The sequence below is a fragment of the Sphingomonas ginsenosidivorax genome (assembly GCF_007995065.1).
Taxonomy (GTDB): Bacteria; Pseudomonadota; Alphaproteobacteria; order Sphingomonadales; family Sphingomonadaceae; genus Sphingomonas; species Sphingomonas ginsenosidivorax.
The window spans coordinates 3575264-3796782 of sequence record NZ_VOQR01000001.1 but is presented as its reverse complement, the minus strand read 5'-3'; the positions used below and the strand labels follow the sequence as shown (position 1 = coordinate 3796782).

General features: G+C 68.6%; 225 protein-coding genes, 1 riboswitch and 1 other annotated feature (2 of these 227 running past the window's edge). Of the genes, 114 read left to right on the top strand and 111 right to left on the bottom strand.

Annotated elements, in window-relative coordinates:
* A protein-coding gene (locus tag FSB78_RS17505) for a peroxiredoxin (protein WP_147083816.1) crosses the window boundary here: on the top strand, positions 1-287 show its 3' portion. 277 nt of this gene lie to the left of the window's left edge; only the last 287 of its 564 coding nucleotides appear in the window; the start codon falls outside the window, past its left edge; the stop codon is at positions 285-287.
* Between the two features lie 75 nt (positions 288-362).
* Positions 363-1391, top strand: a complete 1029-nt coding sequence (locus tag FSB78_RS17500) for a GGDEF domain-containing protein (RefSeq protein WP_147083815.1) — start codon at positions 363-365, stop codon at positions 1389-1391.
* A 440-nt stretch (positions 1392-1831) separates the two neighbouring features.
* Here FSB78_RS17500 and FSB78_RS17495 read toward each other — a convergent pair whose 3' ends face one another.
* Together FSB78_RS17495 and FSB78_RS17490 are read right to left on the bottom strand one after the other, a co-directional pair.
* Complete coding sequence (locus FSB78_RS17495) at positions 1832-2446, bottom strand: YbhB/YbcL family Raf kinase inhibitor-like protein (RefSeq protein ID WP_147083814.1); 615 nt, start codon at positions 2444-2446, stop codon at positions 1832-1834.
* Positions 2447-2448: 2 nt separating this feature from the next.
* The gene (locus tag FSB78_RS17490) at positions 2449-2958 is read right to left on the bottom strand and encodes a hypothetical protein (protein WP_147083813.1); all 510 of its coding nucleotides are present in this window, start codon (positions 2956-2958) and stop codon (positions 2449-2451) included.
* Between the two features lie 81 nt (positions 2959-3039).
* Between FSB78_RS17490 and FSB78_RS17485 the strand changes: the two genes are divergently transcribed.
* From FSB78_RS17485 to FSB78_RS17465, 6 genes are all read left to right on the top strand, one after another.
* On the top strand, positions 3040-3453 hold the full coding sequence (locus FSB78_RS17485) for a DUF1810 domain-containing protein (protein ID WP_147083812.1): 414 nt from the start codon (positions 3040-3042) through the stop codon (positions 3451-3453).
* 66 nt (positions 3454-3519) lie between these two features.
* Positions 3520-3645: a hypothetical protein gene (locus FSB78_RS19685; RefSeq protein ID WP_277872726.1), complete on the top strand. Its 126-nt coding sequence runs from the start codon at positions 3520-3522 to the stop codon at positions 3643-3645.
* Between the two features lie 10 nt (positions 3646-3655).
* On the top strand, positions 3656-4351 hold the full coding sequence (gene ung, locus FSB78_RS17480) for a uracil-DNA glycosylase (protein WP_147083811.1): 696 nt from the start codon (positions 3656-3658) through the stop codon (positions 4349-4351).
* Positions 4348-4641 carry an alkylphosphonate utilization protein gene (locus tag FSB78_RS17475; protein WP_147083810.1) on the top strand — a complete coding sequence of 98 codons (294 nt, stop codon included), beginning with the start codon at positions 4348-4350 and terminating at the stop codon, positions 4639-4641. The genes ung and FSB78_RS17475 overlap by 4 nt, the downstream gene beginning before the upstream one ends.
* Positions 4642-4797: 156 nt before the next feature.
* Positions 4798-6285: a S41 family peptidase gene (locus FSB78_RS17470; protein WP_147083809.1), complete on the top strand. Its 1488-nt coding sequence runs from the start codon at positions 4798-4800 to the stop codon at positions 6283-6285.
* Between the two features lie 59 nt (positions 6286-6344).
* Entirely contained in the window at positions 6345-6776 is a 432-nt protein-coding gene (locus FSB78_RS17465) for a pyridoxamine 5'-phosphate oxidase family protein (RefSeq protein ID WP_147083808.1), read from the top strand.
* On the opposite strand, the gene FSB78_RS17460 is transcribed toward FSB78_RS17465, so the two are convergent.
* From FSB78_RS17460 to FSB78_RS17420, 9 genes are all read right to left on the bottom strand, one after another.
* A complete protein-coding gene (locus FSB78_RS17460) occupies positions 6773-7186 on the bottom strand; it encodes a VOC family protein (protein ID WP_147083807.1) in 414 nt (137 codons plus the stop codon). The two genes, FSB78_RS17465 and FSB78_RS17460, sit on opposite strands and share 4 nt — an antisense overlap.
* Positions 7187-7188: 2 nt before the next feature.
* Complete coding sequence (locus tag FSB78_RS17455; RefSeq protein ID WP_147083806.1) at positions 7189-7659, bottom strand: GNAT family N-acetyltransferase; 471 nt, start codon at positions 7657-7659, stop codon at positions 7189-7191.
* Between the two features lie 59 nt (positions 7660-7718).
* On the bottom strand, positions 7719-9671 hold the full coding sequence (gene thiC / locus FSB78_RS17450) for a phosphomethylpyrimidine synthase ThiC (protein WP_422396723.1): 1953 nt from the start codon (positions 9669-9671) through the stop codon (positions 7719-7721).
* A 50-nt stretch (positions 9672-9721) separates the two neighbouring features.
* Positions 9722-9813: riboswitch (TPP riboswitch) on the bottom strand.
* Between the two features lie 107 nt (positions 9814-9920).
* Positions 9921-10931, bottom strand: coding sequence for a ferritin-like domain-containing protein (locus FSB78_RS17445; protein ID WP_147083804.1), 1011 nt, complete (start codon positions 10929-10931; stop codon positions 9921-9923).
* 21 nt (positions 10932-10952) lie between these two features.
* On the bottom strand, positions 10953-11978 hold the full coding sequence (locus tag FSB78_RS17440) for a ferritin-like domain-containing protein (RefSeq protein WP_147083803.1): 1026 nt from the start codon (positions 11976-11978) through the stop codon (positions 10953-10955).
* Positions 11979-12158: 180 nt separating this feature from the next.
* Entirely contained in the window at positions 12159-13022 is an 864-nt protein-coding gene (locus FSB78_RS17435; RefSeq protein ID WP_158638035.1) for a MipA/OmpV family protein, read from the bottom strand.
* A gap of 71 nt (positions 13023-13093) precedes the next feature.
* Positions 13094-13510 carry a DUF2141 domain-containing protein gene (locus tag FSB78_RS17430; protein ID WP_147083801.1) on the bottom strand — a complete coding sequence of 139 codons (417 nt, stop codon included), beginning with the start codon at positions 13508-13510 and terminating at the stop codon, positions 13094-13096.
* Positions 13449-14264 carry a sterol desaturase family protein gene (locus FSB78_RS17425; RefSeq protein ID WP_147083800.1) on the bottom strand — a complete coding sequence of 272 codons (816 nt, stop codon included), beginning with the start codon at positions 14262-14264 and terminating at the stop codon, positions 13449-13451. Before FSB78_RS17425 ends, FSB78_RS17430 begins: the two co-directional genes overlap by 62 nt.
* 57 nt (positions 14265-14321) lie before the next feature.
* Positions 14322-15191, bottom strand: coding sequence for a tyrosine recombinase XerC (locus FSB78_RS17420; protein ID WP_147084296.1), 870 nt, complete (start codon positions 15189-15191; stop codon positions 14322-14324).
* A 143-nt stretch (positions 15192-15334) separates the two neighbouring features.
* On the opposite strand from FSB78_RS17420, the gene FSB78_RS17415 reads away from it, so the two are divergent.
* Positions 15335-16795, top strand: a complete 1461-nt coding sequence (locus FSB78_RS17415) for a diguanylate cyclase domain-containing protein (protein WP_147083799.1) — start codon at positions 15335-15337, stop codon at positions 16793-16795.
* Between the two features lie 245 nt (positions 16796-17040).
* Positions 17041-19209 (top strand): primosomal protein N', encoded by a 2169-nt coding sequence (locus FSB78_RS17410; protein WP_147083798.1) that lies wholly within the window; start codon positions 17041-17043, stop codon positions 19207-19209.
* A 93-nt stretch (positions 19210-19302) separates the two neighbouring features.
* On the opposite strand, the gene FSB78_RS17405 is transcribed toward FSB78_RS17410, so the two are convergent.
* From FSB78_RS17405 to FSB78_RS17380, 6 genes are all read right to left on the bottom strand, one after another.
* A complete protein-coding gene (locus FSB78_RS17405; RefSeq protein ID WP_147083797.1) occupies positions 19303-19554 on the bottom strand; it encodes an ATP synthase F1 subunit epsilon in 252 nt (83 codons plus the stop codon).
* 116 nt (positions 19555-19670) lie between these two features.
* A complete protein-coding gene (gene atpD, locus FSB78_RS17400) occupies positions 19671-21149 on the bottom strand; it encodes a F0F1 ATP synthase subunit beta (RefSeq protein WP_147083796.1) in 1479 nt (492 codons plus the stop codon).
* Positions 21150-21153: 4 nt separating this feature from the next.
* Complete coding sequence (locus FSB78_RS17395) at positions 21154-21729, bottom strand: hypothetical protein (protein WP_147083795.1); 576 nt, start codon at positions 21727-21729, stop codon at positions 21154-21156.
* Positions 21726-22616, bottom strand: coding sequence for a F0F1 ATP synthase subunit gamma (locus FSB78_RS17390; protein WP_147083794.1), 891 nt, complete (start codon positions 22614-22616; stop codon positions 21726-21728). The genes FSB78_RS17395 and FSB78_RS17390 overlap by 4 nt, the downstream gene beginning before the upstream one ends.
* 127 nt (positions 22617-22743) lie before the next feature.
* Positions 22744-24273: a F0F1 ATP synthase subunit alpha gene (atpA, locus tag FSB78_RS17385; protein ID WP_147083793.1), complete on the bottom strand. Its 1530-nt coding sequence runs from the start codon at positions 24271-24273 to the stop codon at positions 22744-22746.
* A 2-nt stretch (positions 24274-24275) separates the two neighbouring features.
* On the bottom strand, positions 24276-24830 hold the full coding sequence (locus FSB78_RS17380) for a F0F1 ATP synthase subunit delta (protein ID WP_147083792.1): 555 nt from the start codon (positions 24828-24830) through the stop codon (positions 24276-24278).
* 246 nt (positions 24831-25076) lie between these two features.
* Between FSB78_RS17380 and FSB78_RS17375 the strand changes: the two genes are divergently transcribed.
* Positions 25077-25751, top strand: a complete 675-nt coding sequence (locus tag FSB78_RS17375) for a dienelactone hydrolase family protein (protein ID WP_147083791.1) — start codon at positions 25077-25079, stop codon at positions 25749-25751.
* A 248-nt stretch (positions 25752-25999) separates the two neighbouring features.
* Complete coding sequence (locus FSB78_RS17370) at positions 26000-27043, top strand: bifunctional transcriptional activator/DNA repair enzyme AdaA (RefSeq protein ID WP_147083790.1); 1044 nt, start codon at positions 26000-26002, stop codon at positions 27041-27043.
* Here FSB78_RS17370 and FSB78_RS17365 read toward each other — a convergent pair.
* Positions 27019-28521, bottom strand: coding sequence for a S1C family serine protease (locus FSB78_RS17365; protein WP_147083789.1), 1503 nt, complete (start codon positions 28519-28521; stop codon positions 27019-27021). The two genes, FSB78_RS17370 and FSB78_RS17365, sit on opposite strands and share 25 nt — an antisense overlap.
* A gap of 96 nt (positions 28522-28617) precedes the next feature.
* On the opposite strand from FSB78_RS17365, the gene FSB78_RS17360 reads away from it, so the two are divergent.
* The 3 genes from FSB78_RS17360 to FSB78_RS17350 are packed head-to-tail and all read left to right on the top strand — an operon-like array spanning position 28618 to position 32868.
* Positions 28618-30162: a TadA family conjugal transfer-associated ATPase gene (locus tag FSB78_RS17360; RefSeq protein ID WP_147083788.1), complete on the top strand. Its 1545-nt coding sequence runs from the start codon at positions 28618-28620 to the stop codon at positions 30160-30162.
* Positions 30163-30211: 49 nt separating this feature from the next.
* A complete protein-coding gene (locus FSB78_RS17355; RefSeq protein WP_147083787.1) occupies positions 30212-31399 on the top strand; it encodes a hypothetical protein in 1188 nt (395 codons plus the stop codon).
* A complete protein-coding gene (locus FSB78_RS17350; protein ID WP_242008372.1) occupies positions 31396-32868 on the top strand; it encodes a hypothetical protein in 1473 nt (490 codons plus the stop codon). Before FSB78_RS17355 ends, FSB78_RS17350 begins: the two co-directional genes overlap by 4 nt.
* Before the next feature lie 45 nt (positions 32869-32913).
* Here the strand turns inward: FSB78_RS17350 and FSB78_RS17345 are convergent, their stop codons facing one another.
* On the bottom strand, positions 32914-33099 hold the full coding sequence (locus tag FSB78_RS17345) for a hypothetical protein (protein WP_147083786.1): 186 nt from the start codon (positions 33097-33099) through the stop codon (positions 32914-32916).
* Positions 33099-33683: a polyhydroxyalkanoate synthesis repressor PhaR gene (gene phaR, locus FSB78_RS17340; RefSeq protein ID WP_147083785.1), complete on the bottom strand. Its 585-nt coding sequence runs from the start codon at positions 33681-33683 to the stop codon at positions 33099-33101. The genes FSB78_RS17345 and phaR overlap by 1 nt, the downstream gene beginning before the upstream one ends.
* A 65-nt stretch (positions 33684-33748) precedes the next feature.
* Here phaR and FSB78_RS17335 point away from each other — a divergent pair, with 65 nt between their 5' ends.
* The gene (locus FSB78_RS17335; RefSeq protein WP_338419985.1) at positions 33749-34777 is read left to right on the top strand and encodes an alpha/beta hydrolase; all 1029 of its coding nucleotides are present in this window, start codon (positions 33749-33751) and stop codon (positions 34775-34777) included.
* Between the two features lie 23 nt (positions 34778-34800).
* Here the strand turns inward: FSB78_RS17335 and FSB78_RS17330 are convergent, their stop codons facing one another.
* Complete coding sequence (locus FSB78_RS17330) at positions 34801-35781, bottom strand: NAD(P)H-quinone oxidoreductase (RefSeq protein ID WP_147083784.1); 981 nt, start codon at positions 35779-35781, stop codon at positions 34801-34803.
* 102 nt (positions 35782-35883) lie between these two features.
* Between FSB78_RS17330 and FSB78_RS17325 the strand changes: the two genes are divergently transcribed.
* From FSB78_RS17325 to FSB78_RS17260, 14 genes are all read left to right on the top strand, one after another.
* On the top strand, positions 35884-36078 hold the full coding sequence (locus tag FSB78_RS17325; protein WP_147083783.1) for a DUF1192 domain-containing protein: 195 nt from the start codon (positions 35884-35886) through the stop codon (positions 36076-36078).
* Positions 36079-36209: 131 nt separating this feature from the next.
* Positions 36210-38525 (top strand): ATP-dependent Clp protease ATP-binding subunit ClpA, encoded by a 2316-nt coding sequence (gene clpA / locus FSB78_RS17320; RefSeq protein WP_147083782.1) that lies wholly within the window; start codon positions 36210-36212, stop codon positions 38523-38525.
* A gap of 161 nt (positions 38526-38686) precedes the next feature.
* Positions 38687-40354 carry a GGDEF domain-containing protein gene (locus FSB78_RS17315; protein WP_147083781.1) on the top strand — a complete coding sequence of 556 codons (1668 nt, stop codon included), beginning with the start codon at positions 38687-38689 and terminating at the stop codon, positions 40352-40354.
* Positions 40355-40435: 81 nt separating this feature from the next.
* A complete protein-coding gene (locus FSB78_RS17310) occupies positions 40436-40636 on the top strand; it encodes a hypothetical protein (RefSeq protein ID WP_242008371.1) in 201 nt (66 codons plus the stop codon).
* A 48-nt stretch (positions 40637-40684) separates the two neighbouring features.
* Positions 40685-40924, top strand: a complete 240-nt coding sequence (locus tag FSB78_RS17305) for an exodeoxyribonuclease VII small subunit (protein WP_147083780.1) — start codon at positions 40685-40687, stop codon at positions 40922-40924.
* A 9-nt stretch (positions 40925-40933) separates the two neighbouring features.
* Positions 40934-41824 carry a polyprenyl synthetase family protein gene (locus FSB78_RS17300; protein WP_422396734.1) on the top strand — a complete coding sequence of 297 codons (891 nt, stop codon included), beginning with the start codon at positions 40934-40936 and terminating at the stop codon, positions 41822-41824.
* A gap of 9 nt (positions 41825-41833) precedes the next feature.
* Positions 41834-42337 carry a pantetheine-phosphate adenylyltransferase gene (gene coaD, locus FSB78_RS17295; protein ID WP_147083778.1) on the top strand — a complete coding sequence of 168 codons (504 nt, stop codon included), beginning with the start codon at positions 41834-41836 and terminating at the stop codon, positions 42335-42337.
* Between the two features lie 77 nt (positions 42338-42414).
* On the top strand, positions 42415-43137 hold the full coding sequence (locus FSB78_RS17290; protein ID WP_147083777.1) for a peptidylprolyl isomerase: 723 nt from the start codon (positions 42415-42417) through the stop codon (positions 43135-43137).
* Between the two features lie 4 nt (positions 43138-43141).
* Complete coding sequence (gene queA, locus FSB78_RS17285; RefSeq protein ID WP_147083776.1) at positions 43142-44167, top strand: tRNA preQ1(34) S-adenosylmethionine ribosyltransferase-isomerase QueA; 1026 nt, start codon at positions 43142-43144, stop codon at positions 44165-44167.
* A complete protein-coding gene (locus tag FSB78_RS17280; protein ID WP_338419984.1) occupies positions 44164-44673 on the top strand; it encodes an EF-hand domain-containing protein in 510 nt (169 codons plus the stop codon). Before queA ends, FSB78_RS17280 begins: the two co-directional genes overlap by 4 nt.
* Positions 44670-45803 (top strand): tRNA guanosine(34) transglycosylase Tgt, encoded by a 1134-nt coding sequence (gene tgt, locus FSB78_RS17275; RefSeq protein ID WP_147083775.1) that lies wholly within the window; start codon positions 44670-44672, stop codon positions 45801-45803. Before FSB78_RS17280 ends, tgt begins: the two co-directional genes overlap by 4 nt.
* A 22-nt stretch (positions 45804-45825) precedes the next feature.
* Positions 45826-46029 (top strand): hypothetical protein, encoded by a 204-nt coding sequence (locus tag FSB78_RS17270; RefSeq protein ID WP_147083774.1) that lies wholly within the window; start codon positions 45826-45828, stop codon positions 46027-46029.
* A gap of 2 nt (positions 46030-46031) precedes the next feature.
* Entirely contained in the window at positions 46032-48866 is a 2835-nt protein-coding gene (locus FSB78_RS17265) for a M16 family metallopeptidase (RefSeq protein ID WP_147083773.1), read from the top strand.
* A 116-nt stretch (positions 48867-48982) separates the two neighbouring features.
* Positions 48983-50035 (top strand): cell wall hydrolase, encoded by a 1053-nt coding sequence (locus FSB78_RS17260; protein WP_422396722.1) that lies wholly within the window; start codon positions 48983-48985, stop codon positions 50033-50035.
* Positions 50036-50185: 150 nt separating this feature from the next.
* On the opposite strand, the gene FSB78_RS17255 is transcribed toward FSB78_RS17260, so the two are convergent.
* The 7 genes from FSB78_RS17255 to FSB78_RS17225 all read right to left on the bottom strand — a co-directional run bounded on the left by FSB78_RS17255 (position 50186) and on the right by FSB78_RS17225 (position 55561).
* Entirely contained in the window at positions 50186-52093 is a 1908-nt protein-coding gene (locus FSB78_RS17255; RefSeq protein ID WP_422396721.1) for a S9 family peptidase, read from the bottom strand.
* Between the two features lie 65 nt (positions 52094-52158).
* Positions 52159-52386, bottom strand: coding sequence for a hypothetical protein (locus FSB78_RS17250; protein ID WP_147083772.1), 228 nt, complete (start codon positions 52384-52386; stop codon positions 52159-52161).
* Positions 52387-52459: 73 nt separating this feature from the next.
* Positions 52460-52672 carry a cold-shock protein gene (locus FSB78_RS17245; RefSeq protein WP_031394996.1) on the bottom strand — a complete coding sequence of 71 codons (213 nt, stop codon included), beginning with the start codon at positions 52670-52672 and terminating at the stop codon, positions 52460-52462.
* A 219-nt stretch (positions 52673-52891) separates the two neighbouring features.
* Positions 52892-53305, bottom strand: coding sequence for a glycine zipper 2TM domain-containing protein (locus tag FSB78_RS17240; RefSeq protein ID WP_147084289.1), 414 nt, complete (start codon positions 53303-53305; stop codon positions 52892-52894).
* Between the two features lie 91 nt (positions 53306-53396).
* Complete coding sequence (locus tag FSB78_RS17235; protein WP_147083771.1) at positions 53397-53840, bottom strand: DUF3597 domain-containing protein; 444 nt, start codon at positions 53838-53840, stop codon at positions 53397-53399.
* A 28-nt stretch (positions 53841-53868) separates the two neighbouring features.
* A complete protein-coding gene (locus FSB78_RS17230; protein ID WP_147083770.1) occupies positions 53869-54267 on the bottom strand; it encodes a hypothetical protein in 399 nt (132 codons plus the stop codon).
* Positions 54242-55561, bottom strand: a complete 1320-nt coding sequence (locus tag FSB78_RS17225; RefSeq protein WP_147083769.1) for a hypothetical protein — start codon at positions 55559-55561, stop codon at positions 54242-54244. The genes FSB78_RS17230 and FSB78_RS17225 overlap by 26 nt, the downstream gene beginning before the upstream one ends.
* 446 nt (positions 55562-56007) lie before the next feature.
* On the opposite strand from FSB78_RS17225, the gene FSB78_RS17220 reads away from it, so the two are divergent.
* Together FSB78_RS17220 and FSB78_RS17215 are read left to right on the top strand one after the other, a co-directional pair.
* Positions 56008-56280 (top strand): BrnT family toxin, encoded by a 273-nt coding sequence (locus FSB78_RS17220; RefSeq protein ID WP_147083768.1) that lies wholly within the window; start codon positions 56008-56010, stop codon positions 56278-56280.
* Positions 56240-56539: a BrnA antitoxin family protein gene (locus FSB78_RS17215; RefSeq protein WP_147083767.1), complete on the top strand. Its 300-nt coding sequence runs from the start codon at positions 56240-56242 to the stop codon at positions 56537-56539. Before FSB78_RS17220 ends, FSB78_RS17215 begins: the two co-directional genes overlap by 41 nt.
* A gap of 216 nt (positions 56540-56755) precedes the next feature.
* Here the strand turns inward: FSB78_RS17215 and relB are convergent, their stop codons facing one another.
* From relB to uvrA, 3 genes are all read right to left on the bottom strand, one after another.
* Positions 56756-56932, bottom strand: coding sequence for a type II toxin-antitoxin system RelB family antitoxin (gene relB, locus FSB78_RS17210; protein ID WP_147083766.1), 177 nt, complete (start codon positions 56930-56932; stop codon positions 56756-56758).
* A gap of 577 nt (positions 56933-57509) precedes the next feature.
* Entirely contained in the window at positions 57510-58352 is an 843-nt protein-coding gene (locus tag FSB78_RS17205) for a hypothetical protein (protein ID WP_147083765.1), read from the bottom strand.
* Positions 58353-58371: 19 nt separating this feature from the next.
* The gene (gene uvrA, locus FSB78_RS17200; RefSeq protein ID WP_147083764.1) at positions 58372-61269 is read right to left on the bottom strand and encodes an excinuclease ABC subunit UvrA; all 2898 of its coding nucleotides are present in this window, start codon (positions 61267-61269) and stop codon (positions 58372-58374) included.
* Between the two features lie 132 nt (positions 61270-61401).
* On the opposite strand from uvrA, the gene FSB78_RS19165 reads away from it, so the two are divergent.
* Complete coding sequence (locus tag FSB78_RS19165) at positions 61402-61842, top strand: hypothetical protein (RefSeq protein ID WP_158638034.1); 441 nt, start codon at positions 61402-61404, stop codon at positions 61840-61842.
* Positions 61843-61881: 39 nt separating this feature from the next.
* Here the strand turns inward: FSB78_RS19165 and FSB78_RS17190 are convergent, their stop codons facing one another.
* From FSB78_RS17190 to FSB78_RS17180, 3 genes are all read right to left on the bottom strand, one after another.
* Positions 61882-64293, bottom strand: coding sequence for a glycoside hydrolase family 2 TIM barrel-domain containing protein (locus FSB78_RS17190; RefSeq protein WP_147083763.1), 2412 nt, complete (start codon positions 64291-64293; stop codon positions 61882-61884).
* Between the two features lie 163 nt (positions 64294-64456).
* Complete coding sequence (locus FSB78_RS17185; RefSeq protein ID WP_242008370.1) at positions 64457-64804, bottom strand: GCN5-related N-acetyltransferase; 348 nt, start codon at positions 64802-64804, stop codon at positions 64457-64459.
* 58 nt (positions 64805-64862) lie between these two features.
* The gene (locus FSB78_RS17180) at positions 64863-65147 is read right to left on the bottom strand and encodes a lipoprotein (protein ID WP_147083762.1); all 285 of its coding nucleotides are present in this window, start codon (positions 65145-65147) and stop codon (positions 64863-64865) included.
* 102 nt (positions 65148-65249) lie between these two features.
* Between FSB78_RS17180 and FSB78_RS17175 the strand changes: the two genes are divergently transcribed.
* Positions 65250-66575: a PQQ-dependent sugar dehydrogenase gene (locus tag FSB78_RS17175; RefSeq protein ID WP_147083761.1), complete on the top strand. Its 1326-nt coding sequence runs from the start codon at positions 65250-65252 to the stop codon at positions 66573-66575.
* Between the two features lie 123 nt (positions 66576-66698).
* On the opposite strand, the gene FSB78_RS17170 is transcribed toward FSB78_RS17175, so the two are convergent.
* Both FSB78_RS17170 and FSB78_RS17165 read right to left on the bottom strand, forming a co-directional pair.
* Positions 66699-67001, bottom strand: coding sequence for a polyhydroxyalkanoic acid system family protein (locus FSB78_RS17170; protein ID WP_147083760.1), 303 nt, complete (start codon positions 66999-67001; stop codon positions 66699-66701).
* A 9-nt stretch (positions 67002-67010) separates the two neighbouring features.
* Positions 67011-67430 (bottom strand): VOC family protein, encoded by a 420-nt coding sequence (locus FSB78_RS17165; protein WP_147083759.1) that lies wholly within the window; start codon positions 67428-67430, stop codon positions 67011-67013.
* A 239-nt stretch (positions 67431-67669) separates the two neighbouring features.
* Between FSB78_RS17165 and lnt the strand changes: the two genes are divergently transcribed.
* Both lnt and metK read left to right on the top strand, forming a co-directional pair.
* Entirely contained in the window at positions 67670-69211 is a 1542-nt protein-coding gene (gene lnt / locus FSB78_RS17160) for an apolipoprotein N-acyltransferase (protein ID WP_147083758.1), read from the top strand.
* Positions 69212-69281: 70 nt separating this feature from the next.
* Positions 69282-70499, top strand: coding sequence for a methionine adenosyltransferase (metK, locus tag FSB78_RS17155; RefSeq protein ID WP_147083757.1), 1218 nt, complete (start codon positions 69282-69284; stop codon positions 70497-70499).
* A gap of 66 nt (positions 70500-70565) precedes the next feature.
* On the opposite strand, the gene FSB78_RS17150 is transcribed toward metK, so the two are convergent.
* Both FSB78_RS17150 and FSB78_RS17145 read right to left on the bottom strand, forming a co-directional pair.
* Positions 70566-71186, bottom strand: a complete 621-nt coding sequence (locus tag FSB78_RS17150) for a phosphatase PAP2 family protein (protein WP_147083756.1) — start codon at positions 71184-71186, stop codon at positions 70566-70568.
* On the bottom strand, positions 71183-72016 hold the full coding sequence (locus tag FSB78_RS17145) for a formate/nitrite transporter family protein (RefSeq protein ID WP_147083755.1): 834 nt from the start codon (positions 72014-72016) through the stop codon (positions 71183-71185). Before FSB78_RS17145 ends, FSB78_RS17150 begins: the two co-directional genes overlap by 4 nt.
* 65 nt (positions 72017-72081) lie before the next feature.
* On the opposite strand from FSB78_RS17145, the gene trmB reads away from it, so the two are divergent.
* Positions 72082-72762, top strand: a complete 681-nt coding sequence (gene trmB / locus FSB78_RS17140) for a tRNA (guanine(46)-N(7))-methyltransferase TrmB (RefSeq protein WP_147083754.1) — start codon at positions 72082-72084, stop codon at positions 72760-72762.
* On the opposite strand, the gene FSB78_RS17135 is transcribed toward trmB, so the two are convergent.
* Positions 72747-73841 (bottom strand): GNAT family N-acetyltransferase, encoded by a 1095-nt coding sequence (locus FSB78_RS17135; RefSeq protein WP_242008369.1) that lies wholly within the window; start codon positions 73839-73841, stop codon positions 72747-72749. The genes trmB and FSB78_RS17135 overlap by 16 nt on opposite strands.
* Before the next feature lie 107 nt (positions 73842-73948).
* Between FSB78_RS17135 and FSB78_RS17130 the strand changes: the two genes are divergently transcribed.
* On the top strand, positions 73949-74407 hold the full coding sequence (locus FSB78_RS17130) for a DUF2721 domain-containing protein (protein WP_147083753.1): 459 nt from the start codon (positions 73949-73951) through the stop codon (positions 74405-74407).
* Positions 74404-74814 carry a DUF4345 domain-containing protein gene (locus FSB78_RS17125; RefSeq protein ID WP_147083752.1) on the top strand — a complete coding sequence of 137 codons (411 nt, stop codon included), beginning with the start codon at positions 74404-74406 and terminating at the stop codon, positions 74812-74814. The genes FSB78_RS17130 and FSB78_RS17125 overlap by 4 nt, the downstream gene beginning before the upstream one ends.
* On the opposite strand, the gene FSB78_RS17120 is transcribed toward FSB78_RS17125, so the two are convergent.
* A complete protein-coding gene (locus FSB78_RS17120; RefSeq protein ID WP_147083751.1) occupies positions 74811-75485 on the bottom strand; it encodes an NAD(P)H-dependent oxidoreductase in 675 nt (224 codons plus the stop codon). The genes FSB78_RS17125 and FSB78_RS17120 overlap by 4 nt on opposite strands.
* Positions 75486-75553: 68 nt before the next feature.
* Complete coding sequence (locus FSB78_RS17115) at positions 75554-77032, bottom strand: SulP family inorganic anion transporter (protein WP_147083750.1); 1479 nt, start codon at positions 77030-77032, stop codon at positions 75554-75556.
* Between the two features lie 65 nt (positions 77033-77097).
* Positions 77098-77153: a sequence feature (sul1 is cis-regulatory element that is thought to sense ions involved in sulfur or methionine metabolism; They are found in Alphaproteobacteria), on the bottom strand.
* An 80-nt stretch (positions 77154-77233) separates the two neighbouring features.
* On the opposite strand from FSB78_RS17115, the gene FSB78_RS17110 reads away from it, so the two are divergent.
* Positions 77234-78313 (top strand): SPL family radical SAM protein, encoded by a 1080-nt coding sequence (locus tag FSB78_RS17110; protein WP_147083749.1) that lies wholly within the window; start codon positions 77234-77236, stop codon positions 78311-78313.
* Positions 78314-78430: 117 nt separating this feature from the next.
* On the opposite strand, the gene FSB78_RS17105 is transcribed toward FSB78_RS17110, so the two are convergent.
* Positions 78431-79123 (bottom strand): HAD family hydrolase, encoded by a 693-nt coding sequence (locus FSB78_RS17105; protein ID WP_158638033.1) that lies wholly within the window; start codon positions 79121-79123, stop codon positions 78431-78433.
* 147 nt (positions 79124-79270) lie between these two features.
* Between FSB78_RS17105 and FSB78_RS17100 the strand changes: the two genes are divergently transcribed.
* From FSB78_RS17100 to FSB78_RS17085, 4 genes are all read left to right on the top strand, one after another.
* Positions 79271-79663: a hypothetical protein gene (locus FSB78_RS17100; RefSeq protein WP_147083747.1), complete on the top strand. Its 393-nt coding sequence runs from the start codon at positions 79271-79273 to the stop codon at positions 79661-79663.
* Between the two features lie 158 nt (positions 79664-79821).
* Positions 79822-80994, top strand: coding sequence for a zinc-dependent alcohol dehydrogenase (locus FSB78_RS17095; protein ID WP_147083746.1), 1173 nt, complete (start codon positions 79822-79824; stop codon positions 80992-80994).
* Positions 80995-81043: 49 nt separating this feature from the next.
* The gene (locus tag FSB78_RS17090; RefSeq protein ID WP_147083745.1) at positions 81044-81511 is read left to right on the top strand and encodes a hypothetical protein; all 468 of its coding nucleotides are present in this window, start codon (positions 81044-81046) and stop codon (positions 81509-81511) included.
* A gap of 5 nt (positions 81512-81516) precedes the next feature.
* Positions 81517-82512, top strand: a complete 996-nt coding sequence (locus tag FSB78_RS17085) for an SDR family oxidoreductase (protein ID WP_199743213.1) — start codon at positions 81517-81519, stop codon at positions 82510-82512.
* 136 nt (positions 82513-82648) lie between these two features.
* Here the strand turns inward: FSB78_RS17085 and FSB78_RS17080 are convergent, their stop codons facing one another.
* From FSB78_RS17080 to FSB78_RS17060, 5 genes are all read right to left on the bottom strand, one after another.
* Positions 82649-84628: an ATP-binding protein gene (locus FSB78_RS17080; protein WP_147083743.1), complete on the bottom strand. Its 1980-nt coding sequence runs from the start codon at positions 84626-84628 to the stop codon at positions 82649-82651.
* Positions 84629-84643: 15 nt separating this feature from the next.
* Positions 84644-86146, bottom strand: coding sequence for an ATPase domain-containing protein (locus FSB78_RS17075; protein ID WP_147083742.1), 1503 nt, complete (start codon positions 86144-86146; stop codon positions 84644-84646).
* Positions 86147-86259: 113 nt separating this feature from the next.
* Entirely contained in the window at positions 86260-89373 is a 3114-nt protein-coding gene (locus tag FSB78_RS17070) for a helicase-related protein (RefSeq protein ID WP_199743212.1), read from the bottom strand.
* Positions 89373-90569 (bottom strand): DUF2252 family protein, encoded by a 1197-nt coding sequence (locus FSB78_RS17065; protein WP_199743211.1) that lies wholly within the window; start codon positions 90567-90569, stop codon positions 89373-89375. The genes FSB78_RS17070 and FSB78_RS17065 overlap by 1 nt, the downstream gene beginning before the upstream one ends.
* A gap of 305 nt (positions 90570-90874) precedes the next feature.
* The gene (locus tag FSB78_RS17060) at positions 90875-92695 is read right to left on the bottom strand and encodes a DUF885 domain-containing protein (protein ID WP_147083741.1); all 1821 of its coding nucleotides are present in this window, start codon (positions 92693-92695) and stop codon (positions 90875-90877) included.
* A 294-nt stretch (positions 92696-92989) separates the two neighbouring features.
* Between FSB78_RS17060 and FSB78_RS17055 the strand changes: the two genes are divergently transcribed.
* Positions 92990-93490, top strand: a complete 501-nt coding sequence (locus FSB78_RS17055) for a Ros/MucR family transcriptional regulator (protein ID WP_147083740.1) — start codon at positions 92990-92992, stop codon at positions 93488-93490.
* 210 nt (positions 93491-93700) lie between these two features.
* Here the strand turns inward: FSB78_RS17055 and FSB78_RS17050 are convergent, their stop codons facing one another.
* The 13 genes from FSB78_RS17050 to FSB78_RS16990 all read right to left on the bottom strand — a co-directional run bounded on the left by FSB78_RS17050 (position 93701) and on the right by FSB78_RS16990 (position 104240).
* A complete protein-coding gene (locus FSB78_RS17050) occupies positions 93701-94600 on the bottom strand; it encodes a flagellar motor protein MotB (RefSeq protein ID WP_147083739.1) in 900 nt (299 codons plus the stop codon).
* A 1-nt stretch (position 94601) separates the two neighbouring features.
* A complete protein-coding gene (gene motA, locus FSB78_RS17045; protein WP_147083738.1) occupies positions 94602-95465 on the bottom strand; it encodes a flagellar motor stator protein MotA in 864 nt (287 codons plus the stop codon).
* Between the two features lie 101 nt (positions 95466-95566).
* Positions 95567-96466: a flagellin N-terminal helical domain-containing protein gene (locus tag FSB78_RS17040; protein WP_242008368.1), complete on the bottom strand. Its 900-nt coding sequence runs from the start codon at positions 96464-96466 to the stop codon at positions 95567-95569.
* Positions 96467-96476: 10 nt separating this feature from the next.
* The gene (gene flgK, locus FSB78_RS17035) at positions 96477-97823 is read right to left on the bottom strand and encodes a flagellar hook-associated protein FlgK (protein ID WP_147083737.1); all 1347 of its coding nucleotides are present in this window, start codon (positions 97821-97823) and stop codon (positions 96477-96479) included.
* Positions 97820-98137: a rod-binding protein gene (locus FSB78_RS17030; RefSeq protein WP_147083736.1), complete on the bottom strand. Its 318-nt coding sequence runs from the start codon at positions 98135-98137 to the stop codon at positions 97820-97822. The genes flgK and FSB78_RS17030 overlap by 4 nt, the downstream gene beginning before the upstream one ends.
* Positions 98134-99228 carry a flagellar basal body P-ring protein FlgI gene (locus tag FSB78_RS17025; protein ID WP_147083735.1) on the bottom strand — a complete coding sequence of 365 codons (1095 nt, stop codon included), beginning with the start codon at positions 99226-99228 and terminating at the stop codon, positions 98134-98136. Before FSB78_RS17025 ends, FSB78_RS17030 begins: the two co-directional genes overlap by 4 nt.
* Positions 99228-99953, bottom strand: coding sequence for a flagellar basal body L-ring protein FlgH (locus FSB78_RS17020; RefSeq protein ID WP_147083734.1), 726 nt, complete (start codon positions 99951-99953; stop codon positions 99228-99230). The genes FSB78_RS17025 and FSB78_RS17020 overlap by 1 nt, the downstream gene beginning before the upstream one ends.
* On the bottom strand, positions 99953-100741 hold the full coding sequence (gene flgG / locus FSB78_RS17015; RefSeq protein ID WP_147083733.1) for a flagellar basal-body rod protein FlgG: 789 nt from the start codon (positions 100739-100741) through the stop codon (positions 99953-99955). The genes FSB78_RS17020 and flgG overlap by 1 nt, the downstream gene beginning before the upstream one ends.
* Positions 100742-100752: 11 nt before the next feature.
* Positions 100753-101502 carry a flagellar basal body rod protein FlgF gene (locus FSB78_RS17010; RefSeq protein ID WP_147083732.1) on the bottom strand — a complete coding sequence of 250 codons (750 nt, stop codon included), beginning with the start codon at positions 101500-101502 and terminating at the stop codon, positions 100753-100755.
* 22 nt (positions 101503-101524) lie between these two features.
* The gene (locus FSB78_RS17005; protein ID WP_147083731.1) at positions 101525-102790 is read right to left on the bottom strand and encodes a flagellar hook protein FlgE; all 1266 of its coding nucleotides are present in this window, start codon (positions 102788-102790) and stop codon (positions 101525-101527) included.
* 16 nt (positions 102791-102806) lie between these two features.
* Positions 102807-103487: a flagellar hook assembly protein FlgD gene (locus tag FSB78_RS17000; RefSeq protein WP_338419983.1), complete on the bottom strand. Its 681-nt coding sequence runs from the start codon at positions 103485-103487 to the stop codon at positions 102807-102809.
* A complete protein-coding gene (flgC, locus tag FSB78_RS16995) occupies positions 103487-103897 on the bottom strand; it encodes a flagellar basal body rod protein FlgC (protein ID WP_147083729.1) in 411 nt (136 codons plus the stop codon). The genes FSB78_RS17000 and flgC overlap by 1 nt, the downstream gene beginning before the upstream one ends.
* Before the next feature lies 1 nt (position 103898).
* On the bottom strand, positions 103899-104240 hold the full coding sequence (locus tag FSB78_RS16990; RefSeq protein WP_147083728.1) for a flagellar basal body rod protein FlgB: 342 nt from the start codon (positions 104238-104240) through the stop codon (positions 103899-103901).
* Positions 104241-104790: 550 nt separating this feature from the next.
* Between FSB78_RS16990 and FSB78_RS16985 the strand changes: the two genes are divergently transcribed.
* The 9 genes from FSB78_RS16985 (at position 104791) to gloA2 (ending at position 111446) form a co-directional block, all read left to right on the top strand.
* On the top strand, positions 104791-105468 hold the full coding sequence (locus tag FSB78_RS16985) for a motility protein A (protein ID WP_147083727.1): 678 nt from the start codon (positions 104791-104793) through the stop codon (positions 105466-105468).
* On the top strand, positions 105465-105995 hold the full coding sequence (locus FSB78_RS16980; RefSeq protein ID WP_147083726.1) for a flagellar motor protein MotB: 531 nt from the start codon (positions 105465-105467) through the stop codon (positions 105993-105995). Before FSB78_RS16985 ends, FSB78_RS16980 begins: the two co-directional genes overlap by 4 nt.
* A gap of 11 nt (positions 105996-106006) precedes the next feature.
* Positions 106007-106528, top strand: coding sequence for a flagella basal body P-ring formation protein FlgA (locus tag FSB78_RS16975; protein ID WP_147083725.1), 522 nt, complete (start codon positions 106007-106009; stop codon positions 106526-106528).
* Positions 106529-106592: 64 nt separating this feature from the next.
* A complete protein-coding gene (gene flgM / locus FSB78_RS16970) occupies positions 106593-106880 on the top strand; it encodes a flagellar biosynthesis anti-sigma factor FlgM (protein ID WP_147083724.1) in 288 nt (95 codons plus the stop codon).
* A complete protein-coding gene (locus FSB78_RS16965; RefSeq protein WP_147083723.1) occupies positions 106877-107191 on the top strand; it encodes a flagellar protein FlgN in 315 nt (104 codons plus the stop codon). The genes flgM and FSB78_RS16965 overlap by 4 nt, the downstream gene beginning before the upstream one ends.
* A 76-nt stretch (positions 107192-107267) precedes the next feature.
* Positions 107268-108131 (top strand): lytic transglycosylase domain-containing protein, encoded by an 864-nt coding sequence (locus tag FSB78_RS16960; RefSeq protein ID WP_147083722.1) that lies wholly within the window; start codon positions 107268-107270, stop codon positions 108129-108131.
* Between the two features lie 4 nt (positions 108132-108135).
* Positions 108136-110193 carry a flagellar biosynthesis protein FlhA gene (gene flhA, locus FSB78_RS16955; RefSeq protein ID WP_147083721.1) on the top strand — a complete coding sequence of 686 codons (2058 nt, stop codon included), beginning with the start codon at positions 108136-108138 and terminating at the stop codon, positions 110191-110193.
* The gene (locus FSB78_RS16950) at positions 110190-110990 is read left to right on the top strand and encodes a sigma-70 family RNA polymerase sigma factor (protein ID WP_147083720.1); all 801 of its coding nucleotides are present in this window, start codon (positions 110190-110192) and stop codon (positions 110988-110990) included. Before flhA ends, FSB78_RS16950 begins: the two co-directional genes overlap by 4 nt.
* Before the next feature lie 75 nt (positions 110991-111065).
* Entirely contained in the window at positions 111066-111446 is a 381-nt protein-coding gene (gene gloA2 / locus FSB78_RS16945; protein WP_199743299.1) for an SMU1112c/YaeR family gloxylase I-like metalloprotein, read from the top strand.
* Positions 111447-111857: 411 nt separating this feature from the next.
* On the opposite strand, the gene FSB78_RS16940 is transcribed toward gloA2, so the two are convergent.
* Both FSB78_RS16940 and FSB78_RS16935 read right to left on the bottom strand, forming a co-directional pair.
* Positions 111858-112691 carry a flagellin N-terminal helical domain-containing protein gene (locus FSB78_RS16940; RefSeq protein WP_147083718.1) on the bottom strand — a complete coding sequence of 278 codons (834 nt, stop codon included), beginning with the start codon at positions 112689-112691 and terminating at the stop codon, positions 111858-111860.
* Between the two features lie 241 nt (positions 112692-112932).
* The gene (locus FSB78_RS16935; protein WP_147083717.1) at positions 112933-113814 is read right to left on the bottom strand and encodes a flagellin N-terminal helical domain-containing protein; all 882 of its coding nucleotides are present in this window, start codon (positions 113812-113814) and stop codon (positions 112933-112935) included.
* 302 nt (positions 113815-114116) lie between these two features.
* Here FSB78_RS16935 and FSB78_RS16930 point away from each other — a divergent pair, with 302 nt between their 5' ends.
* From FSB78_RS16930 to FSB78_RS16840, 18 genes are all read left to right on the top strand, one after another.
* A complete protein-coding gene (locus FSB78_RS16930) occupies positions 114117-115394 on the top strand; it encodes a sigma-54 interaction domain-containing protein (RefSeq protein WP_147083716.1) in 1278 nt (425 codons plus the stop codon).
* Positions 115391-115759: a flagellar hook-basal body complex protein FliE gene (fliE, locus tag FSB78_RS16925; RefSeq protein WP_147083715.1), complete on the top strand. Its 369-nt coding sequence runs from the start codon at positions 115391-115393 to the stop codon at positions 115757-115759. Before FSB78_RS16930 ends, fliE begins: the two co-directional genes overlap by 4 nt.
* Before the next feature lie 4 nt (positions 115760-115763).
* Positions 115764-117428, top strand: coding sequence for a flagellar basal-body MS-ring/collar protein FliF (gene fliF, locus FSB78_RS16920; protein WP_147083714.1), 1665 nt, complete (start codon positions 115764-115766; stop codon positions 117426-117428).
* Positions 117425-118444, top strand: coding sequence for a flagellar motor switch protein FliG (fliG, locus tag FSB78_RS16915; protein WP_147083713.1), 1020 nt, complete (start codon positions 117425-117427; stop codon positions 118442-118444). Before fliF ends, fliG begins: the two co-directional genes overlap by 4 nt.
* Positions 118437-119183: a FliH/SctL family protein gene (locus FSB78_RS16910; RefSeq protein ID WP_147083712.1), complete on the top strand. Its 747-nt coding sequence runs from the start codon at positions 118437-118439 to the stop codon at positions 119181-119183. The genes fliG and FSB78_RS16910 overlap by 8 nt, the downstream gene beginning before the upstream one ends.
* A complete protein-coding gene (locus FSB78_RS16905; RefSeq protein WP_147083711.1) occupies positions 119177-120508 on the top strand; it encodes a FliI/YscN family ATPase in 1332 nt (443 codons plus the stop codon). The genes FSB78_RS16910 and FSB78_RS16905 overlap by 7 nt, the downstream gene beginning before the upstream one ends.
* Positions 120501-120917 (top strand): hypothetical protein, encoded by a 417-nt coding sequence (locus tag FSB78_RS16900; RefSeq protein WP_147083710.1) that lies wholly within the window; start codon positions 120501-120503, stop codon positions 120915-120917. Before FSB78_RS16905 ends, FSB78_RS16900 begins: the two co-directional genes overlap by 8 nt.
* 42 nt (positions 120918-120959) lie before the next feature.
* Positions 120960-122015 carry a flagellar hook-length control protein FliK gene (locus FSB78_RS16895; protein WP_147083709.1) on the top strand — a complete coding sequence of 352 codons (1056 nt, stop codon included), beginning with the start codon at positions 120960-120962 and terminating at the stop codon, positions 122013-122015.
* Between the two features lie 9 nt (positions 122016-122024).
* On the top strand, positions 122025-122609 hold the full coding sequence (locus FSB78_RS16890; protein ID WP_147083708.1) for a flagellar basal body-associated FliL family protein: 585 nt from the start codon (positions 122025-122027) through the stop codon (positions 122607-122609).
* 3 nt (positions 122610-122612) lie between these two features.
* Positions 122613-123587 carry a flagellar motor switch protein FliM gene (locus tag FSB78_RS16885; protein ID WP_147083707.1) on the top strand — a complete coding sequence of 325 codons (975 nt, stop codon included), beginning with the start codon at positions 122613-122615 and terminating at the stop codon, positions 123585-123587.
* Positions 123584-123874 (top strand): flagellar motor switch protein FliN, encoded by a 291-nt coding sequence (fliN, locus tag FSB78_RS16880; protein ID WP_147083706.1) that lies wholly within the window; start codon positions 123584-123586, stop codon positions 123872-123874. Before FSB78_RS16885 ends, fliN begins: the two co-directional genes overlap by 4 nt.
* Positions 123875-123883: 9 nt before the next feature.
* Complete coding sequence (locus FSB78_RS16875) at positions 123884-124135, top strand: flagellar biosynthetic protein FliO (protein WP_242008366.1); 252 nt, start codon at positions 123884-123886, stop codon at positions 124133-124135.
* Positions 124132-125007, top strand: coding sequence for a flagellar type III secretion system pore protein FliP (fliP, locus tag FSB78_RS16870; RefSeq protein ID WP_147083704.1), 876 nt, complete (start codon positions 124132-124134; stop codon positions 125005-125007). The genes FSB78_RS16875 and fliP overlap by 4 nt, the downstream gene beginning before the upstream one ends.
* Position 125008: 1 nt before the next feature.
* Positions 125009-125278, top strand: coding sequence for a flagellar biosynthesis protein FliQ (fliQ, locus tag FSB78_RS16865; protein ID WP_147083703.1), 270 nt, complete (start codon positions 125009-125011; stop codon positions 125276-125278).
* 229 nt (positions 125279-125507) lie between these two features.
* On the top strand, positions 125508-126281 hold the full coding sequence (gene fliR, locus FSB78_RS16855) for a flagellar biosynthetic protein FliR (RefSeq protein WP_147083701.1): 774 nt from the start codon (positions 125508-125510) through the stop codon (positions 126279-126281).
* On the top strand, positions 126281-127414 hold the full coding sequence (locus FSB78_RS16850) for an EscU/YscU/HrcU family type III secretion system export apparatus switch protein (protein ID WP_147083700.1): 1134 nt from the start codon (positions 126281-126283) through the stop codon (positions 127412-127414). The genes fliR and FSB78_RS16850 overlap by 1 nt, the downstream gene beginning before the upstream one ends.
* A 184-nt stretch (positions 127415-127598) precedes the next feature.
* Entirely contained in the window at positions 127599-129107 is a 1509-nt protein-coding gene (fliD, locus tag FSB78_RS16845; protein WP_147083699.1) for a flagellar filament capping protein FliD, read from the top strand.
* Positions 129107-129502, top strand: a complete 396-nt coding sequence (locus FSB78_RS16840) for a flagellar export chaperone FliS (RefSeq protein WP_147083698.1) — start codon at positions 129107-129109, stop codon at positions 129500-129502. The genes fliD and FSB78_RS16840 overlap by 1 nt, the downstream gene beginning before the upstream one ends.
* A 162-nt stretch (positions 129503-129664) precedes the next feature.
* Here FSB78_RS16840 and FSB78_RS16835 read toward each other — a convergent pair whose 3' ends face one another.
* Genes FSB78_RS16835 through argH form a run of 5 tightly spaced genes read right to left on the bottom strand, consistent with a single transcriptional unit; the run spans position 129665 to position 134380 of the window.
* A complete protein-coding gene (locus FSB78_RS16835) occupies positions 129665-130618 on the bottom strand; it encodes a CorA family divalent cation transporter (protein ID WP_147083697.1) in 954 nt (317 codons plus the stop codon).
* The gene (locus FSB78_RS16830; RefSeq protein ID WP_242008365.1) at positions 130615-131472 is read right to left on the bottom strand and encodes a precorrin-2 dehydrogenase/sirohydrochlorin ferrochelatase family protein; all 858 of its coding nucleotides are present in this window, start codon (positions 131470-131472) and stop codon (positions 130615-130617) included. Before FSB78_RS16830 ends, FSB78_RS16835 begins: the two co-directional genes overlap by 4 nt.
* Positions 131457-132719, bottom strand: coding sequence for a diaminopimelate decarboxylase (gene lysA / locus FSB78_RS16825; RefSeq protein ID WP_147083696.1), 1263 nt, complete (start codon positions 132717-132719; stop codon positions 131457-131459). Before lysA ends, FSB78_RS16830 begins: the two co-directional genes overlap by 16 nt.
* 48 nt (positions 132720-132767) lie before the next feature.
* A complete protein-coding gene (locus tag FSB78_RS16820) occupies positions 132768-133016 on the bottom strand; it encodes a hypothetical protein (protein WP_147083695.1) in 249 nt (82 codons plus the stop codon).
* Positions 133013-134380, bottom strand: a complete 1368-nt coding sequence (gene argH, locus FSB78_RS16815) for an argininosuccinate lyase (RefSeq protein WP_147084282.1) — start codon at positions 134378-134380, stop codon at positions 133013-133015. The genes FSB78_RS16820 and argH overlap by 4 nt, the downstream gene beginning before the upstream one ends.
* Before the next feature lie 115 nt (positions 134381-134495).
* Here argH and FSB78_RS16810 point away from each other — a divergent pair, with 115 nt between their 5' ends.
* Positions 134496-134999, top strand: coding sequence for a TlpA family protein disulfide reductase (locus tag FSB78_RS16810; protein ID WP_338419982.1), 504 nt, complete (start codon positions 134496-134498; stop codon positions 134997-134999).
* A 406-nt stretch (positions 135000-135405) separates the two neighbouring features.
* Here the strand turns inward: FSB78_RS16810 and gyrB are convergent, their stop codons facing one another.
* The 9 genes from gyrB to FSB78_RS16765 all read right to left on the bottom strand — a co-directional run bounded on the left by gyrB (position 135406) and on the right by FSB78_RS16765 (position 143847).
* Positions 135406-137961: a DNA topoisomerase (ATP-hydrolyzing) subunit B gene (gyrB, locus tag FSB78_RS16805; protein WP_147083693.1), complete on the bottom strand. Its 2556-nt coding sequence runs from the start codon at positions 137959-137961 to the stop codon at positions 135406-135408.
* Between the two features lie 64 nt (positions 137962-138025).
* Entirely contained in the window at positions 138026-138286 is a 261-nt protein-coding gene (locus tag FSB78_RS16800) for a hypothetical protein (RefSeq protein ID WP_147083692.1), read from the bottom strand.
* 88 nt (positions 138287-138374) lie between these two features.
* Positions 138375-139172 carry an OmpA family protein gene (locus FSB78_RS16795; RefSeq protein ID WP_147083691.1) on the bottom strand — a complete coding sequence of 266 codons (798 nt, stop codon included), beginning with the start codon at positions 139170-139172 and terminating at the stop codon, positions 138375-138377.
* 83 nt (positions 139173-139255) lie between these two features.
* Positions 139256-140302 (bottom strand): DNA replication/repair protein RecF, encoded by a 1047-nt coding sequence (recF, locus tag FSB78_RS16790; RefSeq protein WP_147083690.1) that lies wholly within the window; start codon positions 140300-140302, stop codon positions 139256-139258.
* Between the two features lie 82 nt (positions 140303-140384).
* Positions 140385-141164 (bottom strand): Coq4 family protein, encoded by a 780-nt coding sequence (locus FSB78_RS16785; protein ID WP_147083689.1) that lies wholly within the window; start codon positions 141162-141164, stop codon positions 140385-140387.
* Between the two features lie 54 nt (positions 141165-141218).
* Entirely contained in the window at positions 141219-141647 is a 429-nt protein-coding gene (locus FSB78_RS16780) for a type II toxin-antitoxin system VapC family toxin (protein WP_147083688.1), read from the bottom strand.
* A complete protein-coding gene (locus FSB78_RS16775; RefSeq protein ID WP_147083687.1) occupies positions 141644-141892 on the bottom strand; it encodes a type II toxin-antitoxin system Phd/YefM family antitoxin in 249 nt (82 codons plus the stop codon). The genes FSB78_RS16780 and FSB78_RS16775 overlap by 4 nt, the downstream gene beginning before the upstream one ends.
* A gap of 39 nt (positions 141893-141931) precedes the next feature.
* Positions 141932-143050 (bottom strand): DNA polymerase III subunit beta, encoded by a 1119-nt coding sequence (dnaN, locus tag FSB78_RS16770; protein WP_147083686.1) that lies wholly within the window; start codon positions 143048-143050, stop codon positions 141932-141934.
* Positions 143051-143193: 143 nt separating this feature from the next.
* On the bottom strand, positions 143194-143847 hold the full coding sequence (locus FSB78_RS16765; RefSeq protein WP_147083685.1) for an outer membrane protein: 654 nt from the start codon (positions 143845-143847) through the stop codon (positions 143194-143196).
* Between the two features lie 165 nt (positions 143848-144012).
* Between FSB78_RS16765 and FSB78_RS16760 the strand changes: the two genes are divergently transcribed.
* From FSB78_RS16760 to FSB78_RS16745, 4 genes are all read left to right on the top strand, one after another.
* Positions 144013-144669, top strand: coding sequence for a histidine phosphatase family protein (locus tag FSB78_RS16760; RefSeq protein WP_422396720.1), 657 nt, complete (start codon positions 144013-144015; stop codon positions 144667-144669).
* The gene (locus FSB78_RS16755; protein WP_147083683.1) at positions 144666-145136 is read left to right on the top strand and encodes a hypothetical protein; all 471 of its coding nucleotides are present in this window, start codon (positions 144666-144668) and stop codon (positions 145134-145136) included. Before FSB78_RS16760 ends, FSB78_RS16755 begins: the two co-directional genes overlap by 4 nt.
* Before the next feature lie 219 nt (positions 145137-145355).
* Complete coding sequence (gene rlmN / locus FSB78_RS16750; RefSeq protein ID WP_147083682.1) at positions 145356-146561, top strand: dual-specificity RNA methyltransferase RlmN; 1206 nt, start codon at positions 145356-145358, stop codon at positions 146559-146561.
* Complete coding sequence (locus FSB78_RS16745) at positions 146548-147312, top strand: sulfite exporter TauE/SafE family protein (RefSeq protein ID WP_147083681.1); 765 nt, start codon at positions 146548-146550, stop codon at positions 147310-147312. Before rlmN ends, FSB78_RS16745 begins: the two co-directional genes overlap by 14 nt.
* Before the next feature lie 109 nt (positions 147313-147421).
* Here FSB78_RS16745 and FSB78_RS16740 read toward each other — a convergent pair whose 3' ends face one another.
* Positions 147422-148039 (bottom strand): flavin reductase family protein, encoded by a 618-nt coding sequence (locus tag FSB78_RS16740; RefSeq protein WP_147083680.1) that lies wholly within the window; start codon positions 148037-148039, stop codon positions 147422-147424.
* A gap of 50 nt (positions 148040-148089) precedes the next feature.
* On the opposite strand from FSB78_RS16740, the gene FSB78_RS16735 reads away from it, so the two are divergent.
* From FSB78_RS16735 to FSB78_RS16725, 3 genes are all read left to right on the top strand, one after another.
* Positions 148090-148815, top strand: a complete 726-nt coding sequence (locus FSB78_RS16735) for a cytochrome b/b6 domain-containing protein (RefSeq protein WP_147083679.1) — start codon at positions 148090-148092, stop codon at positions 148813-148815.
* Complete coding sequence (locus FSB78_RS16730) at positions 148812-149567, top strand: molybdopterin-dependent oxidoreductase (protein ID WP_147083678.1); 756 nt, start codon at positions 148812-148814, stop codon at positions 149565-149567. Before FSB78_RS16735 ends, FSB78_RS16730 begins: the two co-directional genes overlap by 4 nt.
* Before the next feature lie 135 nt (positions 149568-149702).
* Positions 149703-150926: an SAM-dependent methyltransferase gene (locus FSB78_RS16725; protein ID WP_147083677.1), complete on the top strand. Its 1224-nt coding sequence runs from the start codon at positions 149703-149705 to the stop codon at positions 150924-150926.
* A 93-nt stretch (positions 150927-151019) separates the two neighbouring features.
* Here the strand turns inward: FSB78_RS16725 and FSB78_RS16720 are convergent, their stop codons facing one another.
* Complete coding sequence (locus FSB78_RS16720; RefSeq protein ID WP_147083676.1) at positions 151020-151400, bottom strand: EF-hand domain-containing protein; 381 nt, start codon at positions 151398-151400, stop codon at positions 151020-151022.
* A 131-nt stretch (positions 151401-151531) separates the two neighbouring features.
* Here FSB78_RS16720 and FSB78_RS16715 point away from each other — a divergent pair, with 131 nt between their 5' ends.
* The 3 genes from FSB78_RS16715 to FSB78_RS16705 all read left to right on the top strand — a co-directional run bounded on the left by FSB78_RS16715 (position 151532) and on the right by FSB78_RS16705 (position 156177).
* Positions 151532-152752, top strand: a complete 1221-nt coding sequence (locus FSB78_RS16715; protein WP_147083675.1) for an argininosuccinate synthase — start codon at positions 151532-151534, stop codon at positions 152750-152752.
* A gap of 237 nt (positions 152753-152989) precedes the next feature.
* Positions 152990-154495: an NAD(P)/FAD-dependent oxidoreductase gene (locus FSB78_RS16710; RefSeq protein WP_242008363.1), complete on the top strand. Its 1506-nt coding sequence runs from the start codon at positions 152990-152992 to the stop codon at positions 154493-154495.
* A 92-nt stretch (positions 154496-154587) separates the two neighbouring features.
* Positions 154588-156177, top strand: coding sequence for a hypothetical protein (locus tag FSB78_RS16705; RefSeq protein ID WP_242008361.1), 1590 nt, complete (start codon positions 154588-154590; stop codon positions 156175-156177).
* Here the strand turns inward: FSB78_RS16705 and FSB78_RS16700 are convergent.
* Complete coding sequence (locus FSB78_RS16700) at positions 156140-157285, bottom strand: GNAT family N-acetyltransferase (protein ID WP_147083673.1); 1146 nt, start codon at positions 157283-157285, stop codon at positions 156140-156142. The genes FSB78_RS16705 and FSB78_RS16700 overlap by 38 nt on opposite strands.
* 181 nt (positions 157286-157466) lie before the next feature.
* Positions 157467-157934, bottom strand: a complete 468-nt coding sequence (locus FSB78_RS16695) for a RidA family protein (RefSeq protein WP_147083672.1) — start codon at positions 157932-157934, stop codon at positions 157467-157469.
* 36 nt (positions 157935-157970) lie between these two features.
* On the opposite strand from FSB78_RS16695, the gene FSB78_RS16690 reads away from it, so the two are divergent.
* Complete coding sequence (locus tag FSB78_RS16690; RefSeq protein ID WP_147083671.1) at positions 157971-158240, top strand: hypothetical protein; 270 nt, start codon at positions 157971-157973, stop codon at positions 158238-158240.
* Positions 158241-158434: 194 nt separating this feature from the next.
* Positions 158435-159445, top strand: a complete 1011-nt coding sequence (locus FSB78_RS19680) for a hypothetical protein (RefSeq protein WP_158638032.1) — start codon at positions 158435-158437, stop codon at positions 159443-159445.
* A 48-nt stretch (positions 159446-159493) separates the two neighbouring features.
* Here FSB78_RS19680 and dnaJ read toward each other — a convergent pair whose 3' ends face one another.
* Positions 159494-160618, bottom strand: a complete 1125-nt coding sequence (gene dnaJ / locus FSB78_RS16675) for a molecular chaperone DnaJ (RefSeq protein ID WP_147083669.1) — start codon at positions 160616-160618, stop codon at positions 159494-159496.
* Positions 160619-160688: 70 nt separating this feature from the next.
* Positions 160689-162593: a molecular chaperone DnaK gene (dnaK, locus tag FSB78_RS16670; RefSeq protein ID WP_147083668.1), complete on the bottom strand. Its 1905-nt coding sequence runs from the start codon at positions 162591-162593 to the stop codon at positions 160689-160691.
* A 160-nt stretch (positions 162594-162753) separates the two neighbouring features.
* Between dnaK and FSB78_RS16665 the strand changes: the two genes are divergently transcribed.
* Entirely contained in the window at positions 162754-163200 is a 447-nt protein-coding gene (locus tag FSB78_RS16665; protein ID WP_199743210.1) for a copper chaperone PCu(A)C, read from the top strand.
* 24 nt (positions 163201-163224) lie between these two features.
* Entirely contained in the window at positions 163225-163692 is a 468-nt protein-coding gene (locus FSB78_RS16660; RefSeq protein ID WP_147083667.1) for a vgr related protein, read from the top strand.
* Between the two features lie 79 nt (positions 163693-163771).
* Here the strand turns inward: FSB78_RS16660 and FSB78_RS16655 are convergent, their stop codons facing one another.
* From FSB78_RS16655 to hrcA, 6 genes are all read right to left on the bottom strand, one after another.
* Positions 163772-164011 (bottom strand): hypothetical protein, encoded by a 240-nt coding sequence (locus FSB78_RS16655; RefSeq protein WP_147083666.1) that lies wholly within the window; start codon positions 164009-164011, stop codon positions 163772-163774.
* Positions 164012-164118: 107 nt separating this feature from the next.
* On the bottom strand, positions 164119-165342 hold the full coding sequence (locus tag FSB78_RS16650; RefSeq protein WP_147084280.1) for a threonine synthase: 1224 nt from the start codon (positions 165340-165342) through the stop codon (positions 164119-164121).
* Positions 165339-165497 (bottom strand): hypothetical protein, encoded by a 159-nt coding sequence (locus FSB78_RS19340; RefSeq protein ID WP_199743209.1) that lies wholly within the window; start codon positions 165495-165497, stop codon positions 165339-165341. The genes FSB78_RS16650 and FSB78_RS19340 overlap by 4 nt, the downstream gene beginning before the upstream one ends.
* Positions 165475-166032 (bottom strand): hypothetical protein, encoded by a 558-nt coding sequence (locus tag FSB78_RS16645; RefSeq protein WP_147083665.1) that lies wholly within the window; start codon positions 166030-166032, stop codon positions 165475-165477. The genes FSB78_RS19340 and FSB78_RS16645 overlap by 23 nt, the downstream gene beginning before the upstream one ends.
* Positions 166033-166047: 15 nt before the next feature.
* Complete coding sequence (grpE, locus tag FSB78_RS16640) at positions 166048-166587, bottom strand: nucleotide exchange factor GrpE (protein ID WP_147083664.1); 540 nt, start codon at positions 166585-166587, stop codon at positions 166048-166050.
* Between the two features lie 25 nt (positions 166588-166612).
* Positions 166613-167653 carry a heat-inducible transcriptional repressor HrcA gene (hrcA, locus tag FSB78_RS16635; RefSeq protein WP_147083663.1) on the bottom strand — a complete coding sequence of 347 codons (1041 nt, stop codon included), beginning with the start codon at positions 167651-167653 and terminating at the stop codon, positions 166613-166615.
* Between the two features lie 230 nt (positions 167654-167883).
* Here hrcA and rph point away from each other — a divergent pair, with 230 nt between their 5' ends.
* Together rph and rdgB are read left to right on the top strand one after the other, a co-directional pair.
* A complete protein-coding gene (gene rph / locus FSB78_RS16630) occupies positions 167884-168600 on the top strand; it encodes a ribonuclease PH (protein WP_147083662.1) in 717 nt (238 codons plus the stop codon).
* A complete protein-coding gene (gene rdgB, locus FSB78_RS16625) occupies positions 168597-169232 on the top strand; it encodes an RdgB/HAM1 family non-canonical purine NTP pyrophosphatase (RefSeq protein ID WP_147083661.1) in 636 nt (211 codons plus the stop codon). Before rph ends, rdgB begins: the two co-directional genes overlap by 4 nt.
* A 136-nt stretch (positions 169233-169368) precedes the next feature.
* Here the strand turns inward: rdgB and FSB78_RS16620 are convergent, their stop codons facing one another.
* Entirely contained in the window at positions 169369-169917 is a 549-nt protein-coding gene (locus FSB78_RS16620) for a CAP domain-containing protein (RefSeq protein WP_242008359.1), read from the bottom strand.
* 28 nt (positions 169918-169945) lie between these two features.
* On the opposite strand from FSB78_RS16620, the gene hemW reads away from it, so the two are divergent.
* Entirely contained in the window at positions 169946-171124 is a 1179-nt protein-coding gene (gene hemW, locus FSB78_RS16615) for a radical SAM family heme chaperone HemW (RefSeq protein WP_422396718.1), read from the top strand.
* A 116-nt stretch (positions 171125-171240) separates the two neighbouring features.
* Here the strand turns inward: hemW and FSB78_RS16610 are convergent, their stop codons facing one another.
* Positions 171241-172440: a penicillin-binding protein activator gene (locus FSB78_RS16610; protein WP_147083660.1), complete on the bottom strand. Its 1200-nt coding sequence runs from the start codon at positions 172438-172440 to the stop codon at positions 171241-171243.
* Between FSB78_RS16610 and rsmI the strand changes: the two genes are divergently transcribed.
* The 4 genes from rsmI (at position 172439) to FSB78_RS16590 (ending at position 175763) form a co-directional block, all read left to right on the top strand.
* On the top strand, positions 172439-173281 hold the full coding sequence (rsmI, locus tag FSB78_RS16605) for a 16S rRNA (cytidine(1402)-2'-O)-methyltransferase (RefSeq protein ID WP_147083659.1): 843 nt from the start codon (positions 172439-172441) through the stop codon (positions 173279-173281). The genes FSB78_RS16610 and rsmI overlap by 2 nt on opposite strands.
* Positions 173282-173329: 48 nt before the next feature.
* Positions 173330-173731 carry a YraN family protein gene (locus tag FSB78_RS16600; protein ID WP_242008357.1) on the top strand — a complete coding sequence of 134 codons (402 nt, stop codon included), beginning with the start codon at positions 173330-173332 and terminating at the stop codon, positions 173729-173731.
* 145 nt (positions 173732-173876) lie between these two features.
* Entirely contained in the window at positions 173877-174827 is a 951-nt protein-coding gene (gene gshB / locus FSB78_RS16595) for a glutathione synthase (RefSeq protein ID WP_147083657.1), read from the top strand.
* A 336-nt stretch (positions 174828-175163) separates the two neighbouring features.
* Positions 175164-175763, top strand: coding sequence for a DedA family protein (locus FSB78_RS16590; protein WP_147083656.1), 600 nt, complete (start codon positions 175164-175166; stop codon positions 175761-175763).
* Here FSB78_RS16590 and FSB78_RS16585 read toward each other — a convergent pair.
* Positions 175741-176286, bottom strand: coding sequence for a GNAT family N-acetyltransferase (locus FSB78_RS16585; protein WP_147083655.1), 546 nt, complete (start codon positions 176284-176286; stop codon positions 175741-175743). The two genes, FSB78_RS16590 and FSB78_RS16585, sit on opposite strands and share 23 nt — an antisense overlap.
* Positions 176287-176363: 77 nt before the next feature.
* On the opposite strand from FSB78_RS16585, the gene crtY reads away from it, so the two are divergent.
* The 4 genes from crtY to FSB78_RS16565 all read left to right on the top strand — a co-directional run bounded on the left by crtY (position 176364) and on the right by FSB78_RS16565 (position 180834).
* Positions 176364-177530: a lycopene beta-cyclase CrtY gene (gene crtY / locus FSB78_RS16580; protein ID WP_147083654.1), complete on the top strand. Its 1167-nt coding sequence runs from the start codon at positions 176364-176366 to the stop codon at positions 177528-177530.
* Positions 177527-179017: a phytoene desaturase gene (locus FSB78_RS16575; RefSeq protein WP_147083653.1), complete on the top strand. Its 1491-nt coding sequence runs from the start codon at positions 177527-177529 to the stop codon at positions 179015-179017. Before crtY ends, FSB78_RS16575 begins: the two co-directional genes overlap by 4 nt.
* Positions 179018-179200: 183 nt before the next feature.
* Positions 179201-179782: an LOG family protein gene (locus FSB78_RS16570; RefSeq protein ID WP_147083652.1), complete on the top strand. Its 582-nt coding sequence runs from the start codon at positions 179201-179203 to the stop codon at positions 179780-179782.
* A gap of 104 nt (positions 179783-179886) precedes the next feature.
* Positions 179887-180834, top strand: coding sequence for a phytoene/squalene synthase family protein (locus tag FSB78_RS16565; RefSeq protein ID WP_147083651.1), 948 nt, complete (start codon positions 179887-179889; stop codon positions 180832-180834).
* 107 nt (positions 180835-180941) lie between these two features.
* On the opposite strand, the gene FSB78_RS16560 is transcribed toward FSB78_RS16565, so the two are convergent.
* Positions 180942-181172 (bottom strand): hypothetical protein, encoded by a 231-nt coding sequence (locus FSB78_RS16560; protein WP_147083650.1) that lies wholly within the window; start codon positions 181170-181172, stop codon positions 180942-180944.
* Positions 181173-181268: 96 nt separating this feature from the next.
* On the opposite strand from FSB78_RS16560, the gene FSB78_RS16555 reads away from it, so the two are divergent.
* The gene (locus FSB78_RS16555) at positions 181269-183089 is read left to right on the top strand and encodes an ABCB family ABC transporter ATP-binding protein/permease (protein ID WP_147083649.1); all 1821 of its coding nucleotides are present in this window, start codon (positions 181269-181271) and stop codon (positions 183087-183089) included.
* A 118-nt stretch (positions 183090-183207) separates the two neighbouring features.
* On the opposite strand, the gene FSB78_RS16550 is transcribed toward FSB78_RS16555, so the two are convergent.
* The 3 genes from FSB78_RS16550 to FSB78_RS16540 form a co-directional block, all read right to left on the bottom strand.
* Positions 183208-183864 carry an SdpI family protein gene (locus FSB78_RS16550; RefSeq protein WP_147083648.1) on the bottom strand — a complete coding sequence of 219 codons (657 nt, stop codon included), beginning with the start codon at positions 183862-183864 and terminating at the stop codon, positions 183208-183210.
* The gene (locus FSB78_RS16545) at positions 183828-184139 is read right to left on the bottom strand and encodes a metalloregulator ArsR/SmtB family transcription factor (RefSeq protein WP_147083647.1); all 312 of its coding nucleotides are present in this window, start codon (positions 184137-184139) and stop codon (positions 183828-183830) included. The genes FSB78_RS16550 and FSB78_RS16545 overlap by 37 nt, the downstream gene beginning before the upstream one ends.
* A 185-nt stretch (positions 184140-184324) precedes the next feature.
* Entirely contained in the window at positions 184325-185287 is a 963-nt protein-coding gene (locus FSB78_RS16540; RefSeq protein WP_147083646.1) for a hypothetical protein, read from the bottom strand.
* 123 nt (positions 185288-185410) lie between these two features.
* Between FSB78_RS16540 and recQ the strand changes: the two genes are divergently transcribed.
* The 3 genes from recQ to FSB78_RS16525 are packed head-to-tail and all read left to right on the top strand — an operon-like array spanning position 185411 to position 187979.
* Positions 185411-187177 carry a DNA helicase RecQ gene (recQ, locus tag FSB78_RS16535; RefSeq protein ID WP_147083645.1) on the top strand — a complete coding sequence of 589 codons (1767 nt, stop codon included), beginning with the start codon at positions 185411-185413 and terminating at the stop codon, positions 187175-187177.
* Positions 187174-187602, top strand: a complete 429-nt coding sequence (locus FSB78_RS16530; RefSeq protein WP_147083644.1) for a protein tyrosine phosphatase family protein — start codon at positions 187174-187176, stop codon at positions 187600-187602. The genes recQ and FSB78_RS16530 overlap by 4 nt, the downstream gene beginning before the upstream one ends.
* Entirely contained in the window at positions 187599-187979 is a 381-nt protein-coding gene (locus FSB78_RS16525; RefSeq protein WP_147083643.1) for a hypothetical protein, read from the top strand. The genes FSB78_RS16530 and FSB78_RS16525 overlap by 4 nt, the downstream gene beginning before the upstream one ends.
* 320 nt (positions 187980-188299) lie before the next feature.
* On the opposite strand, the gene FSB78_RS16520 is transcribed toward FSB78_RS16525, so the two are convergent.
* The 3 genes from FSB78_RS16520 to FSB78_RS16510 all read right to left on the bottom strand — a co-directional run bounded on the left by FSB78_RS16520 (position 188300) and on the right by FSB78_RS16510 (position 190689).
* Positions 188300-189640: an ammonium transporter gene (locus FSB78_RS16520; protein ID WP_147083642.1), complete on the bottom strand. Its 1341-nt coding sequence runs from the start codon at positions 189638-189640 to the stop codon at positions 188300-188302.
* Positions 189641-189651: 11 nt separating this feature from the next.
* Positions 189652-189990, bottom strand: a complete 339-nt coding sequence (locus tag FSB78_RS16515) for a P-II family nitrogen regulator (RefSeq protein WP_147083641.1) — start codon at positions 189988-189990, stop codon at positions 189652-189654.
* Between the two features lie 153 nt (positions 189991-190143).
* Positions 190144-190689: a pyridoxamine 5'-phosphate oxidase family protein gene (locus FSB78_RS16510; RefSeq protein WP_147083640.1), complete on the bottom strand. Its 546-nt coding sequence runs from the start codon at positions 190687-190689 to the stop codon at positions 190144-190146.
* 49 nt (positions 190690-190738) lie between these two features.
* Here FSB78_RS16510 and FSB78_RS16505 point away from each other — a divergent pair, with 49 nt between their 5' ends.
* Together FSB78_RS16505 and FSB78_RS16500 are read left to right on the top strand one after the other, a co-directional pair.
* The gene (locus FSB78_RS16505) at positions 190739-190984 is read left to right on the top strand and encodes a type II toxin-antitoxin system CcdA family antitoxin (RefSeq protein WP_147083639.1); all 246 of its coding nucleotides are present in this window, start codon (positions 190739-190741) and stop codon (positions 190982-190984) included.
* Positions 190985-191281 carry a CcdB family protein gene (locus FSB78_RS16500; protein ID WP_147083638.1) on the top strand — a complete coding sequence of 99 codons (297 nt, stop codon included), beginning with the start codon at positions 190985-190987 and terminating at the stop codon, positions 191279-191281.
* Positions 191282-191465: 184 nt separating this feature from the next.
* Here FSB78_RS16500 and tldD read toward each other — a convergent pair whose 3' ends face one another.
* On the bottom strand, positions 191466-192890 hold the full coding sequence (gene tldD, locus FSB78_RS16495; RefSeq protein ID WP_147083637.1) for a metalloprotease TldD: 1425 nt from the start codon (positions 192888-192890) through the stop codon (positions 191466-191468).
* A gap of 18 nt (positions 192891-192908) precedes the next feature.
* Entirely contained in the window at positions 192909-193142 is a 234-nt protein-coding gene (locus tag FSB78_RS16490; protein ID WP_147083636.1) for a zinc-finger domain-containing protein, read from the bottom strand.
* A gap of 229 nt (positions 193143-193371) precedes the next feature.
* On the opposite strand from FSB78_RS16490, the gene FSB78_RS16485 reads away from it, so the two are divergent.
* Together FSB78_RS16485 and FSB78_RS16480 are read left to right on the top strand one after the other, a co-directional pair.
* Entirely contained in the window at positions 193372-194298 is a 927-nt protein-coding gene (locus FSB78_RS16485; protein ID WP_147083635.1) for an ABC transporter ATP-binding protein, read from the top strand.
* Between the two features lie 10 nt (positions 194299-194308).
* A complete protein-coding gene (locus FSB78_RS16480; RefSeq protein WP_147083634.1) occupies positions 194309-194839 on the top strand; it encodes an rRNA large subunit pseudouridine synthase E in 531 nt (176 codons plus the stop codon).
* Positions 194840-194843: 4 nt separating this feature from the next.
* Here the strand turns inward: FSB78_RS16480 and FSB78_RS16475 are convergent, their stop codons facing one another.
* Both FSB78_RS16475 and FSB78_RS16470 read right to left on the bottom strand, forming a co-directional pair.
* Positions 194844-195140 (bottom strand): hypothetical protein, encoded by a 297-nt coding sequence (locus tag FSB78_RS16475; RefSeq protein WP_147083633.1) that lies wholly within the window; start codon positions 195138-195140, stop codon positions 194844-194846.
* Between the two features lie 257 nt (positions 195141-195397).
* Entirely contained in the window at positions 195398-198208 is a 2811-nt protein-coding gene (locus FSB78_RS16470; RefSeq protein WP_242008355.1) for a DUF3857 domain-containing protein, read from the bottom strand.
* A gap of 327 nt (positions 198209-198535) precedes the next feature.
* Between FSB78_RS16470 and nadB the strand changes: the two genes are divergently transcribed.
* The 4 genes from nadB to FSB78_RS16450 all read left to right on the top strand — a co-directional run bounded on the left by nadB (position 198536) and on the right by FSB78_RS16450 (position 206006).
* Positions 198536-200125, top strand: coding sequence for an L-aspartate oxidase (gene nadB, locus FSB78_RS16465; protein ID WP_147083632.1), 1590 nt, complete (start codon positions 198536-198538; stop codon positions 200123-200125).
* A gap of 171 nt (positions 200126-200296) precedes the next feature.
* Positions 200297-201370 carry a serine hydrolase gene (locus FSB78_RS16460; protein ID WP_147083631.1) on the top strand — a complete coding sequence of 358 codons (1074 nt, stop codon included), beginning with the start codon at positions 200297-200299 and terminating at the stop codon, positions 201368-201370.
* A gap of 217 nt (positions 201371-201587) precedes the next feature.
* Positions 201588-204374, top strand: a complete 2787-nt coding sequence (gene polA, locus FSB78_RS16455) for a DNA polymerase I (RefSeq protein WP_147083630.1) — start codon at positions 201588-201590, stop codon at positions 204372-204374.
* Between the two features lie 99 nt (positions 204375-204473).
* A complete protein-coding gene (locus tag FSB78_RS16450) occupies positions 204474-206006 on the top strand; it encodes a lipopolysaccharide biosynthesis protein (RefSeq protein ID WP_147083629.1) in 1533 nt (510 codons plus the stop codon).
* A gap of 64 nt (positions 206007-206070) precedes the next feature.
* On the opposite strand, the gene purH is transcribed toward FSB78_RS16450, so the two are convergent.
* The 4 genes from purH to FSB78_RS16430 form a co-directional block, all read right to left on the bottom strand.
* Complete coding sequence (gene purH / locus FSB78_RS16445) at positions 206071-207633, bottom strand: bifunctional phosphoribosylaminoimidazolecarboxamide formyltransferase/IMP cyclohydrolase (protein WP_147083628.1); 1563 nt, start codon at positions 207631-207633, stop codon at positions 206071-206073.
* 179 nt (positions 207634-207812) lie between these two features.
* Positions 207813-209546, bottom strand: coding sequence for a heparinase II/III family protein (locus FSB78_RS16440; RefSeq protein ID WP_147083627.1), 1734 nt, complete (start codon positions 209544-209546; stop codon positions 207813-207815).
* The gene (gene rpe, locus FSB78_RS16435) at positions 209543-210202 is read right to left on the bottom strand and encodes a ribulose-phosphate 3-epimerase (RefSeq protein WP_147083626.1); all 660 of its coding nucleotides are present in this window, start codon (positions 210200-210202) and stop codon (positions 209543-209545) included. Before rpe ends, FSB78_RS16440 begins: the two co-directional genes overlap by 4 nt.
* Positions 210203-210329: 127 nt before the next feature.
* The gene (locus tag FSB78_RS16430) at positions 210330-211607 is read right to left on the bottom strand and encodes an RsmB/NOP family class I SAM-dependent RNA methyltransferase (RefSeq protein WP_242008352.1); all 1278 of its coding nucleotides are present in this window, start codon (positions 211605-211607) and stop codon (positions 210330-210332) included.
* Between the two features lie 92 nt (positions 211608-211699).
* On the opposite strand from FSB78_RS16430, the gene FSB78_RS16425 reads away from it, so the two are divergent.
* Positions 211700-211861 carry a DUF1674 domain-containing protein gene (locus FSB78_RS16425; protein ID WP_147083624.1) on the top strand — a complete coding sequence of 54 codons (162 nt, stop codon included), beginning with the start codon at positions 211700-211702 and terminating at the stop codon, positions 211859-211861.
* Positions 211862-211904: 43 nt separating this feature from the next.
* Here the strand turns inward: FSB78_RS16425 and FSB78_RS16420 are convergent, their stop codons facing one another.
* Complete coding sequence (locus tag FSB78_RS16420) at positions 211905-212822, bottom strand: EthD domain-containing protein (protein WP_147083623.1); 918 nt, start codon at positions 212820-212822, stop codon at positions 211905-211907.
* Between the two features lie 50 nt (positions 212823-212872).
* Positions 212873-214084: an MFS transporter gene (locus tag FSB78_RS16415; RefSeq protein ID WP_147083622.1), complete on the bottom strand. Its 1212-nt coding sequence runs from the start codon at positions 214082-214084 to the stop codon at positions 212873-212875.
* Between the two features lie 109 nt (positions 214085-214193).
* Between FSB78_RS16415 and FSB78_RS16410 the strand changes: the two genes are divergently transcribed.
* Complete coding sequence (locus FSB78_RS16410) at positions 214194-215102, top strand: LysR family transcriptional regulator (RefSeq protein ID WP_147083621.1); 909 nt, start codon at positions 214194-214196, stop codon at positions 215100-215102.
* A 22-nt stretch (positions 215103-215124) separates the two neighbouring features.
* Here FSB78_RS16410 and hemN read toward each other — a convergent pair whose 3' ends face one another.
* Positions 215125-216441, bottom strand: coding sequence for an oxygen-independent coproporphyrinogen III oxidase (gene hemN / locus FSB78_RS16405; RefSeq protein ID WP_147083620.1), 1317 nt, complete (start codon positions 216439-216441; stop codon positions 215125-215127).
* 133 nt (positions 216442-216574) lie between these two features.
* Here hemN and FSB78_RS16400 point away from each other — a divergent pair, with 133 nt between their 5' ends.
* Positions 216575-217267: an OmpW/AlkL family protein gene (locus FSB78_RS16400; RefSeq protein WP_242008441.1), complete on the top strand. Its 693-nt coding sequence runs from the start codon at positions 216575-216577 to the stop codon at positions 217265-217267.
* On the opposite strand, the gene FSB78_RS16395 is transcribed toward FSB78_RS16400, so the two are convergent.
* Together FSB78_RS16395 and cydD are read right to left on the bottom strand one after the other, a co-directional pair.
* The gene (locus tag FSB78_RS16395; RefSeq protein WP_147083619.1) at positions 217218-218876 is read right to left on the bottom strand and encodes an ATP-binding cassette domain-containing protein; all 1659 of its coding nucleotides are present in this window, start codon (positions 218874-218876) and stop codon (positions 217218-217220) included. The genes FSB78_RS16400 and FSB78_RS16395 overlap by 50 nt on opposite strands.
* Complete coding sequence (gene cydD / locus FSB78_RS16390) at positions 218873-220534, bottom strand: thiol reductant ABC exporter subunit CydD (protein ID WP_147083618.1); 1662 nt, start codon at positions 220532-220534, stop codon at positions 218873-218875. The genes FSB78_RS16395 and cydD overlap by 4 nt, the downstream gene beginning before the upstream one ends.
* Positions 220535-220655: 121 nt before the next feature.
* Here cydD and FSB78_RS16385 point away from each other — a divergent pair, with 121 nt between their 5' ends.
* Positions 220656-221519, top strand: the 5' portion of a protein-coding gene (locus tag FSB78_RS16385; protein WP_147083617.1) for a cytochrome ubiquinol oxidase subunit I. 723 nt of this gene lie beyond the right edge of the window; the window shows 864 of its 1587 coding nt (coding positions 1-864); its start codon is at positions 220656-220658; its stop codon lies beyond the right edge, outside the window.

The window sequence follows — 221519 nt, the reverse complement described above, 5'->3', positions numbered from 1 at the left end:
AGGCCGGCGCGACGGTGATCGGGATGTCGGCGGACACCGTCGACACGCTCGCCAAATTCTCGGCCGAGAAGTGCGCGGGCAAGTTCGCGGTCGCGAGCGCCGGCCCCGCCGTCGTCAGCGGTTACGACGTCGCGCTGCCGCAGCAGGTCAAGGGTCGCAGCGTCACCAGCCGCACCAGCTATGTCATCGCCAAGAACGGCACCGTCGGCTTCGTCCATTCGGACATGAACCCGGCCGACCATGTCTCGCTGACGCTCGCGGCGGTCCAGAAGATGGCCGCCAAATAAGCATGATCGATACCGCTTTGGTGACCTAATCCTAACGGTTTCGGGGTTATGCCCGACTCGGGGACGGAGGGTATGATGCAGGATGCGCACGCGGCGCCGGTACGGACTGAAAGGCTGTTCGCTCGGATCGGTGCGTTCCTCGACACGCATCACCTGAGCCCGGATCCGGCACATTATTGCTTCGCGTTCGCCGTGATCTCCGCGCCGGACAGCCTGCTCGCGCGGCGGGTCGCCGAGCTGACGCAAGGCGGCGTCCGGCTGAAGCGGTCCGACATCGAGATGCTCGGCGGACGCGTGGTCGGCGGCGCGCCGATCGAGCCGCAGCGCACCGACGCGGTCCCGATCGACGAGCGGGCCGCGGACCTGGTCGAGGAAACGCAGCAGCAGGTCGACGGATTCGCGCAGATGGTGCGCGACATGCAGGCCGAGACCGAAGGATTCGGGCGCGACCTGGAACAGAGCGCGGCGGCGATCTTCCGCGTGCCGCAGATCGCCGAGATCGATGCGATCGCGTCGATCACGACGACGATGATCGGACGGATCCGCGACAGCGAGGTCCGCCTCGCGCAGGCGACCGCGGAGACCGACGCGTTGCGCGCCAAGCTGGCCGAGGCGCGCGACACGGCGCGTCGCGACACGCTGACCGGGCTGCCCAACCGCCGCGCATTCGACGAGGCGTTCGCCGAGCGCGACGTCGATGCCGGCCCCTATTGCCTGGCGGTGTGCGACATCGACCGGTTCAAGCGGATCAACGACGAGTTCGGCCACGGCGTCGGCGATCGCGTGCTGAGCGCGATCGGCCAGGCGATCGCCGCGGAATGCGCGCCGCACCTGGTCGTGCGGCATGGCGGCGAGGAATTCGCGGTCCTGCTGCGGGGCCTGAGCCTGGTCGAGGCGGCCGAGTTGCTCGACGGGGTGCGCGCGACGGTGGCGGCGAAACGCTTCCGCAACCGCGAGAGCGACGCGCCACTGGGACAGATCACGTTTTCGGCCGGCATCACCGCGATCCATGCGAACGAGACCGCGGAATCGGCCTGTGCGCGCGCCGATCGGCTGCTCTATGCGGCCAAGGACCAGGGGCGCGACCGGGTCTCGGCGGCGTGATCCGCGACTGACGCCCGATAATGGCGTGGATTGCCGGGGAACATGGCGTGCGGCGCCACCTGATCGGCGCCTGAAAAACAATTCCGAACGAAATCAACGCGGTGCGGAACTGGCACGACGCATGCAAATGTCTCGGTATCGGCGGCCGGATGGTCCGGACGCCGCCAACCGAAGGATCTCACCATGTCGCTCCGTATCGCAGCCGCCCAGCGCATCGCCCTCTCGTTCGTCGGCGCGCTCGTCTTCGCCGGCATTGCCGTCAGCGCCGCCGTTCCCGTCGTCCCGATCGCCTGACCGCGGTTTCAAGGAGCCTTCCCATGCGCAGCCTGCTCATCGGCCTCGCGGCCTTCTCGACCACCATCCTGCTCATCGTCACCCATACCGGCGCCGCCCTCGTCTGATCGGGCCGCCTGAACAGCGTGCCTGATCGGGGCGCCCGATCAGAGGGACGCCGTCGCGCCGACCGGTCCGACAGACGCGGGATCTTCGCGCGAATAGGTCCCGATCAACAGCCCCGCCGCCAGCACATGGCCGGCAATGGCATCGACAACCGCCGCACGACCGGGCGTATCGCCCGGATCGCCGGCTCCCGGCCCCACCGCGAACAGCTGGAACGCGTAATCATGGACGCCGTGGCCGCTCGGCGGATCGGGCGGCAGCCAGCCTTCGCGCAGATAGGAGTTGCGGCCGACATCGCCATCCGCGTCCCCTGCCCCGTCCGCGACGATCGCGCCCTCCGCGAGGCGCCCGACATCGGCGGCAATATCCCAGACGATCGCGTGGACCAGAGGCTGCGGCGCTGGCGCGTCCGGATCCTCAACAATCAGGACCAGGGTCGCGGTCCCCTCGGGCGGCATGCCCCAGGTCAGCGGCGGCGACACCCCGGTGCCGTCCGCGGTGAAGCGTTCGGGCAGGCGCGCACCGTGCGCGAACGCCGGGCTGGTCAGGTCGAGCGTCTCGAACCGGTTGCCGAGCTGCATGATCGTCAGCTTGTCGGCGCCGGCGCGAAGGCCGCTCATCGCCTTGCCGAGCCAGGCGGGGATGTGTTCGAGCATGGTCAGCCCTCCGTGGGACAGGCGCCGGCGCGCAGGATGGGGGCACCGCCGGCATACCAGCGGCTGCGATCGCCGGTCGCCTCGGTGTCGTGGTAACAGACTTCGGTCTTGCCGCCGGGCTCGACCAGCACGGTCCAGTTGTGGTCGCCGCAATTATGCGCCTCGCAGCCCCAGGCCGCGACCTGCGTGCCGCGCTTGAAGATCGGCGTCTCCGGCCCCGAGCGATCGCGGACGCGGCGGCGGAGCGTTTCGTCGCCGACCGCGGCGATCAGGCCGTTGGCGACGTCGGTGCGGTCGAAGAAGCCGACGCCACCGACCGCGTCGTGCGGGTATTTGCCGATATAGGCGGTGATCGGGGTGGTCTGCGCCTGCCCGGCTATGGGTTTGGGCAATTGCGTCGCGGGAGGCGTGAAGTTGCTCGCGGCGACTCCACCATCGGGCGCGGTGTCGGCGGTCTTCTCGCCGCTGCAGGCTGCCAGCAGCAGCGCGGTCCCCAACAGTATCAGGCGCATCGCACAGTCCCCTCGTTCCGGTGTCAACGTCCTAGCACGGCGACGGTTGCGCGCATGCCCCCCGGTGGCCATCTGCCGGCGATGGATCACGACCTCGACCGCTTCGTCGCCGCGCAGGACGGCGTGTACCCCCAGGCGCTCGCCGAGCTGCGGCGCGGGACCAAGACCAGCCACTGGATGTGGTTCGTCTTTCCGCAGATCGCCGGCCTGGGGCGCAGCGCGATGGCGCAGGCCTATGCGATCGGATCGGCGGACGAGGCGCGTGCCTATCTCGCGCACCCCGTATTGGGGCCGCGGCTGGTCGAGGCGACGCTGGCGGTGACCGCGGCGCGAGGGTCGGCCGAGGCGATCCTGGGCGGGATCGACGCGATCAAGCTGCGGTCGTCGATGACGCTGTTCGCCGCGGTCGCGGACGATCCGGTGCCGTTCCGCGCCGCGCTCGACCGGTTCTTCGGGGGCGTCGAGGATCCCGCGACGTGCGCGCTGCTGAGATAATAGGCGTGCGCGGGCGCCAAGCCGTGTAGCGTCGTGCCGGGCCTTCCGCCCGCCCGAGGAACGATCATGGCCAAGAGCCAGAAGAAGACCAACAAGGAAGTCCGCAAGCCCAAGGCCGAAAAGGCCCCCAAGGCGAACGCGTCGAACCCGACCACCAAGGGCAAGGCGGTGGAGATGACGACCATCAAATGAGCGGGATTGCATGAGCGACGACATGGATGCGCGGTGGGCGCAGGCGTTGGCAGAGGCGCGCGCCGCGCCCGCGATGCAGACGCTCGAAGCCGCGCTGGCGGTGGACGAAGCGGCGGGGGCACGGATCTTTCCGCCTGCCGCCGACCGGTTCCGTGCGTTCGCGCTGACGCCGCTCGACCAGGTCCGCGTCGTGATCCTGGGGCAGGACCCCTATCATGGCGAGGGCCAGGCGCACGGCCTGTCCTTCTCGGTACGGCCGGGCGTCGCGGTGCCGCGCAGCCTGGCCAACATCTATGCCGAGATGGAGACCGACCTGGGCGTGCCGCGCGCGCGCCACGGCGATCTCGAGCATTGGGCACGGCAGGGCGTGCTGCTGCTCAACGCGGTGCTGTCGGTGCCGAAGGGCCAGGCGAACGGGCATCGCGGGCGCGGCTGGGAGGCGTTCACCGATGCCGCGATCCGCGCGGTCGACGCGCAGCCGCAACCGGTGGTGTTCATCCTGTGGGGGGCCTACGCCCAGGCCAAGGCCGCGCTGGTGCATCCGCCGCACCTGGTGATCGCCTCCCCCCACCCCTCCCCGCTGTCGGCGCGCAAGGGGTTCTTAGGGTCGCGGCCGTTCAGCCGGGCCAACGCCTTCCTGGTCGAACATGGCCGCACACCGATCGACTGGGCGCTGCCCGACCTCACCGAAAGCGAGACGATATGACCGACGACTATGTCTATGACGAAGCGACCGGCGAATGGGGTCCGGCCGGTGCCGCCGCCCCGGCGGGCGACGAGGCCGCGGTGGTGCGCGATTCGGTCGGCAACGTGCTGGCGGACGGCGACCAGGTGACGCTGATCAAGGACCTGACCGTGAAGGGCGCGGGGCAGACGCTCAAGCGCGGCACGCTGATCAAGTCGATCCGGCTGACCGGCGACGCGCAGGAGATCGACTGCCGCTATGAGGGGATCAAGGGGCTGGTGCTGCGCGCGGAATTCGTGCGCAAGCGGTAGCGCCCCGCCTCTCGGTGCCGCACCTCCCCGGCGAAGGCAGGGAGGTGCTGGTCGAGGCCATGTCGGTTTTCGAAATCGACGGATCGCGACACCGTCATATTCCCGCTGACAGCGCCCGAAACTCGGCATAAGCTGCTGACAAAGCAGGGGTGATGTATGCGTCGGAATTGGGGTGCGATCGTCGGACTGGCCGCGGTACTGGCGGGCTGCGGGGGCGGGGGCGGCAGCGGGTCCGCGGGGCCGACCGCGTCGACGCCCGCCGCGACGCCGGCCCCCACGCCGACCCCGACACCCACATCGGTCGCCGGCTGTTCGCTGCGCGAGCGGCAGGACTGGGCGGCGGCGCAGCTGCGCGAATGGTATCTGTTCCCGGAGACGCTGCCCGGCGCGCTCGACCCGACGCCGTACCGCAACGTCGGCGACTATGTCGACGCGCTGACCGCGACCGCGCGCGGGCAGCGGCGCGACCGGTATTTCACCTATGTCACCTCGATCAGGGAGGAGGAGGCCTATTACACCTCGGGGCAGAGCGCCGGGTTCGGGATCCGGCTGTCGCTCGACCAGACCGGGCAGCGGCTGTTCATCACCGAGGCGTTCGAGAATGCGCCGGCACTGAATGCCGGGGTCGATCGCGGCGCGGAGATCCTCGCGATCGGCACGACGAGCGCGAACCTGCGCACGGTCAGCGCGATCGTGACGGCAGAGGGGAGCACGGGGCTGACGAACGCGCTGGGCCCCGATACCGCGGGCACCACGCGCGTGCTGCGGATCAGCGACGCCGCGGGCACGCGGACCGTGACGCTGGCGAAGACCGACTTCGCGCTGACCCCGGTGTCGAGCCGCTACGGCACCAAGGTGATCAGCGACGGCGGGCGCCAGGTCGGCTATATCAACCTGCGCACCTTCATCGACCCCGCCGAGGCGCCGTTGCGCGCCGCGTTCGCGCAGTTCCGCGCCGCCGGGATCACCAACATCATCGTCGACCTGCGCTACAATGGCGGCGGGCTCGTCTCGGTCGCCGAGCTGGTCGGCGACCTGATGGGCGCCAACCGGTCGACCTCGGAGGTGTTCAGCTACACCAGTTTCCGCGCCGAGAAGGCCGCGGAGAACGACACCAAGCTGTTCGCACCGCAGCCGCAATCGGTGGCGCCGACGCGCGTCGCGTTCATCGGCACCGGCGGCACCGCATCGGCGAGCGAACTCGTGATCAACGCGTTCATTCCCTATCTGCACGCCAATGCCGGGCTGATCGGCGGCAACACCTATGGCAAGCCCGTCGGGCAGATCGCGCTCGACAAGCCGGCGTGCGACGACCGGCTGCGCGTGATCGCGTTCGCGACGCAGAACGCGGCGCGCGCGGGTGATTATTATGACGGCCTGGCGACCAAGGTCGAGGCGAGCTGCCGCGCGAGCGACGATATCGGCTATCCGCTCGGTGATCCGCGCGAGGCGTCGACGCGCGCGGCGCTCGACTTCATCGCCGGGCGCAGCTGCACGCGGATCGGCGCGACCGCGACGTCGGCGGCGAACCGCGCGGCCTCGATCGACCGGACCGTGCCGCTCGGCGCGACCGAGGGTCCACGCGAACTGCTGATGCCCGAGCGCCCGACGACGCCGCAGCGCGAGGTACCCGGGTTGTTCTAGGACGGGGAGCCAAGCCTCCAGCCGGCGCGTTGAGACCCGCGTCCTTCTGGAGAGAGACCATGGCCAAGACCCTGCCCGAACTGTCGGAAAAGCTGCGCGACATCGATTTCGCGATGCTCAACACGCATACCGAGGGCGGCGCGATCGGCGCCCGCCCGATGAGCAACAACCGGCAGGTCGATTACGACGGCGATAACTATTTCTTCGCGCTCGACGACACGCTGATGGTCGCCGACATCGGCCGCGACCCGAAGGTCGGGCTGAGCTTCTACGGCAAGTCGGGACTGCTGGGGCAGCGGCCGTTCTTCGTCGCGGTCGAGGGCACCGCCGACCTGGTCCGCGACAAGGCGGCGTTCGAGGCGCACTGGACCACCGATCTCGACCGCTGGTTCGAACAGGGCGTCGACACTCCGGGCCTGGTGATGATCCACGTCCGCGCCGCGCGGCTGCATTACTGGGACGGCGAGGACGAGGGCGAGATCACGCTCTAGCGTGCGGGGACGGGGTCGGGTGCTGTGTGCTCGACCAGGTCCCAGAGATTGCCGAACGGATCGCGGAAGACGGCAACGATGCCGTAGGCCTCGCGCGACGGTGGACGCTCCCACCGGACGCCGGCAAGGGTGAAGGCGGCATGGTCGCGCGCGAAATCGTCGGTCGCGAGGAAGAACGCGACCCGCCCGCCGGTCTGGTTGCCGACCGCGGCATGCTGCTCGGCCGTGGCGGCGCGGGCCAGAAGGATCGTCGTGGCACTCGCCGGCGTGCCGAGCGGGCGGATCGTGACCCAGCGCTTGGTGCCGATCGGCGTGTCCTCGACCAGCGCGAAGCCGAGTTTGCCGACATAGAAGGCAAGCGCCGCGTCATAGTCGGGGACGACGAGGGTGACGTGGGCGAGATGCGGCATGCCTAGAGCGGATAGCGCATCGCGACGTCGCACCGCGCATAGCCAGCGCCGTAGCGCGCCATGATGTCGGCGTCGTGGACGAACCCGGCCGCTTCGTAGAGCCGGATCGCGGTGGCGCATTTGTGGCTGGTGAGGAGGTAGAGCGTCTGGATGCCGGGCATATCCCGCGCCGCGGCGATCAGCGCGGCGAGCAGCGCGCGACCGGCGCCGGTGCCGCGCGCGGCAGGGAGGACGCCCATCTTGGTCAGTTCGACCGCGCCGGGATCGCTCGGCATCAGCGCGCCAGTGCCGATGATCGCGCCGTCCTCGGCGGCCGCGAACAGGATCGTCCCGCCGCGAGCGACGATCGCTTCGCGCGGATGGGCTAGGACGTGGCGGTCATGCGGCTCGAGCACGAACATGTCCTCGATCCAGCCGATGTTGATGGCGGCGAAGTCAGGCGCGAGGGCGTCGGTGTAAGGAAGGATGCGCATGTGGTGCGTTTACGCAGGAAGGCGGGCGCCGGATACTGTCCGGCGCCCGCGGATCGCGACTAGTCTGCCGCTGGCAGGTAGATTTCCCCGCCCTTCTCCCTGAACGCCTCGCTCATTGCCGCCATGCCCTTCTCGGCGTCTGCGTGCGCGCCTTTCGCGAACAGCGCGCGGTTGGAGTCTGCGGTGGTCGCCGCGTCCGCCGCGAGGAACGTGTCGGCCGGGCTGTTCTGCTTCGCCGCAAAGTCGCGGACCTCCTGCGTGATCTTCATCGAGCAGAATTTGGGGCCGCACATCGAACAGAAATGCGCGGTCTTGGCGCCTTCGGCCGGCAGCGTCTGGTCGTGGTACTGCTCGGCCGTGTCAGGATCGAGCGAGAGGTTGAACTGGTCGCGCCAGCGGAACTCGAAGCGGGCGCGGCTCAGCGCGTCGTCGCGCATCTGCGCGGCGGGGTGGCCCTTCGCCAGGTCGGCGGCGTGCGCAGCGAGCTTGTAGGTCACCACGCCGACCTTGACGTCGTCACGGTCGGGGAGGCCCAGATGCTCCTTGGGCGTGACGTAGCAGAGCATCGCGGTGCCGTACCAGCCGATCTGCGCGGCGCCGATGCCGCTGGTGATATGGTCGTAGCCGGGCGCGATGTCGGTGGTGAGCGGCCCCAAGGTATAGAAGGGCGCCTCGCCACAGACCTCGAGCTGCTTTTCCATGTTCTCCTTGATCTTGTGCATCGGCACGTGGCCGGGACCCTCGATCATGACCTGGACGTCGCTCTTCCACGCGCGGTGCGTGAGTTCGCCCAGCGTGTAGAGCTCGCTGAACTGCGCTTCGTCGTTGGCGTCGGCGATCGAGCCGGGGCGCAGGCCGTCGCCGAGGCTGTAGGCGATGTCGTACGCCTTCATGATCTCGGTGATCTCGTCGAAGCGCTCGTAGAGGAAGCTCTCCTTGTGGTGGCTGAGGCACCATTTCGCCATGATCGAGCCGCCGCGGCTGACGATGCCGGTGACGCGCCTGGCGGTCATCGGGATATAGGCGAGGCGGACGCCGGCGTGGATCGTGAAGTAATCGACGCCCTGTTCGGCCTGCTCGATCAGCGTGTCGCGGAAGATTTCCCAGGTCAGGTCTTCGGCGACGCCGCCGACCTTTTCCAGCGCCTGGTAGATCGGCACGGTGCCGATCGGGACGGGCGAGTTGCGGATGATCCATTCGCGCGTGTCGTGGATGTTGCGGCCGGTCGACAGGTCCATGACCGTGTCGGCGCCCCAGCGGATCGACCAGACGAGCTTGTCGACTTCGGCCGCGACGTTCGATGCGACCGCGGAGTTGCCGATATTGGCGTTGATCTTGACCAGGAAGTTGCGACCGATCGCCATCGGTTCGGATTCGGGGTGATTGACGTTGTTGGGGATGATCGCGCGGCCGCGCGCGACCTCGTCGCGGACGAATTCGGGGGTGACATAGTCGGGGATGCTCGCACCGAAGGATTCACCGTCCCTTGCGTATTCCTTGAGCATCGCGCGGCCGAGATTCTCGCGGGTGGCGACGTATTCCATCTCGGGCGTGATGATGCCGCGGCGCGCGTAATGCATCTGGCTGAGGTTCAGCCCGGGCTTGGCGCGCAGCGGGCGGCGGTGCGCGCCGGGGAATTGCGGCACGCCGCCAGAGCGGTCGGGGCCGAGCTGGCCATTGTCCTCGGGGCGGATCTCACGCGGTGCGTAGCTCTCGACGTCGCCGCGCGCGGCGATCCAGCCGCTGCGGATCGGTGGCAGGCCGGCGTCGATGTCGATCGTCGCTCTAGGGTCGGTATAAGGGCCGCTGGTGTCGTAGACGCGGAGCGGCGGCTCGCTGCACGAGGGATCGAGCACGATCTCGCGCATCGCGACGCGGACGTCGGGGCTCGACGGCACCGCGACATGAATTTTTCGCGAGCCGCGGATCGGGCCGGTGGTGACTCCGATGCTGGACTGGGGGATCGGCTTGGGGGTCGGGGTGCGCTCGATGATGCTGTCGATGTCGGCCACGTGCATTCTCTCCATCTATCGGGAGAAAACGGGCTCCGGGCGGACACCGCTCCCTCCCTACGCCGGTATCAACCGGATCAGGTTCAGCGGGTCGAAGGCTCCAGCCTTCCTCTCAAGCGCGGTATGAGCGCTCCCCCGGGGACGGGCCGAGCATAGGCGCGCGCGGCGGCACTTCAAACGAAAAAGGCGGAAACGAAAAAGGGCCGCGCGGTCGCCCGCACGGCCCCTTTCCCGCAAGCGGAGACGCGATCAGTTCGCGCCGCTGCTCCGCAGGGCGTCGGTGCGGTTGTTCGTCCCGTTCGGGAAGAACCCGCCGCCGATGCGGGCGGTGTTGGTCAGGTAGGCGATGTTGTGCACCTGAGCGACCGTCCGGCTGAACGCGATGCCGTTGGCGTCGGTCGGTACGATGTTCGACGTGCCGGTCAGGCCGGTGCCGGTGCCGGTGATGCCCTGGTCGAGGTCGGTTGCGCCATCGAGCGAGTCGCGCGCGTTCGAGATCGCATCCGCCGAGGTGCGCAGCGACGGCGTCTGGACGCCCTTCGCATAGAGCACGGTGCGGATGAGGCCGGCGTGATAGGCCTCGGCGGCGAGAAGCCCCGCTGCCGCCTCGAGATAGGTCTTGCTGGTCAGCAGCGCGGCGCCGCCCTTGTAGGCGGTGACGCCGACGTCCTCGAAGATGAAGGCGGCGAGCAGGAAGTTCTCGTCGCTGGCATAGGCATCGAAGGTGCCGGTCGCGGGCACCAGGCCGGCCGCGCGGGCCGCCGCGGTGAACGCGCCGTTGGCGCCGCCGTCGATGTTGAGTGCGGGAAGCGCCACCGCGGCGCTGCCCAACGCGTTGCGCAGGAAGTTGACGTGCGCGACTTCGTCGGCGGCGATCTCGCGGGCATATTGCTGCACGACGGGGTCGGTGAAGTTGACCGCACGGCCACCGGTCACGGTGCCGGGCGTGCCGACGCCGTTGGTGACGGCGGTCGAGAGCGGCGCGCCGAACGCAGCGTAGGAGTAGAACGTCGCCTCGAGATATTCGAGGTTGAGCGCGAAGTTCAGCACGTCGACATCGGTCTGCGCGGTCGGGGTCGGGGTCGGCGTCGGGGCCGGGATCGGCTCGTTCTTGCCATCGTCGTCGCCGCAGGCGGAGAGCAGCGACAGGCCCGCGGTGGCCGCGATGCCGCCGCCGGCGAACTTCATGAACCGGCGACGCGCGTTGCGGCGATCGTCGGAGCGCTCGAGGATCTCGAGCATCAGATTGTTCTGGATCATCTTACTTGTCCTCTGCTCGGATCAGGCGTTGTTCGCGCTGGTCTTGATGGTGCCGTTGACGCCAGCGGGGAAGAACCCGCCCATCGTGACCGCTGCCTTGTTCAGGTAGACGATGTTGAGCACCTGCGCCGCGCTGCGGCTGTAGGCGAGACCCGTCGCATCGAGCGGGACGATGTTCGACTGAACCCCGGTGCCGGTCGTGACCGGCGAGATGCCCTGATCGAGATCGGAGGTGCCGTCGAGCGAATCGCGTGCGTCGGAGATCCTGTCGGCGCTGGTGAGCAGTGCCGGCTGCGCCGCGATCGCAGGCGTGGTGCCGAACGCCGGCGTGCCGATGCCCTTGCGGTACAGCACGGTGCGGACGATGCTCGCGTGATAGGCCTCGACCGCGAGGATGCCTGCGGCGGCCTCGAGATAGGTCTTGTTGGTGATCAGCGGCGCGGCGCCCTTGTACGCGGTGACGCCGACGTCCTCGAAGATGAACGCGCCGAGCAGGAAGTTCTCGTCCGAGGCGTACGGATCGAAGAAGGTCGGTGCGGCGGCGGTGGTGGCGCCGATCAGGCCGGCAGCGCGGGCGGCGGAGCTGAACGCGCCGTTCGGCGTGATGCCGACGTCGATCGCAGGCTGTGCGACCGCAGCACTGGTCAGCGCCGAGCGGAGGAAGTTGACGTGCGCCAGTTCGTCGGCGGCGATTTCGCGGGCATATTGCGCGACCAGCGGATCGCTGAAGGCGACGGCGCGGGCACCGGCGTTGAGCGACAGCGACGTCGGCAGCACGGGCGTTCCGACGCCGGTGGTCGACGCCGTGGGGATCGGCGTGCCGAACACGGCGTAATAATAGAAGTTGGCCTCGAGATATTCGAGGTTCAGCGCGAAGTTCAGGACGTCGTTGTCAGTCACCGTCTGCGCGTGTGCTGCATTTGCGAAGGCAAACGCCCCCGCGCCGACGGCAGCGGTGCCCACGACGGCCTTGAAGAAGTTGCGACGGTCGTTGCGCCGCTCGACGCGCGCGTCGAGTGCTTCGATAAGGTGCTCGCTCTCAGTCATGTCAGGGTCCTCCCCTTTGTTTTGTCTCGATTACGGCCGGCCGGAACTCACGCACACAGCAAGTTTCGCGACATTAGTTCAAGCCACGGTAGATACGCACGAAAAACCCGCCCGGATGCATCCGGACGGGCCTATCTTCGATTAAAATTTCTGGTGCCGCAAGACGCGGCGTCGGTCGCGTCAGAAGGTATAGGTCAGCCCGGCTGCCGCAGCGATCTGATCCGAGTCGCCGACGTCGCGGACCAGCGGACTGTTCTTGTACTTGCCGAGCATCTTGCCATAAAGCACGCCCGCACCGACGCCGAGGCCGCGGCGGATGTCGCCCGACAGGCTCTGCAGCACGAAGAACGAGACGTTGACGTTCTTGAAGCCGCTGTCGTTGATGTCGTACGTCCGCAGGCCGCTGAGCCGCGTGCCGATCGGCGACACGCCGAAATAGGTCCGGCCATAGCCCTTTCCGACATAATCCGCCGAGGCGCCGAGCGACACCAAGGTGCGGATCGACAGCGGCGTGGTGTAATTGATCTGCGGCGTGATGACGTAGCTGTCGTGCGTGCTCGACACGTCGTGGACATAGGCAACGCGCGCGGTCAGCGTGTCGTATTCGCTGGTGATGACGCCGGTCTTCGAGACGCCGGCATAGCCGCCGACCTCATAGGCGGTGTCGAGTTCGCCGAGCGCGCGGACCTGGAGGTTGTCGACCTTGTTGGTGCGCTGGAAGCGAAGCGCGCCGATCACGCCGAGCTCGTAGTTCAGGACCGGGCCCGGCTGCGTCTTCAGCAGGTTGACGTAGAGCTGCGTGCCGCGGGTGAAGAAGTCGTGGCCGCCGACGACGCCGATCGCGACCGCGCCGGGCGTGATCGTGTTGCTGTTCGCGCCTTCGTAATCCGGCAGCGTCGCGGCGCCGATACCGATCGTGATGCGGTTGTTGTCGGCGACGTCGCCGCCGGCCCCCGGGGGGGCGGCGTTCGGCGCGTTCTGCGCGAGGGCGGGCGACGCCGCTGCCAGGACGGCGGCGGATAGAGCAAGGGTGAGTGCGCGCAAGAATTTCGCTCCGGAGAAAAAGGTTCCCCGATCCAACGCAGGTAAATGTCTTTCGGTCCGCAACAATCGGTTCAGAAAATGTAACGCATCCGTACCTGTTGCTTTTCAGCATCACTATCGAGCGTGAACCGGGCGGCGGCAAAGCGCGGCGGCCCGAAGGTCGCGGCCGGATTGCGCGAGAAGCCGAAGCCTTCGCGCGGGATGCCGGCGAACGTGTCGAGCTTCGCGTTGCTGTTCTCGTCGTGGATCACCGCGAACGCATATTGGCCGTGCGGCAGCCCGGCGACGTCGATCATCGTCTCCTTGGCGGGCACGGTCCGCGTGACGGCGCGCGCATCGTCGACGCAGGCGGGGAAGTTGTCGGGGTCGGCGGTCAGACAGATGCGCACGAGCCCCTTGGCCGAGCGCAGATTGCCGACGACGATATCAAGCCGCCCGACCGGCGCCGCGCCGATCAGCGTCGTTGCCAGCAGCGCGATCGCCGCCATCCGCCCGGCCCGCGACGCGTGCCGCACGCGCATGCGCCCTGGCGAAGTCGCCCAGCCCCTTGTCGGTGCCGCACAGCCGATCCCAGATTCGGAAATAAAGGCCATAGTTGCACCCATAATGTTCGTGATGCCGCTGGTGGTGACTGGCGGTGATCAGCCAGCCCCCCAATGGACCCGACCACATGAACCGCGGGAAAACCTCCCACCCCATGTGATTGGTGACGCCCATAACCGTCATTACCGTCAGCACCAAACCCAGTGCGCCGACATGGATCGGAATCGCGAAGACCAGTAGCGGAATTACCACAGCGCCGGTCAGCGCCTCGATCGGGTGGAACGCCATTGCGGCCCAGGCGGTGGGCGGGCGACTGGCATGATGCACCGCGTGCGCGACGCGGAACGGTTTCGGCCGGTGCATCCAGCGATGCGTCCAGTAGAACCAGCTGTCGTGCGCGAACAGATAGGCGAACACCGACACCGGCAGGTACCAGAGCGGATAGGCGTGGACGTCGGTATAGACCCGCGTCCAGCCATGATTCTGCCATCCCCAGGCGATGACGCCCGCCGGAATCCCGTAGATCGCGGCGGAGGCGACGCTCCAGACGATCTCGCGGCGCATCTGCGTATCGAGCCCGCGATAGAGCCCGGGATGGCGGACGCGGGTGGCGAACGCGAACGCGCCCGACACGATCAGATAGCGGATGCCGACGATCAGCGTCATCGCGGTGGCGGACAGGAGGATCGCGAGCAGCATGAGCGGGGCTATACGGGATCGCGACCAAGTGGACCAGTGCGGGCCAGCGCGGGGCGATCAGGCCCGCGGGTGGGCGTTTCGATAGACGTCCATCAGATGCGCCGCATCGACCGCGGTATAGACCTGCGTCGAGCTGAGGCTGGCATGCCCCAGCAATTCCTGCAGCGCGCGCAGATCCGCGCCGCGCCCCAGCAGATGCGTCGCGAAGCTGTGGCGCAGCGCATGCGGCGTGGTGCGGTCGCCGAGCCCCAGCCGCCCCCGCGCCGCCTGCACCGACCGCCGGACCACGCCCGCCGCCAGCGGCCCGCCCTTCGCGCCGCGAAATAGCATAGTGTCGCGCCCGAGCGGCCAGGGCACCTGCGCGACATAGGCCTCGATCGCGCGGCGCACCTGCGGCAACAGCGGCACCACCCGCGTCTTCGCGCGCTTGCCCGTCACGACGAGCGTCTCGCCGAGCGGCAGCACCGCGCCGGTCAGCGCCATCGCCTCGCCGATCCGCAGGCCCGCGCCGTAGAGCAGCAGCAACACCGCCCAGTCGCGCGCGCCGATCCAGGGTTCGGCGGCATCGTCCGCCACCTCCTCGGCGAGCGCGACCGCGTCGGCCGGCGACACCGGCCGCGGCACTCCGGCCTTGACCCGCGGCCCGCGCAGCCGCGGCGCGTCCGCATCGGCATTCGCCCAGGCGAGGAACCCGCGTACCGCCGACAGTTCGCGCGCCGCCGACGCGTTGCCCAGCCCCTCCCCGCGGCGGTGCGCGAGATAGGCGCGCAGATCCGCCGCGGTCGCGCGCGCCAGAGTCGCCCGCTCGATTCGTTCGCCCCAATGCGCGCCGAGGAACGCGACCAGCCGCTCCGCCGAGGCGCGGTAGGCGCGCACCGTGTGGACCGACCGGCGGCGATCGCGCGTCAGATGCTCGGCCCACAGCATCGATGCGGGCAGGGTATCGGACACGGCATCGCGCGGGGCATCCGGCGGGGATCGGGGCAGGTCGGGCGCGACAATCTCCATCCGCCGACGCTAGCGCCTGCGTCTATTAAAGAAAATTAACGTGGATCATGTATAGCGCCGACATGGTCCCTATCGATCCCAGCGAACCCGCGCGTCTCGACGAGGCGCGGCGCCTCGCCACGCTCAACGCGCTGGCCCTGCTCGACTCCGAACCCGAGCGCGAGTTCGATGCGCTGGTGGCGCTCGCCGCACAGATGCTGCACGCGCCCACCGCGTTGCTGACGCTGATCGACCGCGACCGCCAATGGATCAAGGCGGCCGAGGGGTTCGCGCCGCGCGAGATACCGCGGGGCATGGCGTTCTGCGATCACACGATCCGCGGCACGCAGCCGATGGTCATCCCCGACGCCCGCGACGATATCCGGTTCGTCGACAACCCGCTGGTCGCCGGCGAGACCGGCGTGCGCTTCTACGCCGGCGCACCGATCCACGCGATCGGCAGCGAAGGCGAACGCCACGCGATCGGCGCGATCTGCGTGATCGACGATGCGCCGCGCTCGCTCGACGCCGACGGACGCCGCGCGCTGATGCACCTGGCGACTCTCGCCGAAGTGATGATCGCCGCGCGGACCGCGGCGCAGAAGGCGCTGACCATTGCTACCACCGCCGATCGCCAGGCCGCCGCGCTGTCGCGCCAGGACCGGATCTTCCGCCAGGCGGAGCGGATGGCGGCGATCGGATCGTGGCGGATGTCGCTGGACGACGATGTCGTCGAATGGTCCGACGGCGTCTACCGGATTCACGGGCTGCCGGTCGGGCGGATGCCGTCGATGGACGACGCGCTGGCCTTCTATCCACCGCATGCCCGCGAGCACGTCGCCGACGCGATCGCGACCGCGGTCGAACACGGCGACCCGTTCGAACTCGAGGTCGATTTCCTGACCGCGCAGGCCGAACTGCGCCGCGTCCGCCTGCTCGGCGAGCGCGAGACGATCGACGGGGCCCCGGCGGCCCTGGTCGGCGTGTTCCAGGACGTCACCGAACGCCATGCGCTCGAAACCCGGCTGCGGCTGCTGGCGGATACCGATTCGCTGACCGGTCTCGCCAACCGCGCGGCGTTCGAACGCGCGCTCGATGCGGCGATGACGCGCGCCGGTGCGGAACACACGCCGCTGCTGCTCGCGCTGGTCGACCTGGACGGGTTCAAGGCGATCAACGACACGCTCGGCCATACCGCCGGCGACGACGTGCTGCGCGGGGTCGGCCGCAGCCTGGGCGCGCCGTGGCTGAACGGCAGCGTCGCCGCGCGGCTGGGCGGCGACGAGTTCGCGGTGATCGTCGAGGACGCGTATCTGACCGCGGACCCGGCCTGGCTGCGTGCGCGGCTCGAGGAGTCGCTCTGCGTGCCGGTCGAGGCCGGCGGGCTCTCTCTGGTCAGCGCGGGCACCGTCGGGATCGCGACGTTCGATCGCGACTGCCACAGCATCCGCGACTTCGTCCACCGCGCCGATACGAGCCTCTATGCGGCCAAGCGCGAGCGGGTGGGCGAACGGCGGCGCACCGTGGGACAGGACGCGGCGTAGCGGCGACCCCGGGGCGCGGCTCTTCCGGATACGTGCCCTCTCCTGTTCGTCACCCCAGCGAAGGCTGGGGTCTCCCGTGGCTGATGTGCCGCGTTCACCGCGGGAGATCCCAGCCTTCGCTGGGATGACGGGAGGCGGGGAGCGGGAAGTTGAGCACGCTCGCAACCGCAGGACGCGGACACCCCGGCGGCGCGCGCGACAATCGCGGTTCACCTGGCGCCGATCCGCCCCCATATAGCGCGCACATGTCCCGCGCCCGCATCCTGATCCTCAACGCCGCCCTCGGGCCCCTCGACTACCGCGTGCCGGCCGGCATGACGGTCGAGCCCGGCTCGATCGTCGTCGCGCCGCTGGGCCCCCGCCAGCTGCTCGGCGTCGCGTGGGAGGCCGAGCGGATGCCGTCCGACGCCGAGGTCGGCGACAATCGCCTGCGCAACCTGCTCGCGGTCGCCGACGCGCCGCCGATCCGCGCGCCCTTGCGCCGGCTGGTCGAATGGACCGCGGACTATTATCTCGCCGCGCCCGCCAGCGTGCTGCGGATGACGCTCGCCTCGACCTCCGCGCTCGAAGGCGCGCGGACCGCGATCGAATATCGCGCGACCGGGGTCGTGCCGCCGCGCCTCACCCCGCAGCGCGAGCAGGCGCTGGAGCGGATCGCCGACCGCCAGGGGCTGATCCGCGAGCTGGCAACGATCGCCGACGTCAGCGACGCGGTGATCCGCGGGCTGGTCAAGTCGGGCGCGATCGAGGCGGTCGAGGTCGATATCGACAGCGCCTATCCGGTGCCCGACCCCGATCATCACCAGCCGATCCTGTCGGACGACCAGCGCGCCGCCGCCGACGTGCTCGTCGCTGGCGTCCGCGACCATGCGTTCAAACCGACCCTGCTCGACGGCGTCACCGGCTCGGGCAAGACCGAGGTCTATTTCGAGGCGGTGGCGCAGGCGATCCGCGACGGGCGCCAGACGATCGTGCTGCTCCCCGAGATCGCGCTGACCGAGCCGTTCCTGAAACGCTTCCACGACCGCTTCGGCGTCGAGCCGGTCGCGTGGCATTCGGGCCTGCGCTCGACCCAGCGCCGCCGCGCATGGCGCGCGATCGCGAGCGGCGAGGCGCTGGTGACGGTCGGCGCGCGCTCGGCGCTGTTCCTTCCTTACGCCAATCTCGGCCTGATCGTCGTCGACGAGGCGCACGAGACCAGCTTCAAGCAGGAGGACGGCGTCCATTATCATGCGCGCGACGTCGCGGTGATGCGCGGGCTGTTCGAGGAATGCCCGGTGATCCTCGCGTCGGCGACCCCCGCGATCGAGACGCGGCAGCAGGTCGCGACCGGCCGCTATGCCGAACTCAAGCTCCCCGGCCGGTTCGGCGTCGCCGAGATGCCGACGATCGAGCCGATCGACCTGATCCAGGAACCGCCCGAGCGCGGCCGCTGGCTGGCACCCCGGCTGGTCAAGGCGCTCGAGGCCAATCTGGAGAAGCGCGAACAGTCGCTGCTGTTCCTCAACCGCCGCGGCTATGCGCCGCTGACGCTATGCCGCACCTGCGGCCACCGGTTCCAGTGCCCCAATTGCACCGCTTGGATGGTCGAGCACCGGCTGACGCGGCGGCTCGCCTGCCATCATTGCGGGCATATCGAGCCGACCCCGCGCGTCTGCCCCGAATGCCAGGGCGAGGACACGCTGGTGGCGTGCGGCCCGGGCGTCGAGCGCATCGCCGACGAGGTCACCGCGCTGTTCCCGACCGCCAAGACCGCGGTCGTCACCTCCGACACGATCTGGTCGCCCGCCAAGGCCGCCGAGTTCGTCGGGCGGATGGAGGCCGGCGACATCGACATCGTCGTCGGCACGCAGCTTGTCACCAAGGGCTACCACTTCCCCAACCTGACTCTGGTCGGTGTCGTCGACGCCGATCTCGGCCTCGACGGCGGCGATCTGCGCGCGGCGGAGCGCACCTTCCAGCAGATCCGACAGGTGTCGGGGCGCGCCGGGCGCGGCGCCAAGCCCGGCCACGTCTTCATCCAGACGCACAGCCCCAAGGCGCAGGTGATGCAGGCGCTGATCACCGGCGATGCCGACGCCTTCTACGAAGCCGAAACCGAGGCGCGGCGGGATGCCGGCGCGCCGCCCTTCGGTCGCTACGCCGCGATCATCGTGTCGTCGGAGGACCAGGGTTGTGCGAATGACGTCGCGCGGCTGGTCGGCCGCAGCGCGCCCGAGGTCGACGGCATGCACGTCTATGGCCCCGCACCCGCACCACTGGCGATGCTGCGCGGGCGGCATCGCTACCGGCTGCTGGTGCATGCGAAGCGTGCGCTCGACGTGCAGGACGTGATCCGGGACTGGCTGGGGAAGCTCGACTGGCCGTCGAAGGCGCGGGTGACGGTGGACGTCGACCCGTATAGTTTTTTGTAGCGCCGCGGTGTTCCTGCGCAGGCAGGAACCCAGGGTTACGGTACGCAGCGCTGCTTGATCCTGGGCTCCTGCCTACGCAGGAGCACGAAGGTGTTATCCCGCGCTTTCGGCGAGCACGGTCAGGCCGGCGGCATTGACCTCGGCGAAGCCACCGCGGATCGCGATCGTCTCGGCCGCGCCGCCCTGCGTGCGGAACAGCTGCAGCGCGCCGTCGCGGACCGTAGACATGAACGGCGCATGCCCCTCCAGCACGCCGAAATCGCCTTCGGTGCCGGGGACGACGACCATGTAGACCTCCTCCGACCGGACGAGCTTTTCTGGCGTGACGAGTTCGAAGTGCAGCATTGTCTTGTCTCGCTCCCCTCCCGCTTGCGGGAGGGGCTGGGGGAGGGCCTGTCAGCAGGGGACGGCGTTACAGGCCCTCCCCTAACCCCTCCCGCAAGCGGGAGGGGAATATTGGCTTACGCCTCGGCGGCCATCTTCTCGGCCTTGGCGACGGCTTCGTCGATGCCGCCGACCATGTAGAACGCGCTCTCGGGCAGGTGGTCGTACTCACCCTCGACCACCGCCTTGAACGAGCGGATCGTGTCTTCGAGCTGGACGAACTTGCCGCTGATGCCGGTGAAGACCTCGGCGACGTGGAACGGCTGGCTGAGGAAGCGCTGGATTTTCCGTGCACGCTGCACGGTCAGCTTATCCTCTTCGCTCAGCTCGTCCATGCCGAGGATCGCGATGATGTCCTGCAGCGACTTGTACTTCTGCAGCGTCGACTGGACGGCACGCGCGGTGTCGTAATGCTCCTGGCCGACGACGCGCGGCTCGAGCAGACGCGAGGTCGAATCGAGCGGATCGACCGCCGGGTAGATGCCCAGCTCCGAGATCGCGCGGTTGAGGTTGGTCGTCGCATCGAGATGCGCGAACGACGTCGCCGGCGCCGGATCGGTGAGATCGTCCGCGGGGACGTACACGGCCTGCACCGAGGTGATCGAGCCCTTGTTCGTCGAGGTGATGCGCTCCTGCAACGCGCCCATGTCGGTCGACAGCGTCGGCTGATAGCCCACCGCCGACGGGATGCGGCCGAGCAGGGCCGACACCTCCGCGCCCGCCTGCGTGAAGCGGAAGATGTTGTCGACGAAGAACAGCACGTCCTGGCCCTCGACGTCGCGGAAATACTCGGCGATCGTCAGGCCCGACAGCGCGACGCGGGCGCGGGCGCCCGGCGGCTCGTTCATCTGGCCGAATACGAGCGCGACCTTCGAGCCCTCCGACTGCGGGTTACCGTCGGCATCCTTGGCGATGACGCCTGCGTCGAGGAACTCGTGGTACAGATCGTTGCCCTCGCGGGTACGCTCGCCGACGCCCGCGAACACCGAGGTGCCGCCGTGGCCCTTGGCGATGTTGTTGATCAGCTCCTGGATCAGCACGGTCTTGCCAACGCCGGCGCCGCCGAACAGGCCGATCTTGCCGCCCTTTGCATAGGGTGCGAGCAGGTCGATGACCTTGATGCCCGTGACGAGGATCGCGCTCTCGGTCGACTGGTCGACGAACAAAGGCGCCGATGCGTGGATCGGGGCGGTGGTCTCTGCGCCGACGGGGCCGCGCTCGTCGATCGGCTCGCCGATGACGTTGAGGATGCGCCCCAGCGTCTTCGGGCCGACGGGCACGCGGATCTGCGAGCCGGTGTCGGTCACGGTCTGGCCGCGACGCAGACCCTCGGTCGCGTCCATCGCGATCGTGCGAACCGTGTTCTCGCCAAGATGCTGCGCGACTTCGAGCACCAGCCGGTTGCCGTTGTTGTCGGTTTCCAGCGCGCTCAGAATGGCGGGCAAATTGTCGGGAAAGTGCACGTCGACGACGGCACCGATGACCTGCGTCACGCGGCCGGTGTTGTTGGTGGCGGAGCCCGCGGTCGGGCGGATGTCTTCAGCGGCGGTTGCCATCACACTATCCTTGGGTCTTGGTGGTGTTCGCGGTAGCCGCGGAACGGGTAAAAGTCACGTCGATGCGCGCGGGCGCACCGTTGGCGGCGGCCACCAGCGCGACGCGCGCCGGGGGCTGGTCGAGCGGCGTGCCGAGGCGGATCGCCTTCAGCAGCCGGGGATCGGCCTTGATCTTGAAGCGGCCGAGAAACTCGCCGACGGTCTGCGCCAGACGCATCCGCGCGGTCGTCGCATCGGCGTCGTCGGTCAGCGCCAGCGCATAGGTCACGGTGTCGATCGCGTCCGCCGTCCCGACCACGTCCACGCGGACGGTGTTCGGCACCTTGGCGTTCGAGTTCGAATACATCCGCGGCTGGCCGCTTGCGGCGAAACCCTCACCGTCGCCGGCATAGGCGCCGAGCCCGAACCCCGCCTGGTTGATCGCACCGACCGTCTCTTGCGGCGACGCGAACAGCCGGTCCCAGCCCGAGAGCGTGGAGACCGAGGCGACCTTGGCCGCCTCCTGCTCGTGCACCGACGGCGCCGGCTTGCCGCAGCCCGCCAGCGTCGCCGTCAGGATCAAGGCGATCGCCGCCCTCATTTCAGCGCTTCGGCCCCCGAGATGATCTCGACCAGCTCGGTCGTGATCGCGGCCTGGCGCGTGCGGTTATACTGGATCGACAGACGGTTGATCATGTCGCCGGCGTTGCGCGTGGCGTTGTCCATCGCGTTCATGCGCGAGCCCTGCTCCGACGCGGCGTTTTCGAGCAGCGCGCGGAAGATCTGGATCGCGACGTTGCGTGGCAGCAGGTCGGCGAGGATCGCCTCTTCGCTCGGCTCATATTCGGTTACCGCGGTCGCGGCTCCGGCCTTGCCCTCGGCGCCGGGGATCGACGACAGCGGCACCGGCACGATCTGGATGCCGGTCGGCTCCTGCACCAGCGCGGAGACGAACTTCGCGAAGAACAGGTGCGCGACGTCGAACTGGCCCTCGCCGAAGCGGTGGATCAGGTCGTTGGAGATTTCCTGCGCGTCGCTGAACGCGAGCTTCTTGATCCCGCCCATCTCGTGATCGGCGAGGATCGCGTTCGGGTAGAAGCGGCGGATCACGCGGCCCTTCTTGCCGGCGATGTAGAACTTCACGGTCTTGCCGGCCGCGATCAGTTCCTCGGCCTTGCGGCGTGCGGCGCGCACGATGTTGGTGTTGAACGCACCGGCGAGGCCGCGCTCCGACGTCGCGATGACGATCAGATGGACCTGGTCCTTGCCGGTGCCCGCGAGCAGCGGCGACGCGCCCGGCGCGATGCCGACGCGGCCGGCGAGGCTCGCCATCACCGCTTCCAGACGCTCGGCGTAGGGGCGCCCGGCGACCGCCGCGTCCTGCGCACGGCGCAGCTTCGCGGCGGCGACCATCTTCATCGCCTTGGTGATCTTCTGCGTCGACTTCACCGAGCCGATGCGGATCTTGAGGGCCTTAAGTGATGCCATTGTCGTTCGTCACCGCGTGTTGAAGCCCGTCATGCTGAACTTGGTTCAGCATCCACCTGTCCGACCGCGACACCGCCGCCTGGGGAAAGATGGACCCTGAACCAAGTTCAGGGTGACGGAGGGTTACTTATGCAAACGTCTTTGCAAACGCCTTGAGCGCCTCGACCAGCTTGGCCTTGGTGTCGTTGCCCAGGTCGCGCGTGTCGCGGATCATCGCCAGCACGTCGGCATGGTTCGACCGCATGTCGGCGAGCAGCGCCGCCTCGTAGCGGGTCACGTCGGCGACCGGCACGGTGTCGAGATAGCCGCTGGTGCCAGCGAAGATCGACACGGTCTGCTCCTCGAACGGCAGCGGCGAGAACTGGCCCTGCTTGAGCAGCTCGGTCAGGCGTGCGCCGCGGTTGAGCAGCTTCTGCGTCGACGCGTCGAGGTCCGACCCGAACTGCGCGAACGCCGCCATCTCGCGGTACTGCGCGAGCTCGAGCTTGATCGAGCCCGACACCTTCTTCATCGCCTTGGTCTGTGCGGCCGAGCCGACGCGGCTGACCGACAGGCCGACGTTGATCGCCGGGCGCACGCCCGAGAAGAACAGGTCGGTCTCGAGGAAGATCTGGCCGTCGGTGATCGAGATCACGTTGGTCGGAATGTAGGCCGACACGTCGCCGGCCTGCGTCTCGATGATCGGCAGCGCGGTCAGCGAGCCGCCGCCGTTCGCGTCCGACATCTTCGCCGCACGCTCGAGCAGGCGGCTGTGGAGATAGAACACGTCGCCCGGATAGGCCTCGCGGCCCGGCGGGCGGCGCAGCAGCAGCGACATCTGGCGATAGGCGACGGCCTGCTTCGACAGATCGTCATAGACGATCAGCGCGTGCATGCCGCGATCGCGGAAATACTCGCCCATCGCGACGCCGGTATAGGGTGCGAGATACTGGAGCGGCGCCGGGTCCGACGCGGTCGCGGCGACGACGATGGAATATTCCATCGCGCCATTCTCTTCGAGCGTCTTCACGAGCTGCGCGACGGTCGAGCGCTTCTGGCCGATCGCGACGTAGACGCAATACAGCTTCTTCGACTCGTCGTCGCCGGCGTTCGCGGTCTTCTGATTGATGAACGCATCGACCGCGACGGCCGACTTGCCGGTCTGGCGATCGCCGATGATCAGCTCGCGCTGGCCACGGCCGACGGGGACGAGCGCGTCGATCGCCTTGAGGCCGGTCTGGACCGGCTCGCTGACCGACTGGCGCGGGATGATGCCCGGTGCCTTGACTTCGACGCGGCTGCGCTCGGCGGTGACGATCGGGCCCTTGCCGTCGATCGGGTTGCCGAGACCGTCGACGACGCGCCCCAACAGCTCCTTGCCGATCGGCACGTCGACGATCGTGCCGGTGCGCTTGACGATGTCGCCTTCCTTGATCTCGGAATCGCTCCCGAAGATCACGACGCCGACGTTATCGGCCTCGAGGTTGAGCGCCATGCCCTGCACGCCGTTCGAGAATTCGACCATCTCGCCGGCCTGGACGTTGTCGAGGCCGAAGATGCGCGCGATGCCGTCGCCGACGCTCAGCACCTGGCCGGTCTCGCTGACCTGGGCCTCGGTGCCGAAATTGGCGATCTGATCCTTGATGATCTTCGAGATTTCTGCGGCGCGGATATCCATGGTCAGCCTTTCATCGCCTGCGCGAGCGTGTTCAAACGGGTCTTGATCGAGCTATCGATCATCTGGCTGCCGACGCGGACGACGAGTCCGCCCAGCAGCGTAGGGTCGACCGACAGGTCGACGGAGACTTCGCGGCCGACGCGCTGGCGGAGCTGATGCTTCAGCTCGATCACCTGCTCGTCGGTCAGGGGATGCGCGGAGGCGACCTCGGCGCTCACTTCGCCGCGATGCCGGGCGGCGAGCGCCCGGAACGCGCGGATGATCTTCGGCAGCGCTTCGAGACGATGATTCTCGGCGAGCACGCCGAGGAAGCTCTTCGTGGTCGCATCGATGCCGATCGAGTCGGCGACCGCGGACACGGCTTTCACCGCCGCGCCGCGCGACACCATCGGGCTGGTCGTCAACGCCCGGAACTCGTCCGACTGCGCCAGCGCGTCGCGCACGGCCGCAAGGCTCGCCTCGACCGTGTCGATTGCCTTCGCGTCACGCGCGAGTTCGAACAGGGCGAGCGCATAACGCCCACCTAAGCTCGCCTGAATACCGCCGGATGTCTCCACGGAGCGTTTAATCCTCGCCTGCACCGAAATTAGCCGACCCATGGGGGAAGAGGGCGCGAAAGCACCTCTCCACGGGACGCGGCGCGGGTAGCATCGGGTCGCCGGGGATGCAAGCCGGGCGGGCGATGCTGTGACAGAAGCGTGACGGCTTTGTCATGGCCGTCCCCTTCCGGCGACGCGCACGCTCCCTATAAGCGCACCATCCCGCACAGCCCCGGGCGGAATGACAGCGACGAAGGACCAGGCATGACCGGCACGATGAAACCCATGACGATGTCCGACGGCGCGACCATCGGCGTCTATCACGTGCAGCCGACCGGTAAACGCCGTGGCGGTATCGTGCTGGTGCAGGAGATTTTCGGGGTCACCGAGCATATCCGCGAACTCTGCGAGGGCTATGCCGCCCACGGGTACGAGGTGCTGTCGCCGGCACTCTACGACCGCGAAGAGCCCGGATTCGAGATCGGCTATACCGGTCCCGAGTTCAAGCGCGCGCTCGAGCTGCGCGACGTCCATCCGGTCGCGACCAGCATCGCCGACGTCCAGACCTGCGTCGACATGATGAAGGACAAGGGGCCGGTGTTCGTGGTCGGCTATTGCTATGGCGGCTCGATCGCCTGGTTCGCCGCGACGCGGATGACCGGCGTCGCCGCCGCCAGCGGCTATTATGGCAGCATGATCCCCGCTGCCGCGGACGAGGAACCCAGGGTGCCCGTCATCCTCCATTTCGGCCGCAACGACCACGGCATCCCGATGGACGGCGTCGAGCGGGTGATCGCGAAGGATTGGCCCAACGCGACGGTGTACGTCTACGAGGCCGGCCACGGCTTCAATTCCGACCGCCGCGACGATTACAGCCCGGAAAGCGCGACGCTCGCGCGCGAGCGCACGCTGGCGCTGTTCCAGGCGAACGGCGGGTAGGGCGGCGCATGACATCCTCCCCTGCCCTGGAGGAGCCTGTCCTACACGCCCCACGTCTGACACCATCCGCGGATGCCGAGTCGGATCCCCACGCCCGAACCCCGCCTGCGTCGCATCGGCGCGCGCCGTCCACAGCGCGTCGCACTTCGTCAAAACCCGCGTCGGCGTCTCAACATTGTCAACATTCGCGCCGCTTTGAGCGCAAGCGCCGGGATGCCGCGTGTGCGAATCGCGCGTAGATCGCCCCGATGACATCGCTCGATCCCGAGTCCGCCTGGGCCTCCTTTGCCGCGCGAGACCGCGCTGCGGACGGCCGGTTCGTCGTCGCGGTTCATACCACGCGGATCTATTGCAAGCCGAGCTGTCCTGCGCGGCACCCGCATCGCCGCAACGTCACCTTCTATCCAGGGCCCGCACAGGCACGCGATGCCGGCTACCGCGCCTGCCTGCGCTGCAAGCCCGACGAGGTCGGCCGCGACCGCATCGCGGTTGCCGAGGCGCTGGCGATCCTCGACGCCGCGGAGGAGCGCATCGACCTCGACACGCTCGCCGCCCGGGTCGGCTATGCGCCGCATCATTTCCACCGCCTGTTCAAGCGTGCGACCGGCGTCACCCCCGCCGCCTATGCCCGCGGGCTTCTGAGCACCCGCGCCGCCGACGCGCTGACCGAGGAGAAGAGCGTGACCGATGCGATCTACGACGCGGGCTACTCCGCCCCAAGTCGCTTCTACGCCAATGCCGCGACACGGCTCGGCATGGCACCGAGCGCCTGGGCGCGTGGCGGCGAGGGCGTCACGATCCGCTGGACCGTCGCCGCCACCAGCCTCGGCCCCATGCTCGTCGCCGCGACCGACAAGGGCCTGTGCCGCGTCTCGTTCGACGAGGATGACGCGGCGCTGCACGCACGCTTCCCCAACGCGACGATCGCCGAGGCCGACGACGCGCTCGCCACGCTCGCCGCGCGCGTCGTCGCGGAGGTCGAGACCCCCGGGCTCGACGCGGACCTGCCGCTCGACGTTCGCGGTACCGCGTTCCAGGAGGCGGTGTGGCAGGCGCTGCGCACGATCCCGCTCGGCGAGACCCGGACCTACAGCGAGTTAGCCGCGATCGCGGGCAATCCGGCGGCGGTCCGCGCGGCGGGCAGCGCGTGCGGCAAGAACCCGGTGTCGATCATCGTGCCCTGCCACCGGGCGCAGCGGATCGGCGGGGCGCTCGGCGGCTATGCGTACGGCCTCGACCGCAAGCGTACGCTGCTCGCGACCGAGGCTCAGCGCGCCCGGTCGCAGGAATAGACGAGCTTTTCGTTGGGCAAAGGCGGCAGCGTCGCGCGGACCGCGGCCTGCGCGGCGCCGAGCCTGGCGAGCGCGGTCTCGTCGGTGGTGCAGACCTTCGCCGCATCGCCCCGCGCGGTCCGCGCCGTCGCCATCCCCGCCGCCGACATCAGATAGCGGGTGTTGGCATAGGTCCGCGTCGCCGGATCGAACGCCAGCACCGACACGCTCTGTTCGGTATCCGGCACCAGCACGCGCTCCCAGCGCCCGGCATTGGCGACATATTGCGTCTTGCCGTTCATGCACCCGGCCTTGCCCCAGATCAGCGGCACGTCCTCGCTCGACGACACCGTCAGGCGGCTGCGCTCGGGCACCAGCCGGCAGACGAGCTTGCCCAGCGGGGCGTTGGCGACGATCGCCGCCTGCGCCGCCGGGGTCGCCGGCAGGTCGATCTCGCCCGACGGCCTGAGCACGAAGACGATGACCGCCACGACGATCTCGACCGCGCCCCCGCCGAGCGCCCAGGTCGCATGCCGCCGATCGCCCTGCGTCTCGAACAGCCCCGCCGCGCCGAGCGCCAGCGCACCCGCTACCAGCAGCAGCACCGCCACCGCCATCACGTTCTCGCGTCCCCGCTGTGCCGCGGCGCGCGCCTTCTCCAGCGCCGCCTCGCGGACCAGCCCGGCCTGCGTCGCCGCATCGCGCCGCGCCGCCGCGGCGTCGGTCACCGCGCGCGCGTCGGCATCGCTGTCCTGCCGCAACCGATCCTCGATCGAGGTGCAGGGCGTGCCGACCGAGGCATAGGGCTGCTTCGCCTCGCGCAGGAAGGTCGACAGCTCGGTATCGGCGATCGCGAACCCGAACGTCGCGTCGCCCTCCTCGCCGCGAGTGATCGCGGAATTGACCCCGATCACGCGTCCGCACCGGTCGAGCAGCGGCCCGCCCGAATTGCCGCGCGCGATGCTCGCCGTGTGCAGCAGCACCTCGACGTTGGTCAGGATGCGCCGCCCGGAGAACACGCCTTCCGAGCGCACCGGCGACATGGGCTTGATATAGTCCGCCGCGGAGCGCGCGGTCGCCAGGTCGACATTGCCGGGAAAGCCGAGCGAGACCACCGGATCGCCCTCCGTCACCGGGCCGGTATAGAGCGCGGCCGGCGGCAGACGCGCACCGGTGAACTCGATCAGCGCCAAATCCGCCTGCGAATCATAGGCGATGACGCGGCCGGTATAGGATTTGTCGCCTTCCGAGGGGACGACGCCGATCACGACATTGTCGGGATAGCGTTCGGCGAGATCGACGACGTGCGCGTTGGTGACGATTCGGTTGGGCGCGATCGCGAAGCCGCTGCCATGGCCGAACCCGACGACCTGCCCGTCGACGACCGCGATCGTGACGATCCGCACGACGCCGCGCCCCGCCGCCGAGATGTCGTCGGCCGCCGCGGGCACCGCGACGCCGAAAACGAGACCGATGAGGAGAAGCAGGCGCAGGATCATGGGATTCCCCTATCCCGCCGCCCCCGCCACGAGAACCTGGTTTATAGATTATCAACGCTTCGGCCCTACTCCGCTCCCAACCATGAAGGACTAGGCATGAGTGCGTTCGGGCGTCGGAGTGGGATGAATGGAGGAACGCCGGTCAGGCCGGCGTTCGGCGTGGCGCGCCCGATGCAGGGTGGCGGGGCCGCAGCGCCGCGCCCCGATGCGGACGGCGGCGCGCAGTTCCCGCCGATCGACTCGCTGCCGATGCCCGGCGAGACCGAGCTGCCCGGGACGATGCCCGGCAGCATGGCGGCAGGCGCGATGGACGCGATGCAGCGGCTGTCCGATCGCCAGAACGCCAGCGGCGAGGCCGGCAACAGCCGCGTCGAGGGCTTCGAACAGTCGATCCACAAGATCAAGGAACAGGTGCTTCCGCGCCTGCTGGAGCGAGTCGATCCCGAGGCCGCGGCGACGCTGGGCAAGGACGAGCTCGCCGAGGAATTCCGCCCGATCATCGGCGAAGTGCTCGCCGAGCTGAAGCTGACGCTCAACCGCCGCGAACAGTTCGCGCTGGAAAAGGTGCTGGTCGACGAGCTGCTCGGCCTCGGGCCGCTCGAGGAACTGCTGTCCGACCCGAACATCACCGACATCATGGTGAACGGCCCCGAACAGACCTATGTCGAGCGCAAGGGCAAGCTCGAGCTGGCACCCATCCAGTTCCGCGACGAGGAGCATCTGTTCCAGATCGCGCAGCGGATCGTCAACTCGGTCGGCCGCCGCGTCGACCAGACCTCGCCGCTCGCCGACGCCCGCCTCAAGGACGGCAGCCGCGTCAACGTCATCGTGCCGCCGCTGTCCTTGCGCGGCACCGCGATCTCGATTCGTAAGTTTTCCGCCAAGCCGATCACGCTCGACATGATGGCCGGCTTCGGCAGCATGAGCCCCAAGATGGCCACTGCGCTGAAGATCGCGGGCGCCAGCCGGTTCAACGTCGTCATCTCGGGCGGTACCGGTTCGGGCAAGACGACGATGCTCAACGCGCTGTCGAAGATGATCGACCCGGGCGAGCGCGTGCTGACGATCGAGGACGCGGCCGAACTCAGGCTGCAGCAGCCGCACTGGCTGCCGCTCGAGACACGGCCTGCCAACCTCGAGGGCCAGGGCGAGATCAGCATCCGCGACCTCGTCAAGAACGCGCTGCGTATGCGTCCGGATCGCATCATCCTGGGCGAAATTCGTGGATCCGAGTGTTTCGACATGCTCGCGGCGATGAACACGGGCCATGACGGTTCGATGTGTACGCTCCACGCCAACTCCCCGCGCGAGGCGCTCGCGCGTATGGAGAACATGGTGATGATGTCGGACATCAAGGTGCCGAAGGAAGCCATCAGCCGCCAGATCGCCGATTCGGTCGAGCTGATCATCCAGGTGAAGCGTCTGCGCGACGGGTCGCGCCGCGTGACCAACATCACCGAGGTGATCGGGATGGAGGGCCCGGTGATCGTCACGCAGGAGCTCTTCAAGTTCGAATATCTCGACGAGAGCGCCGACGGCAAGATCGTCGGCGAATACCGGTCGATGGGGCTGCGGCCGTACACGCTCGACAAGGCGCGGCAGTTCGGGTTCGACCAGGCGTTCCTCGAGGCGTGCCTCTAGGCGGAAACGGAGGGCTTACCGCCGTCCTGCCGACCCGCTAGGCGAGGCCATGCGCTTTGCCATCCTGCTCGCCCTGTTCGCCCTGACCGGCGCGCGTGCGCCCGTGCCGCCGGGAGCCCGCGATCCCGGCATCGCGCGGCTGGCGACCGACACCGAAGCGCGGTGGGTAAAGTTCGACCTCACGCCCGGCAACCAGATCCGCTTCGCGATGCAGATCGACGGGCGCACCGTGACCGCGATCCTCGACACCGGCGTCAGCTATACGCTGCTGGCCAAGACCTCGCCTGCGATCCAGCCCCGCAAGGTCGTCGCCGGCGGCTCCGCGACCGCGATCGGCGGATCGGTCGCGCTGCAATGGATGCCGACGCGGACGCTGGCGATCGGGGGAGTCACGCGCACCGGCGGCGGCGTCACCGTCGCCGACCTGCCCGCGATCGCCACCGGCAGCGCCGATTCGGTCGACCTGCTCGTCGGCCGCGACCTGCTCGCACCCTATGCGCTCGACATCGACTATGCGGGGCGGCGGTTCCGCCTGCTGCGATCGGGGCGGATGCCGTTCGTCGGGCAGACCGCGCCGCTGACCGTCTCTGCGACGCGCCAGGTGTATGAAAGCCGGGCGACGCTCGGCGGCCATGCGCTGGCGCCCTTGGTGGTCGATACCGGCGACGGGTCGTCGATCACGGTGACGCAGGCGGGGTGGACGGCGGCGCGGCTGACCCGCTTGCCGACGACCACGACGATCGCGTTCGGGCTGGCCGGCCCGGCCGTCAGCGGCCTCGCGATCGTTCCCGCGATCCGCCTGGGCCAGCTGACCTCGCATGCGGTCGAAGTGCGGATCGAACCGCCGGGCGGCTTCTCGCAGTCGATCGGGACGGCGGGACGCATCGGCTCGGGCTTCCTGCAGGCCTACCGCGTGCTGCTCGATCCCACGGCGGGGCGGATGATCCTGGCGCCGGGACCCAAGGCCGGAGTCGCGCCGCTGCGCTCGACCAGCGGGTTGCTCGTCGGCGTCGAGCGCGACCGGCTGAAGATCCTCCACGTCATGCGCGGCGGGCCGGCCGCCGCCGGTGGGTGGACGGCGGGCGACACGATCTGCCGGATCGACGGCGTGGCCATCCCGGCCGATTATCCGACCAGCCCGATCGCATCCTGGGCGGTCGGCACGCCGGGCCGCGTGGTACGGCTGGCGACCTGCGACGGCGCGGAACGCACCCTCACCCTGCGGAATTTTTATTGACCCCTTTCCTGTCGGGACGCCGCGGTATCGCGCTCGTCCTCCTGTTCGTCGCACTGGCGATCCGCGCCTGGGATTTCGGCAATCCGGTGATCGACGCGGACGAGCAATATTACCTGCTCGTCGGCGACCGCATGCTGCACGGGGCGGTACCCTATATCGATCTGTGGGACCGCAAGCCGGTGGGGCTGTTCGCGCTGTTTGCCGCGATCCGGCTGCTGCCAGGCGACGGCATCCTCGCCTATCAACTGCTCGCGACGCTGGCCGCCTGGGGGACGGCGCTGGTCGTCGTGGTGGCGGCGGCGACGGTCGGCGCGAACCGGCGCGGTGCGATCGCGGCGGGAATCCTGTATCTTGCCGGCCTGTCGCTGCTCAGCGGCGGCGGCGGGCAGGCGCCGGTGTTCTACAATCTGCCGATGGCGGTCGCCGCGCTGCTGACGCTGCGGCTGCCGGCCAAGGCGGCACTGGGGCGGGTCGGTGCGATCATCGCCAGCGGGACGATCGCGTGCCTGCTGGCCGGACTCGCGATCCAGCTGAAATACACACCGATGTTCGAGGGGGCGGCGTTCGGCCTCGCGCATCTCTGGTTCCTGCGGCGCGCCGGCGCGCGGCCGGCCATGATCTGCGGCGCCGCGCTGCTGTGGACCGCGATGGGACTGGCGCCGACGCTCGCCGCGATCGGCTGGTATCTCGCCAAGGGCCCCGCCGCGTTCGCGGCGTTCTGGTTCGCCAACGTCACGTCGATCGCACTGCGTCCGGGGTATCCGATCGGCCGGCTGGCGATCCGGCTGGCGGGTATCGCGGGGCAGCTGCTGCCGTTGCTGGTCGCGGCCGCGGTCAGCTGGCATCGCCGACCGCGCGCCGGGCAGGCCGCCGAGACGATGGGAATCGCTCTTGCCTGGACCGCCGCCGCGCTGGTCGGGTTCCTGGTGATCGGCACCTTCTTCGATCATTACGGCCTGCCGCTGGTCGCGCCACTGGCGATCCTGGCGGCGCCGGCGCTGGGCCGATCGCGCGGGTTGCTCGCGTTCGCGCTGGCCGTGCCCGCCGTGATCCTGATCGCCGACCGGGTGACCCAGCCGGACCAGCGCAACGACGCCCGCGCGGTAGCCGCGGTGGTCGCGGCGAACAGCGGCGGCGGGTGCCCCTATGTGTTCGTCGGCCCGTCGATCCTGTATCACCTGGCACGGACGTGCGTGCCGACGCCCTATGCCTTTCCCAACCTGCTCGCCTATGCGACCGAGCAGGGCGCGATCGGCGTCGATCAGCCGACCGAGGTCCGCCGGATCATGGCCGGCCGGCCGCCGCTGGTCGTCACCTCCGACCGCCGCGCAACGATCTACAACCCCGGCACCGTGCGCGTGATGAAGGCGGCGCTGGCGCGCGACTATCGCCGGGTCTTCGCCCGCTCGCGCGGCAAGTGGCACATGGTCGTCTATCTGCGGAACGACCGGCGCTACGTCAGGCCCTGACGGTCAGTCCCCGACGGTCAGGCCCCGACGGTCAGGCCCCGACGGTCAGGTCTTGAGCGCGAGGCCGGCGCTGACCGCGAGCGCGATCAGCGCGAGCATCTGCACCGTCGGCCAGTCGACCCAGCCGACCGAGTCAGGATCGCGGCGCCGGCGGCGGCGCCGGTCGCCCAGCCCCGCTGCGACGGCCAGCGCGGCGAACCCGCCGCTCGCGCTCCACAGCAACGGCGCCATCAGTGACCGAGCTTCTCGACCTTGTCCTTCAGGCTGGCGAGTTCGTTGCGCAGGGCGGCGATCTCGTCGTCCTGGTTCGACGCGGCGGGCTGGGGCGACGGCGAGGCTGCGGCGGCAGGCGCGGGCCCGGCGGGCGTGGCACCCGGCGCGAACGCCTGGGTCGCGGTCTCGAACATCGCGATGTTGCGCTTGGCGATCTCGGCGAAGGGCGAGTTGGCGAACGCGCCCTCGACCGCGGACTTGAACTGGTCGTGGTTGCGACGGAAACTGTCCATCGACGCCTCGAGATAGCCCGGGACCATCGCCTGCATCGAATCGCCGTACATCGCGATCAGCTGGCGCAGGAAGTTGACCGGCAGCATCGTCTCGCCGCGGCTTTCCTCTTCCATGATGATCTGCGTGAGCACGTTGTGCGTGATGTCCTCATCGGTCTTGGCGTCGAGCACCTTGAACTCGCGACCCTCGCGCGTCATCGCGGCGAGATGTTCCAGCGTGATGTAGGATGAGGTTTCGGTGTTGTAGAGCCGCCGATTGGCGTATTTCTTGATGACGACGATGCCATCCGCTGCCGGTTGTTTTTTCATGGATCCCCCTTTTTGTGTTTGAAACCACGGGTACAATCTTTGATGACGCACCGCAACACGCGCCCGTGCCGCACGGGCCCCGCCCGCTGCCGCTGTTCCTGTCGATGCTGGGCCGCGAAACCGCGCGCGACGCCGGACGCCTGACCCGCGCGCTGGCCGGATTGCGCGCGTACCAGGAGGCGCCCCGCGACTCGCCGATGCCGGCGATGCCGGTCGCCGCGCAGGTCGGCCGCGCGGTGCTGCGCGATTATGGCGGCACCGGCCCGGCGGTGGTCGTCGTCCCCTCGCTGATCAACCCGCCCGGGATCCTCGATCTGTCGCCCGAGACGTCGCTGCTGCGCTGGCTCGCCGCGAGAGGCCTGCATCCCTGGCTGATCGACTGGGGGACGCCCGGCGCGGAGGATCGCGACCTGGACCTCGCCGGGCACGTCGAGACGCTGCTGGTGCCGTTGCTGCGCAGCCTGGGCGAACCGTCGGTGCTGGTCGGCTATTGCCTGGGCGGGACGCTGGCGGTCGCGGCGGCCGCGCTGATGCCGGTCGCCGGGCTGGCGACGATCGCCGCACCCTGGCACTTCACCGGCTACGACGCGCCGTCGCGCGCGTCACTGGCAGCGATGTGGGCGGCGGCGAAGCCATGGTCGTCCGCGCTCGGCCTGGTACCGATCGAGGTGCTGCAGGCGGCGTTCTGGCAGATCGACCCCGCGCGCACGGTCGCCAAATACGAAGCGTTCGCGGGGATGGTACCGGGCAGTCCCGCCGCGCGCGCGTTCGTCCGGCTCGAGGACTGGGCCAATAGCGGCGCCCCCCTTCCCTATGCGGCGGCGCGTGCACTGTTCGAGGACTGCATCGTCGACGATCGTCCGGGCGAGGGGGGGTGGCACGTCGGCGGCGCGCCGGTCGATCCGTTGCGGCTCGGCTGCCCGACGGTCGAGTTCGTGTCGCTGATCGATCGCATCGTGCCGCCCGCGACCGCGATCGGGTGGTCCGACCGCCGCGACCTCGCGCTCGGCCATGTAGGGATGATCGTCGGCGGGCGCGCGCGCACGGCCCTGTGGGATCCGCTCGCCGCCTGGATCGGCAGCTGCGCCACCTGAGGGCGCACGCAAGGCAGCGCGGATCAGGCCATCGTCAGCACGATCTTGCCGACATGATCGCCCGCCTCCATCCGTGCATGCGCCGCCGGGGCTTCGGCGAAGGGGAAGCTGCGGTCCATGACGGGCTTGAGCTTGCCCGCCTCGACATGCGGCCAGACGGTGCGCGACAGTTCGTCGGCGACCAGCGACTTGAACGCGGCATCGCGCGGGCGCAGCGTCGATCCGGTCAGCGTCAGCCGGCGGCGCATGATGTCGAAGATCTCGATCGTCGCGGTCGGGCCGCCCTGCACCGCGATCGAGACGTGGCGGCCATCCTCGGCGAGGCATTTGAGGTTACGCGGCAGATAGTCGCCGCCGACCATGTCGAGCACCGCGGCGACGCCCTTGCCGCCGGTGATCGCCTTCACCCGCTCGACGAAATCCTCGGTCTTGTAGTTGATCGCATGCGTCGCCCCAAGCCCAAGCGCGGCCTGGCATTTCGAGTCGGACCCTGCGGTGACGATGATGTCGATCCCGAACAGCCCGCACAGCGAGATCGCCATCGTGCCGATGCCGCTGGTCCCGCCATGGACGAGCACCGTGTCGCCCTCGGTCGCATAGGCGCGCTCGAAGAGATTGGTCCACACCGTGAACAGCGTCTCGGGGACCGCCGCGGCCTCGGCCATCGACATGCCCTCGGGGACGGGCAGGCACTGGCCCGCCGCGACCACGGCATATTCGGCATAGCCGCCACCCGCGAGCAGCGCGCACACGCTCTGCCCCAGTTGCTCGGGGCCGACGCCCTCGCCGACCGCGACGATGACGCCTGCGATCTCGAGCCCCGGGATCGACGGCGCGCCCCTTGGCGGCGGATAGCCGCCCTTGCGTTGGAGCACGTCGGGGCGGTTGACGCCCGCGGCCGCGATCCTGACCAGCACCTCGCCGGCACCGGGCCGGGGCACCGGCCGGTCGACCAGCACCAGCACCTCCGGACCGCCGGGCTCCGACGGATCGATCGCCTTCATGACGTCAGGGATGCTCTGGTCTTCTATAATCATCGCTCGAACTACCCTGTATGCTTGCCGCCTTATTGACATGCGCCCGGTGCGGGTCAACGTTGGAGCGTAATGGACCCGGACGATACCCCATCGCGTCCCGACGACCTGCTCGACGCCCTGGTGCGCCAGGACCTCGATCCGCTGTCGGTCGCCGAGCTGGATGCGCGGATCACCGTGCTGCAGGGCGAGATCGCGCGCTGCCAGCTCCGAAAAGACCGCGCCGTTAACCACCGCGCAACCGCCGACGAGCTATTCAGGCGGTGAGCAGGCCGGCCTCTGGCACGCCCGATACAAGGCGCGACCGATGCCGGTTTCAAGTGCTTGATGCGCGCCTCTTCAATCCCGACATGGTTGCAAAGGGCCTGCGTCTTCGCGGCCCGACTGGAGTATTGTAAATGCCATCATTTGCACCCGCCCTCGAGACCACGCTGCACAAGGCGCTCGAGGCCGCGTCCTCGCGCCGCCACGAATATGCGACGCTCGAACATCTGCTGCTCGCGCTGATCGACGACGAACATGCGTCGAAGGTGATGAGCGCGTGCAGCGTCGACATCGGCGAGCTGAAGACCACGGTCGCGCACTATCTCGACACCGAACTCGACGCGCTGAAGGTCGACGCCGCGACCGACCCCTCGCCGACCAGCGGGTTCCAGCGCGTCGTCCAGCGCGCGATCCTGCACGTCCAGTCCTCGGGTCGCGACGAAGTGACCGGGGCCAACGTCCTCGTCGCGCTGTTCAGCGAGCGCGAGAGCTATGCCGTCTATTTCCTGCAGCAGCAGGACATGAGCCGCCTCGATGCCGTCAGCTTCATCAGCCACGGCGTCGGCAAGGGTGGCACCGCCACGGACGCGACGCCCCCCAAGGGCGCCGAGGACGAGAAACCCGCGAAGGGACAGGAGAAGGGCAAGACGGAAAGCGCACTCAAGCAGTTCACGGTCGATCTCAACGAGAAGGCCAAGAACGGCAAGGTCGATCCGTTGATCGGTCGTGGCCCCGAGGTGGACCGCACGATCCAGATCCTGTGCCGCCGGTCGAAGAACAACCCGCTCTATGTGGGGGACCCCGGCGTCGGCAAGACCGCCATCGCGGAAGGGCTGGCGCGCAAGATCGTCGAGGGCGAGGTGCCCGACGTGCTGCTGCCCGCGGTGATCTATTCGCTCGACATGGGCGCATTGCTCGCCGGCACGCGCTATCGCGGCGACTTCGAGGAGCGGCTGAAGGCGGTCGTCAACGAGCTCGAGAAGCTGCCGCACGCGGTGCTGTTCATCGACGAGATCCACACCGTGATCGGCGCCGGCGCGACGAGCGGCGGCGCGATGGACGCGTCGAACCTGCTGAAGCCCGCGCTGTCGGGCGGCACCATCCGCTGCATCGGGTCGACCACGTACAAGGAGTTCCGCAACCACTTCGAGAAGGACCGCGCGCTGCTGCGGCGCTTCCAGAAGATCGACGTCAACGAGCCGACCGTCGAGGACACGATCAAGATCCTGACGGGCTTGCGCTCGGCGTTCGAGGACCATCATTCGGTCAAGTACACGCCCGACGCGATCAAGGCCGCGGTCGAGCTGTCGGCGCGCTACATCAACGACCGCAAGCTGCCGGACAAGGCGATCGACGTGATCGACGAGGTCGGCGCGATGCAGATGCTGGTGCCTGCGAACAAGCGCAAGAAGACGATCACGCCCAAGGAGATCGAGCTCGTCATCGCGACGATGGCGCGCATCCCGCCGAAGAGCGTGTCGACCGACGACAAGAAGAGCCTCGCGAGCCTCGAGACCGATCTGAAGCGCGTGGTGTTCGGACAGGACAAGGCGATCGAGCTGCTGTCCTCGGCGATCAAGCTGAGCCGGGCTGGCCTGCGCGATCCGGACAAGCCGATCGGCAACTATCTGTTCACCGGCCCGACGGGCGTGGGCAAGACCGAGGTCGCGCGCCAGCTGGCGACCATCCTCGGCATCCCGCTCCAGCGGTTCGACATGTCCGAATATATGGAGCGCCATTCGGTCAGCCGGCTGATCGGTGCGCCCCCGGGCTATGTCGGGTTCGACCAGGGCGGCCTGCTGACCGACGCGGTCGACCAGCAGCCGCACTGCGTGCTGCTGCTCGACGAGATCGAGAAGGCGCATCCCGACCTGTTCAACATCCTGTTGCAGGTGATGGACAACGGGCGGCTGACCGACCAGCACGGCAAGTCGGTCGATTTCCGCAACGTCATCCTGATCATGACGACCAATGCGGGCGCCAGCGACATGGCGCGCGAGACGGTCGGCTTCGGAAACCTTACTCGGGAAGGCGAGGACGAGCAGGCGGTGCAGAAGATGTTCACGCCGGAATTCCGCAACCGCCTCGATTCGATCGTGCCGTTCGGATACCTGCCGACGACCGTGGTCGCCCGCGTGGTGGACAAGTTCATCCTCCAGCTTGAGCTGCAGCTGGCCGATCGCGGCGTGCACATCCAGCTCGACGATGCGTCGCGCGCCTGGTTGACCGAGAAGGGCTATGACAAGCTGTACGGCGCACGCCCGATGGGCCGCCTGATCCAGGAGAAGATCAAGCAGCCGCTCGCCGAGGAACTGCTGTTCGGCAAGCTGGTCCATGGCGGCGAGGTGACGGTGAAGATGAAGGACGGCGCGCTGTCGTTCGCGATCGAGTCCGCGGCGCCGAAGAAGCCCAAGAAAAAGGGCAAGAGCGAGCCCGTCGAGGCGGAATAATTGCTACGAAACAGGCGATGAGGCCCGGTTGCGATGCAGCCGGGCCTTTTTTTGCGCCGCGCGCCGCTGCTGCGCGCCCCCTGCCCCGGGCCTGAGAACCAATTCGAGGTAATCTGATCCCGTTTACTGTTCGTTTTCGATCATTACGCTAGCGATACGCCATGAGTTGGCGACGCGTGTTCACATGGTGGTTCGGGGCCTTGGCGGTCATGCTGACATGCGCCGCTTCTCCTGCCTTCGCCAAGACACCCGTCGCGGTGTGCATTGCAGCCGCATCGGCGGGCGACGACGCCGCCACGCTGCTCGCGCATCCCGAACGGTTCGACTGTACGACGCCGCAGAACCGGTTCGGATCGGGTGATTACTGGGCGCTCTCGCAACCGCTGCCCCGCGACATCGCGTCCGGCGGACTGAACGCCCGGATCGCCAGCCTGTGGCAGGACGCGGTGACGCTCCACATCCTCTATGCCGACGGCCATGTCGCCCGCACCGGGTTCAGCAGCGCCAATGCCGGGCATTTCCTGCGCCTCGGCGCGACGCTGTCGCTGCCGCTGCCCGCCCACGCCGCGCGTCCCGTCCGGCTGTTGTGGCATGTCGAAGGCGCCGCGAACATGCGCGGGATCCTGCTCGGCGCGGTGCTGGCCACCGATGCCGAGCAGACCGCGTCCGAAATGCTGCTCGCGATGCTGTATGGCGCGTTCGCGGGGATGGCGATCGCGCTGATCATCTACAATCTCGCCTTGTGGGGGGCGCTCCGCCAGTCGTTCCAGCCGACCTATTGCGTGCTGCTGCTGTGCCTGCTCGGCTATGCGATCAGCTCGTCGGGCGCGCTGGGGCAATGGATGCCCGATGTGAACAACAATGTCCGGCTGCGGATCAACGCGGTGCTGCTGGCGGCGTCGTCGATCGCGGCGGTCGTGTTCGCCCGTGCGTTCTTCGAACACAGGGTGTTCGAGGGCTGGCTGAGCCGCGCCGCGGACATCGTCGTGGGCGGTCTCGCGGTGACGACGATCGCCTATGTCACGCTGGCGCCGACGCGGATCGTCCTGCTCGATCATGTCGTGCTGGCCACCTATCTGCTGTTGCCGATGCTGGTGGCGGCGGTGCTGGTCCGGGCCTGGCGGCACCGCAGCACGTATCTGTGGCTGTTCGCGCTCGCATGGGGCGCGCCGATCGCGTTCGCCAGCCTGCGGATCGCCAGCGCGGCGAACCTGATCGGGTGGAATTTCTGGATCGACCAGTCGACGACGATCTCGATGATGTTCGAGGCGATGCTGTCGAGCGTCGCGATCGCCTATCGCATCCGCCTGCTGAGCCGCGAACGCGACGAGGCGCGCATCCAGGAGAGCGCGGCTCGGCTGCTCGCCGACACCGATCCGCTGACCGGGCTGCTCAACCGGCGGTCGTTCCTGGCGGGCGCGATCGGGCGCGAGGGCGACCAAGCGCTGCTGATCATCGACATCGACCATTTCAAGGCGGTCAACGACACGATCGGCCATGACGGCGGCGACGAGGTGCTGCGCGTCGTCGCCCGCGCGCTGCGCATGGCGGCGCCGGCCGACGCGCTGGTCGCGCGGATCGGCGGCGAGGAATTCGCGATCGTCACGCACGCCGCGTCGCCGCTGGTGTCCGAGACGATCCTCGCCGCGCTGCGCCGCGAACGCATGCCGTTCGACATCACCGTCACGGCGAGCATCGGCACCTGCATCGGCCCGATGCGGCGCGAGACCGACTGGAAGCGGCTGTACTGCAACGCCGACCGCGCGCTGTTCGCGGCCAAGGCCGCCGGGCGCGACCGGTCGCGCGCCGCCGAAAGCCTGGCCGCCTGACCTTCCCTTGCGCCGATACTTGCCATCGCGGCGCGCCAGGCGCATCCAGCACGCGGTGACCGGAACTCTGGGAGATTCGAGATGACGCGCAATCGGCGAGTGGCGTTGGGCGTGGCGGTGCTGGGACTGGCGTTGGTCGGCGTGCGGCATCCGACCGCGGACTTCCGGCTGATCACGCACGACGTCCGCGATCCGTCGCCGCACCAGATGCAGGCCGCGGTCGACCTGGGGCTGGTCGGCGTCTCGGTCCTGTACACCTGGACGGTGGATCGCCTGCGGTAACCACCGCGCGCCTTGACCCCCGTTGCGCGCCTGCGCCATAGCGACGCCATGGAAACGCCGATCGAAGACCTCTCGTTCGAGGATGCACTGAAGAATCTTGAGGCGATCGTCGGCCAGCTGGAAAGCGGCGAGACGCCGCTGCAGCAGGCGATCGAACTCTACGAACGCGGCAACCGGTTGCGCCAGCGCTGCGCCGACCGGCTCGACGCGGCACAGGCGCGGATCGAGGCGATCCGGCTCGACGGCGAGGGCAAGCCCGCCGGCGTCCGCCCGTTCGCGGCCGGCTGAATGACCACGATGTCCGCACGCCTCGACGCCGCCATCGCCGAGGTCTCGGTCGAGATCGACCGGCAGTTCGACGTGCTGCTCGCGGTTCCCGACGATCCCCGCGCCGACCTCTACCGCGCGATGCGGCATGCGGCGATGGGCGGCGGCAAGCGGCTGCGCCCGTTGCTGCTGTTCGCGACCGCGACGCTGTTCGACGTCGACCGCGCATGCGCCGCGCGTGCCGCGACCGCGCTGGAGGCGATCCACGTCTATTCGCTGATCCACGACGACCTGCCGGCGATGGACGACGACGACATGCGCCGCGGCAAGCCGACCGTGCACAAGGTGTATGGCGAGGCGTGCGCGATCCTGGCGGGCGACTGCCTGCATGCGCTGGCGTTCGAGTGGCTGGCGGATTCCGACGTGCTGCCCGACCCGTTCGTGCGCGCCGACCTGGTGCTCGATCTCGCCCGCGCTGCCGGGCCGAGCGGGATGGCGGGCGGCCAGATGATGGACCTGAAGGCGGAGGGGTCGCGCTTCGACCTGCAAACCGTCACGCGGTTGCAGCAGTTGAAGACCGGCGCGCTAATCTCCGCGGCGGTCGAGGCCGGTGCGATCCTCGGCCGCGTGCCGCCCGCCGGCCGGGTCGGGCTGCGCGGCTATGCGCACGACCTGGGCCTCGCCTTCCAGATCGCCGACGACCTGCTCGACGCCGAGGGCGACGAGGCGCTGGCAGGCAAGAAGCTGCGCAAGGACGAGGTGGCGGGCAAGGAGACGTTCCTGACGCTGCTCGGTGCCGAGCGCGCGCGCGAACAGGCGCGGATGCTGGTCGACCAGGCGATCGCGCACCTCCACGCCTATGGCACCGAAGCCGACCTGCTGCGCGACATCGCGCGCTTCGTCCTCGAACGCGATCGCTAGGAACACGCCATGACGCGCATCGGTGTCTATCCCGGGACGTTCGATCCCGTGACGCTCGGCCATATGGATATCATCCGGCGCGGTGCGAAGCTGGTCGACAAGCTGGTCGTCGGAGTCACGACGAACGCCTCCAAGTCGCCGATGTTCACGCTGGAGGAGCGGCTGGCGATGGTCCGCCGCGAAGTCGCACCGATCGGCGGCGACATCCATGTCGTCGCGTTCGATTCGCTGCTGATGGACTTTGCCGAGCGCGAAGGGGCCAAGGTCATCGTCCGCGGGCTGCGCGCGGTCGCCGACTTCGAATATGAATATCAGATGGCGGGGATGAACCAGCAGATCAACCCGCGCGTCGAGACCGTGTTCCTGATGGCCGATGTCGCGCTGCAGCCGATCGCCAGCCGGCTGGTCAAGGAAATCGCGCTGTACGGCGGCGACATCGCCAAGTTCGTCCCCGCGACGGTGAGCGCCGAAGTCGTGGCGCGGGTGGCGACGATCGGCCGCAAGGGCAGCTAGGTCGCCCACGCACGTTCAGATTGGCGCAACCGCCGATTTGCTCTAAGCGGCGGCATCCTTATGCGAGTGTGAATTCGATGCGCTTTTTCGCCGGTATGTTTGCGTTGCTCGGCTGCCTGATCGCGGTGCCGGCCAGCGCCCAGATCACGGACCCGAACGCCGCCGTCCGCAAGACGCCGCCGCTGACGACCGACACGCAGAATCTGCTGCTGCTCGACCTGTCGACCGGCGGTCGCGTGACGATCTGGCTGCGCCCCGATGTCGCGCCGCTGATGGTCGAGCGGATCAAGACGCTGACGCGCCAGCATTTCTATGACGGCCTCGCCTTCCACCGCGTGATCGACGGCTTCATGGCGCAGGGCGGCGACCCCAAGGGCGACGGTACCGGCGGCTCGCAGCTCCCCGACGTGAAGGCCGAGTTCAACTATCTGCCGCACGTCCGCGGCGCGGTATCGGCGGCGCGATCGGACAAGGAGGACAGCGCGAACAGCCAGTTCTTCATCGTCTTCCAGCCGCGCCTCGCGCTCGACAAGAAGTACACCGTGTTCGGGCGCGTGATCGACGGCATGCAATATGTCGACGCGATCGAGCGCGGCGAGCCGCCCGCGAGCCCGTCGCGGATCGTCCACGCCTATATCGCCGCGGACAACCCGCCGGCCTATGCCGCGGGCGCGCCCGCCGCTGCCGCCAGCCTGGGCGCACCGGTGACGCTGCCGGGGACGAAGACCGGGCCGGGCGTCGCCAAGCCCAAGCTGGCACCGGCCAAGGCGCCGGCGAAGAAGGCCGCTGCGAAGAAGTGATCCGGTGAACGTCGACCTTTTCGACTTCGACCTGCCGACCGACCGTATCGCGCTCCGCCCCGCGGCGCCGCGCGATGCGGCGCGGATGCTGGTGCTCGACGGCGACGCGACGCGCGATGCCGGCGTCGCGGACCTGCCGGGCCTGCTCCGCCGCGGCGATCTGCTCGTGTTCAACGACACGCGGGTGATCCCGGCGCAGCTCGACGGGCGGCGCGGCGACGCGAAGATCGGCGCGACGCTGCACAAGCGCGAGGGGCCGCGGCGCTGGCGCGCGTTCGTGCGCAACGCGCGGCGGCTGCGCGACGGCGACGTCATCGACTTCGGCAACGGTGTCAGCGCCGCGGCGGTGGATCGCGAGGAGGACGGCAGCTACGCGCTCGACTTCGCGGGCGACGAACCGGTCGAACTGCTGCTCGAGCGCGCCGGGCACATGCCGCTGCCGCCCTATATCGCGGGCAAGCGCCCGACCGACGAGCGCGACGCGGCGGACTACCAGACGATGTTCGCCGCGGAGCCGGGCGCGGTCGCCGCCCCCACCGCGGCGCTGCACTTCACGCCCGCGCTGATGGCCGCGCTCGCGGCGGCGGGGATCGGCCATGCGACGCTGACGCTCCACGTCGGCGCAGGCACGTTCCTGCCGGTCAAGGCGACCGACACCGCGGACCACAGGATGCACGCCGAATGGGGCCGGATCGACGCGGCGACCGCGGACCGGCTCAACGCGGTGCGCACGGCCGGCGGGCGCGTGATCGCGGTCGGCACGACGTCGCTGCGCCTGATCGAGAGTGCGACCGATGCAGACGGCGTGATCCGGCCGTTCGACGGCGACACGTCGATATTCATCACGCCGGGCTACCGCTTCCGCGGGATCGACGGGCTGATGAGCAATTTCCATCTGCCGCGCTCGACGCTGTTCATGCTGGTCTCGGCGCTGATGGGGCGTGAGCGGATGCAAGCGGCGTACGCCCATGCCATCGCGAAGGGCTATCGGTTCTACAGCTATGGTGACGCATCGTTGCTGCTGCCATGATGCTGTTCGCGCTCGCGCTGCTGCAGGTGGCGCCCGAGATCGTCGTGGTCGCGCCGCCAAAGGCGACACCGCAGACGCCGGCCACGATCGTCGTCGAACCCGCCGCGATGTTCGCCGCTGCCTGCGATGCCGATGCCGATGCGCTCGTCACGCGGGCCGAGCTGTCGGCGTGCGTCGCGCGCAGCTTCGCCGGGACAGACACCGCAGCGTCCGGGGGGGCGTCGGGATCGATCGGCTATCTCGGCTATTCCGACTGGGCGCTGCGCTGGCTCGGCGACCGGACCGCACTGCCTGCGCCCTATGACGTCGATCGCGACGGCGACAACCGGATCACGCTGGTCGAGCTGCAGGGCCAGTTCGCGCGGCTGTTCTCGCGCTGGGACGTCAACCGAGACGGCGCGCTGTCGCGTGCCGAACTGCTGACGTTCAAGACGCGGCCGATCGATGCGAACGGCCCCACCACCCCCGTGCGGCCCGGCGGCAAGCCGGGCGGGAAACCGAAATGACACCACGCTTCGCCTTCACCATCGCCGCGACCGACGGTGCCGCACGCACCGGCGCGATCGAAATGCACCGCGGCACGATCCGCACGCCCGCGTTCATGCCGGTCGGCACCGCGGCCACCGTCAAGGCGATGAAGCCGCGCGACGTCGAGGCGGCGGGCGCCGACATCATCCTTGGCAACACCTATCACCTGATGCTGCGCCCGGGTGCCGAGCGCGTCGCGCGGATGGGCGGGCTGCACGGGTTCATGGGGTGGAACAGGCCGATCCTGACCGACTCGGGTGGCTATCAGGTGATGAGTCTCGCCGACCTGACCAAGCGATCCGAAGAGGGCGTGGCGTTCAAGTCGCACCTCGACGGCACGCGACACCTGCTGAGCCCCGAGCGGTCGATCGAGATCCAGCGGCTGCTCGGCTCGGACATCGTGATGGCGTTCGACGAACTCGTACCGACCACCAGCACGCGCGAGGTGCAGGCGGCCGCGATGGAGCGATCGATGCGCTGGGCCAGGCGCAGCCGCGCCGCGTTCGACAGCGGCGCGGAGCATGCCGCGGGCGCAGCGATCTTCGGGATCCAGCAGGGTGCGCTAGACCGCACGCTGCGCGGCGACAGCGCGGCGGCGCTGACCGATATCGGGTTCGACGGCTATGCGGTCGGCGGGCTCGCGGTCGGCGAGGGGCAGGACGCGATGTTCGGCTGCCTCGACTTCGCGCCCGCGCAACTGCCCGCGGACAAGCCGCGCTACCTGATGGGGGTCGGCAAGCCCGACGACATCGTCGGTGCGGTCGAGCGCGGGATCGACATGTTCGACTGCGTGATGCCGACGCGGTCGGGGCGCACCGGCCAGGCGTTCACGCGTGACGGGCCGATCAACATCCGCAACGCCAAGTTCAACGAGGACCCGGCGCCGATCGACGCGGCGTGCGGCTGCCCGACCTGCGCGACGTGGAGCCGCGCCTATCTGCATCACTTGGTCCGCGCCGGCGAGATGCTGGGTGCGATGCTGATGACCGAGCACAATATCTGGTTTTATGAGACGCTGATGGCGGATCTGCGCGCGGCGATCGCGAGCGGGACGCTGAAAACCTATGCGGACGAATTCCGCCTGCGCTACAAACGGCCTGCGCTATAAGCGCACGTGTGAGGAGTATATCATGACCGAACCGACCGACGACACCCCGAACGAGATCCTCGCCGCGGCGAAGGAAGCCAAGGACCACGCCGAAGCCGCCGCGAAGGCTGCGGTCGACAAGGCGAAGAGCTGGCCGCTCGGTGCGATCGGGCTCGGGGTCGGGATCGGATCCGCGGCGATCGCCGGCGCCGTGCTGTACGCCAACCGCCCGCGATCGAAGAAGTAAGCATGCGCCTGCTCCGCTCCGCCTTGCTGCTCACCGCGGCACTCATCCCCATGGCGGCAGCGGCGCAGAAGCGTGCGCCCGCGCCGGCTCCCGCGGTTGCGGTCAAGCCGATCGCGTTCACCGAGAAGACGCTGGCGAACGGCCTGCGCGTCTATGCGATCCGCGACACGACGACGCCCAACGTCTCGGTCCAGGTCTGGTACGACGTCGGATCGAAGGACGACCCCAAGGGCAAGTCGGGCTTCGCGCACATGTTCGAACATCTGATGTTCAAATCAACGCGCAACCTGGTGGCGGAGCAGATGGACCGGCTGACCGAGGATGTCGGCGGCTACAACAACGCGTCCACCAATGACGACTTCACCAATTACTACGAGGTCGTGCCCGCCAACCATCTGCAGCGCCTGCTGTTCGCGGAAGCCGACCGGATGGCGAGCCTGGTCGTGGAGCCCAAGAGCTTCGCGTCCGAGCGCGACGTGGTGAAGGAGGAGCTGCGCCAGAGCACGCTCGCGCGGCCGTACGGCAAGCTGTTCTCGGTCTACCTGCCCGCCTTGTCCTATACGACGCATCCCTATGCGCGCGGCACGATCGGCAGCCTGGAGAATCTCGAGGCGGCGAGCATCGACGATGTCCGCGCCTTCCATGCGACCTATTACCGGCCCGACAATGCGGTGCTGGTGGTATCGGGCAATTTCGATCCGGCGCAGCTCGATGCGTGGGTCAACCAGTATTTCGGCGGGATCAAGAAGCCCGCCGGGCCGATCCCGCGCGTCACGGTCGCCGAACCCAAGCGCACCGCCGCGGTCACGCGCACGGTGTACGAGCCCAACACGCCGCTGCCCGCGGTGCTGATGAGCTATCACGTCCCCGCCGACCGCGATGCCGACATCCCCGCGCTGACCGTGCTGAAGGCGGTGCTGGCGACGGGTGAGAGTTCGCGGCTGTACGAAAGCCTCGTCTACCGCGACCAGCTCGCGCAATCGGCCGAGGCGTTTCTCGACAGCAAGCAGTCGACCGGCAACCTGGTCGTCTACGCGATCATGGCGGGCGGCAAGACCGTCGAAGCGGGCGAGGCGGCGCTGAAGCGCGAGGTCGCGCGGTTGCGCGATGCGCCGGTGACCGCGGCGGAGCTCACTGAAGCGAAGAACGAGATCCTCACCGCGACGATCAAGAGCCGCGAGACCGCCGAGGGCAAGGCGAGCACGCTTGCCGCCGCGGTGATCGTCGATGGCGACCCGCGCAGCGCGGACCAGCAGCTCGCGGCGATCGGCCGGGTGACCGCCGCCGACGTGCAGCGCGTCGCGCGCACTTATCTGGGCGACGCGCAGGCAGCGACGATCCGCTATCTGCCGATCTCCGCCAAGCAGGGCACCGGCGACACGATCGGGCTGGCGCCGAGCGTGCGCGTCGCGGACCTCAAGACCCCCGCCGACGTCACGATCGTCACGCCGGCGAGCGAGGCCGACCGGGTCAAGCCCCCCGCCCCCGCGCAGCCGATCCCCGCGATCATCCCGCAGCCGGTCGAGACGCGGCTGGCCAACGGCATGCGGCTGATCGTGGTCGAGCGGCACGACCTGCCGATCGTCACCGCCTCGCTGATCGCGAGCGGCGGCGGCGCGACCGACCCGGCGACGCGCGCAGGCGCCGCGAGCCTTGCCGCCGACCTGATGACCAAGGGCACCAGGACGCGGTCGGCGACCGAGATCGCGCGCGCGATCGAATCGCTCGGCGGCGCGATCGGCAGCGACGCCGACCGCGACGGGGCGTCGGTGAACATCACGGTGAAGTCGGACCAGCTGGCACCGGCGATGGCGCTGCTCGCCGATGTCGCGATCAACCCGGTGTTCGCGCCCGAAGAGATCGAACGCGCCCGCGCGCAGGCGATCGACGGCGTGACGCTGACGATGAAGGACCCGGCGCAGCTGGCCGGGCTGGTCGCCAACCGCGCGGTGTTCGGCGCGGCGCCCTACGGCATGGCGCTGGAGGGCACTGCGACCTCGCTCAAGGCGATCACGCGCCCCGACCTGACCGCCGCCTATGCGCGGACGTGGCGCCCCGACGGCGCGGCGCTGGTGATGGTCGGCGACATCACCGCGGCAGAGGCGAAGCAGCTGGCCGAGGCCGGTTTCGGCGGCTGGAAGGCGCCGGCCTTCGCCCCCGTCCCCGCGCCCGCCGTCGCGCCGGTGCCGGCGCCGCGCGTCATCGTCGTCGACATGCCCGATGCGGGCCAGGCGGGCGTCGTCGTGGCGCGGCCGGGGATCGCGCGCGCCGATCCGCGTTTCTATCCGCTCGCGGTCGCCAACACCGTGCTGGGCGGCGGTTTCTCGTCGCGGCTGAACCAGGAGGTGCGGATCAAGCGCGGCCTCGCCTACGGTGCCTCGAGCGGCGTGCAGGCGCGGCGCCTGCCCGGCATCGTCGCCGCGCGGACGCAGACCAAGAACCCGACCGCCGCCGAGGTCGTCACGCTGATCGAGGGCGAGATGGCGCGGATGGGCCGCGAGCCGGTCCCTGCCGCCGAACTCGAGACGCGCAAGGCGGTGCTGGTCGGCGGGTTCGGCCGGACGATCGAGACCACCGACGGCGTTGCCGGGATCCTCGGCAATTACGTCGTGCAGGCAGTGCCGCTATCCGAGCTTCAGCGCTACATCCCGTCGGTCGGCGCGGTCGATCCGGCGGCGACGCAGGCGGCAGCCGCGGCGCTGCTCGATCCGAAGGCGGCGAGCATCGTCGTGGTCGGCGACGCGAAGCAGTTCATCGAGCCGCTGCGCAGGGCCTATCCCGCGGTCGAGGTGATCCCCGAAGCGGCGCTGAAGCTGGACAGTGCGACGTTGAAGTGATCCGTTGATGCGGACCCGCTTCGTGCCGGCACGGGACGGGCGCATTTTGGTAGCGAAACGGTAGCACCCGATCCGCTATGGCGGCGCGACGGCCCGGTGGCCGAAAGGTATGGGCTGTGCGCGTTCCGTTGACGACACTCCGGCTGATGGGCCGCATCTGGGCCGCGCTGGTCGCGGTCGGCCTGCTGGTGACGGCGGCGATGTCGGCGCATGCGGCGCTGCGCGCGATCGACGCGCACGACGTCGTCGCGGTCGTCCCCGACGTACGACGCGGTTATGAGGCGGACGAGCATTTCCCGGGATCGGCGCTGCTCTATGCCGACCGCGCGGCCATCTCCGGCAGGGCGGCGCCTGCTGCAGGGGTGACGGGCACGACCGCGCTGCCCGACCTGCCGATGTCTGCGGCGGCGGCGAGCCGGATCGTCGCGGCCGATGCCGGGATCACCGTCGCGCAGCCCTTCTCGATGGCGCGTGCCAGTGCCGCAGATCGCGGGCGGGCGGCGCAGTGCCTGACGGCGGCGATCTATTACGAGGCAGCGTCGGAGCCCGATGCGGGGCAGCAGGCGGTCGCGCAGGTGATCCTCAACCGCGTCCGCCACCCCGCCTTTCCGGCGACGGTGTGCGGCGTGGTGTACCAGGGGTCCGAGCGGACGGTGTGCCAGTTCAGCTTCGCCTGCGACGGCGCGATGGCGCGGGTCCCGTCGCGGACCGCCTGGATCCGTGCGGCCCGCGTCGCCAGCGCCGCGCTGGCGGGCTATGTGTTCGCCGGGGTGGGTCTCGCGACGCATTACCATACCTATGCGGTGACACCGGCGTGGAACCGCAGCCTGGTGATGACCGATGTCGTCGGCGCGCATTTCTTCCATCGGTGGAAGGGCTATTGGGGCACCGCGTCTGCGTTCTCGCAACGCTATCTGGGTGGCGAGCCAGTGCCGGGGCCGCATCTGCCCGTCGCGCCGGTCGCGCCGCTGATGCTGGCGGTGGTGCCGGCCGTCACGCCGCCGGACGCGGCCGTGCCGGTCGCTCCGGCGCCGGTTTCGACGGTGCAGCCCGATTATGCGCTGAGCGGCACGCCCAGGGTCGCGCCGCCGGTGGTGCCGGCACCGGACACGCTGCCGCCGGCGTCGCAGATCCTCGACCGGTGGAAGGATTCGGGGAAGCCGCTCTAGGGGGTTGCCCTGTTCCTCCCCCGCCAAGGGGAGGTGGCGCCGAAGACGACGGAGGGGGCGGATACCGAACCGAGGTTTCCCTTCCCGCCCCCTCCGTCACGCTTCGCGTGCCACCTCCCCCTGGCGGGGGAGGATCGGGGGGACCCTAGCTTACGGCTTCAGATATTTGTCGAACCAGGCGATCGTCCGTTGCTGAAGGTCGGCGGCGTTCTTCGGGTCGCGGATGCCGTGGCCTTCCTCGGGGTAGATCACCAGGCTGGTGGGAACCCCGAGCGCCTTCAACGCGTGCCAATATTCGATCGACTGGGTCGGCGGGACCTCGATGTCGCGCTCGCCGACATAGAGGAAGGTCGGCGTCTTCGCCTTGGCGATATAGGTGATCGGCGAAAGCTTGGCATAGATCGCCTGGTCCTCGTACATCGACCGGCCGAAGAACGGGACCATCCACTGGTCGATGCCGTTGGTGCCGTAATAGCTGATCCAGTTGGACAGGCCGGCGCCCGACACGATCGCCTTGAAGCGGTTGGTCTGGGTGTTGGTCCACATCGCCATGAACCCGCCATAGCTGCCGCCGGTCAGGCCGAGCCGGGCATCGTCGATCGGCGCGATCTTCTCGACCGCGTCGACGCCGGCAAGGATGTCCTGCAGGTCGCCACCACCGAAATCGCGCTTGTTGGCCGCCGTGAACGCCTCGCCCTGGCCGTAGCTGCCACGCGGATTGGGCAGGAACAGATAATAGCCGGCGGCGCTGAGCGGCGCGAGGCCGCCGCGGCTGAGATAGGCGGGCGTGCTGGCGGAGGACGGCCCGCCATGGACGACGACGACCATCGGTGCCTTGGTACCGGGCGCCGCCGGCTTGGCGGGGGCGAGCAGCCAGCCCTGGCTGGTGAAGCCGCCCTGGCTCCAGCTGACGCTGCGCGCCTTGACGAGCGCGGGCAGCGCGTCGTTGTCATGGGTCAACTGGCGCGGCGCGGTGACCGGGCCCGCGTAGATGGCGGGGGCGTGTTCGAAGTCCTGGACGACGCTCGCCATGACGCGGCCGTCGGCGCTGTAGGCGATCTTGCCATCGCCGGCGGCAAAGCCCGCGGGGCGGCTCCACAGGGTCGTGGTGCGCTTGGCGGGATCGAAGGCGACCGCGCGGGCATCGGCGCCGGCTAGGCTGGTGCCGCGGATCCCGCTGGGCAGCCAGTCGATCGAGGTGATCGTCTGCGTGTCGCCGGCCGTGCGGTTGACGGGCGTGCCGCCGGCAAGCGGGACGGTCCAGATGTCGCCACCGACCGAGCCGAAGTCGCTCATCAGCCCGCCGATATAGGCGACCGTCTTGCCGTCGGGGGAGACGCGGGGGAAGTTGAGCTGGGTCGTCGGCTTGGCGATCTCGCGGACCGCGCCGGTGCTGGCGTCGATCGCGTCGAGCGTCGCGACCCACCAGTTGTTGTCGCCATTGCCGAGCGCGGTGGTCGCGACGAAGCCGCGACCATCGGGCGTCCAGTCATATTCATAGACATAGCGGCCGGAGGGCGAAACGGGCTTGAGCGCTGCGGCGGCGACGGGGCCGGTGGCAAGATCGAACACCGCGAGGCGCTGTTCGTCGTTGGTCTCGCCGATCTCGCCGATCTGGCGGACGCCGGCCTGGACCGCGCCCGATTCCTTGGCGGCACCGATCGTCACGAGCAACGCGATCCGCTTGCCGTCGGGGGAGAAGCGCGGAGTCTGGGCGATGCCGCGGACGGTGGCGACGGTGCGGCCCTCGAGCAGCAGGTCGACGGTGCCGGCGGTCCTGTCGCGGGACAGATAGGCGAGCGTGCCGGTCGGGGAGAAGGTGAGGCCGGACAGGGTGCAGGTGGCGCAGGGGGCAATGGTGCGCACGATGTGGCCGTCGCTCACGGCGCGGAGCACGATGTCGCCTTTCAGCGGACGCGCCGGATCGTCGGACTGTTCGACGGTGGCGAGCGTGTCACCCTTGGGCGACAGCGCGAGCGCGGAATATTGGTGGATCGACTGGGCTTGCGCGGCGCCGGCGATAAGAAGGGCCAGCGGGGTCAGGATCAGGTAGCGCACGGGCTCTCCGGTGGGATGGCAGGACGCCGGCGTGTGTACGCCAGCGTACCCGCCGACCGGAAGTCTTATTCGGCGGGCACCATCGGAGTGCCGATCATCATGCGTTCGCCGCCGGGAGGGGCGGCTTCGCGGGCGGCGCGCAGGACCTGCGTGCGCTCGGCGCGGCTGGCCATCTCGTCCCAGGCCTTTTCAGCGCGGCGGCAGCGGTCGCGGACATTGTCGAGCAGGGCGGCATCGCCGTTGCGGCGTTCCTCGTCAGCACGGGCACGGTAAAATTCGGGGTTGTCGGCCATGCTGCTCAGCTCCTGCTGGAATGTCGAAAGAGTGATGCGGCGACCCTCATGGCCGCCGCATCGTCAGCCGATGTTAGTCGGCCGGCTGGAGGTTGACCGCCGACTGCTTGCCGCGCTTGTCGGGCTCGAGCTCGTAGGTCACGCGCTGGTTCTGGTTCAGCGTCGGCATGCCGGCGCGCTCGACCGCGGTGATGTGCACGAAGGCATCATTGCCGCCGCCATCCGGCGCGATGAAGCCATAGCCCTTGTCGGCGTTGAAGAATTTTACGGTTCCGGTGATAGCCATGAGATGGCTCCTTCTTTGTTTAGACCGTCCGAGTACCGGACGACCGCGTGCCGCGGAGCAGGGAAAGAAGGAGAAAGGTGCCGCAAAGCGCCAAGAACCGTCGATGTGCGACTGTAGCAGACCCTCATATGGGTGATGGGGCGCCGAATTGCAAACCCGCATCCCCTTTGCCGCCCGGCCGGGACGGGCGCCGGACCTCCGGCGCCGGCCCGCAGGGCTTCAGCGGCAGCGCGTCTCGCTGCTGCTGCGGTCGACCGCACGGCCGGCCAGCGCACCGCCGGCCGCGCCGAGCACGGTGCCGAGCAGACCCGATCCGCCCGGAGCGATGACGTTGCCGAGCACGCCACCGGCGACGCCGCCGACGATCAGCCCAGTCGTGCCGTCGTTGCGGCGGCAATAATAGCGGCCGTCATTGCCGCGGTAGACGCGGTCGTTCCGCGACAGGCGTCGTTCGCGGTAGCGGCGGTCGTCGCGGTAGTAGCGGCCGGCGTCGTAGCCGCCATAAGCGGGGTCGGGCCGGTTATAGTCGTACGACCGATAGCGCCGGTCGAAGCCATAGCCCGAGCCGCCATCGGTGGCGCACCCCGCCATCAGGGTGGACGCGGCCAGCAGGCCAAGCGTCAGTCCGCGCATCATATCGTCTCCTCTTTGGTCGAATGATCCATCATCCGAGTTGATCGACATCAATGATCCGTGGCGGCGCTTGGTTGCATGGCCGATCCGGTCAGTCCTTGAGCGCGGCGGGCACCGTGCCGCCGGTCTTTTCGAGTTCGCGCATCACCGCCTTGTGGAGCCAGATGTTCATCTCGGCACTGCCGTCCTTGGCGCCGGTATAGCCGAGCTCGGTCGCCAGTTCCTTGCGGTTGTCGAGGCTGGAATCGAGGTCGAGCAGCTTCATCAGGTCGACGATCGAGCTGCGCCAGTTGAGGTCCGACCCCTTTCGCTGGGCGATGCCGGCGAGGACCGATTCGACGTCGACCGGCGCGGTAGGGGCGACGGGGGCGGCGGGGACCGGTGCCGCAGCCGCTGCGGTCGGGGTGGGCGCAGGCTGCGCGGCGGTGGTCTGCGGGGCGGGTGCGGCCTCGGTCTTGGGGGTGCCGAAATGGCCGCTGCCGAGGGGGCCGTGCTCGCCGAAGATGGCGGACTTGATCTTGCTGAAGATGCTCATGGGATTTCCTTGCTTGGGTAGAAAAGAGTCAGCCGACCGGGGTGTTGCGGCTGGCGATGTCGTGCCGATCGGGGAACGAGGCCGCGCCGGTCGCGGGGCGGAGCGCGTCGCGTTCGGCCTTGGTCGGGACCGCGGTCGGATCGGGGCGGAAGGCGGGCGGCGCGCGGTCGGCGGGGCCGGGGTGCGGCTTGCCGAGCGCGAGATCGGGGGCGGCATGCTCGCTGGGGTTCGCTTTGCGCCGGCGCAGGAACACCGCGACCAGCGCACCGCCGAGGCCGATCGCGGCGGCGCCGGTCGCGAGCATGGTGCGGCCGAAGGTCCTGGACGCCTTCGGCGGCCGGGGCGGCTTCAGCGGGGTGAGCGGCGGGTGCCGGACGGGGTGACCCTCGTGACGGGGGGCATCATGCCGGGGGGGCGTCTTGGTCATCTGCGGATCCTGGCTGTTTCGTGGGCTCAACGGTTTCCGCCGGGGCCTGTTCCGCGGAGTCGCCCCCCTGCCCCTCCCGCTCCACCCCCAGATCGGCACCGTAGATCGCGGTGCGGATCGCGGCGAAATAGCGGTCGCGCGCCTCGCCCTCGGCGCGGCGGCGCTGGGCGAGCTCGAACGCCGCGGCGTCGTCCATGCAGCCCTGTTCATAGGCGTCGAGCTCGCGCTGATAGTCTTCCGTGCCGAAGTCGCCCTGTTCGAAGCCCAGGAAATCGGCGGGCGGCGGGAAATTGGTGCGCCATTCGTCGGTCTTGGCGCACTGCCACATCGTCACGTCCTCGCCGTCCTCGTCGTCGTCGTCGTCGTCGTCGGGCGAATGTTGAGACTGTTGAGACGCCGCGGCGATGTCGTCGTCCGTCGCGGCGGGGGCGGCGATCGCGACCAGCCCGGCGGCCTCGGCGCGCGCCCATTGCTCCGCGGTCCAGCCGCTGCGCGCGGCGGGGTCGAGATCGGCAATGTCGACCTCCGCCGCGGTAGCGACGCCGGTGCGCAGGAAGCGATCGGCGGCGGCGAGCGCGTAGATCGGGTAGAGGTCGGGGCCCCCGCCCCGCATCCCGCCGCCCTGGCCTGCCCCGTCGACGCCCTGCCCGTCGCCGCCCAACACGGCGCAGCGGCGCGCGAGGAACAGGCCCGCGCGCGCCGGCCCGGCATCCTGGCCGACGAGATTGAGATAGGCGTCGAATTCCTGCGCGACGAGGCACGCCGCCTTGGCATCGGCGTCGGGCGCGCTCTCGGCCTGGCGATCGAGCCGCGCGAGCAGGCTGAGCGCGAGGCGGTTGTCGTATTTGTGGCGGGTGATCACGGTCTCGCCGCGGACGATGGTGTCGACGGTGCCTTCGAGCGCGCGGACGAGCAACGTCTCGGCGATCGAGTCGCGCGCGACCAGCGTCGCCGCGCGCCAGCCGAGCGCGAAGGCGGCGCCCTTCGCGGTGCGGCGGAAGGCATAGGCGGACGCGGCGGACAGCCCGACGCGGCGCGCGGCGGCGTCGACGCCGTGCCCTTCGGCGAGCCCTTCGAGGAAGCTGCGCTGGTTGGCGGCGGACCAGCCGTCCTGGCGGCGCGAGACGTGCGGGCCGTCGTCGAGCGGATCGCCGCCGGGGACGAAGGTCTTGAAGCCGGATCCGGACGCGCCGGCCGCGTCGTCGGGCAGCGGCACGTCGTAATAGGTCATGCCATAGTCGTCGCCGGGGACGGTCGCAAAGGCGGCACGCGGCGGTTCGGGACGGTCGGTCATGGTGTGATCCTTTCCTGGAAGGAGAGGATCGAAGGAATATGCAGAGTTCGGAGCTGTAGGACAGCCCGCCGTGCGACTTTTTTGCGAAGCAAACGGGAGCAACGGCGGGCTTGGCCAGCGTCGCTCAAGCGACGACTGACGACGTGGATTTGCCACGGCGCGGAGCCACAGCATGTCCTGCCCTCACCCTTCCCATTCGCCTTTGGCGAATGGGCCCAGTTTCAGGTCGATCATGCCCCGCATGATCTGAACAGCGCGGGGCGCTGTTCACCTGAAACTCCTCTCGCATCGGGAGAGGGAGAGACGCCGAAGGCGGCGATGGGTGAGGACAGGCCGCGGCCCACGAATGCACCGATTTCCGACCAGATCGTCGTTGGATCATTGCGCCGCACACCGCATCCTCGGCTTGACGCGATCATTGTTGTAGCTACATTAACGAGGCAACCATGGAGATCGAGTTCGATCCCTTGAAACGCGCGCTGACGCTGGCGGATCGCGGGATCGATTTCGCCGACGCGCAGACGGTGTTCGACGGGCCGGTCTTCGAATTCGAGGATACGCGGTTCGCCTACCCCGAGCCGTATTTCGCGACGTACGGACTGCTCGGCGAGCGATTGGTTGCCGTGATCTGGACCGAGACGGACACCGATCGCCGCGTGATTTCGACGAGGAAGGCCAATGACCGAGAATACGCCCGCTACCGGCACCGCCTGGCTTGATCCGGCCGACGACGCGCCCGAGTTGACCGAAGAGTTGGCGGACGTCGCCGAGATTTCCATCGGCGGAAAGGTGATCCGCCCGGCGACGGGCTATCTCGGGCCGAACGGCGTCGTGAAGGGCCGCCCGCCCTTGCGCGACCGCGCCAAGCAGCAGGTGACGCTGCGGATCGACCCGGACGTGCTCGCCAAGTTCCGCGAGGGCGGCCCGGGGTGGCAGGGGCGGATCAATGCGGCGTTGCGGGTGGCGGTGGGGTTTTAGGGGTAAGGCGTCCGCCAAAAATCCTGCCCTCACCCTTCCCACCCGGCTGCGCCGGGCGGGCCCCTTCCCTCTCCCAATGGGAGAGGGAGAGACGCCGAAGGCGGCGAAGGGTGAGGACAGGGCAACGTTGCGTCAGACAGCGCGCGGATACTAGTTATCTGCAATTCTGGAATCGCAGGTGGCGGGTCGCATCGTCCGTTCAGACGACCCGCAGCGTCACCGCGGCCTGTGCTTCTCGATCACGGCCTGCATCTCCGCCATCACCTGATCGTGCGGGATGCCGGGGGCGGTGGACGTCATCGCCTTCTCGACCTTCGCGCGGAACCACGCGTCATAGGCTTCCGCTTCTTCGGTGGTCGCGAACTCGGACTCGATGGGGTTTAGGTCGGCCACCGCCGTTATCTAGCATTTGGCGGCCGAAAATGGAATAAGAATGGCCAACCGGATAGATCCGCGCGGTATGCTTACTTCGTTCTAATGTATTCTAGCATGCTAATCATATTAGTGGCGTTAATGACCCCCCAGCACTCGCGCAAAGTCACGCTAATAAGAAAATACATCCAGAACGCCGACGCGTAGCCGTCAAACGGCTCTCCCAACAGACCTATCCTCAGCCCTCCGCCCGCCATTATGGCGACATAGATAATCATAATGACGACTATGAGAATTGATAGCTGAAAGCCAAATATATAATCTTCGGCTGGCCGTTCTTCAGTGAATAACGCCTCGCGGAGGTCCTTAGTCTGCAAAATTGTCGACGCGCGTGTGGTCCACGCCATCGAAAGACCGATCAAAACCGAGGACGCGGGGAATAATGCCTTTTGAGCAAACAACGTAGGATCGCCCACGATCAATACCGTAGCGACAGCCGCAATTCCTACATGAACAAGTAAGAACCAATTTATAATATTCCAGAAGCCCCGGGCCCCTTTTCTCGAGCCCCTGACAAGCCATTTCCAAAAGTTATCCATTAGGCCTGCGAGCCACCCCGTATCCGTCGATAACCACGCCGAGCGGCATCGAGAACAGATACCAATACCGAGATGTTTGGGTCGGACTCAACGCGTTCCGTTACCGGATTCCCCCACAGATGAACTCGCCTTGGCGGCCCACCATCTTGAGGCCTGATTGTTGCCGCAGCCTCCTCCCCATCGGCAGCAACGGCATTTATGACATCCTCAATAGCCTCTTTGTCGAGATCCTCACCTTCCGTTTCCACCCTTGTCCGCTCACCAGATACTTTTTGAGTAAATTCTTTGGCGGGCCCCTGTATCAAACGCTCCACATCTAACGGATTGGGCCTTGAAACAGTGAATCCAAATCGGATTACAGCCCTTGCCGATTTTATAGCGTCCAAGAAATTCACCGGATCTGAGATTGTTTCAACAACAATTACTGAATTTGCTTCCCTCGCAAAGGGGGCAGCATTCAGGAGGGTTTGGAGCTTACCGGCGATTTCGCTTGAGCTTTTTGACACACCAGCCTTACGAATTACACCACACACTTGCAGATCCGGATCAAACACCCCGAATGTAAATGGAGCACGCATCGCCTCCTCCTCCACAAAATCATGGGTATTTTGATCGAACTGCTGCGTAGTGACAGCCTGAGTACGACCCATGGCAAAAGACACCCCGCCTTCTTCAATAGTTTTGACATTCCCGATATGCCATTCTGAGCCACGTCCGACATCCGCGGTTGGCTTTGATTCAATCGATCTGACAATTATAGAAGACGGATTACCTCTTGACCTGAGGAGATCGCCCTGGGGTAAACCTTCACATTTTATCCTGAGAACGTGGATGTAAAACATTTATCCCCCTGCAGTGCCGCTACACCTCCTCAAGCTTAGCGACTTTTAGCAACGGCGCGAGATACTTCCCCGTAAAACTCCCCTTCGCCTTCGCCACCGTTTCCGGCACGCCTTCGGCGACGATCTCGCCGCCCTTGACGCCGCCTTCGGGGCCCAGGTCGATGATCCAGTCGGCGGTCTTGATGACGTCGAGATTGTGCTCGATCACCACCACCGTGTTGCCCTGTTCGACCAACGCGTGGAGGACCTCCAGCAACTTCCGGACATCCTCGAAATGCAGCCCCGTCGTCGGTTCGTCGAGGATGTAGAGCGTGTTGCCGGTCGCGCGGCGCGACAGTTCCTTGGCGAGTTTCACGCGCTGCGCCTCGCCGCCCGAGAGCGTCGTCGCCTGCTGGCCGACTTTCACATAGCCGAGGCCGACCTCGACCAGCATCGCCATCTTGTCGCGGATCGGCGGGACCGCCTTGAAGAACTCGGCGGCGTCCTCGACCGTCATGTCGAGCACGTCGGCGATGCTGTGGCCCTTGAACTTCACCTCGAGCGTCTCGCGGTTGTAGCGCGCGCCGTGGCAGACGTCGCACTGCACATAGACGTCGGGGAGGAAGTGCATCTCGATCTTGAGCACGCCGTCGCCCTGGCACGCCTCGCACCGGCCGCCCTTGACGTTGAAGCTGAACCGGCCGGGCTTGTAGCCGCGCGCCTGCGCCTCTGGCAGGCCGGCGAACCAGTCGCGGATCTGCGTGAAGCTGCCGGTATAGGTGGCCGGGTTGCTGCGCGGCGTGCGGCCGATCGGCGACTGGTCGATGTCGATGACCTTGTCGAGATATTGCAGGCCGGTGATCTTGTCGTGCTTGCCCTGGAGGATGCGCGCACCGTTCAGTTCGCGCGCGGCGGCGGCGTAGAGCGTGTCGATCGTGAAGCTCGACTTGCCCGAGCCCGAGACGCCGGTGATGCAGCAGAAGGTGCCGAGCGGGATGCTGGCGGTCACGCCGCGCAAATTGTTGGCGACCGCGTTGTGGACGGTGAGCTTCTTGCCGTTGCCTTTCCGCCGCGTGGCCGGGACGGGGACGCTGCGCTTGCCCGTCAGATAGTCGGCGGTGATGCTGGTCTTCGATTTCAGCAGCTGCTTCAGCGTGCCCTGCGCCACGACCTCGCCGCCGCGGACGCCCGCGCCGGGGCCCATGTCGATGACGTAATCGGCGGTGCGGATCGCGTCCTCGTCATGCTCGACGACGAGCACGGTGTTGCCGAGGTCGCGGAGCCTGCGAAGGGTCTTGAGCAGCATGTCGTTGTCGCGCTGGTGCAGGCCGATCGACGGTTCGTCGAGGACGTAGAGCACGCCCGAGAGCCCCGAGCCGATCTGCGACGCGAGGCGGATGCGCTGGCTCTCGCCGCCCGACAGCGTGCCGCTGGTGCGGTCGAGGTTGAGATAGTCGAGGCCGACATTGTTGAGGAAGCCGAGGCGCTCGACGATTTCCTTGAGGATGCGTTCGGCGATCGCGTTCTGCTGGTCGCCGAGCTGGGCCGGGATGTCGGTGAAGAACTGCAGCGCGTCGACCACGGACAAATGCGTGGCGTAGGCGATGTCCTTCATGCCGATCTTGACCGCCAGCGCCTCGGGCTTGAGGCGCGCGCCGTGGCAGACCTCGCATTTGGCGGCGCTTTGGTACTTGGACAGCTCCTCGCGCATCCACGCGCTCTCGGTCTGGAGCAGGCGGCGGTTGAGGTTGCCGATGACGCCCTCGAACGGCTTGCTGACGTCGTACTTCTTCTTGCCGTCGATGAAGGTCAGCGTGACCGACTTGCCCTTCGACCCGTGGAGGATGAGGCTCTGGACCTCCGCGGGCAGGTCGGACCAGGGGGTGTCGAGCGCGAAGTCGAACTGGCGCGCGAGGCTGCCGAGCACCTGCATGTAATAGGGCGAGGGCGGGTTGGACTTGGCCCAGGGCACGACCGCGCCCTTCTTGATCGACAGGCCGTGGTTGGGGACGACGAGGTCCTCGTCGAACAGCTGCTTCTCGCCGAGGCCGTCGCACGCCGGGCACGCCCCTTGCGGCGCGTTGAACGAGAAGAGCCGCGGCTCAATCTCGCTGATCGTGAAGCCCGAGACCGGGCAGGCGAATTTCTCGCTGAACACGATGCGGCCGTCGGGGGCGTTGTTGCCGAGGATCTCCGACTTCGGCGTGTGCGGCGCGACCGGGTCGGCGGGGTCGATATAGGCGAGGCCCTCGGCGAGCTTCAGCGCGGTCTCGAAGCTTTCGGCGAGGCGCGTAGCGATGTCGCCGCCGACGACGAGGCGGTCGACCACGACCTCGATGTCATGCTTGTACTTCTTGTCAAGCGCGGGCGCCTCGTCGATCTCGTGGATCGTGCCGTCGATGCGGACGCGCGTGAAGCCGGCCTTCTGCCACTCGAGCATCTCCTTGCGGTACTCGCCTTTCCGCCCGCGGACGACGGGGGCGAGGAGGTAGAGGCGCGTGCCCTCGGGGAGTGCGAGGACGCGGTCGACCATCTGCGACACGGTCTGCGCGGCGATCGGCAGCCCGGTGGTCGGGCTGTACGGCGTGCCGACGCGCGCCCAGAGCAGGCGCATGTAGTCGTAGATCTCGGTGACCGTCGCGACGGTCGAGCGCGGGTTGCGGCTGGTCGTCTTCTGCTCGATCGAGATCGCAGGGGACAGGCCCTCGATATGGTCGACATCGGGCTTTTGCATCAGCTCGAGGAACTGGCGCGCATAGGCCGACAGCGATTCGACGTAGCGGCGCTGCCCCTCGGCATAGATGGTGTCGAAGGCGAGGCTCGACTTGCCGCTGCCCGACAGCCCGGTGATCACCGTCAGCGTGTCGCGGGGGATGTCGATATCGACGTCCTTGAGATTGTGCTCGCGCGCGCCGCGGACGGAAATGTGAGTCAGCATATCGGAGGGTTCTACTTCTGTTCTTGGCCGGATGCCAGAGGCGGAGATAGGAACGCACGAACCCGCGTGCCAGCACCCACCCGGCCGAAAAGCCCTCCGATCGAAAGCCCCCCCGATTGAAAAGAACCACGCGTGTATTATCTCGGTCGTACACAGCGGCGCGAGGACGATATGGCGAAAACCAAGGACGGGACCAAGAAGACCGACAAGCCCAAGGTGAAGATCCCCAAGGAGATCGCCGGGTTCAAGGTCCCCAAGGAGCTCCGGAAAAAGGGCGAGGCGCTGATCGAGCGCGCCAATTCGCCCGAGGGGCGCCAGGCGATCGCGTCGGGGCTGGCGATGGTCGGCGGCCTCGTCGCGGCCAACGCGGCGCGCAAGGCCGAGGCGAAGGCGTCCGAGACGGCGAAGCCGGCGGCCGCCAGCCCCGAGGCGCCCCAGTCGGAGGCTTCAAAGGCCGAGACGAAGCCCGAGACCCCGAAGCCCGGTACCCCCGGCATCAACCCGCAGCAGATGGCAGACCAGATCGGCGCGGCGGCGGACATGCTGCTGGGGCGGATTTTCGCGAAGCGGTAGGGGATGGCTGCGGGTTCGGCACGGGCTCGCCGGGCGGCGTCATTTCACCCGCAGCGTCCTGCTGGCGCCGTTCAAGCCGGCGCCGCTCACCGTCAATCTGACCTGTCCGGGTCGTCGATCCGAACGTAGGATCGCCATGGCGAAGCCATCATGGAGCGCCTTCCTGGTATCCGAGAACAGATCGTCGCTCCAATGGTCGCCATTGTCGACGGCGATCAACCGGGCGGCGCCGCTGACCTGGAACGTGATCGGATCCGTTGCCGTACGTACGACGCGCCCCCGGCTGTCGACCGCATAGACCTTGGCATATTGCAGGTCCATGCCGTCCGCCTTCCAAGCCGTGTTCTCGATCTCGATCCTGAGCGCCACGGCCTTGCCGGTCGTTTCGATCTGGTCCCTGGCGATGACCTTTCCGCCCGTCCGCGCGATCGCCGTGAGTTGCCCTGCGGCGTAGGGCACATCCTTCCAGTAGATCGTGTTCCGTTTCGTCACATCCATCGCGTTCTTCTGGACACCGATGGACTTGCCGTTGACGAGGAGTTCGACCTCCTCGGCGTTCGTATAGGTGTAGACGTTGTAGAGCTTGCCGGCCTGCCGGTTCCAGTTCGACGAGATGATCTTCTGGCCGACCATCACGTCGTTCCACATCTTTGCCTCGCCCTCGTTGTCAACGACCCCGATATGGACCACCGGCGTGTCGGTGAAGATGCTCTTCGCCAGCCACGCCTGGGGGAATGGCTCCAGCGCGTGGTTGAAGAACGAATAGGCCCAGCCCTTCTTCGGCCAGCCGTCGGACTCTCCCCAATATTCGATGGCGCCCCAATAGGCCAAGCCGACCATCCTGTCGCGGTCCATGCCGAAATACGGCGCGGCCAGTTCGTTGGTGACAGCCTCGCTTTGGTACACGATCAGGTCGGGGGCGTGCTTCAGGTACTGCGGGTAATCGACCCACAAATAGTTGAAGCTCGTGACATCGGTGATCGTCGCCAATTCGGGCGGGATGATATTGCTTTCGATGTTGAAGGCCGGATTGGCCTTGATGATGCCGTTGGCGCGCGCCGGATACATCGCCACGGTCGTCTTGCGCGTCGGATCGTAGCGCTTCGCGACGGCATCCATGATGCGATAGGTGGTCTTGCCCCAGTCGCCGGTCGGCCAGTTCCACCGTTCCTGCTGGAACTGCAGTTCGTTGCCAAAGCTCCACATGATCACTGACGGGTGATTGCGGTCGCGCTTGATCCATTCTTTCTCGTTGTCGAACCAGACGTCGTTCCAGGGTACGCTGCCCGCCCAGGCGGCGGTGCTGCCCCATTTGTCGTATAGCTCGTCGACGATCAGCAGACCCTTCTCGTCGGCGAGGTCGAGGAAGGACTCCGAATAGGGGTTATGCGAGGTGCGGATATGGTTGAAGCCGAACGCCTTCAGCCGGTCCATCATCCGGGCGATCGACGTCCGGTGCGCGGCAACCCCGACCGCGCCGAGATCGTCGTGGTTCGCGACGCCCTTCAGGAAAACCTTCTTGCCGTTCAGACGAAGGCCGAAGTCCTTGGAGAACTCAACGGTGCGGATGCCGAAGCGCTTCGTCAGCCGGTCGACGATCTTGCCGCCGGAGACCAGTTCGACCTCGGCCGTGTAGAGGCTGGGGGTCTCGACCGACCACAGGTTGGGCGCGGCAACGGCGAGGTTCGGCATCGCCACCTCGACGGTCGGCAGGTTCCGCGGGGCAGGAACCTGGCTTTGGGTCGTACCGACGAGTTTGCCATCCGGCGAAAAGATCCTCGTCCTGATTTCGACCGCGTCCTGCTTGCCCTTGAGGCCGGCGACCTCGACCTGCACGTTGACTTGGGCGCCAGCCGCGGAAACGACCGGCGTGGTCACGAAAATGCCATGCCGCGCGATCGATACCGGGTTTCTGACCACCAGATGCACGTCGCGGAACAACCCTCCCCCCGTGTACCAACGCGAATTGCCGTCCTTGGTCGTGGCACGCACGGCGATGACATTGTCGGCGCCGTAGCGAATGGCGTCGGAAATATCGGCCTCGAAGCCGAGATAGCCATAGGCCGTGCCGCCGACTTTCCTGCCATTCACCCAAACTTCGCCGGACAACATGATCCCTTCGAAGTCGAGCAGGACCTGCTTCCCCTTCCAGCCGCTGTCGGCCGTGAAGGTCTTGCGGTACCAGGCAACGCCCGGCGCCTTGAACCCGCGGCCCCGGTTGGCGGTCTTGTCCCAAGGCTGTTCGAACTGGAAATCGTGCGGCAGGTCGAGCTTGCGCCAGTTGCGGTCATCGAAGGCGAGGTCCTGCGCTCCCGCGATATCGCCTTGCCGGAAGGTCCAGCCAAAGTCGTAGAGCTGGTTGATCCTCGGCTGCTTGTCTTTCTCGCCCTGAGCGATGAGCGGAGCGGAGCAGGCCAACGCGCACACGGTCACCGGAATCTTCGTGCTCATCATCGACAGCCGCCCCTGTATTGCCCTTCCCGTTGGTCAGCGTGACGCACGAGGGGCCTCGGAGAATTTGGCACCGTCACGATACTGAACACAACAGTTTTTACATTATGATATCAGCTATCATTTATTGAACGGCGGTAGACATCGCAGCCGGATGCGCCCCTCAGTCCGCCAGCGAACGCGTTTTACCCCGCCAGGCGAGCGAGCGGCGGTTGAGGGCGTGGAGGTCTTCGGTGCCGGCGATCACGGCGTCGCCGAGTGCGATCGCGCGCGCGAGGATCTCGGGGGGTGCGTGGCGATAGGCGGGACGCGCGAGGATGTGGTCGTACCAGCGGCCTCCGCACGCGGCGTCGAGCAGGATGCGCTGGAAGCAATGGTCGGCGCGGACCGGCCAGCGGCGCGCGGCGGCGAGACCGGGTAGCGTCTCGCGCGTCAGCGTCAGCGTCAGCCAGCGGGTGGCGGCGTCCGGCAATCCGGGCGGCAGGTCCAGCGGCAGCTCGGGGTCGGCCATCGAGAGGGTTTCGCCGGAGGGGGTGCCGTCCGCCCCCGCAGGGGGCGGACGGCGTCGCTTACTTGACCTCGGCGGTGCCGTTGATCACCGCGGCCTTCTGGCCGTTGGTCAGCGCGTCGGCGTTGACGTCGGCATCGTCGATCGCCTCGGAGCGCTCTTCGCCATTGTCGCGGATCGCCTCGGCGCGGTCCTCGAGATTGTCGGCGGTCGCTTCCAGCGCGGCGGCGTTGTTGTCCGCGGCCTGCTCGACCTGGTCGCCGAGCTTGTCGTCGCCCTTGCCGCCACAGGCTGCGAGCGAAAGCGCGGAGACCGCGAGGAGAGCGGCGGTGAAGGCGGTCTTCATATGGATCAATCCCTGATCGTTTCGGAGCCGGGACAACCGCCGCGTCGGCCGCTTTGTTCCGCCCGCTTGCTCCCGCGCGCGCGCTTCTCTACCCGTTGGCACATGCGCAAACACATCCTCATCGTGCTCGGCCTGATCCTGCTCGTGATCGCCGGGGGCGTCGTCTATCTCGCCTGGCCCGATACCGCGAAACTTCCCGCCGACGCGGTCACCGGCAAGCGGCCGCAGATCGCGGCGCCGCGCGAGCAGGTGATCCCGACGGTCGACGTTGCCAAGGTGGTCGGCTGGCAGGGCGCGGCCCGGCCGACGGTCGCGGCGGGGCTGCAGGTGCAGCCGTTCGCGACCGGGCTCGACCATCCGCGCTGGATGTACCGGCTGCCCAATGGCGACGTGCTGGTCGCCGAGACCAACTCGCCGCCGCGCGAGGGTGGCGGGATCACCGGGTTCGTGATGAAGATCCTGATGGGGCGCGCCGGCGCGGGGACGCCGTCGGCGAACCGCATCACGCTGCTGCGCGACGCGAACGGGGACGGCGTCGCCGAGACCCGGAGCGCGTTCATGACCGGGCTCAATTCGCCGTTCGGGATGACCCTGCTGGACGGGCAGCTGTACATCGCGAACACCGATGCGCTGGTCCGCGTGCCCTATGTCGAGGGCGCGACGAAGATCACCGCCAAGCCCGAGCTGGTGATCAAGCTCAACCCGGGCGGCAACCACTGGGCGCGCAACGTCGTCACCGCGGCGGACGGCAAGACGCTGTACGTCTCGGTCGGCTCGTCGTCGAACATCGCCGAGAACGGCATGGCGGCGGAGAAGTACCGCGCCAACATCCTGCAGGTCTGGCCCGTGGACAAGAACTGGCGGATCTATGCCGCCGGGCTGCGCAACCCGGTCGGGATGGCGATCAACCCGGCGTCGGGCCAGCTGTGGACCGTCGTCAACGAGCGCGACCAGCTGGGGTCCGATCTGGCGCCCGATTATTTGACGCAGATCGAGTTCGGCGATCACTTCGGCTGGCCCTGGTATTATTGGGGCGGTTATCCCGATGCGCGCGTCGAGCCGAAGAACCCGGCGCTGCAGGAATATTCGAAGCGGCCGGACTTTGCGCTGGGCGCGCATGTCGCGGCGCTGGGGCTGACGTTTGCGAACGAGACCAGGCTCGGCGCGCGCTTTGCGGGCGGTGCGTTCGTCGGCGAGCACGGGTCGTGGAACCGCAAGCCGGTGTCGGGCTACAAGGTGGTGTACGTGCCGTTCGCGGCGGGCGGGTTCCCGGCGGCGAACGCCAAGCCGGTCGAGGTGGTCGGCGGGTTCCTCGACAAGGACGGCAACGCGCAGGGGCGGCCGGTGGGCGTGATCGCGGACAGGACCGGGGCGCTGCTGGTCGCGGACGATGTGGGGAACCGGATCTGGCGGGTCAGCGCGCGCTAGGCGTCTAGCGCGCCATCCCCAACGCCGTTCGTGCTGAGCGAAGTCGAAGAACTGTCGCTCATGGCCTCCCCTTCGACTTCGCTCAGGGCGAACGGAGGGGGGTATGGTCCGCTACGAGCGACGTTATTTCAGCAGCTTGGGCGCCTCGCGCTCGATCGCGCCCTTGATCTTGCTGGCGAACAGACCGAGGATTCCGGGCAGGTCGACGACCGCGTGGACCTTGTCGTCGAACACCGTCGCGCTGCTGGCGATCGTCTGGCCCATCGCCTGGACGGTGAAGTGCATCGTGTCGCCCTCCCAGCGGTGGACGACGTTGCCGCCGCCGGGAATCTTGTCGACGACCTGGGCGACGCCGCCCTCGAGCCGGGCGCGGACCGCCTGCTTGCCAAGCGTGTGCGGGATGTCGAGCGTGATCGGGTTGGCCATGGGGGTCCTTCAGGTCGCGAAAAGCTGGGTATCGTCTGCGAACGCCTTGAACTCCAAGGCGTTGCCCGACGGATCGCAAAAGAACATCGTCGCCTGCTCGCCGACCTGCCCCTTGAAGCGGATGTGCGGGGCGATCCCGAACGCCACGCCGGCGGCGGCTACGCGCTGCGACAGCGTTTCCCAGTCGGCCATCGTCAGCACCACGCCGAAATGCGGCACGGGGACGCTGTGGCCGTCGACCGGGTTCGACACCGCGACCGCGCGTGCGGCGGGATCGAGATGCGCGACGATCTGGTGCCCGAACAGGTCGAAGTCGATCCACGCGTCGCTGCTGCGGCCTTCGCGGCAGCCGAGCGTGCCAGCGTAGAAGGCGCGCGCCGCGGCGAGGTCGTGGACGGGGAAGGCGAGATGGAACGGGCGGAGAGTCATGGCGGGCGTGATACCGTGGGGGGTGGCGGTCGTCACTCCCCCCGCGGTGACGTTGTGCGTCCGCCGCTCACCTCCCCCGTCATCCCAGCGAAGGCTGGGATCTCCTGGTTCGGGCCGCGGCACCCGCCCCGGAGAGATCCCAGCCTGCGCTGGGATGACGATTGGGGGGGCGGGGACGAACGTGCGTCGGGCGACACCGGATCATTGCCCCGCCCCCGCCCCGCCTCCATAGAACCGGCGTGACCCGCGCTCTCCTCACCTCCCCCGCCCTTGCCTCCGTCCTCCTCGGCGCGATCGCCGCGACGGGGTTCGCGCCGCTCGACCTCTGGCCGCTGACGCTGGTCGCGGTCGGATTGTGGATCGGCCTCGTCCACGGTGCCCCCTCGCTGCGCAGCGCCGCCGTGCGCGGGTGGCTGTTCGGGCTCGGGCATTTCACGGTCAACAACAACTGGTTCCAGCACGCGTTCGACTTCCAGGACGCGATGCCGCCGGTGCTCGGCTATTTCGCCGCGGTCGGGCTGGCGCTCTACCTGGCGGTGTTCCCGATGATCGCCGCCGCGCTCGCCTGGCGGATCGCGCGCAAGGGCATCCTCGATCCCGCGTTCGTGCTGGTGTTCGGCGCGGCGTGGATCGCGACCGAGTGGCTGCGCAGCGTGCTGTTCACCGGCTATGCCTGGGATCCGCTCGGCGTCGTCTGGCTGCCCGCGATCGGGGTCGCGCGGCTGTCGGCGTGGATCGGGACCTATGCGCTGTCGGGCATGACGATCGTTGCGGCGGGCGCGGTGCTCTTGCTCCTGCGCCGCCGCTACACGCTGCCGGCTGTGGTCGCGCCGCTGCTCGGGCTCGCCGCGCTGTCGGCATTGTGGACGAACGCCCCCGATGCCGCGCCCGGCGCGCCGCTGGTCCGCATCGTCCAGCCCGATATCGGGCAGGAGGATCGCAGCGAGTCGGACGGCGAACGCGTCCTGTCGGCGCTCGAGGCACTGTCGGGGAAGCCCGGCGCGCAGCCGCGGCTGGTGGTGTGGCCCGAGGGCGTGGTGCGCGACTATCTCGAGGATGGGTATCCACCCTACGCCTATGACTGGTCGAGCCCGCTCTATCTGCGCCGCCGGATCGCGCGGCTGCTCGGGCCGCAGGACATCCTGCTGACCGGCGGCACCGCGCTGGAGTTCGACCGCGAAGACGCGATCTCAGGCGCGGCGAACTCGGTGTTCGCGCTCGATGGGCAGGCGCGGCTGCGAGGCCGCTACGACAAGGCGCACCTGGTGCCGTACGGCGAATATCTGCCGATGCCGTGGCTGCTGAAGCCGCTAGGGCTCGCGCGGCTGGTGCCGGGCGACATCGACTTCACCTCGGGTCCGGGGCCGGGCAACCTGACGCTGCCCGGGTTCGGCACGATCGGGATGCAGATCTGCTACGAGATCATCTTCTCGGGCCAGGTGGTCGACCGCGCGCATCGCCCGCGCCTGCTGTTCAATCCGTCCAACGACGCCTGGTTCGGGACCTGGGGCCCGCCGCAGCATCTGGCGCAGGCGCGGATGCGCGCGATCGAGGAAGGGCTGCCGATCGTCCGCGCGACGCCGACCGGCATCTCCGCGATCATCGGCGCGGACGGCCGGCTGATCGCGACCGTGCCGCACGAGACCGCCGGCGCGATCGAGCGGCCCTTGCCCCCCGCGCTGGTGCCGACACTGTTCTCGCGGACCGGCAACGCGATGGCCGCGATCATCGCCGGACTGCTGCTCGCGATGGCCGTTGCCCTGCGCCGCCGGTCGCGCTAAACGGAGATATAAAGCTTTCCTTATATGTCGCTCCCCAGCCGCTGGGCCGGAGCCCTAGCCGTGAGGTCCTATGCGCAAATCCTTCCTCTTCACCTCCGAGTCCGTCTCCGAGGGCCATCCCGACAAGGTCGCGGACCAGATCAGCGACACGATCGTCGACCTGTTCCTCGCCAAGGACCCGCAGGCGCGTATCGCGTGCGAGACGCTGACCACGACGCAGCTGGTCGTGCTGGCCGGCGAGATCCGCGGCAAGGGCATCTACGAGAATGACGAGTGGGCGCCGGGCGTGCTCGCCGAGATCGAGGCCGCCGTCCGCAACACGGTCAAGGACATCGGCTACGAGCAGTCGGGCTTCCACTGGGAGACGTTCCGCTTCGAGAACAACCTCCACGGCCAGTCCGCGGAGATCGCGATGGGCGTCGACGAGAGCGGCAACAAGGACGAGGGCGCCGGCGACCAGGGCATCATGTTCGGCTACGCCACCGACGAGACGCCGGGCCTGATGCCCGCGACGCTCTACTACAGCCACAAGATCCTCGAGCGGATGGCCGCCGACCGCCATTCGGGCGCGGCCCCGTTCCTCGAGCCCGACGCCAAGAGCCAGGTGACGCTCGAATATCAGGACGAGAAGCCGGTCCGCGCGACCGCGCTGGTCGTCTCGACGCAGCACGCACCGGGCTATTCGGAAAAGGGCAAGAACCCCGATCCGGCCAAGTATGCCGAGCTGCGTGATTACGTGATGGGCGTGTTCAAGGACGTGCTGCCCGACGGCTTCATCTCGGATGACACCGCAATCTACATCAACCCGACCGGCGCGTTCGAAATCGGCGGCCCCGACGGCGACGCCGGCGTCACCGGGCGCAAGATCATCGTCGACACGTACGGCGGCGCGGCCCCGCACGGCGGCGGCGCGTTCTCGGGCAAGGATCCGACCAAGGTCGACCGCTCGGCCGCCTATGTCGCGCGCTACCTCGCCAAGAACGTCGTCGCCGCGGGCCTCGCGCGCCGCTGCACGATCCAGCTGTCCTACGCGATCGGCATCGCCGAGCCGCTGTCGGTGTATGTCGACCTGCACGGCACCGGCACGGTCGAGGAAGCAGCGCTCGAGGCAGCCCTGCCCAAGCTGGTCCGCCTGACCCCCAAGGGCATCCGCGAGCACCTCAAGCTCAACGCGCCGATCTACAAGAAGTCGGCCGCGTACGGCCATTTCGGCCGCGAGCCCGAGGGCGATTTCTTCACCTGGGAAAAGACCGACCTGGTCGACAAACTGAAGGCCGCGGTCGCCTGATCCCAGGCTATCGTTGAAATCAAGCCCCCGCCGGACCCGTCCGACGGGGGCTTTTTTCGTCTGGGGCTAGTCCTCCGCGCCCACCACGACGGCGCCGACGACGACTTCGACGTGCGGGGCGACGCGGTCGAATACCGCGCTGACGAGCGCTTCGGAGATCCAGCCGACCGCGGCGCCGGCGACGAGGTCGGAGAGATAATGCTTGCCGGTGACGGGCTGGGCGGCAGCGACGCCGGTGGCGATCAGCGCGGCGGGGACGCCGGCGCCGCCGACGTCGCGCGACACCGCTCGCGCGACCGCGACCGCGCCCGCAGTGTGGCCCGAGGGGAAGGAGGTCATCGCATGGTCCTGGCTCTTGCCGGGCTCGAACACCGTCTCGCCGTCGTCGATTGCCTTTGCCGGGCGCGCGCGGTCGACCGACTGCTTGATCGCCGACTTGATCGCGGTGGCGACGACGTGCGCGGCGAGCATCCGGACGCCGCCGCGGACGATGTCGGGGCGGCGCAGCGCCAGCCCGACCGCCGCGGTGCCGATCGCGGTCGCGACCATCTGCGGCTGGTCGCCGATCTCGGCAAGGAACCCGGTCGCCTTGGCCAGCGGCGTATCGCGGTGCTCGGCCGCCTTGTGCGTGGCGTCATGGTCAGCCTTCGCGACGGCCTTGGCGGCCTTCTTGGTCTTGCCCGTCATTCCGTGTCTTCCTTCATTTCGCCGCGCACCTGACCATGCGCGAGCAGCGCGAAGATCCCCGCGCCGCCCAGGAGATTGCCGAGGATCGCCGGCAGCAGCAGCCCGGCCAGGGTCTGCACGGCACCGACATGCCCCGAAAAGAGCAGCAGGAACGCCTCGACCGATCCGACGATCGAATGGCTGAACCCGCCGATCGCCACGACATAGGTGATCGCGACGATGACCTGGAACGCCTGGGTGCGCGCATTGGGCAACGACCAGGCGAGGATCGCGATCATGAACCCGGCGGGGATCGCGTTGACGAAGGTCGCCCGAGGGGACAGCTCCGTGATCGCCATCGACACCGCGATCATCGCGTCGCGAAGCTCGGCGCTGCCGAGCACGCCCGCCGCGATCGCACCGCCGGTGATCGCGGTACCGACCAGGTTGGCGACCAGCACCACCGCCCAGAGCCGGAGCGTACGCCCGAGCGCCCAGCCCGACGGCCGGGTGACCAAGGGCAGCATCGCGGTGATCGTGCTTTCGGTGAACAGCTGCATCCGCCCGAGGATGACGACGAGGAAGCCGATCGGATAGCCGAGCGCCACCACCAGATCGCGCCAAGGCGACTCGGGCAGCGCGGCGTGCAGCGCGCCCTCGGCGACGAGCGAGCTGCTGATCGCGAGTCCCCCTGCGAGCCCCGAGACGAACAGCGACGCGACCGGGCGGTCGAGTTCCTCCTCGCCCGCCTCGCGCACCGCCTGGTGGAGGTCCTTCGCATCGGCGGCCTTGAGGTCGTCGACGTCCTCGGCGGCGTCCTGCGGGAGATGTTCGGGGGTGGGATCGGCCATTACGCTGGTGCAACGGACGGCGGGGCGCTTTGCTCCGGCGTCGCTTGGCGTTAGAGGCCGCGGCGATGAACGATCCCGCCACCATTCGCCGCCTCTATGGCCGTCGCCAGGGCCACAAGCTGCGCGCCGGCCAGTCCGCGCTCGTCGAGACGACGCTCGCCGAACTCTCCGTCCCCGAGACCGGGGCGCTGGATGCACGGGTGCTGTTCGGGGATGAGCGCCCCCTGCAGCTCGAGATCGGGTTCGGCGCGGGCGAGCATCTGGCGGGCCAGGCCGCGGCGCATCCTGGGACCGGGTTCATCGGCTGCGAGCCGTTCCTCAACGGCGTGGTCGGCGCGCTGGGGCATATCCGCGACGGCGGGCTGGAGAATGTCCGGCTGCACATGGGCGATGCGCTCGAGGTGATCGAGCGGCTGCCCGATGCGAGCCTGTCGCGCGTGTACCTGCTCCACCCCGATCCCTGGCCAAAGGCGCGCCATGCCAAGCGGCGGATGGTCAACCACGGCCCGCTCGACGCGATCGCCGCCAAGCTGAAGCCGGGCGCCGAGTTCCGGCTGGGCACCGACGACCCGACCTATTGCCGCTGGGCGATGATGGTCATGAACGCGCGCCGCGACTTCGAATGGCAGGCCAAGACCCCGCAGGACTTCCTGGTCCGCCCCGACGACTGGCCCGAAACGCGCTACGAGCGCAAGGCCCGGCGGCACGGGCACGAGGTCTGGTATTTCCGCTATATCCGCTGCTGATGGCCGCTGCGGCGCCATAGCCGGCCGAGCAGCCGCCCGGTGAGCGCGGGGAGGCCGGGGCGGAGGAGGAGCCAGTCGCGGATCGGGGCGCCCTGCGTGGCGCCGATCACCTGCTTGTAGCCGCTGTCGCCCGCCCCCCAGTCGACGCGCGTGATGCCGCGGCCCATCGCCGCGACCAGGTTGCGCCAGTAGAGCAGCTTGCCCGGCGAGTGCTTGGCGAACGTCGGGTCGTAGCTGTTGGCGACCGCGTAGAGCAGGTCGCCGGTATCGATGTCGAACGAGAAGGCGGCCGGCGCGTCGTCGATGGTGAGCAAGGCGGCGCGCAGCATGTCGGCGAGCACCGGGTCGGCGACCGCGGCGCGCCAGAACGTTCCGTGGCCGCTGGTCGTGAACTTCATGTCGCTGCGGTCGGTGGCGGCGAGCCAGCTCTTCTCCTCGACCGCGGCGAGCGCGTCGAAGCCCGCGGGCCAGTCGGCTCCGTGGAGGACCCGCCAGTCGGGGGTGCCGTGCGCGGCGAGGTGCTTTTCGTGGAAGCGGTTCTTCCGGAGCGTCGAGCCCCGCGGCCACGGCTCGCCATTGACGACGGGCGCGAGATCGAGCGTCCAGCTGTCGCCGAGATGCCGGTCGATCGCGGTCCAGCCGTTCGTGCGCGCCGCGGCGATCAGCGGCATCGCCGCGGGATCGCCGTCATGCACCGGGCCGATGCGCACGCCGTTGACCGCGGCGGCGAGCGTCGCGAGTGCGACCTTCAGCGCAGGCTCGCTGGTGCCGAGTGCGAGCCCGAAGCTGCGGAACGGCCAGTAGCAGCCCGGGACCGCGGCCAGGCGCAGCCAGCGCGGGCCCAGCGGCACGAACGGCATCGCGAGCACGGGCGTCTCGTCCTCGCTGACCAGCAGCGTGCGCGCCTGCCCGCCATAGGCGGCGAGCGCGGCGGCGTACCAGCCATAGCGCAGGAACGCGTGGCTGGGCGCGGCGCCCGCGGCGACGGTGTCGATCGCGGCGGACAGCCCGACGACGACCTCGCCGACGATCGCCGGCGGCAGGCGCACGAAATCGGCCAGGAGCATGGGCTTCGTCACAGGCCCTCCTTAGCGCCTTGCGTGTTACCAAGTCGTGCAAATCGACCGGACGCCCCCGGCGGCGGACCGACTTCCTTCGCGCGGCGTTTGCCCGCATGATGAACAGCATGCTGCAGATCCCCGCCATCACGACGATCGCCCAGACCATCCAGCTGTCGCTGGCGCCGGTGTTCATGCTGGCGGGCATCGGGCAGCTGCTCAACGTGCTCGCCGGGCGGCTGTCGCGCGTGATCGACCGGGCGCGGTCGCTGGAGCAGCTGCACCCGAGCAGTTCGGGACCCGAGCATGACCGCCACGTGTCCGAGCTGCGGCTGCTCGACCGCCGGATGACGATCATCAACGCGGCGCTGTTCCTATCGGTGACCAGCGCGATCATGACCTGTTTGCTGATCGCGTTGCTGTTCGTCGGGAGTCTGGCGAAGCTGCACCTCGGTCGCTACGTCGCGGTCGCGTTCATCGCCGCGATGATCCTGCTGATTGCCGCGCTGATCGCGTTCATGGTCGAGGTGCGCATCTCGCTGCGCGCGTTTCGGATTCGCCCGGAACTGCTGGAGACGATGCGGTGATCGAAAAGCGATTGTTGCAGGCGGTGGTCGCGGTCGCGTGCCTGTTGCCGCTGGTGGTCGGCGGCCAGGGCGTGCTGCAGGGCCCCGCGCCGTTCGGGCATCTGAGCGACGTGCCGCGCGATCTGGACAGCCATTTCCGCTATATCTCGGGGATATTCTTCGCGACCGGGCTCGGGTTCGTCAGCTGCATCCCGGTCATCGAGACCAAGGGGCCGCGGTTCCGGTTGCTCGGCGGGCTGATCTTCGTCGGCGGCTGCGCGCGGTTGGTGTCGCTGCTCGCGGTGGGGGTGCCGTCACGCGGGCATGTGCTCGGGCTCGGCATGGAGACGATCGTCGTGCCGCTGCTGATGCTGTGGCAGTGGCATTTCGCGCGCCGTGCCGCGCGACTCCGCGGGGTTCGCGCCTAGGGGCGGGCAGTCCCCAGCGTCTGCGCGGCGGCGATGGCGTGGCGTTCGGCCAGCGCCGTGCTGCACAGCAGCCGCGCCTGCGTCTCGACCGCGAGCAGCGTCTCGCCGGCATAGCGCGGGTCGATCGGATCGACGATCGCGTCGAAATGGGTGTGGCCGCCGTCGCGCATCCCGAAGATCGAGAGCAGATAGACGTCGAACGCCTGCCGCAGCGCGCGCCACTGGCCCTGCTCCTCGAGCCAGGCGCGTGTCGTCGCCGAGGTCGAGAAGGTCGCGAAGCGCTTGCCGCGCAGGATCGCGTCGGGGACATGGTTCTTGATGTCGTGCGGGGTCAGCGCCTCGCCCAGCACGCGGTCGACATAGCCCTTGATCATCGCCGGCGGCATGCCGAACCACAAGGGATAGACGAACAGGATGACGTCGGCGTCGCGCAGCAGCCCCAGTTCGCGCGACACGTCAGCCGACAAATGGCTGGTCGCGTGGCCGGGGCGGTTGCCGGCGTGCAGCCGCGGGTCGAAGTCGAGCGCGTAGAGATCGCGCACCACCGCCTCCTGCCCGCACGCCAGGACCGCCTCGCAATAGCGCGCGGCGATCGCGTGGTTGAAGCTGTGCGGGTCGGGGTGGCCCAGCACGACGACGTGGCGAAGCAGGGCGGTATGGGCGGCGCGCATGCAGGGTCTCCGATGCGCCGTACATAGGCGGCGACCGCGGTGCTTTCCCTTGTGGAAACTACGTACGGCTACGCCGGCGGCGCGAGCAGCGGCGCGTGGCGGTCGACCAGGATCGCGCTCGCCTGGTTAAGGCCGATCACGTCGACGGCGACACCGTGGCGGCGCAGCTTGGCGACGATGTCGTCCAGCGTACCGACCGCGGTGACGTCCCACAGGTGCGCGGCGGTCAGGTCGATGCGGACGCGACCCGCGGTGTCGCGCAGGTCGAACTGCTCGGCGAACGCGTCGGCGCTGGCGAAGAACACCTGCCCCGTCACGGTGTAGGTGCGGGTGTCGGCGGCCTCGTCATACGCCGAGGTCACGGTCATCAGCCGGGTGACCTTGTAGGCAAAGAACACGCCGCTGAGCAGCACCCCGACCGCGACGCCCGCGGACAGGTCGTGCGTCGCGACCGTCACGACGACGGTCGAGAGCATGACCACGCCCGAGACCTTCGGGTGCCGCGCGAGGTCGCGCAGCGAGCTCCACGAGAAGGTGCTGATCGACACCATGATCATGATCGCGACGAGCGCTGCGACGGGCACCTGCGCGACCCAGGGCCGGAGCGGCACCATGACGACGAGCAGGAACACGCCCGCGACGAGCGTCGACAGCCGCCCGCGGCCGCCATAGCGGACATTGCCGACGGTCTGCCCGATCATCCCGCAGCCGGCGATCCCGCCGAACAGCCCGGCGGCGACGTTGGCGAGGCCGAGCCCGGTGCACTCGCGCGCTTTCGAACTGCCGGTCTCGGTCATCTCGTCGACCACGCTGGCGGTCATCATCGATTCGAGCAGGCCGACCGCGGCCATCGCGAACGCATAGGGCGCGACGATGCGCAGCGTCTGCCAGTCGAACGGCACCGCGGGCCAGGCGAAGGACGGCAGCGAGGCGGGCAGGCGGCCGAGATCGGCGACTTTGTGGATCGGCATCGGGAATGCGATCGCGATTCCCGTCAGCACGACGATGCAGATCAGCGGCGACGGGATCGCGGTGGTGATCCGCGGCACGAGGTAGATAATCGCGAGGCCGCCCGCGATCATCGCGTAAGTGTGCCAGGTGACGTCGAGCATCTGCGGCACCTGCGCCGAGAAGATCAGGATCGCGAGCGCGTTGACGAACCCGGTCCGCACCGAGCGCGAGACGAAGCGCAGCAGCACGTCGAGCCTGGCGAGCCCGAACGCGATCTGGAAGACGCCCGCGAGCAGCGTCGCGGCGAGCAGATATTGCAGGCCGTGCGCGTGCACGAGCGCGGCGACGACGAGCGCGACCGACCCGGCCGCGCCCGAGATCATCGCCGGGCGGCCGCCCGCGAACGCGATGACGATGCCGATGACGAACGAGGCGAACAGGCCGACCTCGGGATCGATCCCGGCGACGAAGGAAAAGGCGATGACCTCGGGGATCAGCGCGAAGGTGCCGACCATGCCGGCGAGAACGTCGCGGCGCGCTGGCCCGACGCCGCTGAACCACTCGGCACGATACCGAGCGAACGCTGTATTTGTCATAGATGTGATAGTCCGCGAAAGTCGCAAGGGCGGGCCGTTCGACGGCGCGTGGCGGATGCGAAATGCGTTGTCCGGCGGATCGGCGGCCGGAATAGCCACCCGGAATTGCACCGGGTCCTTGCGAATGGTCGGGCCCTAGCGCGTTCCTCGCTGCGCCGCAACACGTCGTGAACCTGCACGCCCGCCGCTCGTTCGGTCCCTATGCTCAATCCCATCCGAGATCGTCCCGCCGCCGGCTGGACCCCCAGGCGCGTCCTGATCACCAGGGCAGCGCGCGGGTTCGCGCATGGCCGCGCGATCCTGGCGCGCGCGGCGGCGATGGGGGTGGAGATCGTCGAACTCGCGGGCGACCGGCTCGCTCTGCCCGCTTTCGACGATCCGCGCCGTGCCTATGTCGAGGCGAAGGGGACGCTCGCGGTGGTCGTCGCGCCGCCGTCGAAGCGCCGGCTGCAACCGATCGCGCCCAGCGCGGACTGGCGGATCGACCTGGCCGAGGGGTGCCCGGCGCATTGCAGCTATTGCTATCTGGCAGGGTCGCTGAAGGGCCCGCCGATCACGCGCGCCTATGCCAATCTGGACGAGATCCTCGACGCGGCGCCCGGTTATCTGGGACAGGGCACGATCACCTCGCGCAGCGCCGCGCGCGCGCATGAGGGCACGACGTTCGAGGCGTCGTGCTACACGGATCCGCTCGCGCTGGAGCCGGTGACGGGATCGCTGTCCGCGGCGATCGCGTGGTTCGGGCAGTGGGACGTCGACGCGCAATTACGCTTCACGACCAAGTTCGCGAACGTCGCGCCGTTGCTGGGAATCGACCATGCCGGCCGCTCCCGGATGCGCGCATCGATCAACCCGCGTGCGTTCGCGCGGTTCGAGGGTGGCACTGCGCCCGTCGCCGACCGGCTGCGCGCGCTGCGGCGGATGGCGGAGGCGGGCTATCCGATCGGGCTGACGATCGCGCCGATCATCGCCGCGCCGGGGTGGGAGGAGGCGTACGGCGCATTGATCGACGATGCCGCGGCGATGCTCGACCTGCCCGGACTGGACCTGACGATCGAGCTTATCACGCACCGCTACAATCCGGGATCGAAGGCGGTGCTCGACAGCTGGTATCCCGGCTCGCAACTCGACATGTCGGGCGCGAACCGGGTGACCAAGCGGACCAAGTTCGGCACCGAGAAGCAGGTGTACGACGCCGACACGATGCGCGCGCTGCGCACCTTCTTCGAGCGGCGGATCGGCGAGGCGATGCCCGCGGCGCGCGTGCTCTACTGGACGTAACGCCCCTGCTCCCTCCCTGGAAGGGAGGGGTTGGGGGTAGGTCGCTCTCGCGGGACCGTGGCGCCAGCCACAGCCCGACCCACCCCCGCCCCTCCCTTCCAGGGAGGGGAGCAAATTTTACCGAGCCGCCAGCGGCGAGTCGTCATACCCCGCGAGCAGCGCCGCGACATCGTCGTAGAGCGCGATCGCGCCGGCATCGCGCAGCATGTCGTCGGGGAATCCACCCGAGCGCAGGCCGATCGCCGCGACGCCGCACTTGCCGGCAGCCTCGATGTCGTAGGGCGTGTCGCCGACGACGATCACCTCCGACGGGTCGACGTCGCCGAGCTTCTTCAGCGCGGTGGCGAAGATGTCGGGCGCGGGCTTGGTGGCCTCGACGTCGTCGCTGCTGGTCGTGGTCTCGACCAGGTCGTGCGCGTCGAGCAGGCCGAGATAATGGTCGAGTTCCCCGGCCGACGCCGACGAGGCGAGCACGACGCGCAGCCCCGCGGCGTGCGACCGCGCGAGCAGGTCGTGCGCGCCCGGAAACGGCTTTGCGGTCTTCAGATAGCGGTCCTTGTAGATCGCGCCATGCGCATCGCCGAGCGACTCCACCGCGTCGTCGTCGAGATCGGGGAGCAGCGTCGGCACGAGATTGTCGGTGCCCTTGCCGATCTGGTCATGGATCGTCTGCCGGTCGAAGGTCGCGCCGATCCTCGCGAACGCCTGTTCCCAGGCAAGCACGTGCAGGTCGTTGCTGTCCACCAGCGTGCCGTCGATGTCGTAGAGTATGGCCGTGATCGGCCCAGTGGTCGGCCCAGTGATCGGCATCATCGTTCCTTTGGTGACGGCATGCGTGCATGATGCCCGTGTCAGCGCCTGTGTCAGCGAGCGAGTCGGCCGGCGGGTTCCGGATCGTTCGCGGCAACCGCCCGTTACGTCAGTACGCGTTCACATCGCATGAGGTACGCACGCAACATGATACGCACTCTGCTCCTAGCGGCGATCGTGATCGCCACCCCTGCCCTCGCCGCCAGGCGCGACACGCCGGATGCGCAGCTGGCCAAGCTGCTCGCCGGACGAGTCGCGGGAACGCCGGTCAACTGCATCACCCTGTCGGGGTCGCAGTCGAGCCAGGTCATCCCCGGCAAGGCGATCGTTTACCGCACCGGCGCGCGGCTCTACGTCAACACGCCGCGATCGGGTGCGGACTCGCTGGGCAACGACGACATCCTCGTCACCCGCACGATCGGGTCGCAGCTGTGCAGCATCGACACGGTCAATTTGATCGACCGCGGGTCGCGGTTCCAGCGCGGGTTCGTGATCCTCGGGCCGTTCGTCCCCTGGGATCGACCCAAGCGCGTCAAATAGGCGGCCGCGCCGGACCGGCCGGCGGCCGTTCGGCCGACCCGGCCAACGAACTGGCTGATCGGTGTTAACGCACGGGTCCTTTCCGACCGGCGGACGTTGGGTGGCATCAGAGGTTCAGCCACATCCGGCCGAACCAGGATCCACCCGGAGACGAACCGATGCGCGCACTTGTCTGGCACGGAAAGGGTGACGTTCGCGTCGACACCGTCAAGGATCCCGAGATCCAGCATCCGCGCGATGCGATCATCAAGGTGACCGCCTGCGCGATCTGCGGCTCCGATCTCCACCTGCTCGACGGCTATCAGCCGACGATGAAGGCAGGCGACATCCTGGGCCACGAGAATATGGGCGAGGTCGTCGCGCTCGGCTCCGAAGTCACCAATTTGAAGATCGGCGACCGTGTCGTGGTGCCGTTCACGATCAGTTGCGGCGACTGCTTCTTCTGTCGCAAGGGGCTGTTCTCGGCGTGCGAGCGCACCAACCCCAATGCCGAGATGGCGATCAAGGCGATGGGCCATTCGCCCGCCGGCCTGTTCGGCTTCAGCCACATGCTGGGCGGCTATTGCGGCGGCCAGGCCGAATATCTGCGCGTGCCGATGGCCGATATCGGGCCGATCAAGGTGCCCGACAACGTCACCGACGAACAGGCGCTGTTCCTGTCCGACATCTTCCCGACCGGCTACATGGCCGCCGAGAATGCGCAGATCGAGGAAGGCGACACCGTCGCGATCTGGGGCTGCGGCCCGGTCGGCCAGTTCGCGATCCGCTCCGCGCTGATGCTGGGTGCGGGCCGCGTGATCGCGATCGACGAGCTGCCCGAGCGGCTCGCGATGGCCGAGGCGGGCGGTGCCGAGACGATCAACTTCGCCGAGGTCGACAGCGTCTATGACGAGCTGCAGTTCCGCACCAAGGGCCGCGGTCCCGACAGCTGCATCGATGCGGTCGGTGCCGAGGCGTCCGGCCACGGCGCGATCGATTCGGTGATCGACAAGGTCAAGGCGGCGACCTTCCTCGCGACCGACCGCGTGCACGTGCTGCGCGAGGCGATCATGAGCTGCCGGATGGGTGGCACGGTGTCGATCCCCGGCGTCTATGTGGGCATGGGCGACAAGATCCCGATCGGCGCGATGATGAACAAGGGGCTGACGATCAAGACCGGGCAGACGCACGTCCAGGCCTATACCGCGCCGCTGCTCAAGCGGATCGAGGCGGGCGACATCGACCCGAGCTTCGTCGTGACGCATCCGGCCAGCCTCGAGGATGCGCCCGAGATGTACCGCAAGTTCCGCGACAAGGAAGACGGCGTGATCAAGGTCGTGCTGCGCCCCTGATCCGATCCGTCCCGACCCAACCGCCCGACTCAACCGATGGAGTAAGACGATGACCGACACGGTACCGATGCCCGCCAGCGGCAATTCCGACAGCAAGGGGGCGCCGGACGGCGTCTCCGGTTCCCCCGGCGGCAATACCGACCGGGACATCGACGGCCGCAAGGGCGGCGGGGAGAGCGACGGCGGCGCCTATCCCAACCCCTATACCGGCATGACGCCCAAGGGCGGCGGGTTCATGAGCCATGGCGGACAGACGCAGAACGCCTATCACGGCGGCGGCCAGGCCGGCGACGAGGGCGGCAGTGCGCCCAACGGCGTGACGGGATCGACCGGCGACGGCGATGTCGACGGCAGCAGCGGCGTGCCCGAGCCGGAGCCCAGCACGCGCAATGTGGCGGCGGACGGCGGCACGGTCACCGTCGAGGAGACGTCGGGCACTGCGGCGGCCGAGGCGACCGGCAAGGTCGGGACCGATGCCGCCTATGACGATGCCCAGAAGCATCCCGGCTCGGGCTGATCGCCGTGACGCTGAAGCCGCTCGCCGAGCAGGTCGTCGTCATCACCGGCGCGTCGAGCGGCATCGGCCGCGCCACCGCGGTGATGGCCGCAGAGCGCGGCGCGACCGTGGTGATCGCCGCGCGCGGGGTCGATGCGCTGGAGGCGCTCGCCGCGGAGATCGCGCAGGACGGCGGCCGCGCGGTCGTCATCCCGTGCGACGTATCGGACCCCGACGCGGTCGCGCGTCTCGCATCGGACGCGGTCGCGCGGTGCGGGCGGATCGACACCTGGGTAAACAATGCCGGCGTCGCGATCGCGGCCCGGCTGGAGGCCCTGCCGCTCGCGGATGCGCGGCGGCTGTTCGACGTCAATTTCTGGGGCGTCGTCAACGGCAGCCTGGCGGCGCTGCCGTATCTCGATCGGCAGGGCGGCGCGCTGATCAACCTGGGCAGTTTCACCTCGGACGTCGCCGCGCCCTATATGGGAATGTATTCGGCGTCGAAGGCGGCGATCAAGGGCTATACCGACGCGCTGCGGATCGAGCTGATGATGGACCGGCGGCCGGTCTCGGTCACGCTGATCAAGCCCGCGCCGATCGCGACGCCGGTGCTGCAGCACCAGCTGAACCTGCTCGACCACCAGGCGACGATGCCGCCGCCCTTCTACCGACCCGACGATGTCGCGCGGACGATCCTCTACGCCGCCGAACATCCGGTGCGCGACCTGTTCGTCGGTGGCGCGGCGCGGTTCGGCAGCGTGTTCGGGCAGATGCTGCCAGGCCTCGCAGATGCCGGCGCGGCACTGTTCGCGCGGCAGATCTTCAAGACCAGCAAGCCGCCGACCGAACGGCCCGACAATCTGTATCGGCCGGGTATGCCCGCGGTCGTCCGCGGCGACACGCACGGGCATGTCGCCCGGCGCAGCGTCTATACCGCGCTGCGCACGCGGCCGGGCACCAGCATGGCGGTGGCCGGCGCGGTCCTGGCACTCGGACTGTTGGGGTTCGCCCGACGGGCCTAGCGGCACGGCGTCAACCATCTCGCCCGTCACCCCGGACTTGGTCCGGGGTCCATTGCGCCGCAAATCCCATGGTCCGGGATGTGCGGCACCATGGATGCCGGACCAGGTCCGGCATGACGACGTAAAAGACGGGTGGTCAGTCGGCCGGCTGGAGCCGCGGGCGCCCCGGCGTCGACGGGCGGAGCAGTTCGTCGACGCGCGCGGCGAGGTCGACCTGGCGGAACGGCTTGGCGAGGCGCTGGACGTCCGCCGGCACGTCCTCGCCCGCCGCGGCATAGCCGGTAACGAGCAGAGCGGGCAGCTGCACGCCGATCGTGCGGAGTTCGTGGATCAGCTGGCCGCCGGTCATCCCCGGCATCAGATAGTCGCTGACCAGCACATCCGCCGCGAGCCCCGATCGCACCGCGCTCAGTGCCTGCGTCGCCGAGCCGACCTCGATCACCGTATAGCCGATGTCGCGCAGCATGTCGGCGGTGGCGGCGCGGACCAGTTCCTCGTCGTCGACCAGCAGCACGGTCGCGGCCTGGCGCGCGACGACGGGCTCGGCGACCTGCTCGCCGAGATCGACCGCGGCTTCCTCGGTCGCGGGCAGCCAGAGTTCGACCGAGGTGCCCGCGCCCGGTTCGCTGGTCAGCGTCAGCGTGCCGCCCGATTGCGCGGCGAGGCCGTGGACCATCGACAGGCCGAGCCCGGTGCCCTTGCCGACGCCCTTGGTCGAGAAGAACGGCTCGGTCGCGCGCGCGAGCGTCGCCTGGTCCATTCCCGTGCCGGTGTCGGCGGCGAGCAGGCGGATATAGCGGCCCGCCTTCAGCCCGACGGTGTTGCGCGCGTCGATCGCCACCTCGCTGACGCCCAGCGTCAGCCGACCTCCGCTGGGCATCGCATCGCGCGCGTTGATCGCGAGGTTGAGCAGCGCGAGTTCGAGCTGGTTGGGATCGACGCGCGCCGAGGACAGATGCTGCGGCACGTCGAGGACCACCGCGATCGACGGGCCCAGCGAGCGCCGGACCAGGTCGACGATCCCGTCGATCAGCCCGCCGATATCGACCGCGCGCGGCTGCAGCGCCTGGCGCCGCGCGAACGACAGCAGCCGCTGCGTCAGCGTCGCGGCGCGGTCGGCGGCCTGCAGCGCGCCGGCGATCATCCGCTGGGTGCGCTCGTCCTCCTTGTAGCGGCGGCGCAGCAGGTCGAGGCTGCCGACGATCGGGGTCAGCAGGTTGTTGAAGTCGTGCGCGACGCCGCCGGTCAGCTGGCCGATCGCGTCCATCTTCTGCGCCTGGGCCAGTTGCGCGTCGGCGTCCTTGCGATCGGTGACGTCGGAGACCACGCCGGTCATCCGCGCCGCCATGCCGTCCGAATCGTAGCGCACCCGCCCCTTGGCGACGATCCAGCGATGGCTGCCATCGGCCGCGGTGATCCCGCATTCGATGTCGAGCGTGCCCGAGGTCAGCGCGGTCGTGAACGCATCCGCCACCGCGTCGCGGTCGGCGGCATCGACATGCCCGAGGAACATGTCGACGTCCCAGTGGTCGAGCGGTTCGCTATAGCCGAAGATCTCGTCGTGGCGCGGCGTGCGGCGCGCGTCGCCGGTGAGGAAGTCGATGTCCCAGCTGCCCATGCCCGCGGCTTCGAGCGCGACCTCCAGGCTGTCGCGCGCGTCCTCCAGCTCGGCGGTCCGCTCGACGACCGCGCGTTCGAGCGTGACCGCGGCGTCGCGGACCTCATATTGCCGGTTGCGCGCCTTCACCGCCGAGCGGATCGCGCCCAGCATCGCCTCGGCATGGAGCGGGCGTTCGAGCAGCACGACGTTGCCGAGCTCGGCGAGCCGGTCGGACGCGGCCGCGGTGCGCGGCGCGCGCGACCCGTTGGCGAGCACGACGAAGGGCACGTCGGACCAGGCCGGCTGTCGCGCGACCCAGTCGGTCAGCGCGGACACGTCGACGGCGGCGAGCGATTCCTCGGTGAGCATCACCACGCCGGCGGCTTCGTTCAGTTCCGCCACCAGCGCGGGCAGATCGGCGCAGACATCGGCGCGGATCGAATGGCGGGAGAGAAGATCGGACGCGATCGCCGCATCACGACCGCGCGGCGCGAGGATGAGAACACGGTTCTTCATCCTAGATGTGCGACGTCATCGGTCCGTCTGCCTCGTCATCAACGTCGTTCCTTCGCCCGAAAAGGTCGGCGCGCCGGTAAGCACGCCGTGGAACTGCCGGAGCGGATTGCCGACCTGCAGCCCATCGCTACCGATCTGAAACTCCCGGATCGTCCTTTCGTGCCGTGCGGTCCGCGTCTTGATCACCGATATCGCCTGGCGCACCTCGCCATGCGCCTCGAAATAGCGCAGCTGGACGACGGTGTCGGACAGATAGCTGAGATCGACGTCGGACCGGATGTCGCCGAACACGCCGTGCAAGCCCAGGATCAGCAGGCTGACGACGCCCTTCTGGCCGAGATAGGTCAGCATCTCGTGCATCTGCAGGATCAGGAACTGCTCGTTCGGCATCGCCTGCAGATAGGCGTTGAGGCTGTCGACGACGACGAGCGTCGCGCCGTGCTGCTCGACCGCGTTGCGGATCACGTCGGAGAATTCACCCGGCGACATCTCCGCCGGGTCGATCGCGCGCAGCTCCAGCGCGCCGTTGTCGAGATAGGGCTGCAGGTCCATGCCGAGCGCGGCGCTGCGCGCGAGCAATGTCGGCATGCGTTCGTCGAACAGGAAATAGGCCGCCTTCTCGCCGCGCTTGAGCGCGGCGACCATGCACTGGACCGAGGCGGTGGTCTTGCCGACGCCCGCCGGGCCGGTCAGCAGCGTCGCGGTCCCCGGGACCAGGCCGCCGCCCAGCAGCGCATCGAGTTCGGGCGAGCCGCTCGACACCGGCGGACGGGTCGGCGCGACCGCGTGATCCGACGCGACGAGGCGCGGATAGACGCGCAGCCCGCCGCGCTCGATCTCGAAGTCGTGATAGCCGCCGCGGTAGCGCACGCCGCGCATCTTGACGACGTGCAGCCGGCGGCGCTGCGCGCCGAACCCGGCGAGCATCTGTTCGAGCGACACCACGCCGTGCGCGATACTGTGGAGCTGCAGGTCGTGGCTGGTCGCGCTCTTGTCGTCGAGGAACAGCACGGTACAGTGGCGGGTCGAGAAGAAGTGCTTGAGCGCGAGGATCTGGCGGCGATAGCGGATCGGGCTCTGCGCCAGCAGCCGCAGTTCGGACAGCGAATCGAGCACCACGCGACGCGGCCGGACCTCGTCGACCTTGGCCATGATGTCGCGCACCGTCTCGCCCAGCTCGACCTCGCTCGGGTGCAGCAGCGTCTGTTCCTGGTCCTCGCCGAAGCCGTCGGCAGGAACCATCTCGAACAGCGTCAGCGTGTCGAGCGACCAGCCGTGCGTCCGGCCCACCGCGCGCAGTTCGACCTCGGTCTCGGCGAGCGTGATGTACAGGCCGCTCTCGCCGATCTCGGCGCCCGCGAGCAGGAAGCCGAGCCCCAGCGTCGTCTTGCCGGTGCCGGGCGTACCCTCGATCAGGTACATCCGTTCGGGGGTCAGGCCGCCGTTCAGGATGTCGTCCAGCCCGGCAATGCCGGTAAGTGCCCTGGCGGAGGCCGGATTCATAGACGACACGGTCATTCCCTCGATACTGGTGATAAGCGGCCGTCAGACGTCCAGGCCGACCGGCATAGGGCAAAGCGCGATCGCGTGCAAAACGCGAGGATGGCGCGACGTCCCGGCACGATCGCGGGTCATTCGATCGCTTCCAGCAGGTCGCGCACCCGCTGGACCCGCTCGACCGGGTCGGCGATCGCGTCCTTGAGCAGCCAGCGGCCGTTCTTGTCCGCAAGCCCCTCGGGCGCGGCATCGCCGGGCTTGCGCGGGGTGAGCGCGATCGCCGCCTGGCCGGCGTCGATGCGCCGGATGCCGATCGCGCGCGCCATCGCCCGGATGCGCGCGATGTCGAGCAGGTCGCGCGCCGCCGCGGGCATCGCGCCGAACCGGTCCTCCAGTTCCGCCTCGAACGCGTCGAGCGCGGCGCTGTCGGGCAGCCGCGCCAGCCGCGCGTAGAGCGACAGCCGGACGCCCATGTCGGGAATCCAGTCGTCGGGCAGGCACGCCGCCAGCTCGAGATGCAGTTCGGGCACCCACAGGTCGACCGCCTCGCCGCGCGCGGCGCGCAGCGCATGCGCCATCAGATGCTGGTACAGGTCGGTGCCGATCAGCTTCATGTGCCCCGCCTGCGCCTCGCCGACCAGGTCGCCCGCGCCGCGCAGGTCGAGGTCGCGTGCGCTGATCGCGAAGCCCGCGCCGAGCCGGTCGAACGCCTGCAGCGTGCGCAGCCGCTTGAGCGTCGCGTCGGCGATCGTCGCACCCTCCGCGGTGGTCAGCAGCACCTGCCCACGCCGCCCGCTGCGCCCGACCCGCCCGCGCAGCTGGTGCAGCTGCGACAGCCCGAAGCGGTCGGCATGGTGGACGATCATCGTGTTGGCGCGCGGCACGTCGAGCCCCGCCTCGATGATGTTGGTCGCGAGCAGCACGTCGCCGCGGCCGTTCGCGAACGCGACCATCGCGTCGTCGAGCTCGCCCGCCGGCATCTTCCCGTGCGCGGTGACGATACGCAGTTCGGGGACCAGCCGCGCGAGTTTCTCGGCGAGCGGGTCCATGTCCTCGATCCGCGGGACCACGACGAAGCTCTGCCCGCTGCGCCCGCGTTCGCGCAGCAGTGCGGTGCGGACCGTCGCATCGTCGAAGATCGTCACCGACGTGCGGATCGGCTGGCGGCGCGCGGGCGGCGTCGCGATCACCGAGATCGTCTGCAGCCCGACCATCGCGGATTGCAGCGTCCGCGGGATCGGCGTCGCGCTGAGCGTCAGGACATGGCCGGCGCCCAGGCCGTGCAGCTTGGCCTTGTCCGCGGTGCCGAAGCGCTGCTCCTCGTCGATCACGACCAGCGCGAGGTCGGCATAGTCGACGCCCTTGCCGGCGACCGCACCGGTGCCGACGACGACGTGGATCGAGCCGTCGGCGAGCCCCGCCTTGACGCGCTTCTTCTCCGCCGGGCTCGACAGCCGCGACAGGCCGGCGACCACGACGCCGGTCGCCTCGAACCGGCGCGTGAACAGCTCGAGATGCTGGCGGACCAGCACGGTGGTCGGCGCGGCGATTACGACCTGCCGTCCGGCGAGCGCGACCAGGGCTGCGGCGCGCAGCGCGACCTCGGTCTTGCCGTAACCGACATCGCCGACGACCAGCCGGTCCATCGGCGTGCCGCTGGCGAGATCCTCGCGGACCGCGGCGATCGCGCGCGCCTGGTCGGGGGTCTCGGTGAAGGCGAACCCGCTGGCGAAGCGTTCATAGACCGAGGCATCGGGTTCGATCCTGTCGGTGGTCCGCGCGTCGCGCGCCGCCGCGATCGCCGCGAGTTCGCGCGCGCTCTCGGCGATCGCGGCGTCGATCGCGCCGCGGCGTTTCTGCCAGCTCGATCCGTCGAGCGCATCGAGCGTCACCGCGTCGGCATCGGCACCATAGCGCCAGATCCGGTCCGCCTCGGTGACGGGGACCAGCCGCCGGCCGCCCTTGGCATAATCGAGCGCGATCGCGTCGCCCTCGTCGAGCGGCTCGAGTCCCGCGATCACGCCGATCCCGAAATCCTCGTGGACGATGACGTCGCCGATGCGCAGCTCGCCGAATTCGCCGAACAGCGCATCGCTGGTCGCGGCGCCGCGCTCGTCCTCGCCCGCGCGGCCGCCGAGCAGGTCACCGCCCGCGACGACGGTCAGTTCGCCGTGCACGTAGCCGCGATCGACCGGAGCGGTCAGCAGCATCGCGCGACCGGCGGGCGCCGCGATCGCATCGGCCAGGCTGGCGACGGGCTCGGCGACGATGCCGGTGGCGCGCTCCAGCCGGGCGGCGATGAAGCGCAGGTCGCGCGGCGACCCGACCAGCAGCAGCCGGCCGTCCTCGACCACGCCCTTGGCGAACCGACCGAAGGCGCGCGCGGGATCGCGGCGCTCGGCGAAGCGCGGCGGTGGCGGCGGCGCCGCATCGAGCGCGACGGTCGACCGCGCGCCGGCCTCTTTCGTCCAGCGGGCGTCGTCGATCACCGGGATCGCGGCGCCCCCCTGCCGCAGCCGACGCGCCTCCTCCGCGATCGTCAGGAACCGCGTGCGGCGCAGCTCGGCACCAGGATCCGACGCGAGCGACGCGTCCGGCAGGTGGGCGAGGATCGAGACGCCGTCGACCGCATCGGGCTCGCTCGCGCGGCCGATCTCGATCCGCTCCTTGGGCTCGATCGTCAGCTGGGTGACCGGATCATAGGCGTTGATCGCGGCGACCTGCCCGTCGGCGACCGCGATGCGCACCGGCATGGCATGGTCGGCGGGAAAGACGTCGATCACGCTGCCGAGGATCGCGACCTCGCCGGGTTCGTCGACGCGGTCGTCCGCGACATAGCCGACCGCGGCCGCGGTCTCGGCGAAGGCCGCAAGGTCGATCGTGTCGCCGACCCGGATTCCTGGCGGCGCGGTGTCGAATGCCGCGGGCTCGGCATAGGCGACAGCGGTCGCCTCCGCCGTGGTGACCAGCAGGACGGTCTGCGTCCCCGCCGCCAGCCGCAACCGGCGCAGCGCCGCGACGCGGCAGCCGATATTGCCGGGGGAGGCCGGCGCCTCGTCGCCCGGCAGCGCATCGCTCGACGGCAGGTGGATGACGGCGATATCGGGCGCGAGCGCCGCGGCGATCGCGGCGACCGCGGTCGCGCGCTGTTCGTCGATGCTCGCGAACAGCACGTCGCCCGTGGCGGCCTGCGCGACGAGCATCGCGGCGAGCGGCGCGACGGGCAGAGGTTCGGGTATGCGCGGCATCAATGCACCGCCTTGCCGGCGGCGAAGCGGCGGCAATGGTCGAGATACCCCGTCTCGTGGCGTCCGGCGAGCGCGACGATGCTGTCCCACAGCCAGGACGGCGCGTCGATCGCATGGCTGCGCCCGCTGTCGAGCGTTCGCGCCCAGTCGTGCCGGGTGGCGTCGTCCATCTGCCGCGCATGCGCCTTGCCGACGACGAACGACAGGTAGCGCGCGGCCTTGACCGCCTGGCCGCGGCTGAACTGCTCGACCTCGAGCTTCAGGTCCTGCGGTGCGAGTTCGCGGACGAACACCGAATGGTCGAGCAGCCGGCCGGCGACCATCCGCCCGCCGAGATAGGGCGACAGCGCGCGCGCCGCCGCGACGACGCGCTCGGCCGGATCGTCGGGCATCGCCGCTCCCTTTGCCGCCGGCGCGAGCGGCGCCACCGCCTGCTTCACGTCGATCAGCGCATGGTCGGTGCGCTTGCCCTCGCGCAACGCGGCGATCGCGGCGACGCGCATCAGCCCCAGCGAGCTGCATCCCTTCATCCAATAGGCCGCGTCGACCAGGCCGACCTTCCGCGCGCCCGACCGGCCGTCGAGCCCGACGATCAACTCGGCGACCCGGCGGTCCTCGACCAGCCGCGCGACGCCGTCGCGCTCCTGCGCCTCGAGCGGCCAGAATTTCGCGCCCAGCGGGATCGTCGGCTCGATATCGTCGAGCCGTTCGCGCGCCAGATGCCGCCAGCGCCGGCCGAGCGCGCGGCGGCGCACGCTGCGCACCGCATCGGGTTCGGGGCCGGCATCGTCGCCGGGATCGCGCAGCGCTGCGCCATACCCCTCGACCATCTCCTCGACCATGCGCGCAGTGGTGATCCCGGGCAGGTCCGAACCGCGCGCCGCGGTGGCGAGCGACAGGCCGAGGCGGATCAGGTCGTGCGCCGGATTGCCGATCACCGCCTGGTCGAGATCGCGGATCTGCACCTCGACCGCGCCGTCACGGTCGACGATCGGCCCCATGTTGCCGAGATGGCAGTCGCCGCAGATCCACACCCGCGGCCCCACGGGGATCCGTTTCGACGCCGTATCGTCGGCCAGCCATTCGTAGAATTTGCGCGTGTTGCCGCGAACATAGGCATGGGCCGAGCGTGCCATCTTCAGCGCGCGGGTATGATCGAGCAGGTCGGCACGCTGCTCGGGCGACGGCATCTTCATCGACAGGCTTTCGGGGACGGAGGCACCGCCGATGAACGCGGGGGGACGGATTTGGATACGATGTTTGCCGCAGATCAGGACGAATTATGTGCGCGGCTGTACCCGTTCATCCTCCCCCGCCAGGGAGTGCGAGGTTGGATTGCCCCCGGCAATCCAAGATCATGCTGGGAGCATGATCGACCTCGCACTGTGGCACCGAAGGTGACGGAGGGGGAGGACACGGAACGGCCGTCACCCCATCCGCCCCCTCCGTCGCGCTGCGCGCGCCACCTCCCCCTGGCGGGGGAGGATTCAGATGGCGCCCCTCAGCCCCGCATCATCGCGATCCGCTCGTCGACGCGGCGTTCGAGGATGGTCAGCGGCATCGCGCCTTCCTTCAGGATCTCGTGGAACTGCTTGAGGTCGAACTTCGCGCCGAGCGCCGCCTCGGCCTTCGCCCGCGCGCGCGTCCAGGCCATGTGGCCGACCTTGTAGCTGCACGCCTGCCCGCCTTGCGTGCAATAGCGCTCGACCTCGCGCTGCGTGCGCGGGCGCGCGAAGCCGGTGGCGCCGACCATGTAATCTGTCGCGGTCTCGCGGCTCCAGCGTTTGGCGTGGATCCCGGTGTCGACCACCAGCCGCGCGGCGCGGAACAGGAAGGATTGCAGATAGCCCGCGCGCTCCAGCGGCGTCGCATAGGCGTGCAGCTCGTCGGCGAGCTGTTCGGCGTACAGCGCCCACCCTTCCGAATAGGCCGAGAAGAAGCCGATTTTCCGGAGCATCGGGATGTCCTTCGACTCCTGCGCCAGGCTGATCTGCAGGTGATGGCCCGGCACGCCCTCGTGATAGGTCAGCGCCGGCAGCGTGTATTTCGGCCAGTCGCCGACGTCCTTGAGGTTGACGAAGTAGATCGCCGGGCGCGAGCCGTCGAGCGAGGCGCGGTTGTAATAGCCGTTCGACGCGCCGTCCTGGATCTCGACGGGCACCGCGCGGATCTCGAGCGGCTGCGTCGGCACCGTCGCGAACATCTCCGGCAGCTTCGCGTACATCGCCTTCACGCCGTCATTCAGCCCCGCGATCAGCGCGAGCCGCCCGGCATCGGTGTTCGGATAGAGCTCGGCGGGCGTGACGTTGAGCTTCGCCAGCCGCTCGCCGACCGTACCGCTCGAGAACCCCTGCGACTTGAGGATCGTGTCGAGCTGCGCGCTGATCTCGGCGACCTGCGCCAGGCCGATGCGGTGGACCTCGTCGGGGCTCATCGTCGTGGTCGTCGCCTGGTTGAGCGCCATCGCGTAGATCGCGTCGCCGTTCGGCACGCGCCAGACGCCGTCGCCGGGCTTGGTGGTCGGGCGCAACCGCTCGATCAGCGCGATCTGGCGGTCGAGCGCGGGATAGACCTTGCCCTCGACGATCCGCGCGGCCTGCGCCTGCCAGTCGCCGGCGATGCCCTTGGCGGACGCGCGCCTGACGAGCGACTGGACGATGCTCGACGTCGCGGCGGGCTGCGCGCGCAGCTTGCGCATCTGGCCGAGCGTCAGGTCGAGCGACCAGCCCGGCGCGAGCAGGCCCCTGGCGGCCTCGGCCTGCTGCATCGCGCTTTCCTGGTCGAGCACGGTCGCGAACTGGTCGAGCCGCGACAGATAGGCGTCGGCGTCCGACTTCACCGCGATGGTATGTGCGGTGTTGAGGAAATCGGGCGTCGAGAAATAGGCGCCGCCCTGCTGGAAGATCCGGTAGGGCCGGATCGCGCTGTCGATCCCGAACGCAGCGTCGGAGGCGATCTGCGTATCGAGCGAATAGCGCACGACCTCGAGGTTCAACTTGGCGGACGGTGACAGCGCGGCGGTGTCGAAGTTTTTCAGCCGACCGAGCGCGGCCCTGGTCTGCGCGACATCTTGCGCGCGCTTGGCCGGGGTGCGCGGCGACAGCCGCCGCTTGGCATCCGCCATCGCGCCCTTGTCGAGACCGAGCGACGTCGCGAGTTCGGGCTGGCGCGCGACCTGGTCGGTGAAGATCCGGTCGAACTCGGCGTTCAGCGCGGCATCGCCGGTTTGCGCCCATGCAGCTGCGGGAACGAACGGGGCGGTAACGAACGGGGCGGCCAGCGCGGTGGCGCCTGCGGACGCTAGGAATTGACGACGATCCATGGACTGCGACCCCTGTTTTGCGCGTTGATAGCCCCAAGCTACGCCGATTTCCGTCCGCGCTGCCAGCGCATTTCGGTGACGTTTCACGCCGTGGACTTCCGCCGCTTCGGATGAGTCGCCCGGCACCGCCCGATTTAGATCGAAAACCGATATATTTCGTTTTTATCGCAAACACTTAGATGCCAAGTAACCATGTTTACCGTAATTTTACGTAGTCCATAGTGACAAGTTGATGTTCTCTGTTGAAACAGATAATCGTTGAGGTTAGTGCACGCCCATCCAATGGAGTGATCTATGTCCGAAGATAACACCGACCTGAGCCCACTCGAACTGGCAACCGAACTCACGATTGCTTGGCTGGGTAATCCGAATACCCGGATTTCGGCCGAAGAGGTTCCGGCGTTTCTCGGCAAGATGCACGAGACGGTGTCGTCGCTGCTGGGCACGACGACCGAAGCCGAGCCCGTCGAAGCGCCGGTCGAGTACACGCCTGCGGTTACCGCACGGAAGTCGCTGGCGTCGAAGGATCACATCATCTCGATGATCGACGGCAAGTCGTACAAGACCTTGCGCCGCCACCTCGCGACGCATGGCATGACGCCGGCCGAGTATCGCGAACGCTATGGCCTGAAGCCCGATTACCCGATGGTCGCCGAGAATTATTCGGAAAGCCGCCGCGCGATGGCCAAGAAGATCGGTCTCGGCCGCAAGCCCGGCGCGCGCAACGCCGACGCGGCCCCCGCCGGCGCCGCCGCGGCCCCGCGCAAGCGCAAGACGGCAGCCGCCGCCGAATAGGCGCGTCGATCCGTACCGGATGCAAAAAGGCCGGCGGGGGTTCCCGTCGGCCTTTTTCGTGATGCCGGGGTTCCGGCTCGACCTTCCGTTCGTGCTGAGCGAAGTCGAAGTACAGCGTCCAGGGTACCGCGTTCGGGGACAGGGCCCTTCGACTGCGCTCAGGGCGAACGGGATTGGGAAACCCCTCCACCTCCTGGGATGACGAGGTCGCTAGCTGCGGAAACTGCCGCGTCGGTACAGCAGCGTGATCGCCACCCGCCGGTTGCGCGGGTCGGTCGGCGCGTCCTTGATCAGCGGTTCGCGGTTGGCGACGCCCTCGATCCGTTCGAAGCGCTCCTCGGGCGTGCCGCCCTGCAACAGCCGCCGCCGCGTCGCCTCGGCGCGGCCCGACGACAGCATCCAGTTGTTCATCGCGCGCGGATCGCCATACGGCACCGCATCGGTATGGCCGCGGATCATGATCGGGTTGGCCGAACTGCGGATCGTCTCCGCGATCATCCCGATCAGCTCGCTCGCCTGCGGGTCGAGCGCGGTGGTGCCGAGCGCGAACATCGAATAATCGGCGTCGTCGACCAGGTCGATCCGCATCCCCTCCTGCGTGGGCACGAAGCGGACATGACTGGCGAGGCCCGCGAGCTTGGGCGCCTTGGCGATCTCGGCCAGCACCTTGCGCCGCATCGAATCGAAGTTCTTGCGATCCTCGGCGGCGAGCGTCGGGTTGTTGAGCTGGCCCTTGGGGCCGGTACCGGTGTTCTCGCCGCCCTGCCCGCTGAGCGGCATCGCGATCGACTGCATCATGGTCTGCCCGGCATGGGGCCCGAGCTTGTTCTTGCTCAGCAGCGATTCGCCACCGAGCAGGCCACCGCCGCCGACGCCGAGCGAGCGCGTGTCCATCAGCGTCGGCGCGAAATAGTCGGCGATGCCGCGGCGCTGCTTCTCGGTGGTCGCGCCGAGCAGCCACATCAGCAGGAAGAACGCCATCATCGCGGTCACGAAATCGGCGTACGCGACCTTCCAGGCGCCGCCGTGATGGCCGCCATGCCCTTCGATATAGATCTTCTTGTAGATGATCTTGGGGGGCACGTTCGCCCCGTGCGGTGCGCGTGCCATCTCAGCGACCCCTCAGACCGTCGAACACCTCGGCGAAGCCGGGCTGGTTGCTGTGCGCGATGCCCGAGCGCGCCGCCTCGATCACCAGCGGCTGCGGATGGCCGTGCAGCGAGGCGATGATGATCTGCTTGACCACGCCATAGATCGCCGCGTCGGCGTCGATCACCTGCTTCAGCCGGTTGGCGAGCGGCGCGACGACCCCGTAAGCGAGCAGAACGCCCATGAACGTGCCGACCAGCGCCGATCCGATCATCGCGCCGAGGATCGACGGCGGCTTGTCGATCGAGCCCATCGTCTTCACCACGCCGAGCACCGCGGCGACGATGCCGAGCGCGGGGAGTGCGTCCGCGAGGCTGGTCAGCGTGCTGTGCGGCCCCTCGACCTCGTGGTGGTGCGTCTTGATCGCGTTGTCCATCACGTCCTCGACCGCATGGACGTCGAGCGTCCCCGACGACACCACGACCAGGCGCAGCGTGTCGGCGATCAGGTTGACCAGCGAATGGTCCTTCAGCAGTTTCGGATATTCGGCGAACAGCGCGGACGACTGCGGATCCTCGACATGCGGTTCGAGTGCCATCGGGCCCTCCATCCGCAACATCTTCATCAGCTTCGACACCAGGAAGATGACGTCGAGATAGTCCTGCTTGGTATATTTCGGGCCCTTGAAGACCTTGGCCAGACCGCCGCCGACGGCCTTCAGTTCCTTGCCCGAATTGCCCATGATCAGCGCGCCGGCCGCGGCGCCGCCGATGATCAGCATCTCGTGCGGGATGGCCTCCATGACGGGGCCCAGCGCACCGCCGGTAAAGGCGAAACCGCCGAATACCATGACGAGCAGGACGACAAAGCCGATCGCGGCAAACATGGTGTGAAATTCCCCCTGCGCGGCCGGGATCGGCTGGTACGCGCGACGTTAACCGGATTTGGTAGCCAAGCGGTTACCAGCCCGCTCGATTCAGAACGTGGTCACTTCAGGTAATTGAAGAGCGACAGCGACGAGAGCTTGGTGAAGCTGGCCGAGGTCGCGTTGAGGATCGTCATCTGCTTCTGCAGCTCGACGGTCGCGGCGACGACATCGGTATCCTCGATCCCCGACCGCGTTTCCTCGCGATCGGTGGCGATGTCCTTCTGCGCGGCCTGTTGCAGGTCGACGCGCGCGGCGCGAGCGCCGAGCGACGCCTGCATCGCGGTCACCTGCGTGCCCGCCGCCGACAGGTCGTCGATCGCGGTCGCACCGGCCGTGCCGAGGTCCTCGCCCGACTGCAGCGCGGCGGCGAGCCCGGCGATGACGCTCAGCGCATCCTTGTCGCCGAATTTCAGCACGCGCGACGCGGTCTCGCCCGCCTGCACGGTCTGACCGTCACCGATCGGAATCGGCGACGGCGCGGTTTCGGCATAGCTGTAGCGGCCGTCGGCGGTCCTGGTGACCGCCGCGCCGCCATCGGCACCGCCGAACAGCGGCTGGCCGCGCAGGTCCTTGATGTTGGCGAGGCCCGCGATCGTGTCGGCGATGCCGCTCAGCTGCTGGCCGATGACCGCGCGCTGCGACGCGTTCAGCGTGCCGTTGTTCGCCTGGATCGCGAGTTCGGACGCCTTTTGCAGCTGCGTGGTCATCGCCGACAGCGTGGTGTCGGCCTGTTGCAGCAGCGACGCCGCCATCGTCAGGTTGGCGTCGTACGACTTGCCGTCCGCGGTCGAGCGGCTGAGCCCGGCGAGGCGCTGATACGCGACCGAATCGTCCGACGGCGCCTGGAACTTCTTCGTCGACGCGATCTGCGTGTTGAGCGCGTCGGTCTTCGCGCTCGTCGAGCCGATCGCGTTCGCGGCACGGTCGTAGAAGACGCTGGTGGAAATCTGCATGGTCATGACTGGGTCATCACTGGATCTGGAGGATCGACTGGAAGGTCTCGCGCGCGACCTGGATGATCCGGCTCGACGCTTGGTACGCCTGCTGGAAGCGCATCAGGTCGACCGCTTCGTTGTCGAGCGACACGCCCGACACCCCGTCGCGCGCGCTGATGGCACCATCGCGGATCGCGCCCTGCGCATCGGCGACCGTCTTGCGCTGCGCCAGCGCGGCGGCGTTGGTCGCGATCACCGCGGTGTTGCCGGCCTCGAACCCGCCGCTGACGCGGACCGCCTGCAGCGCGGCGAGGTTCGACGCGTCGCGCGCGCTGCCGGTGGCGCTCGCGGCGGCGATGCCGCGCGGATCGGTCAGCGCGACGCGGATGTCGAGCGGCGAGCCGCCGGTCGCGAACAGTGCGGTTCCGGCATTGCCGTCGAGATCGCGGCCCTGTGCTTGGACGGCGTTGACCTGGCTGGTGAAGCTGGTGGCGAGATCGCCGAGCGCTTCGGTCGCGTCGGCGACACGCTGCGCGCCGTCGGCGATGCCCGCGAGTGCGCCGCCCGAGGGAGTCATCGACGCGACGGTGCCGGCGCGGATCACCGCGAACGACACCTGCCCCGTGGCGCTGCGTTCATAGGCGACGCTGCCCGCTTCGTTGCCGGCGACGAGCACCGGCCCCGAATCGCCGCCGACCTTGACGGTGGCGCGGCCGGCCGAATCCATCGTCGCGGAGACGTCGACGATCGCGCTCATCTGTTCGAGCAGCTGGTCGCGCTGGTCGGCGAGGCCGGCGGCGGCACCGGTCCCTGCTTGCGTGCGGGCGAGCCCGTCATTGACCTTGGCGAGCGCGGCGCCGAGCGCGCCCAGGCTCTGCGTCGCCTGGGTGGCGGTCGCGTCGAGCGTGGTCGCGACGGTGCCGAGCGCGGTGCCGGTCGCGGTGAACGCCGCGGCGAGCGAGGTCGCGCCCTCCAGCATCGTCGCGCGCGACGCGGTCGAGGTGGGATCGGCGGCGAGCGCGGTCGCCGAATTGAAGAAGCTGGTGAGCTGCGTGCCGAGCTTGTTGCCGGTCAGCGCGCTCTGGATGCCGTCGAGCCAGGTCGATCCGGCCTCGGTACGCGCCAGGTCGGCGCTCGACGATCGGACCGCGGCGTTGCGGAACGCGTCGGCCGCGCGGTTGATGCCGGTGGCGACGACGCCGCTGCCGCTGTTCAGCGCTGTCGATGTCAGGCTGGTGCCGGCCGCGCCGACTTCCTTCAACGAGACCGTACGGCGCGAATAGCCGGCGACGCCGGTATTCGCGATGTTCTCGGATACGGTCGACAGCGCGCTCTGATACGCGTTGACGCCGCTCGCCCCTATCGACAGCAGGTCGCTCATTTGATCGGTTCTGGCGGAACAGAGTTAAGATCGGATTGCGATTTGGCGAGGAATTCGGTCATCGCCTTGCCGATCCCCATCGGCGCATGCTCGGCCATCGACTGCGCGACCTGTGCGTCCTGCATCTCGGTGAAGGTGTCGATCGCCTTCGAATCGAACAGCGGGTTGGCGAGTTTCGCCTGCCGCATCGATTTCAGCATCAGGCCGTCGAACACCGCCTCGAACTTCTCGCCCGCCTTCTTGAGGTTCTCCGAAGACTTCAGCCGACTCGTGTCGACCGAGATCCCGCCGGTGGCGCCGATCACGCCGCTCACAGGACGATCAACTCGGCACGCAGCGCGCCGGCTTCCTTGAGCGCTTCGAGGATCGCGACCAGGTCTGCAGGCGACGCGCCGATCGCGTTCACCGCTTTCACGATGTCGGACAGCTTCGGGCCGGGGTTCATCAGGAACATCGGGCGCTTCTCCTCTTCGACGGCGACCGCGGATTTCTGCTGCATCGCGGTCTGGCCCTGGCTGAACGGCGCGGGCTGGACGATCTGCTGGCTCTCGTCGATGCGGACCGTCAGCTTGCCGTGCGTGACCGCGGCGGGGCTGACGCGCACCGCCGAGTTGATCACGACGGTACCGGTGCGCGCGTTGACGATCACCTTTGCCGAGGCTTCGGCCGAGGTGGCGTCGAGATTCTCGATCTCGCTCATCAGCGTCGCGCGGACGTCGGCGCCGGCGGGCGCGCGGACCGCGACCGAGACCGCGTCGATGGCCTGCGCAGTGCCGAAGCCGAGGCGCTGGTTGATCGCCGCGGCGACGTTCTGCGCGGTGGTGAAATCGGCACGCTGCAGGTTGAAGGTCAGCATCGGCGCGGTCTCGAACCCGGTCGCGACCGCACGCTCGACGGTCGCGCCTTCCGGGATGCGGCCGGTCGAGGGGATGTTGACGACGATCTTGGAACCGTCGGCGCCTTCCGCCCCGAGCCCGCCGACCGCGAGGTTGCCCTGCGCCATCGCGTACACCTGGTTGTCCGCGCCGAGCAAAGGCGTCAGGATCAGGCTGCCGCCGCGCAAGCTCTTCGCCTTGCCCATCGACGCGACGGTGATGTCGAGCCGCTGGCCGGGCTTGGCGAACGGCGGCAGCTCGGCGGTGACGAGCACCACCGCGGCGTTCTTCATCGACGGATTGGCGCCCGGCGGCAGCTGCAGCCCGAAGCGCGAGGCGACGGCTTTGAGCGACTGCACGGTGTATTCGAGATTGTCGTCGCCGGTGCCGGGCAGGCCGACGACGATGCCGTAGCCGGTCAGCTGGTTGGCGCGGATGCCCTGGAACCCGCCCAGGTCCTTGATCCGGTCGGCGTGCGCCGGGGCGGCAAGCGCGAGGCCTGCGAGCAGCGCGAGGAAATAGCGGATCATCAGAACGGGCTCACGACGGAGAAGAAGCGGCCGAGCCACCCCTGGCGGCTGGCGCGCGCGACGTCGCCCTTGCCGGTATAGGCGATCTGCGCATCGGCGACGCGGGTCGACAGGATGCGGTTGTTGGCGTCGATGTCGGCGGTGCGCACGAGGCCCTTGATCTGGACGAACTCGTCGCCGCGGTTGAGCGTCACGCGCTTCTGCCCCTGCACCAGCATCGTGCCGTTGGGATAGCTCGCGGCCACCGTCACGGTGATCTCGCCCGACAGCGAGTTCGACTGGTCGGCCGCGCCCTGACCCGTGAAGCCACGCGACGCGCCGCCCGACAGCGCGCCCGACTTCAGAAACGACAGCGGACCCGAGACCGGCGGGGTCACGCCGATGCTGCCGTCCGAGTTGAGTTTCGACGCCGACGACTTGCTCGCGGCGGTCCGCTCGACCAGCACGATCGTCAGCGGGTCGCCGACGCGGCGCGCGCGCCAGCCCTCGTAGAGCGGCGCATAGCCGTCTGCGACCTGGAAGATCGAGCCGTTGGCGGGTGCCGGCGGCGGCGCCATGACGGGGGCGTGCGCGGCCGAGAAATCGACCGGCGGCGCCTTCTTGCCGAACAGGCCGGCATCGGCGGGGTACGGCGCGAGCGCGGCGAGGACCAGCGCGCCAGCGGCGACGCCGAGGCCGATCTCGATCCAGTGGACGCCGAGGCGGAAGGGGGTGCGGCTGGCCATCAGACGTTCTGGTTGATGTACTTGAGCATGTCGTCGCTGGCCGAGATCATCTTCGAATTGACCTCGTAGGCGCGCTGCGTCTCGATCATGTCGACGAGTTCCTCGACGACGTTGACGTTCGACGCCTCGAGCATCCCCTGGCGGATGTTGCCGCGGCCCTCCTGCCCGGCGATGCCGAGATTGGCCGCGCCGCTCGCTGCGGTCTCGGCGAGGTAGTTGTCGCCCTTCGCCAGCAGCCCCGCTGCGTTCGGGAAGCTCGCGACCTGGATCTGGCCGATCTGCGACGGCTCGGTCTGCCCGGCGACGGTCGCCGACACGGTGCCGTCGGTGCCGATCGTGATCGCGGTCGCGCCTTCGGGAACGGTGATGCCGGGCTGGACCTGATAGCCCTCCGACGTCACCAGCAGGCCCTCGGCAGACCGCGAGAAATTGCCCGCGCGGGTATAGCCGAGCTCGCCGCCCGGCAGCTGCACCTGGAAATAGCCATTGCCGTCGAGCGCGACGTCGAGCGAATTGCCTGTGGTCGACAGCGACCCCTGCGTATCGATCCGCTCGGTGCCCTGGACGCGCACGCCGGTGCCGAGGTTGAGCCCGGTCGCATATTTCGTCTCGGCGGTGCTCTGCGCGCCGGGCGTGGTCACGACCTGATAGGCGAGCGTCTCGAACGCCGCCCGGTCCTTCTTGTACCCGGTGGTGTTCACGTTCGCGAGGTTGTTCGAGATGACGCGCATCCGCATGTCCTGGGCGTCGAGCCCGGTGCGTGCGATGTGCATTGCTGCGCTGCTCATGGCTTCTTCCCTTAGCTCGGCAGGCGCATCAGCGATGCACCGCCCTCATCCATGTCCTTGGCCGACTTCAACAGATTGGCCTGGACTTCGTAGTTTCGCTGGTTTTGGATCATGTCGACCAGCGCCTGCGTGATGTTGACGTTCGATCCCTCGAGCGCACCGCCGACGACCTTGCCCTCGGCATCCTCGGGCAGCGCGCCGCCGCCCTGGACGTGGAGCAGATTGTCGAGCCCCTTCGAGGTCAGCGACCCCTTGGTGCTGGCGAGCTTCAGCTTGTCGAGGATCTGCGGCGCCTTGGCGTCGCCGCCCTCGGGGACGATCGAGATCGTGCCGTCGCCCGAGATCGAGATCGAGGTATAGGGCGGGATCGTGATCGGGCCCGAGGCACCGATCACCGGATGGCCGTCGCCGGTCTGCAGCACGCCCGACGGCGCGACCTGCAGGTCGCCGCGGCGCGTATACGCCTCGCCGCCATCGGCCGCCTGTACCGCGAGCCAGGTATCGGTGCCGTTGAGCGCGACGTCGAGCGGACGCCCGGTCTGCTGGATCGCACCCGGCGAGGTGTCCGACGAGGTCACTTCCTCCGCGGTCGGCGAGCGCGTCTCGAGCGTGCCGCCGCCCTTCAGGTCGATGCGGTCGAACACCACGCGGTCGGCGCGGTAGCCGATGGTCGACACGTTCGCCATGTTGTTGGCGGTGACGGCCTGCGCGGCCATCAACGCCTTCAGCCCGGTCGCCGCGGTATAGACAAGCTTGTCCATCTAGATGTCCCCGCCCGCTCTATCAGCTCTGGATGTTGTAGATGGTGTCGGTGATCTTGTTCTGCGTATCGAGCGCCTTGCTGTTCGCCTGAAAGTTGCGCTGCGCCGAGATCAGCGCGACGAGTTCGGCGGTGATGTCGACGTTCGATCCCTCGAGCATGCTCGACTTGAGCTGGCCGAAGCCGCTGTCGCCCGACCCGCCCATCGTCGGCGCGCCCGAGATGCCGGTCGCGGTCCAGTAGTTGTCGCCCTGCTGGCGCAGCCCCGTCGGATCGGTGAAGTTGGCGAGCGCCACCTTGCCCAGCGCCAGGGTGTCGCCGTTCGAAAAGCTGGCGCTGATCACGCCCGCATCGTCGACCGCGACGCTCTGCAGCTTGCCGACGCTCGCGCCGTCCTGGCTGCGGCTGGCGACCGAGAAGGCCGACGCGGTCTGCGTCGTGCCCGCCAGGTTGAGCGACAGCGTCTGCGCCGTCCCGCCCAGCGGCGTGAACGCATCGTACGCGACCGCAGCGGCCGGCGTCGCCATCTTGCCCGCGGCATCGAAGATGACCGGCACGCCGGCCGAGCCGCCCGCGGTGAGCGCGGTGTCGCCGACATAATTGTACATCGTCCAGGCATTGACCTGCGTCGCCGTGCCATCGGCGTTGGCGGTGGCGGGATCGCGGACGAAATAGCTCGTCATCGTCTTCGCATTGCCCGCCGAGTCGTAGATCGTCGTCGCGGTCGCGCTGTTGTAGCTCGACGCGTCGAGGCGGCTGAACGCCGTCGTCGCGGGCGCCTTCGCCGCCGCGCTCAGGTTGGTCGCGAGCGTCACCGCCTTGGTCGCGACGGGCGTGCCGCTGGTCTCGGGCAGCTGGACGCTGGTCAGCGTGGTGCCGGTGGCGCCGCCCGAGGCGTCGACCGGGAACGCCTGCAGCGCGTTGCCCGAGCTGTCGACGATGGTACGGCTGTTGTCGACCTGGAACGCGCCGTTGCGCGTGTAGTTGACGTTGCCGCCGGCGCCTGCCGACTTCACCGTGAAGAAGCTGTCGCCCGAGATGGCGAGGTCGAGCGCGGACGAGGTCGCGGTCAGCGAGCCTTCGCCGAACTGCTGGCGGTTGGCCTGCACGACCACGCCCGACCCGATCATGTGGCGGGGATCGAGCGCGACGTTCGACGCGATGACGTCGGCGAACGTCGCCTGGCTCTTCTTGAAGCCGTTGGTCGCGACGTTGGCGATGTTGTGCGAGATCACCGACATGTCGGTCTGTGCTGCCTGGAGCCCGCTGAGCGAAGTGTAGAAAGTCATGAAGGCGTGCTCCTGCTTAGCCGATCGAGCGAACGGCGGAGAGTTGGACCGAGCCGAGGCCGGTCACGGAAAGGACGGGGTTGCCCGAGGCCGGCGTCGAGACGGACTCGACCGGCGCCCAGACCAGCGATTTCGCGGCGACGGTCGCGCCGTTGTTGGCGGCGGCGACCTCGACCTTGAACGGGCCCGCGCCGGCGTCGGTGCCGGCCGCGGTCTTGCCGTCCCAGTCGTAATTGACCGTGCCGCCCGACTGCGCGCCGAGCGACAGCGTGCGCAGCACCGATCCGTTGGCGTCCGAGATGTTGACGACGACGTCGGTCGCCGCAGCGCCCAGCTCGACCGCACCGGCGATCCCGCCGCTCGACCGCGGATAGGCGGTGCCGCCCTCGGTCAGAACGGTCTTGCCGACATAGCCCATCGCGTCCGACGACGAGGTCGCGTTGAGCTTCGCCGCGATCGCCTTCAGCGTCGAGTTCATGTCGGCGATGCCGGACGTCGCCGACATCTGCGCCATCTGCGCGACCATCTGCGTGTTGTCGACTGGGCTGAACGGATCCTGGTTCTTCAGCTGCGCGGTCATCAGCTTGAGGAAGTCGGACTGGTTCAGGCCCTGCGAGTTGCTCGCGGCCGGCGTCGGGGTCGCCGTCGCGGTGCGCGCGATGCCGAGGCTGCCCAGCGTGGTGTCGAAATCGCTCATCAATTGCCCATCTTCAGCGTGTCGATGATCAGCGACTTGGCGGTCTGCATGACTTCGACGTTGTTCTGGTAGGTGCGCGCGGTCTCCATCATGTCGACGAGCTCGCGCGACTGGTCGACCGCGGCGTCGAAGACGTTGCCGTCCTTGTCCGCCATCGGGTTGGCGGGGTCGTAGCGCTTGGTCGGGCCCTCGCCCGCGCTGACGATGCGCTCGACATCGACCGTGGCCATGCCGGTCGCGCGGTCGAAGCTGGTGCGGAACACCGGCTTCATCGTGCGATAGGCGGTGGCCTCGGTGCTCGACGAGCTGCCGGCATTGGCGAGGTTGGACGCGGTGGTGTTCATCCGCACGAGCTGCGCGGACATCGCGCGGCCTGCGACCTGGAAGATCGTCATCGGCTGGTTCGACATCTTATTCGCCCTTCAGCGCGCGGGTGATCGTGCCGATGCGCCCTTTGAGGAACGACAAGGTCGTCTGGTACTGGACCGCATTCTCGGCGAACGCGGTCTGCTCCTGGTTCAGCTCGACGGTGTTGCCGTCCATCGAGGTCTGGTTGGGCACGCGGTATTTCACGGCGCCGGCGAAACCGTCATCGTTGTTCTCCATCGCGGCGAGCGCGGTCGAGAAGTCGACGTCGCGCGCCTTGAAGCCCGGCGTCGACGCGTTCGCGATGTTCGATGCGAGCAGCCCCATGCGCTGCGAACGCACCTCGAGCGCCGCGCCATGAACTCCGAAAAGCGTGTCTCCTGCCACGGGGTGGCTCCTTACGTGAATGTCCTGCCGGGGTACAAGCAATGGTCGTGCCAGTTTCGGCTGGCGGCGTCGGGGACGTGCGGCGGCGGCGGGCGGCAGGCGCGAGCGGCAAGCGATTGCCGGTCGTGGCGGCGGGGTTGCCGGAGGTTGCCGGTGCGCGGCGGGCCCCGCCTCCCGCCTCCACCCCACCCCGCCCCGCTCGTCATCCCAGCGAAGGCTGGGATCTCTCGCGGCAAGGGCGGCACGTCAGCCACGGGAGACCCCAGCCTGCGCTGGGGTGACGGGTGGGGGGGCGGGGGAGGTGACGGGCGGTGACTGAGCGGAAGCCGGAGCGGAGGCGCCGCCCCACCCCTTCCGTCACCCCGGACTTGGTCCGGGGTCCACCGCGCCGCACATCCCGGACGGGAGAGCGCGCGGCACGGTGGATGCCGGACCAAGTCCGGCATGACGAGGGGGATTTCGGCATGACGGGGGGATTTCGGCATAACGGAAAGCCGCCCCCCCCCGCACGACGCACCGCACTTGGCCCGCATCTTGCTGAACGCTACGCATGAGCACAGATTCCCTCGCCCTTGTCGGCGAACTCCTCGACCCCGCCGCGCTCGCCATCGTCTGTGGCGGCACCGTGCTCGCGGTCGCGCTGCGCACTCCGCTCGGCGAGCTCACCCGTGCGGTCGGCGCGCTGCGGACGCTCGGCCGGACACGCTTCGATGCCGAGCCGCTGCTGCAGCAGATCACCGCGCTCGACCGGATCGCCAAGCGCCACGGCGCGCTGGCGCTCGACCGCTCGGTGATCGCCGATCCCGACGTCAAGGCGGCGATCGCCGCGATCGTCGACGGCGCGGGCGGCGACGCGGTGCGCACCCTGGTCGACCATCGCCGCCAGGCGCGCGTCGAGCGCCATCTGGCGGTTGCCGATATCTGGTGCGGCGCGGCCGAGGTCGCGCCGGCGATGGGGATGGTCGGCACGCTGATCGGCCTCGCCCGGATGTTCGCGACGATGAGCGATCCGTCGGCGATCGGCGGCGCGATGGCGATCGCGCTGCTCGCGACGCTGTACGGCGCGCTGATCGCGAACCTGATCGCATCCCCGATCGCCACTCGCCTGCGCGCCGCCGCGCGCGCGGAAGCGTTCGAACGCGCGCGGATCGTCGCGCCGCTGGCTGCGCTCGCCGAGCGCGAGGTGCCGCGCGCACCCTCCGTCCAGCCGTTCGCGAACGTCGCATGACCGAGTTCGACTTTCCCGCCGCGCCTGCCGGGCGGCCGCTCTGGCTGATCACGCTCGCCGACCTCGCATTGCTGCTGGTCGGCTTCTTCGTGCTCGTGCAGGCGACGCAGCATGTCGATCGCCGGGCGCTTGCCGACGGGTTCCGCGCGGGCTTCGGCGCGGGGGTCGACCAGCGCACCGAACAGGCTATCCCGGTCGCTGCGGCAGGCATGATGAACTTCGCCGCCGGGTCCGCGACGCTGCCCGGCAGCGGCGACGGCCTGGTCGCCTGGGCACGCGAGGCCGCGCGCGATCCGCGCGTGATGCTGACGGTGACCGGATCGGTCGACGGATCGCCCGGCGACGTCGATCCCGCGACCGGCAGCGGCGCGGTGCTCGCCGCCGACCGCGCGCGCGTCGTCGCTGCGCTGCTTGCCGCGGTGGTGCCGCCCGGCCGGATGATGATCACGACCACGACGCATGCCGGCCACCGCGCCGCGATGGTCAACCAGGGGTTCGCCGGTGCGGCCCCCGAACCAACTCGATGATGGAGATACCGATGTTCCGCGCACTCCTGCTGACGCTGCTGCTGCCGGCCACCCCTGCCCTGGCGGCAGGCTTCCAGGACACCACCGGGCTCGACCGCGCGGTGTCGGCCTTTGCCGGCCATGCGATCGGCGACGAGGGCGGCGCGCGCGCGCCGGTGGATGCACGGCTGAAGCTCGCGCAATGCCCGACCGTCGCGCTGTCGTGGCGGACGCCCGCGCACGACGCGGTAGTGATCGCCTGTTCGGGTCCCGACTGGAAGATCTACGTGCCGATGCGCGCGTCGGTAACGCCGGTCGGCGAGCCCACCGTCGTGACGATGGCGGTCGCCAAGGGCCCGCCGGTGATCAAGCGCGGCGATCCCGTGGTGATCGAGGCGGCCTCGGCCGGGTTCCAGATTTCGCGCGAGGGCATCGCGATGGGCGACGCCGCGGCCGGCGCGCGGCTGCTGGTCAAGGTCGGCGATGCCCGCACGCCGGTCCAGGCGATCGCGCTGGCGGACGGTCGCGCGACGCTGCCGGGCTGGGGTCAATAAGGCCTAAACTTATCGGCTGACCGGCCGTTCCTACCCTTGTCGGGGTCATCCGAGGGGTGCGGTCATGGTAGAATCGATAGGGGCAAGGCTGACGACGGGACCGACCGCGGTGGTTCGTGCCGTGCGCGAGACGCCGACCGTCGCGACCGCGGCGACCGCGGCATCGCAGCCGAAAGCTGTCTCCACGATGGCCGCCGACATGGCCGCGGCACCGCCGGTCAACACCGACCGCGTCGCGGAAATCAAGCAAGCGATCAAGGACGGGCGCTATCCGATCATGCCGGCGCGCATCGCCGACAGCCTGATCGCCCTCCGCCTCGAATGGAAGTCCAGCAATGAACCCCAGTCATGAACAGGCGTGATGCCCTGATCCGCGTGATCGACCTCCTCCACGCCGAGATCGCCGCGCTGAAATCGAACGACGTCGCCGCCCTCGAGCGCGCGACGCGCGAGAAGCTCGTCGCAATCGACGCGATTGCCGCAACCGGCGACGCGCCGGCCGGCCCCGACATCCGCGAGCTCGCCGACGAGGCCAACCGCCTCAACGAGACCTGCCGCATCTATACCAACCTGATGGCGGCAAATGTCCGCCGCCGCCTGCAAATGCTGACCGGTGCTGCCGGTAACGGCTATGGCCGCGGCGTCGCCGGCGCCTACGCCTAAGCCGTAACCCGCGCCTGACGGGAGTTGGCACGGTCCTTGCTGAATGATCCCCCGAACAGGGGCTCAATCCGCGACCATGACCGTTTCTCCGATCACTACCAGCCGCGTCCAGTCGGCGATCGCCGCCGCCAGCAGCAAGACCGGAATCGACTTCCAGTATCTGCTCGGCCAGGCGAAGCTCGAATCGGGCCTGCAGACCAACGCGCGCGCGGCGACATCGTCGGCGTCGGGGCTGTACCAGTTCATCGAGCGCAGCTGGCTGTCGGTGGTCAAGCAGCACGGCGCCGATCACGGCCTCGGCTGGGCGGCGAACGCGATCAGCAGCAGCAACGGCCGGCCGAGCGTTGCCGACCCGGCCATGCGGCAGGCGATCCTCGCGCTGCGCAACAATCCCGACGCGGCATCGCTGATGGCCGCCGAGCATGCGTCGGACAACAAGACCGCGCTCGAAAACACGCTCGGCCGCACCGCGACCGGCACCGACCTGTACATGGCGCATTTCCTGGGTCTCGGCGGCGCGAAGAAGTTCCTCGGCGCGCTGCAGTCGTCGCCCGGCCAGTCGGCCGCCGCGCTGTTCCCCGCCGCCGCCGGCGCCAATCGCGGCGTCTTCTACGCCTCGAACGGCCAGCCGCGCTCGCTGTCCGACGTCTATAGCCGCTTCGCCGCCAAGCTCGGCGCGGGTGCGGCCGACAGCGGCACGGGCGCTGGAGCAGATGGGGCCACCCAGACCGCGCTCGCCGCGCGCAGCTTCGACATGGGCGACGCCACCGTCATCACCGGCGGCAACGAGAGCACGCAGGACGCGATGGCCTGGGCCAGCGCGGCGATCGGCAAGTTCCGCTCGGGCGCGACCCCGCAACAGGCCGCGGCCAATCTGATGCGCCCGACTCCCGACACCGCGCGGCTCGCCTACATGATGCTCGCGAGCATGGGGGGCTGACGCCATGACCAAGATCCTCCCGAACCTGCGCGCGTCCGCGCTGCCGATCGCGATCCTGCTGCTCGTCGTGCTGATGGTCGTGCCGATCCCGGCCGCCATGCTCGACGTGTTCTTCATCGCCAACATCGCGATCAGCCTCGCCGTGCTGATGGTGTCCTTGAACGCGCAGAAGCCGCTCGACTTCTCCGCCTTCCCGACCGTGCTGCTGTTCGCGACCCTGTTCCGCCTCGGCCTCAACGTCGCCTCGACGCGCGTCGTGCTGGTCCACGGGCACGAGGGCGAGGCCGCGGCGGGTCACGTGATCGAGGCGTTCGGCACCTTCCTGATCGGCGGCGACTATATCGTCGGGCTGTTCGTCTTCTCGATCCTGATCATCATCAACCTGATCGTCGTCACCAAGGGCGCCGGTCGCGTCTCCGAAGTGTCCGCGCGCTTCACGCTCGACGCATTGCCCGGCAAGCAGATGGCGATCGACGCCGACCTCAACGCCGGCCTCATCACCCCCGACGAGGCCAAGCAGCGCCGCATCGACACCGCGACCGAGGCCGAATTCTACGGCTCGATGGACGGTTCGTCCAAGTTCGTGAAGGGCGACGCGGTCGCCGGCCTCCTGATCCTCGCGACCAACATCATCGGCGGGCTGATCCTGGGCCCGGTCAGCCACGGCATGTCGATCGGCGATGCCGCGCACAATTACGTGCTGCTCGCGATCGGCGACGCGCTCGTCGCGCAGCTGCCGTCGCTGATGCTCTCGATCGCCGCCGCCGCGATCGTCACGCGCGTCACCTCGACGCACGATCTCGCCGGCCAGATCGGCAGCCAGTTCGGTAGCCCGCGCACCTGGACCCCGGTCGCCGTCATCCTCGGGCTGCTCGGGCTGATGCCCGGCATGCCGCATTTCGTGATCCTGCCGATGGCGGCGATCGCGGGGTTCGCGGCGTGGAAGCTGCGCCAGATCGCCGCGCGCCCGGTCATCGTCGCCGCCCCGGTGGTCGAGGCGGCCGACCCGTCGCGGATCGGCTGGGACGAGGTCAGCGACGCGATGCAGATCAACATCGACATCGGCTACGGCCTGGTGCCGCTGGTCGACGAGCGCCGCGGCGCGCCGCTGATGGGCCGCGTCACCGGGGTGCGCCGCCAGCTGTCGAAGGAACTGGGCTTCGTCGTGCCGCAGGTGAGGATCCGCGACGACATCAACCTGCCGCCGCACCTCTACCGCATCCTCGTCAACGGCGTCGTCGTCGGCGAGGACGTCGTGTCGCCCGACGAGATGCTCGCGCTCGATACCGGCACCGCGTTCGGCGAACTCTACGGCAAGAAGGCCAAGGACCCGACCTTCGGGCTCGACGCGACCTGGATCGCGCCGGGCGATGCCGATGCCGCGACCGGCGCGGGTTTTCTCGTCGTCGATCCCGGCACCGTGGTCGCGACGCACCTCAACCATGCGCTCGGCCAGAACGCCGCCGACCTGCTCGGCACCGACGAGGTCCAGTCGCTGCTCGACGGTCTCAAGGAGCGCGCCGCGCAGCTCGTCGCCTCGCTCGCGCCGTTGCCGCTCACCACCCTCACTCAAGTCTTGAAGGGCCTGCTCGTGGAGAATGTTCCGCTCAAGGAGTTCCGCCGGATCGCGTCCGCCATCGCGGTGGCGGCGCAGAAGACGCAGGATGCCGACGAGATCGTCGAGCTGATCCGGCCGCAGCTCGGCGCGCTGATCATCCAGAAACTGTGCGGCGTGCGCGAGCCGCTGCGCGTGATGACGCTGGAGGGTCAGCTCGAAGGGCTGCTCGGCCAGGCCGCGCGCGCCGACACCTCGCGCCGCCACGTGATCGAACCCGATCTCGGCCGCCGCATCGTCGAGGCGCTGCAGCGCGCCGCGCAGCCGCTGATCGCCGACGCCAAACCGTTCGCGCTGGTCGTCCAGCCAGCGATCCGCGTCGCGATCCGCAAGCTGGTGAAGACCTGCCTGCCCGACACCCCCGTGATGAGCTTCTTCGAAGTACCCGAGGAGAAGGCGGTCGAGGTCGTCGCGGTGATCGGCACGCCGATGGCGCTGGCGGCATGAGCGCGATGCCGATGCAGTCCGCGTTCGCGAACGCGACACCCGTCCCGGGCCCGATCCCCACGCCGCTCGCGACGATCGTCGGGCAGCCGCTCACCTATCGCCCGGGCCAGCGCCCCGGCGGCGATCCCAACGCGCTGATCCGCGAACACCTGCCTTTGGTCCGCCGGATCGCGTGGCACGTGCATGGCAGCATGAGCAATCTGGTCGAGGTCGACGACCTGGTCCAGGTCGGGTTGGTCGCTTTGGTCGAGGCGTCGGCGACGTTCGAGGACCGCGGCGGCGCGACCTTCCGCCAATATGTCTCGCAGCGATTGCGCGGCGCGATGATCGACGAGCTGCGGCGCCAGGCGACGACGACGCGCGGCGCGATGCGCCGACGTCGCGCCTACGCCGCCGCGGTGAAGACGCTGACGGGCCCGAGCGGCGAGAAGCCGACCGAGGCGATGCTCGCCAAGACGCTCGACGTCTCGGTCGAGAAGCTGCGCGCGGATTATGCGACCGCGGACGCGATCAAGTTCGAATCGGTCGACGATCTCTACGCCGACGACCTGCCCTGGTTCGCCGACGACACGCCGAGCGCGTTCGACCAGCTCGCCGATTCGGAGATGCGCGACGCGCTGATCGCCGCGATCGCCGCGCTGCCGACGCGCGCCGCGCAGGTGATCCAGATGTATTATGTCGACGAACTCAATCTCGAGGAGATCGGGCAGGTCCTCGGCGTCGGCGCCGCGCGCGTCTGCCAGATCAAGAAACAGGGCTATGACGCGCTGAAGAAGGCGCTCGCCGGCCAGCGCTGAGACGGGGCCGGAAACGGGGGGGGCCGGACCGGTTCTGGCCCCCTCTCCCGCACGCGCCTATATATAGAGCGTATGCTGACCGCGCTCCACCACGTCGCCGTGATCTGCACCGACTATGAGCGCTCGCGTCGATTCTATGTCGAGACGCTGGGTCTCGCGCTGATCCGCGAAGTGTACCGCGAAGAGCGCCAGTCGTGGAAAGCCGACCTCCGGATCGGCGCGTCGCAGCTCGAACTCTTCTCGTTTCCCGCACCCGCGATGCGCCCCTCCTATCCGGAGGCGACCGGGTTGCGGCACCTGGCCTTCTCGGTCGACGACCTCGATCCGGTGATCGCGCGGCTGGTCGATGCTGGCATAGCCGTCGAGCCGATCCGCATCGACCCCTATACCGACCAGCGCTTCACCTTCTTCAGCGACCCCGACGGCCTCCCGCTGGAGCTGTACGAACACCGCTGACTTCTTAGCCCTCTCCCGCCTTCGCGGGAGAGGGTTGGGTGAGGGTCTTCCTTCTTGCCGCCTCCCGATCCTGGTTCGCACCGAAATACCCCGCCCGTCGTAAGACCCGCCGCCATGCCGCGCGGACGACGGTTCTCGAGGGACCCGGCTACCCCGTGTCACGCTCGCTGGACCAACGACGCGATCGCAAATCGCGACGTCGTGCCCGAAACCAACCTCGCCGCGCTGCGAGCGCGGTGCGGTAGAGGAAGACCCTCACCCAACCCTCTCCCGCGAAGGCGGGAGAGGGCTTAGACAGCACGCACGAAACCCCCGGTGGCGCATCGCCACCGGGGGTCTGTTGCGACCAAACCAGGTCCGGTCGGCCCGGCACCCCAATTTGGGGGCGCGGTGCCGGGACTTAGCTGGGAATTACTGGCCGAGCAGCTTGAGGACGCTCTGCGTGCTCTGGTTCGCCTGGCTGAGCATCGCGGTCGAAGCTTGGCTCAGGATCTGTGCCTTGGCGAGCGCGGTGGTCTCCGACGAATAGTCGGTGTCCTCGATCCGGCTGCGCGCGTCCGACAGGTTGGTCGCGTTGCTGGTCAGGTTGTTGACCGCCGACTGCAGCTGGTTCTGCGTCGCACCCAGGCTGGAACGGCGGTTGACGACGTTGGCGATCGCCGTGTCGTACGCCTCCAGCGTCGTCGCGACCACGGCGGGCGTGGCGCCCCCGGTCAGCACGCCTTCGACGCCGCTGGTGGTCAGCAGATTGCCGCCCAACTGCATGTTGATCCGGTCCGATGTGTTGGCGCCTGCCTGGATCGACACGACGCCGTTCGTTCCGGCGGTACCGGTAAACAAAGGCTGGCCGTTGAATTTGGTGTTGGTGAGCACGTTGGTGATCTGCGTCGCCAGCGCGGTCTGCTCGGCGGCGATGTTCGCAACGTCGGTGGGCGAATAGGTGCCGTTGGTCTTCTGGACCTGAAGCTCGCGCATCCGCTGCAGGTTGTTGGTCACCTCGTCGAGCGCGCCTTCGGCGGTCTGCGCCATCGAGATGCCGTCGTTTGCGTTGCGGATGCCCTGGTTCATGCCGGCGACCTGCGAAGTCATCGACGCGCTGATCGCGAGGCCGGCGGCATCGTCCTTTGCGCTGTTGATGCGCTTGCCGGTCGACAGGCGCTGCATCGCGATCGACAGGGCGGACTGCGCGCTGTTCGAGGCATTCGAAGCGCGTAGCGCGCTGACATTACTGTTGATTACCGTCATGTCGGGTCTCCGTCACGGCTGGCTCTCCGGCACCCCCAAGGCAAAGGACAAGCCACCACCAGCTGTAACGGCCGGGCGGAACGGACATTTAGTAAAAAATTTCGGACGCGGTTTTGCTGCCGGATAAAATCCCCGGCGCAACCGCGCCGGGGATTTCATACCATGCCCGACCGTGACCGGTGGGCAGGGCGGCTCCGGCACCCTTGGGGGGGAACCGGCGCCGGAGCCTAGCTCGCTTGGATTACTGGAGGAGCTTCAGGACACTCTGCGTGCTCTGGTTCGCCTGGCTCAGCATCGCGGTCGATGCCTGCGAGAGGATCTGCGCCTTGGCGAGCGCGGTCGTCTCCGCGGAGTAATCGGTATCCTGGATCCGGCTGCGCGCGTCCGACAGGTTGGTCGCGTTGCTGGTCAGGTTGTTGACCGCCGACTGCAGCTGGTTCTGTGTCGCACCCAGGCTGGCGCGGCGGTTCGTGATCGACGCGATGGCATCATCATACTGCTCCAGCGTGGCACTTGCCTTTACGCCAGTCACCCTCTCATCGATCGTCGTGGTCGTGGTGTCGTCGGTAGCGACTCCCTTCCGAACGATAGCGGCCATGGCCGTGCTCGTCAGCAGGTCCGCACCCAAGTTGAGCTGGATCGCATCCGATGCGTCAGCGCCAGCCTGGATCGTGACCGACAGCGCCGTTGTGGGCGCACCATCCGCGCCGGCAAACAGGGACTGACCGTTGAACTTGGTGTTGGTCAACACGTTGGCGATCTGCTGCGAGAGCGCGTTCTGCTCGGCGGTGATGTTCGCCTTGTCTTCGGGCGAATAGGTGCCGTTGGTCTTCTGGACTTCGAGTTCGCGCATCCGCTGCAGGTTGTTGGTGACCTCGTCGAGCGCGCCTTCTGCCGTCTGCGCCATCGAGATGCCGTCATTGGCGTTGCGGATGCCCTGGTTCATGCCGCGGATCTGCGAGGTCATCGACGCGCTGATGGCGAGGCCGGCGGCGTCGTCCTTCGCGCTGTTGATGCGCTGGCCGGTCGAGAGGCGCTGCATCGAGGTCGACAGCGCCATCTGCGCCGACGTGGAAGCGTTCGAAGCGCGCAAGGCGCTGACATTGCTGGCGATCACGGTCATTTCAAAGTCTCCATCTAGCTCTGCGGTCCCCCCGTTTCCGCTTTGGAACCGAGCCGCTGAATGCAGTAACGGCCGGCAACCGGCAGGATTTAGCCGGCAACCGCACATTTCTTGCCGGTCGCTTGCCGGTCTTGCCGGTCTCGTGCCCGCCTCACGCCCGCCTCACGTGCGTATACGGGCGGGCCTCGCGCGCGTGTGACGCGGCGGCACGCGCGCCCGGAAAAATGTTGCCGGCAGGGCTGCCGACTTAACCGGTCGTTTACCACCAAACTCTATTTGGATGAGGAACAAGGGAGCAAGCAATGCGTTCGATCCAGCCGTCTCAAACCGTGATGAAGCGCAAATATGCTTTGCTCTCTTCTTTGCGGGCGCAGGGCGTCACCGTACGATTGGACAATACTGCTTCCATATCGACGGACTATCTCCTCGTCGCCGAGGGCGAAGAGGTGGTGGATGCGACTCGGACGATGATCGTCGGCGAGACCGGGTGCCTGGTGGTGCCGGCGCGCGACGGCCAGCCGGCCCGCCTGTCCTATGGTCCCGCCGATTCGGCGGTCGGCAACGGCTTTGCCCGCGCGATGCTCGCCGGCCCCGACCTGCCGACCGCCGCCGATCCCGAGAGCCTCGCGCTGCTGGCGCTCGCCGAGCGCGTCGCCGCCTCCGACATCACCGTGCTGATCAACGGCCCGACCGGCACCGGCAAGGAAGTGCTCGCACGCACCATCCACGCCAATTCGGCGCGCGCGGCCAAGCCGTTCATCGCGATCAACTGTGCAGCCCTGCCCGAGACGATGCTCGAGGCGCTGCTGTTCGGCCACCAGAAGGGTGCGTTCACCGGTGCGTCGTCGGGCGGCGAGGGCTTCTTCCGCGCGGCCGACGGCGGCACCATCCTGCTCGACGAGATCGCCGAGATGCCGATCCAGCTGCAGGCCAAGCTGCTGCGCGTGCTGCAGGAGCGCGAGGTCGTGCCGATCGGCGCCTCGGTCCCCCAGCGCATCGACGTCCGCATCATCGCCTGCGCCAACCGCGACCTCCAGGACGAAGTCGCCGCCGGCCGGTTCCGTTCGGATCTCTATTATCGTCTCGCGGTGTTCCCGCTGACCACCAAGCGCCTGGCCGAACGCCGCCAGGACATCCCCGCGCTCGCCGCGACGATGATCCTGCGCCATGCCGGCAACCGCAGCACGATTCCCTGGCCGACCGCCGAGGCGATCGACGCGCTCGGCCGTCACGACTGGCCGGGCAATGTCCGCGAGCTCGAGAACGTCATCCAGCGCGCGCTGCTGTTCGCCGCCGGCGACACGATCGACGCCGGGCACATCGTGTTCGACCGCGCGGTCGCACCCGCCCCGATCGCACGCCCGATCACGGGCCCGGGCGCCGAAGCCAACGACACCGAGACCCTCGGCAACATCGTCCAGATGAGCGAGTTCGCGGCGATCCGCGAGACTCTGCGCGCGTGCGGCGGCAGCCGGATCGAGACCGCGCGGCGGCTGGGCATTTCGGAGCGCACGCTGCGCTACCGCCTCGCCAAGGCGCGCGAACAGGGTGAGGACATCACCCGGGCCGTCTCCGCATGAGTATCGGCGGCGTCGGGGGAATGGGCGGCGGCGCGATGAGCGTCGACCGGGTGATGCAGCTTCGCGCGCAGATCCTGGAACGCAACGAGGCGCTGACCCGCGCCAACGCCAGCGCGAGCGCGGCTGCACCGACCTCTGCGCAGCCGACCAGCTTTGCCGACACGCTCGGCGACGCGCTGAAATCGGTCAACGAGGGCCAGACCCAGGCTGCCAAGCTCAGCGAAAGCTACGAGCGCGGCGAGACGGTCGACATCGCGAAAGTGATGCTCGCCCGCCAGCAGGCGTCGGTCGGCTTCGAGGCCACGTTGCAGGTCCGCAACAAACTGCTGTCCGCCTACAAGGACATCATGAGCATGCCGGTGTAATGATATGAACAACGCGCTCGCCACCACCCCCGTCCTGCCGGATCGCTTCGCGAACCCGCTTCGCCAGATCAAGGGCGTGCTCGACCAGCCGATCGTCCGCCGGTCGCTGCCGATGACGATGATGATCGGCCTGATCGGCGCCGCCGCGCTCGCCTGGGCGACGATGTCGACGCCGACGCAGAAGACGCTGTTCACCGGCCTTCCCGATGCCGACAAGGCCTCGGTGACCGCCGCGCTGACGCAGGCCAGCATCAAGAGCCATATCGACGATTCGTCGGGCGCGCTGACGGTCAACGAAGAGGATTACAGCAAGGCGCGGCTGTTGCTGGCCGGCCAGGGCCTGCCCAAGGCTGCACCCGGTGGCTATGCGATCCTCGACCAGCTGCCGATGGGCGTCAGCCGTGCGGTCGAGGGCGAACGCCTGCGCCAGGCGCGTGAGACCGAGCTGGCCAAGTCGATCGAGGAGATCGACGCCGTCGCCGAGGCGCGCGTGCACCTCGCCGTGCCCGAGGCGTCGGTGTTCGTGCGCGACAATGCGAGCCCGTCGGCATCGGTGATCCTGAAGCTGCAGGGCGGGCGTTCGCTCAGCGACGCGCAGGTCAATTCGATCATCAACCTCACCGCCTCGTCGGTGCCGGGCATGAAGCCCGACAGCGTGACGATCGTCGACCAGATGGGCGCGCTGCTCACCAAGTCGGGCGGCGGTGCCGGCGACAATGGCAACGACCAGCGCATCGAGTTCCAGCGCCGCGTCGAGGACAAGTATCGCACGCAGCTGATCCAGCTGCTCACGCCCTTGATCGGCGCGGGCAATTTCACTGCCGAGGTGCAGGCCGACGTCGACCTGAACGAGACGCAGGCGACGCGCGAGAAATACGACGCGCCCGGCGTGCTGCGCGCGGAGACGGGTTCGTGGACCGGCAACCAGAAGGACGCGGCCGTCACCGGCGGCATTCCAGGGGCGCTGTCGAACACGCCGCCCGCCTCGAGCACGATGCAGACGCCGCAACCCGCCAACGGCGCGTCGGGATCGCCTGCCCCCGCGCCCGCCGCCGGTGGCGCCGCGCCCGACCCGATGAAGCAGTCGGACAGCTTCCAGCGCGCCTATGACCTCGGCAAGGAAGTCTCGGTCACGCGTGCGGCGCCCGGCGGCGTCAAGCGGCTGTCGGTCGCGGTGCTGCTGCGCGATCCCGAAAAGGGCCGCCGCACTGCGATGGAAATCGGCCAGGTCACCGACCTGGTGAAGAGCGCGGTCGGCTTCGACCCCGCGCGCAACGACAACGTCACCGTGATCAGCCGCAAGTTCGCGGGCGCCGACGTCGCGACCGACACGGCGCCCTGGTACGATGCCGGCTGGCTGCCGATCGTCGCGCGCAACGTCACCGCGATCCTGATCGCGCTGCTGGTGCTGCTGCTCGGCGTGCGGCCACTGGCCAAGGCGCTGATGAAGAAGCGCGACGATGCCGCCACCGATCGCCCCGCGCTCGGCGCGCCGATCGGCAGCAGCGACGACGCCGCCATCACCACCGCGCCCGTGGTCAGCCTCGACCAGCTCGAGAACAGCCGCGGCTATGACGACCGCATCGGCGCGGTGCGCGGCTTCACCCGCGACAACCCGACGCGCGCCGCGCTCGCGGTCCGCGACATGATCCGGGCGGACGCCAAGTGACGCTCGCGATCGCCGAACCGGCACGCACCTATACCGGCGTCGAGCGCGCCGCGGTGCTGATGATGCTCGTCGGCGAGGAGGAAGCCGCAGCGATCCTGCAAAAACTCGATCCAGAGGAAGTCCGCCAGCTCGGCAAGGCGATGTTCGCGGTCGCGGACGTCAGCGAGCTCGAGGTCGAGGACGTGCTCGACGATTTCGTCGGCCATGCCCGCGAGCGCACCGCGATCGGCTTCGATCCGCGCCCGAAGATCGAGGCGGTGATGAACCGTGCGCTCGGCCGCGAAAAGGCCGAGAGCGTGCTCGCGCGGATCACCCCGCCCGAGGCGGCGTGCGAGCTCGAACTGCTCGATTGGCTCGACACGAGCGAGATCGCCGCGATGATCGAGAAGGAACATCCGCAGATCGCCGCCGTGCTGATCGCCAATCTGGACCCCGCGATCGCGGGCCAGGTGCTCGAGCTGATGCCCGACGCGATGCAGCCCGACATCCTCCACCGCATCGCGCGGCTGGGGCCGATCACGCCCGAGGCCGTGGATACGCTCAAGACGTTGCTCGCCAACCGCACCGCGACCCCGTCGGGTGGCGCGGGCGTGACGCTCGGCGGCACGCGCGAGGCGGCCAAGATCCTGCAGGGTGCGCGGAAAGCGACCGAGCAGCGCGTGATGCCGAAACTGTTCAAGATCGACAAGGACGTCGCCAAGGCGATCGAAGAGGCGATGTTCGTCTTCGACAACCTGCTGTCGCTCGACGACAAGAATCTGGGCATGCTGATCCGCAACATCGACGGCGAGATCCTGACCAAGGCGCTCAAGGGCGTCGACGAGGCGGCACGCGCGCGCTTCCTGGGCTGCATGTCGGCTCGCGCCGCGGATGGCATCCGCGACGACATGGAATCGCGCGGGCCGATGAAGCTCGCCGAAGTGCTCGAGGCGCAGAAGACGATCATCCAGATCGCGCGCGGCCTCGCCAAGGACGGCACGATCCAGATGGGCGGGGGCGACGACGATTATGTCTGATTTCGTGGCGGGGATGGCCGCGCGTCACGACGCCGCGGCGCTCGCGATGCGCGCCGCATTTCCGATCGGCGCGACCTTCGCGCCGGCCGACCTGCGCCAGCGCGCGGCAACGCGCGGACCGGTCGCGTTCAGGCCCCAAAGCGCCGGGTTGCAAAGCGGGGGCCCGAAGCATTTCAGACCGGCCGATCCCGACGTCAATCCGACCGCGGGCTGGGATCCGATGGACGCTGGTGCGGAGCCGTCAGCATATATCGACCCGATCGCGGCCGCGCATGCCGATGGCTATGCCGAGGGCTTCGCCGCCGCGACCGCCGCGGCCCAGGCCGATGCGGTCCGGAACCAGGCGTTCGGCACCGCGCTCGCCGCAGCGCTCGGCTCGGGCGAGCGGATCGACCGCGAACGCGTGGCGGAGCAGCTGCGCCAGACCGTGATGCACCTGGTCGGCAAGCTGGTCGGCGAGATCGGCATCTCGCCTGAATTGCTGGCGACCCGCATCGAGGCCGCGAGCGACCTGCTCGCCGACAAGAGCGAATCGGCGCTGCTGCGCGTTCATCCCGACGACGTGCCGCTGCTCGAGGGGCACCTGCCCAAGACGATCTTTCCGGTCGGTGACGCAGGTCTCGCGCGCGGCAGCTTCGTGCTCGAATCCGCCTCGACGATCGTCGAGGACGGGCCCGAATCCTGGCTCGAACAGCTGACGTCCGCGATCGAGCGGGTTTCGGTGCCGCCACTGTGCTGAACCGGTTCACGACGGACTATCTCGAAACGCTCGGCATGGCGGACTTCACGCCGACGCCGAAGGTTTCGGGACGACTCGCCTCGTTCGACGGCCTGCTGATGGAAGCGGTCGGGCTGACCCTGCCGGTCGGCACGGTGTGCATGGTTGGCGGCGTCAACGACGCGAAGGTCGAGGCGGAAGTCATCGGCTTTCGCAACGGCCGCACGCTGTTGATGAATCTCGGCGGTCCGGCGGCCTTGTTGCCGCGCGCCCCCGTCCGCCCGATCGGCGCGCCGGGCGAGGCAGAGGTGGGCGCGAGCCTGCTCGGCCGCGTCGTCGACGGCGCGGGCAAGCCGATCGACGGGCTCGGCCCGATCCGCGGCGCCGGCCGCTGGCCGCTCGCGGGCAAGTTGCAGAGCCCGCTCGACCGCGGCCGGGTGCGCGTGCCGCTCGACGTCGGCGTGCGCGCGATCAACGGCCTGCTGACCGTCGGCCAGGGCCAGCGCATCGGCATCATGGCAGGGTCGGGCGTCGGCAAGTCGGTGCTGCTCGGCATGATCGTCCGCGCGGCGCAGGCCGACGTGATCGTCATCGGGCTGATCGGCGAACGCTCCAGAGAAGTCGCCGACTTCCTCGAGACCAAGGTCGCGGGCGAAGCGCGCAAGCGTGCGGTCGTCGTCGCGGTGCCCGCCAATCATTCCCCCGTGCTGCGCATCCGCGGCGCGCTGCGCGCCACCGCGATCGCCGAGGCGTTCCGCGCCGAGGGCAAGCAGGTCCTGCTGATCATGGACAGCCTCACCCGCGTCGCGCACGCGGGCCGCGAGATCGGTCTCGCGCTCGGCGAGCCGGCGTCGGCGCGCGGCTATCCGCCGTCGGCGATCGCGATGCTGCCCAACATCATCGAGCGCGCGGGCGTCGACGTGCACAGCGGCGGATCGATCACCGCGATCTACACCGTGCTGGCGGACGGCGACGACGGCAACGATCCCGTCGTCGATTCCGCGCGCTCGATCCTCGACGGCCATATCGTGCTGAGCCGCGCGCTCGCCGAACAGGGGGTCTACCCCGCGATCGACATCGGCCCCTCGGTCAGCCGCGTGATGACCGATATCGTCGGCCCCGAGCATGCGCGCGCCGCACGCGTGCTGCGTCGGCATCTGGCGACCTACGAGCAGAACCGCGATCTGGTGCTGATGGGCGCCTATCGCCCCGGCGCCGACCCCGCGATCGATGCCGCGATCGCCTGCCACCCCGCGGTCATGGAGTTCATCCGCCAGGATGCCGACGCGATCGTGCCGCTGCACGACGCGGTCGCCGAGCTGACCGGCGTGTTCGGCGATGGATAAGAAGGTCCTCGCACGCATCCACCGCGTGCGGACGCTGCAACTCGGGCTGGTCCGCGCCGACGAGGCGCGGGCACACAACAAATTCGCGAGCGAAACCGAACTCGGCCGCCGCATCGCCGAGCTCGCGCAGGCGATCGCCCCCACGCAGGAGACCGCCGGCGGCGTCTCGCTCGCCGCCGCCGCGCATTATCGCGGCCGCCTGCACCAGTCCGCCGCCGCGGCGCGCGACCGGCTGCAGTCCGCCGAATACCAAGCCAACCGCGCGACCGAGGCGACTCGCGCCGCCAAGCGCGACCAGAGCGCGGTCGAAAAGCTGATGGCGCGCGCCGATGCCGAGGCGGTGCTGAAGGCAATCCGCGGGCTGGAAGAGTCCCCGCCGCTTCGGAAAATCCGGCACGATCCTTGCTAGGCTGACGACGAACCCCGCGTCCTCTCGTCGAGACCCCGCCGCATGATCCAGTCCGCGACCGTATCCCGGTCCCCTGCCCCACCCGAACGTACCGCCGACACCCGGCGCGGCACGGGCGCGGGCAGCTTCCAGCAGTCGCTCGCCGCGTTTCTCGACGCAGGGACGGACGAGCCCGAGCCGGCAGTCCCGACCGGGGCCGGCAACGACGATCCTGCCGCCGACGGCAAGCCGTTGCCGGATCAGCCGTCCCCGCCCCCGCTCGCCTGGCTCGCGCAGCTGCCTCCGGTCGCTCCCGGACCGCTGCCCGTGGCCGAGACACCGGCGCCGCCGCCGCCTGTCGCAGCCCCCGCCCTCGTTCCCGCCGCCGCGCCCACGCTCGTTGCGCCGATGCTCGAACTCGTGCCGGCTACCCCGAAGGACGCTCCGGCGACCGACGTCGTCGAGACGAGCGACGCCCCGGTCGCGGACGCCCCGCTGCCTGAGACCAAGGTCGACACCTTCGCGCTCCCCGCCGTTCCGGACCCGGCGCCGCGCGGCGCAGCCCCGGCGGCGGAGGTGTTCGGCGCGGCGATCCGCGCTGCGGTCGGCAAGGACGACGATGCCACGCCGCGCCGCGACGTGGCCGATGCCGGACCGCCGTCGATCGGCGCGGTCGGGCTGGAGCCGCAACGCCATGCCGTGCTCGCGACGGGCGACGTGCAGCAGGCGCCGCTCGACACGCGCCAGGGCGATTTCGCGCACCAGATGATCGACCGGATCGAGCAGCTGCGCGACGATGCCAACGCGAACGACACGCGCATCCGCCTGATCCCCGACGCGCTGGGCCGGATCGACGTGACGATGCGCCGAGACGGCGATGCGGTGCACGTGCATTTCGCCGCCGAGCAGGCCGCGACCCGCGCGATGCTGGCCGACGCACAGCCGCAGCTGGCGGATATCGCCGCGTCGCGCGGGCTCACCCTCGGCCAGACCTCGGTCGGGTCGGATGGCGGCGCGCAGCAGCGCCCGCAGACGCCGCCCCCGATTCCCACCTGGCAGCCGCAGCGCGCGGCGACCCCTGCTACCGCCGCCGCCACCTCAGACATTCGCATCGCATAAGGACCGACCATGAGCGAAAAGACCGAAGACGCGCCCAAGAAGAAGGGCAAGATGGGCAAGCTGATCGTGATCGGCGTGGGCGCGATCGTGCTGATCGGCGGCGGGATCGGCGGCGGGCTGTATGCCGCCAATTCGGGGCTGGTCGGCGGCGGCCATGCCAAGGAGGACACCGGCCCGAAACTCGTCCCCAAGAGCGAGCAGAAGCACGCACCCGCCGGCGAGGGCCATGAGGGCGGGTCGGGCGTCGCGCCAGCGACGGGCCCGGGCGGCGACAAATACGCGTCCAACTACTATGCGATGGAGAAGGACTTCACCTCCAACCTGCAGAACTCGACGCACTTCGTGCAGCTCGGGCTCGCGGTGTCGACGCCGTACGACGATTCGGTGATCGCGGGGATCAAGACCAACGACATCGCGATTCGCTCGGCGATCCTGCTCGCGCTGGGCGACACCAGCGAGGACGAGGTGTTCACCGGCGACGGCAAAAAGAAGCTGCAGACGCGCCTGGTGAAGGCGATCAACGATACATTGCTGCAAAAGGAAGGATTCGGCGGGGTTAGTAACGTCTACTTTACCAGTTTCGTCGTTCAGTGAGGCATGGTTAACGACCCCGCAACCAGACCCGCACACGGGAAGGCGCCCGAACGGCGCGAGCGTTCCCGCAACGGCGCGACCCATCAGGGCGTGCTGGGGCCGGCCAAGCTCAATCCGTTCGGCGATCTGCACACGCTGCAGCATCTGTCCGCACGGCTGGCACGCGGGATCCGCGGGGTGTTCGAACCGCTGCTGCGCGAGGAGATCCGCTGCTGGGCCGAGCCGCTGGTCGTCCAGCGCTTCGCCGATTACCGCGCCGAGCGCGCCGACGGGCTGACCGCGTGGCTGCCGATGGCGATGACCACCGCCGGATCGGTCGCGCACGGCCAGGCGCTGTGCGTGATGGACGGCAAGTTCGTGCTCGAGCTGCTCGATCTGTTCTTCGGTGGCACCGGTGCCGCCCCCGCGGTGCTCCCGAGCGAATTCTCGCCGGCGGGCGAAGCGATGGTTGCGCGGATCGGATCGATGATCGAGGGGCCGCTGAAGGCGACCTGGGAGCCGCTCGCGAAGATCGACTTCGCGCCGGGCCATGTCGAATCGAACGCCGCGATGCTCGCCGATATCGACGGCGAGGACGCGGTGATCGTGACCCGCTTCGGGATCGCAGCGGGCGCGGCGCGGCCGGTGTTCCTCGACCTGCTCTACTCGGTCGCCGCGCTGAAGCCGCATGGCGCGTCGCTGACCGGCAAGGTCGTCGGCAAGGCCGCCGAGCCCGATCCCGCCTGGCAGACCGGGCTGACGCGCGCGGCGATGAACGTGCGCTTCCCGATCCGCTCGGTGCTCGCCGAGCCGGTCGTGCCGCTGTCGCTGCTGCTCAACCTCAAGGCGGGCGACGTCATCCCGATCAGCTTCGGCACCGAAGTGCCGATCATGGTCGGCAACGACAGGCTCGGCTCGGGCACCGTCGGCACCTCGAACGGGCGTGCCGCCATCCAGATCACCCAATTCGCGCGATTCGACGAAGGACAGATGCAATGAACGACATGACCGGCGGATTCCCCGTCGACGGCGCGGTCGCCGCCAATTTCCGGCTGCTCCAGGATGTCGACGTCAAGCTGACGGTCGAGATCGGCTCGACCTCGCTGACGCTGCGCGAGCTGCTCGCGCTCGGCGAATCGAGCGTGATCGAGCTCGACCGCGACGCCAATGAGCTGCTCGACGTGTTCGTCAACGGCACGCTGATCGGCCGCGGCGAAGTCGTCACGGTCGGCGAGCGCTTCGGCGTCCGCATGACCGAGCTCGTCTCACCCGACAAGCGCGGCTGACCTGCGATGATGTGGTCCTACATCCTCAAGCTCGCGATCATGCTGCCGCTCGTCTGCGGGCTGATGATCGGGTGCCTGTTCCTCTGGCGCAAGTTCGAGACGCGACTGCCCGGCAAGCCGACGACGCGGCTGATCGCGGTCAAGGAAACGATGATGATCTCGCCCGGCGTGCGCCTCGCGGTGCTCGATTTCGCGGGGCGCCGGCTGCTCGTCTCGGTCGCGCGCGGGGGCGTGACGCTGGTGGACCGGATCGACGCATGAGCATCACGGTTACGCGCCGCGGCACCGGCCCGGCGCTGATCCACGGGGTTCGCGCCCGCCCCCAAAATGGCACCGCGAAGATCGTCTGGATCGTCCTCGCCGTCCTGCTCGCGCTGCTGATCGCGATGCCCGCCTTTGCGCAGGCCGCACCCGCCGCCCCAGCGCCGGGCGTCGGCGACGCGGTCGACCGCGCGATCGGCCAGCTCGGCGGCCAGCAATCGGGCAGCACGGGGCAGAGCGGTTCGCTCTCGCTGTCGCTGCAGGTCCTCATCATCATGGGGCTGCTGACGATCCTGCCGGGGATCCTGCTGATGATGACCAGCTTCACGCGGATCATCATCGTGCTGTCGATCCTGCGCCAGGCGCTGGGGCTGCAACAGACCCCGCCAAACCAGGTGCTGATCGGGCTGTCGCTGTTCCTGAGCTTCTTCGTGATGGCGCCGACGATCAACCAGATCAACACGCAGGCGATCCAGCCCTATGCGCAAGGCAAACTTGCCGGCACGCAGATGATCACCACCGCCGGCGTGCCGCTGCACAATTTCATGGTCAAGCAGACGCGGATCAAGGACGTCACGATGTTCGCGCAGATGGCGAAGTCGGGCCCCTATGCGTCCGCCAACGACATCCCCTTCTCGGTCCTGCTCCCCGCCTTCGTGACGAGCGAGCTCAAGACCGCGTTCCAGATCGGCTTCCTGATCTTCCTGCCGTTCATCGTCATCGACCTCGTCGTCGCGACGGTGCTGATGGCGCTGGGGATGATGATGCTCAGCCCGACGATCATCTCGCTGCCGTTCAAGCTGCTGCTGTTCGTACTGGTCGACGGCTGGGCGCTGACGATGGGCAGCCTCGCCAGCAGCTTCGGCACCTGAGATGGACGCGCAATATTTCCTGTCGATCGCCAACCAGACGATGTGGGTGCTGGCGCTCGCCTCCGCGCCGATCCTGATCCCGGTGCTGGTGTCGGGGCTGATCGTCGGGATGATCCAGGCGGCGACCTCGATCAACGAGGCGACGCTGTCGTTCGTGCCCAAGCTGATCGTGGTCGCGGTGTCGATCCTGATCTTCGGGAGCCTGATCCTCGGGTTGCTCAGCGACTTCACGATCAGCATCTTCGAGCGCATCCCGGACCTCGTGAAATGAACGCGCCCGAAACTCCCCTCCCGCTCGCGGGAGGGGCTGGGGGAGGGCCTGTCCCCGCAAACCCAGCACATCGGACGCGGACACGCCCTCCCCTAACCCCTCCCGCAAGCGGGAGGGGGACTAGGCGCGCCGCGGCAAAGCCGCGTCGTCGGACGGGTTCGGCTTTGCCGACCCGCCGGCCGGGCTTGGCCGCGTGGCGCGCGGGGCGCGCGCTCTCGCAGCCTGCGCCATGCTAGGCTTCGGCCTCGCGATCGAGCCGCAGCTCTGGGCGCTGATCTTCGTGATGATCCGCGTCGGTGCCGCGTTCGCGGCCGCGCCGGTGTTCGGCGCGGTCGGCGTCCCCGTGACCGTGCGCGTCACGCTCGCCGGTGCGATCGGCTTCCTCGTGCTCGCCGCGCACCCGGTTACCCCGCCCGCGCAGATCTTCACCGTCGCGACGATGCTCGCGATCGCCGCCGAGGCGCTGGTCGGCGCGGCGCTCGGCTTCGTGCTGCAGATCGGCTTTGCCGCGCCGATGGTCGCGGCCGAGATGATCGGCGGATCGATGGGCCTCGGCTTCGCATCCGCGATCGACCCGCAGAACGGCAAGTCGAGCCCCGCGCTCGGCCAGTTCTTCTCGGTCATGCTGACGCTCTTGTTCCTGTCGGTCGACGGCCACCTCATGCTCGTCGACATGATCGTGCGCAGCTATGACGCGATGCCGGTCGGCAATGCCTGGCTCGGCGCCGACCGGCTGCGCGCGATCGCGTATTTCGGCGGCTACACCTTCCTCGCCGGGCTGCTGCTCGCGCTCCCCGTCGGCTTCCTGCTGCTGTCGCTCAACATCGTCGTCGGCATGATTTCGCGCGCCGCACCCGCGCTCAACCTGTTCGCGATCGGGCTGCCCGCGAGCCTCGCGGTCGGCGTGCTCGCGCTCGCGATCGCGTTCCCGGCGATGGGCGATTACATGCTCGTCATCGTCCGCGAGAGCCTGGCAGCGACCGAACGGCTGGTGTTCGGCTGATGGCGGACGAGTTCGGCGAAAAGACAGAAGCGCCAACAGAAAAGAAGCGCAAGAAAGCGGCGGAGGACGGCAATGTCCTGCGCTCCAAGGATTTTTCCACCGCGTTCGTGGTGCTGGCGGGCGTAGCCTGGCTGATGTTCGCCGGCCCGTCGCTGCTCGCCGCGTGCAAGGCGGTGATGGCGGCGAGCTTCAGTTTCGGCCGCGCCGACGTCGAGGACTTCTCGCCGTTCCGCCCGCTCGCCGAGGCCGGTTGGAAGCTCGCGCCGTCGATCATCACGCTGTTCGTCGTGAGCATGGCCGCCGCGATCTTCAGCCAGCTCACCTTGGGCTCGCCGACCTTCAACGCCAAATTGTGGGCGCCCAAGCCCAGCCGCCTCAACCCCGCCTCGGGGCTGAAACGCATCCTCGGCCCGACCGGCTGGATCGAGCTGGGCAAATCGCTGCTGAAGGTCGTGCTGCTCGCCGCGATCGGCGCCTGGGCGCTGTGGAAAGCGCAGCACATGGCGATCGGGCTGGTCGCGACCGACCTGCCGACCGCGATGCAGGCGCTCAGCGGCACCTTCATCGGCATCCTGATCGCGATGTCGCTCGGGCTCGTCGTGATCGCCGGCATCGACCTGCCGGTGCAGATCCTCCGCCTGCTCGGCAAGCTGCGCATGACCAAGCAGGAGGTGAAGGACGAGCACAAGGAAAGCGAGGGGTCGCCCGAGGCCAAGGGGCAGATCCGCCAGCGCCAGCGCGACATCCTCCGCCGCGGGTCCCGGAAAGCAATCGCCGAGGCGCATGTCGTGCTGACCAACCCGACGCACTTTGCCGTCGCTTTGCGCTACGATCGCGGGCGCGACCAGGTGCCGGTGGTGGTTGCCAAGGGGCGCGGCGCGATTGCGCTCGCGATCCGCGAGATCGCCGCGGAATACGCGGTCCCGGTGCTCGAATATCCCCAGCTCGCCCGCGCGGTCTATTATACCAGCCGGGAGGACCAGGAGGTCCGCGACGACCTGTACGTCGCGATCGCCGCGGTGCTGGCGTTCGTGTTCGGCCTCAACGCGAAGATGGGCGGCACAGCCCCGCTGCCGACGATCGAAGTCCCGCCGGGCGCCCGGTTCGACGAGAACGGGGTGAAGGTCGGGTGACGCGCGCATCTGCACTCCCGCCCACCCCGTCATCCCGGGCTTGTCCCGGGATCCAGAGTTACGGAGGACCGCGCATGTTACCCTGGATCCCGGGACGAGCCCGGGATGACGGAAAGAGCGTGAGCATCCCTAAACATCGACGCTTACCGGCCGTTAAGACTCGTAACGCGCAAAGGGCCCACCCATGACGACGACGACCGCCACCAGCTCTTCGACGGCCGCCGCCACGTCGTCGGTCGCGTCGATCGTCAAGACGCTCGGCAGCGGATCGGGCGTCGACACCGTCACGCTGGTCCAGCAGCTGGTCGACGCACAGTTCGCGGTGAAGAACAGCCAGCTCAAGGCCAAGGCCGACACGCTGACGTCGCAGATCTCCGCGGTCTCCGCGCTCAAGAGCGAACTCACCAATTTCGACGCCGCGCTGAAGTCGCTGGTGACGAGCGGGTCGCTGACCACCCAGCCGACCAGTTCGAACAGCGCCGTCGTTGCGGTCAGCGCGACCGCGGGCGCCAAGCTGGCGGGACTGTCGGGCCAGCTGACGGTCAACCAGCTCGCCTCCGCGCAGGCCGCGACCACCAACACCGCGATCCCGCGCACCACCGCGTTCAACGCCGGTACGCTGACGCTGCGCTTTGGCACCGATTCGACGTCGGGCACCCCGCCGGTCACGACCTTCACCCCCGGCAGCGCCCCGATCGAGATCGCGATCGGTGCGGGCGACGCGACGCTCGACGGCATCGCCGCGAAGATCAACGCCGCCAACAAGGGCGTGACCGCGACCGTCGTCACCGACGGCATCGGCGCGCGCCTGACGATCAAGGGCGCGAGTGGTGCGCTGCAGGCCTTCTCGCTGACCGGCGCGGACACCGATCCCGCTGCGACCGGCACCAAGCTGTCGACGCTGGACGTCGGCCGCAATGCGCAGGGCACGACGATCGGCACCAATGCGACCGATGCCAGCGTGACGCTGGACGGCGCCACCTTCCGCCGCTCGACCAACACGATCACCGACCTGATCACCGGCGTGAAGCTCGAGCTCGGCGCGGTCTCGACCACGCCGGTGACGCTCGGCGCGACCGCGCCGACGAGCGCGCTGAGCGGTGCGGTCAACGACTTCGTCGCGACCTTCAACCAGCTGCAGAAGATCGTCGCGACCGACATCGACCCGTTCACCGGCGTGCTGCGTGCGGATACCACCGTGACCGCGATCGCGCGCAACCTGGCCAAGCTGACCACGGCGAACCTCGCGACGCCGACCGCGCCCGGCGCGCCGCACACGCTGGCCGACCTGGGCGTGACGACCAACCGCGACGGATCGCTGGCGGTCGATGCGACCAAGCTCGCGGCCGCGATCACCAAATATCCCGACGCGGTCGAGGCGCTGTTCGCGTTCGGCAAGGGCGCCGCCGCGAATGACGGGATTTCCGGCGCACTGACGGCGATCGTCAAGCAGGCGACGGTCGCGAACGCGGTCTCGGATCAGGATCTCAGCCTCAACGCGTCGACCAAGCGGCTGACCGACGCGCAGGCCGCCATCGTCGAGGCACAGGACAAGGCCGCCGATCTCGCCGCCACGACCAAGACGCGGATGACCGCGCAGTTCTCGAAGATGGATTCCGCCGTCGCCGCCTACAAGTCGACGCAGGCGTTCCTGACCCAGCAGATCGACGCCTGGAACAATTCGAACAAGTGATGCAGTACGCCACCACCCTCACGCGCGACCCGGCCGCCACCTATCGCCAGATCGACGTCGTCGGCCGCTCTGCGACCGCGAGCGCGGCAGGCCTCGTCCAGCTGCTCTACGAGGAACTGGTCGCCGCGCTGCGCGCCGCCGGCTGGGCTGCCGAGAACCGCAAATACGCGATCAAGAGCGACCGCATCACGCGCGCCACCGCCATCCTGTTCGCGCTCGAGGCGGGGCTCGATTTCGACAAGGGCGGCGACGTCGCGATCACGCTGGCGCGGCTCTACGCGGGCGCGCGCACCACGATCATCAACGCCTCGCTCGGCCACGACCCCGCCCCGTTCCGCGACACCGCGGACAATCTCGACGAGATCGCCAAAGCCTGGCGCAGCATCAGCAACTGAGCATGTACTCCGTAATCCTGCGTCTTCTTCCGTCATCCTGACGAACGTCAGGATCCAGAGCCCCAAGCGGTAGCGTCCGTTACTCTGGATCCTGACGTTCGTCAGGATGACGGGGATTGGCTCGACGGGCGCTGAGCAGTTTCGTCAGAATGACGATGAGCCCTACCGCCCGAACCAGTGCCGCTGCATGAAGTAGATCACCACCCCGGCCGACAGCGTCGCGCAGATGCCGCAGATCGCGTCGAACGCCCAAGGCTCCTGCGCATAGGGCAGGTTCGCGACGTTCATCCCGTACAGCCCGGTGAGGAACGTCAGCGGCAGGAACACCATCGCCGCGATCGAGATGATCAGCCCGCGCGTGTCGAGCTGTTCGGCGCGCAGGTCGGTGAGCGTCTCGTGGATCAGCGCCGAACGTTCGCGGATCGATTCCAATTCCTCCGCCATCCGCGCGGCGCGGTCGGCCGCGGCGGCGAGGTGCAGCCGGTCGTCGTCGGCCAGCCAGTCGCCGGGCAACGCCGCCAGCTTCTCGAGCGCGGCGCGCTGCGGGTTGAGGAACCGCTTGTAGCCGATCGCAGCGACACGCACCTTGCTGACCGTGCGCCGCAGCTCGAACACCCGCTTGGCATCGAGCTGTTCCTCGCAATCGTCGAGCTGGTCGCCCAGCCCTGCGACATCGGGATCGAGATCGGTGGTGATCGCGGTCGCGAACGCGGCGATCAGGTCGCCGGGATCGCGGACGTCGCCGCGCTCGACCATCTTTTCGACCTCGGCGACCGCGATCAGCGGTTTGCGCGTGACCGAGAAGACGTGCCCCTTCACCGCCCAGATCCGCACCGAGGCAAGCAGGTCGGTGGTGTCGAGCGTCTCCTCCGACCGCCCGCGCAGGTTGAGGAACGCGCCGTCCCCGATCGCCTCGCAGCGCGGCCGCGTCTCGGTCGCGGTCAGCGCGTCGACGACATAGTCCTGCAATTCGGCCTCGTTGCGCAGCCAGCTCTGCGCATGCTCGGCATTGGTCGACAGGTGGACCCAGACCAGGTCGGCGTCGCTGGCCAGTGCGTCCTTGATCTCGATCCGGGTGGCGTGTCCGTCGGTGATACGAAACCCGAACCCACTCATTCCCGCATCTCCAGATCGACCGACAGGCCCTCGCCCGGCTCAACGGGCATGGCGGCGCAAACGATCCGCGCCGCATCCGCGCGCGCACGGTCGAGGATCGCGGCCGGCACGTCGGGGCGGTGATAGACGCGGTCGGCCGAGGCGAGCGTGCGCGCCTGGCGCAGCGTCAGGTCGTCGGGATCGGTAGAGGTGAGGTGAATGCGGACGCGCTCCCCTCCCTGGAAGGGAGGGGTTGGGGGTGGGTCGGCTTGGGGCGAGTGCGGCGCGTCACCGCGAGCCAACCCACCCCCGGCCCCTCCCTTCCAGGGAGGGGAGAGCCATGCGTCGACGTCGGGGTCCGCCTGCAGCACATCCAGCGGACCGCCTTCCGCCATCGCGTTCGCCAGCGCACGGCGGCGGGTCGCAGCCTCGGGATACGCGCCGCGCAACCGCCCTCTCGCCGCCTGCAACGCCATCGCCAGCGACCCAAGACCCGCCGGCACGATCACCTCCAGCCGCTGCCGGAGCGCCGCTGCCAGCCCGGCGGAGACCCCGCCGGTCCCGATCGCGATCAGCACCGGCGCGCGGTCGACGATCGCGGGCACGGTGAAGTCGCACAACGCCGAGCGATCGACCGCGTTGACCAGCACCCCGCGCGCCTTCAACCGCGCGACCGCGGCGACCGCCGCATCCTCGTCGTCGATCGCGACGATCGCGAGCGCCGCGGTCGCCTCCTCGCCAACGATCGTCGCGCCGGCGCGGACCAGCAGCCGCCGCTTCGCATCCGCCGCCTCGCCCTCGCCGACCAGGATCACCGGCCGGCCCGCCAGCCGCACGAACAGCGGCAGGCTGTCGAAGCTCACCGGGTCAGCCATTCGGGCACGCGCTCGGCGGCCATGATCGTCTCGGGCTGGATGCGGTCGGCGACCACCGCGAACCGGTCGCCGTCGACCAGCACTTCGGGCACCAGTGCGCGGCTGTTGTACATCGACGCCATCGTCGCGCCGTAGGCGCCTGCGGTGCGGAAGACGCCCAGGTCGTCGCTCGCCACCACGTCGATGTCGCGGCCCATCGCGAAGGTGTCGCCGGTCTCGCACACCGGCCCCGCGATGTTCGCGGTCATCCGCGCGCCGCTGGGGCGCACCGCGACGAAGTCGTGATACGCATCGTACATCGCCGGGCGCATCAGGTCGTTCATCGCCGCGTCGACGATCACATAGGGGTTCACGACCCCCGGCTTCACCCAGACGACCTTGGTCAGCAGCACGCCGGCATTGCCCGCGATCACGCGGCCGGGCTCGAACATCAGCTCGACGTCCCACCCGCGCGTCGCGCGCGCGACCATCGCGCCATAGTCCGCCGGGCTCGGCAGCACGTCGTCGGGCCTGTACGGCACGCCAAGCCCGCCGCCGAGGTCGACATGGCTGATCGTGTGGCCCGCCGCGCGCAGGTCCGCGACGAGCTCGCCGACCCGCGCATAGGCCGCCTCGAGCGGGGCGAGGTCGGACAGCTGGCTGCCGATATGGATCGCCACGCCGCGCAGGTTCAGCCCGGCGTGCTTCGACAGCCGGTCGAACATCGCGGGCGCCTGGTCGATCGGCACGCCGAACTTGTTCTCCTTGCGCCCGGTCGAGATCTTCGCGTGCGTGCCGGCGTCGACGTCGGGGTTCACGCGGAGCACGGCCGGCGCGGTCTGGCCCCGCGCATGGGCGAGCGCGGCGAGCACCTCGCCCTCCTCTTCCAGCTCGAGGTTGAACTGGCCGATCCCGGCGTCGAGCGCGCGCGTCAGCTCGTCGCGGGTCTTGCCGACGCCCGAGAAGACGATGTCCTTCGCCGCGATCCCGCCGGCCAGCGCGCGCATCATCTCGCCGGCCGAGACGACATCGGCGCCATAGCCCTCCTCGGCGAGCACGCGGAGCACGGCCAGATTGGGATTGGCCTTGATCGCATAGGCGAGGTGGACCCGGCCCGCGCCGGCCAGCGCCTCGCGGAACACCTGCGCGTGGCGGCGGAAGGTCGCGGTCGAATAGACATAGACCGGCGTTCCCACCGCGTCGGCGATCACCGGCAGCGGCACGTCCTCGGCATGGAGGACGCCGTCGCGGTAGTCGAAATGGTTCATGGATGGGTCTTCTGACAGAGAATCGATCGGGAGATCAGTCGGGCGCAATCAATCGGGAGGGGGCAGGTCGAACTCGTCGCTGCGCCGCGGGACCGACGATTTGAGCAGTTCGTCGCTCCGCTCGGGCCGCTGCTGCGTGGTCGGCGTCAGCAACTGCGTCGGGGTCGGCGTCGCCTTCGCACCATAGGGTGCGACCGGCAGCGCCTTGCCCGCCGCGGGTTTCAGACCGTCGGCCGCACCGCAACCGCCCAGCACCAAGGCCGACGCCAGCGCGCCAATCGGGATCAGCCGTTTCATGTCTCGTCTCCCCGCGCGGCACGAACCGCCGCGCGCACATTGTCCGGCGCGGTGCCGCCGAAGCTGGTCCGGCTGGCGACCGACGCGTCGACCGAAAGCACGTCGTACACGCGTTCGTCGATCCGCGCATCGATCGCTTTCAGATCGGCGATCGGCAGTGCGTCGAGCGCGATGCCCCGCTCCTCGGCGAGCTTCACCGCGCGACCCGTGACGTGATGTGCCTCGCGGAACGGCAGGCCTGCCTCTCGGACCAGCCAGTCGGCGAGATCGGTCGCGGTCGCGAACCCGGCCTCCGCCACGCCGCGCATCCGCTCGGTCTTGAACGTCGCGCTCTCGACCATCCCGGTCATCGCCGCGATCGACAGCGCGAGCAGGTCGCGCGCCTCGAACACCGGCGGCTTGTCGTCCTGCATGTCCTTCGAATAGGCGAGCGGCAGGCCCTTCATCGTCACCATCAGCGCAGTCATGCAGCCGAGGATACGCCCCGAATGCCCGCGCACCAGCTCGGCGGCGTCGGGGTTGCGCTTCTGCGGCATGATCGAGCTGCCGGTCGACCATTGGTCGCTCAGCGCCACGAACCCGAAGGGCTGCGACGCCCAGAGCACGAACTCCTCGGCGAGACGCGACAGATGCAGCGACGTCTGCGTCGCCGCGGTGAGGAACTCGATCGCGAAGTCGCGGTCGCTGACGCCGTCGAGCGAATTGCTCATCGGCCCGTCGAACCCGAGCGCGCTCGCCGTCATGTCGCGGTCGATCGGGAAGCCGGTGCCGGCGAGCGCGGCCGAGCCCAGAGGCGACCGGTTCATCCGCGCGCGCGCGTCAGTGAAGCGGCCGACGTCGCGCGCGATCATCGCGTGATACGCCATCAGGTGATGGCCGAGCGTCACGGGCTGCGCGGATTGGAGATGCGTGAAGCCGGGCATCACGCTCGCGGCATGCTCGTCCGCGCGGGTCAGCAGCGCGCTCTGGAAACCGCGCAACGTCGCCAGCGTCTCGTCGATCGCGTCGCGCACCCAGAGGCGGAAATCGGTCGCGACCTGGTCGTTGCGCGAGCGCGCGGTATGCAGCCGGCCGGCGACGGGGCCGATCGCGTCGGCGAGCCGCGCCTCGGTCTGCATGTGGATGTCCTCGAGGACCATGTCCTCGTCGACGCCGTTCGCTTCGTAATGCCCCGCGACCTGGTCGAGCCCGGCAGCGATCGTCTCGGCGTCGGCGGGCGAGACGATCCCGCGCGCACCGAGCATCGCGACATGCGCCTTTGAGCCTGCGATATCCTGGCGCCACAGCCGCTTGTCGAAGGGGATCGAGGCGTTTATCTCGCGCATCACCGCGGCCGGCCCCTCGGCAAAACGCCCACCCCACATCGCATTGGACCCGTCCATGGTATCGCGCGTGCTGATCGTCTGTCTCCTGGGTCTCGCCGTCACGGGGTGCGATAGGAAATCGCCGGCTCCCGAGCAAGCACCGCAGCCTGCCAACGTGGTGGCGACGGACGAGGTCGCGGCGGCCCCCGACGAAGTCACCGCGGGTCCCGCCGCCCCCGCCGACAAGCTCGACCGCAGCCATAAGGGCGAGGCTGGCCCCACGGTCGCGTTCACCGCGCCCGACGGCAAGGCCGTGACGCTCGCCAGCTTCAAGGGCAAGCCGCTGCTGCTCAACCTGTGGGCGACCTGGTGCGCGCCGTGCGTCGCGGAAATGCCGACGCTCGACGCGGCGGCAGGGACGCTCGCGCCCGGGGTGCAGGTGATCGCGGTCAGCCAGGACCTGCAGGGCGCAGCGAAGGTTACGCCGTTCTTCGCGGCGAAGAAATTCGCGAACCTGAAGCCGTATCTGGATCCGAAGCTGGGTCTCAGCCTCGCCTACCAGGCGAACCTGCCGACGACGATCCTGTACGATTCGGCGGGCAAGGAAGTGTGGCGGATGACCGGCGGCTATGAATGGAACACGCCGGCCGCCGCGAAACTGATCGCCGAAGCCTCGTAAATCGGGGGAAACGATCCTCCCCCGCCAGGGGGAGGTGGCGCCGTAGGCGTCGGAGGGGGCGGACACGGAACCTGCGTGGCGCCTACCGCCCCCTCCGTCACGCTGCGCGTGCCACCTCCCCCTGGCGGGGGAGGATTAAGATACGCGTCCCAGCTTAACGGAGAGAAAAGCGCCCTGCCCGCTCTGCAAGGGGGTGCGGCTGAGCAGGGCGCCGAACCAGGACTACTTGGGAGGGTCCGGCTCTGATCCCAAGATGGGATCCCGGTCTCGGATTGCAACTGTGCCGGCCCGCCTTGGTGACGAGCCAAAGGTTGAGTGGCGAGCCGGCACTTCGTCTGTAACGCGTAAAATGGGTTCGCGCCCCCAACTCGATCGAAACTCGCCGAGATAGGGTCGACCGCGCGCGTCAGACGTCGAGATTGGCGACGTTCAGCGCGTTGTCCTGGATGAACTCGCGCCGCGGTTCGACGACTTCGCCCATCAGCTGGGTGAAGATCTCGTTGGCCCCCTCAGCGTTGAGCGCAGTGACGCGGAGCATCGAGCGGACATTGGGGTCGAGAGTGGTTTCCCAGAGCTGCTCGGCGTTCATCTCACCCAGCCCCTTGTAGCGCTGGATCGCGAGGCCCTTGCGGCCGGCGGCGAGGATCGCGTCGAGCAGGTGGCTCGGCCGCGAGACCTGGGTCGATCCGCGCGTCGCCGTGGCGGTCGTGACGGTGCCGGGAACGCCCTCACCCTCTTCGGCGCCCTCGGCGTCGCCCTCGGATGCGTCGGCCGCAGGCGTCTCCTCGACGATCTGTACCTTGCCCGCAGGGACCAGGTTCGAAGTGCGCCCGAAGCTCTCGGCCTGTTCGGCGGCGAGCGCGTGCAGTTTGCGCGCCTCGGCCGAGATCAGGAAACTTGCCTCGACGATGTGGTGATCGGTCACGCCGCGCCAGGCGCGCTCGAAGTGGATCCCGCCCTCCTCGGTCAGCCGCGCGGTCCAGCGCGCGTCGCCATCATCGGCTTCCAGCCGGCGCGTCACCGTTTCGAGCGCAGCAATGCGCGCATCGCGCGACGCTTCGGGATCGAACATCCCGCCCAGCGCCAGCGCCTCGATGATTCCGGCGTCGTAGCGCTTGGGGACGTAGCGCATCAGCGTGCGCATCCGCCGCGCATGGTCGACCAGCTCGCGCAGGTCGCCGCCCGACCGCGCGCCGCCCGGTCCTTCGAGCACCATCGCCGCGACACCCGCCTCGACCAGATATTCGTCGAGCGCGGCGTCGTCCTTGAGGTAGACTTCCGAGCGCCCCTTGGTCGCCTTGTAGAGCGGCGGCTGCGCGATGTAGAGATAGCCGCCCTCGATGATCTTGGGCATGTGGCGGTAGAACAGCGTCAGCAGCAACGTGCGGATGTGCGCGCCATCGACGTCGGCGTCGGTCATGATGACGATCTTGTGGTAGCGCAGCTTGTCCGCGTTGAAGTCGTCGCGGATCCCGGTGCCCATCGCGGTGATCAGCGTCCCGATCTCGCGGCTCGACAGCATCCGGTCCTCGCGCGCACGCTCGGTGTTCAGGATTTTCCCGCGCAGCGGCAGGATCGCCTGGAAGTGCCGGTCGCGGCCTTGCTTGGCCGAGCCGCCGGCCGAGTCACCCTCGACCAGGAACAGTTCCGACTTGGCGGGATCGCGCTCCTGGCAGTCGGCGAGCTTGCCGGGCAGCGAGGCGATATCCATCACGCCCTTGCGCCGCGTCAGTTCGCGGGCGCGCTTGGCGGCCTCGCGCGCGGCGGCAGCGTCGATGATCTTCGCGACGATCGCCTTGCCGTGCGCGGGGTTCTCTTCGAGCCACTCGGCCATCTTGTCGGCCATCAGGCTTTCGAGCGGCTGGCGGACTTCGGACGACACCAGCTTGTCCTTGGTCTGCGACGAGAATTTCGGATCGGGCAGCTTGACCGAGACGATCGCGGTCAGACCCTCGCGCATGTCCTCGCCGGTCAGCTGGACCTTCTCCTTCTTCAACAGCCCCGACTTCTCGGCATAGTTGTTGAGCGTGCGCGTCAGCGCGGCGCGGAACGCGGCCATGTGCGTGCCGCCGTCGCGCTGGGGTATGTTGTTCGTGAAGGCGAGGACGTTTTCGTAGTAGGAATCATTCCACTGCAGCGCGACGTCCATCGTGACGTCGTCGCGCGTGCCGCTGATCGCGACCGGCTCGGGCATCAACGGCACCTTGGCGCGGTCGAGATACTTCACGAACGCAGCGATCCCGCCCTCGTAATAAAGCTCGACGGTCTTGCGCTCTTCGTGCCGCGCATCGCTCAGGAACAGACGGACACCGGAGTTCAGGAACGCCAGCTCGCGGTAGCGATGCTCGAGCTTGTCGAAGTCGAAATCGGTGATCTTGAACGTCGCGGGCGACGGGAAGAAGGTGACTCGCGTGCCCTTCTGGCCCTCGGCGGCGTCGCCGACGACCTTCAGCGGCAGCACCGCGTCGCCGAACGCGAAGCGCATGTAATGCTCCTTGCCGTCGCGCCAGATCGTCAGGTCGAGCCATTCGCTCAGCGCGTTGACGACCGAGACGCCGACGCCGTGCAGGCCGCCCGAGACCTTGTAGGCATTCTCGTCCGACGTGTTCTCGAACTTACCCCCGGCGTGGAGCTGGGTCATGATGACCTCGGCCGCCGACACGCCTTCTTCCGAATGGATGCCGGTCGGGATGCCGCGGCCATTGTCGGTGACCGACACCGATCCGTCGGCGTTCAGGACGATGTCGATGCGGTCGCAATGCCCGGCGAGCGCCTCGTCGATCGCGTTGTCGCTGACCTCGAACACCATGTGGTGGAGGCCCGACCCGTCGTCGGTGTCGCCGATATACATGCCCGGGCGTTTGCGGACCGCGTCGAGACCCTTGAGGACCTTGATCGAGTCCGCGCCGTAATCGCCCTGGTTGGGCAGGTTGGGATTGTTGCTTTCGGGGGGTATTGCCATGCCGAGTATATAGGCATGCGGCCTGTGAAACGGAAGCGAAATGGCCCCGGTCCGCGCTGCCCCGTCAGCCCTTGGCGGGGCCGTGCTGCAACTGCCACGCGATGCTGCCCCACAGGCTGCGCGTGTGCAGCACGACCGCGTCGCGCGCCGCGCGCGCCTGGGGCGTGGAGGCATCGAGCTGGTCTAGGCTCGCGACGTTCGCTTCACCCAACCGCTCGGCCTGCTGCACCGCGTTCGGATCGCTCGAGAGCACCGACAGCCACACACCTTCGACGGCGAGGCGCAGCGCTACGATCTGGGCTTGAAGATCGGCGACGTCGTCCATGGTCGGTCTTTCCTGTGGTGGACGCCCGCCCTCGCCACCACGCGCTTCGCTGTCAAGTCGGCCGGCGCGAACGCCGGCCGGCCAGGATTCAGCGCGCGAACGAGTCCGCGCGCTGGCCGAGCAGGGTCACTTCGACGCGACGATTGCGGCGCATGCCCTCGGTGGTTGCGTTCGACGCGACCGGGTCGGCCTCGCCGTGCCCGACGACGCTGAAGCGTGCACGCACGACGTCCATGTCGTCGAACGCCTGGCGCACGCTCGCCGCGCGCCGCTCCGACAGCTGCTGGTTGTGCGCGTCGGTGCCGCGCGAATCGGTGTAGCCGTCGATCGCGACGCGGACGCCGGGGTTGCCACGCAGATAGCGCGCGAGCGGGCGCAGCTTCTCGATCGCGCCGGGGCGCAGCACCGCGCTGTCGGTCTGGAACAGCACGTCCTCGGACAGCGTCAGCGTCGCGCCGCGCGGGGTCTGGCGAAAGCCATAGTCGCGCATCGCGCCGCGGTCCCAGGTCGTCGTCTCGATCACGACGGTTTCGACACCGCGCGGACCACGCGGGCCATCCCCACGCCCCCGCGCGTAACCGTCCCAGTCGAACCGGTCGCGACGCGGGCCGGCGAGGCGGGCGAATTCGCGGTTGGCGTCGCGTGCTTCCTGCGGGCTGATCCGGCCGTCGCCATTGGCGTCGAAGTTCGGCATCACGAACGCGCGACCGCGCGGCGTTTCGCGCAGTTCGGGGAACAGGATCGGCACGCCGGCGCCGGCCAGGCGATAGCCCGGACGCGCCCAGGGCGGATTGCTCATGTCGTAGCGCGCCTGCGCGAGGACGGGCGTGGCGCTGGCGGCCAGCATCACGATCCCCAGGGCTGCGCGTGCGATAGTCTTGGTCATAGCTCTCTCCATGGCCCCCGCCATGCATCCGTCGCTAGGGTCGCGCGGTTGAACGCGCGGTGAGCCGTGCCGACAGCTCCCGTTCAGACCGCGATCCGCGTCGCGCGCGCGCCGACCTCGGCGAACAGCGCCTCCTCGGTGCCCGTCATCCACACCTGCCCGCGCCCCTCGAGCCGCGCGAACAGCGCGGCACGGCGCGCCGGATCGAGATGCGCGGCGACTTCGTCGAGCAGCAATAGAGGTTGATGCCCGGTCCGCGCCGCGACCAGATCGACATGCGCGAGCACGATCCCCAGCAGCAGCGCCTTCTGCTCGCCGGTCGAGGCGAGCCCCGCGGCCTGGTCCTTGTCGCGGTGCGTGACGATCAGGTCGGCGCGGTGCGGGCCGACCAGCGTCCGCCCCGCCGCTGCATCGCGCGCGCGGCCGCGCCGCAACGCATCGAGCAGGTCGTCGACGTCGCCGCCCCAGCCGGCAAGCGCGAGCGTCGCGCGCGGGAAGCCGCCGGCGGGCTGGTCGGCAAGCGCATCAGCGAGCAGTGCCACGGTCTCGCGACGCGCCGCATCGATCGCCGCGCCGTGCTCGGCCATCTGCGCCTCGAGCGCCGACAGCCATTCCGCATCCCCCTCCTCGGCCAGCAGGCGATTGCGCGCGCGCATCGCCGCGTCGTAGCGCGTCGCGTGCGTCGCGTGCGTGTTCGACAGCGCCAGCGTGAGGCGGTCAAGGAAGCGGCGGCGCTCGCCCGCGGGCTCGACGAACAGCCGGTCCATCGCCGGGGTCAGCCACAATACCGTCAGCCACTCGGCGAACGCGTTGGCGCTCGCCGCCGCGCCCTGGATCCGGACGATGCGGCGTTCGGGCGCCGAGGCCTGCGTACCGGTCGCGAGCTCGACATCGCCTTCGGCCCGCGCGAGCGTGGCCGCGACGCCGAACCCGCCGGGCCCGCCCTGCCGCGCCATGTCGGACAGTGCGGCGCGACGCAGACCGCGGCCGGGAGCGAGCAGCGACACCGCTTCGAGGATATTGGTCTTGCCCGCGCCGTTCTCGCCGGTCAGCACGACGAAGCCCGGGCCCGCCGCGAGCGTCAGGTCGGCATGGTTGCGGAAATCGGTGAGGACGAGGCGCGACAGCATCGCTTCCGCCTTAGCGGCGGCCCGGCGCCTCGCCCACCCCCGCGTCAGGTTGCCGGGTCAGACCGCCGAGTCGGGCCGCTGGTCAGATGGGGAGCGGCTTCACGGCCTTGGGTGCGCTGAGGTACGAGGCGAGCTCCGCGCCCAGTTCGCGTTGGGCGCGCAGATACGCCACCGGCTCGCGGATGCCGAGCCGCGCCCGCGCGACATCGATCGGTTCGTCGAGCAGCTGCAGATAATCCTCGCCCGAAATCCACCGCGCGTGGCGTCCGTTGCGATAGCCTTCCCAGACCGCCTTCGCGAACAGCGCGGTGCCCGTGACGCGCACGCTCTTCGCGGCGGCCGCCGATGCGATCAACGCCCAGCCGAGCCCGCCGACCTGCGCAAAGCTGAACGCCGCCAGCGACGCCTCGCCAAGACTCTCGTCAGCCTTGTACCCGGTCAGCACGTGCCAGATGTCGTGGCAGTCGCGCACCCGACGACCGAGCCACGCATAGGGATGCGGCATGCCGTCGAGCGAGGGCGCGACCTTGCTGACCTCGACCAGCCCGTCGGCGGAATAGCCGGTCTCGGCAAGGAAATCGCGATAGGCCGCGCCGACTGTGCCGGGGGCGAAGCGCGCGACATAGGCGGGATCGGAGAAGCGGGGGGCCAGCTCGACCCGGTCATAGGCGATTCGCCCGCCCTGTTCGGTCGCGAGCAGCCGCGCATAGTTCCTGGCCGCATTGCCAACGTTGAGCGCACGCATGATGCGGAACACCTGCGTGGTGTCGTCGCCGTTCGCCATCAGCTTGCCGATCGCATCCAGCGCGGTGCGCCAGTCGCGGCGGCCGGACGTACCAGGAAACGGGGGAAGCTTCGCCATCGACTCGCGCTCCTTACTGACAATGGTGTCAATAAAGCGCGCGGTGCTGTCTCGTCAAGTCAGGACGCGCGTTCGCGGCACCCGGACCATGTCGGCTGCATCGCCGAGCGCCTTGTCGAGCGTCGCCATCGCAAAGCCCCGGTCTTCGGCCAGCGCCAAGTGGAGCGCGTCGGACGAGCGCAGTTTGAGGTCGGGCTGTTCCAGGATCGCGGCTGCGCGTGCGAAATCCCGTGGTACGACTTGCTCGACTGGGATCCCGTCACGCAGGAACGCGCGCCAGTCCTGCATCACGGCCAACCATGAAGCCTGATCGATTGCGCCAATGCGGCGCTTGAGCGCCAGCGCGCCGGAAAATTCGTTGACGACCCAATCGCTGATCACCACCTTGTCGGCATGACGATCGAGCCACTCGCGGACCGACTCGCTGGCCGCCTCCGCCGCGAACGCCGAGACCAAGACCGACGTATCGCAATAGATGGTCAATAGCGGGCGTCGTCACGCATCCGACGGACGATGTCGGCGGCATTGCTCGGATCGAACGGAAGGCTGGCCGCCAGTCGCCGCAGCGCATCGACGTCGATAGGTTTGCGCACCGGGTCGGGTTCGATCCGCGTGACCCGCGCGACGGCCTGACCGTCGCGCGCGATTTCCACGACCTCACCGGCCTCGACCCGCGCCAGCAGCGACTCGATCTGGTCCTTCAGGTCGCTGACATTCACCGCGTCCATGCCGCGATCATACCGCCGATCACCGATCGGCGGCAAGCGTCACACCCGCATCGGCATCAGCACGTACAGCGCGGGCGCCTTGTCGTTCTCGCGGATCAGCGTCGGGGCGGCGGCGTCGGCCAGATGGACCTCGACCATGTCGCCGTCGATCTGCGCGAGGATGTCCATCAGATAGCGGCTGTTGAAGCCGATCTCGAACGGCAGGGCCACGTAGTCACCCGGCACTTCCTCGGCGGCGGTGCCGTTTTCGGGGCTGGTCACCGACAGCGTGATCTTGTCGCGGTCGAGCGCCATTTTCACCGCACGGGTCTTCTCGGTGGCGATGGTCGAGACGCGGTCGACGCCCTGCATGAAGCTCTTGGGGTCGATCTTGAGGATCTTGTCGTTGCCGGTCGGGATCACGCGGCTGTAATCCGGGAAGGTCCCGTCGATCAGCTTCGACGTCAGGATCGCGCTGCCCAGGTCGAAGCGGATCTTGGTCGGCGACAGCGACACGCCGACCGACCCGTCGACCTCGTCGAGCAGTTTGCGCAGCTCGCCGATGCATTTGCGCGGCACGATCACGTCGGGCATCGATTCGGCGCCCTCGGGCCGCGGCAGCGTGACGCGTGCCAGCCGGTGCCCGTCGGTCGCCGCGGCCTTCAGCACCGGCGTCGTGCCGTCGCCGTCCGCCACGTGCAGGAAGATGCCGTTCAGATAATAGCGCGTTTCCTCGGTCGAGATCGCGAAGCGCGTCTTGTCGATGATCTGCTTCAGGGTTTCCGCAGGCAGTTCGAACTGCGTCGGCAGCTCCCCTTCGGCGATCACCGGGAAATCGTCGCGCGGCAGCGTGCCGAGCGAGAAGCGCGCACGCCCAGCGACGATCGTCATGCGACCCTCGGCAGCGGCGAGCTGGACCTGCGACCCTTCCGGCAGCTTGCGCGCGATATCGAACAGCGTGTGTGCCGACACCGTCGTCGCACCCGGCTGGTCGACCGCGGCCGCGACCGATTCGTTGATCTGCAGGTCGAGATCGGTCGCCATCAGCTTCAGCGTCCCCTCCGCCGTCGCTTCGAGCAGGACGTTGGAAAGAATGGGGATAGTGTTGCGCCGCTCCACCACGGACTGGACGTGGCTCAGCCCCTTCAGGAGCGTTGCGCGTTCGATCGTCGCCTTCATGAAAATTCCCCCCGCCGCCGCAGCCGGATTCGGGCTGGGGGCAATCCGCGTACAGCCTACCCAACAACAAAGGGTCGGAGCAAGCGCCCCGACCCTTCGCGTGTCACAGTAAATGCGTGGTTAACACGCTCGACCACTGGCGATCAGAAGCGGAAGCCGTAGCTGGCGACCACCTGGTGGCGGTCCGTGTCGACGTCGAACCGGCCGCTGGTGCCGCCGGTCGCATAGTCGATGTTGCTGCGCTCGTAGTTCGAATAGCGGTATTCGAGCTTGGCGTAGCTGTTCGGGCCCATCGCATGCTCGGCGCCCGCGCCGAGACGCCAGCCGTCGAGGTTGAAGCGGGTGTCGGTCGTCTGGCTGGTGCTGCCTGCGAGCACGTTCAGCTTGGCGTTGGTGTAGCCGCCCTTGACGTACAGCATCGTGGTCGGCGCGACGACATAGCCGGCGCGCGCACCGACATAGATGTCGCGGCCCTGCTTGACGCGACCGAAGCCGAAATCGCTGGTGTAGTCGTTACGGTCGCTCTTCGCCGTCGAGCCGGTCAGTTCGGCCTCGGCGCCGAGCACGACGTTGCTCGAGGTCGCGATGTCGTAGCCGATACCGCCGCCGTACAGCAGGCCGTCGATCTTCTGGTCGTCGCGCCCGTTGTTGTTCGACACGCTGCTGCCGGCGCCGGTGTGATCATAGCCGAGCGTGGCTTCGACGCGCGCGCCGCTGAAGGTCGGGTTGGCGCTCTGCGCGAGCACGGGAGTCGCGAACGCCGAGGTGGCGACGAGGGCGACGAGGATCTTACGCATGGGATACTCCACTCTTTGCATCCGCCCCCGAACACGGGGCGGACGGGCCCAATGGACCAGTCCGCGGCGCGTTGCATGAACCCCAGATAAACGCGGAAATCCGTTGCGTTTGCGCCACAGGGGGTTGAAACGCGGCGTATGATTCCAAGCCCGCGCCGAGCCGAATTGGACGACGGTCCAGCCGAGCCCCATGGCCGGCGCAAGGGCCGCGATTTCGTCGCGCGCCACGGCGAAACCGTGTTCAACGCCGCCGGGCGACTGCAGGGCGATGCCCCGCACACCCCGCTGACGCGCGCCGGATTCGCGCAGGCCGACGCGCTCGGACAGGCGCTGCACGCGCTGCTCGGCGACCGACCCGCGCTGACGCTCTGGGCGTCGCCGACCGGGCGCGCGCTGCAGACGCTCGCGGTGATCGCGGAACATCTGGGACTCGACTGGCACGACGCCCGCACCGACGCACGACTGGTCGAGATCGGCATGGGGTCGTGGGGCGGGCGGTCCTATGCGGACGTCGTCGCCGAGCAGGGGTCGATCATGCTCCCGGGCGGGGCGCTGCGATGCGCGCCCGACGGCGAGACCTATCCGCAGATCGCCGCGCGCGTCGGCGGCTGGCTGGCGGATACCGCACAGGATCAGGGCGACCGCCTCGTCGTCATGCACGGCATTTCGAGCCGGGTAATGCTCGGCGTGATGACGGACGCCCCGGTCGATCCGTTGCTCGGCGCGCCGATCGCGCCGGGTCTGCCGCAGGGGTCGATCACGCTGGTCGAGAACGGCCGCGCGAGCGTTCCGCATCACGGTACCGGCCTCGCGCCCGCATGAGGGCGTTGCTCGTCCTGCTCCTGGTCGCCACCCCCGCCGCGGCGCGTGAGCAGATCGGCATCTACAAGCGCTGGGGTGCGTTCCGCGACGCATCGCCGCGCCGCTGCTACGCGATCGCGCGCCCGCTGATGGCGGGAGGGCGTCCCAACGGGTTCGCGAGCATCGCCAACTGGCCGCAACGGGGTCTGCGCGGATCGCTCCACATCCGCCTGAGCCGCGAGCGCGATCGGTCGGCAGGCGTCACGCTGACCGTCGGCGAACGGCGGTTCGCACTTGTCGCCAACGGTCTCGATGCCTGGGCTACCGACGCGCCGAGCGACCGCGCGATCGTCGCCGCGCTGCGCTCCGCGCGCAGCATGAGCGTCGAGGCGGTCGGCGTCGGCGGTCGCCCCTTCGCCGACGTCTATGCGCTGGCCGGCGCGGCGACCGCGATCGACGCGGCGACGCTGGCGTGTAGCGGGGGGTGAGGCCCGCACAGCGACATCGCCATCTATCACCCCCCCCCCCGGCGAAGGCCGGGGCCCAATTGGGGGACGATGGTAACGGCGCTCTGCCCGAGGTTACGAGGACCTTCCCAGTTGGGCCCCGGCCTTCGCCGGGGAGGTAAAAAAGCAGGAAGGGGTGCGCCAGATTCCCCGTCCCGCACCCAGTAGAAAAAACACCAGAAATCCCCTATGTGCCCGCGCATGCAGACCGCCGCCAACCTGATGCCCATCCCCGGGCACATCGATCCCGTGCCCGTTCCCCGCACGCTGGCCCCGCGCAGCGACGGGCGTATCGACCTGCTCGGGCTGTCGCTCGACGACCTGCGGATGGCGCTGGAGACGTCGCAGCTCGAGCCGCGCCAAGCGAAACTGCGCGCCAAGCAATTGTGGCACTGGATCTACAACCGGGGCGCGACCGAGTTCTCGGCGATGACCGACATCTCGAAGACGATGCACCCCTGGCTCGAACAGCGCTTCGTGATCAGCCGTCCCAATGTGGTCGAGGCGCAGGTTTCGACCGACGGGACGCGCAAGTGGCTGCTGCGCTCGGACGACGCGCAGGATTACGAGATGGTGTTCATCCCCGACGCGGATCGCGGCACGCTGTGCGTGTCGAGCCAGGTCGGCTGCACGCTCAACTGCACCTTCTGCCACACCGGCACGATGCGGCTGGTCCGCAACCTGACGCCCGCCGAGATCGTCGGGCAGGTGATGCTCGCGCGCGATTCACTCGGCGAATGGCCGAGCCAGCCCGAGGGCCGGATGCTCACCAACATCGTGATGATGGGGATGGGCGAGCCGCTCTATAATTTCGAGAATGTCCGCGACGCGCTGAAACTCGTCATGGACGGCGCCGGCCTCGCGCTCAGCCGCCGGCGGATCACGCTGTCGACCAGCGGCGTGGTGCCGATGATGGCGCGCGCCGGTGCCGAGATCGGCGTCAACCTCGCGGTATCGCTGCACGCGGTGACCAAGGAGGTGCGCGACGAACTCGTGCCGCTCAACCGCAAATACGGCATCGAGGAACTGCTCCAGGCGTGCGCCGACTATCCCGGCACCAACAACGCGCGCCGCATCACGTTCGAGTATGTGATGCTCAAGGACAAGAACGATTCGGACGCGGACGCGCGCGAACTCGTCCGGCTGCTGCGGAAGTACGAGCTGCCGGCCAAGGTCAACCTGATCCCCTTCAACCCGTGGCCGGGCGCGGAATACGAGTGTTCGACGCCCGAGCGGATCAAGTCGTTCTCGAGCATCGTGTTCGGCGCCGGGATCTCCGCGCCGGTGCGCACCCCGCGCGGGCGCGACATCGATGCGGCGTGCGGACAGCTCAAGACCGCCGCGGAGAAGAAAAGCCGCGCGCAGCTCGATCGCGAAGCGGCTGCCGGACCGAATGTCTTTGCCTGATTGGGGTGCGTTGGGGCTGGCGGCGGTTGCGGGGGTTCTGGGCGGCGCGATGAACGCGCTGGCCGGCGGCGGCAGCTTCGCGACGATGCCCGCGCTGATCGGGCTGGGCGTACCGTCGACCTTCGCCAATGCGACGAGCAACGTCTCGCTCCAGCCCGGTGCGATGGCGAGCGCCTGGACCTATCGCCACGGGCTCGAACCCGTCTCGGGCGTCGGCATGCGGACGATGGCGGGGACCACCTTTATCGGCGGGCTGGTCGGCAGCCTGTTGCTGGTCGCGACCTCGGCGCGTGCGTTCGACCTGATCGTGCCGTGGCTGCTACTGTTCGCGACGCTGGCGATCGCGTTCGGGACGCAGGCGTCTTTGTGGCTGCGCTCGCGAGTCGAAATCGGGCCGAAGTCGCTGGTCGGCGTGCAGGCGATGCTCGGAATCTATGGCGGCTATTTCGGCGGCGGCGTCGGGCTGATGCTGACCGCGGCATGGGGGCTGTTGTCGGGCGCGACGCCTGCCGAGCTCGCCGCGCCGCGCACGCTGATGCTCGCGGTCGCCAACCTCGCCGCGACGATCATCTTCATCGCGACCGGGATGGTCTATTGGGCGCTGTGCGTGCCGATGCTGCTCGGCGGGATCGTTGGCGGGCATTTCGGGGCGAAGCTGGGGCTGGTGCTGCCGGCCAGGGTCATCCGGGTGTGGACGCTGCTGGTAACGATCGCGACGACGATCGTGTTCTTCTACAGGGCCTACGCCTGACACTCCCTCTCCGTCACCCCAGCGAAGGCTGGGGTCTCGTGCGGCAAGGGCTCGCTTTTCTAACGGGAGACCCCAGCCTGCGCTGGGGTGACGGTGTGGGGGGGGGACGCTATCCCGGCCGGCGCATCTGGAACAGCGCGTCCTCGGTGATCGCGAAATAATCCGCCGGGCCGCCGCCGCGCAAAATCGGCTCCGCGCGGGCGGTCTGGTAGATTCCGTCCTCCAGCAACGCCGCGTCGATATGGATCGCGACCGCCTCGCCCAGCACCAGCCACTGATCGAGCTCGGTGCCCTCCTTGGTCTGCAGCCGGACGATCTGCGTCACCTTGCATTCGAACTGCGCGCGGCTCGCCGCGACGCGCGGCGGCTTGACGTGCAGCGACGCCAGCGTCTCGATCCCCGCCAGCGCGAACTCGTCGACGTCGGCCGCGACGTTGGCGGCCGTGGCGTTCATCGCCTCGCCCAGGTCGCGCGTGACGAGATTCCAGACGAACTCGCCGGTCGCCGCGATGTTCGCGACGCTGTCCTTCCACCCCATCGACGAGAAGCCGATCAGCGGCGGGCGATAGTTGAACAGGTTGAAGAAGCTGTAGGGCGCGAGGTTCGCCACGCCGTCCGCGGACAACGAGCTGACCCAGCCTATGGGGCGCGGCGCGACGATCGCGTTGAGGGGGTCGTGCGGCAGGCGGTGGCCATTTGCGGGTTGGTAAGAATGCCATTCGGTCATGGCCGCATCCCTGCTACGTTCAGGTTCGATTGCCTAGTAGAAGACCGAGCATGACCGAACCCGTCCTCATCAAGCGTCACGCCGTCGCGACCCGTGTCTGGCATTGGGTGACCGCGATCACGATGTTCATCATGATCGGCAGCGGCGTCGGCATCCTCAAGGCGCATCCGCGATTCTACTGGGGCCGCTACGGCGCGAATTTCGATTCGGCGTGGACGACGCTCGACCAGTGGCCGAACTGGGTGGTGACGGGGCTCAACCTGATCACGATTCCCGCCAGCTACAATCTCGCCATATCGCGCCGCTGGCACCTGCTGTTCGCGCTGGTGCTCGCCTTCGCGCTGCTCGGGTTCATGGTCGTCAGCCTGATCAACCGCCATTTCCAGCGCGATCTGCGCGTACGCGCGGCGGAGATCGCGCCGCGGGAACTGGCGCACGACGTCCGCGAGCATCTGGCGCTGCGCTTCCACGATCCGCGGAAGCCCGGCGCGTACAACATCCTGCAGAAGCTCTCCTATGTCGCGACGATCTTCGTGCTCATCCCGCTGATGATCTTCACCGGCCTCGCGATGTCGCCCAACATGGACGCGGCCTGGCCGTGGCTGCTCGACCTGTTCGGCGGGCGGCAATCGGCGCGGTCGATCCACTTCATCGCCGCGAGCGGGCTGACACTGTTCATCGTCGCCCACCTAGCGCTCGTCATCCTGGCAGGCGTTTGGAACGAGGTGCGCTCGATGATCACCGGGCGCTGGGCGCAACCGGAGGACGCGGCATGATCCTGACGAGACGCGCGCTGGTCGGCGGCGCGGCGATCGGTGCCGGTGCGCTGCTCACGGGCTGCGACAAGGTGATCCAGCATCCAACGGCGCGGCGAATCCTGTTCATGGGCGAGGAGATGAACCGTGGGCTGCAGCGCGCACTGACCGACCGCGCCGCGCTCGCGCCCGAGTTCAGCCCTGCGCAGATGTCGCCGATCTTCCGCTCGAACGGCACGCGCGATCCCGGCACCCCCGGCTATACCGCGATGGTCGCCAACAATTTCGCGGACTATCGGCTAAAAATCGGCGGGCTGGTCGACCGGCCGCTGTCGCTGACGTTGCCGCAAATTCGCCAGATGCCGCAGCGCGCGCAGATCACGCGGCACGACTGCGTCGAGGGGTGGAGCGCGATCGGCAAATGGCAGGGCCCGAAGCTCGGTGCGCTGCTCACCGCGGCGGGGTTGCGGCCCCAGGCGCGCTACATCGTCTTCACCTGCGCCGACCTGTACCGCGGCACGCCCTATTACGAGTCTATCGATCTGGTCGACGCCTTCCACCCGCAGACGATCCTCGCCTGGGCGCTGAACGACCGCGTGCTCGACGTCGCGCACGGCGCCCCCGTGCGGCTGCGCGTCGAGCGGCAGCTCGGCTACAAGCACGCCAAATACGTCATGGCGATCGACGCGGTCGCGAGCCTCGACGGTATCGGCAAGGGCAAGGGCGGCTATTGGGAGGATAACGTCGATTACGACTGGTATGCGGGAATCTAGCCACGCACCCGTCACCCCAGCGCAGGCTGGGGTCTTGTGCGGCATGCGCGCTTTAGCAACGGGAGACCCCGGCCTGCGCTGGGTGACGGAAAGACGGGGTGGCGCATTTCCGTACCAGTCGTTAGCACCCGCAGCATGGCACTCATCGATCGTTTCTTCGCCCGGTTCGTCAAGCGCGGCCAGATCACCGTCACCTATGCCGACGGCACCATCAAGAGCTTCGGCACGCCCGACGCGACGCTGCCGAGCGTCGCGGTCCGGTTCACCGACACGGGCGCACCCGGCGCGATCGTCCGCAACCCGGCGCTCGGCGCGGCGGAGGCGTTCATGGACGGGCGCCTCGTCATCGACCAGGGCGACATCCGCGACCTCGTCAACCTGCTCAAGGGCAACACGCCCTGGGAGAAGGGCGACGCGCTCAAGCCCTCGCTGCCGATCAAGCTGCTCGACAAGGTCGTCCACCGCGTCGACCGCGTGAACATGGCCAGGCGGTCGAAGAAGAACGTCGCGCATCACTACGACCTGTCCGACCGGCTCTACGACCTCTTCCTCGACGCCGACCGCCAGTATAGCTGCGCGTACTTCACCGATCCCGCCAACAGCCTCGAACAGGCGCAGGGCGACAAGAAGGCGCATATCGCCGCCAAGCTGCTGCTCAAGCCCGGCATGCGCGTGCTCGATATCGGCTGCGGCTGGGGCGGGATGGCGCTCTACCTGCACGAGAAGACCGGTGCCGAGGTGCTCGGCGTCACGCTCTCCGAGGAACAGCTGAAGGTCGCGCGCCGCCGCGCCGAAGAGGCCGGCGTCGCCGACAAGGTCAAGTTCGAGCTGATCGACTACCGCGCGGTCACCGGCCAGTTCGACCGGATCGTGTCGGTCGGCATGTTCGAGCATGTCGGCCCCGCGCACTACAAGGCGTTCTTCCGCAAGTGCCGCGAGCTGCTGACCGCCGACGGCGTGATGCTGCTCCACACGATCGGGCGGATGGGCGTGCCGGGCGTCACCGACACCTTCACCACCAAGTACATCTTCCCCGGCGGCTACAACCCGGCGCTGTCGGAGATCGTTCGCGGCTATGAAGGCACCAAGCTGTTCCCGACCGATATCGAGGTTCTCCGCGTCCATTACGCGATGACGATCGACCTCTGGTACGACCGCACCGTCGCCGCAAAGGACGCGATCGTCGCGCTGTACGACGAGCGGTTCTATCGGATGTGGACGTTTTACCTGGCGGGTGCAGCGGCCGCGTTCCGCACCGGGGGGATGGTCAACTACCAGGTGCAGCTCGCCAAGAGCCGCTACGCCGTGCCGTTGACGCGCGACTATATCGGCGAGACCGAGCAGGCGTTTCGCGGCTAGTCCGTCATCCCGGGCTTGTCCCGGGATCCAGGGTAACGGAACGCAGCGCCTGTAACCCTGGATCCCGGGACGAGCCCGGGATGACGAAGGGTCTTACCGCCCGCCCTTCGCCGCGGCCGCGCGCTCTTCGCCGCCGATCTTGCCGTCGCCGTTCGCGTCATATTTCGCGAACGTCGCCGCGAGCAGCGCCTGCGCCTCGGACTGGCTTACCTTGCCGTCCTTGTTCTTGTCCGCCGATCCGAACCACAGATCCGCCATCCGCTTGGCATGGACCGGGTCGAGCTTGCCCTTTCCGGTCTTCATCTGACCGATCCGCGCCTGCACTTCCGCGCGCGTGAGGACGCCGTCACTGTTGGTGTCCGACGCGGCGAACTCCTTCTGGAACTTGGCCGCGGCCGATGCGCGGGTTTCCTGCGCGAGCGCGGGCGTCGCGAGGCCGGCGAGCGCGAGGATGGCGAAAGTCTGACGGAACACAGGTGTCTCCAATTGATCTGCGCGCGGGCCTAGCCCAGCCGGCTTGTACGCCCAATGAACGCGCGCGGTTGCACGCGCGGTCCCATGCGCATAGGGGCGCGGGCATATTTCACTTGCCCAAGGACTGCACCATGAGCGATTCCATCAACCGCGTCGTCCTCGCCTATTCGGGCGGTCTGGACACCAGCGTGATCCTGAAATGGCTGCAGCAGACCTACAACTGCGAGGTCGTCACCTTCACCGCCGATCTCGGCCAGGGCGAGGAACTCGAGCCCGCGCGCGCGAAAGCCGAGATGATGGGCGTCAAGCCCGAGCACATCTTCGTCGACGACCTGCGCGAGGAATTCGTGCGCGACTACGTCTTCCCGATGATGCGTTCGAACGCGCTGTACGAGGGGCTGTACCTGCTCGGCACGTCGATCGCGCGGCCGCTGATCGCCAAGCGCCAGATCGAGATCGCCAGGATGGTCAACGCCGACGCGGTCAGCCACGGCGCGACCGGAAAGGGCAACGACCAGGTCCGCTTCGAGCTCGGCTATTACGCGCTGTCGCCCGACATCAAGGTGATCGCGCCCTGGCGCGAGTGGGATCTCACCAGCCGCACCAGGCTGATCGAGTTCGCCGAGCAGCACCAGATTCCGGTCAGCAAGGACAAGCGCGGCGAAGCGCCCTTCTCGACCGACGCGAACCTGCTGCACACGTCGTCCGAGGGCCTGGTGCTCGAGAACCCGTGGGACGAGGTCCCCGACTATGTCTATTCGCGCACGGTGAACCCCGAGGACGCGCCCGACGCGCCCGAATTCATCACGATCGACTTCGAGCGCGGCGACGGCGTCGCGATCAACGGCGAGGGGATGAGCCCGGCGACGTTGCTCGCCAAGCTCAACGACCTCGGCCGCAAGCACGGCATCGGCCGCCTCGACCTGGTCGAGAACCGCTTCGTCGGCATGAAGAGCCGCGGCATGTACGAGACGCCGGGCGGCACGATCTATCACCTCGCGCATCGCGGGATCGAGCAGCTGACGCTCGACCGCGGTGCCGCGCATCTGAAGGACGAGCTGGCACCGCGTTATGCCGAGCTGCTCTACAACGGCTTCTGGTTCAGCCCCGAGCGCGAGATGCTGCAGGTGGCGATCGACCACAGCCAGGAGAAGGTCTCGGGCACCGTCCGCCTCAAGCTCTACAAGGGCGGCGTGTACGTCGTGGGCCGCAAATCGCCCAACTCGCTCTATTCGGAAAAGGTCGTGACGTTCGAGGACGACCAGGGCGCGTACGACCAGCGCGACGCCGCGGGCTTCATCAAGCTCAACGCGCTGCGTCTGCGGCTGCTCGGGCGGCGCGACCAGATCTGAGAAGACGTCGGCGGCAACCTTTTTCTCCCCTCCCTGAAAGGGAGGGGCTGGGGGTGGGTCGGGTTCCGCATCATGGCGCCGGTACGTCACAAACGGGCCAACCCACCCCCGACCCCTCCCTTTCAGGGAGGGGAGAAGTTATGCTCCGCTCTGCGCGCGCCTCAACCTCACGATCCGTTAACCACAGCTTAGAACCTCTGCCCCCATGGCAGTCCCACCTCGTTGGGAATGCCATGGATGCCGGACACCGTAGACGTAGCGATCATCGGCGCCGGCCCCGCCGGGCTCACCGCCGCCTATCTGCTCGGCAAGGCGGGCTACAGCGTCACCGTGATCGAGCGGGACCCGACCTATGTCGGCGGGATCAGTCGCACGGTCGAGCATGACGGCTTCCGCTTCGACATTGGCGGCCACCGATTCTTCTCGAAATCGCAGGCGGTGGTCGATCTCTGGAACGAGATCCTGCCGGACGATTTCATCGAACGCCCGCGGATGAGCCGGATCTATTACGAGGGCAAATTCTACAGCTATCCGCTGCGCGCGTTCGAGGCGCTCGGCAATCTCGGGCTGTGGCGTTCGACGTTGTGCATGGCGAGCTATGCGAAAGCCAAGCTGCGTCCCCGGAGCACCGTCCGCAGTTTCGAGGACTGGGTCGTCAACCAGTTCGGGCACAAGCTCTATTCGATCTTCTTCAAGACCTATACCGAGAAGGTCTGGGGCATGCCGTGCGACGCGATGTCGGCGGACTGGGCGGCGCAGCGGATCAAGGGGCTGAGCCTCGGCGGCGCGGTGATCGACGGGCTCAAGCGCTCGCTCGGGCTCAACCGCAAGCCAAACGACGGCATGCAGACCAAGACGCTGCTCGAAAGTTTTCGGTACCCGCGACTGGGGCCCGGGATGATGTGGGACGCCGCGCGCGACAAGGTGCTCGCGCAGGGCAACACCATCCTGATGGGTCATGCGCTCAAGCAACTCGCGCAGGAAAGCGGCACCGACCGCTGGCGCCTCACGGCGACCGGCCCGGACGGCGCGACGGTCGCGATCGCGGCCCGCCACGTCATCAGCAGCGCACCGATGCGCGAGCTGGCCGGCCGGCTGCACCCGCTGCCCGGCACGCTGCCGCAGGCGGCGGCCTTGCGCTACCGCGACTTCCTGACCGTCGCGCTGATGATCAAATCGCCCGACCTGTTCCCCGACAACTGGATCTACATCCACGATTCGAAGGTGAAGGTCGGCCGCGTCCAGAATTTCCGCAGCTGGAGCCCGGAGATGGTCCCCGACGCCGACATCGCCTGCGTCGGCCTCGAATATTTCTGCTTCGAGGGCGACGGGCTCTGGGCGTCGAGCGATGCCGACCTCGTCGCGCTGGCGACGAAGGAAATGGCGATCCTCGGCCTGTGCGACCCGGCGCACGTTACCGGCGGCGTCGTGGTGCGGCAGGAAAAGGCGTATCCCGTCTATGACGAGGACTATCGCGACAATGTCGACGCGCTCCGGCAGGAAATCGAGGCGCGCCATCCGACTTTGCACTGCGTCGGGCGCAACGGCATGCACCGCTACAACAACCAGGATCACGCGATGATGACCGCGATGCTCACCGTCCGCAACATCCAGGCCGGCGCGCGCATCCACGATATCTGGACCGTCAACGAGGACGCCGAATATCACGAGGCGGGCCAAGAGGGCGAACAGGCAGCGCTCGCCTCGGTCCGCGACGTGCCGACACGCCTCAAGGCCGCATGACCGAAGTGGCCGTGCGCGCGGCACGATACTGACCGACTCATCGCAGCGGCCCTTGTCTAGACCGCCTGCCCGCCCCTAGGGTCCGCGGCGACATGACGACACAGGGGGACAGGACGGGCGGCGACCAGCTGCGCTGGTGGCAGACGCGGACATTCGTGATCGCGGTGGCGCTCGCGTCGATCATCCCGCTGCTGTGGCCGCAGATCCCGCCCTTGGTCGACCTGCCCGGGCATATGGGCCGCTACCGCGTCCAGCTCGCGATCGACGACAATCCTTGGCTGTCGCAGTGGTACGACTTTCGCTGGTCGCTGATCGGCAATCTCGGCGTCGACCTGCTGATCGAGCCGCTGGCGCCGATCTTCGGCCTCGAGCTCGCGGTCAAGCTGATCGTGATGGCGATCCCCGCGCTGACCGTGTCGGGGCTGCTGTGGATCGCGCGCGAGGTGCATGGCCGGATCCCGGCGACCGCTTTGTTCGCGCTGCCGCTGGCGTACAGCTATCCCTTCCAGTTCGGCTTCGTGAACTTCGCGCTGGCGATGGCGCTCGCGCTCAACATGTTCGCATTGTGGCTGCGGCTGGGGCGGCTGAACCGGTTGCGGCTGCGCGCCGCGGTGTTCGTGCCGCTGTCGTGCCTGCTCTGGCTCTGCCACACCTTTGGCTGGGGCGTGCTCGGCATCCTCGCCTTCTCGGCGGAGCTGATCCGCCAGCATGACATCCGCCGGAATGGCGCGCAGCACGGCTGGGTGAACGCGTTCGTCCGCGCGGGGCTCAACTGCCTGCCGCTCGCGCTGCCGATGGTGATGATGGTGCTGTGGCGGTCGGGCGACCACGTCACCGGCAAGACGCAGGACTGGTTCGACTGGCGCTGGAAGATGAACTGGATCACGATGATCCTGCGCGACCGCTGGATGCCGTTCGACATCGCGTCGGTGACGTTGCTGTTCGTCATCCTGCTGCGCGGCGTGCGCGACCAGCGGATCGAATATTCGCGCAATCTGGGGCTCTCCGCCGCCTTCCTGCTGGTCGTCTACATCCTGTTGCCGCGGATCGTGTTCGGGTCGGCCTATGCCGATATGCGGCTCGCGCCGTTCATGCTCGCCTTCGCGCTGATCGCGCTGCGGCCGCGGCCGGGCGTGTCGCTGCGCGGCGCGTCGGTGATCGCGGCGATCGGGTTCAGCTTCTTCGCCGCGCGGCTGACCGCGACCACGGTCAGCTATCTGATCTACGACCGCGCCTATACGCAGGCGCTGGCTGCGATCGACCGCGTCCCCGAGCGCGCCCGCGTGGTCTCGTTCGTCGGCCGGCGGTGCCGCGACGACTGGGCCTATACGCGGTTGGAGCATGTCCCCGCGCTGCTGCTGGAACGGCGGATGGCGTTCACCAACGATCAATGGTCGATGGCCGGCGCGCAGCTGATGACGACTCGCTATCACGACGCGGGCGGGTTCGCGCACGACCCGTCGGAGATCGTTACCGACCGCCCCTGCCGCGGGCAGTGGTGGCGGCCCATCTCGAAGGCGCTGGGGCAGTTCCCGCGCGCGGCGTTCGACTATGTCTGGCTGATCACGCCGCCCGCCTACGACCCCGCGCTGGTCCGCGACCTGACGCCGGTGTGGCGCGACGAGACCAGCACGCTGTTCCGGGTCAACCGGCTTGAGGATCGCCCCGCCGGAACGGAGTGAGCTCCTGCAGGCAGTCGCGGTCCGCCGCGACTGCCTCGCGCTCGCGCACCAGATAGTCGGCGATCGCGCGGCGGAAGCCGGGATCGGGGATATAGTGCGCGGAATAGGTCGCGACCGGCGAATAGCCGCGCGCCAGCTTGTGCTCGCCCTGTGCGCCCGCCTCGACCGTCGTCAGCCCGCGCGCGATCGCGGCGTCGATCGCCTGGTAATAGCAGAGCTCGAAATGGAGGAACGGCACCTCCTCGGTCGCGCCCCAATAGCGCCCGTACAGCGTATCGTCGCCGATCAGGTTGAGTGCGCCCGCTACGGCCACCCCGTCGCGCTCGGCGAAGATCAGCAGGATGCGATCCGCCATTGCGGACCCCAGCAGGTCGAAGAAGCGCCGCGTCAGATAGGGCTGCCCCCATTTGCGCGCGCCGGTATCCTGGTAGAACACCCAGAACGCGTCCCAGTGCGCCGGCGTTATCTCGGCGCCGGTCAGGTGCCGGATCGTCAGCCCCTCGACCGCCGCGACCCGCTCCTTGCGGATCGCTTTCCGCTTGCGTGACGACAGCGCACCGAGGAAGTCGTCGAACCCTGCATAGCCGTCGTTGCGCCAGTGGAACTGCGTGCCCTGGCGGATCAGCCACCCCGCCGCCTCGAACAGCGGCACCTCGTCGGGCGCAATGAAGGTCGCGTGCGCGGACGACAGCCCGCTCTGGTCGGTCACTGCCTCGAGCGCGGCGATCAGCGCGGGCGCGAGATCCGGGTCGCGCAGCAGCAGCCGGGGTCCGGGCACCGGGCTGAACGGCGCCGCGATCTGCAGCTTCGGATAATACTGCCCCCCGGCCCGCTCCCACGCGTCGGCCCAGCCCTGGTCGAAGACATATTCGCCCTGGCTGTGGCTCTTGGCATAGGCGGGGGCGATCGCGGCGGGGCGGCCGTCGGCGCCGTCGATGACGATCGGCAACGCCTGCCAGCCCGAGCGGCCGTTGACGCTGACCGATTCTTCGAGTGCAGCGAGGAAGGCATGGCCGACGAACGGATTACTCGTGCCTGCGCACGCGTCCCAATCCACGGCGTCGATCGTCGTGACGCCTTGGGCGATGCGAGCGGTGAGTGCGGTCATCGTGGATAGATGGTGCGATCGGCCATGAATCGCAAAGCCTTCCGCATACTGCGTTCCCCGGCGAAGGCCGGGGCCCAGCTGGGAGACGTCCGTGGTGAAGGGCGGTCCACGGTCACATCGGCCTTCCCGCCTGGGCCCCGGCCTCCGCCGGGGAAGCGCTCAAGACAGCGGCGTACGAGGGTTACGCGGCAACCTGCACGATCGCGTCGATCTCGACCGCGGCGCCGAGCGGCAGCACGGGCACGCCGACTGCCGAGCGCGCATGCTTGCCGGCGTCGCCGAACAGCGCGACCATCAGTTCGGAGGCGCCATTGGCGACCTTGGGCTGGTCGGTGAAGTCGCCGGTGGAGTTCACGAACACGCCGAGCTTGACGATCCGCTCGACGCGGCCGAGCGAACCGCCGAGCGCCGCCTTGACCTGCGCCAGGATCATCAGCCCGCACAGCCGGGCGGCCTCCTGCGCATCCTCGATGCTGACGCCGTCGCCGAGGCGACCGGTGACGAGCTGGCCGTCCTTGAACGGCAGCTGGCCCGAGACATGGAGCAGATTGCCTGCGAGGACGGTCGGCACATAGGCGGCGACGGGGGCGGCGGCCTGCGGCAGCGCAAGGCCAAGCTCTTCGAGCTTGCGGTCGATACGATCGGTCATTCCTCGGTATCAACACGGTCGGGCTACCCGGTCAAGATGGCGCGCGGTTGGATCGCAGGAGGTGCCCGCACGCCGCGACGAACCGCGGCTTTCAGGCGGTTCCCGCACGTCCTGCATGCATTCGATGCAACCGCGATCGCACGTTACAAAATTGCGACAAGGCGCAACTATGCCCATATCCGCCTTGCCGGATATTTCTCCGGCGTCGGAGACCTACCCATGCGCATGTTCGAAACCGTGACCAGCACCATGCTGGTGATCGCGGCCCAGGCGCTGGTGGTCGGGGTGGTCGTAACCGCCTTCTGATCCATCGGCCCGCCCGCCCCTCCCAGGAGGGGCGCGGCTAGGGCGGTGTCCCGACAGCCTGACCGCTCCGATGCGGACCCATTGCGTGGTCTTGCCGGCAAAACGGACGGGTCATCGATAGCGGTTTTTTAGACGTCCCTGCACTGTCCCTACACTTCGCAGAAACCTGCGGAGGGACATTTGGGGGATCGACCATGCGTTTGCGCCATTTCCTGCTCGCATCGGCCTTCGTGGCAGCGACGTCACAGGCTCAGGATGAAGTCCCGCAGTCTCGCCCCTCGCTCGATGCGGCTTTGCCCGACGAGGTTCGCGCTGCACTTATTGGCATGACCAAGGTCGAGACCCTGTTTCCGGTCGACGGCTCCGAACCGTTTGCAGGCACGGTATTGAAAGCCGACGTGGTCAGCTTCTCCCCCGGCAGCGAACTTGTCCTGCAGAATGTGTCGGCTCCCTATATCGTGATTGCGGCCCGGGACGTGAAGTTCCCGGATGCCACCTCCAGCTACCGCATCCGCTTCGTGGATGCGCCGGCGGCGGACGGCGTCGACGGGCCTGATGGGGCTCGCGGCGCAAATGGTCAGGGCGAGCAGAATTTCAACGGCCGACCGGGCGCGGCGGGCGCAACGGGCCAGCCGGGCGGCACAGGTACGACGCACGCACTGCCGCACGTCTATTTCATCGTCGACCATTTCTCCGTCGCGAATGACCCGAAGCCGCGCTCGATCAATCTCTCGCTCAAGCTACGTGGTGTGACCGGCGGCGACGGAGGACGCGGCGGCGCAGGCGGCGACGGGGGCGACGGGGCGGAGGGCAAGAAGGGGTCCGACGGAGTCTTCGATTGCAAGCATGGCGGCGGCGACGGTGGCCGCGGTGGCGACGGTGGTTCGGGCGGGCCTGGCGGCGGCGGTGGCCAAGGTGGCGACGGAGCAGCGCTCACGTTCGTATCGACCTCACTCGGCGTCAGCCAGTTCGGTTACGCGTCAATTCTCAATCAAGGCGGATCAGGTGGCGGCAACGGCGCTGGCGGTCGTGCCGGACGCCCAGGCTATGGGGGACCGGGCGGCCATGGCAGCGTACATTGCGGTGGTGGACATGGCGGCAGCGCGGGCACGCGACGCGCCCCCGGTGCAGATGGGCCGGACGGTGCCCGTGGCCAGAAGGGCGTTGTCGAACTGATCAGCGTCCCATCGGTACCGATCGTCTGAACGATGGGACGGAGGCTTCGTCGACGACGTCGCCTCCGTCACCAGACCTCACTCCGCCGCGAACACGCCCTTCAGCTTCGCGAAGAACCCCTGGCTCGCCGGGCATTCGTCGCCCGTCTCGGTCTCGCGGAACGCCTCGAGCAATTCCTTCTGGCGCAGCGACAGCCGGGTCGGCGTCTCGACGTCGATCTGGATCACCAGGTCGCCGTGGCCGCGGCCCTGCAGCACCGGCATGCCGGCGCCGCGCTGGCGGAGCTGCTTGCCGGACTGGATCCCGGCGGGGATCTTGACCTCGTGGTTCTGCCCGTCGAGCCCGGGGATCGACAGCGATCCGCCCAGCGCCGCGACCGTGAAGCTGACCGGCGCACGCGCGAACAGCGTCGTGCCCTCGCGCTCGAACAGGCGGTGCTTGGCGACGTGGAGGAAGATGTAAAGGTCGCCCGCGGGCGAACCGCGCGCGCCGGCCTCGCCTTCGCCGGTCAGGCGGATCCGCGTGCCCTCGTCGACACCCGGCGGCACGTTGACGCTGAGCGTCTTGGTCTTCTCGACGCGGCCCTCGCCGCGGCAGTCCGGACACGGGTCGGCGATCACCTGGCCTGCGCCGGCGCAGACCGGGCAGGCGCGCTCGACGACAAAGAAGCCCTGCTGCGCGCGGACCTTGCCGTGGCCGCCGCAATGCTGGCACGTCTTCGCGCGCGTGCCGGGGCGTGCGCCCGAGCCGTCGCAGGTATCGCATGGTGCCGACACGTCGACGGTGATCTCGGTCGCCTTGCCGTGATACGCCTCGTCGAGCGTGACCTCCATGTCGTAGCGCAGGTCCGCACCGCGCCGCGCGGCCGTGCGGCCACCGCCGCGCTGCCCGCCGCCCATGAATTCGCCGAAGACGGATTCGAAGATGTCGCCGAAATCGCCGAAGCCCTGGCTCTGCTGGCCGCCGCCGCCATTCTGGAACGCGGCATGGCCGAAGCGGTCATAGGCCGCGCGCTTCTGCGGGTCCTTGAGGCAGTCATACGCCTCGCTGACCGCCTTGAACTTCGATTCGGAGTCCTTGCACCCCGAATTCTTGTCGGGGTGATATTTCATCGCGAGCTTGCGATAGGACGACTTGATCGTCCCCGCATCCGCGGTCCGCTCGCATTCGAGCAGTTCGTAATAATCGACCTGGGTACTCATACTTCGCCCCCGCGCGCGCCACCCCCGTCACCCCAGCCTACGCTGGCATGACGGGGGGTCGGCATAGGTTTTACGCCTTGTTGTCGTCGACTTCCGAGAATTCGGCGTCGACCACATCGTCGTCCTTCTTCGCGGTGTCGCCACCGGCGTCGGGCGAGGCATCGGCCTGCGACTGCTTCTCGTAGATCGCCTGGCCGAGCTTCATCGCGACCTGCGCGAGCGCGTTGCTCTTCTCGGTCATCGCGTCGGGATCGCCACCCTCGACCGCCGCCTTGGCAGCGTCGATCGCGGTCTGGATCTCACCCTTCAACGCGTCGTCGACCTTGTCGCCATTGTCCGCAAGCTGGCGCTCGGTGGTGTGGATCAGGCTCTCGGCGTTGTTCTTCGCCTCGGCTGCCGCACGGCGCTTCTTGTCGTCCTCGGCGAACTGCTCGGCGTCGCGGACCATCTGGTCGATGTCGCTGTCCGAGAGGCCACCCGACGCCTGGATGCGGATCTGCTGCTCCTTGCCGGTGCCCTTGTCCTTGGCCGACACGTTGACCAGGCCGTTGGCGTCGATGTCGAACGTGACCTCGATCTGCGGCACGCCGCGCGGTGCCGGCGGGATGCCGATCAGGTCGAACTGACCCAGCATCTTGTTGTCCGCCGCCATCTCGCGCTCGCCCTGGAACACGCGGATCGTCACCGCGCCCTGGTTGTCGTCCGCGGTCGAGTAAGTCTGCGACTTCTTGGTCGGGATCGTCGTGTTGCGATCGATCATCCGCGTGAACACGCCACCCAGCGTCTCGATGCCGAGCGACAGCGGCGTCACGTCGAGCAGCAGCACGTCCTTGACGTCGCCCTGCAGCACGCCCGCCTGAATCGCGGCGCCCATCGCCACGACCTCATCCGGGTTGACGCCGGTGTGCGGCTCCTTGCCGAAGAACGCCTTCACGGCCTCGCGGACCTTCGGCATGCGCGTCATGCCGCCGACGAGGACGACTTCGCTGATGTCGTCGGTCTTCAGGCCGGCATCGGCGAGCGCCTTCTTCATCGGGTCGATCGTGCGCTTGATCAGATCGTCGACCAGCTTCTCGAGGTCCGCACGCGTGATGTTGCGCACCAGATGCTTCGGACCATTCTGGTCGGCGGTGATGAAGGGCAGGTTGACCTCTGTCGACGCGGCCGAGCTGAGCTCGATCTTCGCCTTCTCGGCGGCTTCCTTCAGACGCTGCAGGGCGAGCTTGTCCTTCGACAGGTCGATGCCCTCGTCCTTCTTGAAGCCCTCGGCCAGATATTCGACGAGCTTGTTGTCGAAATCCTCGCCGCCCAGGAAGGTGTCGCCGTTGGTGGCCTTCACCTCGAACACGCCGTCGCCGATCTCGAGGATCGAGACGTCGAACGTGCCGCCGCCCAGATCGTAGACCGCGATCGTCTTGCCGTCCTGCTTCTCGAGGCCGTAGGCGAGCGCAGCCGCGGTCGGCTCGTTGATGATGCGCAGCACCTCGAGACCGGCGATCTGGCCGGCGTCCTTGGTCGCCTGGCGCTGGGCGTCGTTGAAATAGGCCGGGACGGTGATGACCGCCTGCGTGACCGTCTCGCCGAGATACGACTCCGCGGTCTCCTTCATCTTCTGCAGCGTGAACGCCGAGATCTGCGAGGGCGAATAATCCTTGCCGCCGGCCGAGACCCACGCGTCGCCGTTCGGGCCGCGCGCGATCTTGTACGGGACCAGCTCGGTGTCCTTCTTGGTGATCGGGTCGTCGAAGCGGCGACCGATCAGGCGCTTCACCGCGAAGATCGTGTTGTCGCCGTTGGTGACCGCCTGGCGCTTGGCCGGCTGGCCGACCAGTCGCTCGCCGTCCTTGGCGAAGGCGACGATCGACGGCGTCGTGCGCGCGCCTTCCGCATTCTCGATCACCTTGGGCTTGCCGCCCTCCATCACCGACACGCAGCTGTTGGTGGTCCCGAGATCGATGCCGATTACTTTAGCCATGAGTTCTAACTAGCCCCTCACAAACGATAAAAAAATAACCGGTCCCACCCCGTTACGGCGGTGGAACCAATTGGATGATGGGCGCGATATAGGTGGGCCCGCGCTTGTCGCAAGATTGTACCGCACGTAAGGAACGCAAGAGGCTAATGCGGAGCTGATTATGCGTAGCGTTCTGGCACTGGGACTGATGGGCGGGCTCGCGAGCCTGCTCACCGCGTGCGAGCAGCCCGCCGAGCTGGCGGTCGACCATGCCTGGGTCCGCCTTGCCGCGGTGCCCGGACGCCCTGCGGCGGCGTATTTCACGGTCCATGGCGGCCCCGCCCCCGCGACGCTGATCTCGGTGACCACCGACGTCGCGATCAAGTCCGAGATGCACGAGACGATGACCAAGGGCGGCATGGCGCAGATGGCGCCGCTGCAGCGCGTCGAGATCCCGGCGAACACCGACGTCGCGTTCAAGCCCGGTGGCCGGCACGTCATGCTGTTCGACGTGAACCCGGGGATCGCGCGCGGCCGCAAGATCGACTTCACCTTCGCGTTCGCGGACGGCACGCGCATCCTGCACAATGCGGATGTGATCGCGGCGGGCGATCCGGGCGGCCAGTGACGTGCGGCCAGTGACGGACGGCCAGTGAAGCGCGGCCTGACTGATGGCGAGACCGCGCTCGCCGCCTCGGTCTTCGGCGATGCGATCGATTACGCGCAGGTCGGCCTGGCGCGCCGCAAATGGGCGTTCTTCCAGCCGCGCGACACGGTGATGGCCCCGCGCGGCTGCATCCATTTCCACCCCAAGGGCGATCTGTGGTGCGACGATTTCGCGCATGCGCATCTCGACCAGCAGGGGCTGTTCATCCACGAGATGGTGCACATCTGGCAGCACCAGCGCGGGATCTGCCTGCCGCTCGTCCGCCATCCCTGGTGTCGCTACGACTATGCGCTGCGGCCGGGACTGACGCTCAAGCGCTACGGTATCGAGCAGCAGGGCGAGATCGTCCGCCACGCCTTCCTGTTGCGGAAGGGGGCGAAGGTGCCCGGCGCGCCGCCGCTGGCGCAGTACGAGACGCTGCTGCCGTTCAGGCCCCCATCTCCGTCATCCTGACGAAAGTCAGGATCCAGAGCCACGAACGGCGCGCGCGGAACTCTGGATCCTGACGAACGTCAGGATGACGAGGAAGCGATCAGATCCAGCGGCGCCCATCCGCACCACTGCAGCCATAAGGCGGCAGCTGACCCGGGAAGCGCGCCTGCATTGTGTGGCAGCCCCAGGCCCGCATCGGCGCCGGCGCATAGCCGTTCAGCGCGATCCCGACCTCGTCATAGGGGCTCTCGCCGCGCGCGACGTACATGTACCACCGCCCGCCGAACATCACGACGGCGGCGACGAGAACGACGCAAACGACCTGGAGTAGTTTTTGCATGAGAACCCTTTTTGTAAATAAGGGCGTCCCGTTGCAGGCAATGGCGATCACATACAACCGCCGATGCGGCGGCCCGAAGCCTGCCGCATCGGCGCGGATCCGCCGGATTACAGCGCGTCGAAATCGATAGGTCGTGTCCGATCAAGCGCTTGCGGTGCCTCCGGCATCGGATATTTCAGCCCGGTCGCGCAGTTGAACAAAACGACATCGTCCTCCTCGTCGACCAGCCCGGTGTGCAGCGCCTGCGTATAGGCCGCCAGCGTCGCGCCGCCTTCGGGGCACAGCAGCAACCCGTCCTTCTTCGCGCAGGCCTCCACCGCGGCCAGGATCGCCGGATCCCCGACCGCCAGCGCCTGCCCCCCGGACTCCCGCACCGCGCGGAGGATCAGGAAGTCGCCGACCGCCTTGGGCACGCGGATCCCCGCCGCCACCGTCGCGGCATCCTCCCAGCGCTCGGCATGCTCCAGGCCCTCTTCGAACGCCTTGACGATCGGCGCGCAGCCGCTCGCCTGCACCGCGAACATCTTCGGGCGCTCGGAGCCGATCCAGCCGAGCTTTTCCAGCTCGTCGAACGCCTTCCACATCCCGATCAGCCCGGTGCCGCCGCCGGTCGGGTAGAAGATCGCCTTGGGCAGCGTCCAGCCGAACTGCGCAGCCAGTTCCAGCCCCATCGTCTTCTTGCCCTCGATCCGGTACGGCTCCTTGAGCGTCGAGAAGTCGAACCAGCGCCCTTCCGCCGCGCCCTTGCCGACGATCGCGCCGCAATCGTCGATCAGCCCGTTGACTCGCCACACCCGCGCGCCCTGCATCGCGATCTCGCGGACGTTGATCTCGGGCGTGTCGTCGGGGCAGAACACGATCGTCTCGATCCCGCACCGCGTCGCATAGGCGGCGAGCGCCGCGCCGGCATTGCCGTTGGTCGGCATCGCGATTCTGGTGACGCCGAGTTCCTTCGCCATCGCCACCGCCATGACGAGCCCGCGCGCCTTGAAGCTGCCGGTGGGCAGCCGCCCCTCGTCCTTGACGAGCACGTTGGGGCCACCGGATTTCGGGATAGGCACCAGCGGCGTCTCGATCTCGCCCAGGCTGACGATATTGCCGGTATGCCGCACCGGCAGCAGCTCGCGCCACCGCCACAGATCGGTCGGCCGGGTCTCGAGCATCCGCTTCGGCAGCGAGGCGCGCACCGCCTCCAGATCGTAGCGCACCAGAAGCGGCCGCCCGGCGCGCGACAGCCCGTGCAGCTGGTCCGCCTCGTAGCGCTCGCCCGTGATCGAACATTCGAGATGCGTGACGAAGGTCGCGCGGTCGGCGGTGAGGTTCGAATTCACCACGTGCCACCCAGATCCGCGATCGCCTTCAGCAGCGCGCGCTTGCTGGGCGTGCGGCGGTTGCCAGCGTTGCGTGGCACGACGAGGTCACCTGCCGCAGCCTTGCGCTGCGCCATGTCGGCGGCAAAAATCTCAAAGGGGATCGCCTTCGACATCTTCGATTCGATAGTCACCAGCGGTTTCCTCGATAATTCGGTGCGCGAGATACGCCCTATCGATATCCGTGTGAAGAACCAGCATTGCCCTCGCCTGGCCGCGCATTTCCGGGGCGGTGCCCGAAGCAAACTGCCCCATGCGATCGGCGATCATGTCCTCGACCGAGATGATCGAAGCGGTGCCCTCCGTTCCGAAATCGAGGACCAGCACGCGTTTGCGGTCCGCCAGACCATCGAGCAGCCGCGTCGACACGACCTCGAATGAAAGCATCAGATCGGGATGAACCCAGCCCCGTGTCGCCATGCCGGGACCCGAAGGTTTCACAAAACCCAGGCTGCGCAACGCCGCTTCAAACGCCCCCTGACGAGCGGTGACGACATCGAAATCGCCCGTGGCGATGGCGCTCGCGGTAAAGATTTCAACCGCCGCGCCACCGACGAGGATTGGCGCCTCATACCCCTGCGCAATCAGCAATTTACTCGCACGCGCAAATACGCGGAGCGCCGTCTCGAATTCGGGGCGATAGGGTGTCATCGCCCCGACCTCCGCTCACCCCGCCTTGGCGACCGCCACGAGCGCCGGCCGAAGCAGCCGGTCCTTGATCATGTACCCGGTCTGCATCTCCTGGACGATGGTGCCCGGCGGCTGGTCGCTCGGCATTTCGAGCATCGCCTGGTGCTTGTTGGGGTCGAGCATCTCGCCCATCGCCGCGATCTTGGTCAGGCCGTGGCGCTGGAACACGCTGTCGAGCTCGCGGCCGGTCGCCTCGAGGCCGGTCACGAGGCCCTTCATCTTCTCGTCGTCGCGCAGCTCGGCGGGAATCGCGGACAGCCCGCGGGCGAGGTTGTCGGCGACCGACAGGATGTCGCGGGCGAACGCGGTCGCGGCATAGGCGCGCGCGTCCTGCGCTTCCTTCTCGGCGCGGCGGCGGACGTTCTGCACCTCGGCCTGTGCGTAGAGGACGTTCTGCTTGGCCTCGGCGAGCTGGTTCTCCAGCTCGACGGTGCGATCCTGCTCGGCGACTTCGGGCGCGGCGTCGGCGGTCTCTTCGCGCAGGTCGGCCGGTGCGTTCTGGTCGGTATCGGTCATGTCAGTCCCTGTAATAGTGGCCCGCTCAACCCATCAACCGGGCGAGCGTTGCAGCCGTGAAATCCACCATGGGCACGACGCGCGCATAGTTCAACCGCGTGGGGCCGATCACCCCCACCACGCCGACCACCCGCCCATCGAGCCCGCGAAACGGCCGGGCGATCACCGAAGACCCTGAAAGCGCGAACAATTTCGTCTCCGCGCCGATGAATATCCGGGTCGCGTCGCCCGCCCGCGCGCTGTCGAGCAGCGACGCCACTTCCTGCTTGCCCTCGAGGTCGTCGAGCAGGTCGCGGACTCGGTCGAGATCGGCCGCCGCCGCTGCATCGATCAGCCGGCCCTGCCCGCGCACGATCAGCACCGGCCGCCGGTTCGCATCCTCGCTCCATACCGCGAGGCCACGCTCGATCAGTGTGCGCGCGACCCCGTCGATCACCGCGCGCCCGTCCGCCAGCTCGCGCTCGATCCGCCCGCGCGCCTCGGCCAGCGTCAGCCCGCCCAGCGTGGCGGTCATGTAATTGCCCGCCTCGACCAGTGCGGACGGGCTCATGCCCGGCGGCAGGTCGATCACGCGGTTCTCGACCGACCCGTCCTCGCTGACCAGCACCGCCAGCGCCTGCTGCGCCGATAGCGGCACGAACGCCAGCTGCCGCAGCGTCGATTCGCGCTTGGGCACCATCACCAGCCCCGCACACGCCGACAGTCCCGACAGCGCCAGCGTCGTCGCGGCGAGCGCTTCCTCGACCGGGCCACCGACCCCGGCGCGCGCCTCGATCGTCTGGCGCTCCTCGATCGAGGGCTCCATCGCCTGCATCATCCCGTCGACGAACAGCCGCAGCCCCCGGTCGGTCGGCATCCGCCCCGCGCTGGTATGCGGGGACGCGAGCAGCCCCAGCCCCTCGAGCTCGCCCATCACCCCGCGGATCGACGCGGGCGACAGGCTCAATCCGGCGAGCTGCGCGATCGTCTTCGATCCCACCGGCGTCCCGCTCACGAGATAGCTGTCGACGACCGCACGGAAAATGTCGCGCGCGCGGTCGGTCAGTTCGGTGACGGGCGGGGCCATGACTCTGATCTAGGGCGGATCGACCACCGCAAAAAGAGGTAATCCGAATGCGGATCCACCCCGCGCCTGCCGTCATCCTGACGAAAGTCAGGATCCAGAGCCATGCAGGACCGCACCCGGTTACCCTGGATCCTGACTTTCGTCAGGATGACGGGGGTGGTTGGGCTGGCGAGCGACCAAACGAAAGGCTAGGCAGCGGGTAATCACTCACTCCCGTTAGGATACCGACCATGCGCCCATCCGGCCGCGCTCCAGACCAGATGCGCACCATCACGATCGAGCCCCGCTTCACCAAACATGCCGAGGGCTCCGTGCTGATCGGCTTCGGCGACACCAAGGTGCTGGTCACCGCCAGCGTCGAGGAAAAGGTCCCGCCGTTCATGCGCGGCAAGGGCGAGGGCTGGGTCACCGCCGAATACGGCATGCTCCCGCGCGCCACCAACACGCGCAACAACCGCGAGGCCGCCAAGGGCAAGCAGTCGGGCCGCACGCAGGAAATCCAGCGGCTGATCGGCCGCAGCTTGCGCGCCGTCACCGACCTGAAGCTGCTCGGCGAGCGCCAGATCGTGATCGACTGCGACGTGATCCAGGCCGATGGCGGCACCCGCACCGCATCGATCTCGGGTGGCTGGGTCGCGCTGCGGCTCGCGATCGACGGGCTGCTCGCGAGCGGCAAGCTCACCGCCGACCCGCTGACGCAGAAGGTCGCGGCGATCAGCTGCGGCATCCATCAGGGCACGCCCGTACTCGACCTCGACTATATCGAGGATTCGAATGCGGATGCGGATGCGAACTTTGTCCTGCTCGAAAACGGCAACATCGCCGAGGCGCAGGCGACCGCCGAGGGCGCGACCTATGACGAGGAGGCCTTGCTCCGCCTGCTCCGCCTCGCGCGCATCGGCTGCAGCGACATCTTCGCCGCGCAGGACAAGGCCGTGAAGGCATGAGCGGCGAAGGCGACATCCCCCAGGCGATCCGCAAGCTCGCCCCCGGCAAGCTCGTCATCGCCAGCCACAACAAAGGCAAGGTCCGCGAGATCGCAGCGCTGCTCGAGGGCCGCGGCCTCGACGTCGTCTCGGCCGCCGAGCTCGACCTGCCCGAGCCCGCCGAGACCGGCACGACCTTCTTCGCCAATGCCGAACTGAAGGCGCGCGCCGCCGCCGACCTGTCGGGCTACCCCGCGCTCGCCGACGACAGCGGGCTGTGCGTCGATGCGCTGGGCGGCGATCCAGGCGTCTACACCGCGGACTGGGCGGAAACGCCGACCGGCCGCGACTGGAACCTGGCGATGCAGAAAGTCGAGGACGCAGTCCAGGCCAAGGGCCTCGACGTCAGCCGAGCTGCGCATTTCGTCAGCGTGCTCGCGCTCGCCTGGCCCGACGGCCATGTCGAATGGTTCGAAGGCCGCGCCGACGGGACGCTGGTGTGGCCGCCGCGCGGGACCGTCGGATTCGGCTACGACCCTGTCTTCCAGCCGCTCGGCCACGACCAGACCTATGCCGAACTGCCGCACGAGACCAAGAACGCGATCAGCCACCGCAACGCAGCGTTCAAGCTGATGGAGGCTGCGGTCTTTTAAAGCCGGGGCGCCCGCCCCGCTCCCCCGTCACCCCAGCGAAGGCTGGGGTCTCCCGTTACCGGCCACCCGGCCTGAACCGGGAGATGCCAGCCTTCGCTGGCATGACGATAAGGGGTGGGCCCAAATCTTCGCGCCCTCAATACACCCGCTCACCCACGACATTCCCCGGCGGCGCATAGCGGCACACCAGATAATCCTCGCCCCGGCTGCTCGCCATCGCGCACCCGACCTGCGTCGAGTCCCGCCAAACGATCTGCGTATAGTGCGCGACGTCCTCCCACTTCCCCGTTCGGCTGAACGCGGGCGTGACGCCGTCCACGAAGTCCTTCCGCTCGGCGAGCCAGTGCCCGATCATCTCGGAATAGGCATAGGCGTAGCGCGTGCCGGTCCAGAGGTTCTCGCCCTCGCGACCCGGCCCCATCGGCTGCACCGCATGTTCGAACCGCCCGGTCCGCGCCATCGTCTCGGCGTAGCGCGCGGCACTCGCCGCCAGCGTGTCGCTCCAGGCGAGCGGCGCGACACCCGCCGCAGCGCGCGCAGCGTTGTGGCCGTTCATCATCGCCGCCTTGAGCAATCCCGCCCCGCGCGGCGCGGGCACGTCGGTCGCGGCGCGCTCGACCACGCGCTCGGGCCCCTGCGCACAGCCGGCCAGCAAGAGCGCCATCGCCAGTCCCAGAGCCTTCACGCTTCCCTCCGCCGGCCACCGCGACCATATGCGCGAGATAATGCTCCCCGCCCAAACACCAAGCCCAGACCCCGCCGCAGATCTGGCGCTCTACGTCCATTGGCCGTTCTGCGTGTCGAAATGCCCCTATTGCGACTTCAACAGCCATGTCCGCGAACAGGTCGACCAGGCCGCGTGGCGCACCGCGCTGCTCGCCGACCTCGCGCACGAGGCGGCCGTGCTGCCCGGGCGGAAACTCCAGTCGATCTTCTTCGGCGGCGGCACGCCTTCGCTGATGCCGCCCGAGACGGTCGCGGCGATCCTCGACGCGGCGGAGAAGGCCTGGGGGTTCGCCGATGGCATCGAGATCACGCTGGAGGCCAACCCCTCCTCGGTCGAGGCCGCGCGCTTCGCCGATCTCGCGCGCGCCGGGGTTAACCGCGTGTCGCTCGGGCTGCAATCGCTCGACGACGAGGCGCTCGCGTTCCTCGGTCGCGCGCACGACGTCAACGAAGGCCAGGCCGCGCTCGCGGTCGCGCAGAGCGTGTTCCCGCGCGTCAGCTTCGACCTGATCTACGCGCTCCCCGGCCAACGCCTCGCCGACTGGCGCGCGCAACTCGCCCGCGCGCTGTCGTTCGGGACCGAGCATCTCTCGCTCTACCAGCTCACGATCGAACCCGGCACGCGCTTCGCGACCGAGGCGCTCGCAGGGCGGATCACCATCCCCGACGGCGACAGCGCCGCCGACCTGTTCGAGGCGACGCGCGCCGACGCCGCCGCCGCGGGGCTCCCCGCCTACGAGACCTCGAACCACGCGCGGCCCGGCGCCGAGAGCCGCCACAATCTCGCCTACTGGCGCTACCAGGATTATGCCGGCATCGGCCCCGGCGCGCATGGCCGGCGCGGCGGCCTCGCGACCGTGCGGCGGAAGAAGCCCGAAAACTGGCTGGGCGCGGTCGAGCGCAACGGCCACGGGCTCGAGCTCGAGGACCCGCTGACCCCGTCGACGCGCGCCACCGAGGCGCTGCTGATGGGCCTGCGCCTGACCGAAGGCGTCGACCTCGACCGCATCACGCGCTTGAACGGCGGAGTCGTGCCGGTCGACCTCGCGGCGGTCGCGCGACTCGAAGCGCTGGGCCTGATCGCGCGCACCCCCGGCCGCCTGCGCGTCACCGAAGCCGGCGCGCTGCTGCTCGACGCGATTTTGCCGGAGATCGTGACGGCGTAGTAACGGCCCGCTACCCCCAAACCGTCACCCCAGCGAAGGCTGGGGTCTCTCGCGGATCAAGCGGCGCCCCCGACGCACGAGATCCCAGCCTTCGCTGGGATGACGACAGGGCAGGATTACCCCCCGAACCCGGTTGGCGCCGGCGACACCACGCTGGTCGTGCCCCCGCGGATCTCCTTCACCTCGAGCGCACGCTCGGCGATGCTGTCGCGCCCGAAGCGGAACGCGCCGTCGATTCCCGAAAAGCCGTCGCCATCGCGCAGCCGACCGACCGGGAACGCCGTCCCCGGCCGCCAGTCGCGCGCGATCCGCACCGTCAGCAGCACCGAATCATAGCCGATGCTCGACAGCCGGTACGGCCCGCTCCCGAACCGCGCGCGGTATTTGGCGGCATATTGCCGGTACAGCGTGTCCGACACCGCCGCATACCATGCCCCCGCCAGCGCCGGCTTGGCCGCCAGCGCGGTCTCCGAATTCCACAGCTCGGTGCCGAGAATCCGCGTCGACGCGCCCGCGCCGCGCTTCACCAGCCCCGCCGCCTGTGCCGCGGTCGCGCCGCTGTCGGCGACCAGCACCGCGTCGTACGGCGCCTTCGCCGCCAGCCGCGCCGCCGCGCCGGTCACGCCGCCCGCGGTCCGCGCATAGGTCTGCAGCGAGACGACCTGGCCGCCCGCGCCCTCGACCGCGCGCAGGAACGCGGTCGACGCGCGCTCGCCGTACAGCCCGTTCGGGACCAGCCCGGCGAAATTGCTGACGCCGCGGCTTTTCGCGAAGTCGACGACGCGCGAAATCGACTGGGTCGGCGCATAGCCCATCAGGAACACACCGTTCCCGGCCACGCCCGAATCGTTGGAGAAGCTGATCACCGGCACCTTGGCCGCCTGCGCGATCGGTGCGACCGCGCGGACGTCGTCGGCGAGCAACGGCCCCAGGATCAGCTGCGCGCCGTCGGCGATCGCGCGCTGTGCCGCCGCCGCCGCACCCGTCGCGGTGTCGTAGTTGGTGATCCGCACGCGCTGGTTCTGCGTATCCAGCAGCGCGAGCATCGTCGCGTTGGCGATCGAGGTGCCGACGCCGGCGTTGCCGCCCGACAGCGGCACCAGCAGCGCGACGCGGTTGCGTTCGGCATCGCGCGGGATGCCGGCCTCGACGCCGATCGGTCCCTCCGCAGCGGGCCGGGTCGTCGGCCGCGCTTGCGACGACGTCACCGGCCCCTTGGGCACGATCGTCTGGCACGCCGCGAGCAGGCCGCCCGCTGCAATCACGATCCAGCGGGCGACACCTCGCCCGCGTTGCGATATCGATGCCTGAGCCATGACCATCCCCCAAAATCCTCTCGAACCCGGCCTCTACATCGTCGCGACGCCGATCGGCAATCTCGGTGATCTGACGCCGCGCGCCGCCGACGTCCTGTCGCGCGCCGACGTCATCGCGGTCGAGGACAGCCGCGTCACCGCGAAACTGCTCCACCATATCGGCATCAAGCGCCCGATGACGCCCTATCACGACCACAGCGCCGAGGGCGTCCGCCCCGGCCTGATCGCCCGCATGGCGACCGAGGCGGTGGCGCTCGTCTCCGATGCCGGCACGCCGCTCATCTCCGACCCCGGCTTCAAGCTGGTCCGCGACGCGCGCGCCGCCGGGCATCTGGTCGTGACGATCCCGGGCCCTTGCGCCGCGGTCGCAGCCCTGACGCTCGCCGGCCTGCCCACCGACCGCTTCCTGTTCATCGGCTTCCTGCCCTCGAAGGCGCACGCCCGCGCCGAAGCGATCGCCGAGATCGCCGCGATCCGCGCGACGCTGGTCCTCTACGAATCCGGCCCCCGCCTCGCCGCCAGCCTGTCCGCGCTCGCCGAGGGCCTGGGCGACCGCGACGCCGCGGTGACGCGCGAGATCACCAAGAAGTTCGAGGAAGCGGTGACCGGCACGCTCACCCAGCTCGCCACCCGCTACGCCGACGCCCCCCCGCGCGGCGAGATCGTCATCGTCGTCGCCCCGCCCGGCGAAGCGCCGCCCGCGAGCCAGGACGACGCCGACACCGCGCTCGCCGAGGCACTGACCCGCCTGTCGACCGGCCAGGCGGCGAGCGAAGTCGCGAAGAAATTGGGCCTCGACCGCAAGACCCTCTACGCGCGGGCGCTCGAGATGAAGGGCTAACTCCCCTCCCACTTGTGGGAGGGGTTGGGGGAGGGCATGTCCAGTGCGGTGACCCACACCCCCTCCCCTGGCCCCTCCCGCAGGCGGGAGGGGAATACGCGCAACCGCCAGGCCGCCGAAGCCGCGGGCCGCCGCGGCGAGCGACTCGCGGGCTGGTGGCTGCGGCTGAAGGGCTGGCGCATCCTCGACCGCCGCGTCCGCACCCCCGCCGGCGAAGTGGACCTCGTCGCGCGCAAAGGCTCCCTAGTCGCTTTCATCGAGGTGAAGACGCGTGCCACCGCCGCCGAACTCGACTTCGCGATCGACGAGCGTCGCCTCGCACGCGTCGCTGCTGCCGCGGAGTATCTGATGCCGACCTATGCCGGCCCGAGCGACGACATCCGCGTCGACGTCATCCTGCTCGCGCCGGGCACGCGGCCGCGGCATATCGAGAATGCGTGGCAGCCCTAGCGCGGGTGACAGCGGAACACCCGCCGCCTACATCGCGTTCACACAATCCGTCACCCCAGCAAAGGCCGGGGTCTTCGTGGGGAGGGCATCCGGCCCGACCTGAGAGACCCCGGCCTTCGCTGGGGTGACGCATGAAAGGTTTGCCATGCCCCTCACCGTCGCCGTCCAGATGGACCCGATCGCCGACATCAACATCGTCGGCGATTCGACCTTCGCGCTGATGCTGGCCGCGCAGGCCCGCGGCCATGCGCTGTTCCACTACGGCGCCGAGGACCTGAACTACCGCGACGGCCGCGTCTGGGCGAAGGCGCATCCCGTCACCGTGCAGCGCGTCGAGGGCGACCATTTCAGCTTCGGCGAACCGGTCCAGCTCGACCTCGGCGACGAGGCCGATGTCGTGCTGATGCGGCAGGATCCGCCGTTCGACCTCGGCTACATCACCGCGACGCACCTGCTCGAGCGCATCGCCGACAAGACGCTCGTGGTGAACGATCCGGCGAACGTCCGCAACGCGCCCGAAAAGGTGTTCGTGCTCGACTATCCGCAGTTCATGCCGCCGACGCTCGTCACGCGCAGCCTCGACGAGGCGCGCGCGTTCCTCGCGGAGCACGGCGCGATCGTCGTCAAGCCGCTCCACGGCAATGGCGGCAAGGCGATCTTCAAGGTCGAGTCCGACGGCGCCAACCTGTCCGCGCTGATCGAGGTCTTCAACATGACCTGGCGCGAGCCGCACATGGTGCAGGCGTTCCTTCCCGACGTGGCAAAGGGGGACAAGCGCATCGTGCTGGTCGACGGCGAGGTCGCCGGCGCGATCAACCGGCTGCCCGGCGAAGGCGAGATCCGCTCCAACCTCGCGGTCGGCGGGTCGGCGGAGAAGACCGCGCTGACCGAGACCGAGCGCGAGATCTGCGCGGTGCTCGGGCCCGAACTCAAGAAGCGCGGGCTGCTGTTCGTCGGGATCGACGTGATCGGCGGCAAGTGGCTGACCGAGATCAACGTCACCTCGCCGACCGGGATCGTCGCGATCGAGCGGTTCGACGGCACCGATGTCGCCGGCATGATCTGGGACGCAATCGAGAAGAAGGTGCGTGCTTAACGTAGCGCTTCCCGTTCGCGGGACGTGGAATCCTTTCTCCCCTCCCGCTCGCGGGAGGGGCCGGGGGTGGGCTCGCGCCATCCGCACCAGCTTCCGCCGAGATCGCGAGCCCACCCCCTACCCCCTCCCGCAAGCGGGAGGGGGTTCCCCAGAAACTCTCCTTCCGCTTGCGGGAGGGGGTTCCCCAGAAACTCCCCTTCCGCTTGCGGGAGGGGTCGCCCCTGAAACTCCCCTCCCGCTTGCGGGAGGGGTTGGGGGAGGGCCTGTCCAGACACGCCGCCCCCCGCCCGCGGACACGCCCTCCCCTACCCCCTCCCGCACGCGGGAGGGGAACAGGTGACCGAGTTCATCCTCAACCTGATCGCCTGGGGCGGCTATATCGGCATCTTCCTGCTGATGGCGCTCGAGAACATCGTGCCGCCAGTGCCGTCCGAGGTCATCATGGGCCTGGGCGGGATGGCGGTCGCACGCGGCGACATGGGGCTGGTGCCGCTGGTCGCCTGGGGCACCGCGGGGTCGGTCGCGGGCAATTATTTCTGGTACTGGCTCGGCCGCAACATCGGCTACGAGCGCTTCCGCCCGTTCATCGCGAAGCACGGCCGCTGGCTGACGCTCGAATGGCGCGACGTCGAGCGCCTCCACGCCTTCTTCCTGAAGCGCGGGATCTGGGTGGTGTTCGTGTTCCGCTTCATGCCGACCTTCCGCACCGTCATCTCGCTGCCGGCGGGGATGACCTGCATGCCGCTCTGGAAATTCCTGCTCTGGACCGCGGCGGGCACCGCGATCTGGAACACCGTGCTCGCCTATGCCGGGATCGCGATGGGCGCGCATTTCCGCCAGCTCGACCGCTATGTCGGCCCGGTCGCGGTGGCGATCATGGCGGTGATCGTGATCGGCTATGTCTGGCGCGTGCTCACCTGGAAGCCGAAGGGCTGACGTCCGGAGCCGCACGCGCGAACAGCAGCGTCGGCGCATCGCGGTAGGTGGCGTCGGCGACGCGGACATAGCCCATCTTGCCCGCGAGCCCGATCGACGCCGTGTTGGCCGGATCGATGATGCACACCGTCCGCGCGATCCCCTGCGCATCCGCCCAGCCGAGCGCGGCCGCCACCGCCTCGCCGCCGAACCCCCGGCCATGCGCCCAGGAACACAGCGCCCAGCCCATCTCCGGCGTCCCCTCGAACGACGGCACCGTGTCGCGGCGCGAATCCATCAGGCCGACCGACCCGGCGATCCGCCCGCTGGCGCGCTCGCGGATCGTCCAGTTGCCATAGCCGACGACCTGCCAATGCCCGATATGGCGCAGCACCCGGTGCCACGTCTCTTCCCGCGTGAAGGCCCGCCCGCCGATCATCGCATAGACCAAGGGGTCCGCCCACATCGCGGCGAAATCGGGCAGGTCGGCCGGGTCGGGTCCTTCGAGCGTCAGCCTTGCAGTGGTGAGGACCGGGGGCGTCATCCGAACAGGGTATGACGAAACGTCCCACCGGGCAAAAGCGGCTTCTCGACGTTCGCGGATTGCGATAGTCGAAGGCCATGGCATCGACGATCACCTGCGACGTCGCGATCGTCGGCGGCGGCCTGGCAGGCGGGCTCGTCGCGCTCGCGCTGAAGGGCAAGCATCCCGCGCTCGACGTGCGGCTGATCGACACCGACAGCGTCGTCGGCGGCAACCATATCTGGTCGTTCTTCGGCAGCGACGTAGCCCATGCGCACCGCTGGATCGTCGAGCCGCTCGTCGCGCATGCGTGGGAGGGATACGACATCGCCTTCCCGCACCACGCCCGCACGATCGACGAGCGCTATTATTCGATCCGCAGCGAGAAGCTGGACGCCGCGGTCCGGCGCGCGTTGCCGTCCGAAGCGCTGCTGCTGGGCCGCAAGGTGCTGGGTGTCAGCGCGACCGCGGTGGTGCTCGCCGATGGCGACCGTATCGAGGCCAAGGGCGTGATCGACGCGCGCGGTCCGGGCGACCTGTCGACGCTGTCGCTCGGCTGGCAGAAGTTCGTCGGCCGCGAACTCGCGTTGTCGGCCCCGCACGGCGCACCCCAGCCGCGCGTGATGGACGCCACGGTCGAACAGATCGACGGCTATCGCTTCGTCTATTGCCTGCCGTTCACAGACGACCGGATGTTCGTCGAGGACACCTATTACAGCGACACCCCCGACCTCGACGTCGCGGCGCTGACCGCGCGGATCGACGCCTATGCCGCCGCGCGCGGCTGGGCGGTCGATGCTGAGGGCCGGATCGAATCGGGCGTGCTGCCGGTCGTGTGGGGCGGCGATTTCGACGCCTATTGGCGTTCGAGCGGCGTGACGATCGCCAAGGTCGGGATGCGCGCCGGGCTGTTCCACCCGACCACCGGCTACTCGCTGCCCGACGCGGTGCGGACCGCGGCGCTGCTCGCCGACCGCCGCGACTTTTCGGGGTCCGCGCTGTACCAGGTGACGCACGGTCTCGCCCGGAAGACCTGGGCGCAGCGCGGCTTCTACCGGATGCTCGACACGATGTTGTTCCGCGCCGCCGAACCCATGGAACGCTATCGCATTCTCGAGCGCTTCTACACGCTATCGCCGCGTCTGATCGGCCGCTTCTATGCGGGCAACTCGACCCTGATCGACAAGGCCCGTATCCTTACCGGCAAGCCCCCCGTTCCCATCTCGCGCGCGATCCGCGCCATCGCAGGCAGTATGAAACCATGAAGACAGCGATCGTCATCGGTGCAGGGTTTGGCGGACTGGCGCTCGCCATCCGGCTGCAATCGGCCGGCGTGCAGACGACGATCGTCGAGAGCCGCGACAAGCCCGGCGGCCGCGGCTATTTCTGGGAGCGTGCCATCGACGAAGGCACCTTCACCTTCGATGCCGGGCCGACCGTCATCACCGATCCCGATTGCCTGCGCGAGCTCTGGGCGCTGTCCGGCCGCGACATGGCCGAGGACGTGACGCTCGATCCGGTGCTCCCCTTCTACCGGCTCAACTGGCCCGACGGGACCAATTTCGACTATACCAACGACGACACGCTGATGCGCTCGGAGATCGAGCGGCTGCACCCCGGCGACTGGGAGGGGTATCTCAAGTTCCTCGATTACTCCGCCGGCGTGTTCCGCGAAGGCTATGAGAAGCTCGGCCATGTCGCGTTCCTCGACTTCGGGTCGATGATCAAGGCGGCGCCGTCCCTCGCCAAATACCAGGCGTGGCGCTCGGTCTATTCGATAGTGTCGAGCTTCGTGAAATCGGAGAAGCTGCGCGAGGCGCTGTCGTTCCACACGCTGCTCGTCGGCGGCAATCCGATGACGACGAGCGCGATCTACGCGCTGATCCACAAGCTCGAGCGCGACGGCGGCGTCTGGTTCGCGCGCGGCGGCACCAACCGGCTGGTCGCCGCCCTGGTCACGCAGTTCGAGCGTCTTGGCGGCGTGCTGCGCCTCGACGACCCGGTGACGTCGATCGAGACGCTCGGCGACCGCGCCACCGGCGTCACCTGCGCCAGCGGCTGGTCGGGCACCGCGGATGCGATCGCGGCGAACAGCGACATCATGCACACCTATCGCGACCTGCTCGCCACCTCACGCAGTTCGCAGCGCAAGAAGGCGTCGCTCGAGCGCAAGAAGTACAGTCCCTCGCTGTTCGTCGTGCATTTCGGGATCAAGGGCACCTGGCCGGGCATCCCGCACCACATGATCCTGTTCGGGCCGCGTTATAAGGGGCTGCTCGAGGACATTTACGACCACGGCGTACTGGCAGAGGACTTTTCGCTCTATTTGCACCACCCGACCGTCACCGATCCGAGCCTCGCGCCCGAGGGTCACTCGACCTTCTACGCGCTGGCCCCGGTGCCGCACATGGGCAAATTCCCGGTCGACTGGGACGAGATCGCGCCGATCCTCGAAAAGCGCATCCTCGACGAGATCGGCCGGCGGCTGATCCCCGACATCCACGACCGGATCGTGACCAAGTTCTCCTACGCGCCGAACAACTTCGCCGAAGACCTGAACGCGCATCTGGGCTCCGCCTTCAGCCTCGAACCGGTGCTGACGCAGAGCGCCTATTTCCGCGTCCACAACCGCGACGAGGCGATCCCCAACCTCTACTTCGTCGGCGCCGGCACGCACCCCGGCGCCGGCATCCCCGGCGTCGTCGGCAGCGCGAAGGCCACCGCACGGCTTATGCTTGAGGAAGAACGGTAGGTTTGGTTCGCGCAGAGGCGCAGAGGACGCAGAGATGTCTTGGTCGTCGCGAAGCGACCTTGCGCCAAGCTGCGTTGTAAAGACGGACGCCCGTCCCGGGTGAAACGACTCTGCGTTCTCTGCGCCTCTGCGCGAACCAATCTCTTCTTGCGGCGCAACGCTCGCCTCGCGTAGCGCAGACGCATGAAACGCCTTGCCATTTACTGCGGGTCGGCGACGCCCGCCGACACCACCTACATCGACGCCGCGCGGGAGATCGGGCGTACCTTGGCCGAACGCGGGATCGGGGTCGTCTATGGCGGCGGCCGGCTCGGGCTGATGGGGGCTATCGCCGACAGCGCGCTCGAAGCCGGCGGCGAGGTGATCGGCGTGATTCCGCAGGCGCTGGTCGATGCCGAGGTCGCGCATCGCGGCCTCACCGAACTCCACGTCGTCGACGGCATGCACACCCGCAAAGCCAAGTTCACCACGCTCGCCGACGGCTTCGTCACCATCCCCGGCGGCACCGGCACGATGGACGAATTGTGGGAGGCGCTGAGCTGGGCGCAGCTCGGCTATCACACCGATCCCGTAGGCCTGCTCAACACCGCGGGCTATTACGACCATCTGATCGCCTTCTGGGACAAGATGGCCGAGGTCGGCTTCCTGCGCCCGCAGCACCGCGACCTGCTGATCGTCGCGGACACGCTCGACGTCCTGCTCGACCGCATGGCCGCGCACGTGCCGACGCAGCCGATCATCCGGATGAACGCGTCGGATCTTTAGGCGGTGCCCTCCCCCCTGCCGTTCGTGCTGAGCGCAGTCGAAGCACAGCATCCGGGGCCTGCCCTTCGACTTCGCTCAGGGCGAACGGAAAGGGCAAGTGCCGCGTGACCCACCCCCTCCCCAGCCGAGACGCGATCGTCGCCACCGCGCACGAGTCGATCTCGCGCGGCTCGAAGAGCTTCGCCGCCGCCAGCCGGCTGTTCGACAAACCCACGCGCGAGCGCGCCTGGCTGCTCTACGCCTGGTGCCGCGCGTGCGACGACATCGCCGACGGGCAGGACCACGGCCACGGCATGACCGTTGTCGCCGACGCCCCTGCGCGGCTCGAACGCCTGTCCGCGATGACCGAAGCCGCGCTTGCGGGCCAGATCGTCGGCGATCCCGCGTTCGACGCGCTCCGCATCGTCGCCGCCGAGACTCGGATGCCGCACCGGTTCGCGCGCGACCTGGTCGCGGGCTTCGCGCTCGACGCGCGCGAGTGGCGGCCGCGGTCGGAGGCCGACCTCTACAAATATTGCTACCATGTCGCCGGCGTCGTCGGCTGCATGATGGCGGTCGCGATGGGCGTCGACCCGGCCGACGAGGACACGCTCGACCGCGCCTGCGACCTCGGCATGGCGTTCCAGCTCGCGAACATCGCCCGCGACATCGAGGAGGATGACCGCGTCGGCCGCTGCTACGTCCCCGAGGAGTGGCTGGTCGAGATGGATTTCCCGCCCGGGCAGCACATGAAGCCGCCGTTCCGGTCGCGGCTCGCGGTGTTGACCAAGCGCATGGCGGCGCGCGCCGCCGAGTTCGAAGCGAGTGCGCGCGAAGGCACGCCCGCGCTGCCGTTCCGCTCGGCCTGGGCGGTACTGGCGGCGGCGGGAATTTACGGCGCGATCGGCCGCGAGGTGGCGGCGCGCGGCGAACATGCGTGGGACCACCGCGTCACGACATCGGGGCTGCAGAAGGTCGGTTTCATCGCGCGAGCGGCTCGCGAAGCGGCATCGAGGGAAAAGCTCTATCCCCGCACGCCACGCGACCCTGTATTGTGGACGCGACCCCGGTAGATTCCTTTACCCCGGACTGGTTCCGGGGCCCACCGTGTCGCAAACTCGAGCGGATAGAACGCGCGGAGCAGTGGGTGCCGGAACAAGCCCGGCATGACGAGGGGTTATTACCCCTGCGGCTTAGCCTTGGCCGACACCGCGATCTGCGACCCCGCGGTCCGGCAGTTCGCGCCGATCATCGGATACGGCACGTCGGTATTCTGCGCCAGCTGCGTCGGCAGCGCCGCGCGGCACTGTGCCATCGACTCGTAGCGGGCGGGGACGATCCGGGCCTCGGTGCACTGGACGTTCCCGTCGCCGCAACCCATGATAGCCATGACGTAGAACAGCGGTTCCATGTTCGTCTCCTGTGATGGGTAGAAGCGACGAAACGGCAGGATTGTTCCCCCAACTGCTTTCGCGGCGACTTGACTGCGCCTACATCCGATGCACCGATGCCACCTGACACCACCACTTCGACGCGCGCCGACCAGCCGCTGCTTCCCACGCTCCGGCGGTTCCTGCCGTTCCTGTGGCCGTCGGGGCAGCCGAAGCTGAAGGCGCGCATCGTCGTCGCGATGCTGCTGGTGATCGCGTCGAAGCTGATCCAGGTGTTCGGCGCCGCCTTCACGCTCAAATACGCGGTCGACCGCATGGCCGGGACCGATCGCAGCGCGCTGACGCTCGTCGTGCTGCTGGTGGTCGGTTATGCCGCGTCACGCTTCGGCACGACGTTGTTCGACAATTTGCGCAACGCGGTGTTCGAGCGCGTCGGGCAGGATGCGACCCGCCGGCTGGCCGCGACCGTGTTCCGCCACCTCCACGCGCTGAGCCTCGACTTCCATCTGTCTCGCCGCACCGGCGCAGTCACAAAGGTCGTCGAGCGCGGCACCAAGAGCATCGACACGATGCTCTATTTCCTGCTGTTCAACATCGCGCCGACACTGTTCGAGCTGGTGCTGGTGCTCGGCCTGTTCTGGACGAAGTTCGGCTGGCCGCTCGTCGTCGCCACGGTGGTCATGGTCGTCGGCTACATCCTCTTCACGCGGATGGTCACCGACTGGCGCAACGCGCTGCGCGCACGGATGAACGACCTCGATACCGGCGCAGTCGCGCACGCGGTCGATTCGCTCCTGAACTTCGAGACGGTCAAATATTTCGGCGCCGAGGAGCGTGAGGCGAAGCGCTACGACAATGCGATCGCCGCCTATGCCGAGGCCGCAGTGAAGAGCGAGAACTCGCTCGCCTGGCTCAACCTCGGCCAAGCCGCGATCACTAACGTGATGCTCGCGGGCGGCATGGCCTATGTCGTGTGGCAGTGGAGCCGCGGCACCGCGTCGGCGGGCGACGTCGTGTTCGTGTCGACGCTGCTCGCGCAGCTGTTCCGCCCGCTCGACCTGCTCGGCATGGTCTATCGCACGATCCGCCAGGGTGCGCTCGACATGGCGGCGATGTTCGACCTGATCGACACGCCTGCGACGATCCGCGACGCGCCGAACGCCGGCGTTCTCGCGGTCACGACCGGGCATGTCCGGTTCGAGCATGTCTCGTTCGGCTATGACGCCGAACGCCCGATTCTGACCGACCTGACGCTCGACGTCCCCGCGGGTACGACCTGTGCGGTCGTCGGCCGCTCGGGTGCGGGAAAGTCGACGCTCGCGCGGCTGCTCTACCGCTTCTACGATCTGAACGGCGGGCGGATCACCGTCGACGGGCAGGACATCGCGCAGGTGACGCAGGCGTCCTTGCGCGCCGCGATCGGCATCGTGCCGCAGGACACCGTGCTGTTCAACGACACGATCGGCTACAACATCGCCTATGGCCGCGAAGGCGCCGACACCCCCGAGATCGAGGAGGCCGCGCGCGGCGCCGCGATATCCGCGTTCATCGAACGCCAGCCGCAGGGCTATGACACCCGTGTCGGCGAACGCGGGCTGAAGCTGTCGGGCGGCGAGAAGCAACGCGTCGCGATCGCGCGCACGCTACTCAAGAACCCGCCGATCCTGATCCTCGACGAGGCGACCAGCGCGCTCGACAGCCGTACCGAGGCGGAGATCCTCGAGACGCTGGAGCGCATCGAGCGCGGGCGCACCACGATCGTCATCGCGCACCGGCTGTCGACCGTGGTCCATGCCGACCAGATCGTCGTGCTCGACGCCGGCCACGTCGCCGAGACCGGCACCCACGCCGAACTGCTCCGCCGCGGCGGCATCTACGCCGAAATGTGGGCGCGCCAGGCACAGGAACGCGACGAGACCGCGCTGGCGGCGGAATAAGCGGGGCAGCAACTCTGCCCTCACCCATCACCGCCTTCGGCGTCTCTCCCTCTCCCGTCGAGAGAGGGAAGGGGCCCGCCCGGCGCAGCCGGGTGGGAAGGGTGCGGACAGGCGAGCGCTAGGCTCGCCGCGACGTCCGCCAGTAGAAGAACGAATAGAGCACCGGCGTCGCGACCGTCACCAGTAGGATGGCGATGACGAACGACGCGCGCGTCTCGCCGCGCATCGGCGCTGCGGCGAACACCACCAGCGCGAACCCCGCCGCCATCATGATCCGCCCACCATAGCGATGCGTCGCGATCCAGTTGTCGGGATCGGTAATCGTCCACGGCGTACGGATGCCGACGAAGAAGCCTGGCCGCGATTTCGGCAGCACGTTGCCGAGCGCGACGAAGAACACCCCCATCCCCGCCAGGATCGTCGTCGCGGGCAGCGCGATCCCGAAAGCGGGTCCAGCGACCATCGCCTCGACCAGCGACATAAGCCCGAGCAGCCCAGCCCAGGCGGTCCGGTAGAGCGGCGCAGACTGCGCCAGCTTGTCCTGCAACGGCTCCAGCGACGGCAGCGAGGCCATCACCAGCGATACGAGGATCGTCAGCCCGACCGGCATGAACAAGGCGGTGCCGGCATCGGCAAAGCGGTCCGCCATCCCATCCGCACCCCAATGCGTCGGGAGCTGCGTACCCGCCGGCAGCCGCTCCAGCGCGACCGCGGCGACGACGGCCAGCGCGGCGGCGGTCAGCGCCGAGGCAAATACGAGGTTTCGGTAGCGCATATGTCCCCCTGCGTATCGCCGACGCCCAGCCGGCCCATGAACCCCATCACCACTTCCTCCATCACCGACAGGTCGAGCGAATAGACGATCGACGTGCCCCGCTGTTCGGCCTGGATCAGCCCGGCGGCCTTCAGCTTGGCGAAATGGTTCGACATGGTCGGCTTCGACACCGCGAACGCGTCGGCCAGCTGCCCCGCGGTCATCGCGCCGCGTTTCAGCAGCTCAAGGATGCGGCGGCGCGTCGGATGCGCGAGAGCGTCGAAGACCGAGTCCATGGCGGGATTTTATTAGCGATACGGCTAATTAGCAAGAGAGCTAAGTAATCCCCTTCCGTTCGTCCTGAGTAGGGGCTGAGCGAAGTCGAAGACCCGTATCGAAGGACAGGTTGGCGCGCAGAACCTGTCCTTCGATACGCCATTTCGGCTTCGCTCAATGGCCACTCAGGACGAACGGTAGGAAATCACCCACAGGTCAGCCGCACCTCTTTTTGCCCCTGGTCAAACACGATTCCCGAACACCGGTCGAGCACATCCGCGCCGAGCGTCAGCCGGTCGCGCTTCGGGTCGCGCTTGCCCCTGGCGGTGACGACGATCTCGTCCGGGTCGGGCGGCGGCGCGTCGGCCTCGGGGATCGACGCCGCGCTGCCGACGTCGGCGGTGCGCACGCCGAGCGTCGATATCGCCAGCGGACCGACGGCGAGTGGCCTCGCCAGCGTCATCGTCCGCACCGGCCGCGCGATGCCGAACGCGATCTCGACGGGCACGCTGGTGCCGGCCATGGTCCCGCCCTGCGCCGTCGCGATCAGCGTTGCGGCGTTCGCGGTCACCGTGGTGCGCGGATGATAGGGGTCGAAGCGGACACGCACCGGTTGCCCGCCGATCGTCACCTGCGCGAATTCGCCCGACAGCCGCCCGAACAGGCCGCCCCCGTCGACCAGCGGCAGTGCGACGGTCCGCTCGCCGGCGTGCGGCGCGCGCAACGCGATGCGCACGACGGGTTCGGGCAGTGATCCCGGCCCGATGCTGCCATCGCCGACATTCGCATAGGCGCGCCCGATCCAGCGTTGGTCCTTGCTGTCATGCTTGCGGCTGGGGAAACCGATCCGCCGCTTCACGGCCACCGCGCCGAACGTCATCGGCCTGACCGTCGTCGCCTGCATCGCGCCCTGCCCGCCGACCGCATAGCCGAGGCCCAGCGCCCCGCTCTTCAGCGCGAGCCGCTCTGCGGTGGCAGCGGTGACCAGCACCAGCCCCGGTGCCGCGGGGTCGACGCGCAGGCTCACCGGAGTCCCGTCGATCGTCGCCGCGATCATCCCGCCGACCGGAACGTCGCGGACCGGTGCCACCTTGTCGGCAGCAGCCGCCGCACTGCCCGCCACGAGAAACGCCGCAGCACCGACGCGCAAACCAGAGCCAACCACCATGACGTCTCCACGAAAGGACCCCGGCGTTGTCGCAGGTCGTCTCGCATTCGCAACGACAATCGGGAGGCCCTGCCTGTCGCCTGCCCTCGACGGGAGTGCGTGCGCGCCCTAGATCGCTTGGCAATGCTCGACCCCCTTCCCGATCTGCAGCGCATCTTTGGTTTTCCCGACTTTCGCGGGGTGCAGCGCGACGTCGTCGACCGCGTGCTCGCGGGCGAACGCACGCTCGCGGTGATGCCGACGGGTGCTGGCAAGTCGCTTTGCTACCAGCTGCCCGCGACGATGCTCGAGGGGACCTGCGTCGTCGTCTCGCCGCTGATCGCGCTGATGCACGACCAGCTCCGCGCCGCGACCGCGGTCGGCATCCGCGCCGCGACGCTGACCAGCGTCGACACCAATCGCGAGGAGACGATCGCCCGGTTCCGCGCGGGCGAGCTCGACCTGCTCTACGTCGCCCCCGAGCGTGCCTCGAACGAGAGCTTCCGCAACCTGCTCGGCCAGGCGAAGCTCTCGCTGTTCGCGATCGACGAGGCGCACTGCGTCAGCGAATGGGGCCACGACTTCCGCCCCGACTACCGGCTGCTGCGCCCGCTGCTCGACAGCTTCCCCGACGTGCCGCGGCTCGCACTCACCGCGACCGCCGACGCGCATACCCGCGCCGACATCCTCGACCAGCTCGGCCTGCCCAAGGACGGGCTGATCATCTCGGGGTTCGACCGCCCCAACATCCGCTATGCGATCTCGCCGCGCGACAACGTCAACCGCCAGATCGCCGACATCGTCGCCAAGATCCCCGGCCCCGGCATCGTCTATGCGCAGACCCGCGCCGCGACCGAGAAGCTCGCCGAGGCATTGGGCCGCACCGGTCGCCCGACGCGCGCCTATCATGCCGGGCTCGACCCGCACATCCGCGCGAAGAACCAGGCCGATTTCGTCGCCTCCGAGGACATGGTGATCTGCGCCACGGTCGCGTTCGGGATGGGGATCGACAAGCCCGACGTGCGGTTCGTCGCGCATGCCGGGCTGCCCAAGTCGATCGAGGCCTATTACCAGGAAACCGGCCGCGCCGGCCGCGACGGCGACCCCGCGATCGCGCATCTCTTCTGGGGCGCCGAGGATTTCGCGCGCGCCCGGCAACGCATCGGCGAGGTCGAGCCCGAGCGGCAGGCCGGCGAGCGCACCCGGCTGACCGCGCTCGGCGGCCTCGTCGAGACCGCGGGGTGCCGCCGCCGCATCCTGCTCAAGCATTTCGGCGAGGACCGCGCCGAGGATTGCGGCAATTGCGACAATTGCCTCGGCAATGTCGACGCGGTCGACGCCACCGAGACCGCGCGCAAATTCCTGTCTGCGGTGTTCCGGACGGGTCAGATGTTCGGCGTCGGCTATATCGAGGGTATCCTGACCGGCGTCTCGTCCGAGCGAAGCCTGATGAACGGGCACGAGGCGTTGTCGGTCTACGGCATCGTCGAGGGCGACGAGACCGCGCTGCTCAAGCCCGTCGCACGCGCGCTGATGATCAAGGATGCGCTCAGGACCAACCCGCATGGCGGCCTCGAATTCGGCCCCGCGGCCAAGGCGATCCTCAAGGGCGAGGCGACGGTCTCGATCATCGTGCCGCCCAAACGCGAACGCCGGCGCAAGGCGGCGCCGGGCGCGGTGCCCAACCCGGTCGACGATCCGCTGTTCGAGGCATTGCGCCTGCGCCGCCGCGATCTGGCCAAGGACGGCGGGGTGCCGCCTTACGTCATCTTCCACGATTCGGTGCTGCGCGACATGGCGCGGGTGCGCCCGGCGAGCGGCGCCGAACTCGCGATGCTGTCGGGCATTGGCGCGCGCAAGCTCGACGCCTATGGCGACGCTTTCCTCCAGGTGATCCGGGACTTCGCATGATCCGTACCGTCAACGACAGCCTTTCGGTCGCGCCGCAGATCACGGTCGCCGACGTCGCTACCATCGCCGCGGCGGGGTTCAAGACGATCGTCAACAACCGCCCCGACGACGAGGAATCGGGCCAGCCCTCGGGCGCCGAGATCCAGGCGGCGGCAGAGGCCGCAGGGCTCGCCTATGTCGCGATTCCCGTGACGCATGCGGGCTTCTCGCATCCGCAACTCGACGCGATGGCCGAGGCCCTCGTCGAGGCCAAGGGGCCTGTGCTCGCCTATTGCCGCTCGGGCACGCGCAGCTGCAACCTCTGGGCGCTGGCCGCCGCCAAGTCCGGCCGCAACCCCGACCTGCTCGTCGCGCAGGCCGAGGGCGCGGGCTACGACCTAAGCACCATCCGCACGATGCTGGACGCGCTCGCAGGACCGCGATGAACTGGATCGTGCCGGCCGCGGGTGCGGCCGCGTTGGTGGTGCTGGGCGGGGCCGGCGTTACGTGGCGCGCGCTGCGTCGCCCGGTGCGGATCGACACGCCAGAGGAAGTCGCCGAGGCCACCGAAGCTGCCTTGCGCGGCTTCGCGGTCCGCGGTGCGGTGGTCGGCGCCGACGGCCAGGGCGCGCTCGCGATGAGCGGCGACGGCCGCGTCGCAGCGGCAAGGCGTCTGCGCCGCCGGCTCGTCGTCCGCGAAGTCGCCTGGCGCGACATCCGCTCGACCGCGGGCGGCATCCTCGTCGAGACCAACGACCGCGCGCTCGGCGCGGTGACCCTGACCGGAATCGACGTGCTCGATATCCGGCGGCTGGCGCCCTGAGGTTTTCGCGGGGGCGTTGGGATTCGCGAAAGGGCCAAGCCGCCCCCGTCATGCTGAACTCGTTTCAGCATCCAGATGTCCGCGAGCGCAGCGCTCGCAGATGAGACGCATCGCCCGCCGCCCGGTGGATCCTGAAACGAGTTCAGGATGACGGCGTGGGTGGGGCGGACCGCGAGCCGGAGCCAACTCGACCGTCCTCATCGCTCCACCTCCCCACATCACTCCGCCAAAAAAAATGGCCCGGTACGTTGCCGTACCGAGCCAAGGTCGTCCGCAGGAGGAACGTCGGTGGGGTGCGGGCGCTTTCGGCCCGCTCCCGATCAGTTATAGGCGCGCTCGCCATGCTCGCCGATGTCGAGACCCTCGACCTCGACTTCGGGAGAGACGCGCAGACCGGTGACTGCCTTGGCGATGAGGATCGCGATGACCGTGCCGACCGAGGCCCAGACGATCGTCGTCAGCACCGCTTCGATCTGCACCAGCAGCTTCGCACCCATCGCATAGTCGGCGGCACCCGGGCCGCCGAGCGACGGCGCGTAGACGATGCCCGTGCCGATCGCGCCGATCATCCCGCCGATGCCATGGATGCCGAACGCGTCGAGGCTGTCGTCATAGCCGAGCTTGGGCTTGAGCTTCGACACCGCGAGGAAGCAGACGATCGAGGCGACGGCCCCCAGCACGATCGCGCCGAACGGACCCGAATTGCCCGCCGCCGGGGTGACCGCGACCAGCCCTGCGACGATGCCCGAGCAGAAGCCCAGCGCCGAACCCTTGTGCCCCGAGAGCTTCTCGGCGAGCATCCAGAACAGGGCGGCCGAGGCGGTCGCGACGAAGGTGTTGATCATCGCCAGGCCTGCCGAGCCATTGGCTTCGAGCGCCGAGCCGGCGTTGAAGCCGAACCAGCCCACCCAGAGCAGCCCGGTGCCGATCCCGGTCATGACCAGCGAGTGCGGCGCCATCGGCTCCTTCGGGTATCCGATGCGCTTGCCGAGGAAGAGCGCGGCCACCAGCGCCGAGACGCCGGCGTTGATGTGCACCACGGTCCCGCCGGCGAAATCGAGCGCGCCCGCCTTGAAGAAGAAGCCGCTCGATGCCCACACCATGTGCGCGATCGGGAAATACACGATCGTCAGCCACACCAGCGCGAACACCATCACCGCCGAGAACTTCATCCGCTCGACGACCGAGCCCAGCACCAGCGCGATCGTGATCGCCGCGAACGTCATCTGGAAGCAGATGAACACGTATTCGGGGATCTCGACGCCCGCGGTGAAGGTCGCCGCCTGGCTGGCGGGCGTGACGCCCGCGAGGAACGCCTTGTCGAGGCTGGAGACGAAGTTGCTGAGGAAGCCCGACGACACGTCGGGACCAAAGGCGAGGCTGTAGCCGTACATCACCCAGATCAGCATCGCGAGACACGCGACCGCGCCGATCTGCGTCATGGTCGACAGCATGTTCTTCGACCGCGTGAGGCCACCATAGAACAGCGCGAGACCCGGCAGGATCATCATCAGGACGAGCACCGTCGACGTCATCATCCAGGCGGTATCGCCCTTGTTGACGGTCGCCACGACGGGTGCGGCGGCGGCTTGCGCCCATGCGGGGGCGGCGGCGACCATCGTCGCCCCGAGCCCGACGGCCAATTTCAATGCGTGCTTCATTCTGTCCCCCCTCAGAGCGCGGAATCGTCGGTTTCGCCGGTGCGGATGCGCACCGCCTGTGCGACGTCGAGCACGAAGATCTTGCCGTCGCCGATCGCGCCGGTGTTGGCCGAGGCCTGGACCGTCTCGACGACGCGGTCGGCGAGGTCGGAGGCGCAGACCACCTCGATCTTGATCTTGGGCACCATATTGGTGCTGTACTCGGCGCCGCGGTAGATCTCGGTCTGGCCCTTCTGGCGCCCGAAACCCTTGACCTCGGTGACGGTCATGCCGGCGACCCCGATTCCCGTCAGCGCTTCGCGGACCTCGTCCAATTTGAACGGCTTGATGATGGCAATGACGAGTTTCATCGCGCCCCCTTCCCCAGTTGCACGGCTGCTGCGTCGCAACGATCGTGCCAATCGCGCGCACGAGGGCGTTGGGCGGTCGGTTGGGGCAAAACGGGGTGAGGTCGCGGTAAAAAATCGGGCAGCGTAACGAAACTGCCTTAAATTGAGGCAGCCCTAGGGCGCGATCGTTGGCACGCGCAGCGGCAGCCCGTCGATGCTGTGCGTATGCTCGGCCCATTCGGCGAGGCGATCGGCCCGGCTCTGGTTGCTGTGGTATTTGGACAGCGTCTGGCGTTCGCGCTCCAGCGTCATGACCGGCACGCCCCAGCCGCAGCTCGTCTGCACCTGGTCGACCGCGATCACGAAGATCTGCCGCGTGCCCGGCAGCGGCGTGAACCGCGTATATAGGGCATCCCACTCCGCATCCTGCGGCAGCACCGCGCGCCCCCGGCCATAGATCCGAAAGATCAGCGCCGGCCGGTCGAACGCGCAGAACATGATCGTGATGCGCCCGTCGGCGGCGAGATGCGCCTGCGTCTCGTTCCCCGACCCGCCGACATCGAGATATGCAACGCTGTTCGCATCGAGCACGCGGAAACTGTCCATCCCCTTGGGACTGAGATTGATCCGCGCATCGGGCGCCGCGGTCGCGACGAAGAACACCGCCTGCCGCGCGACGAACGCGCGGTGATCGTCGTTGAGCGCGTCGAAGAATTGCATGGGGACCGCTCCGATTGACGCGCGTCGATCACGCGCATAGCCTGTGCGCATGAAACAGGATGTGATCCGCGCGAGCAAGCGCAAATCCGTCAACCTCTCGATCGATCCCGACGTCGTCGCCGCCGCGCGCGATGCCGGGATCAATCTGTCGCGCGTGACCGAGGACGCCTTGCGCGCTGCGGTAAAGACCGAGCACGAACGACGGTGGAAGGCCGAGAACCGCGACTGGATCTCGGCGCACAACGCATGGATCGACGAAAACGGGATCCCGCTGTCCGACCTCGAAACGCTCTGAATGGCGCAGTTCAACGTCTACCGGATCGAAGGCTACGGCCTGGTTGTCGACTGCCAGAGCGATCTGCTCGATGAAATGGGCTCGCGGGTCGTGGCCCCGTTGCGCGATCCGGAGGATCCATCGGTATCAAAGTCCCGGCTAAACCCGCTCGTGATGCTGGACGGCATCAGCTACCGGGTCGGCACGCAATTCCTTCGCGCTGTGTACAGGCGACAGTTGGGTAGCAGCGTTGGTTCGTTGCAAGTCCACGAATACGAGATCAAAGGCGCCATCGACTTCCTGGTCAACGGCTTCTGAGCGCAAACCTCGACTAAAGAAGGTGTTTTCACGCAAAGCCGCGAAGACTCAACGATGTCCCGCCCGGAACGGGCGCTGTCTCATACCCATCGAGGCTCGGAAGGTCGCTTCGCGACGAACGCAACACCTTCGTCTTCGCGGCTTTGCGTGAACCAACCTTCCTACCGCCCCGGACGACGGGAGATCAGGCCGCAGCAGTCCCGCCGACCGTCAGCCCGTCGACCAGCAAGGTCGGCTGCCCCACGCCCGCCGGCACGCTCTGTCCCGCCTTGCCGCACATCCCGATCCCCTCGTCGAGCGCGAAGTCGTTGCCGATCCCCCGCACCCGCGTCAACGAGCTCGGCCCGTCGCCGATCAGCGTCGCGCCCTTGATCGGCGCGCCCAGCTTGCCGTCCTCGATCAGATACGCCTCGGTGCAGCTGAACACGAACTTCCCCGACACGATGTCGACCTGCCCGCCGCCGAACGCCTTGGCGAAGATGCCCTTCTTGACGCGGGCGAGCAGCTCGGCCGGATCGTCCTTGCCCGCCTTCATGAAGGTGTTGGTCATCCGCGGCATCGGCGCGTGCGAGAAGCTCTCGCGGCGGCCGTTGCCGGTCGCCTCGACGCCCATCAGCCGCGCATTGAGGCGGTCCTGCATATAGCCCTTGAGGATACCATCCTCGATCAGCACGGTCTCGCGCGTCGGTGTGCCCTCGTCGTCGATCGACAGCGAGCCGCGTCGGTCGGGGAGCGAGCCGTCATCGACCACGGTGACGCCTTCGGCCGCAACCCGCTCGCCGATCCGCCCCGAAAACGCGCTCGTGCCCTTGCGGTTGAAATCGCCCTCGAGCCCGTGGCCGATCGCCTCGTGCAGCAGGATGCCCGGCCAGCCGTTTCCGAGCAGCACGGTCATCTCGCCCGCGGGCGCTGCGATCGACTCGAGATTGACCAGCGCCTGGGCCAGCGCCTCGTCGATCGCGCGGTTGTAGGTCTCGGGGCTGAACAGGTCGTCGTAGAGATACCGCCCGCCGATCCCGTAGCTGCCGGTCTCGCGGCGGCCATTCTGCTCGGCGACGATCGTCACGTTCAGCCGCACCAGCGGCCGCACGTCGGTCGCGACGAAGCCGTCGGCGCGGACGATCTCGACCACGCTCCACGTCCCCGACAGGTTGACGGACACCTGCGCGACGCGCGGGTCGCGCGCGCGCGCGGCGGCGTCGATCGTCTGGCAGAGGTTCACCTTGTCGGCGAACGGCACCAGGTCGAGCGGATCGGCGGCAGTGTAGAGATGGCGGTTGGTGCCCTGGGGCGGGCCGGATTTCGTCGCCGTGCTCGGCTCGATCAGCGTCATCGTCTCGGCCGCGCGACGGATCGCCGCCGGCGTCATCTCGTTGGCGTGCGCGAACGCGGTCATCTCGCCCGACACCGCGCGCAGGCCGAAGCCCGACGTCGTGTCATAGCTCGCGGTCTTCAGCCGGCCGTCGTCGAAGCCGAACGCTTCGGCCTTGCGATACTGGAGATAGAGTTCGCCGTCATCGGCCTGGCCCAGCGCCTTGGCGGTGAGGGCCTGCGCCTGTTCGGGATCGAGCGTGCGGTAGAGGAACGAGCGGGGATCTGCAGCTATCATGCTGCAGATATAAGAGCCTTAACGGCCCGCGCCATCCCCATGGTCGCGCAAGGTCGCCTGGTCGACGCCGTCGGCGGCGCCGCCGATCAGGATGAAGCGGCGGTCGCAATAGCCGCAATCGACATAGCCGGTCTCGTCGATCTGCAACCAGACGCGCGGATGGCCGAGCGCTGCGCCGCCGGGAATATCGCTGGCGCCGTCACAGGCAACGCGGGCGTGGGAGACGCGGGTGGTTTCGAGCGGCGGATGCATGGGCTGCGGATAGCGTCATGCGGCCGATGAAGAAAGAAGGATTTTGTTCGCGCAGAGGCGCGGAGGACGCAGAGGTCTTTCGCCCGGAACGGGCTTCGTACGCGCAACTCACGGATGAAACGGTCGCTTCGCGACAAGGACAGGCATCTCTGCGTCCTCTGCGCCTCTGCGCGAACCATTCTGCCACCGTGGGGATGACCTTCCCGACGCCTCCCGCTATGGCGGAGCCATGACCGAAGCCGCGATCGCCATCTCGAATCTCTGCAAGACCTATGCGGGCGGCAAGCGCGCGCTCGACGGGGTGACGTTCGACGTGCCCCGCGGCCAGATCTTCGGGCTGCTGGGGCCCAACGGCGCGGGCAAGTCGACGCTGATCAACACGCTCGCGGGCCTCGTCAACAAGACCGACGGCACCGCATCGATCTGGGGCTTCGACATCGACGCGCACCCGCGCAACGCCAAGGCGTCGATCGGCATCGTCAACCAGGAGATCCTGTTCGATCCGTTCTTCTCGCCGTTCGAGACGCTCGAGATCCAGGCCGGCCTCTACGGCGTCCCCAAGGCGAAGCGCCGGACGATGGAACTGCTCCGCGCGGTGCATCTCGAGGACAAGGCGCATGCCTATGCGCGCACGCTGTCGGGGGGCATGAAGCGGCGCCTGATGGTCGCAAAGGCAATGGTGCATTCGCCGCCCGTCCTCGTGCTCGACGAGCCGACCGCGGGCGTCGACATCGAACTCCGCCAGCAGCTCTGGTCGTACGTCCGCAGCCTCAACGCCGCGGGCGTCACCGTGGTGCTGACCACGCATTACCTCGAGGAAGCCGAGGAGTTGTGCGACCGGATCGCGATCATCAACAACGGCCGCCTCATCGCCAACGAACCGACGCGCGAACTGGTCGGCAAGGCGCAGGAGAAGATCGTCGCGGTGACCGTCGACCGCGACGTGACCGACGTGCCCAGCAACATCTGCTTCCGCAAGATCGCGCTGAAAGGCGCGCGCACGCTCGAGATCACCTACGCCAAGGACCGCGTCAACGCGGGCGAAGTGCTCGCCGCGATCCAGGGCAGCGGATTCGGCATCGTCGACGTCTCGACCAAGGAACCCGATCTCGAGGACGTGTTCCTCAGCCTCACCCGGGCCGCCAACGCGGCCTGATCGGCGCGCGATGCTGCTGCTGTTCAACAAGCCCTACGACGTCCTGTCGCAGTTCACCGACGAGGGCAGCGGCCGCAAGACGCTCGCGGAGTTCATCACCGTGCCCGGCGTCTATCCCGCGGGGCGGCTCGACCGCGACAGCGAGGGTCTGCTGCTGCTGACCGACGACGGGCGTTTACAGGCGCGGATCGCGGACCCGCGGTTCAAGACCGAGAAGACCTATCTGGTGCAGGTCGAGGGCGAACCCGGCCAGACGCAGCTCGATTCGCTCCGCCGCGGTGTCACGCTCAAGGACGGCCCGACGCTCCCCGCCGAGGCCGAGCGGATCGATCCCCCCGCCTTGTGGCCACGCGATCCGCCGATCCGCGTGCGGAAAAGCATCCCCGACAGCTGGCTGACCCTGACGATCCGCGAGGGCCGCAACCGCCAGGTCCGCCGCATGACCGCCGCGGTGGGGCTGCCGACGCTGCGGCTGGTGCGCTGGCGGATCGGCGCCTGGTCGCTCGACGATCTCGCGCCCGGAACGTGGCGCGAGGCATGAGTCGCTAGCGGCTGCCGTCCAGGATGTTCAGTGCCTTGCGCCGCACATAGGCGCGGTTGTGGTCGCTCAGCGTCCCGCCGTCATTCGCGAGCAGTACCGCCGCCTCCTCGCGCAGCGCGATCGCCCGCCGCAGCTTCTGCGCCCGCATCGTCGGCGTGTCGTTGGACCGGACATAGTTGAACACCCCGTCCAGCCGACGCGCCGTGTCGAACGCGGGAGCCGGCGGCATGCTCGGCTGGAACGCCTGCGCCTCGACCAGCGCCGGCGTGCCGATCAGGAGTAGGGAAACCAGCAGTTTCATCGCGCGCTCCTCGTCGGAAGAACACACAGGATACAGGGCTCGCTCACGACGAACCAGCCCGATACTGATCGATTTCGATGCTTATCCGGTCAGACGCCGCGGTCCGATAATCCCGGTTGCGCCTGCCGCGCCGCACGCAGCACGATCAGGAAGATCGCCAGCCCGATCACCCCGACAGCGCCACCGAACTGCCCGGCCCGGGCGCGCTGACGAACAGGCTGCCCGTCCCGGCCAACGACCTTACACGGTACGAGCGGCTACGACGTCTTGATCCCGTAGCGTGCATATTGCCGGTCGACGCTCGGCATCATGCGCCGCGCCAGGGTCAGGTCGCGCGCCGCATCCGCCTCGCGGTGGAGTTGCCGGAGCACGACGCCGCGCAGGAAATGCGACGGCGCCTGTCCGGGCGCACTTGCCAGCACCGCGTCGAGATCGGCGAGCGCGTCGTCGTACCGGCCCATCCGGTACCAGATCAGCGCGCGGCTATCGAGCGCAGCGCTGGTATCGCTGCTGAGCTCGATCGAGCGCGTGCAGTCCTTGAGCGCGGTATCGAGCATCACCGACCGGATGCCCTTGGTCCAGCACCGCGCATTGAGCAGCGACGGCGACCCGGGCTTCTCCGCGATCAACGCATCGTACAGCGCCAGCGCGTCCGCCGCGGTGCCGAACTCCGACACCATGCTGGCCTTGGCCTGGCGGTACGAATCGCGCGTCGTGCCGCCGATCGCGATCCGCTCGTCGAACAGCGCGACCGCACCGGGAAGGTCGCCGCGTTCGGCCTTCATCGTGGCGATCGCGTTGATCGCTCCCGGCGACGACGGATCGAGCGCCCGCGCCGCCTCCGCATCGGACGCCGCCGCCGTCAGGTCGTCGAGCGCATAGAAGGTATCGGCGCGTGCGAGATACAGGTCGACCGACGGCGCGATCGCGATCGCGCGGGTCAGGTCGGCCAGCGCCCCGCGGCGGTCGGCGATCCCGTTCAGCAGCGAGGCCCGGCTGGTATAGCCGCTGGTCCCGTCGGTATCGTCGGCGATCGCCTTGGCGAACACGGTGCGTATCGCCTGGACCTGCGTGGCGCCCGCCGGATCGACCCGGTCGATATCCCAGCGCCGGCGGGTATCCGCCGGTGCGACGAGCCGCGGCGCCCGCGCCTTGGCGGTCGCAAAGGCGTCGCGCTCGGCGGGCAGGCGCGCGGCCGGGATCTCGCCGCCGAGCGAATCGATCCGTTCGTCGAGCGTGAAGACGCCGCCCGCCAGGCTGGCGGTGCGCGCCACGTCATACCCCGCGACGCGGGCCTTGAGATCGGGCACGCCCTCGATCGCGAACCCGCGGCCGCCATCGGGCAACCGCAGGCGCAGGCGATAGCGCATTCCCGCCGGCTGGGTCACCGCGACGGGGATTGCCGCCCAGCTGGTCTTGCTGCGATCGGGCGCAAAATTCATCTGATCGACCAGCCGGGTCACCCCGCGCTTGCGCAGCCGATCCTCGGTGCGCCACGCGGTGCCGACCACGCCGTGCGCCTTCAGCGTCACGGTTCCCGCCACCGGATCGGGCAGGATCGACGCGTCGCTGAACTGCGCCTCGCCGATGAACCCCATCAGGAACTGGCCGACCGCGTCGCGCTGCTCTTTCTCCGCCATCTGGCTCTTGGCGAGCGTCAGCATCGACGCGGGCGGTCCCTGCACCACCGCGGTGGCGACGAAGGCGCTGGGCAGGTCGACGCTGGCGCTCTCGTCGGCATCCACCGTCAGGTCGACGATCGGGCGCGCGTTCGGATGCGTTTCGAGTGTGACGAGCGTCGCACCCGCCGCACTGATCGGCAGGACATGGCCGACGCCCGGCGTGTCGTGGATATCGCTCAGCCGCGATCCCGATGCCGTGCCGTCCAGCCACAGCGTCTCGCCGCCGACCCTGGCGCGAACGAAGACGTGGTTGAACGCCGCCGCGCTCGGCAGTCGTTCGGGCACCAGGTCGCCCATCCCGACATTCGCGAGCACCGGGTCCGCCTCGATGTCGAGCGCGTGCAGGATCGACAGCAGCAGCACGGTCTTCGCCTTGCAGTCGCCGTAGCGCAGGTCCCAGGTCTTGGCCGGCTTTTGCGGGACGTAATTGCCGCCATCCATCCCCACCGCGAGATAGCGGATCTTGTCCTGCACGAGTTCGAGCGCACGTTGCGCACGACCGATCGGCGACGCGTCCGCCGCCTTGATCGCGGCGACCTCGCGCGCCAGCGGGCTGCCGGGCGCGATCGTGCCGTCGGTGGCGTAGAGCGGCGCGAAGGTCCGCGACACATCGGCCCAGTCGGCGAAGGTCGCCACTTCGAGCATCGGTTCGTGGCGATAGCGGCCGGGTGGGTCCTCGGGCATCTCGGGCTGCTTCGCGGCCGGCAGGGCCAGGGTGAGCTCGGCATATTGCCCGCGGCGGACGGGCGCGGCGGTCACGCCGGTCGCCAGCAGCTTCCAATGCGGCGCGGCGGCGACCGGCCACGACACTTTGACGCGGGCGAAGCCGACCTGCGCCGGCGCGGCGACGATCGGCGCGACGTCCTGCACCCGGCCGCCGAGCGCGTCGTCCTTCGAACTCGTCGACGAGCGCAGCCGCAGGATATCGCCGACCTGCAGCCCCTCGACCGCCATCGTCGCGGTCAGCACGCCGGTCAGCATCCGCTGCTCGAGCGATTCCTCGCGGCGGATCACGGTGAACTTCTGCCCCTTGGCCAGCAGGTCGATCCGCTCGGCACCGCGCTGGATCGACAGCTCGTGGATCGTCAGGTCGCCCTTGTCGGGCGCCCAAGGCAGGACGAGCGTGGCCGCCTGTGCGAGAATTTCGGGCGACGTGATCCGGGTCGCGCCGTCACTGTACGACCAGAGCCGGCCATTCTCGATCCGCTGCTGGATGTCGAAGATGACGATCGGCGACGCGGTCGTACCGGCCTTGGTGACCTCGGCGAGCGAGACCGGCACGACCCAGGCCGGCGCCGGCTGGTAGAGCGGCAGCTCTCCGGCACGGACGGGCGTCGCCCCCGCGACGAGAACGGATATCGACGCCGCACGCAAATATAGTCGCAAATTCCGCCCCCACGGTATCCTGTTACGATAGCAATATCCTAGAATCGTTGCAGAACCAGCCTCAATCTGCGCGCCCTGCTGGTGCTGTAACCGGGTGAAATCGACTGGCCTTCACGCCGCTCGTCGTCCCCCCTGTCCTACAGCCCCGCTTTTATGCGAAGGCGGCGGAATGCAGGATCGTCTCTTCGCCCGTCGCATCAGCTCACCGCGCCCGTCGGCGTCCATGGCGACCTGTCGCACCGGCGCAAAACGGCGTCATCGTCTCAACATTCTCAACATTCGCGGCGAGGCGCCGGCAATCCTCGGTACCGGACCGGAGACGAGCGCATGACCAGCGACATCCTGATCGTCGGCTCGGGCGCCGCTGGGCTCACCGCGGCGCTCAACCTGGCGGATCGCTTCACCGTCACCGTGCTGGCGAAGGGCGCGATGAACGAGGGGTCGACCGCCTGGGCGCAGGGCGGGATCGCCGCGGTGCTCGAACCCGGCGACCGGTTCGAGAACCATGTCGAGGACACGATGGTCGCCGGCGCCGGCCTCAACGACCGCGCGATCGTCGAGATGGTGGTCGAGGGCGCGCCCGCCGCGATCGAGCGGCTGACACAGCTCGGCGTCCCCTTCGAGACCGAGGGCGCCGAGGGCAAGGGGGCGCTCCACCTGACGCGCGAGGGCGGGCACAGCCATCGCCGGATCGTCCATGTCGCCGACGCCACCGGCTGGGCGGTGCAGGAGGCGCTGCAGCGCGCGGCCGAAGCGCACCCGAACATCACGCTGGTCCCCAACCAGGTCGCGATCGACCTCGCGACCAGCCGCCACGAGCGTCGCTATTCAGGCGCCGGCCATGTCTGGGGCGTCTATGCGGTCGACAAGGTCACCGGCAGCGTGAACCTGTTCACCGCGCGCGCGACGATCCTCGCGACCGGCGGTGCGGGGCGCACCTATCTCTTCTCGACCGCGCCACGCGGCGCGACCGGCGACGGAATCGCGATGGCGTGGCGCGCAGGCTGCCGCGTCTCCAACATGGAAATGATGCAGTTCCACCCGACCTGCCTCTATAATCTGGAGGTGAAGAACTTCCTGATCACCGAGGCGGTACGCGGCGAAGGCGGTCGGCTGGTCAACCCGACCACCGGGCGGCGGTTCATGGCCGATTACGATCCCGAGCGGATGGAACTCGCGCCCCGCGACGTGGTCGCCCGCGCGATCGACGCCGAGATCAAGCGCGACGGGCTTGACTATGTCCATCTCGACATCAGCCACATGCCCGCGGACTTCATCCGGCACCACTTCCCGAACATACACGACAAGCTGCTCGGGCTCGGCATCGACATGACGACGGGGCCGATCCCGGTCGTGCCGGCGCAGCATTACACCTGCGGCGGGATCGTCATCGACGAACACGGCAAGACCGACCTGCCCGGCCTCTATGCGGCCGGCGAATGCACCGAGAGCGGGCTCCACGGCGCCAACCGGCTGGCCAGCAACTCACTGCTCGAATGCTTCGTGTTCGGCGAGGCCGCGGCGGACAGCATTGCCGAGGCCTGGGACAGCCTGCCCGTCCCGCCGCCGATCCGCCCCTGGGACGAAAGCCGCGTCACCGATTCCGACGAGGAGGTCGTGATCCAGCAGACCTGGACCGAGATCCGCCGCTTCATGTGGAATTATGTCGGCATCGTCCGCACCACCAAGCGGCTGGAACGCGCGCAGCACCGCATCAAGCTGCTGACCGACGAGGTCGCCGAATATTACCAGCATTTCCGCGTCACGCCCGACCTGATCGAGCTGCGCAACCTGCTCCAGACCGCCGATCTGATCGTCCGCAGCGCGCTGCACCGCCACGAAAGCCGCGGGCTGCACTATACGCTCGATTATCCCGACATGTTGCCCGAGGCGGTCGACACGGTGCTGGTCCCGTGACGCCCTCCTTCTCCTGCCACCGATGATCAGCCGAACCACTGGCCCCGCATCGCGCGCGCTTCGTCGCAGCAGCGGGAACCTTTGGTTTCGTGCGATGACTCAACGGGTAAGGATGGCCCCGGCACGGTCGGGGCACTTCTACGCATGGTTTCGGTGAGTTTCGCGCGTTTCATGACAACGGCCGGCCTGGCGCTCGCGCTCAACGGTTGCGGCACGTCCTCGCGCCCGGCGCAGAGCGCGCACGCACCGGCGGTCGAGCCCGCGGTCAGCGTCTCGATCCCCGTGCCGCCCCCCGCGCCCCGCGTCTCGCGCGCCGCACCGGCACAGCTCGCCGCGACGATCGACGCGCTGCACCGCGGCTTCGCGGGCAAGGCCGGGATCGCGATCCGCGCGGTCGACGAGGGGTGGACGGTCGAGGCCGGCGGCCGCCTGTCGCTGCCGCAGCAATCGGTCAGCAAATTATGGGTGGCGATCACGCTGCTCGACCTGCGCGACCAGGGCAAGGCGCGGCTCGACGAACCGATTCTGGTCCGTCCGGAAGACCTGACGCTGTTCCACCAGCCGATCGCGATGCTGGTGAAGGGCGCGGGCTACCAGACCACGGTCGGCGACCTGCTGACCCGCGCGCTCACCCATTCGGACAACACCGCCAACGACCGGCTGCTGACCTTCGTCGGCGGGCCCGGCGCGGTCCGCGCGATGATCGAGCGCAAGCGATTGGGCGACATCCGCTTCGGCCCCGGGGAACGCCTGCTGCAGGCCAGGACCGCCGGGCTGACCTGGCAGCCCTCCTATGCGGTCAACAACGGTTTCCTCACCGCACGATCGCGGCTGTCGCCCGCGGTGCGCGCCGCCGCGCTCGACGCCTATGTCGCCAACCCGCCCGATGGCGCAGCGCCGATCGCGATCGCGGATTCGCTCGCCCGGCTGGCGCGCGGCGAGCTGCTCAGCGAAACCTCGACGCGGATCCTGCTCGACACGATGGGCGCCTCGGTCACCGGCCGCGCCCGCCTGCGCGCCGCACTGCCGCCGGGCTGGACGATCCAGCACAAGACCGGCACCGGCCAGGATCTCGGCGCGCGCAACGCCGGCTTCAACGACGTCGGCCTGCTCACCGCGCCCGACGGACGCCGCTATGCGATCGCGGTGATGGTCGGCGACACGCTCCGCCCGATCCGTGAACGCCAGCAGTTGATCCAGTCGGTCGCCGCCGCGGTCGCGAGTCACGCGGCGATGCGGAACTAGTCAATCCTCCCCCGCCAGGGGGAGGTGGCACCGAAGGTGACGGAGGGGGCGGACACGCAACGATCGTTTCTCTTCCCGCCCCCTCCGTCACGCTGCGCGCGCCACCTCCCCCTGGCGGGGGAGGATCGAGACGCCGCCGCACGATTTCCCGGCACCGTTACCCGGGCGCCACGCTTCCGGCATTGGTCCCGGCGCGCGCATCCGCTATCTCGGCGCCATGCCCCATCTCTACCTCGTCGACGGCTCCGGCTACATCTTCCGCGCCTATCACCGCCTGCCGCCGCTCACCAACAAGCATGGCGAGCCGGTCGGCGCGGTCTATGGCTATACGACGATGCTGTGGAAGCTCGCCGACGAGGTCCACGCCGCCGACGGCCCGACGCACATGGCGGTCATCCTCGACAAATCGAGCAAGACCTTCCGCAACGATCTCTACGACAAGTACAAGGCACAGCGCCCGCCGCCCCCCGAGGATCTGGTCCCGCAGTTCCCGATGATCCGCGACGCGACCCGCGCCTTCTCGCTGCCGTGCATCGAGACCGAGGGGCTCGAGGCGGACGACATCATCGCCTGCTATTCGAAGGCCGCGCTGGCGCAGGGCTGGGAAGTCACCATCGTCAGCTCCGACAAGGACCTGATGCAGCTGATCGAGCCTGGGCTCGACATGTACGACACGATGAACAACCGGCGCCTCGGCGCCGAGCATGTCGCCGAGAAATTCCACGGCGTGACCCCCGCGCAGCTCGGGGACGTGCTCGCGCTGATGGGCGACAGCGTCGACAACGTCCCCGGCGTGCCGGGCGTCGGTCCCAAGACCGCCGCGAAACTGATACTCGAGCATGGCGACCTCGAAGCCGTGCTTGCCGCCGCGCCGACGATGAAGCCCAGCAAGATGCGCGACAATCTGATCGAGCATACCGAGATGGCGCGGCTGTCGAAGGTGCTCGTCACGCTCAAATGCGACGTGACCCTGCCCGAGCCGCTCGACGACCTCGAGCTCAAGGGCATCCCCGACGCCCCCTTGCGCGCCTTCCTCGAGCATCACGGCTTCAAGTCGCTGATCGCCAAGCTGTCCGCGGTGGCGGACGCCCCCGTCGCCGAACCCGCGAGCACCGCGCAGTTCGACGAGGACGAGCCCTGCAAGCACGACGATTACGAGACCGTCGTCGACGAAAGCGCGCTCGATCGCTGGATCACCGTCGCCAGGCACCAGGGCTGGATCGCGATCGACACCGAGACCACCGGGATCGACGCGACGCGCGCGAACCTTGTCGGGATCAGCATGGCGCTGCATCCGAACCTCGCCTGCTACGTCCCCATCGCGCATGGCGGCACGGACCTGCTGGCGGAAAACCCCGTCCAGCTCGACCGCGCCGTGGTGCTGGCAAAACTGAAGCCGTTGCTGGAGGATCCGAGCGTCCTCAAGATCGGCCACAACCTCAAATACGACATGATCGTCCTTGCCCGCGCCTATGCCGAGGCCAGCTCAGAGGGCGGCGGCGTGTCGATCGCGCCGTTCGACGACACCATCCTGATGAGCTTCGATCTCGATGCCGGACTGCACGGCCACGGCATGGACGAGCTCGCCGCGACTCACCTCTCTCACACCTGCATCGCGTTCAAGGACGTGGTCGGCACCGGCAAGTCGCAGCGCAGCTTCGCCGAAATCGACCTCAAGGCCGCGACCCACTACGCCGCCGAGGACGCCGACGTGACGCTGCGGCTGTGGCGCCGGTTCAAGCGCCGCCTGCCCGCCGAAGGCGCGACGCGCGTCTACGAGATGGTCGACCGTCCGCTCGTCCCCGTCATCGCGCAGATGGAGATGCACGGCATCAAGGTCGATCGCGAGGCGCTCGCGCGGCTCTCGGGCGAATTCTCCGCACAGATGGCGACGCTCGAGACCGAGATCCACGAAATGGCCGGCGGCCCGTTCACGATCGGCAGCCCCAAGCAGCTCGGCGACGTGCTGTTCGAGAAGATGGGTATCAAGGGCGGCCGCAAGGGCAAGTCCGGCGTCTATTCGACCGACGTCAACGAGCTGGAGCGCATCGCCGCGGACAAGGATTCGCCCGGCGCGCTGATCTCGCGCCGCGTGCTCGACTGGCGCCAGCTGTCGAAGCTCAAATCCACCTATACCGATGCGCTGCAGGCGCAGATCAACCCGGCGACGGGGCGCGTGCACACCTCGTACAGCCTTACCGGTGCGCAGACCGGGCGGCTGTCGTCGACCGATCCCAATTTGCAGAACATCCCGATCCGCACCGAGGTTGGCCGCCAGATCCGCGACGCGTTCGTGGCGGAGCCCGGCAACGTCATCCTCGCCGCCGACTATTCGCAGATCGAGCTCCGCCTCGCCGCGCACATGGCGGACGTCCCCGCGCTGAAGGCCGCGTTCGCGAACGGCGATGACATCCACAGCCTCACCGCGCAGGAGCTGTTCGGCGAGGTCAACCGCGACACCCGCGGCCGCGCCAAGACGATCAACTTCGCGATCCTCTACGGCATCAGCCGCTGGGGGCTGGCGGGACGGCTCGACGTCACCGCCGACGAGGCGCAGGCGATGATCGACCGCTATTTCGATCGCTTCCCCGGCATCTCCAACTACATCATGGAGACGACCGAAAGCGTCCGCGCGACAGGCTACACGACGACGCTGTTCGGCCGAAAGACCCACTTTTCGCGCATCCACTCCAAGATCCAGCACGAACGCCAGGGCGCCGAGCGCGCCGCGATCAACGCGCCGATCCAGGGCACCAGCGCCGACATCATCAAGCGCGCGATGGTGCGGATGGGACCCGCCCTGCTCGAGGCGGGGCTGCCGAACGTGCGGATGCTGCTGCAGGTGCACGACGAACTCGTGTTCGAACTGCCCGAGGGTGATGTCGACGCGGCCAAGCCGGTGATCGAGCGGGTGATGGCGACCGCGGCAGAACCGGCCGTCACGCTCGACGTGCCGCTCGGCATCGAAATCGGCACCGGCGCGAGCTGGGGCGCGGCGCATTGAGCGCTCCGGCCTCCGTCACCCTGAACTCGTTTCAGGGTCCACCTCTCCACCACCGTGAGCCAGCGATGGTGAAACCGTGGATGCTGAAACAAGTTCAGCATGACGGATGTGTTCGTGGCTGAGCGACAATCCGACATCGACACGCTCGCCAAGGGCGGGCGCACCAACATCGCAGGGTTCGTCCTGCGCCTCGCCGCGCGCATCCCGTTCCTGTTCATCGCCGGGCGCATCTACGGGCCGGACCTGGTCGGCCGGTTCGCGATCGCGGTCGTCGTCGTCGAACTCGCCGCCTTGCTCGCGACGCTCGGCCTCAAGCGCGGGCTCGCGCAGGCGCTCAGCCAGTCCGACCGGCCGCATGGCTGCGTCGTCTGGGACGCGATGGCGGTCGCGTTCGTCGCGTCGCTGATCGCCAGCGCGGTGCTCTGCACCTTCCCCGGGATCATGTACCCCAACAGCGCGATCACCGGGCTCGACCGGTTCCTGCCGCTGATCATCATCGCGGTCGCCTGGTCCGACGTCAGCCTCGCGGCGCTCGCCTACCGTCTGAACGTCAAGGCGGCGGTGACCGCGCGCGCCGTCGTGGAGCCGTGGACGATCTCGATCGCCGCCTGGGCGTTCAGCTATTTCACGATCCGCGACGGTCTGGTGCTCAGCTACATCGCATCGATGACCGCGGCGCTGATCGCCAGCCTGGTGCCGTTCCTGCGCAGCTACGGCTTTCCGCGCGGCTGGTCCCCGCAGTTGCGCCCGCTCTACGCGCTCGCCCGCGCCAACGCGCCACTGGCGGGCGCCGACATCCTCGAATGGGGCAGTCGCAACGTCGATCGCTTCATCCTCGGCGTCATGTTCGAACCCAAGATCGTCGGCATCTACTACATGGCGCAGCAGGTTGCCTCGCTGCCGCAGAAGCTCAAGACCAGCTTCGACCCGATCCTGGGGCCCGTGATCACGCAGAGCCTCGCGATCAACGACCGCATCGCGATCGCCAACCAGGTGCGCCAGGTCGCGTTCTGGATCATGGCGGCGCAGGGCGGGCTCGCGCTGATGGGGTCGATCCCGGGGGAAGCGGTGATGGGCGTGGTCGGGCCGCAGTTCGTCGCGGGCACCGCCGCGCTCGCCTTCCTGCTCACCGCCGAGGTGCTGGCATCGACCGGCGCGGTCAGCGAATCGGCGCTCGTCTATATCGCGCGGCACCGCAACCTGATGATTTCCGGCGCGATGCTGGCGTTCCAGGTGGGCTTGAGCTTCGCGCTGATCTTCGCGATCCGCTCGTTCGGCTATCCGGTCAACTACCAGGCGGCGGGGCCGGCGATCGCGCTGATGCTGTCGGTCGCGCTGACCTCGGTGATCAAGGCTAGGCTGCTCGGTCGCCTGCTCGGCGCGTCGGTCAATCCGTGGCGGACGCCGCTCGTGATCGCGGCGCTGGCGGCGATCATCGTCGGGAGTGCCTTCACCGCGCTGCCCAAGCGCTACGAATGGGTCGAGCTCGTGTTCGGCGAACCCGCGATTGCCGCGACCTATCTCTTCATCCTGTGGAAATGGGCGTTCGGCCCCGCCGACCGCGCGCTGTTCGGCAAGAAGCCGGGGATCGAGCCGGCGACGCTCCCGCATTCGGGGTCGCCGGTCCGCTGACCCATTTTGTGTCCCCGCGGAGGCGGGGACCCAGACTGGGCACCCGCCTTCGCGGGTGACCACCTCAGTGCCGGAAGTGACGCATCCCCGTGAACACCATCGCGAGGCCCGCCTCGTCCGCCGCGGCGATGACGTCGGCATCGCGGATCGAACCACCCGGCTGGATCACCGCGGTCGCCCCCGCCTCGACCGCCGCCAGCAGCCCGTCAGCGAATGGGAAGAAGGCGTCCGACGCCACGGCCGAGCCGATCGTGCGCGGCGTGGCCCAGCCCGCCTTCTCCGCGGCATCCTTCGCCTTCCACGCCGCGATCCGCGCGGACTCCAGGCGGTTCATCTGGCCCGCGCCGACGCCTGCGGTGCTGCCGTCCTTGGCATAGACGATCGCGTTCGACTTGGTGTGCTTGGCGACCGTCCACGCGAAACGGCAGTCGGCGAGTTCCTGCGGCGTCGGCTGGCGCTTCGTCACCACGGTCAGTTCGCCCGGCGTGCCGTTGTCGCGGCCCTGGACGAGCCAGCCACCCGCGATCGACTTGGCGGTAAGCCCGGCGCGGGCCGGATCGGGCAGCTCGCCGGTCAGCAGCAGCCGCAGGTTCTTCTTCGCGGCGAACAGCGCGATCGCTTCCTCGTCCGCGTCGGGTGCAACGACGACCTCGGTGAAGATCCCGGTGATCGCGCGCGCCGTCTCGGCGTCGAGCGTGCGGTTGACGGCGATAATGCCGCCGAACGCGGACACCGTGTCGCACGCGAACGCCGCGGCATAGGCCTCGCCCAACGTTGCCGCGGTCGCGACACCGCACGGGTTGGCGTGCTTGACGATGACGACCGACGGCGCCGCGTCACGGAACTCGGCGATCAGTTCGAGTGCGGCATCGGCGTCGTTGAGATTGTTGTAGCTGAGCGCCTTGCCCTGCACCTGCCGCGCCTGGCCGATCCCGCGGACGCTGCCCGTCGCCGTGTAGAAGGCCGCAGACTGGTGCGGATTCTCGCCGTAGCGCAGCGCATCGCCGCGCTTGAGCGTGATCGGCAGCGTCTCGGGAAAGGCCTCGCCCTGGTCGACGGTGCCGAACCACGTCGCGATCGCGCCGTCATAGGCGGCAGTGGTCGCGAACGCCTTGGCAGCCAGCCGCTTGCGATCATCGAGCGTCGTGCTGCCGCCCGCGACCGTCGCATAGTCGGCGGGATCGGTGACGATCGCGACGAACGCGTGGTTCTTCGCCGCCGACCGCACCATGCTGGGACCCCCGATGTCGATATTCTCGATCACGGTGTCGCGGTCCGCGCCCCTCGCGACGGTCGCCTCGAACGGATAGAGATTGACGATCACGAGGTCGATCGCGCCGATCGCATGCTCCTCCATCGACGCGACATGCCCCGCATCGTCGCGCACCGCGAGCAGCCCGCCATGCACCATCGGGTGCAGCGTCTTGACGCGGCCGTCCATCATCTCGGGAAAACCGGTCAGCTCCGACACGTCGCGCACCGCGAGCCCCGCGGCGCGGAGCGCAGTAGCGGTCCCGCCGGTCGAAACCAGCTCGACGCCCTTGGCGGCAAGCGCGGTCGCGAGGTCGACAATGCCGGTCTTGTCGGACACCGACAGGAGCGCGCGGCGGATGGGGATGCTGGTCATGAGGATCTTTCGTCGGCGGCGAGGATGCGGGGGCCTTAGCGGCGGATGGGCGCTGCGAACAGAGGGGGCGCCCGAGCGCGCCTCGTCCGTCACCCTGAACTTGTTTCAGGGTCCACCTTTCCCCCAAGCGCCATCGTCCGTGGCGCGGTGGATGCTGAACCAAGTTCAGCATGACGGTGTTACAGCGCCTTCTTGAGCGCCCAGCTGACGTTGGCGCCACCGGCCGCCGCCTCACCCGTCACGATCAGCTGCTGCGTCTGCACCGGCCGGCCATCGGCCGCGATCCACACGCTGTCCTCGACCGCGAGCAGCCCGCCGCGACACCTGAACTGCCACAGCGCGCCGCCCGGCAGCCGCAGGATTGCGCCGAGCGCATCCGCGGTCATCGACACCTGCACGCCCGCGCCCAGATGGAATCGGATCGCAAACGGCGTCACGCCGGCATGGCGCTTCTTGCCCTTGGGCAACAGTGCATCCTCGCCGCGCAGTTCCTTGCCGTCGCCGGTCAGCATCAGCTGGCGGCGATGCGCGAACCCCCAGCGGCGGACATAGCCGTCATGGCTCGCCTCGATCCGGCTGGCCGCGTCCGATTCCTGGCGGCTCAGCTCGACCTCGGCGACACCGCGCCCCAGCGTGCCATCGGCATGGATCGCGGTCGAGTTGCTGTCGGCGATCGTCAGCGTCGAATGCGCCGCGGTCGACCGCAATCCTTCGGCAAGCGCCGCCGGGAGCTGCGCCACGCCCGCGCGCGCGCCGCCGCAATTGACGACGATCCGCGCCGGCCCGTCCGAGAATTCGAACGCCAGCGTCGACGCGCAGCCGCCCTCGACCAGCCGCGCGACCGGCGGCGGGGCGGCGTCGACGATCAGCACCGCGGTCCCCGCTGCGAGCCGCTGATAGCCCCAGTCGCGCGCCTGGCGCAGCGGCCGCGTCCGCACCCCGCTCGCCTCAATCACCGCGGCGATCTCGGCCTCGGCGAACGGCCCGCCGCCCTGCCAGCTCGACAGCGCGCGATCGCCGTGCATCACGCCGAGCAACGCCGCGACCATCCGCGTCAGCGTCGCCGCGACCGGCTCGGGCAGCTCCATCCGCCGCGCCGCATAGGTTTCCTGCAGCATGCTGAGCAGCTGGATGCAGTCGAGCAGCATCGCCGGACTGCGCGACACCGATCCGCCATCGTCGAACAGCCCGGTGCCGAGCGCGCGCAGCAATCCCGCCTCGCCGAACGCCTGGCGCGGTTCGCCGCCGGGGATCAGCAGCCCGGCCGCAACGACGCCGCACCACGCCGCGATCCGCGGCGCCCCCGCCGCGGCCTTGTCCGCGCCGCGATCGAGATGCCGCGCGCCGCGCGCCAGCGCGTTCAGCACCTTCGACCGATAGATCAGGTCCGCCGACGACAGGATCAGCGGCGCATGGCACGTCCAGAACAGGATCCGCCGGCCCCAGATATCGGGCCGCCAGGCGAGCCCGCCGACGGTGTCGCCATGCGTCGCCAGCCACAGGCTCATCAGATGCTCGGCGATCGGCGCGCCCCGCGCGCGCGTCGCGACGGTCGACAGGTCGCGGAGCCAAGCGAAGCTGTGCAGATGCTCGGCGAACGGCTTGCCCCAGTCGGGCTTGGCGAGGTCGAGCGTCTCGATGTCGCGCGTCTCGCCGCGCAGGCCGATCACGCCTTCGAGCAGCGCATGGCCGCGCGGGACGTCGCCCATCACCGGATCCTCGGGCACCGCGATCAGCTTCAGCGGATAGCGGCCCTTCAGCCGGATCGAATGGATCGGCGTCCGCCAGGTCAGCCGGTGGAACCGCTCGGCCAGGCGGTCGGCGAGCGACAGCGCCGCATCGCCGCCCAGCCGGATCAGCCGCCGGCCTTCGTCGATCCCGTCGGGTGCGGGTTCGGGCGCCGGCGTGCTCAATCGCCCCTCAGCGCGGCGATGTTCGCCGCATAGGCCGACGGCCCGCCGCGAAATACCGAGGTGCCTGCGACCAGCGCGTCCGCGCCCGCCTCGATGCACCGCTTCGCCCAAGCGGCGTCGACCCCGCCATCGACCTCGAGATCGATATCGCGCCCGCTTTTCTCGATCATCGTGCGGATCGCCGAGATCTTCTTGAGCTGGCTCGGGATGAAGCTCTGCCCGCCGAACCCGGGATTGACGCTCATCACCAGTACCAGGTCGACCATGTCGAGCAGGTAATCGAGCATCTTGGCCGGCGTCCCCGGGCAGATCACCACGCCCGCGCGCTTGCCGAGCGACTTGATGTGCTGGAGCGAGCGATGGATGTGCGGTCCCGCCTCGTAGTGCACGGTGATGCAGTCCGCGCCGGCCTCGGCGAACGCGTCGAGATAGACGTCGACCGGCGCGATCATCAGATGGACGTCGAACGGCTTGGTGGTGACGCCGCGTACCGACTTCATCACCGCCGGGCCGAACGAGATGTTGGGGACGAAATGCCCGTCCATCACGTCGACATGGATCCAGTCGGCCCCGGCTTCGTCGATCGCGCGCACCTCCTCCCCGAGTTTCGAGAAGTCGGCGGACAGGATCGAGGGTGCGATACGGACGGGATGCATGACCTGTCCTAGCGCGGGATTCGCGGGTGCGGAACTGGCACCTGACGGTTTTCCCGCGAAAGCGGGAATCCAGGGTTACGCACGCAGCGCTGCTTGCCCCTGGACTCCCGCCTTCGCGGGAGAACGACTAGCTCCGCTTCAACCGCACCATGAAGAACCCATCCGCGCCGCCCTGCTCCGCCAGCATCCCCGGCAGGGTGCGGACGGTGCCCTGCTCGGTCGGCGCAATCCCCTCGGGCAATTCGCTCTGCGCCACCGGCACCACGGAATAATCGCTGCGCGCCGCGAGGAACGCATCCAGCTGCGCCTCCCCCTCCGACAGCTCCAGCGAGCAGGTCGCGTACACCAGCGTCCCACCCGGCTTCACCCAATCCGCCGCACGCGCGAAAATCCGCGCCTGCAGCGCCGCGGTCTCGGCGATGATCGACGGCCGCACGCGGTGCAGCACGTCCGGGTGGCGCCGGAAGATACCCGTCGCGCTGCACGGCGCATCGATCAGCACCGCGTCGGCGGGCTCGGCCGGCTGCCAGTCGAGGATGTCGGCATTGACCACCTCGGCCTTCAGATGCGTGCGGAACAGGTTCTCGCGCAACCGCTTGATCCGGCTCTGCGAATTATCGACCGAGGTAACCGTCCAGCCCGCCGCCGCGAGTTGCAGCGACTTGCCCCCGGGCGCCGCACACAGATCGAGGACATGGCCCGCCCCCTGCCCCAGCAACCGCGCGGGCAGCGACGCCGCGATATCCTGCACCCACCACGCGCCATCGGAAAAGCCGTCCATGTCGGGCACCGACGCATGTTCGCCGAGCCGCAGATGGCCCGGCATGAAGCTGACCCCGCCCAGCTTCTCGCGCCAGCCCTCGGTCTCGGACGGGTCGGCGATCGTCAGGTCGAGCGGCGGCGGCACTGCGATCGCGACGCGCGCGGCATCGACCATCTCCTCGCCCCACGCCGCTTCCCAGCGCAGTTCGACCGGCGCGGGCAGCGTCGGCACCTCGGGCAGCAGCACGCCTGCACGGAACAGCGTCCCGAACACGCCGTGCACCAGCTTCCGCGGCCCCCCATCGACCAGCGGCAGCACGGTCGCGATCGCAGCGTGGCTCGGCGTGCCCAGCACCAGCGTCTGGACCAGCGCGATCCGGAGCGCCATCCGCGCCTTCGCGTCGTCGGGCAGGTTGGTCTTGGTCGCCGAATCGATCAGCGCGTCGAGATCGGGCAGCCGCCGCAGCGTTTCCGCGGCGATCGCATGCGCAAGACCCCGATCGGGCCCGTGGATCGCGCGCGTCGCGGCGGGCAGCGCGGCCTCGAGCGCCTCGCCACGGCGGAGCACCGCATCGAGCAGGCGGATCGCGGCACGGCGCGTGGGAACGCCGAGCGGCTCGGGCGCATGGGTATAATCGGGCATCGAAGGTCCTTCGCTGGGGCGGCGCATGGCAATGCGGCGCGATCGCCCCCATGTGGCGGCTAGAACGCAAACCCGCAACTCGGAGACCCGCGATGGGCCAGCGCCCCGACCATGTGAAGCCTCCCGCCTATCTGTCGAAGACCACGCCGGTCCCCGAGCCCGAGGCCGTGCCCGAGCCCGCCGAGGACCCGATGGGCCGCAACCCGGTGCGCTATGGCGACTGGGAGCTGAAGGGCATGGCGATCGACTTCTGAGCGACGCCTCGCTCAGTCCCCGACGCCCGTCCCCCATCCACGTCTAGCGCACGACTCCGGTCGCGATCATCCCGCGCACGTCGTCCGCGACCTGGTTGTTCGCACCCAGCCGCTCGATCAGCTGCGCCGCACGGCTGCCGCGCAGCCCGGCCGTCGTCATCTGTCCGTCGCGCACATAGGTGTAGACGCCGCTGACCGCGAACGCCGACGCGTGTGCGACCTGCCCCGTCTGCGCGCGATAGGCCGCCAGGAACGTCTCCGACTCGAGAACATGCCGGCGCGCGAGCGGGGTCTCGAACGCGAGGTCGAGGATCGCGATCAGCGTCCGGTCCGCGGGCACCGCGTGATCGACATTCGGCGCAGGCGGCGCCGGCTCCGCATTGTCGTAGCGGTCGGGCAGATGCAGCCGGAGCTTCAACACCGACGGGTCTGCCGCCAGCGTCTCGGCAAAGCCGGTCATCGCCGCACCGAACGCCGCCGCATCGCTTCCACGCGCGCCGAGATGGACATGGATGCGGTCCAGCCCGTCGTCGCCATTGGGGACCGGATCGGGCACCCGGTCGACCAAAGTGCGCGAGCCGCTCGGCAGTGCATAGGCGACCGTCGCCGCGAACATGTTCTGCTCGTCGGCGAACAGGATAGGGCTCGCCGCGTTGAACACGGCCTGGTCCGCCTTCGATGCGAACCCGATCTCGACGCCGCCATCGAGTTCATAGTCGGCGAACGCCGCGATGCCGTCGATCGCGGGCCAGAGGTGCGCGTCCTGCTCGCGGTCCAGATGGTTCTGGACGTACCAGCCGAGCCCCGGAATCCGCGAACACAGCGGCCCGTGCACGTCGCGCCAATAGGTCGCGAAGATGTCGTGCGGCACGCGCGGCCGCCGCAGCACCGTGGTGTAGCTGTTGATCGCGATGCTCGCGTCGCGCGCGGCGTAATCGGCGGTGGTGGAAACCTTGGGCATGACATGCTCCTCTAAGATCCGGCGCTCAACGCGCGCCGGCGGGAAATGGATCAGGCGGCGCTGCGGGCCTTCAGCCGGGCGACCAGCAGCGTGAAGACGGCCGCGAGAAGCGCGATTCCCGCGGCGACATAGCCGACGCTCGCCAGCCCCATGTGCAGGATCACCGATCCGCCGATGATCGCGCCCAGGCCGATCCCGGCATTCGCCATCGACACGTTGAGCGTGCCGGCCAGCGCCTGCGCATGGCTGGCCGACTGCATCACGCGGACCTGGCAGATCGGATAGAGCGCGGTGTTCGCGATACCCCAAACCGCGAGCGCGACGCCGAGCCAGGCATGCGACCCCGCGACCAAGGTCGTCGCGGCCATCCCGACCGCGAGCACCAGCGCCGCGACCGCAGTGACCATCAGCGGCCCGCGCCCGACGAACTGCCCGCCCAGCCAGTTGCCGCCGAGCCCGACGATGCCGAAGCCCATCAGCCACCAGCCGACCTGCCCCGCGGGAATCCCGGCGATCTGCTCGAGCGTGTCGGCGAGATAGGTGTACGCCGTGAACATCGCGGTGAAGACGATCACCGACAGCACGACGTTGCCGAGGAAATACGGGTCCTTGAGGATCCTGGCCTGCTCGGCGAGCTTCACCCGTGCCGGCTTCGCCAGCGTCGGCATGACGACGAACAGCAGCACCGCCATCAGCAGCGACAGCCCCGACAGCCCCCAGAACGTCCCGCGCCAGCCGAACGCGGTCGACGCGAGCGTACCGAGCGGGATCCCAAGCACCATCGCGCCGGAAATGCCGAGATAGACGTTGGCGACCGCCTTGCCCGATTTCTCGGGGCCCGCGAGCTCACCCGCGGTTTCGCTCGCCGTGCCCCAGAACACCGGCAACGCCAGCGCCGGCAGGAAGCGCGCGAGCCCGAGCACCCAGATATCGGGCGCCGCGGCAGCGAGCGCGTTCGCGCCGGCGAAGATCACCAGGATCACGACGAACAGCCGCTTGCGCTCGAAATGCGAGAGCATCGCGGTCAGGAACGGCCCCGCCAGCATCACCGTGAACGCGAACAGCGTCACCAGCTGCCCCGCGGTCGAGATCGAGATCCCCAGGTCGCGCGACAGGCTGGGCAACAGGCCGACGATGATGAACTCGGTCGTGACGATCACGAACGCCGAAATCGCGAGCAGCAGCACGGCGAGGCCATGCCCCGCGGACTTGGTGCCGGGCGATGCGGCGTGGACGGACGTGGCGGACGTAGCGGACGACATCGGGGGGGCAGCTCCAATTGGGCCGCCCCCTCTACGCGCGACGGAAAGGCGGGTCTCGCGGCATTAATTCGCGTATGGCGCGACGAATATTCCACAATCGAGCGCCGCCATGATCCCCTCCGAACGCCTCAAGGGCATCGAAGCCTTTGTCACCACGGCGGATGCCGGCAGTTTCACCGCCGCGGGCGTCCGCCTCAACCTGACCAATTCGGCGGTCAGCAAGAGCGTGGCGCGACTCGAGGCGCGGCTCGGCAGCCGGCTGTTCGAGCGTACCACGCGCCGCCTGACACTCACCGATGTCGGCGCCGCCTTCTACGAAACCTGCGTCCGCGTGCTCGGCGACCTGGCGGATGCGGAGGCCGTCTTGGCGGCGCATCGATCGGAGATCGTCGGACGGTTGAAGATCGACGTACCGGTCGCGTTCGGGCGGATGCAGGCGATGCCGCTGTTGCTCGCGTTCGCCGAACGCCACCCGAACCTGCGCCCGAGCATCACCTTCACTGACCGGAAGGTCGACATCGTCGAGGAGGGCATCGACGTCGCGATCCGGATCGGCGCGTCGGATCTGCGCGTCGATACGCTCGGCCACCGGCATCTCGGCACCGAACGCGTGATCTTCTGCGCGGCGCCTGCCTATCTCGACCGACGCGGTACGCCGCGCAGCGCCGACGACCTGTCGGCGTTCGACTGCATCCTCTACGGCCGCGCCGACGGCAGCACGATTCCGTGGCGCTTCGCAGGCGATGCCGGACTGGTCGAGGAACGGACGATGGAGCCCCGCATCGTGCTCGGCAGCGCGGAAGCGCAGGTCGGTGCGGTCAAGGCCGGGTTCGGGATCGCGCAGCTCGCGACCTGGCTGATCGAGGACGAGCTCGCGCGCGGCGAGCTGGTCGAGATCCTGCCCGACCGTGCGACCGCCGGGCTTGCGCTGCACCTGGTCTGGCCGAGACGCCGGCAGCTCAGCCCGAAGGTGAACGCCGTGCTGGACGCGCTGACTACGGGCCTGCGCATCGCGTAGCGGTCGACCGAGCCGGAACGGCCTATACCGCGGTGCTGAACTGCCGCGCGGCACTCTGATATTGGTCGACGGCGGCCGCGATCGATCGGGCATAAGGACGCGCTTCGACCAACACCCATAATGTCGCCCCCTCCCATCGGACCAGCTGCCGGCGTTCGAACGGCGTCAGGCGATCGCGCACCCCGGCCAGGTCCGCGACGCCCGACAGGTCGGCCGTCCCGCGCGTCAGGATCTTCTCGATCGCGCGCGCCCTCACACGATCCTCGGCGGTCCGGCGGAGTCCACGAACGGTGGCGAACCGGCCCGCTGCGATCAGGAGATGATAACGGCCGGTGTTCTTCGCGTTCTGCAGCAGGCGATCGGGGAATTCGCTGATCGCGCTGACCCCCAGGCCGATCAGCGTGGTCGCCTGGTCTTCGGTGAACCCCTGGAAATTGCGGCGCAGCGTACCGTTCGCGCTGGCCAGCGCGAGCGCATCGCCCGGCACCGCGAAATGGTCGAAGCCGATCGCTACATGGCCGCCCGCGGTCAGCGTCGCGTGTGCCAGCGCAGCCTGGGCGAAGCGCGCCCGTGCATCCGGCAGCGCGCTCGCGTCGATCCGGCGCTGGCGCGGGATCATGGCGGGGACATGCGCATAGCCGAACACCGCGAACCGGTCGGGCGCCATTGCCAGGCTGTCGACCAGTGTCGCTTCGAGCGCGGCCTCGGACTGGCCCGGCAGGCCGTACATCAGGTCGAAGTTGATCGACCCGATATCGGCGCGGCGGAGCAGATCCATCACGCGCCGGATCTCGTCTGCCGGCTGGACGCGCCCGATTGCCGCCTGGATCGCCGGGTCGAGCGTCTGCACGCCCAGGCTGACGCGCGACACGCGGTGCGCCGCGAGCATCGCCGCCCATTCCGCGGTGAACCCGCGCGGATCGATCTCGACCGACAGGACCGGATCGTCGCAGCGGAAGCGCGTCGTGACGAGATCCACCAGCCGCGCGAACTGCGCCGGCGCAACCGCGTTCGGACTGCCGCCGCCGAACGCGATCCGACCGACCCGCGCATGCCCGACCCGGTCGGCGACGCGCGCGATCTCCTGTTCGAGCCGCTCCAGATACGCGTCCAGCCGGGCGCTGCGATTGGCGGCGCCGGTGTTGCACCCGCAATACCAGCAGATCTGCCGGCAATAGGGGATATGGACATAGAGCGAGACGGTGTCGTCCGCCGCGATGCCAGCCAGCCCGGCCTGCATGTCCGCGTGACCGACCCTGTCGTCGAACGCCGCGGCGGTCGGATAGCTGGTATAGCGCGGCACGGGCACCGCGAGCAGGTCCGGATGATAGGTCCACATGCCCCGCGACGTGGCCGGTGCCGCACGCGACGTCTTTGACCGCGATCAACGCGATCCTTGTCCGCGGTCAACGCCCGCGCCGCGCCCCGCGCCTAGCCCGGCGGCGTTGGATTTCAGGAGCCGGACCATGACATTGTCGATCAAGACCCTCGCCGTCGGAGCCGCCTGTGCGGGGATGACGTTCGCCGCTCCCGCGCTCGCCCAGACCGACGCCACCCCGCGCCAGGGCATCGCCGCCGGCGACGTGCTGCTGCGCGTGCGCACCATCCTGGTCGCGCCGAACGAGACGTCGGGCAGCATCCTGCCCGCCTTCCCCGGCGAGCGTGTCCGCGTGAACGACAGCGTCATGCCCGAGATCGACGTCACCTACATGGCGACCGATCACATCGGCTTCGAACTGATCGCCGCCACCACCAAGCACCACGCCGACGGCCGCACCGGCACGACGGGCAAGATCGGCAAGCTCGCTTCGACCTGGGTCCTGCCGCCGACGCTGACTGCGCAATATCATCTGAACCCGACGGGCAAGGTCCGCCCCTATGTCGGTGCCGGGCTGAACTACACGATCTTCTGGAACGAAAAGGCCGCGGACGGCCTGGTCACCGCGGTCGGACGGACCGGCGTGCACATGAAGGACAGCTTCGGCTGGGCGGCTCAGGTCGGTGTCGACGTCGACATTACCCCGAAGGTCTTCCTGAACCTCGACGTCAAATATATCGATATCGATACCACCGCGCGCCTGCGGACCACGGCCGCCGGGACGCAGCGCGTCGCGATCAGCCTCGATCCGCTGGTGTTCGGCGTCGGGCTCGGCCTTCGCCTGTAACATCCGCGTCGACGACTGGGGTGACGACCGGCGCGACAGCGATCCGCCGGTCGCACAGCGCGACCATCGCCGGGCGGTGGCTGACCAGGATCAGCCCCTGCCCGGTCCGCCCCAGCCGGGCGGACAGGCGATCGGCGACGCACCGCTCGGTCGCCGCGTCGAGCCCCTCGGTCGGCTCGTCGAGCAACAGCCACGGTGCGGGCACCAGATAGGCGCGGGCCAGCGCCAGTCGCCGTCGCTCTCCCCCCGACAGCCGCACGCCGTGTTCGCCGATCCAGCTGTCGAGCCCGCTAGGCAGCGCCGCGATCGTTTCGGCCAGCGCGACCTCGCCGAGCACCGCCCACATCGCCACATCGTCCGCCGCCGGATCGCCGAGCGCCAGCGTCTCGCGGATCGTGCCGGCCATCAGCGCGGCATCCTGCGGTGCCCAGCCGAACGTCGCCCGGCGGACGGCGAGCGGAAGGTCGACAATGTCCGTGCCATCGATGAACGCAGCGTCCGGTCTTGCGTCGCGCAGGCCGAGCAGGCTTTCGACGAGGGTGGTCTTGCCCGTTCCCGATGCGCCGACCAGCGCGACGCGGGCACCCGCGGGCAGATGCGTGCCGAGCAGATCGATCGACCGCGCGGCACCGCACGGCGTGACGAGGTCCTCCGCCACACCGCCCGGCAGCAGCTCGTCGAGCCGCGCGGTCGCCTCGCGCACGGCGCTGCGCTGCGCCAGGCTGCGCAACACCGGGCCTGCGCCGTCGATCGTCATCACCGCTGCCAACGCGCACAGCGCCGCGATCGGTGCGCGTGCAGGGGCTGCAAGCAGCAGCGCCGCGACCCCCGCCACACCCAGCGCGACGGCCTGGGCGAAATCGAACCACCCCACGACCCCGGCCTGCGCGCGCTGCGCGTCGGCGAGCGTCAGGCTGCACAGATCGACCGCCGCCATGGCCTGCCGCTCGATCCCGTAGCAGCGCAGGTCCGCGGCGGCATCGGCGACACTGGCGAAGGCCTCCTTGAGCCCCCCGCTCGCGCGCTGCACCGCGCGCCCCGGTGCTTCGAGATATCGCGCGAGCAGCATCGCGACGCCCAGCAACGCCGCCAGGCACAGGACGAGCGCCAGCGCGAGTGCCCATCCGCCGAGCGCACAGAGCAGCAGCCCGCTCGCCAGCGCCGCGACCATCCCCGGCACCGCCGAGAACCGGACGAACTGCGCCTCAACGATCGCTACATCCTGAACAATCCGCGCCGTCGCGTCCCCCTGCGTCAGCGCCAGCGCCTGATGCGCCGGGCCGCGCGCGAGACCCAGGAACAACGCCGGCCGGATCCGCGCGAGCGCGCCGAACGCCGCGTCATGCGCTGCGACCCGCTCGCCATAGCGCCCCGCGGTCCGCAGGATCGCGAGCAGGCGGATCCCCGCGCTTGGCAGCATGTAGTTGAACCCCTGCGCCGCGATCGTTCCCGCCAGTCCCGCCGCTGCGGCCGCCGTGATGAACCAGCCGGACAGCCCCAGCAGCAGCACGGACGCCACCGCGACGACCGCCGCATAGCCGCTCGCGCGCCACAGCCCGCGCCGTTGCCGCCGTCGCTCGCCCGCGATCAGCCGGTCGAACGCCGTCATGCTCGCTCTCCCAGATCGACGACGACATCCGCGATCGCGGCCAACGCCTTGCTGTGCGTTGCGATGATCGTGGTGCGCCCGGTACAGGCCCGCGCGATCGACACGATCAGCCGCGCCTCGGACTCCGCATCGAGATGCGCGGTCGGCTCGTCGAGCAACAGGATGGATGCCGGCTTCAACAGTGCCCGCGCCAGCGCGATCCGCCGCCGTTCGCCCCCCGACAGTCCGCTGCCGCGCGCGTCTATGGTCGCCCCCAGTCCGCCGCGCGCGAGCAGCATCGGCGAAAGTCCGGCGATCCGCGCGACCTCGGCGACGCGCTCGGGCGACGCAGACGGATCGGCGAGCGCGATGTTCGTGCCGATCGTTCCGGCGAAGATCAGCGGCGACTGCCCCATCCACGCCGCGATCGGCGCGATGCTGCCGATGTCGGCGAGCGATTGATCGTCGATCGACACGCGCCCCTCCGACAACGGCGCAAGGCCTAGAAGCAGGTGCAGCAGGCTGCTCTTGCCGCTTCCCGACGGGCCCACCAGCGCGAGAATCGTACCGGGCGCGACGTCGAACGAGACGCCCGACACCGCCGGGTGCTCCTGCCCGTCATAATGGACCGCGACCGAGTCGAAGCGGATCGCTGGCGCCGCGTCGGACCAGACTGGCACCACCGGTATCGGCGCGGCCTTGGCGAGCTCGACCCCGGCCAGCCGCTCCGCCGCGGTCTCCGCCGCCTGCCGGTCGTGATACGCCGCCGCCAACCGCCGCATTGGCGCATAGAATTCGGGCGCGAGCGCCAGGACGAAGAACGCGCGGCCTAGATCGAGCGTCTCGGGCACCGGAAACGGCAGCAGGTGCAACAGGTTGAACCCGGCATAGACAGCGACCAGGGCGACCGACAGCGCAGCGAAGAACTCGAGTGCGCCCGACGACAGGAACGCGACGCGCAGCACGCGCATCGTCCGCCGCGCGAGATCCTCTGACGCAGCGCCCAGCGTCGCCGCCTCGCGTACCTCGGCACGGAACGCCAGCACGAGCGGTAACGCGCCGATCCGGTCCGCAAACAGCCCCGACAGCCGTGCCATCGCGACGAACTGGCGGCGCGACGCGTCCGCCGCGGCCCCGCCCGCCAGGATCATCGCTGCCAGGAAGGGAAAGAACGTCGCCACCAGGATCGCCGCTGCGATCGGGCTCGCGACCGCGGTCGCGCTGAGCACGAGCAACGGCGCGATCGACGCCGCCATCCGCGCCGGCAGGAAGCGCGCGACATAGCCGTCGATCGCATCGACCTCGTCCACCGCCGCGCTCATCAGAACGCCGGTAGTTGCCTCCGATCCGGGCGTGCGGTGCAGCGCCGCATCGACGATCCGCCGCCGCAGCCGCGTCTTCGCGTGGTATGCGCCATCCGCGCCGATGCGCACGGCGAGCATCGCGCACGCGCCGCGCGCGACCGCCGAGACGCCTGCCAGCACCGCCCAAGGCAGCGCCGCCGCAATCCCCGTGGGCACGGCGACCACGCCGCCCGCAAGGCCGCCCGAGAACCCGATCGCTGCAACGCTGTCGAGCAGCAACAGGCTCGTCGACAGCCGCACCCCGCCGCCGTCCGCGACGACCCCGCTCAGATAGGTTCGCGAGGCGCGCGCGCGGTCTTTGGTGATGCTGCTCATGCCCCTCGCCATCGACGGCGCACCCGTGCGCGTCTTTGACCACGGTCAATGTCCGCACCGCCACCCCCGCCTAGTCGGGGTCCGGACAGGGCCGGTCGACGGCCATGTGGGGAGCATCATCATGGACCTTGGGGTCATCGATCTGTCGCGGCTGCAATTCGCGCTGACCGCGCTGTACCATTTCCTGTTCGTGCCGCTGACGCTCGGTTTGTCGATGATGCTGGTCATCATGGAAGCCGTATACGTCATGACGGACCGACCGATCTGGCGCGTCGTCACGCGGTTCTGGGGACGGATCTTCGCGATCAACTTCGTACTGGGCGTCGCCACCGGGCTGACGATGGAATTCCAGTTCGGCACCAACTGGTCGTATTTCTCGCATTATGTCGGCGACATCTTCGGCGCACCGCTCGCGATCGAGGGGCTGATGGCGTTCTTCCTCGAGGCGACGTTCGTCGGGCTGATGGTGTTCGGCTGGGAGAAGCTGTCGAAGCGTGGCCATCTGTTCACGACGGTCATGGTCGCGCTCGGCACCAATTTGTCGGCGCTGTGGATCCTGGTCGCGAACGGCTGGATGCAGAACCCGACCGGCGCGGAATTCAACACCGACACGATGCGGATGGAGGTCAGCGATTTCGGCGCGGTCATTTTCAACCCGATCGCGCAAGCCAAATTCGTCCACACCGTCAGCGCCGGCTATGTGTGCGCCTCGGTCGTGGTGCTCGGCATCTCCGCCTTCTGGTTGCTAAAGGGCCGGTATATCGCGGTCGCACGCCGGTCGATGACCGTCGCCGCCGCCTTCGGGCTCGCCGGATCGCTGTCGGTCGTCGTACTCGGCGACGAGAGCGGCTATGCGCTCACCGACAACCAGAAGATGAAGCTCGCCGCGATCGAGGCCGCCTGGCACACCGCCCCCGCCCCCGCCGGCCTGACGCTGTTCGGCCTGCCCGACGTCGCCGCGCGCGAGACGCGGTACGAGGTGCAG

Excerpts from the sequence above, each read along its gene's own strand:
- FSB78_RS17500 (WP_147083815.1), top strand. The coding sequence starts at position 363 with ATGCAGGATGCGCACGCGGCGCCGGTACGGACTGAAAGGCTGTTCGCT.
- FSB78_RS17495 (WP_147083814.1), bottom strand. The coding sequence starts at position 2,446 with ATGCTCGAACACATCCCCGCCTGGCTCGGCAAGGCGATGAGCGGCCTT.
- FSB78_RS17490 (WP_147083813.1), bottom strand. The coding sequence starts at position 2,958 with ATGCGCCTGATACTGTTGGGGACCGCGCTGCTGCTGGCAGCCTGCAGC.
- FSB78_RS17485 (WP_147083812.1), top strand. The coding sequence starts at position 3,040 with ATGGATCACGACCTCGACCGCTTCGTCGCCGCGCAGGACGGCGTGTAC.
- FSB78_RS19685 (WP_277872726.1), top strand. The coding sequence starts at position 3,520 with ATGGCCAAGAGCCAGAAGAAGACCAACAAGGAAGTCCGCAAGCCCAAG.
- ung (WP_147083811.1), top strand. The coding sequence starts at position 3,656 with ATGAGCGACGACATGGATGCGCGGTGGGCGCAGGCGTTGGCAGAGGCG.
- FSB78_RS17475 (WP_147083810.1), top strand. The coding sequence starts at position 4,348 with ATGACCGACGACTATGTCTATGACGAAGCGACCGGCGAATGGGGTCCG.
- FSB78_RS17470 (WP_147083809.1), top strand. The coding sequence starts at position 4,798 with ATGCGTCGGAATTGGGGTGCGATCGTCGGACTGGCCGCGGTACTGGCG.
- FSB78_RS17465 (WP_147083808.1), top strand. The coding sequence starts at position 6,345 with ATGGCCAAGACCCTGCCCGAACTGTCGGAAAAGCTGCGCGACATCGAT.
- FSB78_RS17460 (WP_147083807.1), bottom strand. The coding sequence starts at position 7,186 with ATGCCGCATCTCGCCCACGTCACCCTCGTCGTCCCCGACTATGACGCG.
- FSB78_RS17455 (WP_147083806.1), bottom strand. The coding sequence starts at position 7,659 with ATGCGCATCCTTCCTTACACCGACGCCCTCGCGCCTGACTTCGCCGCC.
- FSB78_RS17445 (WP_147083804.1), bottom strand. The coding sequence starts at position 10,931 with ATGATCCAGAACAATCTGATGCTCGAGATCCTCGAGCGCTCCGACGAT.
- FSB78_RS17440 (WP_147083803.1), bottom strand. The coding sequence starts at position 11,978 with ATGACTGAGAGCGAGCACCTTATCGAAGCACTCGACGCGCGCGTCGAG.
- FSB78_RS17430 (WP_147083801.1), bottom strand. The coding sequence starts at position 13,510 with ATGGCGGCGATCGCGCTGCTGGCAACGACGCTGATCGGCGCGGCGCCG.
- FSB78_RS17425 (WP_147083800.1), bottom strand. The coding sequence starts at position 14,264 with ATGCTGCTCGCGATCCTCCTGTCCGCCACCGCGATGACGCTGATCGTC.
- FSB78_RS17420 (WP_147084296.1), bottom strand. The coding sequence starts at position 15,191 with ATGCTGTGGGCCGAGCATCTGACGCGCGATCGCCGCCGGTCGGTCCAC.
- FSB78_RS17415 (WP_147083799.1), top strand. The coding sequence starts at position 15,335 with ATGGTCCCTATCGATCCCAGCGAACCCGCGCGTCTCGACGAGGCGCGG.
- FSB78_RS17410 (WP_147083798.1), top strand. The coding sequence starts at position 17,041 with ATGTCCCGCGCCCGCATCCTGATCCTCAACGCCGCCCTCGGGCCCCTC.
- FSB78_RS17405 (WP_147083797.1), bottom strand. The coding sequence starts at position 19,554 with ATGCTGCACTTCGAACTCGTCACGCCAGAAAAGCTCGTCCGGTCGGAG.
- atpD (WP_147083796.1), bottom strand. The coding sequence starts at position 21,149 with ATGGCAACCGCCGCTGAAGACATCCGCCCGACCGCGGGCTCCGCCACC.
- FSB78_RS17395 (WP_147083795.1), bottom strand. The coding sequence starts at position 21,729 with ATGAGGGCGGCGATCGCCTTGATCCTGACGGCGACGCTGGCGGGCTGC.
- FSB78_RS17390 (WP_147083794.1), bottom strand. The coding sequence starts at position 22,616 with ATGGCATCACTTAAGGCCCTCAAGATCCGCATCGGCTCGGTGAAGTCG.
- atpA (WP_147083793.1), bottom strand. The coding sequence starts at position 24,273 with ATGGATATCCGCGCCGCAGAAATCTCGAAGATCATCAAGGATCAGATC.
- FSB78_RS17375 (WP_147083791.1), top strand. The coding sequence starts at position 25,077 with ATGACCGGCACGATGAAACCCATGACGATGTCCGACGGCGCGACCATC.
- FSB78_RS17370 (WP_147083790.1), top strand. The coding sequence starts at position 26,000 with ATGACATCGCTCGATCCCGAGTCCGCCTGGGCCTCCTTTGCCGCGCGA.
- FSB78_RS17365 (WP_147083789.1), bottom strand. The coding sequence starts at position 28,521 with ATGATCCTGCGCCTGCTTCTCCTCATCGGTCTCGTTTTCGGCGTCGCG.
- FSB78_RS17360 (WP_147083788.1), top strand. The coding sequence starts at position 28,618 with ATGAGTGCGTTCGGGCGTCGGAGTGGGATGAATGGAGGAACGCCGGTC.
- FSB78_RS17355 (WP_147083787.1), top strand. The coding sequence starts at position 30,212 with ATGCGCTTTGCCATCCTGCTCGCCCTGTTCGCCCTGACCGGCGCGCGT.
- FSB78_RS17345 (WP_147083786.1), bottom strand. The coding sequence starts at position 33,099 with ATGGCGCCGTTGCTGTGGAGCGCGAGCGGCGGGTTCGCCGCGCTGGCC.
- phaR (WP_147083785.1), bottom strand. The coding sequence starts at position 33,683 with ATGAAAAAACAACCGGCAGCGGATGGCATCGTCGTCATCAAGAAATAC.
- FSB78_RS17330 (WP_147083784.1), bottom strand. The coding sequence starts at position 35,781 with ATGAAGGCGATCGATCCGTCGGAGCCCGGCGGTCCGGAGGTGCTGGTG.
- FSB78_RS17325 (WP_147083783.1), top strand. The coding sequence starts at position 35,884 with ATGGACCCGGACGATACCCCATCGCGTCCCGACGACCTGCTCGACGCC.
- clpA (WP_147083782.1), top strand. The coding sequence starts at position 36,210 with ATGCCATCATTTGCACCCGCCCTCGAGACCACGCTGCACAAGGCGCTC.
- FSB78_RS17315 (WP_147083781.1), top strand. The coding sequence starts at position 38,687 with ATGAGTTGGCGACGCGTGTTCACATGGTGGTTCGGGGCCTTGGCGGTC.
- FSB78_RS17310 (WP_242008371.1), top strand. The coding sequence starts at position 40,436 with ATGACGCGCAATCGGCGAGTGGCGTTGGGCGTGGCGGTGCTGGGACTG.
- FSB78_RS17305 (WP_147083780.1), top strand. The coding sequence starts at position 40,685 with ATGGAAACGCCGATCGAAGACCTCTCGTTCGAGGATGCACTGAAGAAT.
- FSB78_RS17300 (WP_422396734.1), top strand. The coding sequence starts at position 40,934 with ATGTCCGCACGCCTCGACGCCGCCATCGCCGAGGTCTCGGTCGAGATC.
- coaD (WP_147083778.1), top strand. The coding sequence starts at position 41,834 with ATGACGCGCATCGGTGTCTATCCCGGGACGTTCGATCCCGTGACGCTC.
- FSB78_RS17290 (WP_147083777.1), top strand. The coding sequence starts at position 42,415 with ATGCGCTTTTTCGCCGGTATGTTTGCGTTGCTCGGCTGCCTGATCGCG.
- FSB78_RS17280 (WP_338419984.1), top strand. The coding sequence starts at position 44,164 with ATGATGCTGTTCGCGCTCGCGCTGCTGCAGGTGGCGCCCGAGATCGTC.
- tgt (WP_147083775.1), top strand. The coding sequence starts at position 44,670 with ATGACACCACGCTTCGCCTTCACCATCGCCGCGACCGACGGTGCCGCA.
- FSB78_RS17270 (WP_147083774.1), top strand. The coding sequence starts at position 45,826 with ATGACCGAACCGACCGACGACACCCCGAACGAGATCCTCGCCGCGGCG.
- FSB78_RS17265 (WP_147083773.1), top strand. The coding sequence starts at position 46,032 with ATGCGCCTGCTCCGCTCCGCCTTGCTGCTCACCGCGGCACTCATCCCC.
- FSB78_RS17250 (WP_147083772.1), bottom strand. The coding sequence starts at position 52,386 with ATGGCCGACAACCCCGAATTTTACCGTGCCCGTGCTGACGAGGAACGC.
- FSB78_RS17245 (WP_031394996.1), bottom strand. The coding sequence starts at position 52,672 with ATGGCTATCACCGGAACCGTAAAATTCTTCAACGCCGACAAGGGCTAT.
- FSB78_RS17240 (WP_147084289.1), bottom strand. The coding sequence starts at position 53,305 with ATGCGCGGACTGACGCTTGGCCTGCTGGCCGCGTCCACCCTGATGGCG.
- FSB78_RS17235 (WP_147083771.1), bottom strand. The coding sequence starts at position 53,840 with ATGAGCATCTTCAGCAAGATCAAGTCCGCCATCTTCGGCGAGCACGGC.
- FSB78_RS17230 (WP_147083770.1), bottom strand. The coding sequence starts at position 54,267 with ATGACCAAGACGCCCCCCCGGCATGATGCCCCCCGTCACGAGGGTCAC.
- FSB78_RS17225 (WP_147083769.1), bottom strand. The coding sequence starts at position 55,561 with ATGACCGACCGTCCCGAACCGCCGCGTGCCGCCTTTGCGACCGTCCCC.
- FSB78_RS17220 (WP_147083768.1), top strand. The coding sequence starts at position 56,008 with ATGGAGATCGAGTTCGATCCCTTGAAACGCGCGCTGACGCTGGCGGAT.
- FSB78_RS17215 (WP_147083767.1), top strand. The coding sequence starts at position 56,240 with ATGACCGAGAATACGCCCGCTACCGGCACCGCCTGGCTTGATCCGGCC.
- FSB78_RS17205 (WP_147083765.1), bottom strand. The coding sequence starts at position 58,352 with ATGTTTTACATCCACGTTCTCAGGATAAAATGTGAAGGTTTACCCCAG.
- uvrA (WP_147083764.1), bottom strand. The coding sequence starts at position 61,269 with ATGCTGACTCACATTTCCGTCCGCGGCGCGCGCGAGCACAATCTCAAG.
- FSB78_RS17190 (WP_147083763.1), bottom strand. The coding sequence starts at position 64,293 with ATGAGCACGAAGATTCCGGTGACCGTGTGCGCGTTGGCCTGCTCCGCT.
- FSB78_RS17185 (WP_242008370.1), bottom strand. The coding sequence starts at position 64,804 with ATGGCCGACCCCGAGCTGCCGCTGGACCTGCCGCCCGGATTGCCGGAC.
- FSB78_RS17180 (WP_147083762.1), bottom strand. The coding sequence starts at position 65,147 with ATGAAGACCGCCTTCACCGCCGCTCTCCTCGCGGTCTCCGCGCTTTCG.
- FSB78_RS17175 (WP_147083761.1), top strand. The coding sequence starts at position 65,250 with ATGCGCAAACACATCCTCATCGTGCTCGGCCTGATCCTGCTCGTGATC.
- FSB78_RS17170 (WP_147083760.1), bottom strand. The coding sequence starts at position 67,001 with ATGGCCAACCCGATCACGCTCGACATCCCGCACACGCTTGGCAAGCAG.
- FSB78_RS17165 (WP_147083759.1), bottom strand. The coding sequence starts at position 67,430 with ATGACTCTCCGCCCGTTCCATCTCGCCTTCCCCGTCCACGACCTCGCC.
- metK (WP_147083757.1), top strand. The coding sequence starts at position 69,282 with ATGCGCAAATCCTTCCTCTTCACCTCCGAGTCCGTCTCCGAGGGCCAT.
- FSB78_RS17150 (WP_147083756.1), bottom strand. The coding sequence starts at position 71,186 with ATGACGGGCAAGACCAAGAAGGCCGCCAAGGCCGTCGCGAAGGCTGAC.
- FSB78_RS17145 (WP_147083755.1), bottom strand. The coding sequence starts at position 72,016 with ATGGCCGATCCCACCCCCGAACATCTCCCGCAGGACGCCGCCGAGGAC.
- trmB (WP_147083754.1), top strand. The coding sequence starts at position 72,082 with ATGAACGATCCCGCCACCATTCGCCGCCTCTATGGCCGTCGCCAGGGC.
- FSB78_RS17130 (WP_147083753.1), top strand. The coding sequence starts at position 73,949 with ATGCTGCAGATCCCCGCCATCACGACGATCGCCCAGACCATCCAGCTG.
- FSB78_RS17120 (WP_147083751.1), bottom strand. The coding sequence starts at position 75,485 with ATGCGCGCCGCCCATACCGCCCTGCTTCGCCACGTCGTCGTGCTGGGC.
- FSB78_RS17115 (WP_147083750.1), bottom strand. The coding sequence starts at position 77,032 with ATGACAAATACAGCGTTCGCTCGGTATCGTGCCGAGTGGTTCAGCGGC.
- FSB78_RS17110 (WP_147083749.1), top strand. The coding sequence starts at position 77,234 with ATGCTCAATCCCATCCGAGATCGTCCCGCCGCCGGCTGGACCCCCAGG.
- FSB78_RS17105 (WP_158638033.1), bottom strand. The coding sequence starts at position 79,123 with ATGCCGATCACTGGGCCGACCACTGGGCCGATCACGGCCATACTCTAC.
- FSB78_RS17100 (WP_147083747.1), top strand. The coding sequence starts at position 79,271 with ATGATACGCACTCTGCTCCTAGCGGCGATCGTGATCGCCACCCCTGCC.
- FSB78_RS17095 (WP_147083746.1), top strand. The coding sequence starts at position 79,822 with ATGCGCGCACTTGTCTGGCACGGAAAGGGTGACGTTCGCGTCGACACC.
- FSB78_RS17090 (WP_147083745.1), top strand. The coding sequence starts at position 81,044 with ATGACCGACACGGTACCGATGCCCGCCAGCGGCAATTCCGACAGCAAG.
- FSB78_RS17080 (WP_147083743.1), bottom strand. The coding sequence starts at position 84,628 with ATGAAGAACCGTGTTCTCATCCTCGCGCCGCGCGGTCGTGATGCGGCG.
- FSB78_RS17075 (WP_147083742.1), bottom strand. The coding sequence starts at position 86,146 with ATGACCGTGTCGTCTATGAATCCGGCCTCCGCCAGGGCACTTACCGGC.
- FSB78_RS17070 (WP_199743212.1), bottom strand. The coding sequence starts at position 89,373 with ATGCCGCGCATACCCGAACCTCTGCCCGTCGCGCCGCTCGCCGCGATG.
- FSB78_RS17065 (WP_199743211.1), bottom strand. The coding sequence starts at position 90,569 with ATGAAGATGCCGTCGCCCGAGCAGCGTGCCGACCTGCTCGATCATACC.
- FSB78_RS17060 (WP_147083741.1), bottom strand. The coding sequence starts at position 92,695 with ATGGATCGTCGTCAATTCCTAGCGTCCGCAGGCGCCACCGCGCTGGCC.
- FSB78_RS17055 (WP_147083740.1), top strand. The coding sequence starts at position 92,990 with ATGTCCGAAGATAACACCGACCTGAGCCCACTCGAACTGGCAACCGAA.
- FSB78_RS17050 (WP_147083739.1), bottom strand. The coding sequence starts at position 94,600 with ATGGCACGCGCACCGCACGGGGCGAACGTGCCCCCCAAGATCATCTAC.
- motA (WP_147083738.1), bottom strand. The coding sequence starts at position 95,465 with ATGTTTGCCGCGATCGGCTTTGTCGTCCTGCTCGTCATGGTATTCGGC.
- FSB78_RS17040 (WP_242008368.1), bottom strand. The coding sequence starts at position 96,466 with ATGACCATGCAGATTTCCACCAGCGTCTTCTACGACCGTGCCGCGAAC.
- flgK (WP_147083737.1), bottom strand. The coding sequence starts at position 97,823 with ATGAGCGACCTGCTGTCGATAGGGGCGAGCGGCGTCAACGCGTATCAG.
- FSB78_RS17025 (WP_147083735.1), bottom strand. The coding sequence starts at position 99,228 with ATGATCCGCTATTTCCTCGCGCTGCTCGCAGGCCTCGCGCTTGCCGCC.
- FSB78_RS17020 (WP_147083734.1), bottom strand. The coding sequence starts at position 99,953 with ATGGCCAGCCGCACCCCCTTCCGCCTCGGCGTCCACTGGATCGAGATC.
- flgG (WP_147083733.1), bottom strand. The coding sequence starts at position 100,741 with ATGAGCAGCGCAGCAATGCACATCGCACGCACCGGGCTCGACGCCCAG.
- FSB78_RS17010 (WP_147083732.1), bottom strand. The coding sequence starts at position 101,502 with ATGGACAAGCTTGTCTATACCGCGGCGACCGGGCTGAAGGCGTTGATG.
- FSB78_RS17005 (WP_147083731.1), bottom strand. The coding sequence starts at position 102,790 with ATGACTTTCTACACTTCGCTCAGCGGGCTCCAGGCAGCACAGACCGAC.
- FSB78_RS17000 (WP_338419983.1), bottom strand. The coding sequence starts at position 103,487 with ATGAGCGATTTCGACACCACGCTGGGCAGCCTCGGCATCGCGCGCACC.
- flgC (WP_147083729.1), bottom strand. The coding sequence starts at position 103,897 with ATGTCGAACCAGCCGATGACGATCTTCCAGGTCGCAGGCCGCGCGATG.
- FSB78_RS16985 (WP_147083727.1), top strand. The coding sequence starts at position 104,791 with ATGAGCACAGATTCCCTCGCCCTTGTCGGCGAACTCCTCGACCCCGCC.
- FSB78_RS16980 (WP_147083726.1), top strand. The coding sequence starts at position 105,465 with ATGACCGAGTTCGACTTTCCCGCCGCGCCTGCCGGGCGGCCGCTCTGG.
- FSB78_RS16975 (WP_147083725.1), top strand. The coding sequence starts at position 106,007 with ATGTTCCGCGCACTCCTGCTGACGCTGCTGCTGCCGGCCACCCCTGCC.
- flgM (WP_147083724.1), top strand. The coding sequence starts at position 106,593 with ATGGTAGAATCGATAGGGGCAAGGCTGACGACGGGACCGACCGCGGTG.
- FSB78_RS16965 (WP_147083723.1), top strand. The coding sequence starts at position 106,877 with ATGAACAGGCGTGATGCCCTGATCCGCGTGATCGACCTCCTCCACGCC.
- FSB78_RS16960 (WP_147083722.1), top strand. The coding sequence starts at position 107,268 with ATGACCGTTTCTCCGATCACTACCAGCCGCGTCCAGTCGGCGATCGCC.
- flhA (WP_147083721.1), top strand. The coding sequence starts at position 108,136 with ATGACCAAGATCCTCCCGAACCTGCGCGCGTCCGCGCTGCCGATCGCG.
- FSB78_RS16950 (WP_147083720.1), top strand. The coding sequence starts at position 110,190 with ATGAGCGCGATGCCGATGCAGTCCGCGTTCGCGAACGCGACACCCGTC.
- FSB78_RS16940 (WP_147083718.1), bottom strand. The coding sequence starts at position 112,691 with ATGACGGTAATCAACAGTAATGTCAGCGCGCTACGCGCTTCGAATGCC.
- FSB78_RS16935 (WP_147083717.1), bottom strand. The coding sequence starts at position 113,814 with ATGACCGTGATCGCCAGCAATGTCAGCGCCTTGCGCGCTTCGAACGCT.
- FSB78_RS16930 (WP_147083716.1), top strand. The coding sequence starts at position 114,117 with ATGCGTTCGATCCAGCCGTCTCAAACCGTGATGAAGCGCAAATATGCT.
- fliE (WP_147083715.1), top strand. The coding sequence starts at position 115,391 with ATGAGTATCGGCGGCGTCGGGGGAATGGGCGGCGGCGCGATGAGCGTC.
- fliF (WP_147083714.1), top strand. The coding sequence starts at position 115,764 with ATGAACAACGCGCTCGCCACCACCCCCGTCCTGCCGGATCGCTTCGCG.
- FSB78_RS16910 (WP_147083712.1), top strand. The coding sequence starts at position 118,437 with ATGTCTGATTTCGTGGCGGGGATGGCCGCGCGTCACGACGCCGCGGCG.
- FSB78_RS16900 (WP_147083710.1), top strand. The coding sequence starts at position 120,501 with ATGGATAAGAAGGTCCTCGCACGCATCCACCGCGTGCGGACGCTGCAA.
- FSB78_RS16895 (WP_147083709.1), top strand. The coding sequence starts at position 120,960 with ATGATCCAGTCCGCGACCGTATCCCGGTCCCCTGCCCCACCCGAACGT.
- FSB78_RS16890 (WP_147083708.1), top strand. The coding sequence starts at position 122,025 with ATGAGCGAAAAGACCGAAGACGCGCCCAAGAAGAAGGGCAAGATGGGC.
- FSB78_RS16885 (WP_147083707.1), top strand. The coding sequence starts at position 122,613 with ATGGTTAACGACCCCGCAACCAGACCCGCACACGGGAAGGCGCCCGAA.
- fliN (WP_147083706.1), top strand. The coding sequence starts at position 123,584 with ATGAACGACATGACCGGCGGATTCCCCGTCGACGGCGCGGTCGCCGCC.
- FSB78_RS16875 (WP_242008366.1), top strand. The coding sequence starts at position 123,884 with ATGTGGTCCTACATCCTCAAGCTCGCGATCATGCTGCCGCTCGTCTGC.
- fliP (WP_147083704.1), top strand. The coding sequence starts at position 124,132 with ATGAGCATCACGGTTACGCGCCGCGGCACCGGCCCGGCGCTGATCCAC.
- fliQ (WP_147083703.1), top strand. The coding sequence starts at position 125,009 with ATGGACGCGCAATATTTCCTGTCGATCGCCAACCAGACGATGTGGGTG.
- fliR (WP_147083701.1), top strand. The coding sequence starts at position 125,508 with ATGCTAGGCTTCGGCCTCGCGATCGAGCCGCAGCTCTGGGCGCTGATC.
- FSB78_RS16850 (WP_147083700.1), top strand. The coding sequence starts at position 126,281 with ATGGCGGACGAGTTCGGCGAAAAGACAGAAGCGCCAACAGAAAAGAAG.
- fliD (WP_147083699.1), top strand. The coding sequence starts at position 127,599 with ATGACGACGACGACCGCCACCAGCTCTTCGACGGCCGCCGCCACGTCG.
- FSB78_RS16840 (WP_147083698.1), top strand. The coding sequence starts at position 129,107 with ATGCAGTACGCCACCACCCTCACGCGCGACCCGGCCGCCACCTATCGC.
- FSB78_RS16835 (WP_147083697.1), bottom strand. The coding sequence starts at position 130,618 with ATGAGTGGGTTCGGGTTTCGTATCACCGACGGACACGCCACCCGGATC.
- FSB78_RS16830 (WP_242008365.1), bottom strand. The coding sequence starts at position 131,472 with ATGGCTGACCCGGTGAGCTTCGACAGCCTGCCGCTGTTCGTGCGGCTG.
- lysA (WP_147083696.1), bottom strand. The coding sequence starts at position 132,719 with ATGAACCATTTCGACTACCGCGACGGCGTCCTCCATGCCGAGGACGTG.
- FSB78_RS16820 (WP_147083695.1), bottom strand. The coding sequence starts at position 133,016 with ATGAAACGGCTGATCCCGATTGGCGCGCTGGCGTCGGCCTTGGTGCTG.
- argH (WP_147084282.1), bottom strand. The coding sequence starts at position 134,380 with ATGTGGGGTGGGCGTTTTGCCGAGGGGCCGGCCGCGGTGATGCGCGAG.
- gyrB (WP_147083693.1), bottom strand. The coding sequence starts at position 137,961 with ATGGCAATACCCCCCGAAAGCAACAATCCCAACCTGCCCAACCAGGGC.
- FSB78_RS16800 (WP_147083692.1), bottom strand. The coding sequence starts at position 138,286 with ATGGACGACGTCGCCGATCTTCAAGCCCAGATCGTAGCGCTGCGCCTC.
- FSB78_RS16795 (WP_147083691.1), bottom strand. The coding sequence starts at position 139,172 with ATGACCAAGACTATCGCACGCGCAGCCCTGGGGATCGTGATGCTGGCC.
- recF (WP_147083690.1), bottom strand. The coding sequence starts at position 140,302 with ATGCTGTCGCGCCTCGTCCTCACCGATTTCCGCAACCATGCCGACCTG.
- FSB78_RS16785 (WP_147083689.1), bottom strand. The coding sequence starts at position 141,164 with ATGGCGAAGCTTCCCCCGTTTCCTGGTACGTCCGGCCGCCGCGACTGG.
- FSB78_RS16775 (WP_147083687.1), bottom strand. The coding sequence starts at position 141,892 with ATGGACGCGGTGAATGTCAGCGACCTGAAGGACCAGATCGAGTCGCTG.
- dnaN (WP_147083686.1), bottom strand. The coding sequence starts at position 143,050 with ATGAAGGCGACGATCGAACGCGCAACGCTCCTGAAGGGGCTGAGCCAC.
- FSB78_RS16765 (WP_147083685.1), bottom strand. The coding sequence starts at position 143,847 with ATGCGTAAGATCCTCGTCGCCCTCGTCGCCACCTCGGCGTTCGCGACT.
- FSB78_RS16755 (WP_147083683.1), top strand. The coding sequence starts at position 144,666 with ATGAGGGCGTTGCTCGTCCTGCTCCTGGTCGCCACCCCCGCCGCGGCG.
- rlmN (WP_147083682.1), top strand. The coding sequence starts at position 145,356 with ATGCAGACCGCCGCCAACCTGATGCCCATCCCCGGGCACATCGATCCC.
- FSB78_RS16745 (WP_147083681.1), top strand. The coding sequence starts at position 146,548 with ATGTCTTTGCCTGATTGGGGTGCGTTGGGGCTGGCGGCGGTTGCGGGG.
- FSB78_RS16740 (WP_147083680.1), bottom strand. The coding sequence starts at position 148,039 with ATGACCGAATGGCATTCTTACCAACCCGCAAATGGCCACCGCCTGCCG.
- FSB78_RS16735 (WP_147083679.1), top strand. The coding sequence starts at position 148,090 with ATGACCGAACCCGTCCTCATCAAGCGTCACGCCGTCGCGACCCGTGTC.
- FSB78_RS16730 (WP_147083678.1), top strand. The coding sequence starts at position 148,812 with ATGATCCTGACGAGACGCGCGCTGGTCGGCGGCGCGGCGATCGGTGCC.
- FSB78_RS16725 (WP_147083677.1), top strand. The coding sequence starts at position 149,703 with ATGGCACTCATCGATCGTTTCTTCGCCCGGTTCGTCAAGCGCGGCCAG.
- FSB78_RS16715 (WP_147083675.1), top strand. The coding sequence starts at position 151,532 with ATGAGCGATTCCATCAACCGCGTCGTCCTCGCCTATTCGGGCGGTCTG.
- FSB78_RS16710 (WP_242008363.1), top strand. The coding sequence starts at position 152,990 with ATGCCGGACACCGTAGACGTAGCGATCATCGGCGCCGGCCCCGCCGGG.
- FSB78_RS16705 (WP_242008361.1), top strand. The coding sequence starts at position 154,588 with ATGACGACACAGGGGGACAGGACGGGCGGCGACCAGCTGCGCTGGTGG.
- FSB78_RS16700 (WP_147083673.1), bottom strand. The coding sequence starts at position 157,285 with ATGACCGCACTCACCGCTCGCATCGCCCAAGGCGTCACGACGATCGAC.
- FSB78_RS16695 (WP_147083672.1), bottom strand. The coding sequence starts at position 157,934 with ATGACCGATCGTATCGACCGCAAGCTCGAAGAGCTTGGCCTTGCGCTG.
- FSB78_RS16690 (WP_147083671.1), top strand. The coding sequence starts at position 157,971 with ATGGCGCGCGGTTGGATCGCAGGAGGTGCCCGCACGCCGCGACGAACC.
- FSB78_RS19680 (WP_158638032.1), top strand. The coding sequence starts at position 158,435 with ATGCGTTTGCGCCATTTCCTGCTCGCATCGGCCTTCGTGGCAGCGACG.
- dnaJ (WP_147083669.1), bottom strand. The coding sequence starts at position 160,618 with ATGAGTACCCAGGTCGATTATTACGAACTGCTCGAATGCGAGCGGACC.
- dnaK (WP_147083668.1), bottom strand. The coding sequence starts at position 162,593 with ATGGCTAAAGTAATCGGCATCGATCTCGGGACCACCAACAGCTGCGTG.
- FSB78_RS16665 (WP_199743210.1), top strand. The coding sequence starts at position 162,754 with ATGCGTAGCGTTCTGGCACTGGGACTGATGGGCGGGCTCGCGAGCCTG.
- FSB78_RS16655 (WP_147083666.1), bottom strand. The coding sequence starts at position 164,011 with ATGCAAAAACTACTCCAGGTCGTTTGCGTCGTTCTCGTCGCCGCCGTC.
- FSB78_RS19340 (WP_199743209.1), bottom strand. The coding sequence starts at position 165,497 with ATGTCGAAGGCGATCCCCTTTGAGATTTTTGCCGCCGACATGGCGCAG.
- FSB78_RS16645 (WP_147083665.1), bottom strand. The coding sequence starts at position 166,032 with ATGACACCCTATCGCCCCGAATTCGAGACGGCGCTCCGCGTATTTGCG.
- grpE (WP_147083664.1), bottom strand. The coding sequence starts at position 166,587 with ATGACCGATACCGACCAGAACGCACCGGCCGACCTGCGCGAAGAGACC.
- hrcA (WP_147083663.1), bottom strand. The coding sequence starts at position 167,653 with ATGGCCCCGCCCGTCACCGAACTGACCGACCGCGCGCGCGACATTTTC.
- rph (WP_147083662.1), top strand. The coding sequence starts at position 167,884 with ATGCGCCCATCCGGCCGCGCTCCAGACCAGATGCGCACCATCACGATC.
- rdgB (WP_147083661.1), top strand. The coding sequence starts at position 168,597 with ATGAGCGGCGAAGGCGACATCCCCCAGGCGATCCGCAAGCTCGCCCCC.
- hemW (WP_422396718.1), top strand. The coding sequence starts at position 169,946 with ATGCGCGAGATAATGCTCCCCGCCCAAACACCAAGCCCAGACCCCGCC.
- rsmI (WP_147083659.1), top strand. The coding sequence starts at position 172,439 with ATGACCATCCCCCAAAATCCTCTCGAACCCGGCCTCTACATCGTCGCG.
- FSB78_RS16610 (WP_147083660.1), bottom strand. The coding sequence starts at position 172,440 with ATGGCTCAGGCATCGATATCGCAACGCGGGCGAGGTGTCGCCCGCTGG.
- gshB (WP_147083657.1), top strand. The coding sequence starts at position 173,877 with ATGCCCCTCACCGTCGCCGTCCAGATGGACCCGATCGCCGACATCAAC.
- FSB78_RS16585 (WP_147083655.1), bottom strand. The coding sequence starts at position 176,286 with ATGACGCCCCCGGTCCTCACCACTGCAAGGCTGACGCTCGAAGGACCC.
- crtY (WP_147083654.1), top strand. The coding sequence starts at position 176,364 with ATGGCATCGACGATCACCTGCGACGTCGCGATCGTCGGCGGCGGCCTG.
- FSB78_RS16575 (WP_147083653.1), top strand. The coding sequence starts at position 177,527 with ATGAAGACAGCGATCGTCATCGGTGCAGGGTTTGGCGGACTGGCGCTC.
- FSB78_RS16570 (WP_147083652.1), top strand. The coding sequence starts at position 179,201 with ATGAAACGCCTTGCCATTTACTGCGGGTCGGCGACGCCCGCCGACACC.
- FSB78_RS16560 (WP_147083650.1), bottom strand. The coding sequence starts at position 181,172 with ATGGAACCGCTGTTCTACGTCATGGCTATCATGGGTTGCGGCGACGGG.
- FSB78_RS16555 (WP_147083649.1), top strand. The coding sequence starts at position 181,269 with ATGCCACCTGACACCACCACTTCGACGCGCGCCGACCAGCCGCTGCTT.
- FSB78_RS16550 (WP_147083648.1), bottom strand. The coding sequence starts at position 183,864 with ATGCGCTACCGAAACCTCGTATTTGCCTCGGCGCTGACCGCCGCCGCG.
- FSB78_RS16545 (WP_147083647.1), bottom strand. The coding sequence starts at position 184,139 with ATGGACTCGGTCTTCGACGCTCTCGCGCATCCGACGCGCCGCCGCATC.
- FSB78_RS16540 (WP_147083646.1), bottom strand. The coding sequence starts at position 185,287 with ATGGTGGTTGGCTCTGGTTTGCGCGTCGGTGCTGCGGCGTTTCTCGTG.
- recQ (WP_147083645.1), top strand. The coding sequence starts at position 185,411 with ATGCTCGACCCCCTTCCCGATCTGCAGCGCATCTTTGGTTTTCCCGAC.
- FSB78_RS16530 (WP_147083644.1), top strand. The coding sequence starts at position 187,174 with ATGATCCGTACCGTCAACGACAGCCTTTCGGTCGCGCCGCAGATCACG.
- FSB78_RS16525 (WP_147083643.1), top strand. The coding sequence starts at position 187,599 with ATGAACTGGATCGTGCCGGCCGCGGGTGCGGCCGCGTTGGTGGTGCTG.
- FSB78_RS16520 (WP_147083642.1), bottom strand. The coding sequence starts at position 189,640 with ATGAAGCACGCATTGAAATTGGCCGTCGGGCTCGGGGCGACGATGGTC.
- FSB78_RS16515 (WP_147083641.1), bottom strand. The coding sequence starts at position 189,990 with ATGAAACTCGTCATTGCCATCATCAAGCCGTTCAAATTGGACGAGGTC.
- FSB78_RS16510 (WP_147083640.1), bottom strand. The coding sequence starts at position 190,689 with ATGCAATTCTTCGACGCGCTCAACGACGATCACCGCGCGTTCGTCGCG.
- FSB78_RS16505 (WP_147083639.1), top strand. The coding sequence starts at position 190,739 with ATGAAACAGGATGTGATCCGCGCGAGCAAGCGCAAATCCGTCAACCTC.
- FSB78_RS16500 (WP_147083638.1), top strand. The coding sequence starts at position 190,985 with ATGGCGCAGTTCAACGTCTACCGGATCGAAGGCTACGGCCTGGTTGTC.
- tldD (WP_147083637.1), bottom strand. The coding sequence starts at position 192,890 with ATGATAGCTGCAGATCCCCGCTCGTTCCTCTACCGCACGCTCGATCCC.
- FSB78_RS16490 (WP_147083636.1), bottom strand. The coding sequence starts at position 193,142 with ATGCATCCGCCGCTCGAAACCACCCGCGTCTCCCACGCCCGCGTTGCC.
- FSB78_RS16485 (WP_147083635.1), top strand. The coding sequence starts at position 193,372 with ATGACCGAAGCCGCGATCGCCATCTCGAATCTCTGCAAGACCTATGCG.
- FSB78_RS16480 (WP_147083634.1), top strand. The coding sequence starts at position 194,309 with ATGCTGCTGCTGTTCAACAAGCCCTACGACGTCCTGTCGCAGTTCACC.
- FSB78_RS16475 (WP_147083633.1), bottom strand. The coding sequence starts at position 195,140 with ATGAAACTGCTGGTTTCCCTACTCCTGATCGGCACGCCGGCGCTGGTC.
- nadB (WP_147083632.1), top strand. The coding sequence starts at position 198,536 with ATGACCAGCGACATCCTGATCGTCGGCTCGGGCGCCGCTGGGCTCACC.
- FSB78_RS16460 (WP_147083631.1), top strand. The coding sequence starts at position 200,297 with ATGACAACGGCCGGCCTGGCGCTCGCGCTCAACGGTTGCGGCACGTCC.
- polA (WP_147083630.1), top strand. The coding sequence starts at position 201,588 with ATGCCCCATCTCTACCTCGTCGACGGCTCCGGCTACATCTTCCGCGCC.
- FSB78_RS16450 (WP_147083629.1), top strand. The coding sequence starts at position 204,474 with ATGACGGATGTGTTCGTGGCTGAGCGACAATCCGACATCGACACGCTC.
- purH (WP_147083628.1), bottom strand. The coding sequence starts at position 207,633 with ATGACCAGCATCCCCATCCGCCGCGCGCTCCTGTCGGTGTCCGACAAG.
- rpe (WP_147083626.1), bottom strand. The coding sequence starts at position 210,202 with ATGCATCCCGTCCGTATCGCACCCTCGATCCTGTCCGCCGACTTCTCG.
- FSB78_RS16430 (WP_242008352.1), bottom strand. The coding sequence starts at position 211,607 with ATGCCCGATTATACCCATGCGCCCGAGCCGCTCGGCGTTCCCACGCGC.
- FSB78_RS16425 (WP_147083624.1), top strand. The coding sequence starts at position 211,700 with ATGGGCCAGCGCCCCGACCATGTGAAGCCTCCCGCCTATCTGTCGAAG.
- FSB78_RS16420 (WP_147083623.1), bottom strand. The coding sequence starts at position 212,822 with ATGCCCAAGGTTTCCACCACCGCCGATTACGCCGCGCGCGACGCGAGC.
- FSB78_RS16415 (WP_147083622.1), bottom strand. The coding sequence starts at position 214,084 with ATGTCGTCCGCTACGTCCGCCACGTCCGTCCACGCCGCATCGCCCGGC.
- FSB78_RS16410 (WP_147083621.1), top strand. The coding sequence starts at position 214,194 with ATGATCCCCTCCGAACGCCTCAAGGGCATCGAAGCCTTTGTCACCACG.
- hemN (WP_147083620.1), bottom strand. The coding sequence starts at position 216,441 with ATGTGGACCTATCATCCGGACCTGCTCGCGGTGCCCGTGCCGCGCTAT.
- FSB78_RS16395 (WP_147083619.1), bottom strand. The coding sequence starts at position 218,876 with ATGACGGCGTTCGACCGGCTGATCGCGGGCGAGCGACGGCGGCAACGG.
- cydD (WP_147083618.1), bottom strand. The coding sequence starts at position 220,534 with ATGAGCAGCATCACCAAAGACCGCGCGCGCGCCTCGCGAACCTATCTG.